General features: G+C 40.9%; 198 protein-coding genes, 1 tRNA gene and 3 pseudogenes (2 of these 202 running past the window's edge). 89 read left to right on the forward strand and 113 right to left on the reverse strand.

Going from position 1 to position 230,686, the window contains the following annotated elements:
- From ACRWQL_RS02185 to ACRWQL_RS02265, 17 genes are all read left to right on the forward strand, one after another.
- Positions 1-355, forward strand: the 3' portion of a protein-coding gene (locus ACRWQL_RS02185) for a TonB-dependent receptor (protein ID WP_434952107.1). Its footprint begins 2,369 nt before the window's first position; the window shows 355 of its 2,724 coding nt (coding positions 2,370-2,724); the start codon falls outside the window, past its left edge; its stop codon occupies positions 353-355.
- Between the two features lie 81 nt (positions 356-436).
- Positions 437-1,936, forward strand: coding sequence for a tryptophan halogenase family protein (locus ACRWQL_RS02190; protein ID WP_434952109.1), 1,500 nt, complete (start codon positions 437-439; stop codon positions 1,934-1,936).
- Positions 1,937-2,197: 261 nt separating this feature from the next.
- Complete coding sequence (locus tag ACRWQL_RS02195; protein WP_434952111.1) at positions 2,198-4,156, forward strand: glycoside hydrolase family 13 protein; 1,959 nt, start codon at positions 2,198-2,200, stop codon at positions 4,154-4,156.
- A 62-nt stretch (positions 4,157-4,218) separates the two neighbouring features.
- Positions 4,219-6,168, forward strand: coding sequence for an alpha-amylase family glycosyl hydrolase (locus ACRWQL_RS02200; protein ID WP_434952112.1), 1,950 nt, complete (start codon positions 4,219-4,221; stop codon positions 6,166-6,168).
- Positions 6,169-7,445: 1,277 nt separating this feature from the next.
- Positions 7,446-8,309, forward strand: coding sequence for a hypothetical protein (locus ACRWQL_RS02205; RefSeq protein ID WP_434952114.1), 864 nt, complete (start codon positions 7,446-7,448; stop codon positions 8,307-8,309).
- Positions 8,310-9,017: 708 nt separating this feature from the next.
- A complete protein-coding gene (locus ACRWQL_RS02210; protein ID WP_434952115.1) occupies positions 9,018-9,485 on the forward strand; it encodes an energy transducer TonB in 468 nt (155 codons plus the stop codon).
- 1,262 nt (positions 9,486-10,747) lie between these two features.
- Positions 10,748-11,344 (forward strand): tRNA (pseudouridine(54)-N(1))-methyltransferase TrmY, encoded by a 597-nt coding sequence (trmY, locus tag ACRWQL_RS02215; RefSeq protein ID WP_434952116.1) that lies wholly within the window; start codon positions 10,748-10,750, stop codon positions 11,342-11,344.
- A gap of 587 nt (positions 11,345-11,931) precedes the next feature.
- Entirely contained in the window at positions 11,932-12,336 is a 405-nt protein-coding gene (mscL, locus tag ACRWQL_RS02220; RefSeq protein ID WP_434937522.1) for a large-conductance mechanosensitive channel protein MscL, read from the forward strand.
- Positions 12,337-12,681: 345 nt separating this feature from the next.
- A complete protein-coding gene (locus tag ACRWQL_RS02225; RefSeq protein ID WP_434953448.1) occupies positions 12,682-13,857 on the forward strand; it encodes a porin in 1,176 nt (391 codons plus the stop codon).
- A gap of 211 nt (positions 13,858-14,068) precedes the next feature.
- Positions 14,069-14,551 carry an FMN-binding protein gene (locus tag ACRWQL_RS02230; protein ID WP_434953449.1) on the forward strand — a complete coding sequence of 161 codons (483 nt, stop codon included), beginning with the start codon at positions 14,069-14,071 and terminating at the stop codon, positions 14,549-14,551.
- A gap of 34 nt (positions 14,552-14,585) precedes the next feature.
- A complete protein-coding gene (locus tag ACRWQL_RS02235) occupies positions 14,586-15,434 on the forward strand; it encodes a PepSY domain-containing protein (protein ID WP_434952118.1) in 849 nt (282 codons plus the stop codon).
- Between the two features lie 348 nt (positions 15,435-15,782).
- Complete coding sequence (locus ACRWQL_RS02240) at positions 15,783-15,980, forward strand: CPXCG motif-containing cysteine-rich protein (protein ID WP_434952120.1); 198 nt, start codon at positions 15,783-15,785, stop codon at positions 15,978-15,980.
- 252 nt (positions 15,981-16,232) lie between these two features.
- Entirely contained in the window at positions 16,233-18,026 is a 1,794-nt protein-coding gene (locus tag ACRWQL_RS02245; protein ID WP_434952121.1) for a protein adenylyltransferase SelO, read from the forward strand.
- A 324-nt stretch (positions 18,027-18,350) separates the two neighbouring features.
- On the forward strand, positions 18,351-20,339 hold the full coding sequence (locus ACRWQL_RS02250; protein ID WP_434953450.1) for a glycoside hydrolase family 97 protein: 1,989 nt from the start codon (positions 18,351-18,353) through the stop codon (positions 20,337-20,339).
- A 365-nt stretch (positions 20,340-20,704) separates the two neighbouring features.
- Entirely contained in the window at positions 20,705-22,249 is a 1,545-nt protein-coding gene (locus tag ACRWQL_RS02255; protein WP_434952123.1) for an MFS transporter, read from the forward strand.
- A gap of 117 nt (positions 22,250-22,366) precedes the next feature.
- On the forward strand, positions 22,367-24,826 hold the full coding sequence (locus tag ACRWQL_RS02260) for a glucan 1,4-alpha-glucosidase (RefSeq protein ID WP_434952125.1): 2,460 nt from the start codon (positions 22,367-22,369) through the stop codon (positions 24,824-24,826).
- A 178-nt stretch (positions 24,827-25,004) separates the two neighbouring features.
- Positions 25,005-25,406 carry a DUF805 domain-containing protein gene (locus ACRWQL_RS02265; protein WP_434952127.1) on the forward strand — a complete coding sequence of 134 codons (402 nt, stop codon included), beginning with the start codon at positions 25,005-25,007 and terminating at the stop codon, positions 25,404-25,406.
- Positions 25,407-25,601: 195 nt separating this feature from the next.
- On the opposite strand, the gene ACRWQL_RS02270 is transcribed toward ACRWQL_RS02265, so the two are convergent.
- From ACRWQL_RS02270 to ACRWQL_RS02285, 4 genes are all read right to left on the reverse strand, one after another.
- Positions 25,602-26,552 (reverse strand): DUF808 domain-containing protein, encoded by a 951-nt coding sequence (locus tag ACRWQL_RS02270; protein ID WP_434952129.1) that lies wholly within the window; start codon positions 26,550-26,552, stop codon positions 25,602-25,604.
- 36 nt (positions 26,553-26,588) lie between these two features.
- On the reverse strand, positions 26,589-27,512 hold the full coding sequence (locus ACRWQL_RS02275) for a transporter (RefSeq protein WP_434952131.1): 924 nt from the start codon (positions 27,510-27,512) through the stop codon (positions 26,589-26,591).
- Between the two features lie 105 nt (positions 27,513-27,617).
- Positions 27,618-28,649, reverse strand: coding sequence for a LacI family DNA-binding transcriptional regulator (locus ACRWQL_RS02280; protein WP_434929860.1), 1,032 nt, complete (start codon positions 28,647-28,649; stop codon positions 27,618-27,620).
- A gap of 46 nt (positions 28,650-28,695) precedes the next feature.
- On the reverse strand, positions 28,696-29,397 hold the full coding sequence (locus ACRWQL_RS02285; RefSeq protein WP_226410076.1) for a DUF3334 family protein: 702 nt from the start codon (positions 29,395-29,397) through the stop codon (positions 28,696-28,698).
- Positions 29,398-29,668: 271 nt separating this feature from the next.
- Between ACRWQL_RS02285 and ACRWQL_RS02290 the strand changes: the two genes are divergently transcribed.
- From ACRWQL_RS02290 to ACRWQL_RS02325, 8 genes are all read left to right on the forward strand, one after another.
- Positions 29,669-31,276, forward strand: coding sequence for a methyl-accepting chemotaxis protein (locus ACRWQL_RS02290; RefSeq protein ID WP_434952132.1), 1,608 nt, complete (start codon positions 29,669-29,671; stop codon positions 31,274-31,276).
- A gap of 101 nt (positions 31,277-31,377) precedes the next feature.
- On the forward strand, positions 31,378-31,635 hold the full coding sequence (locus ACRWQL_RS02295) for an HPr family phosphocarrier protein (protein WP_434929023.1): 258 nt from the start codon (positions 31,378-31,380) through the stop codon (positions 31,633-31,635).
- Positions 31,636-31,644: 9 nt separating this feature from the next.
- The gene (gene ptsP / locus ACRWQL_RS02300; RefSeq protein ID WP_434952134.1) at positions 31,645-33,363 is read left to right on the forward strand and encodes a phosphoenolpyruvate--protein phosphotransferase; all 1,719 of its coding nucleotides are present in this window, start codon (positions 31,645-31,647) and stop codon (positions 33,361-33,363) included.
- Positions 33,364-33,592: 229 nt separating this feature from the next.
- Positions 33,593-34,108 carry a PTS glucose transporter subunit IIA gene (gene crr, locus ACRWQL_RS02305; protein WP_226410080.1) on the forward strand — a complete coding sequence of 172 codons (516 nt, stop codon included), beginning with the start codon at positions 33,593-33,595 and terminating at the stop codon, positions 34,106-34,108.
- A 280-nt stretch (positions 34,109-34,388) separates the two neighbouring features.
- Positions 34,389-34,733 carry an ArsC family reductase gene (locus tag ACRWQL_RS02310; protein WP_434925962.1) on the forward strand — a complete coding sequence of 115 codons (345 nt, stop codon included), beginning with the start codon at positions 34,389-34,391 and terminating at the stop codon, positions 34,731-34,733.
- Positions 34,730-35,860 (forward strand): succinyl-diaminopimelate desuccinylase, encoded by a 1,131-nt coding sequence (dapE, locus tag ACRWQL_RS02315; RefSeq protein ID WP_434925961.1) that lies wholly within the window; start codon positions 34,730-34,732, stop codon positions 35,858-35,860. The genes ACRWQL_RS02310 and dapE overlap by 4 nt, the downstream gene beginning before the upstream one ends.
- On the forward strand, positions 35,851-36,573 hold the full coding sequence (locus ACRWQL_RS02320; protein WP_434952136.1) for a M15 family metallopeptidase: 723 nt from the start codon (positions 35,851-35,853) through the stop codon (positions 36,571-36,573). The genes dapE and ACRWQL_RS02320 overlap by 10 nt, the downstream gene beginning before the upstream one ends.
- 167 nt (positions 36,574-36,740) lie before the next feature.
- Positions 36,741-37,550: an alpha/beta fold hydrolase gene (locus tag ACRWQL_RS02325; protein ID WP_434952138.1), complete on the forward strand. Its 810-nt coding sequence runs from the start codon at positions 36,741-36,743 to the stop codon at positions 37,548-37,550.
- A 19-nt stretch (positions 37,551-37,569) separates the two neighbouring features.
- On the opposite strand, the gene ACRWQL_RS02330 is transcribed toward ACRWQL_RS02325, so the two are convergent.
- A complete protein-coding gene (locus ACRWQL_RS02330) occupies positions 37,570-38,796 on the reverse strand; it encodes a nucleoside recognition domain-containing protein (protein ID WP_434952140.1) in 1,227 nt (408 codons plus the stop codon).
- A 143-nt stretch (positions 38,797-38,939) separates the two neighbouring features.
- On the opposite strand from ACRWQL_RS02330, the gene rsmF reads away from it, so the two are divergent.
- Positions 38,940-40,388, forward strand: coding sequence for a 16S rRNA (cytosine(1407)-C(5))-methyltransferase RsmF (gene rsmF / locus ACRWQL_RS02335; protein ID WP_434952142.1), 1,449 nt, complete (start codon positions 38,940-38,942; stop codon positions 40,386-40,388).
- A gap of 351 nt (positions 40,389-40,739) precedes the next feature.
- On the opposite strand, the gene ACRWQL_RS02340 is transcribed toward rsmF, so the two are convergent.
- The 9 genes from ACRWQL_RS02340 to apbC all read right to left on the reverse strand — a co-directional run bounded on the left by ACRWQL_RS02340 (position 40,740) and on the right by apbC (position 47,889).
- Complete coding sequence (locus ACRWQL_RS02340) at positions 40,740-41,528, reverse strand: TatD family hydrolase (protein ID WP_434952144.1); 789 nt, start codon at positions 41,526-41,528, stop codon at positions 40,740-40,742.
- Positions 41,529-41,573: 45 nt separating this feature from the next.
- A complete protein-coding gene (locus tag ACRWQL_RS02345; protein WP_226410088.1) occupies positions 41,574-41,900 on the reverse strand; it encodes a PilZ domain-containing protein in 327 nt (108 codons plus the stop codon).
- Positions 41,901-41,964: 64 nt separating this feature from the next.
- Entirely contained in the window at positions 41,965-42,924 is a 960-nt protein-coding gene (gene holB, locus ACRWQL_RS02350; protein ID WP_434952146.1) for a DNA polymerase III subunit delta', read from the reverse strand.
- 27 nt (positions 42,925-42,951) lie between these two features.
- On the reverse strand, positions 42,952-43,596 hold the full coding sequence (tmk, locus tag ACRWQL_RS02355; RefSeq protein WP_434952148.1) for a dTMP kinase: 645 nt from the start codon (positions 43,594-43,596) through the stop codon (positions 42,952-42,954).
- Positions 43,593-44,606, reverse strand: a complete 1,014-nt coding sequence (gene mltG, locus ACRWQL_RS02360) for an endolytic transglycosylase MltG (RefSeq protein WP_434937489.1) — start codon at positions 44,604-44,606, stop codon at positions 43,593-43,595. The genes tmk and mltG overlap by 4 nt, the downstream gene beginning before the upstream one ends.
- 47 nt (positions 44,607-44,653) lie before the next feature.
- Entirely contained in the window at positions 44,654-45,487 is an 834-nt protein-coding gene (gene pabC, locus ACRWQL_RS02365; RefSeq protein ID WP_434952150.1) for an aminodeoxychorismate lyase, read from the reverse strand.
- Entirely contained in the window at positions 45,484-46,071 is a 588-nt protein-coding gene (dcd, locus tag ACRWQL_RS02370; protein ID WP_434952152.1) for a dCTP deaminase, read from the reverse strand. Before dcd ends, pabC begins: the two co-directional genes overlap by 4 nt.
- A 48-nt stretch (positions 46,072-46,119) precedes the next feature.
- A complete protein-coding gene (gene udk, locus ACRWQL_RS02375; RefSeq protein ID WP_434925951.1) occupies positions 46,120-46,758 on the reverse strand; it encodes a uridine kinase in 639 nt (212 codons plus the stop codon).
- Between the two features lie 9 nt (positions 46,759-46,767).
- The gene (gene apbC / locus ACRWQL_RS02380) at positions 46,768-47,889 is read right to left on the reverse strand and encodes an iron-sulfur cluster carrier protein ApbC (RefSeq protein ID WP_434952154.1); all 1,122 of its coding nucleotides are present in this window, start codon (positions 47,887-47,889) and stop codon (positions 46,768-46,770) included.
- A 151-nt stretch (positions 47,890-48,040) separates the two neighbouring features.
- On the opposite strand from apbC, the gene metG reads away from it, so the two are divergent.
- The 9 genes from metG to hisIE all read left to right on the forward strand — a co-directional run bounded on the left by metG (position 48,041) and on the right by hisIE (position 57,974).
- On the forward strand, positions 48,041-50,122 hold the full coding sequence (gene metG, locus ACRWQL_RS02385) for a methionine--tRNA ligase (protein ID WP_434952155.1): 2,082 nt from the start codon (positions 48,041-48,043) through the stop codon (positions 50,120-50,122).
- A 559-nt stretch (positions 50,123-50,681) separates the two neighbouring features.
- Positions 50,682-51,581, forward strand: coding sequence for an ATP phosphoribosyltransferase (gene hisG, locus ACRWQL_RS02390; protein ID WP_434952157.1), 900 nt, complete (start codon positions 50,682-50,684; stop codon positions 51,579-51,581).
- Positions 51,582-51,625: 44 nt separating this feature from the next.
- Positions 51,626-52,918, forward strand: coding sequence for a histidinol dehydrogenase (hisD, locus tag ACRWQL_RS02395; protein WP_434932019.1), 1,293 nt, complete (start codon positions 51,626-51,628; stop codon positions 52,916-52,918).
- 73 nt (positions 52,919-52,991) lie between these two features.
- Entirely contained in the window at positions 52,992-54,041 is a 1,050-nt protein-coding gene (hisC, locus tag ACRWQL_RS02400) for a histidinol-phosphate transaminase (RefSeq protein ID WP_434952159.1), read from the forward strand.
- 37 nt (positions 54,042-54,078) lie between these two features.
- Entirely contained in the window at positions 54,079-55,146 is a 1,068-nt protein-coding gene (hisB, locus tag ACRWQL_RS02405) for a bifunctional histidinol-phosphatase/imidazoleglycerol-phosphate dehydratase HisB (RefSeq protein ID WP_434925947.1), read from the forward strand.
- A 24-nt stretch (positions 55,147-55,170) separates the two neighbouring features.
- A complete protein-coding gene (hisH, locus tag ACRWQL_RS02410; protein ID WP_434953451.1) occupies positions 55,171-55,836 on the forward strand; it encodes an imidazole glycerol phosphate synthase subunit HisH in 666 nt (221 codons plus the stop codon).
- Positions 55,833-56,570, forward strand: a complete 738-nt coding sequence (gene hisA / locus ACRWQL_RS02415; RefSeq protein WP_434952161.1) for a 1-(5-phosphoribosyl)-5-[(5-phosphoribosylamino)methylideneamino]imidazole-4-carboxamide isomerase — start codon at positions 55,833-55,835, stop codon at positions 56,568-56,570. Before hisH ends, hisA begins: the two co-directional genes overlap by 4 nt.
- Complete coding sequence (gene hisF / locus ACRWQL_RS02420) at positions 56,552-57,325, forward strand: imidazole glycerol phosphate synthase subunit HisF (RefSeq protein WP_434929875.1); 774 nt, start codon at positions 56,552-56,554, stop codon at positions 57,323-57,325. Before hisA ends, hisF begins: the two co-directional genes overlap by 19 nt.
- A 25-nt stretch (positions 57,326-57,350) precedes the next feature.
- Positions 57,351-57,974, forward strand: a complete 624-nt coding sequence (gene hisIE, locus ACRWQL_RS02425) for a bifunctional phosphoribosyl-AMP cyclohydrolase/phosphoribosyl-ATP diphosphatase HisIE (RefSeq protein WP_434929876.1) — start codon at positions 57,351-57,353, stop codon at positions 57,972-57,974.
- 97 nt (positions 57,975-58,071) lie between these two features.
- Here the strand turns inward: hisIE and ACRWQL_RS02430 are convergent, their stop codons facing one another.
- The 5 genes from ACRWQL_RS02430 to pheS all read right to left on the reverse strand — a co-directional run bounded on the left by ACRWQL_RS02430 (position 58,072) and on the right by pheS (position 63,748).
- A complete protein-coding gene (locus ACRWQL_RS02430) occupies positions 58,072-58,944 on the reverse strand; it encodes a mechanosensitive ion channel family protein (protein WP_434952163.1) in 873 nt (290 codons plus the stop codon).
- Positions 58,945-58,979: 35 nt separating this feature from the next.
- On the reverse strand, positions 58,980-59,915 hold the full coding sequence (gene lpxM / locus ACRWQL_RS02435; RefSeq protein WP_434925943.1) for a lauroyl-Kdo(2)-lipid IV(A) myristoyltransferase: 936 nt from the start codon (positions 59,913-59,915) through the stop codon (positions 58,980-58,982).
- A 143-nt stretch (positions 59,916-60,058) separates the two neighbouring features.
- A complete protein-coding gene (gene ihfA, locus ACRWQL_RS02440) occupies positions 60,059-60,358 on the reverse strand; it encodes an integration host factor subunit alpha (protein WP_226410105.1) in 300 nt (99 codons plus the stop codon).
- Positions 60,359-60,361: 3 nt separating this feature from the next.
- Entirely contained in the window at positions 60,362-62,749 is a 2,388-nt protein-coding gene (gene pheT / locus ACRWQL_RS02445) for a phenylalanine--tRNA ligase subunit beta (RefSeq protein ID WP_434952164.1), read from the reverse strand.
- A 15-nt stretch (positions 62,750-62,764) separates the two neighbouring features.
- Positions 62,765-63,748, reverse strand: a complete 984-nt coding sequence (gene pheS / locus ACRWQL_RS02450; protein WP_226410107.1) for a phenylalanine--tRNA ligase subunit alpha — start codon at positions 63,746-63,748, stop codon at positions 62,765-62,767.
- A 499-nt stretch (positions 63,749-64,247) separates the two neighbouring features.
- On the opposite strand from pheS, the gene ACRWQL_RS02455 reads away from it, so the two are divergent.
- Complete coding sequence (locus ACRWQL_RS02455; protein WP_434952166.1) at positions 64,248-65,753, forward strand: methyl-accepting chemotaxis protein; 1,506 nt, start codon at positions 64,248-64,250, stop codon at positions 65,751-65,753.
- A gap of 478 nt (positions 65,754-66,231) precedes the next feature.
- Here the strand turns inward: ACRWQL_RS02455 and ACRWQL_RS02460 are convergent, their stop codons facing one another.
- From ACRWQL_RS02460 to pdxH, 5 genes are all read right to left on the reverse strand, one after another.
- Positions 66,232-67,137: a RimK/LysX family protein gene (locus tag ACRWQL_RS02460; protein ID WP_434925940.1), complete on the reverse strand. Its 906-nt coding sequence runs from the start codon at positions 67,135-67,137 to the stop codon at positions 66,232-66,234.
- Between the two features lie 36 nt (positions 67,138-67,173).
- The gene (locus ACRWQL_RS02465; protein ID WP_434925939.1) at positions 67,174-67,524 is read right to left on the reverse strand and encodes a DUF3802 family protein; all 351 of its coding nucleotides are present in this window, start codon (positions 67,522-67,524) and stop codon (positions 67,174-67,176) included.
- Between the two features lie 111 nt (positions 67,525-67,635).
- Entirely contained in the window at positions 67,636-68,211 is a 576-nt protein-coding gene (locus ACRWQL_RS02470) for a YceI family protein (RefSeq protein ID WP_434952167.1), read from the reverse strand.
- Positions 68,212-68,252: 41 nt separating this feature from the next.
- Positions 68,253-68,705 (reverse strand): YaiI/YqxD family protein, encoded by a 453-nt coding sequence (locus tag ACRWQL_RS02475; protein WP_434925937.1) that lies wholly within the window; start codon positions 68,703-68,705, stop codon positions 68,253-68,255.
- Between the two features lie 12 nt (positions 68,706-68,717).
- Entirely contained in the window at positions 68,718-69,359 is a 642-nt protein-coding gene (pdxH, locus tag ACRWQL_RS02480; RefSeq protein WP_434925936.1) for a pyridoxamine 5'-phosphate oxidase, read from the reverse strand.
- 203 nt (positions 69,360-69,562) lie between these two features.
- On the opposite strand from pdxH, the gene ACRWQL_RS02485 reads away from it, so the two are divergent.
- Positions 69,563-69,697: a hypothetical protein gene (locus tag ACRWQL_RS02485; protein WP_434952169.1), complete on the forward strand. Its 135-nt coding sequence runs from the start codon at positions 69,563-69,565 to the stop codon at positions 69,695-69,697.
- Between the two features lie 45 nt (positions 69,698-69,742).
- On the opposite strand, the gene ACRWQL_RS02490 is transcribed toward ACRWQL_RS02485, so the two are convergent.
- Both ACRWQL_RS02490 and speA read right to left on the reverse strand, forming a co-directional pair.
- On the reverse strand, positions 69,743-70,603 hold the full coding sequence (locus tag ACRWQL_RS02490; protein WP_434952170.1) for an adenosylmethionine decarboxylase: 861 nt from the start codon (positions 70,601-70,603) through the stop codon (positions 69,743-69,745).
- Between the two features lie 177 nt (positions 70,604-70,780).
- Positions 70,781-72,691, reverse strand: coding sequence for a biosynthetic arginine decarboxylase (gene speA, locus ACRWQL_RS02495; RefSeq protein ID WP_434925935.1), 1,911 nt, complete (start codon positions 72,689-72,691; stop codon positions 70,781-70,783).
- Positions 72,692-73,288: 597 nt separating this feature from the next.
- Between speA and ACRWQL_RS02500 the strand changes: the two genes are divergently transcribed.
- The 4 genes from ACRWQL_RS02500 (at position 73,289) to ACRWQL_RS02515 (ending at position 76,697) form a co-directional block, all read left to right on the forward strand.
- Positions 73,289-74,119 carry a CvfB family protein gene (locus ACRWQL_RS02500; RefSeq protein WP_434925934.1) on the forward strand — a complete coding sequence of 277 codons (831 nt, stop codon included), beginning with the start codon at positions 73,289-73,291 and terminating at the stop codon, positions 74,117-74,119.
- A 116-nt stretch (positions 74,120-74,235) separates the two neighbouring features.
- Entirely contained in the window at positions 74,236-74,886 is a 651-nt protein-coding gene (locus tag ACRWQL_RS02505; RefSeq protein WP_434952172.1) for a YceH family protein, read from the forward strand.
- A 54-nt stretch (positions 74,887-74,940) separates the two neighbouring features.
- Positions 74,941-75,780, forward strand: a complete 840-nt coding sequence (locus tag ACRWQL_RS02510) for an ABC transporter permease (RefSeq protein WP_434952174.1) — start codon at positions 74,941-74,943, stop codon at positions 75,778-75,780.
- Positions 75,777-76,697: an ABC transporter ATP-binding protein gene (locus ACRWQL_RS02515; protein ID WP_434925931.1), complete on the forward strand. Its 921-nt coding sequence runs from the start codon at positions 75,777-75,779 to the stop codon at positions 76,695-76,697. Before ACRWQL_RS02510 ends, ACRWQL_RS02515 begins: the two co-directional genes overlap by 4 nt.
- Before the next feature lie 246 nt (positions 76,698-76,943).
- Here ACRWQL_RS02515 and ACRWQL_RS02520 read toward each other — a convergent pair whose 3' ends face one another.
- The 3 genes from ACRWQL_RS02520 to ACRWQL_RS02530 all read right to left on the reverse strand — a co-directional run bounded on the left by ACRWQL_RS02520 (position 76,944) and on the right by ACRWQL_RS02530 (position 79,061).
- Entirely contained in the window at positions 76,944-77,150 is a 207-nt protein-coding gene (locus ACRWQL_RS02520) for a cold-shock protein (protein WP_226410119.1), read from the reverse strand.
- Between the two features lie 253 nt (positions 77,151-77,403).
- The gene (gene rlmA, locus ACRWQL_RS02525) at positions 77,404-78,234 is read right to left on the reverse strand and encodes a 23S rRNA (guanine(745)-N(1))-methyltransferase (protein ID WP_434952176.1); all 831 of its coding nucleotides are present in this window, start codon (positions 78,232-78,234) and stop codon (positions 77,404-77,406) included.
- 20 nt (positions 78,235-78,254) lie between these two features.
- Positions 78,255-79,061 carry a hypothetical protein gene (locus ACRWQL_RS02530; RefSeq protein WP_434952178.1) on the reverse strand — a complete coding sequence of 269 codons (807 nt, stop codon included), beginning with the start codon at positions 79,059-79,061 and terminating at the stop codon, positions 78,255-78,257.
- Positions 79,062-79,222: 161 nt separating this feature from the next.
- On the opposite strand from ACRWQL_RS02530, the gene sbcB reads away from it, so the two are divergent.
- Complete coding sequence (sbcB, locus tag ACRWQL_RS02535) at positions 79,223-80,638, forward strand: exodeoxyribonuclease I (RefSeq protein WP_434952180.1); 1,416 nt, start codon at positions 79,223-79,225, stop codon at positions 80,636-80,638.
- Positions 80,639-80,703: 65 nt separating this feature from the next.
- Positions 80,704-81,600, forward strand: a complete 897-nt coding sequence (gene cdd / locus ACRWQL_RS02540; RefSeq protein ID WP_434952181.1) for a cytidine deaminase — start codon at positions 80,704-80,706, stop codon at positions 81,598-81,600.
- A gap of 71 nt (positions 81,601-81,671) precedes the next feature.
- Here cdd and ACRWQL_RS02545 read toward each other — a convergent pair whose 3' ends face one another.
- The 10 genes from ACRWQL_RS02545 to yceD all read right to left on the reverse strand — a co-directional run bounded on the left by ACRWQL_RS02545 (position 81,672) and on the right by yceD (position 89,473).
- Positions 81,672-82,544, reverse strand: a complete 873-nt coding sequence (locus ACRWQL_RS02545) for an NAD(P)-dependent oxidoreductase (protein ID WP_434925926.1) — start codon at positions 82,542-82,544, stop codon at positions 81,672-81,674.
- A gap of 25 nt (positions 82,545-82,569) precedes the next feature.
- Positions 82,570-83,058 (reverse strand): acyl-CoA thioesterase, encoded by a 489-nt coding sequence (locus tag ACRWQL_RS02550; RefSeq protein ID WP_226410177.1) that lies wholly within the window; start codon positions 83,056-83,058, stop codon positions 82,570-82,572.
- A 143-nt stretch (positions 83,059-83,201) separates the two neighbouring features.
- Positions 83,202-84,440, reverse strand: a complete 1,239-nt coding sequence (fabF, locus tag ACRWQL_RS02555) for a beta-ketoacyl-ACP synthase II (protein WP_434925925.1) — start codon at positions 84,438-84,440, stop codon at positions 83,202-83,204.
- 197 nt (positions 84,441-84,637) lie between these two features.
- Positions 84,638-84,871 carry an acyl carrier protein gene (gene acpP, locus ACRWQL_RS02560; RefSeq protein ID WP_011496723.1) on the reverse strand — a complete coding sequence of 78 codons (234 nt, stop codon included), beginning with the start codon at positions 84,869-84,871 and terminating at the stop codon, positions 84,638-84,640.
- A 163-nt stretch (positions 84,872-85,034) separates the two neighbouring features.
- A complete protein-coding gene (gene fabG, locus ACRWQL_RS02565; protein WP_235085327.1) occupies positions 85,035-85,781 on the reverse strand; it encodes a 3-oxoacyl-ACP reductase FabG in 747 nt (248 codons plus the stop codon).
- Between the two features lie 9 nt (positions 85,782-85,790).
- Positions 85,791-86,717, reverse strand: coding sequence for an ACP S-malonyltransferase (gene fabD / locus ACRWQL_RS02570; RefSeq protein ID WP_434925924.1), 927 nt, complete (start codon positions 86,715-86,717; stop codon positions 85,791-85,793).
- Positions 86,718-86,746: 29 nt separating this feature from the next.
- Positions 86,747-87,706, reverse strand: coding sequence for a beta-ketoacyl-ACP synthase III (locus ACRWQL_RS02575; protein WP_434925923.1), 960 nt, complete (start codon positions 87,704-87,706; stop codon positions 86,747-86,749).
- Between the two features lie 9 nt (positions 87,707-87,715).
- Complete coding sequence (plsX, locus tag ACRWQL_RS02580) at positions 87,716-88,744, reverse strand: phosphate acyltransferase PlsX (protein WP_434952183.1); 1,029 nt, start codon at positions 88,742-88,744, stop codon at positions 87,716-87,718.
- A gap of 15 nt (positions 88,745-88,759) precedes the next feature.
- Positions 88,760-88,930, reverse strand: a complete 171-nt coding sequence (gene rpmF, locus ACRWQL_RS02585) for a 50S ribosomal protein L32 (protein ID WP_226410183.1) — start codon at positions 88,928-88,930, stop codon at positions 88,760-88,762.
- Between the two features lie 18 nt (positions 88,931-88,948).
- Positions 88,949-89,473, reverse strand: a complete 525-nt coding sequence (gene yceD, locus ACRWQL_RS02590; RefSeq protein WP_434925921.1) for a 23S rRNA accumulation protein YceD — start codon at positions 89,471-89,473, stop codon at positions 88,949-88,951.
- Positions 89,474-89,707: 234 nt separating this feature from the next.
- Between yceD and ACRWQL_RS02595 the strand changes: the two genes are divergently transcribed.
- Entirely contained in the window at positions 89,708-90,322 is a 615-nt protein-coding gene (locus ACRWQL_RS02595; RefSeq protein WP_434952185.1) for a Maf family protein, read from the forward strand.
- 58 nt (positions 90,323-90,380) lie between these two features.
- On the opposite strand, the gene ACRWQL_RS02600 is transcribed toward ACRWQL_RS02595, so the two are convergent.
- Positions 90,381-91,028 carry an HAD-IA family hydrolase gene (locus ACRWQL_RS02600; RefSeq protein ID WP_434952187.1) on the reverse strand — a complete coding sequence of 216 codons (648 nt, stop codon included), beginning with the start codon at positions 91,026-91,028 and terminating at the stop codon, positions 90,381-90,383.
- Positions 91,029-91,060: 32 nt separating this feature from the next.
- On the reverse strand, positions 91,061-92,017 hold the full coding sequence (gene rluC, locus ACRWQL_RS02605) for a 23S rRNA pseudouridine(955/2504/2580) synthase RluC (protein WP_434952189.1): 957 nt from the start codon (positions 92,015-92,017) through the stop codon (positions 91,061-91,063).
- 787 nt (positions 92,018-92,804) lie between these two features.
- On the opposite strand from rluC, the gene rne reads away from it, so the two are divergent.
- Both rne and ACRWQL_RS02615 read left to right on the forward strand, forming a co-directional pair.
- Positions 92,805-96,119, forward strand: coding sequence for a ribonuclease E (gene rne, locus ACRWQL_RS02610; RefSeq protein ID WP_434952191.1), 3,315 nt, complete (start codon positions 92,805-92,807; stop codon positions 96,117-96,119).
- Positions 96,120-96,320: 201 nt separating this feature from the next.
- On the forward strand, positions 96,321-97,880 hold the full coding sequence (locus tag ACRWQL_RS02615) for a SulP family inorganic anion transporter (protein ID WP_434925916.1): 1,560 nt from the start codon (positions 96,321-96,323) through the stop codon (positions 97,878-97,880).
- Between the two features lie 125 nt (positions 97,881-98,005).
- Here the strand turns inward: ACRWQL_RS02615 and ACRWQL_RS02620 are convergent, their stop codons facing one another.
- Positions 98,006-98,935 (reverse strand): bifunctional methionine sulfoxide reductase B/A protein, encoded by a 930-nt coding sequence (locus tag ACRWQL_RS02620; RefSeq protein ID WP_434952193.1) that lies wholly within the window; start codon positions 98,933-98,935, stop codon positions 98,006-98,008.
- A gap of 162 nt (positions 98,936-99,097) precedes the next feature.
- Between ACRWQL_RS02620 and ACRWQL_RS02625 the strand changes: the two genes are divergently transcribed.
- Both ACRWQL_RS02625 and ylqF read left to right on the forward strand, forming a co-directional pair.
- The gene (locus tag ACRWQL_RS02625; RefSeq protein ID WP_226410191.1) at positions 99,098-99,937 is read left to right on the forward strand and encodes an isopenicillin N synthase family dioxygenase; all 840 of its coding nucleotides are present in this window, start codon (positions 99,098-99,100) and stop codon (positions 99,935-99,937) included.
- 104 nt (positions 99,938-100,041) lie between these two features.
- The gene (gene ylqF, locus ACRWQL_RS02630; RefSeq protein ID WP_434925914.1) at positions 100,042-100,983 is read left to right on the forward strand and encodes a ribosome biogenesis GTPase YlqF; all 942 of its coding nucleotides are present in this window, start codon (positions 100,042-100,044) and stop codon (positions 100,981-100,983) included.
- Positions 100,984-101,108: 125 nt separating this feature from the next.
- On the opposite strand, the gene ACRWQL_RS02635 is transcribed toward ylqF, so the two are convergent.
- Both ACRWQL_RS02635 and ACRWQL_RS02640 read right to left on the reverse strand, forming a co-directional pair.
- Positions 101,109-101,600, reverse strand: coding sequence for a low molecular weight protein-tyrosine-phosphatase (locus tag ACRWQL_RS02635; RefSeq protein ID WP_434952194.1), 492 nt, complete (start codon positions 101,598-101,600; stop codon positions 101,109-101,111).
- 50 nt (positions 101,601-101,650) lie between these two features.
- Positions 101,651-102,589, reverse strand: a complete 939-nt coding sequence (locus ACRWQL_RS02640; RefSeq protein WP_434952196.1) for a DNA ligase — start codon at positions 102,587-102,589, stop codon at positions 101,651-101,653.
- Between the two features lie 127 nt (positions 102,590-102,716).
- Here ACRWQL_RS02640 and ACRWQL_RS02645 point away from each other — a divergent pair, with 127 nt between their 5' ends.
- Positions 102,717-103,088: a diacylglycerol kinase gene (locus ACRWQL_RS02645; protein ID WP_434925911.1), complete on the forward strand. Its 372-nt coding sequence runs from the start codon at positions 102,717-102,719 to the stop codon at positions 103,086-103,088.
- A gap of 69 nt (positions 103,089-103,157) precedes the next feature.
- Here the strand turns inward: ACRWQL_RS02645 and ACRWQL_RS02650 are convergent, their stop codons facing one another.
- On the reverse strand, positions 103,158-104,018 hold the full coding sequence (locus ACRWQL_RS02650) for a LysR family transcriptional regulator (protein ID WP_434952198.1): 861 nt from the start codon (positions 104,016-104,018) through the stop codon (positions 103,158-103,160).
- A 106-nt stretch (positions 104,019-104,124) separates the two neighbouring features.
- On the opposite strand from ACRWQL_RS02650, the gene ACRWQL_RS02655 reads away from it, so the two are divergent.
- From ACRWQL_RS02655 to ACRWQL_RS02665, 3 genes are all read left to right on the forward strand, one after another.
- Positions 104,125-104,562: a DUF413 domain-containing protein gene (locus ACRWQL_RS02655; RefSeq protein ID WP_434925909.1), complete on the forward strand. Its 438-nt coding sequence runs from the start codon at positions 104,125-104,127 to the stop codon at positions 104,560-104,562.
- Positions 104,563-105,018: 456 nt separating this feature from the next.
- On the forward strand, positions 105,019-105,939 hold the full coding sequence (locus ACRWQL_RS02660; protein ID WP_434952200.1) for a hypothetical protein: 921 nt from the start codon (positions 105,019-105,021) through the stop codon (positions 105,937-105,939).
- 112 nt (positions 105,940-106,051) lie between these two features.
- A complete protein-coding gene (locus tag ACRWQL_RS02665; protein ID WP_226410199.1) occupies positions 106,052-107,077 on the forward strand; it encodes a GGDEF domain-containing protein in 1,026 nt (341 codons plus the stop codon).
- Positions 107,078-107,089: 12 nt separating this feature from the next.
- Here ACRWQL_RS02665 and ACRWQL_RS02670 read toward each other — a convergent pair whose 3' ends face one another.
- From ACRWQL_RS02670 to pdsO, 3 genes are all read right to left on the reverse strand, one after another.
- Complete coding sequence (locus ACRWQL_RS02670) at positions 107,090-107,716, reverse strand: class GN sortase (protein WP_434952201.1); 627 nt, start codon at positions 107,714-107,716, stop codon at positions 107,090-107,092.
- A 4-nt stretch (positions 107,717-107,720) separates the two neighbouring features.
- Positions 107,721-109,856 carry a marine proteobacterial sortase target protein gene (locus tag ACRWQL_RS02675; RefSeq protein ID WP_434952203.1) on the reverse strand — a complete coding sequence of 712 codons (2,136 nt, stop codon included), beginning with the start codon at positions 109,854-109,856 and terminating at the stop codon, positions 107,721-107,723.
- Between the two features lie 67 nt (positions 109,857-109,923).
- Positions 109,924-110,664, reverse strand: coding sequence for a sortase-associated OmpA-like protein PdsO (gene pdsO, locus ACRWQL_RS02680; protein ID WP_434952205.1), 741 nt, complete (start codon positions 110,662-110,664; stop codon positions 109,924-109,926).
- Positions 110,665-110,885: 221 nt separating this feature from the next.
- Here pdsO and pdsR point away from each other — a divergent pair, with 221 nt between their 5' ends.
- The 3 genes from pdsR (at position 110,886) to ACRWQL_RS02695 (ending at position 115,099) form a co-directional block, all read left to right on the forward strand.
- Positions 110,886-111,575, forward strand: coding sequence for a proteobacterial dedicated sortase system response regulator (gene pdsR / locus ACRWQL_RS02685; protein WP_226410203.1), 690 nt, complete (start codon positions 110,886-110,888; stop codon positions 111,573-111,575).
- 5 nt (positions 111,576-111,580) lie between these two features.
- Positions 111,581-113,806 carry a proteobacterial dedicated sortase system histidine kinase gene (gene pdsS / locus ACRWQL_RS02690; protein WP_434952207.1) on the forward strand — a complete coding sequence of 742 codons (2,226 nt, stop codon included), beginning with the start codon at positions 111,581-111,583 and terminating at the stop codon, positions 113,804-113,806.
- A 102-nt stretch (positions 113,807-113,908) separates the two neighbouring features.
- Complete coding sequence (locus ACRWQL_RS02695; protein WP_434953452.1) at positions 113,909-115,099, forward strand: cystathionine beta-lyase; 1,191 nt, start codon at positions 113,909-113,911, stop codon at positions 115,097-115,099.
- Between the two features lie 92 nt (positions 115,100-115,191).
- Here ACRWQL_RS02695 and ACRWQL_RS02700 read toward each other — a convergent pair whose 3' ends face one another.
- The 4 genes from ACRWQL_RS02700 to topA all read right to left on the reverse strand — a co-directional run bounded on the left by ACRWQL_RS02700 (position 115,192) and on the right by topA (position 120,916).
- Positions 115,192-115,671 (reverse strand): CreA family protein, encoded by a 480-nt coding sequence (locus ACRWQL_RS02700; RefSeq protein ID WP_434952209.1) that lies wholly within the window; start codon positions 115,669-115,671, stop codon positions 115,192-115,194.
- Positions 115,671-117,068 (reverse strand): molecular chaperone, encoded by a 1,398-nt coding sequence (gene yegD / locus ACRWQL_RS02705; RefSeq protein ID WP_434952211.1) that lies wholly within the window; start codon positions 117,066-117,068, stop codon positions 115,671-115,673. The genes ACRWQL_RS02700 and yegD overlap by 1 nt, the downstream gene beginning before the upstream one ends.
- A 337-nt stretch (positions 117,069-117,405) precedes the next feature.
- Complete coding sequence (locus ACRWQL_RS02710; protein WP_434952212.1) at positions 117,406-118,119, reverse strand: substrate-binding periplasmic protein; 714 nt, start codon at positions 118,117-118,119, stop codon at positions 117,406-117,408.
- A 151-nt stretch (positions 118,120-118,270) separates the two neighbouring features.
- Positions 118,271-120,916 carry a type I DNA topoisomerase gene (gene topA, locus ACRWQL_RS02715; RefSeq protein WP_434952214.1) on the reverse strand — a complete coding sequence of 882 codons (2,646 nt, stop codon included), beginning with the start codon at positions 120,914-120,916 and terminating at the stop codon, positions 118,271-118,273.
- A 358-nt stretch (positions 120,917-121,274) separates the two neighbouring features.
- Between topA and astB the strand changes: the two genes are divergently transcribed.
- Positions 121,275-122,609, forward strand: a complete 1,335-nt coding sequence (gene astB / locus ACRWQL_RS02720) for an N-succinylarginine dihydrolase (RefSeq protein WP_434952216.1) — start codon at positions 121,275-121,277, stop codon at positions 122,607-122,609.
- A 175-nt stretch (positions 122,610-122,784) separates the two neighbouring features.
- Here the strand turns inward: astB and ACRWQL_RS02725 are convergent, their stop codons facing one another.
- Entirely contained in the window at positions 122,785-125,256 is a 2,472-nt protein-coding gene (locus ACRWQL_RS02725; protein ID WP_434940568.1) for a hypothetical protein, read from the reverse strand.
- Between the two features lie 224 nt (positions 125,257-125,480).
- On the opposite strand from ACRWQL_RS02725, the gene ACRWQL_RS02730 reads away from it, so the two are divergent.
- The 4 genes from ACRWQL_RS02730 (at position 125,481) to ACRWQL_RS02745 (ending at position 129,696) form a co-directional block, all read left to right on the forward strand.
- Positions 125,481-126,809 carry a dicarboxylate/amino acid:cation symporter gene (locus ACRWQL_RS02730; protein ID WP_226410210.1) on the forward strand — a complete coding sequence of 443 codons (1,329 nt, stop codon included), beginning with the start codon at positions 125,481-125,483 and terminating at the stop codon, positions 126,807-126,809.
- A gap of 126 nt (positions 126,810-126,935) precedes the next feature.
- On the forward strand, positions 126,936-127,607 hold the full coding sequence (locus ACRWQL_RS02735; RefSeq protein WP_434952218.1) for a LysE family transporter: 672 nt from the start codon (positions 126,936-126,938) through the stop codon (positions 127,605-127,607).
- 71 nt (positions 127,608-127,678) lie between these two features.
- Complete coding sequence (locus ACRWQL_RS02740) at positions 127,679-128,353, forward strand: response regulator (RefSeq protein WP_434952220.1); 675 nt, start codon at positions 127,679-127,681, stop codon at positions 128,351-128,353.
- On the forward strand, positions 128,344-129,696 hold the full coding sequence (locus ACRWQL_RS02745; protein WP_434952221.1) for an ATP-binding protein: 1,353 nt from the start codon (positions 128,344-128,346) through the stop codon (positions 129,694-129,696). Before ACRWQL_RS02740 ends, ACRWQL_RS02745 begins: the two co-directional genes overlap by 10 nt.
- A gap of 22 nt (positions 129,697-129,718) precedes the next feature.
- On the opposite strand, the gene ACRWQL_RS02750 is transcribed toward ACRWQL_RS02745, so the two are convergent.
- Positions 129,719-130,432 (reverse strand): 2OG-Fe(II) oxygenase, encoded by a 714-nt coding sequence (locus tag ACRWQL_RS02750; protein ID WP_434952223.1) that lies wholly within the window; start codon positions 130,430-130,432, stop codon positions 129,719-129,721.
- A 140-nt stretch (positions 130,433-130,572) separates the two neighbouring features.
- Between ACRWQL_RS02750 and ACRWQL_RS02755 the strand changes: the two genes are divergently transcribed.
- Positions 130,573-131,826 carry an HD-GYP domain-containing protein gene (locus ACRWQL_RS02755; RefSeq protein WP_434952225.1) on the forward strand — a complete coding sequence of 418 codons (1,254 nt, stop codon included), beginning with the start codon at positions 130,573-130,575 and terminating at the stop codon, positions 131,824-131,826.
- Positions 131,827-131,902: 76 nt separating this feature from the next.
- Here ACRWQL_RS02755 and corA read toward each other — a convergent pair whose 3' ends face one another.
- Positions 131,903-132,850: a magnesium/cobalt transporter CorA gene (gene corA / locus ACRWQL_RS02760; protein ID WP_434925893.1), complete on the reverse strand. Its 948-nt coding sequence runs from the start codon at positions 132,848-132,850 to the stop codon at positions 131,903-131,905.
- A gap of 270 nt (positions 132,851-133,120) precedes the next feature.
- On the reverse strand, positions 133,121-134,149 hold the full coding sequence (yejK, locus tag ACRWQL_RS02765; RefSeq protein WP_226410217.1) for a nucleoid-associated protein YejK: 1,029 nt from the start codon (positions 134,147-134,149) through the stop codon (positions 133,121-133,123).
- Between the two features lie 152 nt (positions 134,150-134,301).
- On the opposite strand from yejK, the gene ACRWQL_RS02770 reads away from it, so the two are divergent.
- From ACRWQL_RS02770 to ACRWQL_RS02780, 3 genes are all read left to right on the forward strand, one after another.
- Positions 134,302-134,514, forward strand: a complete 213-nt coding sequence (locus ACRWQL_RS02770; RefSeq protein ID WP_226410218.1) for a YejL family protein — start codon at positions 134,302-134,304, stop codon at positions 134,512-134,514.
- A 69-nt stretch (positions 134,515-134,583) separates the two neighbouring features.
- Entirely contained in the window at positions 134,584-136,371 is a 1,788-nt protein-coding gene (locus ACRWQL_RS02775) for a DUF3413 domain-containing protein (protein ID WP_434952227.1), read from the forward strand.
- Between the two features lie 179 nt (positions 136,372-136,550).
- Positions 136,551-136,627, forward strand: a tRNA-Pro gene (locus ACRWQL_RS02780).
- 119 nt (positions 136,628-136,746) lie between these two features.
- On the opposite strand, the pseudogene ACRWQL_RS02785 reads toward ACRWQL_RS02780, so the two are convergent.
- The 5 genes and pseudogenes from ACRWQL_RS02785 to ACRWQL_RS02805 all read right to left on the reverse strand — a co-directional run.
- Positions 136,747-136,869: pseudogene (locus tag ACRWQL_RS02785) on the reverse strand (transposase); the annotation flags it as partial.
- Between the two features lie 1,735 nt (positions 136,870-138,604).
- Positions 138,605-139,072 carry an RDD family protein gene (locus ACRWQL_RS02790; RefSeq protein ID WP_434952228.1) on the reverse strand — a complete coding sequence of 156 codons (468 nt, stop codon included), beginning with the start codon at positions 139,070-139,072 and terminating at the stop codon, positions 138,605-138,607.
- A 376-nt stretch (positions 139,073-139,448) separates the two neighbouring features.
- Positions 139,449-139,724, reverse strand: coding sequence for a hypothetical protein (locus tag ACRWQL_RS02795; RefSeq protein ID WP_434952230.1), 276 nt, complete (start codon positions 139,722-139,724; stop codon positions 139,449-139,451).
- 400 nt (positions 139,725-140,124) lie between these two features.
- Positions 140,125-140,532, reverse strand: a complete 408-nt coding sequence (locus ACRWQL_RS02800; RefSeq protein ID WP_434929949.1) for a type II toxin-antitoxin system death-on-curing family toxin — start codon at positions 140,530-140,532, stop codon at positions 140,125-140,127.
- Positions 140,532-140,702, reverse strand: coding sequence for an acetyltransferase (locus tag ACRWQL_RS02805; protein WP_434929950.1), 171 nt, complete (start codon positions 140,700-140,702; stop codon positions 140,532-140,534). Before ACRWQL_RS02805 ends, ACRWQL_RS02800 begins: the two co-directional genes overlap by 1 nt.
- A 627-nt stretch (positions 140,703-141,329) precedes the next feature.
- Here ACRWQL_RS02805 and ACRWQL_RS02810 point away from each other — a divergent pair.
- A complete protein-coding gene (locus ACRWQL_RS02810; protein ID WP_434952232.1) occupies positions 141,330-141,674 on the forward strand; it encodes a hypothetical protein in 345 nt (114 codons plus the stop codon).
- A 40-nt stretch (positions 141,675-141,714) separates the two neighbouring features.
- Here ACRWQL_RS02810 and msrQ read toward each other — a convergent pair whose 3' ends face one another.
- A complete protein-coding gene (gene msrQ / locus ACRWQL_RS02815; RefSeq protein WP_434952234.1) occupies positions 141,715-142,320 on the reverse strand; it encodes a protein-methionine-sulfoxide reductase heme-binding subunit MsrQ in 606 nt (201 codons plus the stop codon).
- A complete protein-coding gene (gene msrP, locus ACRWQL_RS02820) occupies positions 142,320-143,354 on the reverse strand; it encodes a protein-methionine-sulfoxide reductase catalytic subunit MsrP (RefSeq protein WP_434925884.1) in 1,035 nt (344 codons plus the stop codon). The genes msrQ and msrP overlap by 1 nt, the downstream gene beginning before the upstream one ends.
- Before the next feature lie 179 nt (positions 143,355-143,533).
- Between msrP and rmuC the strand changes: the two genes are divergently transcribed.
- The 9 genes from rmuC (at position 143,534) to ACRWQL_RS02865 (ending at position 162,365) form a co-directional block, all read left to right on the forward strand.
- Positions 143,534-145,024, forward strand: a complete 1,491-nt coding sequence (gene rmuC / locus ACRWQL_RS02825; RefSeq protein WP_434925883.1) for a DNA recombination protein RmuC — start codon at positions 143,534-143,536, stop codon at positions 145,022-145,024.
- Between the two features lie 125 nt (positions 145,025-145,149).
- The gene (locus ACRWQL_RS02830; RefSeq protein ID WP_434952235.1) at positions 145,150-147,093 is read left to right on the forward strand and encodes a transglycosylase SLT domain-containing protein; all 1,944 of its coding nucleotides are present in this window, start codon (positions 145,150-145,152) and stop codon (positions 147,091-147,093) included.
- Positions 147,094-147,181: 88 nt separating this feature from the next.
- Positions 147,182-148,093 (forward strand): AAA family ATPase, encoded by a 912-nt coding sequence (locus ACRWQL_RS02835; RefSeq protein WP_434952237.1) that lies wholly within the window; start codon positions 147,182-147,184, stop codon positions 148,091-148,093.
- An 11-nt stretch (positions 148,094-148,104) separates the two neighbouring features.
- Positions 148,105-149,190 carry a DUF58 domain-containing protein gene (locus ACRWQL_RS02840; protein WP_434952239.1) on the forward strand — a complete coding sequence of 362 codons (1,086 nt, stop codon included), beginning with the start codon at positions 148,105-148,107 and terminating at the stop codon, positions 149,188-149,190.
- Positions 149,180-151,246 carry a transglutaminaseTgpA domain-containing protein gene (locus ACRWQL_RS02845; protein ID WP_434952241.1) on the forward strand — a complete coding sequence of 689 codons (2,067 nt, stop codon included), beginning with the start codon at positions 149,180-149,182 and terminating at the stop codon, positions 151,244-151,246. Before ACRWQL_RS02840 ends, ACRWQL_RS02845 begins: the two co-directional genes overlap by 11 nt.
- Before the next feature lie 75 nt (positions 151,247-151,321).
- Positions 151,322-154,933, forward strand: a complete 3,612-nt coding sequence (gene recC / locus ACRWQL_RS02850) for an exodeoxyribonuclease V subunit gamma (protein ID WP_434952243.1) — start codon at positions 151,322-151,324, stop codon at positions 154,931-154,933.
- Positions 154,934-155,022: 89 nt separating this feature from the next.
- Entirely contained in the window at positions 155,023-158,835 is a 3,813-nt protein-coding gene (locus ACRWQL_RS02855; RefSeq protein ID WP_434952245.1) for a UvrD-helicase domain-containing protein, read from the forward strand.
- Between the two features lies 1 nt (position 158,836).
- The gene (recD, locus tag ACRWQL_RS02860) at positions 158,837-161,077 is read left to right on the forward strand and encodes an exodeoxyribonuclease V subunit alpha (protein WP_434952247.1); all 2,241 of its coding nucleotides are present in this window, start codon (positions 158,837-158,839) and stop codon (positions 161,075-161,077) included.
- Positions 161,078-161,357: 280 nt separating this feature from the next.
- On the forward strand, positions 161,358-162,365 hold the full coding sequence (locus ACRWQL_RS02865; protein ID WP_434952249.1) for a D-alanine--D-alanine ligase: 1,008 nt from the start codon (positions 161,358-161,360) through the stop codon (positions 162,363-162,365).
- Positions 162,366-162,491: 126 nt separating this feature from the next.
- Here the strand turns inward: ACRWQL_RS02865 and ACRWQL_RS02870 are convergent, their stop codons facing one another.
- From ACRWQL_RS02870 to ACRWQL_RS02900, 7 genes are all read right to left on the reverse strand, one after another.
- The gene (locus tag ACRWQL_RS02870) at positions 162,492-163,079 is read right to left on the reverse strand and encodes a cytochrome c3 family protein (protein ID WP_434953453.1); all 588 of its coding nucleotides are present in this window, start codon (positions 163,077-163,079) and stop codon (positions 162,492-162,494) included.
- 20 nt (positions 163,080-163,099) lie between these two features.
- Positions 163,100-163,570 (reverse strand): nitrate reductase cytochrome c-type subunit, encoded by a 471-nt coding sequence (locus tag ACRWQL_RS02875; protein WP_434952251.1) that lies wholly within the window; start codon positions 163,568-163,570, stop codon positions 163,100-163,102.
- An 11-nt stretch (positions 163,571-163,581) separates the two neighbouring features.
- The gene (napA, locus tag ACRWQL_RS02880) at positions 163,582-166,071 is read right to left on the reverse strand and encodes a nitrate reductase catalytic subunit NapA (RefSeq protein WP_434953454.1); all 2,490 of its coding nucleotides are present in this window, start codon (positions 166,069-166,071) and stop codon (positions 163,582-163,584) included.
- Positions 166,072-166,073: 2 nt separating this feature from the next.
- A complete protein-coding gene (locus tag ACRWQL_RS02885; protein ID WP_434952253.1) occupies positions 166,074-166,331 on the reverse strand; it encodes a chaperone NapD in 258 nt (85 codons plus the stop codon).
- Between the two features lie 35 nt (positions 166,332-166,366).
- A complete protein-coding gene (locus ACRWQL_RS02890) occupies positions 166,367-166,525 on the reverse strand; it encodes a periplasmic nitrate reductase, NapE protein (protein WP_226410235.1) in 159 nt (52 codons plus the stop codon).
- A gap of 532 nt (positions 166,526-167,057) precedes the next feature.
- Complete coding sequence (locus tag ACRWQL_RS02895) at positions 167,058-167,966, reverse strand: class I SAM-dependent methyltransferase (protein WP_434952255.1); 909 nt, start codon at positions 167,964-167,966, stop codon at positions 167,058-167,060.
- 157 nt (positions 167,967-168,123) lie between these two features.
- Complete coding sequence (locus tag ACRWQL_RS02900; protein ID WP_434952256.1) at positions 168,124-169,296, reverse strand: AI-2E family transporter; 1,173 nt, start codon at positions 169,294-169,296, stop codon at positions 168,124-168,126.
- 86 nt (positions 169,297-169,382) lie between these two features.
- Here ACRWQL_RS02900 and folX point away from each other — a divergent pair, with 86 nt between their 5' ends.
- Together folX and ACRWQL_RS02910 are read left to right on the forward strand one after the other, a co-directional pair.
- Positions 169,383-169,751, forward strand: a complete 369-nt coding sequence (folX, locus tag ACRWQL_RS02905; RefSeq protein WP_434952258.1) for a dihydroneopterin triphosphate 2'-epimerase — start codon at positions 169,383-169,385, stop codon at positions 169,749-169,751.
- A gap of 91 nt (positions 169,752-169,842) precedes the next feature.
- Positions 169,843-170,730: a TIGR01777 family oxidoreductase gene (locus tag ACRWQL_RS02910; protein WP_434952260.1), complete on the forward strand. Its 888-nt coding sequence runs from the start codon at positions 169,843-169,845 to the stop codon at positions 170,728-170,730.
- Positions 170,731-170,809: 79 nt separating this feature from the next.
- Here ACRWQL_RS02910 and ACRWQL_RS02915 read toward each other — a convergent pair whose 3' ends face one another.
- Complete coding sequence (locus tag ACRWQL_RS02915; RefSeq protein WP_434952262.1) at positions 170,810-171,706, reverse strand: LysR family transcriptional regulator; 897 nt, start codon at positions 171,704-171,706, stop codon at positions 170,810-170,812.
- A gap of 176 nt (positions 171,707-171,882) precedes the next feature.
- On the opposite strand from ACRWQL_RS02915, the gene ACRWQL_RS02920 reads away from it, so the two are divergent.
- Entirely contained in the window at positions 171,883-172,389 is a 507-nt protein-coding gene (locus ACRWQL_RS02920) for a lactoylglutathione lyase family protein (RefSeq protein ID WP_434952264.1), read from the forward strand.
- Between the two features lie 101 nt (positions 172,390-172,490).
- Here ACRWQL_RS02920 and ACRWQL_RS02925 read toward each other — a convergent pair whose 3' ends face one another.
- The 7 genes from ACRWQL_RS02925 to ACRWQL_RS02955 form a co-directional block, all read right to left on the reverse strand.
- The gene (locus ACRWQL_RS02925) at positions 172,491-172,820 is read right to left on the reverse strand and encodes a YbaB/EbfC family nucleoid-associated protein (protein WP_226410242.1); all 330 of its coding nucleotides are present in this window, start codon (positions 172,818-172,820) and stop codon (positions 172,491-172,493) included.
- A 219-nt stretch (positions 172,821-173,039) separates the two neighbouring features.
- The gene (gene dnaX / locus ACRWQL_RS02930; RefSeq protein WP_434952266.1) at positions 173,040-175,967 is read right to left on the reverse strand and encodes a DNA polymerase III subunit gamma/tau; all 2,928 of its coding nucleotides are present in this window, start codon (positions 175,965-175,967) and stop codon (positions 173,040-173,042) included.
- 138 nt (positions 175,968-176,105) lie between these two features.
- Entirely contained in the window at positions 176,106-176,657 is a 552-nt protein-coding gene (gene apt, locus ACRWQL_RS02935) for an adenine phosphoribosyltransferase (RefSeq protein WP_226415957.1), read from the reverse strand.
- A 105-nt stretch (positions 176,658-176,762) separates the two neighbouring features.
- Complete coding sequence (locus ACRWQL_RS02940; protein WP_434952268.1) at positions 176,763-177,131, reverse strand: YbaN family protein; 369 nt, start codon at positions 177,129-177,131, stop codon at positions 176,763-176,765.
- Positions 177,132-177,494: 363 nt separating this feature from the next.
- A complete protein-coding gene (locus ACRWQL_RS02945) occupies positions 177,495-178,265 on the reverse strand; it encodes an HvfC family RiPP maturation protein (protein ID WP_434952270.1) in 771 nt (256 codons plus the stop codon).
- Entirely contained in the window at positions 178,265-179,122 is an 858-nt protein-coding gene (locus tag ACRWQL_RS02950; RefSeq protein ID WP_434952272.1) for an HvfB family MNIO-type RiPP peptide maturase, read from the reverse strand. Before ACRWQL_RS02950 ends, ACRWQL_RS02945 begins: the two co-directional genes overlap by 1 nt.
- 94 nt (positions 179,123-179,216) lie before the next feature.
- Entirely contained in the window at positions 179,217-179,645 is a 429-nt protein-coding gene (locus ACRWQL_RS02955) for an HvfA family oxazolone/thioamide-modified RiPP metallophore (protein WP_434929980.1), read from the reverse strand.
- Positions 179,646-179,938: 293 nt separating this feature from the next.
- Between ACRWQL_RS02955 and ACRWQL_RS02960 the strand changes: the two genes are divergently transcribed.
- Both ACRWQL_RS02960 and ACRWQL_RS02965 read left to right on the forward strand, forming a co-directional pair.
- Complete coding sequence (locus ACRWQL_RS02960; protein WP_434952273.1) at positions 179,939-180,883, forward strand: tRNA-dihydrouridine synthase; 945 nt, start codon at positions 179,939-179,941, stop codon at positions 180,881-180,883.
- 191 nt (positions 180,884-181,074) lie between these two features.
- Entirely contained in the window at positions 181,075-181,443 is a 369-nt protein-coding gene (locus tag ACRWQL_RS02965; RefSeq protein WP_434952275.1) for a TraR/DksA family transcriptional regulator, read from the forward strand.
- A 201-nt stretch (positions 181,444-181,644) separates the two neighbouring features.
- Here the strand turns inward: ACRWQL_RS02965 and ACRWQL_RS02970 are convergent, their stop codons facing one another.
- Positions 181,645-182,208, reverse strand: a complete 564-nt coding sequence (locus tag ACRWQL_RS02970) for a DUF4136 domain-containing protein (protein ID WP_434952277.1) — start codon at positions 182,206-182,208, stop codon at positions 181,645-181,647.
- A 230-nt stretch (positions 182,209-182,438) separates the two neighbouring features.
- Here ACRWQL_RS02970 and ACRWQL_RS02975 point away from each other — a divergent pair, with 230 nt between their 5' ends.
- The 4 genes from ACRWQL_RS02975 (at position 182,439) to ACRWQL_RS02990 (ending at position 188,522) form a co-directional block, all read left to right on the forward strand.
- Positions 182,439-183,038 carry a LysE family translocator gene (locus tag ACRWQL_RS02975; protein WP_434925861.1) on the forward strand — a complete coding sequence of 200 codons (600 nt, stop codon included), beginning with the start codon at positions 182,439-182,441 and terminating at the stop codon, positions 183,036-183,038.
- Positions 183,039-183,055: 17 nt separating this feature from the next.
- Complete coding sequence (locus ACRWQL_RS02980; RefSeq protein ID WP_434952279.1) at positions 183,056-183,601, forward strand: DUF1415 domain-containing protein; 546 nt, start codon at positions 183,056-183,058, stop codon at positions 183,599-183,601.
- Positions 183,602-183,861: 260 nt separating this feature from the next.
- On the forward strand, positions 183,862-185,988 hold the full coding sequence (locus ACRWQL_RS02985; protein ID WP_434952281.1) for a prolyl oligopeptidase family serine peptidase: 2,127 nt from the start codon (positions 183,862-183,864) through the stop codon (positions 185,986-185,988).
- A gap of 650 nt (positions 185,989-186,638) precedes the next feature.
- Entirely contained in the window at positions 186,639-188,522 is a 1,884-nt protein-coding gene (locus ACRWQL_RS02990; RefSeq protein WP_434952283.1) for a S8 family serine peptidase, read from the forward strand.
- 228 nt (positions 188,523-188,750) lie between these two features.
- Here ACRWQL_RS02990 and ACRWQL_RS02995 read toward each other — a convergent pair whose 3' ends face one another.
- Both ACRWQL_RS02995 and ACRWQL_RS03000 read right to left on the reverse strand, forming a co-directional pair.
- Positions 188,751-191,507: a PAS domain-containing protein gene (locus ACRWQL_RS02995; RefSeq protein WP_434952285.1), complete on the reverse strand. Its 2,757-nt coding sequence runs from the start codon at positions 191,505-191,507 to the stop codon at positions 188,751-188,753.
- A 3-nt stretch (positions 191,508-191,510) separates the two neighbouring features.
- A complete protein-coding gene (locus ACRWQL_RS03000) occupies positions 191,511-191,918 on the reverse strand; it encodes a response regulator (RefSeq protein WP_434940533.1) in 408 nt (135 codons plus the stop codon).
- 240 nt (positions 191,919-192,158) lie between these two features.
- Here ACRWQL_RS03000 and ACRWQL_RS03005 point away from each other — a divergent pair, with 240 nt between their 5' ends.
- The gene (locus ACRWQL_RS03005; RefSeq protein WP_434952287.1) at positions 192,159-192,857 is read left to right on the forward strand and encodes an Hpt domain-containing protein; all 699 of its coding nucleotides are present in this window, start codon (positions 192,159-192,161) and stop codon (positions 192,855-192,857) included.
- 56 nt (positions 192,858-192,913) lie between these two features.
- On the opposite strand, the gene ACRWQL_RS03010 is transcribed toward ACRWQL_RS03005, so the two are convergent.
- The 14 genes and pseudogenes from ACRWQL_RS03010 to ACRWQL_RS03075 form a co-directional block, all read right to left on the reverse strand.
- Positions 192,914-193,705: a class I SAM-dependent methyltransferase gene (locus ACRWQL_RS03010; RefSeq protein ID WP_434952289.1), complete on the reverse strand. Its 792-nt coding sequence runs from the start codon at positions 193,703-193,705 to the stop codon at positions 192,914-192,916.
- 89 nt (positions 193,706-193,794) lie between these two features.
- Complete coding sequence (locus tag ACRWQL_RS03015; protein WP_434952291.1) at positions 193,795-195,792, reverse strand: methyl-accepting chemotaxis protein; 1,998 nt, start codon at positions 195,790-195,792, stop codon at positions 193,795-193,797.
- 130 nt (positions 195,793-195,922) lie between these two features.
- A complete protein-coding gene (locus ACRWQL_RS03020) occupies positions 195,923-196,732 on the reverse strand; it encodes an alpha/beta fold hydrolase (protein ID WP_434952293.1) in 810 nt (269 codons plus the stop codon).
- A gap of 42 nt (positions 196,733-196,774) precedes the next feature.
- Positions 196,775-197,140, reverse strand: a complete 366-nt coding sequence (locus ACRWQL_RS03025) for a hypothetical protein (protein WP_226410258.1) — start codon at positions 197,138-197,140, stop codon at positions 196,775-196,777.
- A gap of 104 nt (positions 197,141-197,244) precedes the next feature.
- Entirely contained in the window at positions 197,245-198,837 is a 1,593-nt protein-coding gene (locus ACRWQL_RS03030; protein ID WP_434952295.1) for an ABC-F family ATPase, read from the reverse strand.
- Positions 198,838-199,097: 260 nt separating this feature from the next.
- On the reverse strand, positions 199,098-200,021 hold the full coding sequence (locus ACRWQL_RS03035; RefSeq protein WP_434952297.1) for a M14 family metallopeptidase: 924 nt from the start codon (positions 200,019-200,021) through the stop codon (positions 199,098-199,100).
- Between the two features lie 416 nt (positions 200,022-200,437).
- Positions 200,438-200,911 carry a type II secretion system protein gene (locus ACRWQL_RS03040; protein WP_434925849.1) on the reverse strand — a complete coding sequence of 158 codons (474 nt, stop codon included), beginning with the start codon at positions 200,909-200,911 and terminating at the stop codon, positions 200,438-200,440.
- Positions 200,912-201,184: 273 nt separating this feature from the next.
- On the reverse strand, positions 201,185-202,165 hold the full coding sequence (locus tag ACRWQL_RS03045) for a DMT family transporter (protein ID WP_434952299.1): 981 nt from the start codon (positions 202,163-202,165) through the stop codon (positions 201,185-201,187).
- A gap of 13 nt (positions 202,166-202,178) precedes the next feature.
- The gene (locus tag ACRWQL_RS03050) at positions 202,179-202,415 is read right to left on the reverse strand and encodes a hypothetical protein (RefSeq protein WP_434953455.1); all 237 of its coding nucleotides are present in this window, start codon (positions 202,413-202,415) and stop codon (positions 202,179-202,181) included.
- A gap of 789 nt (positions 202,416-203,204) precedes the next feature.
- Positions 203,205-203,744, reverse strand: a complete 540-nt coding sequence (locus ACRWQL_RS03055) for a hypothetical protein (RefSeq protein ID WP_434952301.1) — start codon at positions 203,742-203,744, stop codon at positions 203,205-203,207.
- Positions 203,745-203,859: 115 nt separating this feature from the next.
- Complete coding sequence (locus ACRWQL_RS03060; RefSeq protein ID WP_226410264.1) at positions 203,860-204,186, reverse strand: DUF6572 domain-containing protein; 327 nt, start codon at positions 204,184-204,186, stop codon at positions 203,860-203,862.
- A 112-nt stretch (positions 204,187-204,298) separates the two neighbouring features.
- The gene (locus tag ACRWQL_RS03065; RefSeq protein WP_434952302.1) at positions 204,299-204,694 is read right to left on the reverse strand and encodes a hypothetical protein; all 396 of its coding nucleotides are present in this window, start codon (positions 204,692-204,694) and stop codon (positions 204,299-204,301) included.
- Positions 204,695-204,894: 200 nt separating this feature from the next.
- Positions 204,895-205,164 (reverse strand): annotated as a pseudogene (locus ACRWQL_RS03070) (transposase); the annotation flags it as partial.
- A 234-nt stretch (positions 205,165-205,398) separates the two neighbouring features.
- Complete coding sequence (locus ACRWQL_RS03075) at positions 205,399-206,376, reverse strand: transposase (protein WP_434952304.1); 978 nt, start codon at positions 206,374-206,376, stop codon at positions 205,399-205,401.
- Between the two features lie 328 nt (positions 206,377-206,704).
- Between ACRWQL_RS03075 and ACRWQL_RS03080 the strand changes: the two genes are divergently transcribed.
- The gene (locus tag ACRWQL_RS03080; protein ID WP_434952306.1) at positions 206,705-206,956 is read left to right on the forward strand and encodes a hypothetical protein; all 252 of its coding nucleotides are present in this window, start codon (positions 206,705-206,707) and stop codon (positions 206,954-206,956) included.
- Positions 206,957-207,049: 93 nt separating this feature from the next.
- Here ACRWQL_RS03080 and ACRWQL_RS03085 read toward each other — a convergent pair whose 3' ends face one another.
- Complete coding sequence (locus tag ACRWQL_RS03085) at positions 207,050-207,814, reverse strand: lysozyme inhibitor LprI family protein (protein ID WP_434952307.1); 765 nt, start codon at positions 207,812-207,814, stop codon at positions 207,050-207,052.
- A gap of 55 nt (positions 207,815-207,869) precedes the next feature.
- On the opposite strand from ACRWQL_RS03085, the pseudogene ACRWQL_RS03090 reads away from it, so the two are divergent.
- Positions 207,870-208,024 (forward strand): annotated as a pseudogene (locus tag ACRWQL_RS03090) (IS110 family transposase); the annotation flags it as partial.
- A 25-nt stretch (positions 208,025-208,049) separates the two neighbouring features.
- Here ACRWQL_RS03090 and ACRWQL_RS03095 read toward each other — a convergent pair.
- The 11 genes from ACRWQL_RS03095 to ACRWQL_RS03145 all read right to left on the reverse strand — a co-directional run bounded on the left by ACRWQL_RS03095 (position 208,050) and on the right by ACRWQL_RS03145 (position 220,872).
- On the reverse strand, positions 208,050-208,997 hold the full coding sequence (locus ACRWQL_RS03095; RefSeq protein WP_434952309.1) for a hypothetical protein: 948 nt from the start codon (positions 208,995-208,997) through the stop codon (positions 208,050-208,052).
- Positions 208,998-209,445: 448 nt separating this feature from the next.
- Positions 209,446-210,204 carry an SDR family oxidoreductase gene (locus ACRWQL_RS03100; RefSeq protein WP_434925845.1) on the reverse strand — a complete coding sequence of 253 codons (759 nt, stop codon included), beginning with the start codon at positions 210,202-210,204 and terminating at the stop codon, positions 209,446-209,448.
- Between the two features lie 12 nt (positions 210,205-210,216).
- On the reverse strand, positions 210,217-211,122 hold the full coding sequence (gene mmsB, locus ACRWQL_RS03105; protein ID WP_434952311.1) for a 3-hydroxyisobutyrate dehydrogenase: 906 nt from the start codon (positions 211,120-211,122) through the stop codon (positions 210,217-210,219).
- 12 nt (positions 211,123-211,134) lie between these two features.
- Positions 211,135-212,250, reverse strand: a complete 1,116-nt coding sequence (locus ACRWQL_RS03110; protein ID WP_434925843.1) for an enoyl-CoA hydratase/isomerase family protein — start codon at positions 212,248-212,250, stop codon at positions 211,135-211,137.
- Complete coding sequence (locus tag ACRWQL_RS03115; RefSeq protein WP_226410269.1) at positions 212,250-213,029, reverse strand: enoyl-CoA hydratase; 780 nt, start codon at positions 213,027-213,029, stop codon at positions 212,250-212,252. The genes ACRWQL_RS03110 and ACRWQL_RS03115 overlap by 1 nt, the downstream gene beginning before the upstream one ends.
- Positions 213,030-213,084: 55 nt before the next feature.
- On the reverse strand, positions 213,085-214,242 hold the full coding sequence (locus ACRWQL_RS03120; RefSeq protein WP_434952312.1) for an acyl-CoA dehydrogenase family protein: 1,158 nt from the start codon (positions 214,240-214,242) through the stop codon (positions 213,085-213,087).
- Between the two features lie 117 nt (positions 214,243-214,359).
- Positions 214,360-215,853 carry a CoA-acylating methylmalonate-semialdehyde dehydrogenase gene (locus ACRWQL_RS03125; RefSeq protein WP_434952314.1) on the reverse strand — a complete coding sequence of 498 codons (1,494 nt, stop codon included), beginning with the start codon at positions 215,851-215,853 and terminating at the stop codon, positions 214,360-214,362.
- A gap of 163 nt (positions 215,854-216,016) precedes the next feature.
- On the reverse strand, positions 216,017-217,201 hold the full coding sequence (locus tag ACRWQL_RS03130) for a thiolase family protein (protein WP_434953456.1): 1,185 nt from the start codon (positions 217,199-217,201) through the stop codon (positions 216,017-216,019).
- A 218-nt stretch (positions 217,202-217,419) separates the two neighbouring features.
- Complete coding sequence (locus ACRWQL_RS03135; RefSeq protein WP_434952316.1) at positions 217,420-219,363, reverse strand: tetratricopeptide repeat-containing diguanylate cyclase; 1,944 nt, start codon at positions 219,361-219,363, stop codon at positions 217,420-217,422.
- Between the two features lie 118 nt (positions 219,364-219,481).
- Complete coding sequence (gene metA, locus ACRWQL_RS03140) at positions 219,482-220,435, reverse strand: homoserine O-succinyltransferase MetA (RefSeq protein WP_434952318.1); 954 nt, start codon at positions 220,433-220,435, stop codon at positions 219,482-219,484.
- 44 nt (positions 220,436-220,479) lie between these two features.
- Complete coding sequence (locus ACRWQL_RS03145; protein WP_434952320.1) at positions 220,480-220,872, reverse strand: YbaY family lipoprotein; 393 nt, start codon at positions 220,870-220,872, stop codon at positions 220,480-220,482.
- Positions 220,873-221,026: 154 nt separating this feature from the next.
- Here ACRWQL_RS03145 and ACRWQL_RS03150 point away from each other — a divergent pair, with 154 nt between their 5' ends.
- Positions 221,027-221,776 (forward strand): SDR family NAD(P)-dependent oxidoreductase, encoded by a 750-nt coding sequence (locus ACRWQL_RS03150; protein WP_226410276.1) that lies wholly within the window; start codon positions 221,027-221,029, stop codon positions 221,774-221,776.
- Between the two features lie 67 nt (positions 221,777-221,843).
- Here the strand turns inward: ACRWQL_RS03150 and ompW are convergent, their stop codons facing one another.
- Positions 221,844-222,491, reverse strand: a complete 648-nt coding sequence (gene ompW / locus ACRWQL_RS03155) for an outer membrane protein OmpW (protein WP_434930008.1) — start codon at positions 222,489-222,491, stop codon at positions 221,844-221,846.
- Between the two features lie 248 nt (positions 222,492-222,739).
- Entirely contained in the window at positions 222,740-224,692 is a 1,953-nt protein-coding gene (locus ACRWQL_RS03160) for a monovalent cation:proton antiporter-2 (CPA2) family protein (RefSeq protein WP_434940518.1), read from the reverse strand.
- 159 nt (positions 224,693-224,851) lie between these two features.
- Here ACRWQL_RS03160 and dgcS point away from each other — a divergent pair, with 159 nt between their 5' ends.
- The gene (gene dgcS, locus ACRWQL_RS03165; protein ID WP_226410279.1) at positions 224,852-225,739 is read left to right on the forward strand and encodes a diguanylate cyclase DgcS; all 888 of its coding nucleotides are present in this window, start codon (positions 224,852-224,854) and stop codon (positions 225,737-225,739) included.
- Between the two features lie 90 nt (positions 225,740-225,829).
- On the opposite strand, the gene ACRWQL_RS03170 is transcribed toward dgcS, so the two are convergent.
- A complete protein-coding gene (locus ACRWQL_RS03170) occupies positions 225,830-227,281 on the reverse strand; it encodes a RimK family protein (RefSeq protein ID WP_434952322.1) in 1,452 nt (483 codons plus the stop codon).
- A 74-nt stretch (positions 227,282-227,355) separates the two neighbouring features.
- Between ACRWQL_RS03170 and ACRWQL_RS03175 the strand changes: the two genes are divergently transcribed.
- Positions 227,356-228,450 (forward strand): peptidase C39 family protein, encoded by a 1,095-nt coding sequence (locus ACRWQL_RS03175; protein WP_434952324.1) that lies wholly within the window; start codon positions 227,356-227,358, stop codon positions 228,448-228,450.
- Positions 228,451-228,990: 540 nt separating this feature from the next.
- On the opposite strand, the gene ACRWQL_RS03180 is transcribed toward ACRWQL_RS03175, so the two are convergent.
- The 3 genes in view from ACRWQL_RS03180 to dnaE are tightly spaced (at most 9 nt apart) and all read right to left on the reverse strand, a layout consistent with a single transcriptional unit that may run on beyond the window.
- Positions 228,991-229,140, reverse strand: coding sequence for a TilS substrate C-terminal domain-containing protein (locus tag ACRWQL_RS03180; protein WP_434952325.1), 150 nt, complete (start codon positions 229,138-229,140; stop codon positions 228,991-228,993).
- The gene (gene tilS, locus ACRWQL_RS03185) at positions 229,092-230,447 is read right to left on the reverse strand and encodes a tRNA lysidine(34) synthetase TilS (protein ID WP_434952327.1); all 1,356 of its coding nucleotides are present in this window, start codon (positions 230,445-230,447) and stop codon (positions 229,092-229,094) included. Before tilS ends, ACRWQL_RS03180 begins: the two co-directional genes overlap by 49 nt.
- A gap of 9 nt (positions 230,448-230,456) precedes the next feature.
- Positions 230,457-230,686, reverse strand: partial view of a DNA polymerase III subunit alpha gene (gene dnaE, locus ACRWQL_RS03190; RefSeq protein ID WP_434952328.1) — the 3' end only. It continues 3,247 nt past the right edge of the window; only the last 230 of its 3,477 coding nucleotides appear in the window; its start codon lies beyond the right edge, outside the window; the stop codon is at positions 230,457-230,459.

Genomic DNA, 230,686 nt, shown 5'->3' on the forward strand with positions numbered 1-230,686 from the left:
GGCACTGCCTGGTTTATCTGAAAAAACATTCAGCGCAACGGTTTACTATGAAAACTCAGGCTTTGAAGCCCGTGTTAGCTCACGTTACCGCAGCGACTTCTTAGGTGAAGTCACGGCTATCAGTTTGACTCGTCAAAATGTTAACGTTAAAGCTGAAACCGTGGTTGATGCGCAAGTGGGTTATGACTTTACTGAAAGTGGAATTGATGCCTTATACGGCCTATCAGTAGTACTTCAGGTGAACAACTTAACCAACGAGCCATTCACTTCATATACTGGTGATGATGCGCGTCATGTACGTGACTATCAAAACTACGGTCGCAATTTCATGTTAGGTGCGAACTACAAGTTCTAATCTAGCGGCGACAAAAAAGCCTCTGTAACCTGTTACAGGGGCTTTTTTACTTTATAGGTAATATTACATAAGGCGATTACTATGAATAACAACAAAATCAACAACATTGTAATTGTAGGCGGCGGTACATCGGGTTGGATGACAGCGGCCATGCTCACTCGGCTTTTTAAGTCACAGCTCAACATCACCTTAATTGAATCAGAGGACATTGGCACCATAGGCGTTGGTGAAGCGACAATTCCTCCGCTGCAAATTTTTAATAGTGTGCTGGGCATTAAAGAAACTGATTTTATTAAACACACCCAAGCCACCTTTAAATTGGGTATTGAATTTGAAAACTGGGGCAAGCAACAACAAAGTTATATGCATGCCTTTGGCGACATAGGTAAAGACATTGGCTTTACTCAATTTCATCATTACTGGCTAAAATCAAACCCGTTAGACAATAGCGACTTTTGGCAATACTCACTCAATTATCAGGCAGCTAAGGCCAATAAATTTACCGTCATGGACAAGGTTGCAGGCTCACCACTTGCCGGTATTACCCATGCCTATCATTTCGATGCCGGTCTTTACGCCTCATTCCTGCGCCAATACAGCGAAAACCTCAACGTTAAACGGATTGAAGGATTAATTACCTCAACTCAATTGACCCCAAACGGTAATATTGAATCGGTCACATTAGAGGGTAATCAGTTTATTCGCGGCGACTTTTTTATCGATTGTTCTGGTTTTGCCGCACTACTTATTGAAAAACAATTGCAGGTTGGCTTTGAAAATTGGCAGCATTGGTTACCCTGCGACAGTGCTTATGCGGTGCAATGTGAACGCACAGCAACAATCACCCCTTATACACGCTCAATTGCCCATGATGCAGGCTGGCAATGGCGTATCCCATTACAAACCCGTACAGGTAATGGCTTGGTTTATTGCAGTAAATTTATCTCCGATGACGATGCCAAAGCACTGTTATTGAACAATCTTGATGCTAAACCATTAACCGAACCCAGAAAGATTAACTTTAAAACCGGCCGACGTGAAAAGCAGTGGCACAAGAACTGTGTCGCTATTGGGCTATCAAGTGGATTTTTAGAGCCGCTGGAATCCACCAGCCTGCATTTGGTTCAATCAGCCATTATTAGGTTAACAAAGCTATTTCCCCACAATGGCGTTCAACAAGCCAATATTGATGAGTTTAACCGCCAGTCACAGACGGAATTTGAGCAAATTCGTGACTTTATCATTCTGCATTACCATCTGAATCAACGTGCAAATAATCGCGGTGAAGAGGCTGATTTATGGCAACAATGCCGCGAAATGGCCATCCCTGAATCACTGCAACGCAAAATAGATTTATTTACCGCAACCGGCACAGTGACCCGCCATCAAGATGAGCTATTTACCGAAGCTGCTTGGGTTCAAGTGATGCTAGGTCAAGGTATTATGCCTAAAGACTTCAACCCACTGGCCAATAGTATTCAAGACCATGACTTGCAAGAGTTTCTGACTAATGTCAAAACCATCATAGGTCGAACTGTTGATGCAATGCCTGAACATGAGCATTTTATTAACAAGCTGTAAATAATGAGCAAAAAATTGTTGATTACAAAAATAACTAACCTCAACTCGAGTTAAGAGATGGGCTCAATAAGCTGAATTCAACAGATTTAGCTTATTTTTTAGCAAACTTGCTATTTGTTTTGAAAACAAGGCGCATTAACACGTCAATAGCTGGCCTATTGCACGTTAATGAAACGCAGTTAGCAAGACAAAGGGCTGTTTGGTAAGCGTTTATTATCCCGAGCTGAAGTTAACTAAAGACTAAATTTAATAAGGTACCCCATGGAATTAACTCGACACCAGCAGGCTTATTCTCTTATCACTGGCTTATTATTCAGTGCCACTGTGTTGTTCAGCGCTCATACTTTTGCAGACATCAGTCCAATAAAAATTGAATCGTTCAAAGTGGAGCCCGAGTCCTGGTGGGCTGGCATGCACAATAGCCAATTACAACTATTAGTGTACGGCAAAAACATAAGCCAATTTGACGTAAAGCTTATTCACGCCATCGATATAAACTTAGTCGATGTTAATGCCTCACAAAGCCAACATCACTTATTTATCAACTTAGATTTGACCAATGCACCGCCACAAACCTTAACGATTGGGCTTTATGATAATAATACGCTCATACGAAGCATTGAATACCCTATTTTAGCGCGAGAGAAAGAGTCTAAAAACCGTCAAGGTTTTAGCAATAAAGATGTAATTTACCTCATTACACCCGACCGTTTTGTTAACGGCAATTCGGAAAATGATAACCACCCTGACATGCTTGAACAGGTTAATCGAGCCGATAAAGATGGTCGCCATGGTGGTGACATTATGGGTATTCGTAAAGCACTGCCCTACTTGAAAGATTTAGGCGTCACCCAGCTTTGGATCAACCCACTACTTGAAAATAATCAACCGCAGTATTCTTATCACGGCTATTCTGCCACCAACTTTTACAAAATTGATCCACGCTTTGGCAGTAATGAAGAATATAAATCCTTAGTAGAAGAAGCCAACATTTTTGGCATTGGCATCATTAAAGATGTGGTGGTTAATCATATGGGTTCTGGCCATCAATGGATGAAGCCTAATGGCCTAGGTTTTCCCACCTCAAGCTGGATTAACGGCCAAGCTAAATGGCAGCAAGATGCTAAAAATATCACTTATACTAGCCACAGACGCACCACAGTACAAGACCCTTATGCAGTAGCATTAGACACCGCAGAGTTTGAACACGGCTGGTTTACCGACACTATGCCAGATCTGGATCAGCGCGATCCCTATTTAGCTACCTATTTAATTCAAAACAGTATTTGGTGGGTGGAATATGCAGGCCTTAGCGGTATTCGTGAAGACACCTACTCCTACGCCGACAAAGCTTTTTTGGCAAAGTGGTCTAAAGCGGTAATGGATGAATATCCTAACTTTAATATCGTCGGTGAAGAATGGACCGCCAACCCCATCACGGTCAGTTATTGGCAAGCAGGCAAAAACAATAAAGACGGTTATCAATCATATTCACCAAGCATGATGGATTTCCCTTTGTATGAAAAAATCATTTCAAGTTTAAACGAAAAAGAAGATTGGGGGACTGGGTTAATTAACTTATATGAAATGCTCGCCAATGATGTGGTTTATGCCAACCCAACAAAGTTGGTGTTATTTGAGGGTAATCATGACACTAATCGTTTATACAGCTTGTTAAATGAAGACATGGCGTTATACAAAATGGCCATGGCCTACGTGCTAACCAGTAACCGTATTCCACAAATTTTTTATGGTACTGAAGTGGCGATGACCAGCCCCACAAAAGACCGCAATGATGGCGCGGTTCGGGCTGATTTTCCAGGTGGTTGGAATGGTGATAACCGCAGCGTGTTAGAAAATACCAATCTCACCGCCACTCAAGTTGATGCACTTAACTTTACGCGAACATTGCTCAATTACCGTAAGCAGTCTGAAGCGATTACGGCAGGTAAACTCACTCATTATGCGCCCCAAGAGGGCGTTTATGTGCAATTTAGGCAAGCCGAAGATGAAACGTTAATGATCATTTATAACAAAAATGAGCAAGTGGTTGAATTAGAGTTAGCTCGATTTCAGTCAAGTATTACCGGTAATGAACCGAGTGCAGAACCTATCATCGTCAAAGATATTCTGACATCACAATCGTATTCATTAGAACAAAGCCTTAAATTAACGCAAAAAGGCGTCACCATTCTGCTACTTTCCAGTAGACAACATTAATCGTGACTGACACATGCCAGCATTTAAAATTAATAAATACGTTAACCAATAAGAATCCTAATATGAATTTAACGCCATTACCCTTAACTCTGTCTCGTGTATCCACTTTACTCATCCTCAGTGGTTGCTTAACGGCTTGCTCTGGTGACAAGCCTTCTGCAACAGGATCTATTATTGATACCACATCAGCACAAAATCAAAGTGCTGACATTGCCGCTGAACTGCCCCATAAAGCAGTGGTTTATCAAGTGTTCACCCGCCTATATGGCAATACCAACACAACCAACAAGCCTTGGGGTACTCTTGACGAAAACGGCGTGGGTAAATTCAGCGACTTCACCGATGTGGCATTACAAGACATTAAGTCGTTAGGCACAACCCATGTTTGGTATACAGGCGTTCCCCACCACGGCGTCATTAATGACTACACTGCAATAGGGATAGCAAACGATGACCCTGACGTAGTCAAAGGCCGTGCGGGATCACCTTACGCAGTAAAAGATTATTACAATGTTAATCCTGATCTAGCCGATGACCCAGCCAACCGTTTAGCCGAGTTTGAATCGCTCATTGCCCGCACCCATCAGCAAGGTATGAAGGTCATTATCGATATTGTACCCAACCATGTGGCGCGTAATTATCAATCTTTATCCTCGCCCGCAGGTGTAGAAGATTTTGGCGCTCAAGATGATAAAACTCAAACCTACAGTAAAAATAACAACTTCTATTATGTCGTTGGCGAAAATTTTCAAGTCCCTGACCCAGCCAATGGATATAAACCATTAAATGGCGAAGTCAATCCACTGAGTGACAGCTTATTCAAAGAGTCTCCCGCCAAATGGACGGGTAATGGCTCGCGATTAGCCAAACCGGACGCTAATGACTGGTATGAAACAGTCAAAATTAATTATGGTGTTAAGCCCGATGGCAGCCATGACTTCCCTGCCTTGCCTAATGGCTTTGACACAAAATCAGCTGCTGAACATTATCTGTTCTGGCAGTCGCAACCCAATAAGGACATTCCAGACTCATGGCGTCAGTTTGAGCACATCACTCAATATTGGTTAGCTAAAGGGGTTGATGGTTTTCGTTACGATATGGCCGAAATGGTGCCCGTAGAATTTTGGAGCTACCTCAACAGTCACATTAAACACACCAAACCCGATGCGTTTTTACTCGCCGAGGTGTATAACCCAAGTCTTTATCGCGCCTATATTCAACAAGGCAAAATGGACTATCTGTACGATAAAGTCGATTTATACGATACCCTCAAAAACATCATTCAAGACAAGGCTAGTACCGCACAAATTGCTATCGACCAGGCAAAAGTCGCCGACATTGAAGCCCATATGCTGCACTTTTTAGAAAACCACGATGAACAGCGGATTAACACTACTGACTTTGCGGGTTCAGCAGAAGCAGCCTTACCGGCTATGGTGGTTTCAACCCTAATCAGCCGCTCCCCCACTTTGCTTTACTTCGGCCAGGATGTTGGCGAACAAGGCGCTGAACATGCAGGCTTTGGTCAGCCAACTCGCACCAGTATTTTTGATTACATTGGCGTGCCAGCACACCAACGTTGGATGAATAACGGTAAATTTGATGGTGGACAATCAACTGTTCAAGAAAAAGCCCTGCGTCACTATTATCAACGCTTGTTAAATCTAAGCCACAGCGCACCCGCATTAAAAGGTGAATATCAAGAGTTAGACACCTATCAGCGTCAGCTTAACGTGGCCGGATATGACGATAAAGTTTTTGCGTTTAGTCGCTATAATGCCCAGCAACAATTAATTATTGCCAGTAACTTTAGTCAGCATGAAGCCAAGCAGTTTAGCCTTGTGTTACCGCAAACATTAATCAAAGCATGGCAAGTCAGTGAAAATAGATCATTAGCCGATTTACTCACAACACCACAAACACCCTATTCATTTACAATACAGGCTGACGGCAGCGCGCTAGTCGATATCACCCTTCAACCACTGCAATCTGTGATACTTGATCTTAAGTAACGATATGGCCTAACCATAACTTCCGCCCCTTAGAAATATTCTAGGGCGGGCGTTGTGCTTTGATATTAAAGTTTGATAAATCATAATAAAGGTTGACCATTTATATTATGGTTTGATAATTTTTGGCATTGCTTGCAGGCAGAAACGGGTTAGGAGTAACACATTTTTGCCCCAAGGTTTGTTGGAATATGGCCTGCGGCCACTATGAACATGAAGCTTCGCTCATAGTAAAGAATGTATCGTGAAGTTCATCTTTATATTTTCAGCAGAACATTCACTCACCGACACGCTGCATTCTATTGAAATAAAAAAGTCCTTGTAGCTCAGCCGACCCATCCATGGGTCGGATGGTCGGCTCGCAAATCACCATAATGAACCTTTCCAGTGTTTTCTTAACCTTCTGGTTTTTAAAGATTAAGTAGAATAAGATTATTTTTAACACTGACTTGGTTTTGCCCCAAGGTTTGTTTGGAAATATGGCCTGCGGCCACTAACGTCGTGGCGCTTCACCCACACCAGACCAAAAGGGTATCAACAGCAATACCCTCTTGGATCACCCTCCTGCCCCTGACGAAAAATGCTGAAAAGCGCATAATTTTCGATGGGGATCGATCCAGCTTTCAACTTCATCTGTATCCGGCTTCGGCCATTGTCGAAAAGCCCTAACGCTTCCGATGAGCCGTCCCTGGCCCAACGAAAGCTAGCGTGGCATCCATGCCAAGCTCACGGCCTTTTCTCGATGACCTCAATTCACATTTAGTCTAAAAGGTTTTGTGTCTGTTAATTACGAATATGGTCAAATCGAAGATGCGGAAATTTCGGGTGTAAGCACTGCGGTGACAGTTCATTACAAGGTCAATCTTTCAGGTATGAGCTTGCAGCGTACACATTCGAGCTTGCACATAAGCCTCACAGGCAATAGGTTAGATCAAAGTAATGGTCTTCCATAACTCAGCAAAGATAAATGAATTATAACGTTAGTTCCCGTAACTCGTTTCTGCCCCTAAACGTGACAGGGCAAAGAACTATCAAATAATCGAAGATTAATCTAATGTAAGAAACATAAAAAGTGTCTATAAGTCTCAGACCTTAACTGTTCTGAGCAATTTCTATCCAAAGGCACTTTGTAAGGAGGGATACTTGTTTAACGGCAATCCCGTTATTTACTCCCAGATGCCAACCAAAAGTATCGATATTGATGAAATTTTAATTATCATTTTTTACGTAACTTTCTTTATGATTTATTAACATTTATTGATTTTATTATAGGAACTCAAATGAAGAGAAAAACCACACTTTTTTTAATATCTGTATCTAGTTCTTTGATTCTGGGACTATGGTTGGGTGCTTGGTATATAGGGATACAACCGAATATATTAAAAAATTTTACAAATCAACCAATAGCAGATTTGTTTAGCAGTATTAATGCTCTTTTTGCCGGTTTTGCATTTTGTGGGGTAATTCTTACTGTTTATTTGCAAATTCAAGAGCTTCAAGATACTAGAGTTGTTCTAGATGAAACCGCCAAAGCAAATAAAATGACTGCGGATTATGCAAAAGAAAATGTAATTGTTGAGCTATTCAGGACATATTGTAGTGAATATTTTCAAGAAGTTAAAAATTCTTCAATGAACGTCTTAATTCCGGCTGTTGCAAGTAAAGAATACTTTGATTTCTTAGTGTCAAGATTTTTTGTCGCAGAACAAAAACATCTTAACGTAATCTCATGGGAACGTATAAAAGAAGTAAGCCATTATAAAAGTTATGATGAATTCAAAGTTGGTGAGCAGCATGATCGGTACAAGCTTGATGAATTGATAAATTTTTTTACTATATTGGCCTATCAGAAAGATGCTATTGATGTAATTGGGCGTTGCGATTTTTCTTATTCATGGTGGCGACCAATGTTCTGGATGATAGCTATAGCACAGGATTCTAGATATCACAGTAATGAGGCTATAAAATTTTATGGGACAAAGCCCTATTTTAAAGAAGTTGTGAAAAGGCTTGATGTAGCTTATGGCCTAAATCCGATTGATAATATTCAAGAAATGATTAGCTTGATAAAAGATCACCCTAAGCTGAACAAGCAATATAACCTTGATCCAAACCATCTAGAACTCAATAGTTGGAAGGTTTAGATATTAATCGCGTGTTAAGCAGATCACCCCAGGTAAGAGCATGGACAGTCTGACTGTCTTTGCACTACAGCATCATTTGCGGTGGCCATTAGATTACGTGGTTCCGTCGTCTTGTACCCTTGCTTCGCGGGCTGACCTTGCCAACTCACCTTTAGCCTACGCCTCATATGATGTTCTTGTTCATCAGCTCGCATTCTTAATCAGTAAAAAGGCTAGCGGCTTCCTCCAGACCAAACCTTGCGATTAAGCCCTTGCCATTCGCTAGTAGTTAACGTTTAATAACAATATGTTATTTAAACGGTGATCTTCCTACAGAGGACTTTCACCTCATTAGTTCATGCCCATGCTGGGCGTACACAAGCTGTTAAACAAGGACAAAAAACAGGGCGTTGAACTAAGCCGCTGCGCGGAGCCAAATCAAGCTTCAATTGACTGTATTACTCGTATTGAATCAGCTAGACTTAAAAAAGATGTGATGGAACACCACAATGACAAGGGAATTTCAATGAAACACGTACAAATCAAGTCACATAATCAGTTCAAAACTGCTCTATAGCCCAGAGCCAGCATCAAAAAAAGCAAATTCCTATAGCATAAAGCGTACCAATTGACCTGGACTCTGCATAGGCCAAGCCCAACAAGCGACTTATGCCATGCAAACAGCGCAACGCATAAATACTAAAACGTTATAAATAAAAGGAGATTTCGGTGATAAAAAATTATTTAGGTTTTCTAATAATCACACTTATGGCTAGTGGGTGCGCATCTACAAAAGCAGAAAATGAATATACAAATTTGCCTGTAACTCAAAACGAATTAAAGTCCTCTAAGTGGGCTGAGCTTGTTAGATTCCCTGCTCGGTATCCAGAAAGTGCAGTCATGAATTCTATTGAGGGCTGTGTAACGGTCGAATACGTAGTAACACCACAAAATGAAGTTAAAGATATAAAAGTGATTACTACAACAGAAAAGGAATTTGGATTAGCAGCAGCCAAAGTGGTTAAAAGCTGGAAGTGGTCAGATTTACCCAAAGGCATCATTACGCAAGCAGTAAAAACACAAACTAGATTTGATTTTTGCTTTGATAAGCAAAATCAAAGCTGCACTACTATTAAACCAAAATATTCATGTCCAAGTGATGATATAATCTATTCCACAGGCATGCGCATAAATTAAGTGGCTTCTTTATTTATAACAAGCAAAGGCAAGGCGACGCTTACCGCGCGCTTGCTTTGAGCGTTTTATGTGTCATAAGGAGTCGGCATTTTACTTTTCACATTTGGCATCATAATCTATTTTTTTTCGTGTATTTATATAGCTAAAGCAAATGTAGCAATACGAAAAACTATTAGAGGAAAAATCATTTTAGAGTGTATCGCATGGATTACTTTTATTGTGCTTTATATACCTTACTCATTTTTCTTTCCCGCATGGCTTAGTGAGTATTTTGCTATTTGGGAGCGTACTCCAAATTTAACTGCATTTATGTTAATTTTTGGTATGGTAGTTTCAGTAATTGGTTTGTTTAAAGCTGGGCGTATAAATGCCACATAACGTTCAAACGGACAAAAGTAAGTTAACCCTGTTTTTATGCAGTCCTTCCGCACAGCGATCAATGAAACTAAATCGAAGAGGCAAAAATTCAGGTGCTGATGAGCCAGCGAGTATCCAAAACATGGATGTTTTGGTTAAGACCACATGGATGTGCTTGCGGCGTCTCGCTGGATCATTTGTACATGGAATCACCTTTTAAGCTAATTTTTGTCCAAAAAGTGAGTTAACTTTTCCGATTTAGCTTTTGCCACTGCTACCAATGAAGTTACATCGAAGAGACAAAGATTCAGGTGCAGATGAGTCAGCGAGTATTCAAAACAGGGCGAAGTTTCACTAAGTGAAACATTTCTGAGCGAGAGGCATGGATGCCGAACTGGCTGTTTAACATGGATGTTATTGGTTTTGGTTAAGCCCACATGGAAGTGCTTGCGGCGTCTCGCTGGATCATTTGCACATGGAGTCATCCTTTTAAGCCCATGACAATTTAATTGAGCTTAAATTTAGTCGGCTCAGGGCAAATTTTTATAAAATGAAACCTTTCAACCCGTTTTTCCAAAAGCGAGTTTAAAAATGATCGGTAATCCCCCTAAAAAACAACGATGTTGTTTCGTCTCCCTTTAATGTAAACACTTGGCACCCGTAAACCAAAACAGCCGTCAGTAACACTGCTCAAATATATCGGTTAATGACATTGGGTTGTGTTGATTATTAGCGTTACAGCTTCATGTAAAGCTGAGATAATGGTTAAACACGCATTCGTTGATTGATTATCTTTCAGTGGCACACATTTACCGCGTATCCAGCTGTTGCTTAATTAAAGTCATTATTTAGTGAAGTTATTTTAAATTAAACAGGGTTACGTTTTTATTTCAACAGGACTTTTCATGCGCGCCTTTGTATTACGAGCCAGAGCGGCTCCCGTCGACAGTAAACTTTTTTTAGCAGGTATTGGCCAAGAAGCCCATACAGAAATTTTAGCCCATGTGCTAATGAACACTATTTTTGTAGCACAATCGTACCGTGATGATGTTGTGGTGTATTTGGTGCTTGAAAGCACTAATGACTTTTCCCGCACCATCAGTTTTACCTCAAGCGAACTGCGCAATATTGGCGGCTTTCACGAACAAAACCTCACCGCTAAAATCGCCAAAGCGTTAGATGCATCAAAAGGCATGACTAAAGAGCAATCACGTGATGTTGAAGCAGGCATTACGGTGCGTACTGTCAGTTTTGAAAAATTAATCCAAGAGTTAGCTGAACATTATCAGCTGTATATGTTGGAGAAAAAAGGCACCCCAGTTCGGGAAGTCGAGTTTGCTCATAATGCGTGTTTTTTGCTAACCGACCATATTCCTATGCCGAAAAAGAGCTTTAATAGCTTGAAGCGTCTTGGTACTCAACATATCAATTTAGGCCCTAAAATGCTGTTTGCATCTCAGTGTGTGTTATTAATTCACAATGAGTTAGACATGAGATTGTAATGGATATTGGCTAAGGCAGAAATCTTGTTATGCCATATTCAATGACTTGCCGTAGGGATATTTTGCATGACAACAATGTCCTGTTAGCATAACGGTGACACCGCTATGATTAGTCCACAACCACCATCAAATGGTGGTTTTTTATTTCTTAATAAACATCTACAAGGGCTTTCTAAAATATTCCTTCCACCGCCAAATGTACCAGCTGCATTTTTATAAAAACAAATCATATCCTCAGATAAAAATTAACATACAGGTTTCAGATTAACTTACTCTCATAGAGCCGTGAGGTAATACGCTGCGCCATGCCAGAGCACGCTTTACCGGCCTTGTAAGAGTCGCTGGCGAGTGCCCTATTTATCATCACAGCAATACAAAAGATATTCGCCGCCTTTTAAAAGGCGCTATCAGAACAGAGGCTTAGCCGACGTTGCCTATAAAAAACGACCATAAAAAATATATTTCTCTAGTCTTTTATGTGATGTGAAAGTTACCGACTAAAATTAACGTGGTATAGACACTGCCCTATAAGTCATCTGTACCTTACAAATCACATAATCGATTTTCAGCTATAAAGGAATAGTACGATGAGCATGATGAAAGAATTTAAAGATTTTGCGGTAAAAGGCAATGTAGTTGATATGGCTGTTGGTATTGTCATAGGCGCGTCTTTTGGCAAGATAGTCACTGCATTAGTTGCGGGGGTTATTATGCCTCCGATAGGCGTGTTATTAGGTGGAGTAAATTTTACTGATTTAGCCATTGTGGTAAAAGATGCGGTTGGTGATGCGCCAGCTGTGGTGATAAGTTATGGGGCTTTTATCCAAACCGTTATTGATTTTACTCTCATTGCATTGGCAATATTTGTGATTGTAAAAGGCATTAACAAATTAAAGAAAAAAGAACAGGCAGCGCCTAAAGCACCACCAGCCCCCACTGCACAGGAAATATTACTAACGGAAATACGCGATTTATTAAAAGCTAAATCATGATGATTCCTGCTAGCTAAAAATGATCGCAATCGATGCCACCCCTTTGATTTTTACATTGTTAAGCATTGTAAAATAGCGCTCATTGCAAGCTCCCTCTTTACGGAAAAAGGTGGCTAATACTGATTAGCCACTGAAATTTAATCGAGTTAAGGTCATCTATTTTTCTGTGAACCAAATTGACTTGATATTGTCATCAAAAGCAGAATTTTATCTTATTGTTAATATTACATTATTCATATAAATGTGATCTTAAATATAATTCCAAATACGAATAGTTTGCATTATTCATATCAATTGGTAGAATCCGTGTAATTTCCACTTTTACTATTAATTGAGATGAAAATGATGAAGAAAACATTACTTGCTACAGCATTATTGGGCATGTTTGCAAGCCACTCTGCCGTTGCGTCACAGGAGACTCAAGAGCTACGTAAAATTATTGAACAGCAGCAAAAAGTATTAAAAGATTTAGAAAAACGCCTTGAACAGACAGAACAACGTGTGGAAAAAACCGCTGATGTTGTTGAATCTACTGCATCAAGCAAATCTGCCACCACTATCGGTGGTTATGGTGAATTGCACTACAACAACATCTCTAACAATCTGAATAACACAGATAAGAAAGAATTCGATTTCCACCGTTTCGTATTATTTGTGGGTCATGAATTTAACAGCACAACACGTTTCTTCTCTGAATTAGAAGTTGAGCATTCAATTGCTGGTGAAGGCAAAAAAGGCGAAGTGGAATTAGAGCAAGCTTATATCGAACATGACTTTAATAACATGTTCACCGGTAAAGCGGGTCTATTCCTGATGCCAGTGGGTATCATCAACGAAACTCACGAACCGACAACTTTTTACGGTGTTGAGCGTAACCCTGTTGAAAAAGACATCATCCCAGCAACGTGGTGGGAAGGTGGTCTTAACTTAAATATTAAAGCGGCTCCTGGCATTGCGTTTGATACCGCTGTGACTTCAGGTCTTTATCTAAGCCAAGATTCAGGTTATAAAATCCGTAACGGTCGCCAAAAAGTCTCTGAAGCCAAAGGCGAAGATTTAGCTTATACCGGCCGTGTTAAGTACACTGCGGTGCCAGGTCTTGAGCTTGCAGCGACGGTACAATATCAATCAGATTTAACCCAGGGTGAAGCCGGCGTTGATACTGCATCAGCGACATTAATGACAGCTCATGCTATCTACAACATCGAAAACTTCTCTGTTAAAGCGCTTTACGCTCAGTGGGATATCGATGGTAAAGAAGCTGAAACCTTAGGCCGTGATAAGCAAAACGGTTTCTACATCGAGCCTTCTTATCGCATTAATGACCAATTTGGCGTATTCGCTCGTTACAACGAGTGGGACAACAATGCGGGCGACGATGCAGACACTAAGAAAAAGCAAACTAACGTAGGTATTAACTACTGGTTACATGAAAACGTAGTCTTTAAAGCAGACTATGAAAACATCGGCGGCGCCGCTGATTCAGACGGCTTTAACTTAGGCGTTGGCTATCAATTCTAAGTAATTGAGTCTGCGGATATAAGCCTTTGGGCTTAATCACATAAAACACTTGGGGTGGCTATCATTTTTTCAGTATGATAGGCACCTTTGTTTTATGTGCCTTTTTTTCAATAGTGCCTAATTAAACCGATTCTAATTAGTCGACCCTAACTAAGAGCTCCATTGATTTATGAGATTACTTTACTGCATCGTACTTGGTATCAGTTTATTAATGCCTCAGGCTCAGGCCGAAACCACTCAATATTTATCTTCTCAGGATTTTATCAAACAGGCTTTTGCAGGCGAATTACCTAAAGCTAAAGTATTTTGGCTTGATGATGAAGCCAAAGCGGCTATCGAAGATATTTTATCCCACAGTTTTAATAAAATGCGGGTGCGTTATTGGCAAAAAGATGACGCCAGTGTGTGGATTTTGGATGAAATTGGTAAAGAAGCCCTGATAACGGTAGGCATTCACGTCAAGGCTGCTGAGATAACTCAGACAAAAGTGCTGGTTTACCGTGAAAGCCGCGGCGATGAGGTGCGCCATGATTTTTTTACCGACCAATTTAAGGCTGCCAAGCTTAAAGCTGATAATAAGCTCGACAGGCATATTGATGGCATTACTGGGGCAACCTTGTCTGTGCGCGCCTTAACCAAATTATCCCGTATTGCACTGTGGCTCGATGCCCATGTTAATAACGCTGAGGATTAGTCCATAGCAATGACAGATATGACGAGCAAAGATAATGACAAAAAGTAGACGCCCAAACCAACAACTGAGGCGCCAAGGGATTAAATATCAAATCCTCAGAGCACTGCGTCCTTGGCATCGTCGACTCGGTCTATTCAGTGGCTTGTTTATTCTATTATTAGCCCTCACAGGTGTGGCCATTAATCATAGCCAAGACTTCAACTTAGATACAGCCAAGGTAAAACAAGCTTGGTTGCTGGACTATTACGGCATCAATGTACCGCAACAAATAACGGTATTTTGCCTTGATTCGATTACAGGATCTGCTTCTGACGCCAATGTGACCGCTAATGCGGCATCGCCTTCCCAATGTAAAGGATTAGTGGCGGCTACAGACCGCCAACTCTGGCTGAAAGACAAACTTATTCTGGAAAGTCAGTTACCAATAATTGGTGCTACACAGGTTGGAAACTCCCTGGTGGCCGTTGATGCTAAGCATGTGTATTTGTTTTCAGCAGCAGGTGAGCTTTACGAAACCCAAGGCCCAAGTACCGGACTTCCACAGGGCATATTGGCTCTGGCTAATACTGATGCTGGAGTATGGATAAATACTGCTAAAGGGCTGTTTTTAAGTGATGTCGATTTACTGGAATGGTCGCCACAACCAGCCAATGCTGATTTTGCTTGGTTAGCCCCAATGGCTAAAAATGAATTAGTGCCATCACAATGGCAAACTATCGAGCTCAATGCCCGTAGTGTCCACTTAACCTGGGAGCGAGTCATGCTAGACTTACATAGTGGCCGATTATTTGGTGCGTTAACAATCTGGTTGTGGGATTTATTCGCCCTCGCCTTGTTGTTAGTTGCCAGCAGCGGTGTGTGGATTTGGGCAAAACAGCGCTAAAATCATCAACAATTGCCGTCTGTGTCCGAGTGCCCTACCCTATGATTCGTATGACTGCGTAAGCTTGATTAACGCTTTTAGCACCTGATTACTGCTCGCCATTTATGGTACTTAGCGATTTATATATCTTTAAACATTTAATGCCAGAATAAGTATTAAAATTGCCCCCTCTTCGAATAAAAAGATGATAAATTGAGTTACCACTACCAATATAAAATGATAAGTAACTAACGATAAGTAACAAATGAGAAGTAACTTAAGTGGCTGACATCAACATAAGAGTCATTTCACTAGACGTCAGATAATTACTTTACAGTCAAAATTTAGGCAATTCAGGAGCGCATAACATTGAACCAATTAACTGAGCAACTTATAGATTGTCCCTACTGTGGTGAAGCTATTGACATTCTGATTGATTCATCCGACATGGGGCAAGAGTACATTGAAGATTGCCAGGTGTGTTGTAAACCCATTAATTTCCGGGTTTCTGAAAGCGTTAATGGCGAACTGACGGTTAATGTTTATGGTGAAGACGAAGCTTACTAATTATTGATTAAATGGCGATAATTTCGGCCTAATCCCAAAGCAATTAAAGTTTTTAAAAGTTTATTAAATACATATAATTGATTGTGATCAAATACATACCACAGCCAGACTCGGTATCAACGCAATACCACCAATACTGGCTGTGAAACAATGATATCTAGTATACTAACCACAATTTAATAAATCGAAAAATCGTCGATGCGCAATACCCTAGGGGAAATAGCCCTTGCACTCAATCATCCAGGTACCCCTATGACACATAAACTCTCCCAGGACACTTCTGCAACTGCCGAGACCGTCAATACCATCGACGACCTCGCTAAATTGGCTAACTATTCATTCATGGATACGCTCAACTGCGATCCTGACGCAAAAGAAAATGGCATCGACTATGCGCCGCGCCAAGTATTTAGCGGACACTACGTCACCGTTAAACCGACGCCTATCGAAAACCCCGAATACGTAGTGCATAGCAACAGCTTATTTAGAGATTTGGGTTTTGTAGACAGCATGGCGCAGTCAGCCGACTTTATGAATATGTTTTCCGGCGACCTCTCAAATGTGCCAGCACCCATGAGTAAACTTGGTTGGGCAAGTGGCTATGCTTTGTCTATTTTTGGCACTGAATACATTCAACAATGCCCGTTCAAAACCGGTAACGGCTATGGTGACGGCCGCGCTATGTCTGTATTTGAAGCTGTCATCAAGGGAAAACGCTGGGAAATGCAGCTTAAAGGTGGCGGTCGCACGCCATATTGTCGCGGTGCAGACGGTCGCGCTGTGTTACGTTCAAGTGTCCGTGAGTTTTTAGCACAGGAGCACATGCACGCGCTGGGTGTACCAACATCGCGTTCGCTAAGTTTGTATGTGTCGAAAACCGAGACGGTAAAACGGCCGTGGTACTCTGAGGGTTCGCGTTCGCAAGATCCTGACAGAATGATTACGGAGGCAGTTGCGATTTCAACGCGTGTAGCATCTTCATTTATTCGAGTGGGGCAACTCGAGCTTTTCGGTCGCCGTGCCCGCAAGCAGGAACATCCGCAAGCGATGGCTGAGCTTGAACAACTGGTATTACACTTAGTCGATCGTGAATACCCTGATGTTATCGACTCGCAGCTTAGTATTAACGACAAGGTGTTGCTGCTAGCAAGCGAGTTCCGTCACCGCCTGACTTCATTGGTGGCAAACTGGATCCGTGTCGGTTATTGCCAAGGTAACTTTAATAGTGATAACTGCGCCGCCGGTGGTTTCACCCTCGACTACGGTCCTTTCGGATTTTGCGATGTGTTTAACCCACAATATCAACCCTGGACAGGCGGCGGTCAGCACTTTGCGTTTTTGAATCAAGGCGTAGCTGCAGAACGTAATTTCTTGATGTTTTGCACGGCATTAAGTCCATTATTAGTCAGTACACCCGATGACTTAGCGCAACTCCAACAGTTAGTAAATGGCTTTTCGTGCGAAATGCAAACAAAAATGCAGCAGATGTGGGCCGCTAAACTTGGGCTTAACACATTCAATGCTTCGCTATTTACAGAGCTTGAAACGCTTATGGTGCAAACACCTGTTGATTACACCTTGTTCTTCCGCGAACTCTCAGCACTACCGGTCAATATTGCTTCACTGACAAAAAGTTTTTACCAGGATCTACAACACGCTCCCGAAGGATTTGAGCAGCGCTGGTCAGCCTGGTTAAGCCAGTGGCAGTCATTACTGGGTTGCACAGCTGATTCGGATGTTGATGTGAGTTCTGGTGAAAGTGCAGATGCAAAAAACAATGTCAATTCAGCCCAGCCTCGCACCCGTGAAGAAATCATTAAGCAGATGAAACTGGTTAACCCTAAATACACTCTGCGTGAATGGTTACTGGTGCCAGCCTACAACCAAGCAAGCGAGGGTAATTACTCGCTTGTTAGAGAATTGCAGACTGTGATGACTCAACCTTATGCCGAGCAGCCTCAGGAAGTAGAAGATAAGTTTTATCGACTTAAGGCATCTGAGTTTTTTGCGATCGGTGGCCTGTCGCACTTAAGTTGTTCATCGTAAGCCAAGGGGAGCAAGTCGATCAGGAATAAGCGCTGAATACGTATGCAGATCTTTGCGGTAAAATCGTAAAGCGTCATATATTGCTTGTTGCATAAATAAAATAATAAACAACAAGGATTTTGTATGGCGCACGCTTCTTTATCTGGCTCAACTAAATTACCTAAGCTTACTAAATTAACCCGCTTAGTTCATTCAACGGGATCAATTCACTCAACGGCCTCGACAACAACTCACACTGCTGGCATCGCTAAATATTTATGCTTTACACCTAGCGTAATTAGCTTGTCCTGTGCTTTAGCAGTTTTCAGCTTGGCCATTCCAAACATGGCGCAAGCTAAAACGGTAAACGTCGTCTCCCCTGATAAACACATTTCAGTCAGTTTGACAGACGACAATGGCCGCCCTGAATACCAAGTTAAATTTAACGGTAAAATAGTGGTTAACCCCAGCAAACTGGGCTTGGTATTCCAGCAGTTGGGTGAGTTTGGTGTTGATTTCAGCATTAAAGAGGTTAAAAGCAACAGCGTTGATCAAACCTGGCTGCTACCTTGGGGAGAGCGTGAAAATGTGCGTGACCATTACAATCGTATTGTCGCGACGTTCAGTAATGGCAAAGTCGACTTTGATATTGAATTTAAAGCCTTTAACGACGGTATTGGTTTTCGCTACTTAGTGCCAAAACAAGCTGGACTGGCTAAAACACCCAAGCTGGATATTACTGACGAATTAACTGAATTTGCCATACCCGATCCGCAACTCACTACCGCATGGTGGATCCCCGGTCGTGGCTGGAACCGTTACGAGTATTTATACCGCACTACCTCGCTGGATAAAATCGATAGAGCCCACACCCCAATGACGTTTAGAACCGCTGACGGCGTGCATTTAAGCATCCATGAAGCCGCCCTCACCGACTATGCGGCTATGGTACTTAATCAAGGTCGTGATGGTATTTTACGCGCAGATTTAACCCCCTGGTCCGACGGTATTCGGGTTAAAACCCAGCCTGGTTTTTCAACACCCTGGCGTACTATTCAAATAGCTAAAGATGCCCCAGGGCTACTAAACTCAGATATTATTATTAACCTCAACGAGCCGAATAAACTCGGTGATGTCTCTTGGGTGCAACCGGGTAAATACGTGGGTATTTGGTGGGGAATGCACTTAAATGAGAACACTTGGGGCAGCGGGCCTAAACATGGCGCAACCACTAGTGAAACTAAGCGATACATGGACTTTGCCGCCAAGTATGGTTTTGATGGCGTATTGGTTGAAGGTTGGAATGAAGGCTGGGACGGCAGTTGGTTCGATAACGGCGATGTATTCAGTTTTACTAAAGCCTACCCTGATTTTGACTTAGATGTGATTAGCCAATATGGCAAAAGTAAAAATGTACGCTTAATTGGCCACCATGAAACCTCAGGTTCAGTCACCAATTATCGCAAGCAAATGAGCGATGCCTACGACTTATATAAAAAGCATGGCGTAACCCAAATTAAAACCGGTTATGTTGCAGATGGCGGTGATATTAAACGGGTTGATGAACACGGTATTACCCGCCATGAATGGCACGATGGCCAATTTATGGTTAATGAATACCTGCACAGTGTCACCGAAGCTGCTAAGCGCGGTATTAGTATTAATACCCATGAACCGATTAAAGATACCGGACTTCGCCGCACATATCCAAACTGGATAGCCCGTGAAGGCGCACGTGGTCAAGAATTTAATGCATGGGGTTCACCGCCTAATAACCCTGAACACACTGCAATTTTACCTTACACTCGCATGTTGTCTGGCCCAATGGACTTTACCCCAGGCATATTCAATCTTGCGCCTGCTGGCTTAGATGCGGTTAATCGGGTGCAAACAACCTTAATGAAGCAGTTGGCGCTTTATGTGGTGCTTTATAGCCCTATTCAAATGGCTGCCGACTTACCACGCAACTATGTTGAGCGTTTAGATGCATTTCAATTTATTTTAGATGTGCCAACCGATTGGAGCGAATCAAAAGCCCTTGCCGGTGAAGTGGGTGACTTTGTGGTTTTTGCACGTAAATCACGTAAAAATGATGATTGGTTTATCGGTGGATTAACCGATGAAACCCCACGCAATGTCGATATTGCTTTAGACTTTTTAACTGCAAATTCGCAATACCAGGCACAAATTTATCGTGATGGTGACAAGGCTGATTGGTTAACTAACCCATACGACTATGTTATTGAACAAAAAGTGGTTTCAGCTAAAGACACGCTGACGTTAACGATGGCCGCCAGTGGCGGCACAGCGATTAGATTTAAATTAATTAAATAACATAGACTTGCTAAAGAATATTGGCTTGAGTATTAAGCTAAAAAATGTAGCGAGAATGTGCTACTTAAGTTACCTATAATTGATGAATACGTATGTATTCAGTTGTGCAAATCCAGACAGCGAGGCTACTATAAAACCTGCTAAATTCGCTCTCGCTTGTGGAGATGAAGAAGGCTAGGTCGTTTCCGATACTGACCAGACTATGGCAAGTATCGGCTTTGGAGTACCTCGATTAACTTTGTTTAGCGTTTTGTTTGCTGAATAAGGATATTAGGTCATTGGCGAATACCCGTCTTAGGGAGATGTGTATTCGCTTTTTTTTATCTAACGACTGAACAACCGCCTACCCATAATAAGGATAAAAAATGTCGGCAAATAACCATGCTCCTAATAAACAAGTTCAGCCTCAGCTCAATTTTTGGCAAATATTTAATATGTGTTTTGGCTTTCTAGGCATTCAATTTGGCTTTGCCCTGCAAAATGCCAATGTCAGCCGAATATTTCAAACCTTAGGCGCCGAGATAGACGACATTCCTATTTTATGGATTGCAGCACCGCTCACCGGATTAATTGTCCAACCGATTATTGGTTACTTAAGCGATAATACCTGGAACTTTTTAGGTCGCCGTCGTCCTTATTTCTTAATCGGTGCCATTTTTACCACTCTGTCGTTATTCATCATGCCCCACTCGCCAACCTTATGGATCGCCGCGGGAATGTTATGGATTATGGATGCTTCAATTAACATCGCCATGGAACCATTTCGCGCTTTTGTGGGCGATAATTTACCGCAAAACCAACGCACCCAGGGCTATGCAATGCAAAGCTTTTTTATTGGTGTCGGCGCGGTAATCGCATCAGCATTACCCTATATTTTGACTAATTATTTCGATGTCGCCAATACCGCACCTGCCGGTGAAATTGCCGACTCAGTACGCTACGCTTTCTACTTTGGTGGCGCGGTACTGTTTCTAGCTGTTGGTTGGACAGTTGTGTCCAGTAAAGAATACTCTCCTGAAGAATTGGCGGATTTTCATCAGCAAGAAACTGATCAACAGCAACCGCTAGTAGAAAACCAGCGCAGCGTAAGCCAGTATCGAAATGGCGCAATGATTTGGATGGCGATTGGGGCAATATTTACTGCCATCATTGTGACTCAAGATCTCGATAAACAGCTTTATATCTTAAGTTTAGGCATTTTTGCTTTTGGTCCTTTGCAACTCATTTGTTCAATAAAACTGGCAAACAAAAACCAACAAGCACGCAGCTCTCTGGGATTAGTGTTTAACGTGGTTGACGACTTATTCCACATGCCAAAAGCGATGCGACAACTGGCTGTAGTACAGTTTTTTGCCTGGTTTGCCCTATTCGCCATGTGGATTTACACCACAGCCGCGGTCACCTCATACCATTATGGTTCTACTGACGTGGTTACCCAAGCCTATAATGACGGCGCTGATTGGGTCGGCATGTTATTCGCTTCATACAATGGCTTTGCTGCCATTGCGGCAATCATTATTCCTTTTTTAGCCAAAGCTGTCGGCATTAAGTTTACTCACACTATCAATATGTTTTTAGGCGGCATTGGCTTAATCAGTTTTTACTTTATTAAAGACCCGACTCAATTGTGGATCCCGATGATAGGTGTCGGTTTCGCCTGGGCTTCTATTTTATCTGTGCCGTACGCTATGTTATCGGGGGTTATTCCACCTAAAAAAATGGGTGTATATATGGGCATTTTTAACTTTTTCATCGTGATACCCCAACTGTTAGCCGCCAGTATTTTAGGATTATTACTGAAAGTATTCTTTGATGGTCAGCCAATATATGCAGTGGTATTAGGTGGGGTATTTATGATGATTTCAGGCATAGCCGTGCTATTTGTTGATCAAAACAAATACACTCAATAATAAGTAATTAATAAACAGTCACCGTTTTATAAAGGCTAAACAGCTCAAAAAATGCCTTAATAGCGACTATAAAAATAGTTAACACACATAATTAACAATAAGAAATTGGGGAACTCAATGTCAAAAATTGAATCACTTATCAAGCAGACAACAGTTGCCAGTGCAATTAGCCTTGCGCTACTTAGTTTAAGCGCCTGTTCAGATAGCACAACGGCACCAATAGATGAGCCTATCGCCAGCACAGTGACTCATATTGCACCTGGCGCTCCAGGTGCAGATCCTGTGTGGGCTTTTTCCGGAAAAACCGGTATTGGCACTTCCTATGAGCCTTATTCCAATGGCCAGTATGTTGGCAGCGAAGCTAACCCTGTCAGTAAAGTGTGGTTCTCAGTCGCCCAGGGTATTTTAACTGAAACCATGTACGGCATGATCCATAATGCACAGCTAAAAGAATTGCAATTTGTGATTGTCGGTAAGGGTTTTGTTGATACTGAAAAAGAGAATACCAACAGTACCATTGAATATCTGCATACCGACGACCAAGGTCGACCATTATCTTTGGCTTATAAAATTGTTAATACGGATAAAGACGGTAAATACAAGATTGAAAAACATATTTTCACCGATCCAAACCGCGACAGCTTAATGATGAAGGTGGTTTTTACCGCATTTGAAGATGGTATTACCCCTTATCTTTATGCTAACCCACACATAGACAATAGCGGCGCAAATGATATTGCCAGTATTGGAAATGATGCCTTGGTTGCTTATACCAGTGCTCATGATTCATCGGTATTAACCATTAAATCCGATATTGATTACGTCAAAGCCAGCGTGGGTTTTGTCGGCACCTCAGACGGTTTGGTCGATCTAGCCGATAATGGCCAGCTCGATAAGCTGTATCAAAGTACCAGTAAAGACAAGTCAACCGTAGGAAATGTCGCATTAACGGCGCAATATCCTACCCTTAATAGCAACAGCTATACGGTCAACTTTGCTATCGGTTTTGGTCACAGCAAGCAATCTAGCTTAGACAATGCTAACTCTACCCTTGAAACCGGTTATGACGCAGTATTAAGCGCCTACCTTGGGGATGATAAACATATTGGCTGGAAAGACTATTTAGCCTCGCTAACACCCCTTAATAATATGTCGACTAATACTGCTGATAGTGGCAAGTTACTTTACACCAGTGCATTAGTGCTAAAAGCACAGGAAGATAAAACCCATGCCGGTGCCTTAATTGCCTCACTGTCTAACCCTTGGGGTGATACCGTTTCAGCTAAAGTCGGCAGTACGGGTTACAAAGCGGTATGGCCGCGTGATTTCTATCAATGTGCGATGGCATTTTTAGCCATGGGCGATACGCAAACACCTAAAGTCGCGTTTGAGTATTTGAAAAAAGTCCAAGTAACCGCTCAAACACTTGGTTATGAAGGCACGCCCGGCTGGTTTTTACAAAAAACCCATGTTGATGGCGAAATTGAATGGGTAGGTGTACAGCTAGATCAAACCGCCATGCCTATTATGTTAGGTTGGAAACTATGGCAAGCGGGTGTATTAACCGATGCCGAAACGGTGAACTGGTATCATGACATGCTTAAACCTGCAGCTGATTTCTTAATCACAGGCGGCAAAGTTAAATTAGATTGGAATGAGACTGAAATTACCCCGCCAAGCACTCAACAAGAGCGCTGGGAAGAACAAGCAGGATACTCTCCGTCGACCACTGCTGCAGTAATTGCAGGCCTAGTCGCAGCAAGCGAGTTAGCTGTGTTAGCGAAAGATGAAAACAGCGCTCAATACTTAAATGCAGCGCGCAAGTTAGCTGCCGAATTAGAAACCACTATGGTGGCTAACACAGGTGATTTTGCTGTAAACCAGCACGCTGAAGTTGCCCCTTACTATGTCCGCATTAGCCCTAATGGCACCCCTAACACGGCAGATAAACTGCTTGATAACAATGGTAAAACAGGTGTTGATCAACGTACCATTTTAGACGGTGGATTTTTAGAACTTGTGCGCTATGGAGTTAAAAACGCTCAGGACCCAATAATTAAGAACAGCGTCTTGCTGATTGATAACACCAAATTAGACGATAACCTGAGGGTAAAATATGAATTTACCGCCAAAGATGGCAGCACTGTGCCAGGTTATCGCCGCTATGGAAACGATGGCTATGGTGAAGATATTGTCACCGGATTAAGTTATGCAGAAAAGGGCAATACTGAACAGCAACGCGGACGAGTCTGGCCATTCTTTACCGGTGAGCGCGGCCACTATGAATTAGCACTGGCTAAAGCATCTGGCACGCTTAACCCAAACACTAAATCGCAACTTATCCAAATTTATGTACAAGGGATGGAAACGTTTGCTAATGAAGGGTTAATGCTGCCAGAACAAGCTTGGGATGGTGTGGGCAATGCCACTCGCTATAATTATAAAATGGGCCAAGGCACAAACTCAGCCACCCCACTTGCGTGGACACATGCTGAATACGTTAAATTGGTTCGTTCAATAACAGATGAGAATGTATGGGATCACTACCCTATTGTCACTGAACAGTTAAGCCAATAAACACCCACTATATCAACTTAAGTTATTATTAATATCCAGATAATTTAACAACTTAATACCGTGGCATCGAAAGATGTTACGGTATTTTTTTAGGTTTTTTACTTGTTAACTCACGGTAAAATTGTTACAAATGTCCATGCAAACTTTGCATTATAAAAATTGGGATTAGGAAAAAACAATGGAATGGTATTTAACAGTTTTAAAAAAGTATTTTGTATTTAGTGGCCGTGCCCGCCGTAAAGAATATTGGATGTTTGCTTTGTTCAACTTCATCGTTAGCTTTGTGTTATCGCTAGTCGACATGGGAATTGGTAGCTACAATGAAATTATGGGGTTAGGTACGCTAAGTGGTATTTATACCCTACTGGTGCTTATACCAAGTATTGCAGTCGCCATTAGACGTTTACATGACACCAATCATTCTGGCTGGTGGCTATTAATCGCATTAATTCCGCTATTGGGTGCATTATTCTTACTCGTTGTTTTCTGTTTCGATAGTAAAGAAGATAATGAATATGGTCCAAACCCAAAAACGTTATATGATAATGACAGTGGCAATAGTGCCACCGTCGAAGCCTAAAAAGTAAATTAACTCGGTAAGATCAATTTTGAATTGGTGAAAAATGAGTTAAAAATACATAGCGTGGGACTTTATCAGCCTCACGCTATGCTTTTTTGTTAATGCCAAATTAATAATTTTATTACGACTAGCTAATAATGTCCGTTACAAAACGGGTGGCACTAACACTAACACTAACACTAACACTAACACTAATTATGCCCTTACCTTCTGTATTAAACTCATTATCGCTAACGCTATTGCGCCTGCAACAATACCAAACAAGGCATTTAGAATACTTGGCGTGAGCATTTTCAATAGGCCACCTATATAGTCTAATTGCCCAACCAAAACAGCAGCATGTTCAATATAGGCTCCTACCACATGAATACCGTGGGTTAAAATACCACCGCCCACCATAAACATTGCAATTGTGCCCACCACGGTTAATATTTTCATTAAATATGGCGCGGCCATAATTAATTTAAGCCCAATGTATCGCCCTACGCGATTAAAAAGCCCTTCACCTTGGCGTTTATTCAAATAGAAACCAAGGTCGTCAATTTTAACAATACCCGCGACTAAACCATACACGCCGACTGTCATCACTACCGCGATAACCGATAAGGTTAAAAACTGACTCATTAAATCAGACTCAGCGACCACACCTAAACTAATAGCAATAATCTCTGCAGAAAGTACAAAGTCGGTGCGAATTGCCCCTTTTATCTTTTCTTTTTCATAGGTTTGTAAGTCAGCAACATCCCTGGACAATTTCTGTTCAACTTCGTCAGCATCCGATTTTTGAGAAGATTTATCCGGTGAAGGCTTATGCTGATAAGAATGATGTAATTTTTCAAAGCCTTCGTAGCATAAGAATAACCCACCAAACATTAACAATGGCATAATAGCCCAGGGAATAAATGCACTAATTACTAGCGCCGCCGGCACTAATATTAACTTGTTGCGAAAAGAGCCTAACGCTACCGCCCAAACGACAGGTAGCTCACGTTCTGACGCGACCCCAGACACTTGCTGAGCGTTTAATGCTAAATCGTCACCCAGCACGCCTGCGGTTTTACGTGCTGCCACTTTACTCATCGCAGCAACGTCATCTAAAATGGTTGCAATATCATCTAGTAATGTCAGTAAGCTTGCACCAGCCATAGTGAGTTAATATCCTTGAAATAAAGTAAAATAAAATTATAAAACGTACTGCCAAAGCACACCGAATGAGTCAAAGTCATTTCCAATACGGGTGATGACACCAGTATTGGCATAAAATTTTACGCTATGATGTTGATTTAAAGCTAATGAATACGTTAATCCAAAACGTGAATTATCTTGATCATCATGGGCTTCAATCCCATTTTTACTGGTTTCACCACCGATAAAATAATTGCCACTTAATGATAACCACTGGCCTCTGGCCAAACTATAAATCAAATGTCCTTGCAAAGAATATTGCGGTGCTTTGTCTAAATGTACACCGTTATAAAACTCATCGTTGTCACTGTATAAGCGCACCGTGGTATTAGCACCGTAATACCAGTTACCCTGTCGAAAAGACACACCGAAACCAGGTCTAAACACCCATTGATTAGCGCCAATATTGACTAATTTACTGGGATCATATTCACCAATTGGTGCAGTAACTTGCAGACTCGCCCCCATAACTAGCCCTTCTTGGTATTGACCAAACTCTTGTTGTGTTAACACCGGCGCGCCATAAAAGTTCCAGGTTAATTTAACGACGGGGTCAGCATAACCACAGCGTTCAGCTTCAACATACTCACCTTGAAAGACCGCAGAACCGGCCATACAGACACGACTGGCAACCACATCAAACTTAGATGAACTGCCGCCTAAATCAAATGTAGTAGCATAACCGATAATGCCAGCATTAATTTCAATTTGTGATTGTTCGATAGGCACTTCTGGCGCAGGTGATAAGCCGCCCTGTGAGCGACCATAGCCAGCCACTAAAAAGTGCATATCAATAGGTATGTTGGTGTAACTGCGGGGTTCTAAATCTTGAGCCATGCTTTGAAAACTGCTGACACTTGTGAGTACAGCAAAAGCGAAAACTTGTAGTCTAAAGAATTGGCGATATGATGGCGTTTGCATTGAATCTATTTATCCTTAAATGATAACGGATGCAGAGGCATTAAAAACTCATTCAGGAATATCATTAAGGTTAAGAACAATTAAAACCTTAATGATATTTACCCATTAATCTATTGTTGAACCGCAAGATTGACGTACCACTAGATTAGTAGGAATTAACATAGGTGACACTTCTTGCCCGCGGATCAGTTTGAGTACACTGTCCACTAAAATCTCCCCCGCCAATTGGGTGTTTTGCTTAATGGTGGTTAGTGGCGGATTAGCAAAGCTAGCCACAGGTATATCATCATAACCAATAATGGCGACATCTTCGGGTACGTTAACACCGCGTTTTTTTAACGCTCTAAGTGCACCAATAGCAATTAAATCACTGGCTGCAAAAATAGCATCAAATTGAGTCCCTTTGTCCAGCAAGGCATTGGCGGCATCAAAGCCTGAGCTTTCAGTGCTAATAGCATCAAATTGTAATTGCTTATCAAGGGGAATATTTTGGTTTTTCAGGGCTTCACAATGGCCTAAGTAACGGTCTCTAAATTCTGGGCTACGGCTTGAGGAATCCCCTAAAAATGCAATTTTTTTCCGACCTTGTTGCAACATATGCTCTGTGGCTATAACGCCACCTTGATGATTATCACACCCGATTGATAGTACGGATTTATTATTATGTTCAGCGCCCCATATTACAAAGTGAGTATTTTGCTCTAGCAGTTTTTCAAGCTTGTGGGCGTAATCCATATAATCGCCATAACCAAGCAAGATAATACCATCGGCCTTATTACTGTCTTCATAGTCCGCATGCCAGTCACTAGAAAGCTGTTGAAATGACACCAGTAAGTCATAACCCTGACGTGCGGTAGCACGGGTAATGGAACCCAACATAGAAAGAAAGAACGGATTAATCAATGAATCATCATTAGTGGGATCTTCACAAATAAGTAGCGCCAATGTATGACTATTTTGAGTACGAAGATTACTGGCGTTTTTATCCACTTTATAATTTAATTCTTTAGCTATCGCTTGTATGCGTTGCCGGGTTTCTAAATTAACTAAAGGACTATTTCTTAACGCGCGAGAAACCGTTGACTGGGATACCCCTGCGCGATAGGCAATGTCAATTGAGGTTGCTTTAGATGCCATTTTTACTGTTCTACCTTGTTAATTTAATGAGTGAAATAATGGTTATTTATATTCCTAACTCATCAAGCAAGCTATCTGCCTCATCTGTCACTGAGTCTTTAACTGCGATTGAGTTGGCTGACTCACTTGCAGTTTTATCATGTTGCTTTCTATGGGTTTCAATTAATGCATCAGGATCAAACTCTTCATCCATTTCGAAATCTCTTGAACGAATAAACTCAGTTTTATCCATGGCAAACTCAAGATAAAATATATGATTGTTCTGTGTTCTAAAGGATACACGGCGCGCAACTGCATTATCTAAATTGGTATCAACAGAAATAGTAAGCTCTTTATTAAGTGTCAGCATTTTAGGCTGGCTTTGGCTAATAGAGGTTTGTAACTCTTTCGATACTTTGCTGATAAAATCCCCCAGCATTTGGTTCATCAACTCACCCATCACATTGGCAACGTCATCAGATGTATGAGAAAAAGCCAATTCATTTTCAGGCATACCCATATTGATCATATAGCGACGATAAATTTCAATTGCTGCATCAGCTGAGAAGTTGATCACCACTAAACCAGAAAAGCCGCCGTCAAAAATAGAAAAGCAACCTAAGTCAGGCTTTAAACGAGTACGAGAAATAGATTGCACCATTCCAGCATGGATAACACTACTTGCAGTGGTATTGGATAATACATGGGAAACTGAATGACACAGTTTTAGTAAAATATCGTCGTTTTTAACGGTTTGAGAAGCGTTCATGGCATACACCTTATTTTTATAATTAAGCTAATCTTGCGGGTAAAATGATAAAAAATCAAAATTAAAACAAGTCTTTAGGGCGAAATATGAAATAATAGGACATTTAACAAATTAAACTATTGATTTACAATAAATTAATAAATTATAGCTGTTATTTAAATTTTTTCTATTAAATGTATGTTGCCTCACATTTTTGCGACAATAAACTCCTGTAAAGTCCATTAATCTTTATAATCAACGGCTTCTAGGGTTGATAATTTTAAGGATAAAAATGATTGCTTCATTACGTCAGTTGACCATATTAAAACGCCTATTTATTATGCTAATTCTTGCGGCAATCGGTACTGTATGCTTTGGTAGTTTTTCTGTTAAAGAACAATACGACAATCTGGTTAATGAAAAATATCATCAATTAGCGGGTAATATTGTTCAATTCAATGCAACCATAGAGGAATTAGCCTCTCAAAACATCCCTAGTTTAACTGTTGTAGCCATTCTTGATGCTATTAATCAGCAAGCTCAAAATCCTATTTATCTGCTAGATAACAACAAACAGCTATTATCACCGTCTACTGATGTCTTTTTTTCTAAAGCCGACATTTCCAAGTTAACCGATATCAATGGCCATCTCAGTCTTAATGCATTGCTTGATTTAGCTAAAAGTCAGGGATTATCGAATGGGTCGATTGAATTCACTATAAAGGGCGACTCTCAAACACGTTTATTCTCAATAAAATATGATAACCGACAGCAACATTATGTACTTTCTTATGCCGATAACGACAGCATTAATACCGCACTCAAAAGTATCATAATTGACTACTTAATCATTATGATGATGATTTCTGTGCCTATTTTTATCTTCTTCTTATTGCTTAATCATTCAATCACCCAACCTATCAATATCGCCATCGAAACTATGCGGGACATTGCCGCAGGTGAAGGCGATTTACGTCAAAGACTGGATGAAAATGGTAAAGATGAAGTCTCTGAATTAGCCAAAGCATTTAACTTATTTGTCGTCAAAATTGCTAATGTTGTTGCAGAATTAAATCCAATTGGCAATCAACTCAACATCAATGCCAACGAGTTATTAAAGGCGGTTAGCACCTCGCAGCAGAGCAGTCAAAATGTGAATCAAGAAACCCAAAGTGTTGCAGCAGCAATTCATGAGATGTTAACTACAACCCAAGATATGGCGCGTAACACGCAACAAACCGCTGAAAATGCCAATAAAGTGACTGAAGAGGCCAAACATGGTCAACAATTGATGTTATCAACAGTGGTTCAAAGTGAGGCGCTAGGCAATGAGCTACAACATAATGTGCAAGTCAGCGAAAGCTTATCCCTTGCATCTAATGAAATAAGCTCTATTTTAGATGTGATTAAAGCGATAGCAGACCAAACTAACTTACTGGCTTTAAATGCCGCCATTGAAGCCGCACGGGCGGGCGGCCATGGTCGTGGCTTTGCGGTTGTAGCAGATGAAGTGAGAGCATTGGCAAACCGAACTCAAGACTCGACCAATGAAATCAATCAAATTGTGTCTAAAATTCATAAGGGGATTCAATCTTTACGCGAGAGTAATAGTCAAACCCTTAAACAATCCGATGACTTACAATTAAAAGCACGTCAATCAAGTGATTCTATGGTAAGCATTCTCGCGTTAGTTGATAACATCAACGACATGACCAGCCAACTTGCCAGTGCAACCGAGCAACAAGCTATGGTGACTGAAGAGGTAAATATTAATATTAACGCCATTTCAAGCTTAACCCATCAAGTGGTAGCGGCAAATGAATCTAATGAACATGAAGCCAATGAGTTAGAAAAGATCAGTAAAAAAATGGATAACACCCTCAAACAATTTAAGATTTAATTCATATACAACGAAAATCACATTGCTTACTTTGATGCCCTGTTGCATTAAGGTATAGTGATTTGTTTTTCTTTTTAGCTATTAATAAGAGTTCAAGCAGTATGTATCAAAAAACGGTGACCATCATAGCGCCACACGGGATCCACACTCGCCCGGCAGCATTACTGGTGAAAGAGGCCAAAAGTTTCGATTGCGATGTCATCGTAGAATGCAACGGTAAGCAAGCTAGCGCTAAAAGCTTATTTAAATTACAGACACTCGGTTTATACCAAGGCGTTGAAGTCACGGTAATCGCCCAGGGCGAACAAGCTCAACAGGCCGTTGAAAGGGTTTCAGAACTACTTATCACCTTAAGCTAAGAGGTTATCATGCAAGTTAATGGCATTGTGGTTTCAACAGGTATCGCCTTTGGGCATGCGCTCAATATTACCACCCAGCCTCAACCGCTTGATCTTCGTTTGTTACCCCTTTCTAGTATAGAAACTGAAAAAAAGTCGTTAAACACCGCAATTAGTAAACTGATAAAATACTTACAAGACTGCCAACAACGTGTTTGCCCAAGTTGTGACAATTTTCAACTTATCGATGCCGATATATTGCTACTTGAAGATGATGAGTTATTAACTGACATGCAACAACATATTGTGCAATATCGCGTCAGTGCCGCTGTTGCCATCGATAGAACCTTTAATGATCAAGCGCAAGTCATCGCAGAAATGGCAGACCCTTATCTTGCTAACCGTAGTCAAGATATTTTGTTACTCGGTCAGCGCCTAATAACCATATTACAGGGTGCTAACCAACACGACTTATCCAAACTGAGCCAAGATACCATCTTATTAGCAGACGATCTTACCCCTGCTGATTTTGCTATGCTGCCACTCGAGTTTATTAAAGGGATAGTGCTAGAGTCTGGCGGTTTAACAAGCCATACAGCCATTCTTGCTCGGTCCGCCGGTATTCCTGCATTACTTAATTGTCCTTGGTCTAGTCAAGATGGCCATATTACAGATGGATCACCGCTGATTTTAGATGGCATGAGTGGTGTTTTATATATCAATCCAACACCGACTGAATTAGCCTCTCTACAGCTAAAACAAGCTCATCACCTTGAGCAACAACAAGCGCTAATGACTTACAAAGATATGCTGAGTCAAACCCGTGATGGCCATCCACTTATATTACGCGCTAACGTCGGTAGCCTAAATGATATCAGCTCATTAATGCAGGTAGGTGCTGAGGGTATTGGCCTGTTTAGAACTGAATTTTTATTGATGAACGCTAAAGCGTTACCGGATGAAAATCAGCAATACAAATTATATTCTGAGGCTATGCACGCACTCAGTGGGCAAATGTTATCGATTAGAACATTTGATGTCGGCGCAGATAAAGAGATCCCCTGTTTACATCAGCATACCGAAGACAATCCCGCTTTGGGGGTGAGAGGTATTCGTTATAGTTTGCAGCACCCAGAAATGTTTATGGTGCAAATTAAGGCTATTTTACGGGCTGCTAGTCACGGTCAAATTCGATTAATGTTTCCAATGGTGAGTCAACTTGAAGAGCTGCAACAAGCGCTTGAATTAATTAAGCAAGCTAAGCAACAACTGCGTGAACAAGGCGCCCGCTTTGGCTCAGTAGAATATGGCATAGTGGTTGAAACACCCGCTGCCGTATTAGCATTAGCAAGTATGTTACCGTATTTAGATTTTGTCAGTATTGGTAGTAACGACTTAACCCAATATACCCTTGCCGCTGACCGAACTAACCCTAAACTTGTCAGCAGTTATCCCACTTTGTCTCCTGCGGTAATAAGGCTTATCGCCATGACAATCAGTGACTGTCAAGAGGCTAATGTTAAGGTCTGTTTATGTGGGGAACTTGCAGGAAATGAGCACGTCTTACCTTTATTGATGGGCATGGGATTAAATGAGTTAAGTATTAACCCCAGTAATCTATTAGCGGTAAAATCCCGAGTCATTAATGGTAATTACCACACATTTTTACAACATGCACAACTGGTTAAACAACTAAAAACCAATGCAGCCATTGACGAAGCGATAAAAAAGTTTAACTTAGACAATTAACATTAAATCAGTTTAACAATTGCCCTAGTTTAATACGCTATAGCTCTAAAATAGATGCTGTATTGAGATAATATAAAGCCTAATACTGAAACAACAAAATAACATACATTCGCCAAAGCTTATGCATAGGGCAAAGCTTAACCATTGGCACTTAATAGGTATAAAGTGATATGCAGTTCGCTGTGTACTATAACCATAAAGATAACGACATCATAAGAGGCTTGTTCTAATGGGATTTTTAAGCCGTATTCGACGACTAATATCAGGTCAAACTGAACTCACTGGCGGCATTGCTATTTTAGCGCCAGTATCAGGTCAAATTGTGCCAATTGAGAAAGTACCCGACGTGGTATTTGCTGAAAAAATTGTAGGTGATGGCATTGCCATTAATCCTGAGGGTGAGTTTATTGTTGCGCCAATTGACGGCACCATTGGTAAAATTTTTGAAACCAACCATGCATTTAGCATTGAATCTGCCCAAGGATTAGAATTGTTTGTCCATTTTGGTGTAGGTACAGTTGAGCTGCGCGGTAATGGCTTTAAGCGCCTTGCTGAAGAAGGCCAACAAGTTAAAGCCGGCGACCCTATATTATCGTTCGACTTAGCCTTTTTACAAGGTCAAGTCGAAAGCTTATTAACCCCTGTGGTACTGGCCAATATGGAAGACATTAAAGGCTTAGATAAATCTCCTCAAGGTTATGTCACCGCCGGTAAAGATGTGATTTTCACTGTGCAGTTGTCTTAATAAAAACGCTATAAGGCGTAACCTATGAATGTTAAATGCAGATCGAGTATCTGCATTTTTGCTTTTATAATTGGGTATATTAATATTAAATTTTTACATGATTGAATTTTATTCAAATGCACGTCTTTATCTTGTTCAAGCCAAATCACAATGCCACAATACTAACTAAATTGTTGTTTCATTAATTTAGCTTACAAAAGAGCTTAAATGCATTCATTAATCGCTTTCATTTACAACATTTAGCAGTGTGACGAATAATTTAGCTAAGGGAGAATTCAGGTTGAAGTTATATGGTATCAAGAATTGCGACACGGTTCGTAAAGCACGTAAATGGTTAGACGCCAACAAAATAGAACATCAATTCCATGACTTTCGTGAGCAGGGCTTAGATCAAGATACTGTCGCTAAATGGTGTAAAACCTTGGGATGGGAAACCGTATTCAATAAACGTAGCACCAGTTTTAGAAGCTTAGATGACGCGGAAAAAACAGATTTGACCGAGCAAAAAGCAATTGCATTAATGCTACAACACCCTACCCTGATCAAGCGTCCGGTGTTAGATAATCATTCAACTATTATGGTTGGCTTTAAAGAAGCTGACTATCAAGCGTGGTTTACCAAATGAGTCAAGTTATCGATTTAGCCAAAGATTTACTATCACGTAAATCTGTTACCCCACTTGATGAAGGCTGCCAACCGCTTATGGCTGAACGTCTTAGCAAGGTCGGATTTAATATTGAGTCGATGGTATTTCACGACACCACCAATTTATGGGCACGTCGTGGCACTGAATCTCCGGTTTTTTGTTTTGCGGGCCACACCGATGTAGTACCAACAGGCGATTTAAATCGCTGGCATACCCCGCCCTTTGAGCCAACCGTAATAGACGGTTACTTACATGGACGTGGCGCCGCTGACATGAAAGGATCATTAGCTGCTATGGTCGTCGCTACTGAACGCTTTGTTGCTAAACATCCCGATCATAAAGGCTCTATTGCCTACCTAATTACCAGTGATGAAGAAGGCCCATTTATTAATGGCACCCCAAAAGTCATCGAAACCTTAGAAGCGCGTAACGAAAAAATTACCTGGGCATTAGTGGGCGAGCCTTCATCTACACATAAACTCGGTGACGTCGTTAAAAATGGCCGTCGTGGAAGCTTAACGGGCAATTTAACCGTTAAGGGCATTCAAGGCCATGTTGCCTATCCTCACCTTGCAGATAACCCTATTCATAAAGCCACTCCTGCATTAACTGAGCTGGCACAAATGCACTGGGATAGCGGCAATGAGTTTTTCCCGCCAACCAGTTTTCAAATAGCCAATATTAATGGCGGCACAGGGGCATCAAATGTGATCCCAGGGGATCTTCAAGTGATGTTTAACTTCCGGTACTCAACCGAAGTGACCGCCGAAATATTAATACAACGGGTGTTAAGTATTCTTGATGCCCATGGTTTAGATTACGATATTAACTGGGTATTCAATGGTCTGCCCTTTTTAACCGGTGACGGCCCATTATTAGAAGCCACCAAACAAAGCATTCGCGAAATTACCGGTTATGATACAGATCCACAAACAACCGGTGGCACATCCGATGGCCGTTTTATCGCGCCAACTGGCGCTCAAGTTATCGAGCTTGGTCCGGTTAACGCAACCATTCATAAAGTAAATGAGTCTGTGAATATAGCCGACCTTGAGCTACTGACGTTATGTTATGAGCGAATACTGGAAAAACTGTTGTGCGACTAGAGCCTATTACAGATTCAAGCATTAACAAAAATGCATTAGCGATCTCACATCCTCACCTTTATGGCTTAGATGAGGCTAATTTAGTTAAGTTTGAATCTGTTTTATTACAACCAGAAGCCGCAAAAGCATTTTCGACTATGCGTGATGCGGCAAAGCGCCAAGGTATTGATATGGCGATATGCTCAGCTTATCGCAGCTTTGATAAGCAATTATCAATTTGGAATGCCAAAGCTACCGGTAAGCGGCCACTGCTTGATAAACAACATCAACCGCTTCATTTTGAATCCTTATCATCGCAGCAAATTATCGATTCAATTTTAATTTGGTCTGCACTCCCTGGTGCATCTAGGCACCACTGGGGAACAGATATTGATGTATATGACCCCAGTAAGATTGACCGTGATGCATTACAGTTAGTTGCCGCTGAATATCAAGCTAATGGCCCTTGCCATGCTTTATATCAATGGCTACAACAACATGCTAACCAATTTGGTTTTTACTTCCCTTTTCAACAAGGAAAAAGTGGAGTGAGCACCGAAGAATGGCATTTAAGTTATTTCCCTGTTGCCAGTCATTACACTGAGGCGTTTTTATGTAAGGATTTATTTAAGGTTTTCGAACACGCGGAGTTTGAATTAAAAGCCCCCGTACTCGCAAGGTTAGAAGAGCTAGTTGCCCATTACGTTAAATTTGTAGCTAGTGTACCAGCCTAGCTGACCTTTATTTAGGTCGATAAGCCAAGATAGCTTCTAGGCCTTTCCGAGTGAGCCCCTTACGAGTAATTGCTTTAGCCGTGCGTTGAATTAACATTCTTAGCAGTGCACAAGCTAATACTAGCGAACGACCATAGTTATCCCATTTTTATTTACTGAGTCTTATTATGTTATCCAGTTCAAAGCATTGTTTAATTGACCAACAGCCGCTGCATTTCACTGACATGGGCCAAGGTGATGTCATTTTATTATTACATGGCTTATTTGCTAATCGACAAATCTGGCAAGCTCAACTACAAAGTCTAAGTCAGCACTATCGTTGTATTGCGATTGACTTATGGGGCCACGGTGACAGTAAAAGTATACCTGACACCACCAAAAACTTACTTGATGTTGCACAGCACATTGCGTCCGCTTTAGCGGAGTTAAATATCGAGAAGTACCATATTATTGGCCACGGTTGCGGCGGTGCGATTGCAGCAGAAATGGTGTTAAACGCTCCTGCAAAAGTACAATCGCTGGTAATGATCAACGCATTTATAGGCTTCGAGCCAGAAGTGAATTGTGTTAAATATCAGCAATGGTTAGATATTATGAATGATACTAAAACCATCACTCGCGAATTAGCTGACACTATTAGCCCGTTAATGTTTGCTAAAACAAACCAAGATAAGACTGCTGTTGAGCTATTTAGCCAACAACTGCAAAACATTGATAGCCAACAAGTGCCGGTATTAAGTCGTTTTGCCCATATGGCAATATTTAAGCGCGATACCATGGAGTTAGTGGAACAATTTACCCTACCAACACTGGTTATAGTTGGCGTGGAAAATCATTTACGTACCGTATTAGAAAGTTACCTGATGAGTGATGAGATTAGCGGCGCAAAACTACACCATGTGCAGCTTGCAGGCCATTTAGCCATGCAAGAAAAAGCGGACGAGATAAATCAATTATTGATTAACTTTTACCAGTAATGGATCCACTCTGCTTATATTAACCATAAAACCAGTAACACACACTGATGGCGGCAATAATGCCGCCTAAGTCAGCCGCTAAACCACAGCCTAATGCATGACGACCGTTTCGAATACCTACCGAGCCAAAATAAACCGCCAACACATAAAAGGTGGTTTCAGTACTGCCTTGAAAAATAGCCGCTAAACGCCCAGCAAAGGAGTCAACCCCATGATGTTCCATGGTTTCTAGCATCATAGCCCTAGCACCTGAGCCGCTAAATGGCTTCATAATAGCGGTTGGCATAGCATCAATAAATCGTGTGTCATAACCCAGCATAGACACTAAACTTGCCAGCCCTTGTAATACATAATCTAACGCGCCTGAAGCCCGTAATAATCCAATGGCCAACAACATAGCTAATAGGTAAGGAATTAATTGTACCGCCTGATTAAAGCCGCCTTTTGCACCTTCAATAAACTCATCATATATTTCGACCTTTTTAATTCCAGCCACTATCACAAAACTCATCACCAGTAATAATAAAATGCCATTACCTAATACACTTGAGACTTGACCGATAGCTTCTGCGCTTAAGCTTAATAAGTAAAACATCGACGCCATGATCAGCGACAATAGCAAAGCACCATAAGCTAAAATAACGCTGTTAAATAATGAAATGCGTTGCACGATTGCCACCACTAATAAACCGACGATTGTTGAGGCACAAGTGGCTAATAAAATAGGCAGAAAAATCTCAGCGGGCGATGCTGCGCCCTGTTGTGCTCGATATAAAAATACCGTGACAGGCACTAATGTTACTGAAGAAGTATTCAGTACCAAGAAAAGAATTTGAGCATTAGTCGCCACGGTTTTATTCGGATTTAGGCTTTGTAAATCTTGCATTGCTTTTAAGCCAAGCGGCGTAGCTGCATTGTCTAATCCAAGCATATTGGCGGTTAAATTCATGCTAATGCTGCCATAAGCAGGATGTCCACGCGGAACAGCAGGCATTAGTTTGCACAGTAATGGCTCAAACAATTTAGCAAATAAGCCCACTACACCGGCTTTTTCACCTACCTGCATTAATCCCATCCAAAGGGCTAATACACCAATTAATCCCAGAGATATTTCAGCAGCAAGTTTGGCGCTGGCAAAAAGCGCACTCACAGAATCGCTTAATACTGCCACATTGCCAGATAATAACTGCAATACGATAGCCATTGCTGCAACAATGAAAAAACCTAACCACACTCGATTTAGCACATAATCTCCCTTTGCTTGGCAAATTTACTTTGAACCGTTTAACGCATTTGTCGCGGCTAGTTTATATCGCTGAATAACCAAGCTGATACATTCCATGATATTATCTTGGTAATTATGCCACGTGAGTAAACAATGTCTGCATTATGGTTCAATTAAATCCAAATTTTATCAAACACATCAGCGATGAATTACCCAAGCACCTTTCACTGGACGAATTTATCGCTATCTGTGACAAACCGCTACGAAAATCCATTAGAGTCAATACATTAAAAATCACTAGCGCTGAGTTTGTGCTATTGATGCAAAACAAAGGCTGGCAATTTGATCCCATACCTTGGTGTGAAGATGGTTTTTGGATTAATGTCGATGACGAGCAACAACTCGGTAATTTGGTTGAGCATATTCAAGGGCTATTTTATATTCAAGAAGCCAGTTCAATGCTTCCGCCAACAGCGTTATTTGATGATATATCACCTGAACTCATTTTAGATGTCGCTTCTGCACCTGGTTCAAAAACCACTCAGATGGCCGCACTAATGCAAAATAAAGGCTTACTAGTGGCCAATGAGTATTCTGCTAGTCGGGTAAAAGTACTGCATGCCAATGTGCTTCGTATGGGCGCAAGTAATGTGGCGTTAACCCATTTTGACGGCCGAGTATTTGGCGAATATATGTATGATACTTTTGACGCCATATTATTAGATGCTCCCTGTGGTGGTGAAGGTACAGTTCGCAAAGATGCTAATGCATTAAAAAATTGGGATATAAACGACGTAACCACAATAGCAGATACCCAAAAAGATCTTATCGAAGCGGCCTTTCTCGCATTAAAGACTGGCGGCACCTTAGTATATTCAACGTGCACATTGAGCCAATTAGAGAATCAGCACATTTGCTATCACCTGCAGCAAACCTATCCTGATGCGGTAGAGTTTGTGCCATTGAATGATTTATTCCCCAATGCGCAAGCCGCCTGTACTCCAGAAGGCTTCTTACATGTATGGCCACAAATTTTTGATAGTGAAGGCTTCTTCGTTGCTAAAATCCGTAAAATAGCTCCAATAGATCGGATTAAAAAACAGCCTAAACTGCAAAAAAACTTTCCGTTTAGCATTGCAACAGATAAACAAACTGAAGCCTTAAGCGACTATTTATTATCTCACTTTGATATCGACTTGCCCCATGAGACTTCTGTCATGCAAAGAGACGATGAGTTTTGGCTATTCCCAAATCAATTTATGCCAATGGTAGGAAAAATGCGTTTCCAACGGATTGGTCTTAAGCTTGCTGATGCGTTAAAAAAAGGCTTTAAGGTCAGACATGAAGCTATCATAGCTTTAGTAGGTTCCACCCTAAACAATCAAAATTGCATTGAGTTAACATCACTACAAGCACAACAGTTTTTGATGGGTAGAGATATTGAAACGGCCAGTTTTAGCCCTGAGCGACAACAGTGGCTCAATCAACATGCACACGGCGAAATGTTAGTTAGTCATCATCAATGTGCATTAGGCGTTGTTAAGCACTTAGGCCATAGACTGAAGAACAATCTGCCACGTGAATTGGTGAGAGACAAAGTGGCTTACACATAATAGCGCTTGTAGCATGTAACTACTGGCACTTGAAACACATGATCTAAAAACACAGCTACCTAAAGCAAAAAGCCTGAAATGATTCAGGCTTTTTTGCTTTTTCATAGTCGACTAATCATCTGATAATTAATGCGTTTATTTAACTTTGCTAAAAAATAACCGAAAAAAATAAATAAATGATGTTTTTTTAAGCACAAACCCAAAGTGCTGACTATAATTTGTGCAGAGATTAATTCCTCAACTCTAGCGCACGGCTCTGTAAAGAGCCATTTCCCTAGGCCCAAGACAATCGGATCGTTTTGGGTCTTTTTTTTGCAAAAAAATAACTATTTAAACAACGCATAATCTTGTTTAACGACCGATCAACTTCCGGGCATCCTTAAACAAATTAAAGAAGTTCTCTGAAGTGTAGTCCGCCAGATCTTGATACTTTTCACCGCGAAGCTCTGCAACAAACTCTGCCACATCACGAACATAAGCTGGTTGGTTTTCTTGGCCGCGATGTGGCACAGGCGCAAGATAAGGGGAATCTGTTTCAACCAATAATCTATCTTTTGGGACTTTACGGATCACTCTACGTAGCTCACCGGCATTTTTAAAAGTGACAATACCCGAGACTGAAATATAAAAACCCAAGTCCATTGCGGCTTTGGCCATTTCCCATGTTTCTGTAAAACAATGGAGCACCCCTGCCACTTTGTCAGCTTGACCATTTTTAAGCATGGCTATAGTGTCTTCTCTGGCATCACGAGTATGGACAATAAGGGGTTTATTGACTTCAACAGCTAAGGCAATTTGTTGCTCAAAACATTGTTGTTGCAGAATTTTAGTTTCATCGGCATAAAAATAATCTAAACCTGTTTCACCAATTGCAATCACTTTAGGATCGGTTGCAAAACGTCTAATTTGATCAACATCTAAGCCTTCTTTAACATCTAAGGGATGCACCCCTGATGATAAAAAAATATTATCAAACTGCGCTACTTTATCGCGCATTTGCTCAAACCCTTGCTGGCGCACATTCACACACAATAGATAATCCACCCCTTGGGCTTTGGCGTTATCCATAATAATTTGTAACGAGGCTTGATCTGGCGCCGCTTTTAAACGGTCCAGGTGACAATGTGAATCAATTAGCATAATAACAGACGAGAATTAGATAAATGGGATGCAGAGGATACCGAGCTACATGGTACAGGTCAAATCACCTGACGATAATTCTTGTGCTAATAACTTTTCAATATGGTGTTTATGGCTTTCAGGGTCGGTTCTAATTTTAATACCAATCCCTGCAGGTCTTCCACCCGATGCGCCAATAGGATTAATCCATACCACAGAGCCTTTAAATTCATTAATTTGGCTAGTGTTAGGTAAACGGTATGCAATGGTGAGTTCTTGACCTAAAAAATGACTTTCTGTAGTTGCCACAAATAATCCCGCCGGTTTAATAAACGGCATATAGGCACGATATAGCTGGTGCAGAGTATCGTAATTAACCACCAAGTCGACCATATTATCTCTTAATTCTCTTATAAAATGATGTGAGTACTTATATTAAGCGGTTTAAGCATAGCACTTAGCTTAATGCTAGCACGTGCCTGAATTGTAAAACATAATTTTGACATAAAGCCTGTGTGTTTACATTAGCCATTGTAGCTAATTTATGGGTCATGTGCATAACATCACCAGCTAATTCAATCACTTTTGATTGAATTAATGGATTTAACTTATTACTTTTTAACACATATTGCCTTAAGAACAAATATAAAACCTTCAAAGCATCTATTATTTGTATATCAGTTAACTTTAACAAACTATTTTGCAAGTGACCCGACTGTAAGCTTGCGGACCAATCTTGTCGATATTCAAGTAATTGTGGGTAATGTTTTGACTGCAGGCTAGCGGCTAACTTTAACGGACCACCTACTACGCCTAAACACCAAGTAACATCATGTCGTTGCCCCTGGGCATTAGCAATTGGTAATAAATCCAGTGCGTCAAGCCAATCAGTTATATGTGTTTTAGTTGGGTGAGTAAAGGCTATTTTTTGGCAACGGCTTGTTATGGTCGGCAATAAACTCGCTGGGGTATCGGTTTGTAATAATAATAACGTATTCGCGCCAGGTTCTTCTAATGTTTTAAGCAGGGCATTGGCCGCGGCAATGTTCATCCGTTCGCTTTGCTCTATTACAGCAACACGAGCACCTGACTGCTGTGCGGTATGCAGTAATGATTGACATAACTCGCGTATTTGATCGACTTTGATTTGATTGCCATCACTGCGAACCCAATGTAAATCGGGATGATTACCTGATTTGCATAACAAGCATGCTTTACATATACCACAAGCGCCCACTGGGGTTTTGTCGATACACAATGCCATTTGGGCCATTTCAGTAGCCAGTTCGATACCCCCTAACGCAATATCGACAGGGATAAGCTGGGCATGACTATGCTGATTTTGGTAACACAACTTAGCGAACAGCTCAAATGGAGTAGCCAACCAAGGTAGTTGTGTCAAAGTATAGTCTGTCATCTTGTTACCCCTTGTATCAGCGATTGCTTAAGGCAGTTTTACTGCTAATAATCTTTTGGTTAGTTTATCGCGAATATCTTGATGTACTTTATCGATAGACTGACTTGCATCAATAACAATAATGGACTCGTCTTCGGCTGCAAAGGCTAAAAAGGTAGCACGGGCACGTTCAAAAAATGCAATATGTTGTAACTCGATTCGGTCCAGTGCACCCCGGGCAGATGCGCGTTGTAAACCCAGGCTAGGGTCAATATCTAAATACAGGGTTAAGTCAGGTTTAAAGCCATGCAAACTTGCATCACTAATGGCTTTAACTAATGGCATTAAGCCTCTGCCACCGCCTTGATATGCTAGCGATGATAAATTGTGACGATCACCTAATACCCATTGCCCTTTAGCTAATGCAGGCTTTATCACATTAGTAATTAACTGGGTACGTGCTGCATAAAATAGTAAGCATTCTGCTTCATCGCATAAGGGATCGTTTTCATCGGCAATTTTAACTAAGTCGCGAATTTTTTCAGCCAGAGGTGTGCCGCCAGGTTCTCTGGTACATACTGGTGCTTGACCTGTATGTTCAGTAATAATGCTTTGAACTAAAGACACCGCACTAGATTTACCAGCACCCTCTAGGCCTTCGATAACAATAAATTGTCCTAATTGTTGACTCATTTTTTCTTTCTCTGATATTCATTTACAGCACGGTTATGTTCTTTATACGTCGATGAAAAAATATGACTGCCATCATTTCTTGATACAAAAAACAAATAATTCACTTTGGCCGGGTTTGCTGCCGCATATAAAGACGCCTTGCTTGGAGCCGCTATCGGTGTAGGGGGTAAGCCATCAATTCGATAAGTGTTAAAAGCGGTTTTCTCTAGTATGTCTTTCTTAGTAATATTGCCTTTATATCTGTCGCCCATACCATAAATAATGGTGGGATCCGTTTGTAAACGCATGCCCTTTTTCAAACGATTATTAAATACTGCACTGACCCAATTACGTTCTTCATCTTTAGCGGTTTCTTTTTCGATAATTGAAGCAATAATCAGCAGTTCATAGGGCGAGTTTAATTTTAGATCAGGATCACGCTGTTCCCAGGCTTGCGCCAAATGAGTTTGCATCATTAAGTAACTGCGTTGCATCATTGAAAATAACGTTTCATCGACACGATAGTGATAAGTTTCAGGGAAAAACTTACCCTCAGGTAATCCTGTCGTATCGCCATTTGCTTCAAGTACTTTAATAAACACATTCTCATCATATTGCATGTGTTCTAGACCTTGTAATACTGGTATCCATTCCTTAATGGTTTTACCTTCAACAAATGTCACTGAAAATACCATTTCTTGGCCTAATCTCAGTCGGTTGATAAAATCCACCAGCTTATCGCCTGGCACCATCTGATAAAGCCCAGCTTTAATATCGCCTAAATAAGGTTCTAGTTTGACTAACAAGCGCACTTTCCAGCTTTCAGTAATAATGCCTTGTTGTTCTAATTCCTGGGTTAATTTCAGTAAAGATGTACCAGATGTCACGGTAATGATTGTGGGTTCCGTCAGCGTTAATGGCTGATTTTTGTATTGCAAAATATCTTTTGCATACCAATAAGCCACTAAACACATAATGGCTAAAAGTGGAATTAAACTGGCTAACAATCGGGTTATTATTGTTGTTTTCATAGACATCTAATTAGGTGAATGATTCTTGTTGGCACAAGTAAAGTGCCTTAGCTTAATAGCGTTTGCAACTGCTGTGCAATAGCTTGCGTGTGAGACCATGGCTGATAGCTGTTTTTATCGACTCGTACAACATCAATAAGGCCGAGCAAACTATTACTCATCATAATCGCATCAGCCATTAATACACTATTACTGTTTAGCTGAGTCGCATAAACTGCAATACCCTGTGCTAACATGATGTCAATCACAGCTTCACGCATTACACCACTCACACCAGCTTGATTAATCGCAGGAGTAAATACTTGATTATCTTTAACTATAAAGATGTTCGCCATTGAGGCTTCAATCAAATATCCCTGAGTATCGTAGACTAACCAATCATCAAATCCAGTGGGTAAAGTATGTGATTTTATCAGCACTTGCTCTAACCGATTAAGGTGTTTAATACCCGCTAACAGTGGTTGTCGAGCTAAAGTGACTGGTGAGGTAGTTAACGCAACGCCACTTTTTTGCCAAGTTTTATAATGCTCAGGTATTTCATGTACTGAGGTGATTTCGGTAATATTGGCTATTTCAGGCGCTTGATAACCACGGCCACCAACACCACGAGTCAGCAGTAATTTGACACATGCATTGGGATAACTACTGGCGAGATAAATTAAATGCTTGCGTAATTGACTAGATGCAGACCAATTAAGGTTAAGTCGTTTACTGCCTTGCTCCAGTCTAGTTAAGTGTAAATCTAACAACATAATGCCAGCTTTGGTGGATGTAGAAGGATAGGTTCGCATAGTCGCAAACAGACCATCGCCATAAGCTAAACCACGATCAAACGGGTTGACGCTTGCCATATGTTGTTGATTTACCCAAACTTGCGTCATTTATCGTCCTGACTTATCCGGCTGGCTACGGCATCTTGCTGGTTGTTATATTTTGCACTTTTACGTTTATTGTATGGCCGCGCCACTGGACCGCTTAAACGCTCAAAATTTAATGCACCAATGGTCATGCCAGGACGAAGCGCCAATGGCAATTTACCACTATTGAAAAACTCTAATACAATCTTGCCTTGCCAACCGGGATCGATTCGATGGGCGGTAACATGAACCATTAAGCCTAATCGGGCTAATGATGATCTGCCATCTAACCAACCGACAATATCGGCCGGTAAGGTAACAGTTTCAAGGGTAACAGCTAAAGCTAATTCGCCAGGATGAAGAAAAAAAGCTTCACCGTCTGCAATATTAATTTTATCGCCCATCACCTTATCTAAGGCAATTTGCATTTCTGCTGCTGGGCCACTTAAATCAATATAGGGTGCGGTATGATCTTGAAACACCCTAAACTGACTACCCAAGCGCACGTCAACACTAACACCTGAAATAGCTTCAACTGGAGGTCTTGGGTCAATAATAATCAACCCATCATCTAAGCTTTGTTCTATTTCGATATCGGTTAAACGCATTTGCACAACCTTAAATTAAGTGAGTAATGAATTTTTAAATCAGTAATGTTACTTAGCCAACAAATGTTGAATTCGAGCTTTTAATATATCGGTTGCTATACGATTTTTCCCACCACGGGGGACGATGATATCGGCATATTGCTTCGACGGTTCAATAAACTGTAAAAACATCGGACGTACTGTTTTCTTGTATTGTGAGATAACCGATTCCATTGTTCTACCACGTTCTGCAACATCTCGTGTTAATCGCCGTAAAAAACAGATGTCTAGTGGTGTGTCCATGAACACACTGGCATCCATGAGTTCACGTAACTTAGGATCGGTTAGTAACAAAATCCCTTCTAGAATAATGACTTTTTTAGGCTGCATTTCGAGCGTTTCAGATATACGAGTATGTTCGGTGTAACTATAACGTGGAATGTTAACAGCCTCACCACGTTTTAATGTTTCTAAATGGCTAGCAAGCAGTTGATGGTCAAGTGCTTTAGGGTGGTCATAGTTGGTTTGAATCCGCTCATCCATGGTCAAATGAGATTGATCACGATAATACGCATCTTCATTGATAACCCCTATTTGGTTGGTGCCCAGATCACGGCAAAGCTCTTGAAAAATAGTATTCGCAATTAAGCTTTTACCTGATGCCGATGCACCGGCGATACCAATAATGACACACTGTGGAGAATTCATGCTTTGACCTTACTCGTCGTCCGATATACTAATAGAAACAGTTGATTTAACTTGTTGTAATGCTAATTGCGCGCCTAACTTGCGCGCAATTTCACGATAAATACCAGACACTTCAGAATCAGGCTCAGTGACCACGCTAGGCGCACCATTGTCCATCGATTCACGAATATTAATATTTAACGGCAACGCCCCTAATAATGGCACATTATAGCGTTCAGCAATTTTACTGCCGCCATGGGTTCCAAATGGGTGTTCTTTGTGACCGCACTCTGGGCATAAATGAAAGCTCATGTTCTCAACAATACCGAGTACTGGAATTTGTACTTTATTGAACATGCTAATGCCTTTTTGCGCATCAGCTAAGGCAATATCCTGTGGCGTAGTGACAATTACCGCGCCACTTACGGGAAATTTTTGCGATAGGGTTAATTGAATATCACCTGTACCTGGCGGCATATCTATAATCAGATAATCTAATTCTGGCCATTGGGTTTCATTCATTAACTGCACTAACGCACCCGCTGCCATAGGTCCACGCCATACAGCAGCCTCACCATCACCTAGCATAAAGCCTATTGATTGTGCTGCAATACCGTGAGCGGACGCGGCGGTCATCATTTTGCCGTCGGGGCTTTGTGGACGAAAATGCGGAATACCAAGCATAAGCGGAATCGATGGGCCGTATATGTCGGCGTCTAAAATGCCCACTTCTGCCCCTTCAGCTTTTAATGCTAAGGCTAAATTAACTGCCGTAGTTGATTTACCTACTCCGCCCTTGCCTGATGCAATGGCAATAACTTGTTTAACGTTTTTAATCGGTTCAACAGAGGTAATGGCAGAATAAACCCGCGGCTGGAAATCTATCTCACATTCCACTTCGTCAATGGCATCTAATACAGCAAGTTTATTAGTTATTGCCATAACCGTATCACGATATTGGGTCATGCATGGATAAGGATAAATCAACCCTAATTGCAGTCTTTTGCCTTCAATGGCTAATTTAACAACACAACCGGCAGACACTAAACCTTGTTTTAAATAGGGATCTTGATGTGCATCTAAAATGGCAAGCACTGAGGCTAATAATGGTGCATCAAGTTGATAATCAGGATAGGAAATAGACAAAAGCATGACTCCCGTTGACAAATTTGTGCAAGTGTATCAGAACTTCATTATTTTTTAGTTATAAATACACCTTTTTAGTGCATGTTTTGGTGAAAATATTGCATTTTTCAGTTAGTATCTTGGCAATATTTTTAGCGAAATTCGATGTTGAGAAAAAATGACCCAATCACAACGTAAAATTCTGGTTACCAGCGCCCTTCCTTATGCCAATGGCCCAATTCACTTAGGCCACATGCTTGAATACATTCAAACTGATATCTGGTCTCGCTATCAAAAGTTGCGCGGACATGAATGTCACTTTATTTGTGCAGACGATGCCCACGGCACGCCTATCATGCTTAAAGCTCAGCAACTTGGTATTGCACCAGAAGAAATGATTGCGCAAGTTCAAGAAGAACATCAACAGGATTTTGCTGATTTCAATATTCAGTTCGATAATTTCCACAGCACCCATAGTCCTGAAAATCGCGAGCTGGCCAGCAGTATTTATTTGAAACTTCGCGACGGCGGCTACATCAAAACCAAGACTATTTCACAGCTATTTGATCCTGAAAAGTCGATGTTTTTACCAGACAGATTTGTAAAGGGAACCTGCCCTAAATGTAAGTCTGAAGATCAGTACGGTGATAACTGTGACAATTGTGGCGCAACCTACAGCCCTACAGACCTCATTAATCCTAAGTCTGCAGTTTCTGGTGCAACACCAATAATGAAAGACAGCGAGCATTTCTTCTTTGACCTACCGGCATTTGAAGGCATGTTGCATACCTGGCTTAATTCAGGTTCATTGCAGCCAGAAGTGTCTAACAAGCTAAAAGAATGGTTTGAGCAAGGCTTGCAACAATGGGATATTTCTCGTGATGCGCCCTATTTTGGTTTTGAAATACCTGATGCCCCGGGTAAATACTTCTATGTATGGTTAGATGCACCAATCGGTTACATGGGCTCTTTCAAAAACTTCTGTGATAAAAACCCTAGCGTTAACTTTGATGAGTTTTGGGCCAAAGATTCAACCGCAGAGGTTTATCACTTCATCGGTAAAGATATTGTCAATTTCCATGGTTTATTCTGGCCAGCAATGCTTCATGGCGCTAACTATCGCCAACCGACCAGCGTTTTTGCCCATGGGTATGTGACGGTGAATGGCGCGAAAATGTCTAAATCAAAGGGCACCTTTATTAAGGCGCGTACTTATTTAGACAATTTAGACCCTGAGTTTTTGCGTTACTACTACGCGGCAAAACTGAGCAGCCGTATTGATGACTTAGATTTAAACCTTGAAGACTTTGCTCAGCGTGTTAACTCTGATCTTGTCGGCAAATTAGTCAACCTAGCATCACGGACAGCTGGCTTTATCAGCAAACGTTTTGATGGCAAGTTAGCGACCATTGAAGATAACAGCCTAGCTGAATTATTCTTGGCCAAACAAGATCAAATTGCAGAGTTTTACGAAACCCGTGAATATGGTAAGGCAATGCGTGAAATCATGGCATTGGCCGACATCGCCAATGCTTTTGTGGCTGAGCAAGCCCCTTGGCAGTTAATTAAGCATGAAGACCAGCAGCAACAAGCGCATCAAGTGTGCTCTATTTCATTAAACTTGTTCCGTATCTTAGTGACTTACTTAAAGCCGGTATTACCGCGTTTAAGCCAAGATGTTGAAGCGTTTTTACAAGTTGAATTAACATGGGAAAGCTTAGATAAAAATATGGCTAACCATGAAATAGTGCCTTTTAAAGCGATGATGCAACGTGTTGACCTAGACAAAGTTGCTGCTATGGTTGATGCCTCTAAAGACAACTTACAAGTTACCCAAGCTCCTGAAGAAGTAAAACCTAAAAAGGCTGCTAAAGCTGATAAAGCACCTGTAAAAGTCAGCACAGGTAATCCGCTACAGGATGACCCAATCAGTGACACGATTGAATTTGATGATTTTGCGAAATTGGATTTGCGCATTGCCCGCATAGCCAAAGCTGAACATGTGCCTGACGCAGACAAATTGCTTAGGCTTGAACTTGATTTAGGCGGCGAGACTAAACAAGTGTTTGCCGGTATTAAATCAGCCTATGCACCAGAAGACCTAGTGGGTAAGTTGACTGTCATGGTCGCCAACCTTGCACCTCGAAAAATGCGTTTTGGTATGTCAGAAGGCATGGTATTAGCTGCAGGTCCTGGTGGTAATGAGTTATGGATTCTTGAGCCCCACGAAGGTGCTCAACCAGGAATGCGAGTCAAGTAATCGCTGCAAACAGTTTCTATGACGTTGGTGAAATACAATTAATGGCTATGCCATTTTAAAGCCAGAAATATTTACTTCTGGCTTTTTGTTTGTTTTTTCTACAAAAATAGCCGTTAATTTAAATTGTTCTAAGTTATTACCATAAAATGTGTAAATAATTTACCATTTCCCTTTATTCGCTATTGCAAACAACATCAATAGCGGTTAAGTTTTATGGCATAGAAGTTTACGGCCGTATGAACGCTAACTTCATCAGAATTTATCAAGATAACCACTTGGGTATCTTCATTAACATTATTAAGAGACAAACAATGATATTCATCCTAGCTACTATAATCCATCATCACCACCATATGCGGTAGCCTTCGGATGCTTACTGCCGAGGGTCTATTTCCCTTCCGGCGGTGAAACTATCACAAACCCCTGGAAGCAATTTCAGGGGTTTTTTGTTTTCTTAAGTTTACTTTTTATTTTTACTAAAATTTTTTATTGCTAACTAATTGTTTTTATATTTGAAATCTTACTATTTATTTTCAACTTTAATTAATGGATATTTATCATGACTGAATCAAACCGTTTACGCATCGCTATTCAAAAATCGGGCCGCTTATCTAAAGAGTCACAACAACTACTGAAAAGTTGTGGTGTGAAGTTTAATGTAAATGAGCAGCGCCTTATCGCCCACGCCGACAATATGCCTATCGACCTACTTCGAGTACGTGATGATGATATTCCAGGATTGGTGATGGACGGCGTAGTTGACCTAGGTATTATCGGCGAGAACGTTCTAGAAGAAGAACAGTTAGAACGTCAACTGGTCAACAAGCCAGCTGACTTCACCAAATTACGTGAACTTGACTTTGGTGCCTGTCGCCTATCTCTCGCAGTGCCTAATGAATTCAGCTACAAGGATGCCAGCTCATTAGAGGGTCTGCGTATAGCCACTTCATATCCCAATATCCTTCGCCGTTTTATGCAAGAAAAAGGTATTAGTTACAGCGACTGTATGCTTAAAGGTTCAGTTGAAGTCGCACCACGTGCGGGTTTATCCGATGGTATTTGTGACTTAGTGTCAACGGGTGCAACCCTTGAAGCCAATGGCTTATATGAAACTGAAGTCATTTACCGCTCAATGGCCTGCATCATTCAATCTAATCAAACTCAAATACCGGCTAAGCAAGCGTTAATCGACAAAATACTGTCACGAGTTAATGGCGTTATCCGCGCACGTGAGAGTAAGTACATCCTGCTACACGCGCCAACAGCCACTCTAGATCAAATTGTGGCTTTATTACCAGGTGCAGAAAATCCAACTGTATTACCGCTTAATGATGATTCAAATCGTGTTGCTGTGCATGCAGTCAGCTCTGAAGATTTATTCTGGGACACAATGGAGCAGTTAACGGCCTTAGGTGCCACCTCTATTTTAGTAATGCCAATCGAAAAAATGATGGGGTAATACTGATGACCATGACACAATCACCATTACAGTCTTCATCACCAATGCAAATCCTTAATTGGAATAGTTTATCTGCTAACCAGCAAGTTGCGGCATTAAAACGCTCACCTTTGGTGGGTGATAACAGTGTTGAGCAGCTAGTTCGCAGCATTATCGAACAAGTGGTATTAGATGGTGATGCGGCTATTTCTAAATTTAATCAGCAGTTTGATGGCGCTATCATTGATGATCTTGCCCTAACAACTGCAGAGATAGATTCTGCCAGTGCTAGAGTGTCAGACAAGGTAAAACAAAGCATTGCCCAGGCAGTTGCTAATATTGAAGCGTTTCATCAGGCACAAATATTTAAGCCGATTGATATTGAAACTCAAGTAGGCGTGCGATGTGAGCTTAGATCTGAAGCGATTGAAAAAGTCGGCTTGTATATTCCAGGTGGCACTGCCCCACTTATATCAACAGTAATGATGCTGGCCCTGCCCGCTAGAATTGCCGGTTGTGAGCAACGTGTATTAGTTAGCCCACCGCCAATCAATGATGCGATTATTTATGCGGCCAAGGTGTGTGGTATTACTGAGATATATCAAGTGGGTGGTGCTCAAGCCATCGCCGCTTTGGCATTTGGTACAGAGACTATACCTAAAGTCGATAAAATATTTGGCCCAGGTAATCGTTATGTTACCGAAGCCAAAAGATTAGTGTCGCAAGATAACCGCGTCAGTGTCACCATTGATATGCCTGCTGGACCGTCTGAAGTGTTGGTGATTGCCGATGACCAAGCCAATCCTGCTTTTATTGCAGCGGATTTACTGTCACAAGCTGAGCACGGCGTGGACTCGCAAGTGATGTTGGTGACCAACAGCGCTGTGCAAGCCAATGCTGTGAATACTCAGCTCACTATTCAACTAGCAATGTTACCACGACAAGATATTGCCGCCAAAGCACTTGAATGTAGCCGAAGCTTAGTGGTTGATGATCTTGCTCAAGCGGTACAAGTATCCAACCAATATGGCCCGGAGCACTTAATCGTTCAAACTGAAAACCCACGGGCTTTGCTCAGCACTATCCGTGCTGCAGGTTCGGTTTTTCTAGGTGCATACACACCAGAATCCGTTGGCGATTATGCCAGTGGTACTAACCATGTGTTACCTACTTACGGTTATAGTCGCGCGGTATCTAGCTTATCACTAGCGGATTTTAGTCGACGCTTTACCGTCCAAGAACTCAGCGCTGAAGGCCTGAGAAACATTGGCCAAACCGTGATGACCTTAGCCGAAAATGAACTGTTAGATGCGCACAAAAATGCCGTCGCAATAAGGTTAGCAAGCTTAAACCAATAACAGTAATCTTGGCGCTGTGATGATAAACCCATCGTTGACAGCAATAATAGAATTGATTTATGAGCACACGTTGATGAACACATTTGATGCAAAAAAATTAGCACGACCCGAGTTACTCGACCTTACCCCTTATCAAAGTGCTAGACGCATTGGTGGCCGAGGCGACATTTGGATTAATGCTAATGAATCACCTTTTAACAATAGTGATTTAGATAAATTAAATCGCTACCCAGAATGTCAACCACCTGCACTAATCAATGCGTATGCTGATTATTCAGGGGTTAAGCCAAGTCAGATTATTGCAAGTCGCGGCGCAGATGAAGCGATTGAATTACTTATCCGCACTTTTTGTACGCCGGGTAAAGACACTATTGCCTCATTTGGTCCTACTTATGGTATGTATGCCATCAGTGCAGCTACCTTTAATGTCGGTGTAACAGCACTGAGTTTAACCAGTGATTATCAGTTACCCGAAAACTGGCCAGCTGAAATTGGCGATGCCAAACTTGTATTTATTTGTAATCCCAACAACCCGACTGGCACTATCATCAGCAAACAAGATATTGAAAAGGCGATTGCAAGTGCGCCTCAAGCGATAGTAGTGGTTGATGAAGCTTATATTGAATTTAGCCCTGAGTATTCGGTTGCAGATTTACTGTCGACATACCCAAATCTTGTGGTGTTACGGACTTTATCTAAAGCGTTTGCTTTAGCCGGTGCCCGTTGCGGATTTATGCTAGCAAATGAAGCCATTATTGATTTAGTCATGTTAGTGATTGCGCCTTACCCTGTACCACTGCCAGTGTCTGAATTAGCCACCAAGGCGTTAAGTTCTGATGGTATTAAGCTGATGCGTGAGCAAGTGGCTAGCTTAAACCAACAAGGTGAGCGACTTACTCAGGTACTACAACAAATTGGTGCCCAGGTGCTGACAGCAAAAGGTAACTTTGCCCTAGCTCGCTTTAAAAATGTGACCGAAATAGCACAATTACTGACAGACAATGGCATTGTCGCTAGGGCCTATAAAGATCCTCGTTTAGCCGACGCTATTCGCTTCAGTTTTGCCTCTAGCGCGCAAACAGACAAATTAATTGACGTGCTATTAAGCAGCAAAAATACATAAATTATAACAATATTCCTACAAAGTTAAGGTCGGCAACATGAAACAGAAAATACTTTTTATTGATCGTGACGGCACATTAGTTGAAGAGCCTGCAATTGATAAGCAATTAGACAGCCTAGCTAAATTAGTGTTCGAGCCACAGGTGATCCCTGCGCTACTAAAATTACAAAAAGCCGGTTTTAGATTAGTGATGGTCAGTAATCAGGACGGTTTAGGGACACCTTCTTTCCCTAAAGAAGATTTTGATGCGCCGCACAACATGATGATGCAAATCTTTCAAAGCCAAGGGGTGATGTTTGACGATGTGGTTATTTGCCCGCACTTTAATGATGAAAACTGCAGTTGTCGCAAACCAAAACTTGGGCTTGTAAAAAGCTACTTAACTGAAGGCAGAGTCGACTTTACTGAATCAGCTGTTATTGGTGATCGCACTACAGACGTGGAACTCGCCAATGCTATGGGGATTAAAAGCTTCCTATACAATCGTCAAACCTTAGATTGGGACGCTATTTGCCAAGCGCTATTAAGTAAAGGCCGTCAAGCCACGGTTGTGCGCACCACCAAAGAAACTGACATTAAAGTGACCATTGATTTAGATAATCAATCAAAAGGTAAAATTGAAACCGGCATTGGCTTTTTTGACCACATGCTTGACCAAATTCAAACCCACGGCAATTTCAAAATGGATGTTCACGTCGATGGCGATTTAGAAATTGATGATCATCACAGCGTTGAAGACACTGCACTGGCGATTGGTGATGCGATTCGCCAGGCCTTAGGCGACAAGCGTGGTATTGCTCGTTTTGGTTTCAGCTTACCGATGGATGAAGCCAGTGGCGAATGCTTAATGGACATATCTGGTCGTCCGTTCATCAAGTTCAATGCTGACTTTGACCGTGAAATGGTAGGTGAAATGGCCATCGAAATGGTGCCACACTTCTTCCGTTCATTCGCTGATGGCCTACGTTGTACCTTGCACATTGGCTCGAAAGGCGATAACGATCATCACAAAGTAGAAGCGCTGTTTAAAGTGTTAGGCCGTACGCTTCGCCAAGCGGTGAAAGTGGAAGGTGACATACTGCCATCAAGCAAAGGTGTGCTGTAAGGAGTTAACGTGACAGACTTATCCATAAAAGAGCAGTCAGCTGTTCCTAATCGCGGTAAAGGCAATGATTTAGATGATCTTACTGTGATTATCGATACTGGTTGTGCCAATTTAAGCTCGGTGCGCTTTGCGTTTGAACGTCTTAATGCCAATATCGTCGTCAGTGCTGACTTTGATGTTATTCGCAGTGCTTCTAGAGTCGTTTTACCGGGCGTGGGTACCGCTGGTGCGGCTATGGCTGCATTAAAATCAAAAGACTTAATCGAGTTAATTAAAAGTCTGACCCAACCGGTTATGGGCGTTTGCTTAGGGATGCAAATGCTTGCTTCCCTGTCAAATGAGTATGGCGGACGCAGTACACAGGCCATTGAATGTTTAGGCCTTATCCCAACAGAGATAGGTGATTTAGACAGCAAAGGCTTACCTTTGCCACACATGGGCTGGAATCAAATCACAGTATCTGATCATCCACTTTTTGCCGGCATAGAAAACGGCAGTTATGTGTACTTTGTGCATGGCTATCGTGCGCCAATAAGTGAATATACCTTAGCAAGCAGTAATTACGGTGAAAATTTCAGCGCCGCTATTGGCAAAGATAACTTTTTTGGGGTGCAATTTCACCCAGAAAAAAGTGCTACCGTTGGCGCTAAGATTTTACAAAACTTTTTAAATATGGGGAAAGCACAATGATCATTCCAGCAATTGATTTAATTGATGGTCAAGTGGTGCGTTTATATCAAGGCGATTATCAGCAAAAAACCACCTTTGACCTAAGCCCCCTAGCACAGCTGCAATCCTATGAAGCACAGGGTGCGGAATTACTCCATATTGTCGATTTGACTGGCGCTAAAGACCCGTCAAAACGCCAAATAGCCTTAATTGGCGAATTAGTGGCTGGGTTAACAACCGATATTCAAGTTGGTGGCGGTATTCGCAGCGAGCAGCAAGTTGAAGAGTTATTAGCACTAGGTGTTAAGCGTGTGGTAATAGGCTCACTGGCGGTGAAAGAGCCAGAATTAGTTAAAAGCTGGTTTGTTAAATATGGCAGCCAAGCTATTTGTTTAGCGCTTGATGTCAATATTAACGATGCTGGTGAAAAAATAGTTGCCGTATCTGGCTGGCAAACGGGTGGCGGCAAGTCTTTAGAGTCACTGGTAGCCGAATATCAAAGCGTTGGCTTACAACATGCCTTAGTAACTGATATCAGCCGTGATGGCACCCTACAAGGGGCTAATACTGATTTATACCGCGAACTGGCAGTAAAGTATCCTGACATTAATTGGCAAGCTTCTGGCGGTATCGCCACATTAAATGATGTTGCTGCAGTGCGTGATAGTAAAGCCAATGGCATTATCATCGGCAAAGCACTACTGATTAAAAACTTCACCGTTGAGGAGGCAATCACATGCTGGCCAAACGCATAGTTCCTTGCCTAGATGTTCGTGAAGGTAAAGTCGTTAAAGGGGTACAATTTCGCGACCATGAAATTGTTGGCGACATAGTACCGCTCGCAGCTCGATATGCTCTTGAAGGAGCCGATGAGCTGGTGTTTTATGATATTACCGCTAGCGCCCACGATAGAGTGATTGATAAGTCATGGGTCAGTCGCGTGGCTGAACAAATTGATATCCCCTTCTGCGTTGCTGGTGGAATTAAAACCATTGAACAAGCACGTGAGAAGTTAGCCTTTGGTGCTGATAAAATATCGATTAATTCCCCCGCATTAACCGACCCAAGTTTAATTTCACGTCTACAGGATGAATTTGGCCGCCAGTGTATTGTGATTGGTATCGATTCATTTTACGACGCGGCATCAGACAGCTATAAAGTAAAGCAATTTACCGGTGATGAAGCTTCGACTAAAGACACTCAGTGGTACACCCAGGACTGGGTTGAAGAAGTGCAAAAGCGTGGCTGTGGTGAAATTGTACTCAATGTGATGAACCAAGATGGTGTACGTGGCGGCTATGATATTAAGCAGCTCAGTATGGTTCGCGCTATTTGTGATGTGCCGTTAATCGCATCAGGCGGAGCCGGCACCATGGAACATTTTAAAGAAGTGTTTGAGCTGGCCAAAGTTGATGCAGCATTAGCTGCCAGTGTATTCCATAAAGGCATAATCGATATTGGTGATTTAAAACAATACCTACACGGCCAAAAAATCGCGATTCGACTATAAAACGCATCAAATAAAGAGATAAATTATGACACAAGTAACATTGGATAGTGCAAGCCTAGCTTGGGATAAACAGGATGGATTAATTCCTGCCGTGGTTCAAAACCACTTAACGGGTAAAGTCTTAATGCTAGGCTACATGAATGAAGCTGCCCTTGAGAAAACCCTATCGACCAATCAAGTTACTTTTTTTAGTCGTTCAAAACAGCGCTTATGGACCAAGGGCGAAAGCTCAGGCAATACCCTACAACTTATCGCCATTGATAAAGATTGCGATAACGACAGCCTGTTAGTGCAAGTTATTCCTAATGGACCAACCTGCCATACTGGGGCGGAAAGCTGCTGGCCAGATGGCAATGCCCATCCTTTTATTGATAATCTAACAAACGTCATTATTTCACGTAAGGGTCAAAGTGCAGACTCAAGCTATACCGCCTCGTTATTTGAACGGGGCACTAAACGAATTGCACAAAAGGTTGGTGAAGAAGGATTAGAAACGGCGCTAGCTGCGGTCACCAATGATAAAGAAGAGCTAATCAATGAAGCGTCTGACTTGATGTATCACTTAATTGTGTTACTCGAAGATCAAGGCTTGTCGATGGCAGATATTAATCAAAACTTGCTTGCTCGTCATACTAAAGCGACAAAGTAACGCCAAGTGATTTACGCTAAAATAAAAAAGACGCCTAAGCGTCTTTTTTATTTTAGTAATCAATATGTTATACGCACAACCCCAAAATAATTTATGTTTATTGGGATCTGTCACTATTAGTAATCGTTAGATTGCCATCGACATGAATGTCACGTTGCGGAAAGGCGATAGCAATATCGTTTTTACCAAATAAGTCATAAATTCTAAAACGAATTTCACTGCGACGACGGCGAATGTCGGTTTCAGACACTGCGTTAACCCAAAAAACCATATCAAATATTAATGCACTATCACCAAAATCTTCAAATAGTACCGTCGGTTTAGGGTGCGGTAAAATATCATCACGCTCTTCGATAACATCAAACAATAACTTTTGCACTAACATAACATCAGAACCGTAAGCGACGCCAACTCGCACAAAAGTGCGGGCATTTTTATCAATCAATGTCCAATTGGTTACCGTATTTTCAAGCAGTTGGCTGTTCGGAACTAACATATGAACACCATCATTTCGACGAATTAAAGTAGAGCGGGTGTTTATCGACTCAACCACACCTCTAGCGTCACCCACTTCTAAAAAGTCACCAATACGAATGGGACGTTCCCACATTAAAATCCAACCTGAAATAAAGTTGTTAATAATGTTTTGCGCACCAAAACCCACACCAATCGCAATTGCGCCTGAAACAAACGCAAATGCAGTTAGGGGGATATTGAGAATATCCATACTGGTAATAGCTAAAATAGCGATAGACAATACTAAATACATACGAGAAAACAAATGTACAGCATCAGCACTCACGTTACGTTTTCTTAAGGCGCTAGTAATTAACTTACCCACTCGGCTCACAATAAACCAAGCTAAAAAGATATACAGGGGTACCTGGATAATTTGCAGTAGAGTGATCGGGCGGTTATCGTAGGTGTAGACCACAAACGATAGCACCGAAAGTAACTCATTAAAGTCCATTAGATTGCTCTCTTGGTTATATTTATTGTTTAAGTTTAGTAAAGCTCTGCTTCACCCGGCGGACGAGTTTTCAATATTTTTAAAAACCACATGTATTGCTCAGGGTAAGCTTTTATCACTTGCTCAACAATTTGATTAAGCACTAAAGATTCATCTTCTTTAGTGACCATACTATCGGGATCTAATGCCGGCAATATCGTGGTATGAAATACCATGGCTTTTTTATCATAGCCGATTTTAACGGGAAACACTTTTGCATTACCCGCTTTGGCTAAACGTCCTACTACGGGCAATGTGGCTTTAGTGGTACCAAAAAATGGCGCAAACACGCTTTGTTCTGGTCCCAAGTCTTCATCGGGCAAATAAAAGAAGCTATTATCTTTTTTCAGTTCTGACAATAGTGCTCGAATACCTGCTTCACGCATATACACTCGGCCACCCTGGCTACTGCGTAAACGGTTACTAAACCAGTTAAATAACCCATTACGGTGGGCTTTTGCCATTGTCACCATAGGTATTTCGATATTAACTCGTAGCCCTGCATATTCCATAGGCCAAACATGCGGCATAATAAAAATAATCGGATGCCCTGCAGCTCTTGCTTGAGTCACATTTTCAAAACCCTGTAATTGAACGCGACGTTTAATGTGTTCGTTGGAACGAAACAGCATTTCTGCTTGCGATAATAAAATAAGGATAAAGGCTTCGACATTGTCACGGATCAGGCTATCGACTTCATCAGGGGTCAATTCAGGTAAACATTGACTAATATTGATCCGGGCTATGCCAATTGGCTTAGTGGCAATACGCATCACTAATTTAGCTAAAACACGGCTAATGGGATCGCGAATAAAGGCCGGTAAAATACCAAATAAAGATAATATTAGGATAGCCAGCCAGGTAACCCAGTATCGTGGATGTAATAACCCTGCATTAAAGCGAGTATCAAAATGCTTTTGTTGTCGAGCCAATAGATTAACCTCATCGAAAAAATCTGCGGCAGAATAATAACATGACTATTTTATTCGGCAAATTCAAAAAAAAAGCCACTCTACCAGAGTGGCTCTTTTAATTTTTACTGTGTAAAGCAGATAAGCTAATTTAACTAGTGAACTTATTTCTTACCGGCGTTAGCCGCTTCCACACGTGCTTTTAACTTTTGTCCAGGACGGAAAGTCACCACACGGCGTGCAGAAATTGGAATGTCTTCACCAGTTTTCGGATTCCGTCCCGGTCTTTGATTCTTGTCCCTAAGGTCAAAGTTGCCGAAGCCAGATAACTTGACCTGCTCACCATGTTCGAGTGCTTCACGAATTTCTTCAAAGAAAGACTCCACCATCTCTTTAGCCACACGCTTATTGATGCCAAGTGTTTCAAATAGATGTTCTGCCATTTCGGCTTTGGTAAGTGCCATACTTTAATCCCTCAACGATGCGTTGAACTCGGTCTTTAGCGCCGATACCACTGATTCCATAGTCTCAGTGATATCTTTATCTTCAAGCGTACGAGTAATGTCTTGTAACGTAAGTGCGATTGCCAGGCTCTTTTTGCCAGGTTCAACACCTTTACCTAGGTATACATCGAACAAGTTTAAGCCAACCAACTGATTTTCGCCAACTTTTCTTATCAAATTCATAACATCGGTTGCAGATATATGATCATCTACGACTACTGCGATATCACGTCGATTAGCAGGAAACTTAGATACAGCTTGGGCTAGCGGCAAACTGGCATGTAATAATGCGTCCAGTTCTAACTCAAAAACAATTGTTTTACCATTAAGTCCAAAAGGCTTTTCCAAGCTAGGATGGATAGCACCAATATGACCAATGACTCGATTATTTCTTAATATTTCAGCACATTGTCCTGGATGCAGCGCAGGATGAGTAGCTGCTTTAAAACTAAATTCAGAAGCGGCAACTGTCAAGCCGATTATTGCTTCTAAATCACCTTTTAAATCAAAGAAGTCTACAGACTTAGATTCCATTGACCAATGTTCATCATTTTGAGCACCGGAAATGACCGCACCAATCATAGCTTGTTGACGGACGCCAGCATCTGAGTTTGTGTCAGGCACAAAGCGTAAACCGGTCTCAAATAAACGTACACGGCTTTGCTGGCGATTTTGATTATAGCCCACCGCTGACAATAATCCGGTAAACATAGACAAACGCATTGACGACATTTCTGTCGAAATAGGATTTGGCAAAATCATCGTGTCTTGTTCTGGGTGAACAAGGGCTTGCATTTTGGGGTCAACAAAACTGTAAGTAATTGCTTCTTGGAACCCGCGAGCCACCAGCATGTTACGAACACGTTTGAGTGGAATGTTAGCTTCAGTATGATCAGACATACTTAATGCAGCTTGCGGCGCTGTATTAGGGATATTGTTATAACCATAAATGCGGGCAACTTCTTCAATTAAATCTTCTTCAATTGCCATATCAAAACGGTAAGTCGCTGTAGTGACAACCCAAGTATCATTAACGGCTTCAACACTGAATCCTAAACGCTGTAAAATATCAACTACATCAGCATCAGGAATTGGATGGCCTAAGGTTTTATCTAGTTTACCGCGACGTAATGTAATTTTAGCTGCTGCTGGTAAATGTTCAACGGCCACCGCTTCAATTACTTGCCCAGCTTCACCACCACAAATATCCAATACAAGGCGTGTAGCACGATCCATTACCTTATGTTGCAGCTGTGGGTCAACACCACGCTCGAAACGATGTGAGGCATCTGTGTGTAAGCCTAAACGACGTGATTTACCCATAATCGCTAGAGGTGCAAAAAAAGCACACTCTAATAAGATATCTTGAGTACTATCAGTCACACCCGTTGCTTCACCACCAAATACTCCGGCTAAGGCTACGGCTTGCTTATCATCAGCAATCACTAAGGTGTCATTAGGCACAGTAATTTCATTACCATCTAATAACGTCAGCTTTTCCACACCATCGCCTAAACGCACGTTGATTGCACCATTTAAGGTATTCAAGTCAAATGCATGCATTGGCTGACCAAACTCAATTAATACATAATTGGTAATATCAACAATGGGATCAATTGAGCGAATACCACTACGACGTAACTTTTCTTGCATCCATAGAGGCGTTGCCGCTTTTACGTTGATATTTTTTACTATACGACCTAAATAACGTGGACAGGCTTCTTTTGCCTGCACGTTAATAGCTATCGGCGCGTCAATGGTTGCTTCAGCCGCTTTCCAGGTAGGCTCTGTCACTACTTGACGATTTAATACACCCACTTCACGTGCAAGACCTGCCATGCCTAAACAATCGGCACGGTTAGCGGTTAAGTCAACATCAATAATTGCATCATCTAAATCTAAGTACTGACGAACGTCTTGACCAATTGGTGCATCTTGCGGTAATTCAATAATGCCATCACTTTCAATATTGATACCTAACTCGCTGTAAGAGCACAACATACCCATTGACGGCTGGCCCCGCAGCTTGGCTTTCTTAATTTTAAAATCACCAGGCAATACTGCGCCAACCATGGCAACAGCAACTTTTAATCCTAAACGACAATTTGGTGCGCCACAAACAATATCAATTAACTCATCGCTACCGACATTAATTTTGGTCACGCGTAATTTGTCAGCATCGGGATGCTGGCCACACTCAACAACTTCACCCACAATAACACCGCTAAATGCAGCAGCTACTAGGTCTATGCCATCCACTTCAAGGCCGGCCATGGTAATTTGGTGTGATAATTCGTCACGACTTACTGATGGATTAACCCACTCACGAAGCCAAGATTCACTGAATTTCATCGCTTTGTTGCTCCGTTATTTGAATTGCTTAAGGAAACGTAAATCGTTTTCAAAGAAGGCACGTAAATCATTTACGCCATAACGCAACATAGTTAAACGCTCAACGCCCATACCAAAAGCAAAACCAGAGTATTTCTCAGGATCTATGCCGACACTGCGAAGTACATTTGGGTGCACCATGCCACAGCCTAACACCTCTAACCATTTACCGTTTTTACCCATGACATCCACTTCAGCAGAAGGCTCTGTGAAGGGGAAATATGAAGGACGAAAACGCACTTGCAAGTCTTCTTCAAAAAAGTTGCGTAGAAAATCATGCAATATGCCTTTTAATTCGGCAAAGTTAACGTTTTCGGCAACCATCAACCCTTCTACCTGATGAAACATCGGCGTGTGGGTTTGATCATAGTCGTTACGGTATACACGACCCGGTGAAATAATACGTAATGGTGGCTTTTCATGCTCCATAGTACGAATTTGAACCCCAGATGTTTGCGTACGCAACATCACTTTAGGGTTAAAATAAAACGTATCGTGGTCCGCACGAGCAGGATGATGTTCTGAGATATTTAATGCATCGAAGTTATGGAAATCATCTTCGATTTCAGGACCATCTTTAACCGTAAACCCAAGCTCACCAAAAAAGGTTTCGATACGATCAATAGTGCGGGTCACTGGATGTAATCCGCCGTTATCAATGGTACGACCTGGTAAAGTGACATCAATTTGTTCAGCGGCCAATTTAGTGGCTAACTCTGATGCTTTTAAGCCATCAATACGTTCAGATAATTTCTGCTGGACTGCTTGTTTTGCTAGATTGACGGCTTGACCAAATGCAGGTTTCTCCTCTGCACTTAATTTACCCATCATTTTCATCATGTCAGTGATTTGACCTTTTTTACCAAGGTAGTCGACACGGATATCATCCAATGCCTTTAGATCACTGGCCTGCTCTATCACCGCCAAGGCTTGTTCTACGATCTCTGTTAACTGCTGCATTTATTCATCCACTGCATCTGGGCATTACTAATGCGATTTTTACCATTAAACATAACGGCAAGATGTTGATAACACCTTTTAGATCATTCTAAAGGCACTACCCATCAATTAAAATAAAAGAGATAAATTTTACGTTAGCAGCCAGCATATTACTAGGCTTTTTAAGGGTAATTATAAGCTTTTACTCAGGTTTATTAGCTTAAAACAACTCAGCCTGACGACGTTAAGGATTAATGGTCAATTTATCGTGAATATTATCAATAGAGCTTTACTATAATAAAAGGTGCAATTAGCATTATATCATTGCTGCAACTCAACCAGTCTGATTGAAAAGTAGATAAATTAATCAGGTAACACTGAAAAAAGCTTTATGTATTAAAGTTTACCTTTTTCACCCCGATAAACTATGTACTTACCTAACTACTTATTTAATTTAGGTACTTATTTACCTGAGATGGTTTTTATCTGAGTTCATAGTCAAAAATAAGAAGAGGCACTGATGAAAGAAGTTAAATTTAGATGGATAGATCAATATCTTATCCATATGACCTTAAAAACAAAGTTTACTATTTTAGCGGTTGTACCCATGTTGATGATTATTGGTTTAACGCTTTTCTTAAATAACCTTCATGCCGATAACTTACAAAAAACAAATAATAACAATCAATTGCAGTTCATTAAGCAAGCCAATGATTACATGGAAAGCGCCTATGACTTAATTGACGAAAGCAAGCGTAATGAGTTAAAAACTCAGTTATCGAATACTAGTCAAATAGTCAGTATTGATGATCTAGACAACCGATTGAAGGTGCTTGCACAGCAAGGTGGTGGAATTAGTGAACAAGATAATATCACCCGAATCGTGAGTGGTATTAATAACCATAACAAGGTTATAGTGAGTGAGATATCATCACAGCAGCTGGCTCATAACAATACCAATGCTAACTTAGCTTATATAATGATGGTGGTATTATTGGCTGTTCTTGCTGCCTTTGCTTACTACATTTCAACCTTTGTTGGCGGCGCTTTATATACCACGGTAATGGCTTTAAGACGTGCAGCTAGCGGTGATTTAACCGGCAGACTTAATTTCTTTGAAGTAAAAGATGAATTCAGTCTACTTGCTATCAGTATTGATGCCTTAGTCGATCGTCAGCACACTTTGGTTAAGCAAATAACCCAAGCCACTGAACAAATTCGCACCGTTGTGTCAGGTTTTAGAACCACAGCCCAAGATGGCCAAGCGATGGCTGTGGATCAGCGAGAACATTTAGACTCATTGGCCACAGCCATGGAACAAATGACGGCTGCAGTAAAAGAAGTTGCCCGCAATGCAGAGCAATCTTCGAGTGAAACTGAAGAGACCAATAATCAAGTGGCCGCAGGCTCAAAAGATATTGCAACCACAGTGCATGCAATTGATATTTTATCGGAAGAAATTGGTCAAGCGTCCAATGCTGTCGGAATATTGAATGACAATGCCAGTAAAATTGACGCTGTGGTCACCACTATTAACGCTATTTCCGAACAAACTAACTTACTCGCACTTAACGCCGCCATTGAAGCTGCGCGTGCTGGTGAGCAAGGACGAGGATTTGCTGTGGTTGCAGATGAAGTACGTACTCTAGCAGGTAGAACACAAGCTGCCACAGTGGAAATTAAAACTATGATTGAAGCGCTTCAATCAGGTACTCGTAATTTAACTCAAGTCATGTCTCGTACCGTTGAGCAGGCCAGTGAAGGTAAGAAGCATGTTCTTCAAACCGGCGAAGATTTGAATAATATTGCTCACCATAGTCATCGTGTACTTGAAATGAGTGTGTTAATTGCAACCTCAGCGGATGAACAATCTGCTGTTGCCAACGAAATAGCAACCAATTTAATGGAAATCCGTAATCAGTCACATAATGTAGAGCAGTCAGCTAATCAGTCAGTATCTGGTTGTGATGAATTACACGCTACTGCTGAACAACTAGATCAATTATTGGTAGGTTTGAAATTATAGTATTTGAGCTTGTGCTAGCTGAACCTAAAAACACAGCTATAGCATAGTAAAGTAGACGTTTAATCTAGGCGCTGCGGCGCCTTTTTTATTTATCAGTTCATAAAAAACTAATAAAATAAACGAGTTAAACACTTATTTAAGTTCAAATACGCTCTGTGACCGTAAGGCGGTGCAATCAGTAAGACCTACGACATTATGTTAGCAATTTAACCTCAACAGGTCTGTTAAAAATTGCATCAAATAATGCTGATTCAATAGGTTAAACCTATTTTTTAGTAAACTGAGCGTTTGCTTGGAATACAAAGCACGTTAATATAACGTCGTTAGCAATACAACGAACTGTTAGATAAGTATTTAATCGGCAGAGGTTATTACGGTGAAGTGCTGATTAAACATCTGATAAGCTATTTGAAGGAGTTGGTCAAAGGTTTATCTACCCGTACAAAAAAGCCTTAGCGCTTACGCTAAGGCTTTTATATTAAATCTGAGAAAGACTCTCTTTAGAAACATCTACCATATAGGTGTCCTGTAACCAATTACGGCCAATTAATAATTTATGACCCATTTCACTACGATCAGTTAAATTGACGTCAACTAAATATTCCTGCCCTAGTTCACCAACACTTAAACGAACCCTATAACGAATTTCAGACCCTTGTGCATTACGGATAAGCGTTTTACCATAAATTTTAGTGCGAATATCAACGGCATTACCTTTCTCATTCTCGGTAGTAAATGTCACCATCTTACCGATGTTGTTTTTCATATCACTTTTATCTTCTTCTTCAATACGAATATTGATTGCGTGGAGTGAGTTTTGACCTGCTCCAGTATCAATACGTGTTTTGAACATTAGACTAGCTTGTTTTATGTTTAACTTGGCAATTGGGCCAATAATATTATCAATCTTCTTTCCTGATATATCGACTATATAGTCATCTTTGAGAAAGTTGCGTCCTATTAACAATTTGTAATTCATGTGGCTACGGTCACGCAAATTGACATGGACCGTTTTTAACGCATCAGGAAAACCAATTTCAAGTTTGACCATGTAACGTGTTTCAATACCTTGAGAGTTTCTCACCGTTGAGGTTTTAAGAATTTCAGCTTGTAAACGCTTTTGCTCACCTTGTTCATTTTCAGTGGTAAATTCGATCATTTTACCAATGTTATGTTTCATTTTTTTCGCCGCACCACCGATAATCTCTAAATCGACAGCATGTAAAGACGAATTGACTGCACCGGTATCCATTCGCGCTTTATACATTAAACCCGACTGCGCAACAGTCATCACTTCCTTTTGTTTTAAAATTTGTTTTTCTGTCGCATTGGCAAAAGACAAACTCAAACAAAATACAACAAGCAAGGTTATGCTTTTAAACATGTTTATTCCCAACAATAAATATTAAACTATAAAAAATTAATGCAGTATTTTATCAATTTCTTGGTCGAACAAATTCTTAATTAAACCAGAAAATTCGGTTATAAATATGCTTTGTTCAGGAGTGGCATTCTGATCAGCAACTTTAGCTAATATCTCTTCTAAATCATAAACAATCGCATCAATTTCTCGAATAACCATATTGCGTTGAGCAAATGATAGTTGCGGATTTTGACCACAAACCATGATGATTTGAGCTGATAACTGTTCCTCAAATAACTCTAAAACGGTTTCAGACGCCAAGACATTATTTTCAAAGGTTTCAAATAACCCTAAATGTTCAGTTAAATACTGAATTAAATGCGTATAACCGTCTTTATCTGTAACCATCTGAACTCCGAAAAACTGGATAACTATGTGTTGGTAAAGCTAGGTTATCCAAACAATTGATAACCTATTTAATGATATTACTTCAGCATTAACGATATCATTAGGCCTGATCTACTGTGATAAGGTTAGCACAAAAGACACTGGAACCGCTAAACTGATACTGGTTAGTCCGGCGATATCACGTAACTTTTCAACCCCTGATACTAAATTAAAATCTCCAGCGTGAACAACTACTGGCATTAAACTTGTCACTAACATTTTAGTCGCTGACAATTTAGCGACCACCACATTGAAAGGTAAAACTTGCTGCTCACCATGGAGCGCAACTTTAGCATCTACTTGGGTGGTTAACGTTTCGCCTACTTTTAAATCACTTATGAGCTTTGGGTTAATATTGGCTGTCAGTTGTAATTTTGGAAACTGAGCAACTTCAAATAACAAGCCTTGCATTCTGTCATCGCGAACACTAATTCCGGTATCTACGCTGCTTAAATCTATTGTTAAACTAAATCCACCAGAATCACTCAGAACACCTTCTATTTGTTTAAATCGATGAACCTCTCCCACGTCAGCTTTTTTAATTGATATAAAGCTGACTGTAGACTGACTATTATTCACCTTCCAATCACTTGCTAAAGCCTGATTAGACAGTAATCCTAGCACCATTAACGATAACCATAGTTTCATCTTAAAATCCTTTTGCGAGTTTATAACACAATAAGTATAGATCAGCGTTGTTTAACTAACCATTTATCCAACGATTGAGCAAATGCATGCTTATCTGTTTGTGAAAAAGTATTAGGGCCTTGGGTATGCACACCACTGCTGCGCATCTCCTCCATAAAATCACGCATAGTGACTGTTTGCTTGATATTTTCAGTTGTATAGACATTGCCTCTAGGGTTAATAGCTAAAGCACCTTTTTCAATTGCATCTGAAGCAAGCGGGATATCGGCTGTGATCACTAAATCACCTTGATTAAGTTGCTCGACAATATAATTATCTGCTTCATCAAAGCCAGAGCTGACTCGGATCATCTTAATGAAAGGAGATATTGGTATTTTAATCATCTGATTCGCTACCAAGACAATGTTAATCGATTTACGCTCGGCGGCTCTAAACAGCATCTCTTTTACTGGATTAGGACATGCATCGGCGTCCACCCAAATCTTAGCTTGCATAGCTCGTCCTCACTAAGGTGCTAAACGATCAATTTGCCAAATTGACTCAGGCAATTGACTGTAAATAAACCTATCATGCAATCTATGCTCTCCACCTTGCCAAAACTCGATACTTTGTGGACGCACTAAGTATCCTCCCCAAAACTTAGGTAACGGGACTTCGCCTTGAGCGAATTTAGCCTTCATTTCAGTAAACTTACCTTCTAAAACTTGGCGAGCAGAAATTTTACTAGACTGTTTAGATACCCAAGCAGCGATTTGGCTGTCCTTAGGTCGGCTCATAAAGTATTTAGCGACTTCAATCATAGATAATGGCTCAGCTTGACCAATAACCGCTACTTGTCGCTCTAAAGGATGCCAAGGAAATAACAAGCTTATCTTATTATTGGTTGATAATTGCTCTGCTTTGCGACTAGCCAGATTAGTAAAAAATATAAATCCATTATCATCAAATTTTTTAAGCAATACGATGCGCTGAAAAGGCTGGCCATTTTCATCAACGGTAGCAACACACATAGCGGTAGGATCGGTTAAATTGGCATCCTTGGCCTGTGAGAGCCACTTTTCAAATAAATCCATCGGATTTATCGGTAAATCAGCGCGGCGTAATCCACCTTGAGTATACTCCCGACGAATATCACTTAAATCGCTCATACCTTCCCCTTATAGGATAAAACCTACTTCATGCAGGCTTGTATCAAAAAAATTGGTTAACTAAACTTATGGCTTAAGCCCAAACATGTGGTATTTAAAGACTAAGCGTAGCAGCTGCCAAGTAATAGATATCCAATGATTCTTAACATGGTGCAACTGCAGCCGAATCTAGACTAACTATATTCATTCGATGTAGAACGTAAATGACTTTCATCGCTTTATCGCTGGTTATTCAACTGGACACTGAAGGTACTGGCACTGTCAAAACATTCAATATCAAACGAGGTATACATCAGTACACTGGCGCACTTAAGTCAGCATTTAGACATATGGAATAATAAGGCTTGCTACGAAAATGGCAATACACTCTCCAAATGGCTAACTTACAAAAACTCAGGGCTCAATAATTCAGCACAAGTCTGCTGATAGTGGCTGAAAATCACATTATAACCTTGCTTAATTGGATATGAGCAATGCCCTACACATATATTTTTAGGTTCTATTGCCGCGGCTATCTCGGTATTGAATCCTATAGTATCCCAACTTCTTGGCTTCAATATTGCTAACAGGGTTGACGCTATATCAGATTGATGTTGCTCAAGGTCTACATTAGTTTCTAAACTGACATAAGAGCTTTGCTCTTGTGGCGTAATATGTAATGTGTAATAAAAATTATCTTTAATGCCGTTGATTGAAAAACCAAGCGGAGTAAACACATGTGCATCGTACTCAAAGTCTGCAAAAAGCTCATCTAGCAATAACAGTTTATATATCTCAGCTACTGTTTGCTGCTCAGTACATAAATAGTCTGCCACCGGTCCACTAATGTGGTACATCAGTAATTCGCAGGTTTTATCCTGTGACATAATTTGGCAACTTTTATCACTGCTAAATAAAAAGTGATGATGATTATCTAAATGACCGACTCGAAAAGCGGTGCCAGGAACCCGAAGCCTTAAGGTATCAATGTCATCTATAAACGTGCTGGCCTGTAAATGAGCTAAATATTCATTTTTACGTTGATAGCTAATGAATGTCAGCTTATCTTCAGTCACTTTATCAATTAACGCACTCACTGAATCGATTAATGTCGATAAGCCACACGTTAGCATTACCACCCGATGGTCCCACACGAACAAACTGGACTCACTGAGCAAGTACGCATCACATTGATCATTGTTAATATGTGACAGGATATCTGCCTTGGCTAAACTGACAATATGTTCCCAGAAAGATAACGGCAAAGCACGAAGTGAACCGAAACTCGGATCAACGCATAACGCTACTTTTTTTCTGAACCTTCAAAAAACATATTAATCACACATAACTCAATTGATTGAAAATAAATAAAGGCTTAGTCATTATTCATAACTAAGCCTTTTCTTCAATGATTTACTGATTAAGATTTACATAAATTAATCTTAAAAATCTTCAAGATAAGTGTAACCGTCTAGACCAGCTTGAAGCTCTTCAAGAGTACTTACACGCTCATCAGGTGCAATATGCTGTTCTACTAACTCTTCAAATGTACGCATAAATGCATTGGCATCTAGGTTTACATAACGTAATACATCAGCAACTGTGTCACCTTGTAGTACTGATTCGATGTTAGTCAGTCCGTTTTCATCTAAACGAATAACTGCAGAGTTAGTATCACCAAATAAGTTGTGCATATCACCAAGAATTTCTTGGTATGCACCCACCATAAAGAAGCCGATTAAGTACGGACTTTCCGCACTCCATGCTGGCACAGGCAATGTAGTTTCAATCCCTTGACCATCAACGTATTGATCAACAATGCCATCTGAGTCACAGGTAATATCCAGCATAACCGCACGGCGCTCTGGTGCTTTATCAAGGCCAGATAAAGGCAGCACAGGGAACACTTGATCGATACCCCAAGCATCCGGTAATGACTGGAATAAAGAGAAATTAACAAAGAACTTGTCAGCTAATTTTTCATTCAATTCATCAATCACTGGACGGTGATAGCGGTTATTATTACTTAATAGACCTTTCACTTCGTGACAAACACGTAAATGAGCTTGTTCAGCCCAAGCACGATGGGCCAAAGTAAACTGACCAGCAGCGAATAACGAATGTGCTTCAGCAATGTCGCTTTGGGTATCATGATAAATCTCAATGATGGCGCGTTGATCTTGACCACCACTGATTTCTTCCCATGATTGCCACATATTGTGTAACAACTGAGGGTCATCTTCGTTAGGCGCAACAATCACTTCTGGCATGTAAGCTTCTGTGCCAATAACATCAGTGATCAATACTGCATGATGCGCGGTTAAATGGCGGCCAGACTCTGAAATAATACGCGGCATTGGCTGCTCGTATTCATTACACAAATCAGTTAATACGTTAACAATGTTGTTCGCATATTCATTTAAACCATAATTCATTGAGTTGTTGCTTTGGCTTCTCGTGCCATCATAATCGACAGCTAAGCCACCGCCGACGTCAAAACAATCAATTTTAGCGCCTAATTCGCGCAGTTCACAATAAAAACGACCCGCTTCACCCACACCTTGGCGAATATCACGAATATTGGCAATTTGCGATCCTAAATGGAAATGCAACAGCTGTAATGAATCAAGCATATCAGCGGTTTTTAATTGCTCGAGTACTTTAAGTACTTGCGCAGCAGACAAACCAAACTTTGACTTTTCGCCGCCGCTAGCTTGCCATTTGCCTTTGCCCTGGAATGCTAAGCGCACACGTAGACCTAAACGTGGTGTCACACCTAATAACTTGGCTTGCTCTAGTACCATAAGCAGTTCAGACATCTTTTCTAGCACGATGTAAACTTTATGGCCCAACTTTTCACCAATAAGTGCTAAACGCACATATTCTTTATCTTTATAGCCATTACAGACGATCACAGAACTGGCTTTTTGAGCCATTGCCAATACAGCCATTAACTCAGGCTTACTACCGGCTTCTAAACCTAGCTGCGGAACTTCTTTTGACTTTTGGCTCGCTAAAATTTCTTCAACAACAGTTTGCTGTTGATTAACTTTAATCGGGTAAACTAATAAATAATCATTTTGATATTCGTATTTTTGAATAGCATCATTGAATGCCTCACATAAGCTCTCTACACGATGGTGGAGAATTTGAGGGAAACGAACCAGCACAGGCAATGACACACCCTCTTTAACCAAATCTTTGGCTAAAGTACTTAATGCAACTTTATGATCGGGTTGACTTGGGTTAGGTGATACAGTCACTTCCCCATCTTCACGAATACCATAGAAGCCGTGACTCCAATGAGTGACATTATAGCCAGCACGAGCATCTTCAATTGACCAATCAGACATAATTATTTTCCGTATTTCCCCTACCACATCAAAATCACATTCTGACGTAATATGGCTTGTGAATAAAATCATCATAACGTTAGCACATTATGAGATGTATAGTAGATGATAAGCTTTTACTTTGTCGGCTAAATTATAGTTATTTAGTGACACTTTTATCATCTATACGTACTTTATTTGCCGCTTTACTGCCTAGCACATATCAATTCTAGGGCGACAATACAAACGCTTGTCTAAGTTTACTAAACGCATAAGTGAATACTTATGATCCATAACCGCATAAATACTTAAGTCTATTTTTACAAGGCCATAAAGACTTATCAGTCAGTGTGTTAAACCTTAAAACTTGAGCCTTTAAAAGCGGCGCAATTAAACCGCGCATTGTGCTTCAATGCAAGTAGAATAAGCTTTTGTATTAATAAAAAGCCTAGATTCTTTTTCTCTTCACTGATGAATTTTGACCCAATACGATGTAATTCTATTATCGGCTCACTCTTAATCTAAAATCACTCATAATTTTAAAAAACGTGTATACTAATGGCCTTTGAATATTTGCAATATTCACCTATTATTTTGCCCCAACAGATAGAGATTCACATGATACAAATCGGAAAAAGCTATTCACTCGAAGTCGTTAAAGAAGTCAGTTTTGGTATATATGTTAATGCCCTCGAACTTGGCCAAGTGTTAGTTCCGAAAAAGTTTGTTCCTAAAACATATGAAATTGGTCAAAACATTGATGTTTTTTTATACCTAGACTCTGAAGATAAAGTGATTGCAACCACACAAAAACCTTTCGCACAGATAGGTGAGTTTGCCTATTTAAAGGTTGCAGCTCTTAGCGAGTATGGCGCATTTTTAGATTGGGGTCTGGATAAAGATCTTTTCTTACCCTTTGGTGAGCAGCACAAAACAATCGAAGAAGGCCGTTCATATTTAGTGTACGTCCATGCCAATAAGGCCGACGAGCGCATAGTTGCATCATCTAAAGTTGATAAGTTTTTAGATAAAACTCCAGCAGATTATGAAGTTGGCGAGCAAGTAAACTTGATTATCGGTGGTTCAACCGACTTAGGCTTTAAAGCGATTATCAATAATAAGCATTGGGGCGTTATTTATGAAAATGAAGTTTTTCAAAAATTACGTTTTGGTCAAACACTCACAGGCTTTATTAAAACATTACGCAGTGATGGTAAAATTGACCTAGTACTTCAAAAAGGTTCTCAACAAGAACTGGATAAACAAGCGATTCAAATTATGAATAAACTTGCCAAAGCAGATGGTTTTTTACCTTTGCACGACAAAACAGACGCCGACGTTATTTATGCACAATTGGCTATGAGTAAGAAAGCCTTTAAAAGATCCATTGGTGGCTTATTCAAAGGTGGACAAATTACTATCGAGAAAGACGGTATCCGTCTGGTTTAATAGATAAACCCTCTGTTATTGTACGTTAGATAACCGATTACATTGATATCATTGTTAAAACAAGCATGAGGATGCTATAACATCTTCATGCTTTTTTATTTTGAGGAACACCATCAATGGAATTAAATGCACTAGAAGCCAGAGTGATTGGCTGTTTGATGGAAAAAGAAATCACCACTCCCGAGCAATATCCCTTATCCCTAAACTCAATAACCTTAGCCTGTAATCAAAAAAGTAGCCGTGAACCGGTAATGTCATTAACTGAATCTGAAGTGCAGATTATCATTGATGGTTTGAATAAAAAGCGGTTAATCAGTGAACAATCAGGTTTTGGCAGCAGAGTCATTAAATATAAACACCGTTTTTGTAATACCGAATTTAGCGATTTAAAGCTTAATTCAGCCGAATATGCATTAGTGTGTGTTTTACTGTTAAGAGGCGCTCAAACACCAGGTGAATTAAAAACACGTACCAATCGCTTACATGAATTTTCAGATGTTGCTCAAGTGGAATCAATTTTGATAGCGCGAGCAAAACAAGATAAGCCTTTTATTGCACAGCTTGCTCGGGAAGTGGGTAAACGAGATTGTCGTTACATTGAGTTATTCAGTACCTCTATAGAAGATCACCAAGCCAATAGTACGGCGAACTTAGAAGTCTCAGCCCAAGTAAAGCAAAACTCTATCCAAGATAATAAAATAGCTGAATTAGAACAACGAATAGAGGCACTAGAAACTGCATTAGCAAAATTATTACCATCGTTTTAGCAAGTTTTATCGTTTGTTTAGTTAATTACGGGCGTTAATCACTAAAGGATCTTTATGAATAACACAGCAATATCATCTCCATCAGCCCTTTCCCATATCTGGCTGCTTGCTCGTTTCGAACTGACAAAGCGTTTCAGTAGCCGCAGTGGGATAATTGCATTAATCGCCTTTATCATGGTGTGGAGTATTATTTTAATTTTCCCTGTTAAAGAAGCCGCTAGCATTATTATGCAACCCAGCTTTAAAGAATTTATGGCGGCGGTATTTGGCCCTACTACACTTGACCAATTGTTTAATTGGAAGGTTGCAGAGTTTGCTGTCTTTTGGGTTGCTGCGCTATATTTGTTCCCATTATTCAGTATTTTTATCTCGGCAGACCAATTTAGCTCAGATAAACAGCGGGGGACTTTACGCTTTATCAGTTTAAGAGTTAGCCGTAACAGCTTATTTTTAGGGCGATTTATAGGTCAAGTATTGATTCAATCATTACTTATTGTACTGACGTTAATCGTCGCTATTGCTTTAATTATGAGCAGAGACAGTAGCTTACTATTTCCTGCAATCAACACAGCTTTGATTATTTTTGCCAGTGTATTGATTGTTGTATTACCTTACATTGCCATGATGGCGCTATTGTCTATTATTGCCAATAGTGCACGTCAGGCAAGTATCTTCGCCGTTATTTTATGGATTATTGTCTCGCTGGTAATTACCTTAATCAATGTTCAATTGCCAGGTTTTGACGTTGTCAGTTACTTACTGCCGGGTTCGCAATTATCTGACATGGTTAATACCCAAGGTTTAGCTGCATTTGCCTTCACTCCCATTCCATTGTTACAAACTGTGGCCATATTAATCATAGGCCGCATTGTTATGCAAAGGAGCGCATTATGAATCTAATACACTGCAAGCAGCTCAGTAAAAGCTATAACGGTAAGCCTGTCTTAGATAAAGTTGATATATCATTGGTTGCTGGTGCCCCCATTGCACTCGTTGGCCCTAATGGGGCGGGGAAAACGACTCTTTTTAGCATTTTGTGTGGTTATATTAAACCCAGTGCAGGGGAAGTCACTATTTTGGGCGAGCCCGTTGGTAGCCCTAAATTACAAGGCCTGCTTTCTGCATTACCACAAGATGCGCAACTAGACCCGGACAGTTCTATTTTTAGTCAACTAAAATTATTTGCTGAACTTCAGGGGATGAAAGGTAAAGCAGCAAAGCAAGAAGCTATGCGCGTCTTAGAGTTGGTAGATTTAGTTAATGTGGCTAAAGCAAAACCGAAAAGCTTAAGTCATGGTATGAGTAAACGGGTTTCGATTGCCCAGGCTTTAATCGGCTCGCCTAAATTGGTGTTACTAGATGAACCAACTGCCGGCCTTGATCCAGCTAATGCTAAGAAAATTCGTGAAATTGTTAGAGACCAATCTGAACGTACCACGTTTGTGATTAGCTCACACAATTTGGATGAATTAGAGAAATTGTGTGATCAGGTAATTTATTTAGAAAGAGGCCAGCTTAAACAGTCATTATCGATACATACGGCGCAAGATGTTGATTACCTAACATTAATTATGAAAAAGGCTGATATGGCGGCGGTGCATCATGCTCTACTTGGGTTAACTGCTATCACTAAAGTCAGTCAAAGTGCTAATAATCAATTTATTATTGAATACCCCACTCAATCTAATTTCACCTTAGAACAACAACTGTTCAGTTTATTAGCTCAACATCAATGGCAATATAAGTCCATTATGAAGGGACGTACATTAGAAGACACCTTGTTCTCTTCTGAGTTTCAACACGCAACCTAGAAGCTGTTTTTGTGGACATAGTTTGATTCTGTCTAGTACGAACAAAAAAGCCGGATAACTGTTCAGTTAACCGGCTTTTTATATATCTGAATTTATAAGTTATCATTTCAATTGATGCAAAAAATTTATCATATTGGGATAAATTATACTTACGATGATATTTATTTTTTCCTAAAAAAAAGCAAAAAAAAACTGCGGCAAATGCCACAGCTTTAAGTCCATTTCACCTAAGTGAAATATTATAGCTTAAACTAAAGAAACGTTTTCAGCTTGAGGACCTTTCTGACCTTGGGTCACAGTGAAAGAAACTTTTTGACCTTCGTCTAAAGTTTTGAAACCGTCTGAGTTGATTGCACGGAAGTGAACGAATACGTCTGGACCAGACTCTTGCTCGATAAATCCGAAACCTTTGTCAGAGTTGAACCACTTAACAACACCAGTAACTTGAGACATGATATAAATCCTGTAAATATAAAATAAAGCCTAAACGGCGGTAACGCTGGAAAATGCCGGTATTACTTATGTTAACAGGACGAAACTGGTCGTATTGAAACACAAAAAATAAGTCCAACCTTCAAGCTATGTAAACTATAAACCATTTTAAGAATAAGTCAACAGGCATGATAACCATGGCTTAATTAATTACTACTTAACTTAATTCTGTTTATCTAAATTCATCAATAAGTTATTGGTGTATTTACTCTGTTTACACTGCAACACTATGACGCTTATGTACTTCGATTTTAAAATCTAATTCACAGTTAAGCCCTTCTTCTGCCATCTGTTGCTTTTGACTTAAGGATAACTTCCAGGCATAAGGTGTCATATTGAGTAAATGTTCAATATCACTTTCATCTGTTAATGACAGCATGTACTCAAGACTATGCTGACCAAGATAGTCAAAACCTTGCAATACTAATGACTCTTGTGGGTGGAGTCTGGGTTTTTCATAAATTTTTTGTTTAATAGCAAAGTGATGTTTTGGACCAGGAGAGACAGTAATTAGTATCCCTTCAGGTTTGATGACTCGTTGTAGCTCTTCTACTTTAGATGGCGCATAAATGCGAATAGCTAAATCAAAACTATTTTCAATAAATGGCATTTCAAATACACTCGCCACACAAAAGTTCATGTCTGGATATTTTTTGGCGGCATATTTAATTGCAATTTTAGAAATATCTAATCCCCATAATTGGCAATCACTTTGTGTCTGATAAAGTTGATTAATTAAACGATGGCTGTAATACCCCTCCCCGCAGCCAATATCTAAAATGGTTTTTGCCAGTGGCTGGTACTCACTCGCTAACTGATTCACTTTATCACTGAGCGCTTGATAATGTCCTTTATTCAAAAACTCACGTCTAGCCAACATCATTTCTTTATTGTCGCCAGGATCTTTCGATTTCTTTTTTTGTACTGGTAACAAATTCACATAGCCTTCTTTAGCCGTGTCAAATTGATGATTGTTTGTACAATACCAGGTTTTCGTTTGATTTTGAGCTAAAGGAAGCTGACAAATAGGACAGATATACGACATCAATAATTCTTAATAAGTTGTTAGTTTTCATCATCTGATAGTTGATTAACTAATTCAGTGACATCAAAAGGAGCCAGTATGTTATAGCATTCTAGTTTTTGCTGTAGCTTTTCGATATCTAATGAAGCTTCATTTGCAGCCCTAGATAAACTAGGACGCTCTAAAGACTGATGATAAGTACGTAAAAGCCATTGACGTTTATTTTGCAATAAATGATCTAGTTTTAACAGTTCAGTCGACACACCTGGGTGAATTTTTCCGGATTCACCACGCATATAACCTGCAATATCACGCCTAACCTGCTCCAATTCACTAATGTGTAGAGCAAGTGCTGCCGTAGATTCACTGTGCTTAGGTTTTTGCCCTAAAATAGTTTTAGCAACAACCAACACTTGTGGCTCGCATAATAATCGTAAATCATGCTCTAGTGGGATTAATTCAAACTTACCCTGCTCAACAGCACTAAAAAACATCTTACCGTCAGCTTGAATGATGATCTCAATACCTGCTTTCAACTGTTCAATACATACCCTAGGGGCTACGGCCATTCTAGAGTAGAGCCTAACACCTTGGCCAATCAGGCGATTGACATCATATTGTTCAGCAATACAATGCGTTGGTTGATAGTCAATATTCACAAATGCTTGCTGGCGAACAATTAACGTAGCCTCAACACCTGCTACTTGGCTCACTATCATTTCGAATAATGGGTTAGTTAAAGAAGCCAAAACCAGTAAATCATCAATATTGTCCAATAAACGAACCGTAATCAGAGTTGGATGGTCTATTTGAATCACATTGGGATGACTAAAAATATGCTGGTGCATTCAAAAAAATCCTTTTTACATTATGATTTGCGAATGTTATCGGCTGACATCGTATTATCTGCATATTAAACTAGCAATCATTCAATTGATAAATCAACAAGCACTTAACCTAACCAGAATTAATGCTAAGATAATAAAATCACTTAGCAAGAAACTTCATTATGGCTGATGCAATACAACCCACTTTATTTTGGCACGATTATGAAACATTCGGGGCAAATCCAGCCAAAGACCGCCCTTGTCAGTTTGCCGGGATCCGCACGGATCTTGAATTAAATATTATCGGCGAGCCAGAAACCTTTTATTGCCAGCTTGCGCCCGATTATTTACCTTCGCCAGAAGCGATATTAATCACCGGAATAACGCCACAACTGGCTAATGGTAAGGGTATGCCTGAAGCTGAGTTCATGAAGCGTATTAATGAATTATTCAGCCAACCTAATACCTGTGTTGTCGGCTACAATTCCTTACGCTTTGATGACGAAGTCAGCCGTTATGGTTTTTATCGTAACTTTATCGACCCATACGCACGGGAATGGCAACAGGGGAATTCACGCTGGGACTTAATCGATCTCGTTCGAGCCTGTTATGCGTTTCGTCCTGATGGCATTAGTTGGCCAACAAAGGAAGATGGCTCTCCTAGCTTCAAATTAGAGCAATTAACTGTTGCCAATGGCTTAAGCCATGAAAAAGCCCATGATGCCATGTCTGATGTATACGCAACTATCGCTATGGCTAAGCTAATAAAACAACAGCAGCCTAAATTATATGACTATTATTTTAAGTTACGCCGTAAACAGGCTGTAAGTGATCAAATTGATGTTTTAAAAATGCAGCCTTTGGTGCATGTGAGTTCTAAAATTAGCGCACTCAATGGCTGCACCACATTAATTGCCCCAGTGACTTTTCATCCGACTAATAAAAATGCCGTTATTTGTATCAATTTATCCATGGATATCTCACCTTTATTGACATTAACGGCTGAAGAAATTCAAGCTAGAATGTATACTTCACGCGAAGATTTAGCACCAGGTGAACTGCCTATCCCTATTAAGCAAATTCACATTAATAAATGTCCGTTTATTGGCTCAGCTAAGTTATTAGATGATGATGTAGCACTGCGGTTAAATGTGGATAAAGCCTTCGCCCGAGAGCAATATAAACGCCTAAAACAATCAAGCGATATTCGTGAGAAATTAAATGCTGTATTTGAAATAGAATCGGATAGGCCAGCGATAACCAATCCTGACTTAATGCTCTACAGTGGCGGTTTTTTCAGTCATGCTGATAAAACCAAAATAGACATAGTAAGCCATACTCAACCGCAGAATTTAGCTGCATTGGAATTACAGTTTGATGACCCTCGTATTAATACCATGCTATTTCGTTATCGAGCCCGTAATTACCCACATACATTAAGCCACCTAGAAAGCCTTAAGTGGCGTGAATACTGCCAAGAGCAGTTAATGAATGCCGATTATGTGATGCGTCTCGAAAACTTAGTTGAAGAAACCAGCGACAATGAACACAAACAAAAGCTATTAAAAGCCCTGTATGAATACTTACAATCACTTTAGTTTATTCATTTTAGTCATAAGCTTAAGCCCAAATATGACATTTTTTATTTTAAGGATAAGGGAAAATGCAAAATCGATTTATAGATGGTATCAATCAACTGCCAAAGCCACTTGCAACAGCTTTAGTGCCATTATTAAGTGATGATTTCGGTGGTCATATTAATGCCATTCAATTATCAAATTTAATGACCACAAGCCAATTAAATGAACAAGATCTTTTAATGGCTTTGTTACCCATAGCAGCAGCACTAGCAAGTCCAAGCCTTAGCCAGTTTTATGTTGGCGCAATTGTAAAAGGCAGCAGTGGCGATATTTATATGGGAGCCAACCTTGAGTTACCTGGAGAAGCACTGTTTCACACTGTTCATGCTGAGCAAAGTGCTATAAGCCATGCATGGCTGTGTGGCGAAACACACATAATGGACATAGTTGTTAATTTCAGCCCTTGTGGTCATTGCCGTCAATTCATCAACGAACTTGTTGATGGCAGTAAAATCAATATTCACTTACCGGGTCAAGCAACTGCGCCATTGAGCCATTACTTACCGTATGCTTTTGGGCCAGCAGACTTGAATGTGACCCGCCCATTATTGTCAAAAAGCCATATTGAATTTGCATTAGAGTCAAATGATCCTGTCATTATCGAAGCGTTAGATCAAGTAGGGTTAAGTTATGCCCCTTACACTCATTGTCATGCTGCAGTTGTGTTAGAAACCCATGACGGCGCTACTTTTTGCGGTCGATACGCCGAGAACGCAGCATTTAATCCATCAATGCAGCCAATGCAGATGGCATTATCAAACCTGATAAGACACAACAGAGATTATAGCGAAATTAAACGTGCGGTATTAGTTGAGTCATCTAAAGGCATGATAAGCCTTGTTGGCGCAGCTATGGATGCGCTACATACTGTTGCGGCAGTAGAATTAGAACACATTGTAGTCGAGCCAACGGACATCTAGTAAAAACCTAGTGCCATAAAAAAGGACTGCATCATAGCAGTCCTTTTTTGTTTATGTATTTCAATAGACTATTAACGATTTTTTTCTAGACGTGCTAATAAACTTGAAGTATCCCATCGATTACCTTTCATCGCTTGAACGTCAGCGTAGAATTGATCAACCAGTGCAGTCACAGGCAAAGTCGATCCATTACGTCGAGCTTCATCAAGTGCTATACCTAAGTCTTTACGCATCCAGTCAATAGCAAACCCAAAGTTATACTCGCCTTGCCACATGGTTTTATAGCGATTTTCCATTTGCCAGCTTTGTGCGGCTCCCTGGCTAATAACTTCAATCACCTTCAAACCATCAAGACCAGCACTTTTGGCAAAGTGTAATCCTTCTGCCAAACCTTGAACCACACCTGCGATACAAATTTGATTGACCATTTTAGTTAGTTGTCCTGAACCAACCGGCCCTAATAACTCAGCACAGCGACTATAAGCAGCAATAACAGGTTTAACGGCATCAAAAGTAGCCTGTTCGCCACCCATCATGACTGTAAGCATGCCTTTTTCGGCCCCTGCTTGACCGCCTGAAATAGGCGCATCTAAGAAGGCAATGTCTTTGGCAGCTAACACTGCAAAAATTTCACGGGCAACGTCAGCGGATGCTGTCGTGTGGTCAACTAAAATAGTGCCAGCATGCATACCATGAATAGCACCCTGCTCACCTAAAACAACCTGACGTAAATCATCGTCATTACCCACACAGGTAAAGACAATATCCTGACCCATTGAAGCAGCTTTAGGTGTCGGAGCAGATTTACCTTGGTAAGTTTGGGTCCATAGATCTGATTTAGCCTGTGTACGATTGTACACAGTCACCTCATGCCCCTGGCTCACTAAATGACCTGCCATAGGAAACCCCATCACACCCAAACCTAAAAATGCAACCTTAGCCATAACTTCTCCGATATATAATTAATATTTACTCAACGATTGGTTTTACGTGGGCTTCCATCTCTGCACCAATGCGTTTACGCATGTCCATTAACCGTAATGCTGAATCGCGTAAACGAATGTCATCCTCGGTCTTGGGGATCCACTCAGGTACATCTGTCGGTTTACCAGCATCATCAACCGCAACCATAATCACAATGCAATGGGTTGTTAAATGACGTTCTGAATATTTTGGGTCGCCTGCTTTAACATCAATCGCCACATGCATAGATGTTGTGCCTGTATAGATAATTTTACCGGTCACTTCGACTATGTTACCCACATGAATAGGTTTAACAAAACGAATACCACCGGCGTATACAGTAATACAATACTTTCCGCTCCAACCTGCAGCAGATGCGTAAGCGGCTAAATCGATCCACTTCATTACCGCACCGCCATGAACTTTGCCGCCAAAATTCACATCTGCAGGCTCAGCTAAAAAACGTAATGTCAGCTGTCTGTCTATACCGGCCATATATTTAATCCTCTAAAATGTATTTTGTCAGTTTACGCTAAATAAACTAGGCAAAGGAATGGTTAATTAGCCATATTAAGATTTATCATACAAAAAAGGGAAGACATCATCTTCCCTTTATATAAATACCATTCGCAAGTGAATTAGATTTTCTTAAATAACAATGACGCGTTGGTGCCACCAAATCCAAATGAGTTACATAAAGCGTAATCAAATTGATGTTTACGTGAAGTATGAGCAACAAAATCTAAATCACAACCTTCATCAGGATTATCAAGATTGATTGTTGGTGGGATATGTTGATCTTGTAACGCCAGCAAGGTAATAATTGCTTCAACAGAGCCAGCAGCCCCTAATAAATGACCCGTCATTGATTTAGTGGAACTGACTAGCAAGTTATAGGCATGTGCACCAAATACCGACTTAACCGCCGCAGCTTCGGCTTTATCGCCTGCAGGTGTCGAAGTCCCGTGAGCATTAATATAGCCAATCGACTCTTTAGTAATGCCAGCATCAGCAATCGCATTAACCATTGCCGCAGCGGCACCCGCACCATCTGCTGGAGGAGATGTCATGTGAAATGCATCTCCGCTCATGCCAAACCCGACAAGTTCGCCGTAAATTTTTGCACCACGAGCCTTGGCGTGTTCATACTCTTCCATCACTAACACACCGGCACCATCACCAATAACAAAACCATCGCGGTCTTTATCCCATGGGCGACTGGCGGCTTGATAATCATCATTACGAGTGGATAGCGCTTTAGCAGAACCAAAGCCGGCAACAGCTAATGGGCTAGTAACATCTTCAGCTCCGCCTGCAACCATCACATCAGCATCACCATAAGCAATAGTACGCGCTGCAAAACCAATGTTATGAACACCTGTTGTACAAGCAGTGGTGACGGCAAAATTAGGACCTGTCATGCCATACATAATTGATAAATGGCCTGAAATCATATTAATAATAGTACTAGGCACATAAAATGGTGAAACTTTACGGGGACCACCTTTGAGTAAAGCGCTATGATTTTGCTCTATTAAATGCATTCCGCCCATACCAGAACCTATTGCGGTGCCAACACGATCTGGTCGCTCTAGGCTCATGTCTAGGCCAGAGTCTTTCATGGCTTGAATACCTGCAGCCATGCCGTATTGGATAAATAAATCCATTTTACGGGCATCTTTCTTAGTTAAATATTGTTCAACATCAAAGTTTTTAACAGAACCACTAAAGCGAGTACTGAATTCTGTAGCATCAAATTTAGTAATAGGCTCGATACCACTTTGACCAGCAAGTAACGCTTTCCAGGATGATTCGACATCATTACCCACTGGAGTCACTAATCCTAGACCTGTAATAACAACACGACGTTTAGACATGATTTTCACCTTTTATTCTGAATGTACAATGCCAATGAATCTAGCAACGGCGATTAACCGGAAGGAGAAATATAAAGAGAGGTTAACCTACTAGAACAGGCGTTTTAAATGAATAGCTATGACTGCTTACTTTTTCTTAGAGTGCCAGAAACAAAAAAAGACGACAATAAATGCCGCCTTTCTCTGTGAATTTTGGATTACTGATTCTTAGAAACGTAATCGATCGCTGCTTGAACAGTAGTGATCTTTTCAGCTTCTTCATCAGGGATCTCGGTATCAAACTCTTCTTCTAGAGCCATAACCAATTCAACTGTGTCCAGAGAATCGGCACCTAAATCGTCCACGAAAGAAGCAGCAGATTTAACGTCTTCTTCTTTAACACCTAGTTGCTCAATAATGATTTTCTTTACACGTTCTTCGATGTTGCTCATTAGTTCTCTTTCCTATTCAAATTACGCACTTGCGTAAGATTGCGAGTAGTTTATTCGATTTAGATAACATTGCAAGCTTAGATTTTGTGGTCTAACCACAAAAAATAAATATACCCTGCTTCTAACTCTGACTCAAATGAAGGTAGTTTCCTACCAATCGTCCTTAAACCATGTACATTCCGCCATTCACATGCAGTGTTTCACCTGTGATGTAAGCGGCTGAATCTGAGGCCAAAAACAATACTGCATTGGCAATTTCTTGCGCTTGCCCTAAACGTTCCATCGGAACTTGCGACATAATAGCCTGTTGCTGCTCTGGTGTCAGCTCATCTGTCATATCAGTCTGAATAAATCCAGGTGAAACAGCATTAACTGTTATTTGACGAGATGCAACCTCCCTTGCAAGAGATTTAGTAAATCCTATTAAACCGGCTTTAGCGGCAGAGTAATTGACTTGGCCAGCATTACCCATAGTACCAACAACAGATCCGATACTGATGATACGCCCAAAACGCTTTTTCATCATAGATCGCATCACAGGCTTAGACAATTTAAATAATGAAGTTAAATTAGTATCAATGATATCTTGCCACTCATCGTCTTTCATTCTCATTAATAAATTATCACGTGTAATACCTGCATTATTCACGAGAATATCAACATCGCCAGCTTTTTCTTTAATTTGGCTATATAATTGTGCAACAGATTCGCTATCTGTGACATTAAGCACAAGACCTAAACCTTTGTCGCCAAGATACTCTTGAATCGCTGCAGCGCCTTTCTCACTGGTTGCTGTACCAATGACAACCGCGCCAGCTTGTACCAATGTTTCTGCAATTGCACGTCCAATACCACGACTAGCACCAGTGACAAGTGCCACTTTACCTTCTAAATTAAAGCTAATACTCATTATTATTCCTTACTCAGTTAATGCAGCAAATGATGCAACATCATTGACTGCTTGGGCTGAAACAGATTTATTAATTCTTTTTGTCAAACCAGTTAATACTTTACCCGGTCCCATTTCAACTAATTCAGTGACACCTTTTTCAGCCATATAATTCACGGTATCACTCCAACGAACCGGGCAATACAACTGGCGTACTAAAGCATCTTTTATTTCTTCGCTGAGTGTAGGCATAGCCACATCAACGTTATTAATGACATTAATTATCGGGGTTGAAAATGAAATATCAGCTAAGGCCTGAGCTAGTTTATCAGCAGCAGGCTTCATCAGGGCACAATGAGATGGCACGCTTACTGGCAATGCTACAGCCATTTTAGCGCCAGCCGCTTTACACGCAGCAGCGGCACGTTCAACAGCGTTTTTCTCTCCGGCTATAACGACCTGTCCTGGGCTGTTGTAGTTAACAGGACTAACAACATCGCCTTGTGCAGAGGCTTCACATGCGGTTGCAATTGCAGCATCGTCTAAACCAATAATGGCGAACATAGCACCGGTTCCTGCGGGAACGGCTTGTTGCATTAATTGACCACGAAGTTCAACTAACTTAACCGCGTCTGTAAATTGCATTACACCTGCACACACAAGAGCTGAATATTCACCTAAACTGTGACCGGCAAGATAAGCTGGCATGGCTTTACCGCTAGCTTGATAAGCGCGCCAAATAGCCACGCTTGCTGTAAGTAATGCTGGCTGAGTTTTATCGGTTTCATTTAATGATTCTACTGGTCCGTCTTTTACAAGTGCCCATAAATCATAACCAAGTACCTGTGAAGCCTCGGCAAATGTTTGTGCAACCACATCATGCTCTTGGGCTAAGTCAGCTAACATACCGACAGCTTGTGAGCCCTGACCCGGAAATACAAAAGCCACATTTTCCATTGTTAATTACCTGTATTAAATTAAAGAAATTAGAAGCGAACTAACGCACTGCCCCAAGCAAATCCTGCTCCAAAGGCTTCTAAAAGTAATAATTGACCACGTTGAATTCGACCATCTCGTACCGCTTCATCTAGTGCAATCGGTACAGATGCAGCTGAAGTATTACCATGCCTTGCTAAAGTTAAGACAACTTTATCTAAACTCATATTCAATTTTTTAGCGGTCGCATTAATAATTCTAAAATTAGCTTGATGTGGGACTAACCAATCAATTTCGGATTTGTCGATATTATTAATCCGCAAGGTTTCTGTGACAACATTTGACAGTTGAGTGACGGCTACTTTAAATACATCGTTGCCCTTCATGGTCATATAACCGACCGCTTCTGAGGATTCATTCGCCCTTGGAGGGAATGAGCATTTTAATAAATCCCCCTGGCTGCCATCTGCATATATATGGGTATTAATAATACCTGGAGTATCACTGGCACCAATCACGACAGCACCGGCACCATCACCGAATAAAATGACCGTTGAACGATCATCAGGTCCACACATGCGCGATAATACATCTGCGCCAATAACTAACACTTTTTTAGCCGCGCCGGTTTTGACAAATTGGTCTGCTACAGATAATGCGTAAACAAAGCCTGAACACGCGGCAGCAATATCAAAAGCAGGGATTTGTTTAACACCTAACATGGCTTGTATTTCACAAGCTGCCGCAGGAAAAGCATTAGGGGCACTCGTGGTACCACACACAATCATGTCAAGATCAGTTGCTTCGATACCCGCCATCTCAAGCGCTTTAAGTGCAGCTTGATACCCCATAGTCGACACTGATTCATCAGTGGCTGCTATGCGACGTTCTGAAATACCTGTACGATCCATAATCCATTGATCACTGGTGTCGACCATTTTTTCTAAATCTTGATTACTGCGCACTTGCACAGGCAGATAACTACCTGTTCCGAGAATTTTTGTATGCATATGATGTGATCAGCTATTGATGTCTAAAAGAATCGACTCCAAACGATCATTGATCATTTCAGGAAGACGACGTTTCGCTTCAGTTGCTGCTAAATTAATGGCTTGTAGATAGGCAGCTTCATCAGCGTTTCCATGACTCTTTACTACTATTCCGCGCAATCCTATCAGACTTGCACCGTTATAGTGGTCGGGGTTCATCTTACTGAGTACAGCTTGTATGCGTGGCGCGATGAGTTTGGACAATAAACGAACAAATATGCCGCTATTTAAACCACGTTTTAACTGGTGAACTAAAAGCTTGGCAATACCTTCTGAGGTTTTTAAAGTAATATTGCCGACAAAACCGTCGCACACTATTACATCTAAATTACCCGTGTAGATTTCATCACCTTCGACGAAACCGACATAATTGAGTTGATCTGTGTGTTGCAGAAGACGTCCAGCTTGTTGTACTTGATCGTTACCTTTAATCTCTTCAATGCCGACATTTAATAAAGCGACTTTAGGCCGAGATTTTTTATGTACCGCTTCGCACAAGACTGACCCCATAACAGCAAACTGAAATAAGGTTTCTGAATCACATGCGACATTAGCACCCAAGTCTAACAAATAAACAGGCTTGCCCGTCACTGTCGGTAAACATGAAACTAAAGCTGGTCGGTCGATACCTGGTAGCGTTTTCAATAGCACTTTTGCCATTGCCATTAACGCGCCAGTATTGCCGGCACTAATACAAGCTTCAGCTTTTCCATCCCTGACTTGTTCTAGGGCAACGCGCATTGAGCTATTTTTACGAGTACGTAAAGCATGTACAGGCCGATCATCCATAGCCACTACTTCTGTAGTATGAATTCGTTCAATTCGAGATAAAATAGTGGGGTCAACTGATGAAAGAAACGGTTCGATTTCAGCTTGGTTGCCGATAAGGATAATATGAAGAGAGGAATTAGATTTCAGTGCCTGCAAGGCTGCAGGCACTGTGACGTGGGGACCATGATCGCCGCCCATCGCATCTAACGCGAGCGTCAGATTCGTCATTAAGTCGTCAACAAATTACTTGTTGATAACCTTTACACCGCGGTAAAAACCATCGGCAGTCACATTGTGACGTAGATGTAATTCACCGCTAGTTGCGTCTACAGATAATTGAGCAGTGCTCAATGAATCATGTGAACGGCGCATTCCGCGCTTTGAACGAGATTTTTTATTCTGTTGTACAGCCATTTGACTTGTCTCCTACGATTACTTGCTCTTCAGTTTTTGTAACACTGCAAACGGATTTGGACGCTCCTCATGAGCGGGGTCGATCTCGCCTACAACTATATCTTTCGATCCCAAACTGCAATCAGTATCTTCATGCACTGGGATAATCGGCATAGCGACTATCAATTCATCTTCAATCAATTGATGCAGACGTACTTCACCAATATCATTACACTCAATTGGGTCATACGCATCCGGGAGCTCATCGATTTCTGTTTCATTCTTACAAGGACTGAAACAAAACTCGACCGTAACCTCAGTAGTATATTGTGTCATGCAACGTTGACATAGCAGAGTGAGCTCCGTCACAGCCTTCCCGCGAAGGTAGACTATCCCCTGTAAGTCGACACCACATTCCAACGACACAACTACGTCGGAACAGTCGCCGGCACATAACTCATTTAATCGCTTATTCTGCTTACTAGGAACTATGCCATCATAACGAAGACTGCTACTAGCGGCGCGAAAAGGATCAATTGAAACCGGTATCTTTACTGTTTGCATAAGGCGCGCATATTATAGTTTGAAAACGTTAGAGTCAAAGAAAATTTCTGCAAAATGCACTAAAATCTACCCTAAGATATATTCAAGCTCTCTATCACTACCAACATTAAATTTGAATGATGGCAAATTTTACCGAACAGTCCCTGCATACACAAGCATTTGCAGCGATATTTACCGCATATTAACGATTAATGGTAAACTTTGTGCTATCAAAGACTGATTAGATAAGAAATCATGCCTATAAAGTTAATTTTAGCCTCGACATCCGTTTACCGTCAGCAACTATTATGTAAATTAAATTATCCATTTACTACTATTAACCCCAATATTGATGAATCACCACTAATAGATGAAACAGCAATACAGTTGGTTGAGCGTCTAGCACAGCAAAAAGCATTGGCGGGTAGTGCATTAATCGCTGCGGACACATCATCACAACACAATAACCATAACAATATCGTTATTGGCTCTGATCAAGTGGCACTTATAAATGGTGACATAGTGGGTAAACCCTACACGGTTGAAAATGCGATTAAACAGCTCACAAAAGCTTCAGGCCAAGCCATTACCTTTTATACTGGTCTAGCAGTTTATAGCACTGAGACAAAAGTAATGCACAGTTGTATAGAAAAATTTACAGTTCACTTCAGACAGCTAACAGAGGCACAAATTGGCTTTTACGTTAAGACTGAACAGCCGCTGTATTGCTCGGGTAGCTTTAAAAGTGAGGGATTAGGCATTGCGCTGTTTGACAAGCTTGAAGGCGACGATCCCAATACACTTATTGGCTTACCACTCATAAAGCTTATTGATTTATTAGCATTGCAAGGTATTGATGTATTGGCATAGCAACTTCACCCACTAGAGCAGATTTATTTACCTTTAATCTAATGAGTAACACATTAGATTAAAGGTAATAAACTAATTCAGCGACATTATCGACAATGGCTAACGGGTTAGCAGCTTGCAGTTGTTCAACCAAATTAGCACCGTAACTCACCCCAATAGCTGCAACTCCAGCATTATTGGCCATATGCAAATCATGAACCGAATCCCCAATCATCACAGCTCGATGGGCGGGCACATTAAAATGTGCAAGCAGAGAATCAATCATCATAGGATCAGGTTTACTTTTCATTTCGTCAGCACAACGACTAGCAGCAAAATAATGCCCCATACCACTGAGCGCTAATACCCTGTCCAAGCCCGCGCGGCCTTTACCTGTAGCAATAGCTAATGTGTAACCATGGCTAAAAAGCTGGTTTAATAAAAGTTCACTACCCTCGAATAATGGGCTAACTGTATTAGCTGATAAGAAATGGTGTCTATAACGACTAACAATATCTTCATGCAGATGAACTAAATCAGTGAATAAAATATTGAGTATTTTGGGTAATGAAAGACCTATCAAGTCACGAATAGCACGTTCACTTGGTACCTCTATACTAAGATCATGAGCCGCGGCTTGCATGCAGCTCACAATGGCCCCGATGGAATCCATTAAGGTGCCATCCCAATCAAAAATCACTAAGTCAAATTTATTCTGCAATGTCATATCATTCACTTTTTCAGTCATTGCAACTAATATTAAATCTTTTTGAGTTTTTCTAGTGTTTGTAACAACACATCATCCAACGGCGCACTGACTTGCATTGTGGTATCGGTTTCAGGATGGGTGAACTTCAATTCTGCAGCATGTAAGAACAAACGATTTAAGCCAATTGCACGCATACTGTCGTCAAACTTTTGCTCGCTATACTTATCATCGCAAGCAATAGCATGACCAGCAAATTGACAGTGAACTCGGATCTGATGAGTTCGCCCTGTCACTGGGCTTGCTTTTACTAAAGTTGCGCCTTCAAAGCGTTGCATAATCCGGTAACGCGTTTCGCATTCTTTTCCTTCCTGATTCACCCTAACTATGCGTTCACCCGATTTTAAGGTAATTTTTAGTAAAGGAGCTTTTATGACCTTGTCTTTAGCCTGCCAATCGCCACGTACTAATGCCAAATAATCTTTTTGCATTGTTTTGCTGCGTAGCTGCTCATGTAGGTGTTTTAACGCGCTGCGTTTTTTAGCCACCAATAAGACGCCTGAGGTATCTTTATCTAAACGATGCACCAGTTCTAAAAACTTTTGTTGAGGTCGTAGCGAGCGCAAACCTTCAATCACGCCATAATCTACCCCACTGCCTCCATGTACAGCAATCCCAGCGGGTTTATTCAATACGATAAGAAACTTATCTTCATGAATAATTCGCTCTTCTAATTGAGAGACTCTAGATAGATTAGGTGACGGTGCTGTACGATTATCTTTTTCTGCCACTCTAACCGGCGGAATACGAACAACATCATCTATTTGAAGTTTATACTCAGGTTTAATTCGCTTCTTATTAACTCTCACCTCACCTTTTCGCACGATTCGATAAATCATGCTTTTAGGAACGCCTTTAAGCTTAGTTAATAAAAAATTATCAATTCGTTGTTCAACATTATCTTCGTCTATGGTGACGAAGTGAACTTGGGGGGTAGTTTCAGTATTCATGATGCGCCAATTTGTGAGAACGTCGCTATTGTAGCTTATTTCAATAAAACTTGGCTATCACAAGCACAGGACAATCATACTCTCTTGTATAAATGCTGTTTTACAAACCACTAACGTACGCATGAATGACGTTTAAATGAATAACAAGTGCCTGCATTCAAAGAAAAGGGAAATAAGAAATTGCATCAGTAATACAGCAATCCATTGCACAACACCCCATAATAGGTAACTGAAACAATCATCACTTAAAAGATTATAGGCTTTTGATTGCCGAACTTAGCTAATATTGCTATATTTGCGCATTGAATGAGGACAAACCGTGGATAAACTGTTCACAACCTATTCAATTAATGAAATTCAGTGCAATTTACACATGAGCTTTATCGGTAGCAAATCATTGATTTGCAAATTATAAGTTTTTAAAACACGTCATTATTATGTGTTTATAATTAAACCGTAAGTTTAGTTTAAAAAAATGTAAAAACTGCCTGATTTCAACCGCCAAATTCGAACAATATTTTAGCTTGTTATCAAACAACCGATTCGATTAGGCATTACTGGAAGAAACTGATATTTATGGGGTTGGTTGTTAATGCAACGGATTCCTTGTTTTTGTAAACACTAGAAAATAAGCCATAAATTAGGCCGCGACACGCAGAGAATGCGTTTAACAGTCGTACTGCGCGCCTATATAGCCTGTAACAAGCCGTGAGGCTGCTAAACTATTCGCAGGCCCGTAATGCAAATAATTGTTGTTTGATGACCTTTATAGAAGAATCACGTCATCATGAAACGTATGTTAATTAATGCAACTCAATCTGAAGAGTTGCGTGTCGCCCTAGTAGATGGGCAACAATTGTATGATCTGGACATTGAAAGCCCAGGCCATGAACAAAAAAAATCAAATATTTACAAAGGTAAAATCACCCGCGTAGAACCCTCTTTAGAAGCTGCATTTGTTGACTATGGCGCTGATCGTCATGGTTTTCTTCCGTTAAAAGAAATTGCCCGCGAATACTTCCCTAAAGGTTACTCTTTTCAAGGTCGTCCTAACATCAAAGAAGTGGTGCAGGAAGGTCAAGAAGTTATCGTTCAAATCGATAAAGAAGAACGTGGCAACAAAGGCGCTGCCTTAACCACCTTTATCAGTCTTGCGGGGTCTTATTTAGTATTAATGCCAAACAATCCGCGCGCGGGTGGCATATCTCGTCGCATTGAAGGTGATGAGCGTACTGAATTAAAAGAAGCGATGTCTGAACTTGAAGTGCCACATGGCATGGGTTTAATTGTTCGTACTGCGGGTGTAGGCAAAGAATCAACTGAATTAAAATGGGACTTAAAAGTCTTACAGCATCACTGGGATGCTATTCAAGAAGCGTCTAAAACAAAAGGTGCTCCTTTCTTAATTCATCAAGAAAGTAATGTTATTGTTCGCGCAATTCGTGACTATTTACGTCGTGATGTTGGTGAAATTCTCATCGATCATCCGCGTATTTATGAAGAAGCTAAATTACATATTGGCTTAGTTCGTCCAGACTTCCTTGAACGCGTCAAAATGTACGATTCTGAAGTACCTTTATTTACCCATTTCCAAATCGAATCTCAAATTGAGTCAGCTTTCCAGCGTGAAGTTCGTTTACCCTCTGGCGGTTCAATTGTTATTGACCCAACAGAAGCATTAACCTCTATCGATATTAACTCTGCCCGCGCCACTAAAGGCGGTGATATCGAAGAAACGGCATTAAATACTAACCTTGAAGCAGCAGACGAAATTGCCCGTCAATTACGTTTACGTGATTTGGGTGGATTAGTGGTTATCGACTTTATTGATATGACGCCTGTTCGTCATCAACGTGAAGTGGAAAATCGCATGCGTGATGCAGTGCATCATGACCGCGCACGAGTGCAATTAGGTCGTATTTCACGTTTTGGTCTGATGGAAATGTCGCGTCAGCGCTTGCGCCCTTCTTTAGAAGAGTCTGCTGCACATTTATGTCCTCGCTGTCATGGCCAAGGTACTATCCGTAGTACAGAATCTTTAGCATTATCGATTTTACGCTTAATGGAAGAAGAAGCCATTAAAGAGCATACCACTCAAATCGAAGCCATTGTTCCGGTTGATGTTGCAGCGTTTTTACTTAACGAAAAACGTAAAGCCATTCGCATTACCGAAGAACGTCATGGTGTAGAAGTGTATGTTATTCCTGATGCGCACATGCAAACACCTGAATATCGAGTGATCCGCCGTAAAAATGATGATGAAATCACCGAATCAAGCTTTAAGCGCGTTGAAGCACCTAAATCAGAATTGTACGAGCCACGTAAATTAGAGCGTACCTTAGCACCAGAGCCAGCTTTAAAAGGTTTTGCTGCACCGCAAAAAACAGTTGAAGAACCTAAAGCTGCTCCAGTTAAGCCTGTAGTTGCTGCTACGCCTGGTTTATTCAGCCGTATTACATCTGCAATTAGTGCTTTCTTTAGCAGTGATGAAACTGAAACAAAAGAAAAGCCTGTAGTTAAGCCTGCGGTAACACAAGATAAAACTAACCCTCGTCGCAGCCGTCGTAATGATAGCGGTGATAATCGTAATGAAAGTCGCAACGACAGCCGTAACGATACTCGTCGCAAACGTAACGATAAAGATTCGACAACAACTGATAACAAGAATACTCGTGGCCGTAATAAGCCTAGTCGTGACAAAGATGACACTAAAACAGCTAACAAACCCGAACCTGTTAGCAAACCGGTAGTCAGTGACGATAAACCGACCAAAACTGTTGCGACTGAAAAAACACCTAAGCAGGAAGCTGCACGTGAACGTCGTCAGCGCCGTAATATGCGCAGAAAAGTACGCATTGAGAATGAGCAAACTAATGACCAAACACTGTTAACCACTACGACTAATGAATCCACACCAACGGATTTAGCTAAAGATGTGCGAAGTGATGTTAATAATGTTGAGACAAATGAGTTGGTAGCTAACGTTAATGCTGAAGCTAATTCTGAAGTTAACAATTCAGCTAAAGATAGTAAGCCTGTGCGTAAGCGTCAGCCTCGTAAAGAAAAACCTGCTGATAACCAATCAGCCGATAAATCAGCGACAGTTGAACAAACTACAACCGCAGCGACGGAAGAAACAGCTGAGTTAAAAGTAGACACTAGTGTTGCAGCAACTGTAGAAGCTGTTGCTACAACGGTACCAACTACAACTGCAGCAACAACTGCAACTATACCAGCAGATGAAACGGTTAACGTAACCGAAACAGTGTCTGAAACTGATGAGTCTGATGATGATAAACGTGAAGGTCAGCGTCGCAGCCGCCGCAGTCCACGTCATCTTCGTGCAGCAGGTCAACGCCGCCGCCGTGATGATGACGAAGGTGCTTCTTCTGATACCGCGCCAGTGTTCACACCTGTTGATGAACTTGATAGACAGTTAACCGAAGAGCTCGCACAAACTCAAGCTGCTACCGCAGCCGACGTTAATCAACCTACTGCAAAGGCTGAACCAGTGTTAGAGAGTAAAGCTGCTAACACATCAGTTGCTGAGGTTACTGAGGTTAAAGTAGAAGCATTTGCTGAATCAACAAGGGTTGAAGCAGTACAAACAGCTCCTATCGTTGAAAGTAAAGTTGAAGTTGAAGCTAAAGTCGAAGCTGAAACTAAAGTTGTTCCTGTTGCTGCTGAAAAATCAGTATCTGTAACAACTGAGGCGTTACCAGTTTCTGAACCAGCGGTAAAAGCTGAAGTTATTACCCCCGTAAAAGACGTGCAGTCAAAATCAACGGAAGCAAAGCCAACCAAAGCCGCAGTTAACGCGCCTATGGCAAAGCCGGCCCCAATAGTGCGTAAAGTGGTTGAGAAAGCTGTAGAGCTGAAAGCTGAGCAAACCAAAGCTGAAGTTGTTGTGGCACCAAAACCTGCCAGCAATAGTCGTTTTGGTTCAATGGTAAGTTCAACTACAACTAAGCCTACGGTTGAAGTTCGTGAGCAGCAAGCTGTACCTCAAGGTAAAAGCTACGCTGAAACAGACAAGCCAGCTGCAGCAAAATCAAATTTTGCTAATAGCGCAACTGCTGAGATGACTAAACCACAGTCATAACAAAGTCGTTTAATAAGTTAAAGCCATGCTAAAGCATGGCTTTTTTTTTAATTAATTTTGATATAAGCTTAATTCCTCGCTGTTCAAATCATATCAACTTCATTAATTGTTCTTCATGTCAGATTATTGGTTTAGAAGTGGTACGATTTTTGTTAAGATTACGACCTTAATCATCATTAAAATAAACTTAATAGAGGCTAAATGTTCGATATCATTCGTCATAAAACTGCCAGCAGTAAGGCAGATATTCTATCAGGCTTAACCGTTGCGCTTGCGCTGATCCCTGAAGCTGTAGCGTTTGCATTTGTTGCACATGTTGAGCCAATGGTCGGGTTATATGCGGCATTCATCATGGGCTTAATAACAGCTGTTATCGGTGGCCGTCCAGGAATGATCTCTGGTGCAACGGGAGCTATGGCTGTTGTGATGGTGTCATTAGTTGTAGAACACGGGGTACAGTATTTATTTGCAGCTGTGGTACTTGCGGGTATTATCCAAATTTCAGCGGGTGTCTTTAAACTTGGCAAATTCATCCGTATCGTGCCATACCCTGTCATGATAGGCTTTGTAAATGGCTTGGCTATTGTTATCTTCCTCGCGCAACTTGGACAATTTAAAGTTAAAGATGCGGCAGGTAACATGGTTTGGATGGCACAAGAACCTATGATGATTATGGTTGGCTTAATTTTACTCACCATGGCCATTATCCATTTCTTACCCAAATTAACCACAGCAATACCGTCTTCATTAGTGGCCATCTTAACCGTAACAGCAATTGTTGTTGGTTTAGAGATGGATACTCGTAATGTGTTAGACTTCTTGAAAACCATGAGTGGCAACGATGCTGCCACTATTGCAGGCTCTTTACCTAGTTTCGCAATTCCTAGCGTGCCATTTAATTTTGATACCTTTTACATTATTTTACCCTATGCCTGTATTTTAGCTGCGGTGGGATTAATTGAATCATTACTGACTTTAACCGTTATCGATGAAATGACTAATACCCGTGGTCGTGGTAATAAAGAATGTGTTGGTCAAGGTGTGGGGAACATTACCAGTGGTTTCTTCGGTGCTATGGGTGGCTGTGCCATGATTGGACAGTCAATGATCAACATTAACTCAGGCGGTCGCGGGCGTTTATCTGGTATTACTGCCGCGCTTGCTCTGTTGGCATTTATTCTATTTGGTTCGGCATTCATTGAAATTATCCCATTAGCAGCTTTAGTTGGGGTGATGTTTATTGTTGTACTGGGCACATTTGAATGGGCAAGCTTTAAGGTAATGCGTAAAGTACCTAAACATGATGCTTTCGTTATCGTACTCGTTACAACGGTTACCGTGTTTACTGATTTAGCGTTTGCAGTATTTGTCGGTGTTATTGTATCGGCGTTAGTGTTTGCTTGGGAACATGCCAAACACATCAATGTTGATGTCAGTGAAGATGAAAATGGTTGGAAAGTTTATCGTTTAAACGGCCCATTATTTTTTGGTTCAGTGGCGCATTTTCTTGAACTGTTTGATGCGCAAAATGATACGCAGGATGTCATTGTTGATTTCCAAAATTCACGGGTTGCTGACCACTCCGCGTTGGATGCAATAGATACCTTGGCGGAACGTTATGTTAATGCAGGCAAACGTTTACATCTTCGTCATTTAAGCCAAGACTGTGTGGCTTTATTGCATAAAGCTGGTGATTTAGTTGAAGTTAATTTAATTGAAGATCCGCATTATAAAGTAGCTGATGACAAGTTAGATTCATAAATTCAAACTGAAATCTTTTGTGGCATATCTATAAAAGACCGCTAAAAAGGGCGACAATAATTAATATTGTCGCCCTTTTTATATACAAAAAACGAACTAAATATATAAAGATAGCTAACAGTGGCTTAGGTTGCTGATTTCAATTTATCCGCAAACAGCGACTTAAACTTATCAAATTTAGGTTTTACCACCATTTGACAATAAGGTTGTTCGCCATGTTTAGCAAAATAATCATTGTGATAGTTTTCTGCTGGATAAAATACATCAAAAGCAGCTACTTCAGTCACAATAGGATCAGGCCAAATTTGCGCTTGCTGTAAAGCATCAATCATCTTATTAGCACTGTCTACTTGAGCGGCTGTGTGCGCAAAAATAACCGAACGATATTGCGGACCTTTATCATTGCCCTGCTGATTTAATGTTGTCGGATTATGGCTTTTAAACAATATCTCTAATAACTCTTCAAAACTGATAATTGTAGGATTAAAGCTGATATGCACCACTTCAGCATGACCGGTTTTACCAGAACAAACCGCATCATAATTTGCGTGTCTCTCCTCTCCACCAGCATAACCAGATTGCACACTCTCAACCCCCTTAAGCGCCAAAAATATCGCTTCGATACACCAAAAACAACCCGCACCAAAAGTAGCTTGCTCTAACACAGACACTGAAGCATTGCTCGACTCATCATCTAAACTTGAGGTTGATTTAAACACCATGGAAACAGAGTTAACACAATGACGAGTATTTTTATCGGTTAATCGCTCCCCCTCAAAAACATGGCCTAAGTGCCCGCCACATTGATGACAGGTTATCTCTACTCTTTGCCCGTCTGCATCCATTATGCGATCGACTGCACCAGCAATTTCATCGTCAAAAGCTGGCCAACCACAATGTGCATTAAACTTATGTTCACTTCTATATAATGGCGCTAAACATTTTTTACAACAATATAGACCTGCGGCATCGTGATTAACATATTCACCTGAAAAAGGCCTTTCAGTGCCTTTTTGCTCAATGACAAACTTCTCAAATTCAGTTAATACTTGCATTCATTATCTCCACTTTAATCATTGGTCCAACCAACTGAATCATTCTACGTTAGTTAACCGCTAATCGTTCAACATAAAAGACCGTGAACAACCGCAAAAAATTGCAGCATTCTATGACAAGCGTTACCATTACCACGGGTCAAAAACAAATAAGAAACTAATATGAAACTAGAAACGATTGATTATCGTGCACCTGACAGTGCCGAGCGCTTTGTAAAATCATTGCATGAAACTGGATTTGGGGTGTTATCAAACCACCCTATCAAACAATCTTTAGTCGAAACAATTTATCAAGAGTGGTACGCATTTTTCAATAGCGAAGAGAAACAAGCGTATTTATTTAAACCTGAAACCCAAGATGGCTTTTTTCCTGCTTCAGTATCTGAAACTGCAAAAGGAAATAGCGTAAAAGATATCAAAGAATATTTTCACGTCTATCCTTGGGGCCGTATACCCGATTCATTGCGCGATAATATTTTAGAATATTACCAACAAGCTAATCATTTTGCAGCCGAGTTACTTGGATGGATAGAACAATATTCACCAGCAGATGTTGCTGAAAAATATTCGATACAGCTATCAGAAATGATCAGTAATAGCCAAAAAACACTACTACGTATTCTACATTACCCGCCAATGCAAGGTGATGAAGAATTAGGTGCCATTCGCGCTGCAGCACATGAGGATATCAACCTTATTACCGTTTTACCGGCTGCAAATGAACCCGGTTTACAGGTTAAGAATAAGCAAGGCGAATGGGTGGATGTACCCAGCGACTTTGGTAATATCATCATCAATATTGGCGATATGTTACAAGAGGCCTCAGGGGGATATTTTCCATCCACATCACACAGAGTAATAAACCCACAAGGAGCTGACAAAACTAAATCACGTATTTCACTGCCTTTGTTTCTTCATCCTAATCCGGAAGTGGTGCTGTCTGAGCGACACACCGCTGACAGTTATTTAATGGAAAGGTTGCGTGAATTAGGTGTAATTTAAACCATTAAGCTTCCACAAAGCGCCTTAAGGCGCTTTTTTTATGCTTTTCATTTGGGTTCAAGGTACAATATTGGCATTGTTACTCAGTAGTAAAAGGCAACATCATGGCAATTCAGTGGTATCCAGGACACATGCACAAAGCACGCAAAGAGATTGAAGAGGTTATGCCTCAAGTCGATTTGGTGATTGAAGTGCTAGATGCCCGCATTCCTTATAGTAGTGAAAACCCCATGGTGACTCAGTTACGTGGTGGGAAGCCCTGTATTAAACTGCTGAACAAATCAGATTTAGCCGATCCCAAAGTGACCGAGCAATGGATTGAATACTTGGAACGCGAGCAAGGTGTAAAAGCATCAGCTATTACCACGCTGCAGCCCGCTATGGTCAGAATGATCCCCGATTTATGCCGTAAATTAGTCCCACATCGCGATATTATTGAAAAAGATATTCGTACCATGATTATGGGTATTCCTAACGTGGGTAAGTCTACTATTATTAATACGTTAGCTGGACGGGTTATTGCAAAAACAGGTAATGAACCCGCGGTGACTAAAAAACAACAACGCATTAACTTACGCAACGGTATTGTATTATCTGATACTCCAGGGATTTTATGGCCGAAAGTGGACAATGAAGCAAGTAGTTATCGATTAGCGGTAACAGGTGCGATTAAAGATACCGCTATGGAATACGAAGATGTGGCAATGTTTGCAGCAGAGTATTTATTAAAAGCCTACCCAGAACTAATTTGCGAGCGTTATAAAATTGATAATCTACCAAACTCTGATTTTGAGTTATTGGAAGAGATTGGCCGTAAACGCGGTGCATTACGTCCTGGTGGACGTATCGACTTACATAAAGCATCAGAACTGTTATTACACGAATTCCGTTCAGGGAAAATTGGCTTACTGAGTTTAGAAACGCCAGCAATGATCGAAATAGAAAAAGTGGAAGTTGAACGTATTATTGCTCAAAAAGAAGCTGACAGATTGAAAAAACTAGAACTGAGTAAACTTAAACAATCTGGTAAACGTCACCAAGGGTAATTATTATTCACCACCCTATTAAAGTTAGTTAAATAAAAAAGCATGAATTTCATGCTTTTTTTATTAGCTAATCCAATAATTATCGATTGTATTAGCTAATAAAAACGTATGACCGACTGTGTTGTTTATTTTTTTGCAATGAGCTTAGCCAAAGCGCTCAAGCTATTTTCAAGTAAATCTATCACCTGCTCAAATCCATTGTCACCGCCATAATATGGATCAGGTACATCTTTGATATTTTTAAGGTCTTTGACACCTGTGTCACCAAACGCAAGTATCATTGATAATTTATGTTGATATTGCTTCGGACAGCGTGTCACAAGATCTTTCATATTAGCGGCATCAGCAGCAAGAATAAGGTCAAAATCAGCAAAGTCTTGCTCAGTAACCTGCCGTGCGCGAATACCACTAAAATCTATCCCACGAGCCTTACCGGCTTTCACACTGCGAGGATCAGGTGAGTTACCTTGGTGATAGGCTATCGTACCTGCTGAATCTATTTTTATATCTAGTTGACATTGCTTAGCTTTCTGTCTAAAAACAGCCTCTGCGGTTGGCGAGCGACATATATTACCCATGCAGACAAATAACACTGACTTTACTTCTGTGATCACCATTAGGTTACCTTTCCAATACTGATACTAATAATAATTAAAACCACAGAAACTTACGGTTCTTTAGGTTCATCATCCCTTACCCGCCAAAAGCTTGCAAACCTTGGCACCCCATTTTTAGTAAAGCCAATATGATGATAACTTATCAATGTGCCTATGGAAGGTGGTTTTTGACGTTGAAGGTCGCTAAAACCAGTACCAATATCAAACACAATTCCATTTGGCATTTTCACCGTTAATGCGCCCATCACGCCGGTATACTTGCCTTTGCCATCAGTATGCCCAATGACTATAGCGTCAGCATCACTTTTAAGTTTTAATTTTAATATGTTATCTGTACGACCTGTAACGTAAGTAGCTTGTTTTCGATGTAACATTAAACCTTCAGCCCCTTGAGCAACAACACGCTTTAAACGCTGATATAATTCATGTTCGGAAGATATAGTTTCCTGTTCTATTGCTTGTAAATATTCAGATTTAGCGGCAATGACTTGTAATTGCTGATATCGATGCTCAAAAGTTAATTCTGACAAAGGCAAATCAAATAACATCAACTTTACTTTATGCCAGGCAGCATCATCTGCTTCAGCCTGCCTCACCAGACCTGATATAGCTTCAAATTGTCCACGACCGATCCATAACTCGCCCTCCAATACGGTATTAGGAAAATCCTTAATAAACCAAGCGGGAGGGTTAATTAACCTGCCACTTTTAGTCAGTAGCTGTTTCCCATCCCAATACCCTCTTACACCATCTAATTTTTCACTAACAAGGTAATCCTCAATGTGGATAGCCCCCGTTAATGACTTAGCTAATTGTATTTGCGGTTTAGGTATTACTTCCTCAGCTTGGGCATCACTAGAAACAAAATGCATGATTAACACACTAATCAGAATCAGATAATAACCGAGTAAATTGTAGTTTGTGGAAGTGTGTTTTAGATTTACTTGCTGGTTATTGATAGCGTTTATACAAATCAAAAATTTATTCATGAGCAGTCCTTTGCATGACCAAACTGGTTACAAAAGTTAACCAACATTGAATACTTGATTAACAAATATAAAGAAGAATGGCATAATCAGTAAAGAATTTAGTGTAGTACATAAAACGTAGGCTTGAATGAAACCTAAAAATAATCATGGATTTAAACGCGTTATTAGAGCAACAGGCTTTTCCATACAGGGATTTAAAGCAGCATTTAGGGATGAGGCAGCATTTAGGCAAGAGCTTGCATTAGCAGCAATTCTGCTCCCTGTAGCATTGCTCATAGATGTCAGCACATTAGAACGCTTAATGCTAATATTAGGCGTTTTTTTAGTGCTAATTGTAGAGTTACTCAACTCAGCTATTGAAGCGGTAGTTGACCGTTTTGGCGGTGAAATGCATCCTTTAAGCGGTCAAGCCAAAGATATCGCTTCAGCAGCTGTTTTTCTCAGTTTACTATTTTGTGGGATATGCTGGGCCGTTATTATTGGCCCATTAATTTGGTAATCATTCCAGTCTTAAAAAAGGCAGGAAGCACAAGTTACATTGAATTTAACTTGCTTATTTCTGCCTTGGTTAAGTTGGCGCTACAGGCCCTTTAGCTTGTAACAGCTTTAGCGCCTTTTCAATTTGCTCTCTTCGTTCATTTCCAGTCCAAAAAGCACCATATACGCTGCGTTCAATCGTAGCGGCTTGCTCAACTAAAAATACTTGCTTTGATGCTAAATACGGCTCAATAAATGAGTACGGTAAAAATGCACTGCCGCCATTGTTAAGTAAAAAGTCGAGCGCCATTCTTGCCGAGCTGGTATGAAGAGCCGGAACCGGTAGCATTGTAAAAGTCTGTGCATGGGCAATATTAAACGCTGTCCCCCAATCTACTTTAATATAATTTATCGTGTCTATATTACTTAATGTCATCCCCGCTTGATGGCACACTAAACACAAACTCACATCCATTAACTTAACTATGTCTACCTCTTCTAATTTTGGGGTATCAAAACTAATCGCGATGTCGATACTTCGCTCAATCAGCTGTCGAGTCATAGCTTGAGGAGTAATCACTTCCGTGCGAAGTGATACTCCGGGTAATCCTTGATGTAAAGGCTGGAAGAAGTATTGTAAATAAGTATCCCAAATATTATGCCCTGTACCCAAGGTTAGTTGTAACAAGTTATCTTGGTGCAAACTAACATCTTGTTTCGCCCTTTCCCACGCCATTAGCACGGCTTCAGCATGGCCCAGCATTCTTTCTCCTGCTGGGGTTGGGTGAATATTATTGCGAACACGGTCGAATAACTCCACCCCAAGCAAGGTTTCTAATTGCTTAACCCTAAAACTGACCGCACTTCGAGTTAAAAAAAGATTTTCAGCCGCTTTACCGAAATGCCGTGTCTTTGAAACCTCAAGAAAGGTCTTTAATAAATCCGTGTCCATAAAAATTCTTCACCGAAATGGATAAAATATTTTGATTTAAAAAAATTTCAAGCTGGCCAATACTCCAATTGAAATCTTTATTCACTTAATCTTATAGGTAAATGCCATGTCACAGCAATCATATACACATGTAGCTGCCAGTATTGACACTATAGCCAATGGCACAGCTAGCTTTGTAAGCAACAAACGTTTCTACGATGATGTTAATTTCCCAAAAGGGTTTAAACGTTGTGGAGACTTTACCAACAAGGAAGCTGAATTACTTGAGCAACATGGTCAAGCACTGAAAAATTTATCTGAAGGTACACAACTGCCTTGTTCACCAGATGAAGACCAATTTGTTAAAGCGACCCAAGGGTTAATGCCACCGACGACACCAATCGAATTACTCTGGTCTAAATACACTAGATTAGCCAAAGGTAAGCCATTTTATGCTGTTGTTGGCACCATTCATAACCCAGGCCAATCTGCCAAAGTTGAAATTGAAATCGACTTCGATGAGGTAAGCGATGATGAAGAAGAAACATCAACTGCCGAAGACTAAATAGCGCCTAAAGGCTGAATATTTAAACTTATTAAAAATAAAGGAGCTTTAAGCTCCTTTATTTTTTGTCAAGCCAGCCAATTTTTAAATAATCAGTTTTTTTAAATACCTACAAATCATCCTAATTTTGATATTTAACTCTCGACTTGCAGTCGATAAAAACAGCATAAAACAGGCCGTAGTTTACATTTTTCATCCTCTACACAAGAAAAATTTGATTTAACGCAACTTTAATGAAACAAAGTTTTTACATTTGCTTACATGATGCTAATATCATGGGTGTGTTCTAGTGACAGCATTTCTGCCACACACACTTAGTCATACTACTCGTGAATCTTTAGTTACTTCATTTTCTTCTGTCGACGCGTATTTAGAAGAAACATCTAACGAGTAATCAATGCATATTGCCACCAATGAGCAATAACTATAAAAAGAATAAATGCGGAGTTTTTATTTATGTTCAAAACTTTGATGTCGTGTGCGGTGCTGTTTATAGTAACCCCAGTATTTGCCGATGATAATAACGTCATCACTCCAGAACAAGTTAATGTTTTGCCAGATTCATTCACTATAAATATTGGTGGATTATATGCAAATTCTGACTCGTACATGGTAGTAACTAACCCTCGTACAGGGGGCACATTTCCATTAGATTTTGAAAATGACTTAAACCTTAAAGAAAAACAGTTTTTACCTTTTATTGAATTAGCCTACACATTCAATCAAAGACATAATATTTATTTAGACTATAAATCTTTACACCGCACAGCCCAATCTCCTGAAATTGCAAAAGACTTTCAGTTCACATTGCCAGATTCAGATATTACCTATGATGTTGAAGCTGGTATCAGCTTAAAATCAACTTTAGACATTGATATTTTACGTCTAGGTTATGGTTATGACATTTGGCAGGGTGAGAACTATACAATAGGTGCTTCTGTCGGTTTACACACCATGTTTATTAAAACGGCTTTTGAAGGTGAAATAGGAATATGTGTTCCCAACACTCAGCTTGAGCAATATTGCGGTGAAACAATAACCACCCCTAGAGTTGTAGATAAAAGCTTAACAGCACCATTACCAAACTTTGGTGTTTATGGTGACTATGAATTCTCGCCTGGTTGGGTATTTAAAGCTTATGCACAGTACTTCTCGCTAAAATATAACGATATAGCAGGTTCATTGGTAGATGTTCGAGCGGTAGTAGAAGCTGAATTAAATGAAGATTGGTCATTAATTGCAGGCTTTAATTATTATGAAATTGATGTAGATTATAAGCAAACATTAACCGCCTTAGACCAAGACTTTTATATTGCCGACTACAAAATTAACTACAGCTTTACTGGACCAATGATTTCAGTACAGTACACCTTCTAAATCAAGAATTAAAAAATCAAAAGCATCATTAGATGCTTTTTTTTTGCGTTACACACCGCAATATTACTGCTATATTTTTATTATCATTATTATAGATAATTAGAGGGTTAAGATGTCGACCACGCTTTTACAGCTTGCTGCAGCTAACTTAAAAAAAGCCGTGCCTTTAATGCTTAAGTATCAAATTCCCACCACGCCAATTAATTATGCGTTATGGTATGCCTATGTTGGAGAGAAAAATCCACAGTTGAATGCCGAACTTGATAATGCAATTAAGCAAAATCAAACCTGCTCCCCTGTTACCAGTGAATTACTATTTCGTAAGCACGTAGCAGATCCCGTAGAGCTTGATGTACGTGATATGCGTAAAAACCTCGATGCCATGGTATGTGACTTATCGCAATCTTTAAAAGACACCAATTCAGATACTGAATCATTTCAAGCACAGATTAATAAAGACTTTACGCGTTTAGCCGATCTTGAAAACCAAGGTTTTTCATTAGAGCAAGTTATCGGTGTTGTGCGTAATATAGTCAAAGAATCTGAAAACATTCGCTCCAGTACGGTTAGTTTTACCCAGCAATTACAAAAAGCCCAATCGGAAATTGATACACTTAAAACACGTTTGGCTGAGTCAGAGAAAGATGTGCTGTATGATGCGTTAACTAATGTACTCAATCGTCGTGCTTTTAATGAAGATATCAATGCCCAAATTGAGTTGGCACCAGAAGGCTGTTGTCTTATTTTAATTGATATTGATCACTTCAAAAAATTTAACGACTCTTTTGGTCACCAACTAGGTGATCTTGTTTTGAAAACAGTGGCAAAGCGTGTACAAGAAGCTTGTCGTGACGGCATTAAGCTGTATCGATTTGGCGGTGAAGAGTTTGCTATTATCGTGCCTAAAAGCCAGCTAAGAGTCGCTCGTCATCTTGCTGAGGCCATTCGCCGTGCGATAGAAAAACTCAGTGTAAAAGACAGACGCAGTGAGAAAGTAATTGATTCTATCACCGCATCTTTTGGTGTATCAGAATGGAAACCCAAGCAAGATGTCGGTCAACTAATCGAAGCGACTGACAAATTGCTTTATGAAGCCAAGCGACTAGGTCGCAACCGTGTTATGCCAATATCTAACTAGTAATTAGCCAAATTAAATCAAGCTTAACGGACTTATTGATACAGCCTTTGCCTCTACAATGTAACGAAGGTCTGCATCACCGCCCAATTTATCAAATGGGTAGCAGGTTATTAAGGTTAACCGGCTGTCATCTGTCATGGCCATTTCATCAACTTGGGTTTCGTGTACCACTCGTAAATCGGTCACCTGATAACGAGTGTACTGACCCTGGGCATCTTGCAACTCGATAGTATCTCCCAATACTAAATGCTTTAGCTTCAGAAAATGGCTATCTCGATGCCCTGCAATAATGGTATTTCCCTGCTCACCTACATTAGCCCCACCTAAATATAAACCAGGGCCAAATGCCAATGTTCTGCCTGATATTCCCGCCAAAACATAGATATCTTGTTTATCTAGTTTGTGCTGCCGGTCAATGAAACGTATTTTTGCTACCGGATGAGTATCAGCCCAAGACCAAGGTTTATGCGGCTTGTTATCAATCAAGGTTTGTACGAATGCACGCTCAATCAAATACTGAGCAAAATGAGCTTTAGCTTGCATGTAGCCTCCCTTTATAATCATTGCTGACGCTATAATTAGCAGAGTAAAAAAAATTATCCATCGCAAGTTAATTGTTCTTGTTAATCTAACTAACATAATGTTATTCCGCACTATTTAGAATGAGCCTTTGCGCAGGCAGTAAGCCTTTTAGCCATAGACCATAAAGTAAGGTTAATGCTAGTAAGCTCATTCCAATAAGCAACCATAAACGACTCGCTGTCGCAGTTTGTGGTAACACACCTTGCTGACTCGCACTTGCTTGCCACCCAGCAGGTAATAACGTCGATAATTGACGCTCAGACTTGTCAGAGTGATATGGATTAACCGGAGTAACATCAACCGCCAATAAACTGGTTTGGCTACTGACTAAATGATATTGCATAGCCAACGCTTCAACTTGCTTGGCCACTTTTTGACGATTCGCATGACTTTGGCTTAGCTCTAATGCGGTTATTTGTGTATTAGCCCACAGTAAATCAATTCCCACGGCTGCACGGCCCTGATTGAAATCCAGTTGTTGTTGCCAATATTGGCCATTAATATGGCCTGAAATAATCACTGGCTGTAATTGTTCAGCAGGCATTTTAAAACTGACTGTAACGGGATCGCTCTGATAAACATCATCAATCTGTGCGGGCCAATAATCCGGTACGCTACCATCAAGGTTATATAATTCAACATCGGTTAATATCGGCTGATTTATTTTGGTCAAAAGCTGGGATATTTTCTGCTCTACCTCCTCTAACTTACCTATATAAGTAAAAGTCCCTCGTCCGACTCTGGCAGCCCTTGTCATAAAGTGAGAATTAGGCGCCGAGCCAATCCCGACCGTAAACAGTCTTGAATCTTGTAACTGATAGCTAATTTGTTCAAATAACTGTGCCTCATTTGATACCGCACCATCCGTCATAAATATGACCTGTCTCAGGCCTCCTGTTTTAGCGTTAATGCTGGAGGTCAATGCCCTATCTAATGCTGGTGCCATTTCGGTCCCGCCATCAGCATTTAAGGAACCAATAAATCGCTTTGCTTGTTCTAAATACAAACTATTCACTGGTTTTGCATCACTGAATAATGCACTGACATCAGAATTAAATTCGATAATATTGAAACTGTCGGTTGGTTTAAGTCCTGTTAAGGCAATATTCAACGCCTGCTTAGCTTGAATGATTGACTCCCCCGCCATTGAACCAGAGGTATCGATAACAAGGATTAATTCTCGGCTAATTTGCTGCTGAGCTTTTAAAGTCAATGTGGGTGGAAATAACATAGCCATCGCATAAATATCTTTTGGCTGGTCAAGATTGACGTCAGCATTAGCTTTATCTTGATAGGTTTTACCCGTTTGAAAAAAAACCGTGGCAGCCACTTCATCACCAACACTTGTTTGCCATTGTAGGACAAAGTCACGGTCTAACGGCACTTTGCCCTGCAAGCTTACATTGGTTTTTCGTCCATTTTGATTTTGTTGTATATCGTGATAAGGACTATTTAATTCGGTAATATCAAAACCACCATCTATATCGATATCTATCGATACCTTATGGCTTGCTGATGCATTTTGTCCCTCAGTATTACGCTGCACATTTAGAGGTTCAAGCATGGGCGATATTAGCTCTTTAGTTTCAGAAAATGTACTGCGTTGAAAATCCGGTCGATAACGCGGCGCAACCACTAACGGAAAGCGCAGACTAAACAAACCATCCTGATAACTGATTGTTTGCAGATAAGTAATTTCAACGGTTACTTGCTGTAACGGACCAATATTCGCCAATTGAGTGGTAAACACATTGGTGCGTTGCTGACTGACTAAACTCGCCTGCTTGCCTTGTTTTTTAGCCTGCTCAAATTGTTGTTTAGCCTGTTGCTTTGGTTTGATAACACCTTCAATTATCCGGTCGCCAATCAGTAAACTCATCCCATCAACCGCTGAATTTTCAGGTAAAGGAAATACATACTTAGCATGAATCCAGCTGTCTTCAACATTATTAAATATCTGCTTCACCGTCACCCTATTCACTAATCCTGATACTGTCATTTCAACTTGAGTATCTAGGGCAAACATCTGTTTATGCTGACTATTAATCTGGTAGCTAATCAGACCTTGAGTGATTTCATCAGCCTCAATTGTGATAGTTCGATTCGAGTATGTATCTTGTGATGCTAGGCTCAAATAGGGAAAGCTGAAATAACATACACTGACTAAATACAACCAAAAGGGCAATTTTACAAACATAACATCTCCTTCGCGGCATGGTATTCATGCCGCTAACTAAGTCCATAAAGTGGAACAAACGGTTAAATTAATTGGCGGCTAATTGCGCACTTTCTGGAATAAGCGTTAATGTTACTCGGCGATCGAAAAAATCATTTTCAACATTCTGATCTGGATGCATTGGCGCGCTGGCACCATAGGCCTGACCTTGTAAACGTGACTTATCAATTCCTTGCGCCACAATGTAGTTGGTCACTTCAATTAAGCGCTGCTCTGATAACGCCTGATTAAAATCATCATTCCCACGACGATCGGCAAAGCCCATTAAATCAACATTCAGCTCAGGCATTGATGCCATCATGTAAGCCACATTATCTAACTGTTGCTTAAACAAAGGTTCAATGAGGCTTGAACCGGTTTTAAATTGCACATTCATTCCCACACCTAATTCAGCTAAGGTTTGCTTTTGATGCGCTTTAAGTCGAGCGAGCTCTGATTTCACCTCTTCTAAGGACTGTTGTTGTTGGTTCATTTGTGCAATTTTTTGGCTAGTCTCATTAATTTCATATTGCTGCTGCGATAATAAAGATTGTTGTGCTTCAATCTCAGAATCATCACCGACTGACTTACCAATTAATGAGCCTGTTAATGCGCCAATAAAAGCACCAATAGGTCCACCAACCACGGCACCCAATATAATGCCTGAGCTTAAGCCAACAAGTTCTTCAGTATTTTCACGTTCTGGTATTGTGTTGCTTTGAGCGCCATAGCTTATGTTACTAAACAGTACTGATGAGATAACGGCGATAGCGACTAGTTGCTTTTTCATAATGACATTCCTGTTTTTAATATTGATAAATGAGTTGTTCGACATGAGTCCTCGACTCGATGAAACTATTAAACAACACAGAAATGACTATTTATGGGTTTAAAAATGGCAATCTTATGTTCAATTGTGGCAACAAAATGGCAATTGATTTGGAAGCCTTTAACCCGTTATAAATTGCTGTATAGTCACAACAATAAACAGATTATGGAATTAGCTGATTAATGAAACGCATCGCGATTGTTGAAGATGAAGCCGCTATCCGCGACAACTACAAAGAAGTGCTACAGCAACAAGGCTACAGTGTACAAGCCTACCCTAACCGTCCAACGGCTATGTTAGCCTTCAATGCTCGCCTGCCCGATTTAGCCATCATTGATATTGGCCTTGAAGGTGAAATTGATGGCGGCTTTACTCTATGCCAATCCTTACGCGCCATGTCGAGTAGCTTGCCGATTATCTTTCTTACCGCACGAAGTGGCGATTTTGATACTGTTTGTGGTCTAAGGTTAGGCGCTGATGACTATCTAACCAAGGATGTCAGTTTCCCGCATTTATTGGCGCGTATTGCCGCATTATTTCGCCGTTCAGAATTAATCGGTTCAAGCCCGATTGAAGATAATCTAATGACACGCAATCACTTGCAAATTGACGGCAATCGCATACAGGTCACTTGGAAGTTACAGCCGATTGAATTGACCGTTACCGAGTTTTGGATGGTACACGCCATGGCTAAACACCCAGGACATGTCCGCAGCCGTCAGGATTTAATGCAAGAAGCGAAAATTTATGTCGATGACAGCACCATTACGTCCCATGTAAAGCGGATCAGAAAGAAGTTTTTAGCCATAGACAGTGAATTTGACTGTATCGATACTGTATATGGTATGGGTTATCGCTGGGACAGCTTGTAAGGAAGATGTTCAATATGTATTTGCCATTAGGCCTAAGGGCTAAAGTGATTATACTGTCACTATTTTTACTCTGCCTACCTTGGCTTGGGTATGAATATGTATGGGAAATGGAAAAGTACTTGCGCCATGGACAAGAGAAAACCTTAGAAGGTACCACTCAAGCGTTGGCAACCGCACTGCATGAACGCCCTAAACTGTTTGATAATCAAGCCAGCTTTTTAACCCAAGTCCAAAAGGGCCGCGACTTGTATGCTTATCCATTATCGGGCCCAATTCAACTTGACGGAAAGTTAGAAGACTGGCAATTGTACAGTCACCGTAAGTTATATTATGGAAAAGAACACATTGTTTATCAAAAAAATGCACAACAAGACATATACCTTAACTTTACCCATATGGTGGGTAAATATGCTGGTTATCTTTATGGCTTTTTTGAGGTTAATGACTCCCAAGTTATTTATCGCAGTAAAAATAGCTTAAGGGTCGACAGGAACGATCACTTAGTGATGGCTACGCTTGCGCCCGATAATTTATTTAGGCGCTATGTCATTGCCAATACCAAGGATGGCTGGTTAAGCGCTTATCAGTTACCTCAAGATCCAACACAATCAATGCCCGTCATCCCTGAGAATCGTATTCAAGGCCAATGGCAGAAAACCCCTAATGGATACAATATTGAGTTCCGTATTCCGTTAGACATGATTGGCAGTAAACTCGGATTCGCTATTCATAATGTGGATGACAATGAGACGCGCAATTTAATTAATATTGTCGGCACTTCAGCCACCAACTCGGTAGCAGAATTAGGCACAGTTCTGGTGCCTTCGCCTGAAATAGAAAGTATTGTTAAAGGTATGGGCCACAACAGCTCACGCATTTGGGTGGTCGATAATCATGGCAGAGTGTTAGCGCGTTCAGGTGATATTCGCACATCAAGTAATACCTGGGATGCTGATTTAGATGACGCCCAAACTCAAAGCTCCTGGGCACACTTCCATAAACAATACTTATTACCCTTATATTATAAAATTCTCACTAGACCGCCACAGGACTTTATCGATTCATTACAGGACTCAACTGAATTAAGTGGTAGCCATATTGAAAATGCCCTAGTAGGTAAACAGGCTTCAACCTGGCGATTAACCCCAGACAGTAAAGCGGTCGTATTAGCGGCTGCGAGCCCTATTTGGATTGATGACAAGGTGATGGGGGCTGTTATAGCCGAAGAAACTACTCACGGTATCCGTAGCTTGCGTAATCGGGCACTGGAAAAGCTATTTAACGTTATTCTTACGATTATGAGCATGGGCACACTGGCACTATTCATTTTTGCATCGAGCATCTCTAGCCGTATTCGCCGCTTACGTGACCAAGCTGAATTAGCCATAGACAGCCAGGGACGTGTCAGAAATCAAATCACTCCGTCAAGAAATCGAGATGAAATAGGTGATTTATCACGAAGCTTTGCCAATATTGTCGGCAGACTCGGTCAATATACTCACTATTTAGAAAACATGTCATCGCGGCTATCACATGAACTTCGTACCCCTGTTGCAGTTGTTCGAAGCTCTTTAGAGCACCTCAGCAATCAAAACCTAGATCAAGCAAGTAAAAAATATGTCAATAGAGCGCAGGACGGTGTCAATCGATTACATCTGATTTTAAATAACTTAACTGAGGCAACTAATCTCGAAGCCAGCTTATCACATGCTGAACGCAGCACATTTCCCTTAAAAAAGGTTATCGGTGGCTGTATGCAAGGTTATCAGATGACCTACCCAGAGCAGCGTTTTAACGTATTTATTGAAGATAAAGTTATGATGTGTAATGGCGTTCCAGAATACATTGCCCAATTAATGGATAAACTCATTAGTAATGCCATTGAATTTAGCCAGCCAGATAGTGCTATTAGTGTCAGCTTAAATCAATATCATAAACAGGCGATTCTAAAAATAACTAATATCGGACCAAAATTACCTGAAAACATGAGCGAGCAGATTTTTGAATCTATGGTGTCAATAAGGCCACAAATTCCCACCAACAAACCCCATCTTGGTTTAGGCTTGTATATCGCAAGATTAGTAACTGATTTTCACCATGGCACCATTAAAGCGAGCAATGTCAGCTGTGTAATAGAAGATGACATTAACAAAACGACACTTCAAGCGGATGAGATACATCAAAGTGGCGTTGAGTTTTGTTTAACATTACCCATAGTGGAAACGACATAAGCCATTTTGCCTATGTAGCCGATATTATCTATCTCTCGCCCCTTTCATTTAGCCGTATAGATGTTAGGATGGCTAAATAGGTTTTTAGTGGATGAATTAATAATGAATAAACACGGTAAACAAGCAACCCAAATAGTCAGCTTAGGTCGAGATAAAAAATACACTAAAGGCATTATTAATCCGCCGGTATTTAGAGCATCTACAGTGGTGTTTGACACCATGGACGACATGCGTTTTGCTATTAAAAATAAGACCAATGGCGAGTTATTCTATGGCCGTCGTGGTACGCCAACCCATTTTGCCTTTCAAGAAGCGATTGCAGAACTTGAAGGCGGCTTTGGCACGGCGTTATATCCATCCGGTGCAGGGGCTATTAGTGCGGCACTATTATCATTTTTAAAAAGCGGTGACCACCTACTGATGGTCGACACCGCCTATGAACCCACGCGTGATTTATGCGACAAAATGCTTGCCGGATTTGGCATAGAAACGAGCTATTATGATCCTATGATTGGTGAAGGCATACGTGATCTCATTCGCCCAAATACTAAGGTACTCTTCCTTGAGTCTCCAGGGTCGATCACCATGGAAGTACAAGATGTGCCGACGCTGAGTCGCATCGCCCATGAACATAATGTGATAGTGATGCTTGATAACACCTGGGCTTCACCGATTAACTCTAGACCATTCGAAATGGGTGTAGATATCTCTATTCAAGCGGCGACTAAATACATTGTCGGTCATTCAGATGTCATGATGGGTACCGCAACGGCAAACGAGGTTCACTGGCCACAATTACGTGAAAACAGCTATTTAATGGGACAAACGACTTCGCCAGATGATGTATTTTTAGCGGCCAGAGGGTTACGTACCCTAGGAGTCCGTATGGCCCAGCACCATAAAAATGGACTTGAAGTCGCCAATTGGTTAGCAAAGCGTCCCGAGGTTGACCATGTCAGACATCCTGCTTTTGAAACATGCCCAGGTCATGAATTCTTTAAGCGTGACTTTACCAGCGCGAATGGCTTATTTTCATTTGTTTTAAAAGATGGCGATCTTAGAAGCATTACAGCCTTTGTCGAAAACATGCAGCATTTTAAAATGGGCTTTTCGTGGGGCGGCTTTGAAAGCTTAATTTTGGGTGTTTTCGGTATTGATAAGATAAGATCTGCAACCCAATGGGATAGCAGTAAGCCACTTATTCGTTTACATATCGGCTTGGAGGACACAGAGGATTTAATTGCCGATCTTGAACGTGCTTTTGAGCGTTACAATCAGGCTATCGCTAAGTAACCACTGCTCGAGATAATAAACGCTTATAAAATAGGCCGCACAAATATTGATATTGGTGCGGCCTATTTTGTCATTCTACATAAGTGTGGACACTAATTTTGACCATCAACCTTCAATGCATTCCATGCCTGCGTTCCATAAAGCGGCACAGTTGATAAAGCATGCTTATGGCTGCCGTTAGTTTCTTTAGTTGAATAAGATAAATACAATAAAGTTTGATTTTCTTTATCCAAAATACGTCTCACTTTTAAGCTTTTAAATAAAATACTTAACGACTCTTTAAAGACCACTTCACCGCCTTTACTGGTATCTATGTCTGCTAAATCATTTGCTGAAATAGGTCCAGTTTGACGACAACTAATGCTCATATCTGAAGGGTCGGCAAAATCTAAATCTGCTTTAATGCGACTAATATGACAAGTCACTCCTGGTATTTTAGGGTCATGTTTTGCATCAATAATCACATCTTTAGTGGTAAATAATCCTAAACTGACCTTACCGACATCGTCACTACAGCTCATCATTAATCCACTGAGTGCGACTAAAGCGACTAATTTCACGTTAATATTCATTAAGCTTCCTTAAAATATTGTTGCGCCATACGAGTTAACCCTGCGGTAACCGAACCAAAGTGATCACCCACCACCACTTGCGCTTGAGGATACACTTTAGCAATTTGTTTGTATATTGCAGGGCTTCTTGCCGTACCGCCAGTAATATAAACAATATCAGGGCTTTCTAACGCCTTACCCTGATCATCAAGACTATTCATAGCCTGGCGCATTAATTGACTGACTTTATCCAGTGACGGCGCAATGGCTTGCTCAAATAGCTCGACACTGACGTCGATAGTTAACTGTTTTTCCACAAATGACAGTGCAGCTTTATGGACGGGTGAATCAGTTAACGCCACTTTAGCGATCTCCGCTTGGCGCACAACCTGAAAACTCATCTGATTTTTTTGAATGGTCAATAAACGCTGCAGTAATTCAGGTTGCTCGGCACCATTGATCAAGGTTTCGATTAATCTCTTGCTGGATAAATGATAGAAATCACGCTGGGCGCTAATATCATTCACGGCAACGGCATTCCAAAATAAATTTGAAGGTATAGGCTTACCATCTAACATAGCACTGCCACTGCCAAAACTTGGCATAAAGCCTTGCATAGCAAGTGCGATATCAAGGTCATTACCGCCGATACGCTGTCCGCTGTGCCCCAAACAGTCTCGATCTCGCAGCGTGTTACTCATTAATTCAGGGCCCATTTTTACTAACGAGCAATCTGTAGTACCACCACCAACGTCGACAACTAATACATTTGCAGGTTTGTTAAGGGTTGATTCAAAATCCATTCCAGCGGCAAGTGGCTCAAATAGAAAACCCACCGAGGTAAAACCGGCTCTTTTAGCCGCTAAGGTTAAAATGGCCTCAGCTTGTTGATTACTTTGTTCGCCGCCAATACCTTGAAAGTTAACTGGGCGGCCAATCATGGCATGGGTAGCCGTATTTAAGCCTTTAGCAGTTAACTGTTGATCTATACGTTGTTTAACGTGTTGCATCATCAAGGTAACAATATCTTCAAACAAAGCCACTTGTTCAGCTCTCAGTCCTGTCGCCCCCAGAAAAGACTTGGGTGAACGGACATAAAAACCTTCCTCAGGCATTTCAAGATAAGCATTAATAGCGGCCTGACCGACAAACACTGTAGGTTCATCAATCAATAAATCGAGTTCATGTCGAATTATTTTCGCCCGCATTAATTGTGAACTGCGTAAATGAGAAAATTCAGCTTTCAAGGCTTCAGGCAAACCATTATAAACCGCCTCAGCTATCAGCTCACGATCCATGGCATAGAGCGTAGAGGGTAAATAATTAGAATTTTCACTAAGGGGTATTAACTCTATTTTCTCATTGATCCAAGCACCAATTGAACAATTAGCACTGCCATAATCGAAACCCACTATCATGAATAAACTCGCTTAAAAAAATCAAACGAACAAACTACCACATTCACACCGAAAATGGATATTTTTTAGTTTGAAGATAGATTGAGTGGTGGATTTTAAAACATTAACAGGATCTAAATATAACGAGGAAGGAAGACTGGCGTAAGTCGATAACATTGTATCTATCTAGGTAGGCAAATATCGCTCTTGGCATTTGTGCTGGTAACCAAGGTGAGTTAAGCGCCAACTAAATAGCCATAAACAAAATATTCCACTGCAAACAAGAATAATACTGTTTACCAAAAAGTTAAGTTGCGGGATAACATGACTTAACCGCTGAACAATCAATTGATGATAATTAGTTTGGCTGAGGAAGCAGTAATTGATATTGCTCTTTACATGCTTGATTAATATAGACGCCAACTTGAGCCTCTAAAATGGGCGTGTTAGAGAATTGAAAGTCTTGGCTATTTATTTCAGGGTGCTTAAATAAGTAATCAGGGAATTGGTTTGAAAAAACTAAGTCCACGCGTTTATATTTAAGCATTTTAAACCCCTGTTCAACCGATTCAATAGGCACCATATTAAGGCCGGCATGAATAAATTGCCGATGAAAATCCCCTTCTCGTTTGTAACGCATAATGGCTAAACTTTTTCCTTTCAGTTCAGATAAGTCATCCCAAGAAAATGGCGTACTCTCCTTCAGACGAAATAAACCTAACACAACTTTCTGTTGGCTCAACGGCACAAAATAAGCTTGTTGAGACTCTGGAGGCGGAAAAAAGCTCAAACACCAATGGCCAGATTGAACTTGCAACTGCGCTCTGGCCGGAGGTAAAAATATTGGTTTTACCTTAAAATCGTAAAAGCCAGAAATAAGTTGGCTTAATAATGAAAAATTAATGCCATAATCGTCGGCATCCATGGTGGTGAAAGGTGGATAATCAACCGCAATAACCTCATATTCAGCGATGTTTTGGACAATGTTAACTTCATCATTAACAACCGTGTTTTGAGCCATTACTTGTAAGCTGACAAACAACACCAAAGAACCTAGTATACTTTGTAACATCACTTAAACCTTACTGATAAACGCCGAACAACCAGCATAGCTTAGTTGAATATAGCCATTTTTACATAGCTAGCGCATCAATTCATAAATACTTAACAAACAAAAACGCCATCATAATGATGGCGTTTGTAAACTAAACAATATTAAACAACTACTTTTTAGCTTTTTTCTTAGGTGACTTTGTCGATTCACTCACCCACTTTCCGCCAATAAACTTAGCAGACCAACCGGTTGCTTTACCGTCAACGTCGGTAGCAACATATTGCTCTTTCGTTTTACGGCTAAATCTGACAGAGGCTTTGTTGCCGTCATCATCTTCAACAGGGGCATCGGCTAAAAAGGCGTACTTGTCCCATAATAACTCACGATATTGCACCAGCTCTTCAACAAGCGGCGCGCGGGTTTCACGGGATTTAGGGAAGGTACTTGCCGCTAAAAATATTCCAGCCGCGCCATCACGTAACACAAAGTGCGCATCAGACTTAGTACATTTAAGTTCCGGTAAGAAGATAGGATCTTCTTTTGGAGGCGCAGCTTCACCACTTCTTAACAGTTTGCGAGTGTTTTTACATTCAGTATTAGTACAACCAAAGTATTTTCCGAAACGGCCATTTTTAAGTTCCATATCATGACTGCAACGATCACATTCAATCAAAGGACCTTCATAGCCTTTTATTTTAAACTGACCTTTTTCAATCTCGTAACCATCACAACTTGGGTTATTACCACAAACATGCAGTTTACGTGATTCGTCAATTAAATAGCTGTCCATTGCGGTGCCGCACTTACCACAACGGTGCTTGGCACGAAGCGCATCGGTTTCAGCATCTTCATTATCACTAATGGCTTCATCGCCAGGTGTTAAGTTGACCGTTGTCTTACAACGCTCTTTGGGCGGTAAAGCATAGCCACTACAACCTAAGAATACGCCTGTAGACCCAGTGCGAATACCCATTTTACGTTGGCAGGTTGGACACTCAATATCAGTCAAAACCGGATCATTTAAGCGCATACCGCCTTCATCCGGATCCATTTCTGCCATCAATAATTGCTTGGTAAAATCACCATAGAAACCATCAAGCACTTTTTTCCAATCTAGCTTGCCCTGAGCAACATCATCAAGGGTTTGTTCCATACTGGCGGTAAAGTCATAGCTCATTAAATCTTTAAAGCTTTCAACTAAACGTTCACTGACAATTTCGCCCATTTTTTCTGCGAAGAAACGGCGATTATCTACTCGCACATAACCGCGGTCTTGAATAGTTGAAATAATGGTCGCGTAAGTTGAAGGTCGACCAATACCACGCTTCTCTAACTCTTTGACTAATGATGCTTCACCGTAACGAGCAGGTGGTTTAGTAAAGTGTTGTTTGGGTAAAAGTTGATCAAGCGTCAGTACATCACCCACTTCCACTATAGGCAATGTGCTAGTGTCTTCATTTTTCTTACTCATTGGCGGTTGCACACGAGTCCAGCCGTCAAAGCGTAATGTACGACCACTGGCTTTTAATTCGTAATCACCGGCAACCACAGTCAAACGTGTTGCATCATATTGAGCAGGAGTCATTTGACACGCCACAAATTGACGCCAAATTAATTCATAAAGACGTTGAGCATCACGCTCCATATCCGTCATCGACGCAGATTGGACATCCACATTTGAAGGACGAATAGCTTCATGCGCCTCTTGGGCACCTTCTTTGCTACCATAACGTATAGGATCTGCAGGTAAATACTTGGGACCAAACTCTTTACCAATCATCTCGCGAACATTTTCTACCGCTTCTTGGCTCAGGTTGGTTGAATCGGTACGCATATAAGTAATATGCCCCGCTTCATACAAACGCTGCGCCATCATCATGGTTTTTTTCACGCCATAACCCAAACGCGTGCTTGCCGCTTGTTGCAATGTAGAGGTGATATAAGGTGCTGAAGGTTTGCTTGATGTCGCTTTGTCTTCGCGATTAGAAACCTTGTAAGAAGCTCCTTTTAACGCATCAACGGCAACTTTGGCTTGAGCTTCATTAATGGGTTCAAATGCTGCGGATTGAAATTTCAACACCTGCATTTTCAATTGTTCAGCTTTGCTGGTATTTAAGTCAGCATGGATGTCCCAAAACTCTTCAGGTACAAACGCTTTAATCTCACTTTCTCGCTCAACCACTAATCTCACGGCAACAGATTGCACTCGACCAGCAGATAATCCACGTGCGACTTTTTTCCACAACAATGGCGATACCATAAAACCCACAACACGGTCGAGGAAACGACGTGCTTGTTGGGCATTAACCATATTAGTGTCTAATGTAGATGGCTTACTAAAAGCATCTTGAATTGCAGACTGAGTGATTTCATTAAATACCACTCGTTGATACCGTGAAGCATCACCACCGATAATTTCCTGTAAATGCCAGGCGATAGCTTCCCCTTCACGGTCCAAATCGGTTGCGAGATAGATTTGGTCAGCGGACTCTGCAAGTGCTTTTAATTCTTTTACTACCTTTTCTTTACCCGGTAATACGGCATATTTCGCTGCCCAGCCTTTTTCAGGGTTAATTCCCATCCGGCCAACAAGTGCTTGTTTATCTCTAGCCTGCTTATATATAGCTTTGGCTTCAGGTGACATCTTACGGACTTCTGCAGCAGTTTTAGCTGGAGGAGTGCCATCAGACGTGGACGAAGTCGGTAAATCACGTATGTGACCTACACTCGACTTAACGATGAAATCTTTACCAAGATACTTATTAATTGTCTTGGCTTTAGCCGGCGATTCGACAATAACTAACGATTTACCCATAGTTTGATTTGCGCCAAATAGTCTCAGAAAATAACAAAATTGATTCCATATATAGAGTGTTGCGACAAGACTTTCAAGTAAATCTGCTTTTTATGTGCGTTTATGAGCAATTTTCCAGCCAAAAATAAAAAAAATGAAAAATAATATGCGTTTTTTAAAACTAATTTCTCAATAAAACACTTTTGAGAGCAACTTGAGTGCATTTTTAGTCAAAAAAGCCTAATTGAACAAAAACCAAACAGCTTGTTAACCCGCTTAGCTTGCGTATACTTGCGGTAATTTAGTTATTTCTTACATGCAAATTTAATGTTATTTCCATGTCGAAATCTTAATAACAATAATCAATGAAGGATTAGCCATGAAGCAATTTGAAGCAAATTTTGATGGATTAGTGGGACCAACTCATAACTACGCCGGTTTATCATTTGGTAATGTGGCATCATATTCTAATGCCGCACAAGCCTCTAATCCTAAAGCTGCAGCCAAACAAGGGCTATTAAAAGCTAAAGCTCTTGCAGATTTAGGCATGGTGCAAGGTGTGTTAGCTCCTCAAGAGCGCCCAGACCTTTATACACTGCGTAGAATTGGTTTTAGCGGAACTGATTCAGAAGTAATACAAAAAGCTGCTGAGCAAGCTCCTGCTTTGCTGAACGCTTGCTGCAGCGCCTCAAGTATGTGGACGGCCAATGCGGCAACGGTCTCACCTTCCGCCGATACCCGTGATGGTAAAGTGCACTTTACCCCGGCTAACCTGGTGGATAAATTACACAGAAGTATTGAACCACTAACCACAGGAAGCATATTAAAGGCGACATTTAATAACGATCGTCACTTCAAACATCATCTGCACTTGCCAGAACATGCTAACTTTGGTGATGAAGGTGCGGCTAATCACACTCGTTTATGCAGTGATTACGGTAAAGCGGGTGTGGAGCTATTCGTCTATGGCCAAAGTGCAACCAATCCCAATGCACCAAAACCAAATAAGTATCCTGCACGTCAAACATTAGAAGCATCACAAGCTGTTGCGCGTTTGCACCAACTTGAAGATGAAAGTTGTGTTTTCATCCAACAAAATCCAGATGTGATTGATCAAGGTGTATTTCACAACGATGTGATTTCAGTAGGCAACCAGAATGTGCTGTTTTACCATGAACAGGCATTTTTAAATACTGAGGCAAAATTTGCTGAAATTCGTCAAAAAATGAATTCAGAAGTACACTTTATTAAAGTGTCTACCGATCAAGTCTCTATTGATGATGCGGTTAAAAGCTACTTATTTAACACTCAAATTATCACCTTACCTAATGGTGAAATGGCGATTATTGCGCCGACTAACTGCCAAGAAAACCCTGCTGTATTCGCGTATTTAAATCAACTTGTTACCTTGGGTACTCCAATTACACAGGTCAAATACTTTGATGTAAAACAAAGTATGCAAAACGGCGGTGGACCGGCATGTCTTCGTCTTCGCGTGGCGATGAATGAGCTAGAGATTGAAGCGGTTAATCAACACACAATCATGAATGACACCTTGTTTACACGTTTAAACACTTGGGTTGATAAACATTACCGCGATAGCCTAACCGTTGCAGATTTAGCAGACCCACAATTGATCATTGAATCTCGCACTTCATTAGATGAATTAACCCAAATATTGAAACTGGGTAGTGTGTATCAGTTCCAGAAGTAATTTTTCTACTCGCTTTATCAAAATGGCCATCCTAATTAGCGATGGCCATTTTTTATTGCAAGGTAATTTTGAACGTACACAAATGCTGATCGATTTATGCAAAATATCTTTTTCTCGAATAAATAAAAAAGGCGCTGTAAGCGCCCTTTTTATTTATATTTATGGTTAATCCATATTACAGAATGCTCACTCCGATTGAAACGACTTCAGTCACTAAGCCATTAGGTGTTTCAACCTCAACCAGGAATACACCAGAGTTAGGCTCATCTTCACCTTTAATCGTTACACCAAAGTCACGACCACCATTATAATTGCTGCTTGGCCACACATACTCACTTGCACTAACCACTGAACCCGCAGACGTTTTAAATCTTACAATAGAGCCTGCTGGCATTTGTTGGTTATGTAAGTCAGAGATAGTAAAGAATACCGAAGCTGACCCCTTACCAACGATAGTAATATTGCCACCAAGGTGTTGACCATCACGATCATCGATTAAAATTTGACTACGTTCGGTAGCGTATGCAGTACTGCCTGACATTACCATCACTAGGCTACGACGCACATAAAGTGATTTTGAGTTGTTCACACCATCAGCACAGCCTGCATGCGCAGAAGATGAACATAATACGCCGTTATACAATCCATCTTTAACATCAAACGTACCATTAGCATTAAAATCAACTAACTCTTCTAATGCTCCACCACTTTGTCCGCCAGCTTGTTGAGGATTGAATAGGGTATCTTCGTTGTAGTCATTAAACGCATCATTCAGATCAAACGGTTGCCCTGTTACATCAACACCATTTCTAAACTCAGTAAGTTCACTAGCATCGAATCGACCATTACCATTTAAATCAGGGAAAGACTCTTCACCAATAGCCGTGGCGGTAATGGTTGCACGCCCACCGTATTTTTGGCCGTAAATATTACCGTATACATTTAATGCAGCATCATAAGCTAAAGCTGAATTAGGGTTACGGAACATAGCGCCAGTACCATTAATTAACACTTCACCTTCTGGTCGCGGTAATTGACTGGTCCATTTTACAGAACATGCCCCTTTTACCGTTTGGCATGCATCTTCAATAGAGCCGCCTTCAGTGGTGAATGACACTGTTGTTCCATCAGGAACCGGGTTATTAAATGCATCGGCCATGCGTGCAGTTACAGTTACTTCCGTGCCGTCAATATCCCAACCTTCAGCATTAACAAACTCAGCAGAAAGTGAAAAACTGTCTTGATCTGGAATACCTGTAGACACAATTAACTGCTTTGATTGACTTGATATAGCTGGCACAGCACCATTTTCAACTTTTGCAGTCACACGTAATGATGTCGCCACAGTACCAGTATTCACAACCGTTTGAACAATGCCTAAATTGTTTGTTGTTGCTATAACAGGTGTAATAGCAACACCACCAACCGCAGTATTCAATGAAAATGATACTGATTGGTTGCTAACAGGATTACTATTTTTATCTAACACTCTAAATTTAACGGTTGAAGACTCAATACCACCGGTACCTAAAATGCTAATATTTTCAGGCACTGCTGATACAAATGAAATACTGCCGACATCTGCTTGTAATACATTAATAGTACCTACCGCAGATAAGCTTATGCCACCCGCATTAGCTGTGACGTTTATTTGATCTTCACCAACACAACCTTGTGCCAAATAAGTTGAAGTAGCAACACCATTACTTGAAGAAACAGGTGAGCTTAATTCTGCTTGAGCAGGATTTTTGGTCGCACAAGTCGATGAAAAATTCACATCAACAGGTTGATTAAAAGGTTGACCTAAGTCGTCTTGAATTCTTACCGTAATGGTTGCTGTACCGCCAGCAGACAAATTAGTAGTACTCACTTCAGCTTGCCCAGCAACAAATGTTGTACCAGAGCCGCTACCCATAACAACATTAGTTGCACCAACAACCACAATAGTTTTGCCTACTTCGTTAGTGGGCAAGGTAGCACGCACTTCACCAGCACCTAATGAGCTGCCAGCATATATATCAACGGTCGCTTTACCTTCAGCATTTGTGACCGCTGTTTTTATCGGAAGATCTCCAATATCTGTATCAAAAGTCACAATAGTCGGCTTAGAAATACCAGTAACCGTAGCCGTTAATTTTCCTGGAGAAAGTGTACTAATTGTTTGAACTGTTGCACCTGCTGAGTTGGTCAATACAAGTGAAACTTGCGAACCACCACCGGCTTCACCGCCGTCACCGACCATAGTGATATTTACAGAAGCAGTTTCACCAGAAGTAATAGTTGCGGTAACAGTTGCACCTGTATTTACAGAAGCGGTATCAAGTTTGATTTTTGCAACACCATCGGCATTGGTAGACACTTGTCCTGTTGCCGGAGAAAAAGTACCGTAGCTGTCATCGTTTAATTCAAAACTGACTAAAGTACTAATGGGCTGACCTTTAGAGTCAGTAACCGTAGCGGTAATGTTTGCTGGTTCAGCGACAGACACTTGAGTATTATCAATAGATAATGCTACTGAAATAGTGACAGGGGATGTGCCACCGTCGCCACCACCACTACCGTCATCAGTAATGCCGCCACCGCCACCACAGGCGAAGAGTAAAAACGAACAAATTAACGTTATATAGACTTTAATTGCTGACCGCATTGTCAGGCTCCCTGTTACATTAAAATAATACTTATGATTTATAATAGTTACCTATTGGGTAATAATACACAAATATCTGATAACTATGCCACAACATGGTCGTTTTAATCGGTACATTTTGGTATAAACTTTAACTTTCATACCATTTCATAACTAAAGCTTTCCTGCTACGCTTTAGTCCATCAGCCAAACAATACTTAAAAAAATAATTGGAAGGAAAGATTGTGAGCAATAAAAAACAGCTCGGACTAACAAGTAAAATTTTAATCGGCATGGGTACAGGTATTATATTAGGCCTACTTTTAAGAAACCTCTTCCCCGACAGCTTATTTATTAAAGACTACATTACTGAAGGTTTATTGCACGTTTTAGGTGCTATTTTTATCTCCAGCTTAAAAATGCTTGTTGTTCCATTGGTGTTTGTGTCATTGGTGTGCGGTACTTGCTCATTAAGTGATCCCTCCAAACTTGGCCGATTAGGCGGAAAAACCATTTCGTTCTACCTATTCACTACCGCTATTGCGCTGACTATTTCTATCGTGGCTGCCATTTTAGTTCATCCCGGTAATGCCAGCTTAGTCAGTTCTACTATGGAATATACCGTAAAAGAAGCCCCAAGCTTGTCAGAAGTCATTATCAATATTGTGCCAGACAACCCTATTCAGGCGATGACTCAAGGTAACATGCTGCAAATCATCTTGTTTGCGGTCATCTTTGGTTTTGCGATATCGCATATTGGTGAACGTGGTGAACGTGTTGCTCGCTTCTTTAACGACATCAACGAAGTGATCATGCGCGTTGTTACCTTGGTGATGCAGTTAGCACCCTATGGTGTTTTCGCTTTAATGGCAAAATTAAGCTTAACACTCGGAATGGAGACATTTGGCAGTGTGGTCAAATATTTCCTACTTGTTGTTGTGGTTCTACTCATTCAAGGATTAGTTGTATATCCCATTCTACTAAAAGTATTCTCTGGCTTAAGTCCACTGATGTTTTTACGTAAAATGAGAGATGTTCAGTTGTTTGCTTTTAGTACCGCAAGCTCAAACGCTACCTTACCTGTAACCATTGAAGCCTCTGAACATCGCATGGGGGTTGATAATAAAATTGCTTCATTTACATTGCCGTTAGGTGCCACCATTAATATGGATGGTACTGCGATAATGCAAGGTGTCGCGACAGTATTTATCGCCCAGGTCTTTGGCATTGAATTAAGCTTAACTGATTATGCTATGGTTGTTGTAACCGCAACATTAGCGTCAATTGGTACGGCTGGTGTTCCCGGTGTTGGACTTATCATGCTTGCAATGGTGTTAAATCAAGTAGGCTTGCCGGTAGAAGGTATTGCATTAATCATTGGTGTAGACCGCTTGCTTGATATGATAAGAACTGCTGTTAATGTCACCGGTGATACGGTTGCCACTGTGATAATTGCAAAGTCTGAGGATGCATTTAATGAAGATATCTTTAATGACTCTCAAGCAGGTAAAGCAGCTACCAGTTTTGAAGAACAAGTATTGAATACCAAGGCAGCATCAAAAACCTCAGTATAATTGCATTATTAGCTCAATTTATTTTTCAACTATTTAAAGGCGCATCGATTGCGCCTTTTTTATTTTTCCTTTATAAATAACCTCAGATTTGGATAATAAACAAAATTTTATTTATCAGGAATTTAAATGGATTTCACCTTACTTGCTAGCTTGGCTGCTATTCATATTATCGCCTTAATCAGTCCAGGCCCTGACTTTGCCATTATCGTTAAAATGGCCAGTCAACAAAGTAGACAAGCTGCTGTCGCTTGTGCGCTCGGCATTGCCATCGCCATTTTAATTCATACATTATTATCATTATTGGGCATTAGTTTAATGATCCGCCAGTCACCTCTGGCCTATACCTTAGTGCAATGTATTGGGGTAAGTTATTTAGCCTGGATGGGATTTCAAGCGCTAAAGTCAGCGTTGAGCCGCTTTAAATCAATAGCAGCGTCAACCGAACAACCAACGCAAGTATCTGCTGCAGATAAACACAACACTGTCAGTTTCGGAATATTTAAGGGCTTTAAAATAGGATTGCTGACTAATTTACTCAATCCCAAAGCATTGATTTTCTTTATTACCTTATTCACTGTCTTGATCACACCTGAGGTAAATTTAATAACCAAAATTGCAGCAACCACGCTATTATTCTCTTTGTCACTTATCTGGTTTAGCTTATTAGCGTTGGTGTTATCTAAGCCACTCATTCAGGCCAAATTATTAAGTGTGAGTCACATTATTGATTTGCTAGTTGGTATTATTTTTATCGGTGTTTCGGCGACTATTGCTGTGAGCTTAATTAACGATTTTTAAAGTCTGCACTAAGCAATAAATAGTCAAAAGTGAAGTACTTACACATTAGCATTTAGCATCAGGAGCTAACCATGCGAATTTTAGTGATTGAAGACGATCCCATTTTATCGCATCACCTAAATGTGCAGTTGAGCGAACTGGGTAATCAGGTTCAAATAGCCGCGACGGCTCAAGAAGGTTTGTATCAAGCGAGCAACTACCCGATTGACATAGCGATTGTTGATTTAGGTTTACCTGATCAAGACGGCATCAGTTTGATAAAATCGATTAGGGACGCCAACGTTACCGCCCCTATTTTGATTCTTACCGCCAGAGTAAATTGGCAAGATAAAGTCGAAGGCCTCAATGCTGGTGCTGATGATTATTTAGTAAAACCCTTTCAAAAAGAAGAGTTAATTGCCCGGCTTGATGCATTGGTACGTCGCAGTGCAGGATTTGTAAAGTCGGTAATTAGCTGTGGCACACTGTCGGTGGATTTAGCCAGTAAACAAGTGTCTCTTAATGATTGTCATTTAGATATTACTGCGTTTGAATACCACATATTAGAATACCTGATGCGCCACAACCATGAAGTAGTTGGCAAACAGCGCTTATTAGATGTGGTTTATGCCGATAAAGAAGGCGACCCTAACACAATTGAAGTGATGGTAAGCCGTTTAAGAAAAAAGTTAGCCCACGGCGGTATCGAAGATGCCATCATGACAATACGTGGCCAAGGATATAAATTCAATTTACCATGCAACTAATGTTAAAACCGCAGAAACGTTTACTCACCAGGATGTTTGTGACCTCCTTAAGCATTATTGCCTTAGTAGGGTTTGGGTTTGCCTGGCTAGTGACGTTATTGAATGCCCAAAATCGTTATACTCAGATCACCGCTGACTATATTGCAGAACTGCCAGTCATTGCCGCAGAATTTCGCGAAAATAATTTAGTCCCTATTACCGAGGCACAAGATAACGACAACATTGAAACCAGCTACATAATGGCCACCTGTAACGAGCAATATACCGGCTTATGGCGTTCTGAACTGGCTAAAGATTTATCCTTGACTAACATTTGTGAAAAATACAACCTCATCAAAGACGACTCGCAAGCCTACTTTCTTGAATTTGAAGGCTTGCATACATACCTAGTCTTTAAACTCAGCACCTTAATCGAGGGGAAGCAGTTCCATCTGTTAATACTTCAAGATGCTGAAGCCATGAAAAAAGAACTGCAAAAGTTTAATCGTCTCACTTATTTCAGGCTTGCTATTGTTCTCGGCGCAGCATTTTTCTTACTGGTTAGCGCCGCTTATTGGGGTATGTTGCCACTAAAGCAACTAAAACAAGAGTTACTCAAACTTAAGCAGGGCAAACAGCAAAATCTGTCGAATGACTATCCTGTCGAGCTACAAGAAATTACCCAATCATTAAACCAACTGTTGGATCAAAATCAGCAACGCCAAACTCGCTATCAAAATGCCATGAATGACTTAGCCCACAGTTTGAAAACTCGGCTAGCAGCCAGTATCGCGCTAATTGACGATACCTCATTAAATTCGCAGGAAAAAGAGCGGCAAATCTTAACCCAAATAGAAGACATGGATCATTTGGTCAAGTACCAGTTAAAACGCGCCATGATGGGCAGACAAGGTTTGTTAAAAGAACACACTGATATCAAGCCGATACTTGATCAGCTTGTATTAATGTTGTCAAAATTATATCAAAGGAAAAACATTAACTTCATTGTCCACTGCCCTAATGACTTAGCCTTTCCAGTCAGTAAAGGGGATTTAATGGAGCTGTGCGGTAATTTGATTGAGAACGCCGCTAAATTCTGCATTACTACTATCGAAATTACAGCCCAGCAGCACGACGGCTTGCTGAGGTTACAAGTCGATGACGACGGCCCGGGTGTTGAAGAGGCCTACAAACAAAAAATCTTTCAACGGGGAGTTAGGGCTGATACTCAACATAACGGCCAAGGCATCGGCTTAGCCGTTTGTTTTGAGCTTGTTAGCAGTTACGCTGGTACCTTTGAAATACAAACCAGTTATTTAGAGGGCGCTTCATTTATTATCGAATTACCGGTTACTAACCAATAAACCAAGTACCTGTTGATGACCGTTATGTTTTAGCGGAACTTGGCGCAATTGCGCCATACAAGTGTTCAGCACGATTAAACATAATCCATGACGTTGCGATAAATTTATCACTACTTAAGGGAATATTACCGCGATGACTATGGGTAAAGCTTGTAGGTGCTATAACCATGGTTCCTTTTTTGGGTTTTATTTTTTGTTGTTGGTAATAAAACTCAGTTTCTCCGCCCTCTTCTACATCATTTAAATAAAACATATAAAGCACAACTCGATGTAAGGCTTCGTTGTGACCTTCCTGGGGGAATTGTTCTGAATGCCAATGGGGATAACCACCTTTCCCTTGCTGGTAGTGCTGGATATTAATCGTGCCACTACGGAATAAATACCGCACAATTGCGTTAACTTTATCAGCACCTAATTTTTCAAAATTTTCCGGTTGCAGTGCCACCGGCTGGCCATTTTCATCATTAACGGAAACTGACACAGCTCCCATCAATGCTAATGCGTACTTTTTGAAGTAATCAACACTATTGGCCAGTGTTAACTGCAGTAATTCATTGCGTAACTCGGCTAAATCAGCGTGTTGATCTAACATAAGATCACGACTAAACTTTTTACTGAGATCAACGCCATTACCAGTAACGCCTTGGATAACACTAGGATGATGTTTTACCGCATCGATCAACTTATCACATAATTCATCACTAATCGCATTGGGGTATACTTCAATAAAGTCCATAATTCACTGCTTAATTTTTAAAGTTAATGTTAATATGCTGCATGTAACTTACCTATTTGTAAAGTCTGAGTAAATTTTATTCTATCTAACGTTTAACCTATTTATCTATGAATTTGACCTGAGCCTAATCACCCACTTTTATGAAAAAAAATGTCAAAATAGCAGTTTCAGAACTTAAAGTTGGTGTTTACGTTAGCTTGCCTATCTCGTGGAAAGATCATCCTTTTTTATTCAGTAAATTCAAAGTTACCTCACAAACTCAAATTGAGTTGATAAAATCATTAGGCGTAAAAGATGTCTTTTACGATCCTGAACGAAGCGATATTCAACCTGTTACAACGGATAACTCTTCAGATCCTGAACCGTTCGATGAAGCCTCACTTGATACCATTAAACAAGATATGCTCGATTACAAATCAGAACGTATCGATAAGCAGCAGAAACTAAAGCGTAATATCAAAAAAACTGAAAAGCAATTTGAGCGTTCAGTGTCAATGATGCACTCAATGGTCGGTAAAATTGCTAGTCGTCCACTTAATGCTGTCAGTGAGGCTAAAGATCTCATCAGTAACCTTACTAATCTGTTACTGGATGAAGATAACCTTGCGTTACACTTAATGGAAAATGCCAACCCTAAGGATATTATCCACCACCATTCGTTAAATGTGTCTATGGTGTGTATGTTAATGGCGAAAGAACTTGGCTGGAGCCGAGAAGAAATTGAGTTATTGGGTATTGGCTGCTTATTTCATGACATAGGTAAATTAAAAATCCCCTCAAATATTTTGAATAAAGTGGTGCCATTATCAACACCAGAAGAAAACCTAGTCAAACAGCACCCATTAATGAGTATTAACTTTTTAAAATTAGCTGACACTTTTCCGGAAGAAGCTAAACCGATGATAACCCATCATCATGAGTATTTAGATGGCAGTGGCAGCCCGCAAGGGCTAAAAGCGGATCAGCTGGATAAGTTTGCTCAACTGATTGCGGTGGTCAATACATACGATAATTTATGCAACGGCAGTCATTTAGTCAAAGCTAAAACCCCCAGTGTCGCCTTAGGCTTATTGTATAAAAACTATAAAAATAAGTTGAATGCAGAATACGTCCAAAAGTTGATTAAAATACTTGGCATCTATCCGCCAGGTAGCATTGTAGAACTGTCAAATGGTCATTTTGGCTTAGTGATGTCGGTAAATTTAAATAACATTTTATTTCCGTCAATCGTTGCATATGACCCCATAGTTCCTATAGCGCAATCGCCAATCATTGAATTAGAAAAAGAAGGCATGAGTATTGTAAGAAGTCTTCCGGCCGCAGCATTACCCGAAAAAATCCATAAGTATTTAAATCCAAGAGAAACCATTAGCTACGCATTTGGCCAAGGCTAATAAACGCAGTATAAAAACCACTAAATACAAAAATGGGCAGTGTTAAACTGCCCATTTTGTCAAACTTGCGCAAATGCTATAGCCAGCCTTTTTGTTTAAAAAAGAAGTACGTACCTGCTGCACTGGCAAACATTAACCCCACCGCCATCGGATAACCTAAACGCCAATCTAACTCTGGCATCAAAGCAAAGTTCATTCCATAGCTACTGGCAATCAAAGTTGGGGGTAAAAACACCACCGCCGATACCGAGAAAATTTTAATAATTTTATTCTGTTGCAGACCACTGAAACCCATAGCAGCATCAAGCAAAAACTTTAATTTATCGAAAATAAACTGGCTGTGTGGCATTAAAGATTCAATATCCGATAACATTTCACGAATGTCTTTCAGGTTCTCATCGGACAAATTCTGTCGGTAATAACGTTGCAAATAGCGCAATGAACGCTGAGTATCAAGTAAACTTAAGCGAATTTTGCCATTGGAGTCTTCTTGCAAAGTGATTTGTTTAAATACGGCATCCAGTTCTTCGTCATTAAAAACCTGCTCACTCAAATTGTCCAGTACGCTATACACGTCTTCAATCAAATCAGATAGATAATCAACTTTAAGGGTGAATAACTCTAATAATAGCCCTTCAGGGGTTTCGGTATCTAGGCGGCCTAAACGCATATAATTACGCAGTAAACGGATTAAGCCGATATCTTCTTCACGTATGGTTAATAGAAAATGCTGACGTAAATTAAATGAAACGTTGACCGCTCTGACATCAGAGCCAACCCGTTGTGGAAATAACGAGTTAATATGCAAACCATCTTGGTTTTGGAAAAATCGAGCGGATGCCTCAATTTCTTTGATATCTTCCTGGTCGGACACTTCCTCAGCAGAAAATCGACTCAACCAATCACGTTGTTCACTATCTGGTTTATATAAATCCAGCCAGAGAATATTATCCGGCAAAGAGTCTTCAATAGAAAGTTCAGTAATTGTGAGCTGATGATTTTTGTAGGCGTAAGCGGTAATCATAGAAGTCCCCCATTTACACACGGTTAACACGATTGTGTTACCCTGCAGGATGTTGGTAAAAACTGGCGCTAGTTTACTAATTTAAAAGCTAATGAAAAGTAAAAAGTACAATTAATACCCATTTATATTGCTATATGGTCTCAAAGTGGTGTTTTTAGCCTTTAATACCCTAAAAAAAGCGCCTGTGGTAGGCGCTTAATTTAAAAATGCTGCTTTTATACTCAAATTTGCCAATATGCTTAACACATCAGGCTTAAGTACAATATCAGACTATTCACCCTTTAATCGACGATCTAACTGATCTTTTAAATTAGCCGGAACACCTTTTATTAAAAGGGTGTCTGATATTGGGTCATAAATAACTCTCTCACCTAAATGGCCACCATCAAAACTTAAAGTCACGCCACCACCAGTACCAGAAAACTTTTTCAAACTGCGCAAACTGGCTTTATCTGCGGGAAATTCATCATCTAATTCATAATTGCCACCACAGGCAAAATCATAAAATGATTCCATGCCTTGATCAGCCAGTTCATCACCCAAATCTTTTACTTCAATGTCGGCGCCAACATCGGCACGTTCAGCGCAGTATTCAAACACTTTGTCGCGACATTGTTGACGTTCATCTTTGGTTAATTCACTGCCAGCGACAAAGTCTTCAACCGCATGAATCAAGGTTTTGTTCTGTGCTTTTGTATTTACGCCTTCAACACAACCCATAAAATCTAAAAAGAAATCAGCCACTTTACGGCCTGCTCTGCCGCGAATAAATGAGATATATTTCTTTGAGGCTTTATCTGCCTGCAATTCGGTTAAATCAATGCGCGCAGCTAATTGAATATTGTTTAAATCCAAATGATTATTCTGTGACAGCTCCATATCATCTAACACTGTCATTGATGACTTAGCACTAAGCAACGCAACAAACAGATAATCACTGGCCATGGCGGAATAACATGACATCAATAAAAAACCGCCCTGGGAGAAGTCATACTTGGTTAATTCTTGCTGAAGTAACTTACTGGCACTCACGGTAAAATCAACAAAGCCTGACTGACCTTCACGGTATGATTGAAGTGCATTAGCAAACGCATCATTAGCATCGCCATCTTCATTTGGCACACCAAAATAGCCAAAACCTTTACCTGCTTTACTTGAATAGGTTTGATGTAATTCTTCCAGCATAGCTTCAACAGCTTTACTATTTAATAAAGGTTGCGGACGTAATCGGCAGGCCATTTGCCCCTGACTGTCGAGTGAGATTTCATGAATAATGGCTTGTTCGATATTAATCGTCATAAATGCGATAACCTTTGGTGAGTCAAATATTGCTAAGAAGACTGAGCATGATATAACGATTTTAATCATGAAGGTATAGAAAACATGAGGCGAGCTTGATTGAAATCCGTTATCATATACAACAATTGAGAACTTATTTAGACAAGAAAATCATGGCCATTAAATCAAAATACAGCAACACCCAAGTAGAAGCCTTAATCAGTGAGATGTTAGCGCTATTAAACAAACATCAAGCCCCTACCGATTTAAGCTTAATGGTATTAGGCAACTGCGTCTCTCATTTATTAGAAAAGAAAGTCCCAACAGAATCACGTCAAATGGTTGCGGAGCAGTTTGCTAAGGCACTAACTCAGTCCATTAAATAATGCATTGAAAGTGAGTTAACAGACCTTGTTAGCTATCGATAATCTATCTAAGAAGGGATCCATTAAGGCATGATCGAGCGCAGAAAGCAGATGACACGAGATAAAGTCTCGCGCCTGGTAAATTGGGGGCATTGGTTTGCCTTTTTCAATGGCTTGCTCGCCATGATTATTGGTTCCCGTTATATTGGCAGTGTCGGCCAACCAGACTCCATTATAAGTTGGGGCTATCTTGCGTTAAGTACCATAGGGCATTACACATTTTTAGCCTTTATTGTATACGTAATTTTTATCTTCCCAGTCAGTATCATCTTACCCTACTCCAAAATTCTACGAGGATATGCCGCCTTTGTCGCCTCAATGGCTTTGTATATTCTACTCTACGACACGATTATTTATGATGACTACGGTATTCATCTCAGCCCGTTTGCATTTGATTTAGCCTGGCAAGATTTAAATGCCTTACTGCATAGCACCTCTTATATCGTCACCCCAATTGTGATTATCGTTATTGAACTCACCGCGGCCAACTTTATCTGGAAGCGAATCGATAAAATTCAAAAGAAACAATGGGGCAATAAAGTGGTGCTATTTGTTGGCGGCTGTTTTATTAGTAGCCACTTAATTCATATTTGGGCTGATGCAGCCAATATTACCGACATCACCCGTTTTGATGACGCATATCCGGTTTCATATCCAGCAACAGCCAGAACCTTTATGGAATCACACGGGGTTGATGGCAACAAAGTGACCAGTGAGATTGTTCCGCAAACGTCAAACTTGCATTACCCCATTGAACCACTGCAGTGTCAGGCTGACACGCCAACCAATGTGCTAGTCATTGCTATTGATAGCTTACAAGCAGCAATGGTTGATGATGTCACCATGCCTTTTTTAAGCCAGTACACCCGCGAGTCACTTAACTTTACCCAGCATTATACCGGCGGCACTCAATTTAAAAGCAGTATGTTTACCTTAATGTATGGTTTACAAGGCAATTATAGCGACAAGCAAGATTTTGGGGTTATGTCACCCGTCATGAACCAGGAATTAATTCGCCAGGGTTATCAGCTAGGACTATTTACCGCCCGCTCACAGGCTGAATTAGCATCAACCGGCGCTATGTTTAAAGGGTTTCAACCCCATATCAGTGTCAGTGAAGATGGCAGTGCCGCAACCGATATTCAAAATATTACAGCCCTTAATCAATGGCAACACAATCAAACCCAACCCTGGTTTGCAGTACTTAACCTCTCTGCACCACAAGATTACGATACACCCGTTGGCTTTTTGGGCATTGAAACCATAAAAGCGCCAACGTCATTAAAATCGGCACAAAAGGTGCTGTTTAACCAATATCGCCAGTCTTTAAAGTTTATTGATAATCAGCTTAGTCAGTTGTTGCCTCAAATAGATGACAATACCATAGTGTTTATTACTGGCACCCACGGCCAGGTTTTCACCAGCAGTATTGAAGATGCAAGGCGCGATTTGTCTCCTGACAATGTTAAAGTGCCATTAATCATCCACTGGCCTAACATTAACCCCAGTGAGATTCATTATCGCACCAGCCACTACGGTATTGCGCCAACGATTTTAAGCAAAGTATTGGGCTGTACAACAGCCAGTGAGAAATACAGTTCTGGCAGAAGTTTATTAGAGCCTAACCAAGAATCTTGGGTATATATTGGTAATAGCCGTGAATTTGCGATTTATCAAAAGAATGAGATAACCGTTCTGGGCCGATATGGAAAGTACCGTATATACGATGCACAATTTGAACGACGTCTTAACAAGAAAATGAGTGCGCCAGAGTTGATTCAAGTGATGCGTGAAGGTCGCCGATTATATCAAAACTAACTAATGGCATGTAACGCGAAGCTGGCCTTCTAATAGCGTCAAATGAGTTAACTTGAATAGAATATAATCAGTCAATAAATGCTGATTAACTAAGTGCTTGCGCCAAGCGCGTTCAATTGATAAAGTGCTTGCTCACTAAGTTTACCCCACTAATTTGAAGCTTAGTAATGAACAAAATTCGGTATGTAGCGCAGCTCGGTAGCGCACTTCGCTGGGGGTGAAGGGGTCGGAGGTTCGAATCCTCTCATACCGACCAAATTAAAAAAGCCAGCTTAATCGCTGGCTTTTTGCTTTTCTGACATAACAAGTTAAGGCGAGTTACTGTTATGAAGCTTACGTCAAAGGTAAAAATAATCGTGGATGGCCATGCTTTTAATCGAGTTTATTTTCGATAATATAACAAAGGGCATACTCAAATGTACCAGGCAGAATTTGCTCTGAAAAATTGATGGGGATGAATTTACTTTGGCAGGATAAGTCAGGTTTGTAGTTCGCCATGGCATTTTTGCTTTCGGTGAATAATATCTATTAGATCACAGACACCGATACGCCAAAACTCAAAAAACAACCAATTAACTTTATTTGTAAATAGACGCTAAAAACGGCTCTTGGGGAGAAATTCTACAGCCTCAACGCCCAATTAACAGGCAAAAAATTGTTGGCTAAAATAAGTGAACGTAGTGAACAAAAAGCCAACTGTTTTTTATCCTGATTTAATGACTTGTAATATTTTTATTGCATCAAGTTCATATTTTTTACGCTTTGCAGTTGCTCTAATCAATAGAATCAGAATCAGAATCGATTAATTTCTATACTTATTTGAATGCTGCATGCTAATAAGAAGAGGGCTACCGAGAACAATCATAAAGAGTATAATGAAAACAACGAACGAATAATAAGATATAAAGAGCATTAATACTACGGTTAGCAGTAAAGGCACTATTAATGCTGTAAAAGCGTAAATAAGCTTTGTAGTTAAATTTGAATTACTTTTAATAGACAAAATCATTCCAATGCTTATTGCTAGACTTATAAGCAAAGGCAAAAAGAAAAAAAGAAAAAGTAAGCCCCAAAAAAATCCAATTGGATTTCCTACCATAAAATGCTCCTTGCAATAATCAATTGGGTCATGCTCACCTCAATGTCAGACATAATCTCACTCTACAAGGTATTCGCTAATTGTAGATAACACAAAAATATAACGTTTCAGTATTTGTGCGTTGCGCTGTTTGCATGGCACAAACCGCTTGTTGAACTTGGCCGTTGCCGAGTCCAGGTTAATGGCTACACTTTATGCTATAGGAATTTGCTTTTTTTGATCCGAGCGCTAGGCTGTAAAGCAGTTTTGAATTGATTATGAGGCTTGATTTGTATGTGTTCAATTGCAATTCCCTTTTCATAGTGGTGTTCCATCACGTCTTTTAAATCTAGTTGATTCAATGAGGTTAATACACTCGATTGAGTTAGCATTTGGCTCCGCGCAGCGGCTTAGTTCACGCCCAAATAATAGTTGGTTAAAATATGCGACGCAGGAGCAAAAACCAACTGTAATTTGTTCTGATTAATTTGATTGTTATTTTTCTTGCTTAAGGTGATTAACCATACTTGTTATTTAGTTTTCTCATGAAAGCCAAAAACAATTCAAAACATAAAACAACAATAAATATATATATTAAGACAGGTATAAAAGCCATAAATGAACTCAAAAATAGTAACCCTATAACAAAGTTAGCAGCTTCTATAAAAATAAAGTTTTCGATAGTACAACTTTTAACACTCATTCCTCCGGCATTCCATCCTTCGCAATTAATGACGAATAAAATAGGAAGTATAAATGCGCAGAAGTATATAAACATGCGTGCTTTCTTTGACTTTGTCATAGTACTCTTCCTTGAAACATAGCGTTTTAGTAATTGTGCGTTGCGCGGTTTGCATGGCACAAACCGCTTGTTGGACTTGGCCGTTGCCGAGTCCAGGTTAATAGATACACGTTATGCTATAAGAATTTGCTTTTTTTGATCCGACCTCTGGGCTGTAAAGCAATATTGAATTGATTATGAGGCTTGATTTGTACGTGTTCAATTGCAATTTCCTTGTCATTCTGGTGTTCCATCACATCTTTTTTAAGTCTAGCTGACTCAATGAGGGTAATATACTCAATAGAGTCAGCATTTGGCTCCGAGCAGCGGCTTAGTTCAACGCCTCGCTTTTCATATTTCGTAACAGCACCTTGTTATGACCTGTACTTTTTAAGAACATATGTGTCCGATACAAGGTCGTGAAGAGCTCTTTTATCCTTTCGAAAAGGTACAGTTATATATCCAAGTAGCATTGTAAAAAAAGTGAATATACGCCCAAGATTACGCAACATATTTTGCCTAATTGTAATGCGATTGTTGAATTCGTCACACACTTTTATACCAAGTACAAACTTTCCTAATGTGCCTTGTAAAGGGGTTGCTTCAATTACAAGATAATATAGCCCTAACATTAATAAACCAGCATCACTCAATACATATGAGGTTGTCATTTCGTTTGAATCATAGGTTTTTGCCCAACAACCGAATAAATACCAAGCCATATTTAATAAAAAAAAATCAATTATTAGAGCTAGGATCCTCTTGAAAAAACCTACGTTTTCGTAAGATACGCGATTTCTAAGATCTTCGGCAATTTTGTCACATTCATTTTTCCCGCTCAATTTTTCGACTCCGTATTAGTCATAACATTTTAGTATTTGTGCGTTGCGCCATTTGCATGGCACAAACCGCTTGCTGAACTTGGCCGTTGCCGAGTCCAGATTAATGGCTACGTTTTATGCTACAGGAATTTGCTTTTTTTGATGCAGGCTCTGGGCTGCAAAGCAATGTTGAATTGATTATGAGGCTTGATTTGTATGTGTTCAATTGCAATTCCCTTTTCATAGTGGTGTCCATCACATTTTCTAAATCTAACTGATTCAATGAGGTTAATACACTCGATTGAGTCAGCATTTGGCTCCGCGCAGCGGCTTAGTTCAACGGCGCTATATGCCAACGAAACGAGCGTAGCGAGTTGAGGTCGGAATAATTGGTTTGTTATATTTTCGCATTACTTATCATGTGCACTGTTCTAAGACGATACCCCTCTTCCCATGCGACCAGAACTGCAAGTAACCCTGAGAAGAATATGATACCCATAGACATTGGAAGGAAAGTTACAAGTGATATGGGACCCATACTTAAACCTACAAATGTTAAACAAAACAACAAAATTGAGAAGATAAAAGCCAGCAACCCTAAGACAGCTGTTGCTCTAGCAATAAAAAGTAAAAAACCCAAATGCTCACTCCGTATATTCTTATAAGGTTTCATGTTTCGTCCTTGATGGTTAAGTTGATGGTTAAATTTGAGTGAAATATAACCTTTTAGTATTTGCGCGTTGCGCTGTTTGCATGGCACAAACCGCTTGTTGGATTTGGCCGATGCCGAGTCCAGATTAATGGGTACGCTTTATGCTATAGGAATTTACTTTTTTTGAGGCTGGCTCTGGGCTGCAAAGCAATGTTGAATTGATTATGAGGCTTGATTTGTATGTGTTCAATTGCAATTCCCTTGTCATTATGGTGTTCCATCACATCTTTTTTAAGTCTAACTGATTCAATAAGGTAAATACACTCGATTGAGTCAGCATTTGGCTAAGCCGAAAATAATAGTCGGCTATAATCGCGAGGCTAAATCTAACCCACTGTTTTAGTTACGTTTAAGAAATTTGTTATGTTTTAGATTGAGAACATTGCTCTTTTTCATATTGAGCATAAAGAATATCAGCAAAATCCAATTCTGTTATGATCTCTAAAACTAGATCTCTTACAGCATCTGCTAGTAAATCATTGTCCGAAATCAACTCAAAATCATTAAGCGATAAATACTCAAAAGCCACGGCTAAACCCGTTCGTTTGTTGGCATCTGGCAACGCATGAGATATGGCAATGCTTGCAGTATATTTTGCTGCTATTTCAAAAACATCGTCGAGACCGTTATAAACGATTGCATTATCAATACGACTTAAAGCTCCCTGAAGTTTTGAAAGATCGATGCTTCCCTTCATTCCAGGTTCAGTTTCAAGAATATAGGTATTGATTTCAACAACCCTTTCATATGGAAAGCAAATTATATCCATTACATGAAAGCCAGTTTCTTAAATGTTTGAACGTGAGTTCTCAAAACCAATTTTGTTTCTGACTTTACAATTTGCTGACCAGATATGCCCGATAGATCAAGCTCTTTAGTCGCTTTTATTTTAGGCCGCTGTACAGCTTTAACACCATAATTTTCTACTTTAAAATTCATAATTAACATTCCAAATATACGATTGCTATAATTATACGCTGATATCCTGAGAAAACATAACGAGGCTGTAAGGCAAAGTAAAGGTAATACCACTCATTATTTCAAGTCATAGGACAATTGAGTTATTCGAAAATGTTTAACTAGATGGCTAAACTTATTCAACCACTAAGATCGACTAGGTCGGTTTGAATGATCAAAAAGTTGGTATATAAAAAGATAGCATACCCCCAAAAAATGAATGCCTAAAAAATAAGTTTTTAAGTATCACTTTCAAAACTTAACAAGATTAAGGCAGGGTAATAAAGCGAGTAGAGTTTACAAAGTCGACAACACAACAACACAAGCCGCTAAATTTTTCAAATGCTGTGAAGCACTGCAAACCGATTTACATCGCGCTCAACACCAGTTTCTTTAATGCTATAACGCAATACATGCCTTTAATAAGGGTTAAATCATCTTGTCTGATACAACGGCTATGGTTTGTCATCTGGATCTGTTTGCCAGTTAATCTTCGCGCGATATTTTGTGGTCGCTATGGTGGAGTGAATCCATTAAATGTGAACAAGCAAACATAATACTGCTTTAATCGGGCGTAGAATGAGGCAAAATTGATGTTGGAGGTTATTTATGTGGTGGAGAGTGCTGATTATTTCAATCGCTTATTGGTTAATTGGCGCGCATTTTCTTCGATTTAACCATATTGAACTGGCCATTATCGCTGCCATTTTACCCTGTTTAATGTTTGTAAAACATGCCGTTGTCTCACGACTGTTACAGTTAGGTTTAGTGCTGGGCTGTATTTTTGTTTGGGGAGTATCAACGGTTGATTTTGTGCAAATGCGTCTAACGATGGATGCTCCCTGGCTTAGGTTGGCTAGCATTATGGCTGGTGTGATGGCTTTTACGTTATTCGCCGCCTATTGCTGTAATGGCTTAACCAGAAAAAACAAAGGATTACACTTATATTATTAATCACCCCACATAAAATGCGAGGCGATGTATTTCACAAAAGTTACTGCTGCGACGGCAAGTATTTCGCTAGCTTTTGCTTGCGTAAGTAAACTAACGCCAAACAAATCACAATATAAATACTGGGTTCAATAATTTCAGATTTAACCGACCAGTAAAAATGCACTGGTGCTAGTAAAGCGACTAGATAAACCCAGTTATGCAGTTGTTGCCAGCGCTTGCCCATTTTCTTCCTAACCGCCATTAACGAGGTCACGCTCAGTAGTAGCAAAATACTATAGGCTAACGCGCCAACCAAAATGTAAGGGCGCTTGATCACTTCTTCGAGTAAAAAGCCCCAGGCGAACAATAAATCTAAGCTGATAAATGCGGCGATATGTAATGTTGCATAGGCAAATACATATAAGCCAATTAAGCGCCGAGTTTGTAATAACAATCCTTGTTTGAGGTATTTTGCCAAAGGTGAAACCACCAAAGCTGCCAGCAGACTATTTAAAGCGCCCATGCCGGTATAATGAATAATGTATTGCACAGGGTCGCCGCCAGCATTGTCACTTAATACCAAATTTACCAAGTACAACATCGGCAATATGAAGGCGATATGTAAACCGCCTTTTAACCACCACAAACCCCGTGGAGTGATCCGCATTAATAATATTTCCTTAAATCGAGATTTTTATATAAATCGGCAACCGTGTCAGCATAACCATTAAACATTTGCGTAGGAATGCGTTTAGCTGAAAATAAGCCACCCTCACCTATGCTTCGCTCCGATGCCTGTGACCATCTTGGGTGATCAACTTGTGGGTTAACATTGGCATAAAAACCATACTCATTAGACGCGAGCTGATTCCAACTGGTGGGTGGTTGCTTGTCCATAACCCGAATTTTCACAATCGATTTAATGCTTTTAAAGCCGTATTTCCACGGTACAACTAAACGAACAGGCGCACCATTTTGCGGTGGCAGCGTTTTGCCATATAAACCGACCGCTAGAAATGCCAATGGGTTCATTGCTTCAGCCATAGTTAGCCCTTCAACATAAGGGTAATGAATACCCCCGCCCATTAAGCGACTTTTCTGCCCGGGCATTTGATCTGGGTCAAACAAGGTTTCAAATGCAACATGGGTTGCGGATGATTTCACGCCTGCTTCTTTTAATAAACTGGCGAGTGAAAAACCGACCCAGGGCACCACCATAGACCATGCTTCAACACAGCGTAATCGATAGGTTCGCTCTTCTAATGCAAAGCGTTTAGTTAAATCATCTAAATCTAAGGTTATTGGCTTGTCTACTAACCCTTCAATTTGCAGTGACCAGGGGTTGACCTTAAATTGTTGTGCGTTTTCAAAAGGGTCTTGTTTACTGGTGCCAAACTCATAAAAATTATTATGGCGGGTGATTTTATCTTCTGGAGTTAATGTGTCTGGTATAACAAATGCTTTAGGTTGGGCAAATTGCAATGGTGAGGTGGTAAATGGAGGCGTTGATTTACTGCTGCCAAAATCAAATAAACCGGCTTGTACATATCCTGGAATACTGGCACCTAAAGCACCCAGTCCTAAGGCTTTAACAATATTGCGTCTGTCTTTAAAAACCGACTCAGGGGTAACTTGATTATCCGGTAAATCCCATGCCGATTGGCGTTTAATTCCCCTGGTAAAGCGTGTTTTATTCACCATGTTATTCCCTCAATACTGTATTACAACTACCCATTAGACAGGTTAATACGCGATAAAATTTCATTTCGATTCAAAAATAAACGAATCACTGAAAAAACATTAAATTGTTCACCATAATACTTGCAGGCCAAACTTTTGCATGCGAATCTTATCGCGTTTCTATTTCAAAGGGTTAGGTTATGCCATTCGTTGTTGATTTCACACCGCCACAAATAGCCGCCATGGTTGCTATAGGGTTATTAAGTTTTTTAATAGGCGCATTACTTAACCAAAGGTTGACCCGTCAACGTTGGGAACAATTAAAACAAAAATACGAAGCTGAAGCGACTTTGGCTTTGATAGAGCAGCAACGTCAAGTTGTTCAAATCCAAGATATCCTAGATGATAAAATTGATAACTTAAATCATCTCCAGTCTAAGCTGGAATCTTATATTAGCCAACTTGCTAGAGCGCAGGCGCAAGTTGAGCGTATTCCTCACTTAGAGCAACAATTAGAAGACAGCCATCGAAAAATATTAGAGTCACAACTTAATCTATCAAAATCTAATGCCATGCAGCAAACCATCATGGCTAAAAGCGAAGCCGAAAACAAAGCATTAGAAGATAAAATCAATTTACTAGAGGTGGCTGAAGAAAGATTAAAAGTACAGTTTGAAAACCTTGCCAATCGTATTTTTGAGCAAAAAAGTGAAAGTTTCAAACAACAAAATGTCACTCAAATTGACGGCGTTCTAGGCCCGCTTAAACAGCAGTTAGATGGATTTAGGCAACAAATTCAACAGTCGTATAATCATGAACAATCTGAGCGCAGTGCATTAAAACATCAATTAAACCATTTACGTGAGCTCAATTTAAAAATGAGCCAAGATGCCATCAACCTGACCAAAGCACTTAAAGGTGATAATAAACAGCAAGGTAATTGGGGCGAAGTCATTCTTGAAAGAGTATTGCAAGAAAGTGGCCTACGTGAAGGACATGAATACGACACCCAGCAAGATTTAAAGAATGATGACGGTAAACGATTTAAACCCGATGTGATTGTTCATTTACCCGATAACAAAGATGTGGTGATTGATGCCAAGATGTCGTTGGTTGCGTATGAGCGCTACTTTAACAATGATGATGAAGATATTCGCCAGCAAGCGTTAAAAGATCATGCCCTATCCATTCGAATGCATATCAAGGGACTCAGTCAAAAGGATTACCATAAACTACATGGACTAAAAAGCTTAGATTATGTGCTAATGTTTATCCCTGTTGAACCGGCATTTTTACTGGCAATAGAGTACGACCCTAGCCTAATTAATTTTGCCCTAGAGCAAAATATTATGCTGGTTAGTCCAACCAATTTATTAGTCGCTTTGCGGACCATTAATAACATATGGCGCTACGAACATCAGAATCAACATGCACAAACCATTGCTAAGCAAGCGGCTAAAATATATGACAAATTGTGCAGTTATATTGATGACATGGACAAACTAGGACGTGCGCTTGAGACTGCTGATAAAAGTTATCAGCAAGCAATGGCTAAATTATCTTCGGGTAAAGGCAACTTAATACGCCAGGCGCATACCTTACAATGCCTGGGGGTCGACTCTAGCAAGCAGATTGGTAAGCAAATACTTAACCGCGCACTCGATGAGTCATTAGACAAAACTGAAGGATAAAATAGCAAAATTAATCATCAGTTAATTATTTACTTTAATACTGTTAATGTTTTAGTAATTTATCGAAAAACTTATTTTAAAAACTTTATCGCAAACGTTGTTCTGAGGCGGAGATTCTCATTTAAATGCGTACTACATGGATTAATACATGTTCACCTAAACGACTAACAACCTTACTCGTTGTCACGGCGCTGACTATTTTATCTAGCACCCCTGCTAATGCCTACACGGCTAAACAGCAGCAATATCTTGATGCGAAAAAAGCCTTAGACAGCGGACAAACTAGCCGTTATCAACAACTCAGAAAACAGCTAGGTGATTATCCATTAGCCATTTATCTTGATTATCACACCAGTATTGATGACATTGTGCGTATGCCGGGTAATAAAGCCTTTAGTGCCATCGAGCAGTTCAACACCATGCCTTTGTATAATTCAGCTCGATATCGTTATTTGATGAACGCTGGTAATACCCAGCGCTGGCAAGACTTTTTAGCTATCTCACCGACAACGCCTAATGACATGCGTTTACAGTGCTATTTTTTACGTGCGCAATTAGCAACGGGTGATAAAACTGCTGCATACAAAGGCGCGGATCGACTATGGCTGCATGGTCAGTCTAGACCTAAAGAATGTGATCCTTTATTTACTCAGTGGGCCAAAGATGGCTACCGTACCCAGGAATTAATATGGGGGCGAATGCTGCTCAGTTTTGATGCAGGACAAACAGGTTTATTAAGTTATTTAAGCCAAAAAGTCAGCAAACATCGTAACGATGCTGAACTGCTATTAAAGGTATACAAAGACCCTAATATATTAAGAAATACCAAACTTTTTAGCAGCTCCAAACCTATTGTGAGTGATATTGTCGATGCAGGCTTGAGAAAACTTGCCAGAAAAGATCTTATACAAGCCACCAAACTTTACGTTAAATATCAAAAAGCGGGTCGATTCAGTGAGGCCAAAGATCGTCAATTAAATCATTATCTGGTCAGGCGTGGATTGATATATCAAGAAGAAGCATTAATCGATCATATTGATACTATGTTACCGCTATTGGCATCTGATGACTTATATGAAATGCGCCTTCGATGGGCTATCCGCCAGCAGGATTTTAATACCGTAAACATTTACCTAGCGCAATTAAGTCAGCAAGGTAAAGAGCATTCTCGCTGGCAATATTGGCAAGCCCGCATGAATGACCAACAGGATACTAAAAAAGCACAGGACAACTATTTAGTGCTGTCTCAACAACGGGATTTTTACGGTTTTAATGCCGCCAAAGTGATCAATAAACCTTTGTCATTTAATGATGACAACTTAACCTCTAACAAAGCATTACGCGCAAAGTTATTAGATGACCCCGGAATGTCTAGGGTCATAGAGCTAAGGGCCATTGATAAATATTTAGATTCGCGTACTGAGTGGATATATCTAATGCGTCGCCATGATAAAGCCATGACAGCTGAATATGGGCTTTATGCGCTTGAGCAAGGCTGGTATGACTTAAGTGTTGAGTCAAGTATTCAAGGGCAACAATGGAACGCATTAAATCTGCGTTTTCCTAATGCCGCCAATGCCGCATTTGTTAACGCCAGTAAAAAGTATAAAGTCGATATTAATGAAATTAGGGCTATTTCACGCCGTGAAAGTGCGTTTAATTACTATGCCACCTCAGGTGTGGGTGCCAGGGGGTTAATGCAATTAATGCCCGCTACAGCAAAACAAACAGCACAAAAGAACAAAATTCCCTTTAACGACGTAAAAGACTTATACAAGCCAAGCGTTAACGTCATGTTAGGCAGTGCCTACTATGCCGAGTTATTAAAGCAATTCAATAATAATCGAGTATTGGCAACAGCTGCATATAACGCAGGTCCTGGTAGTGTAAAACGTTGGTTAAAAGTGTCTAATGGATCATTAGATGCGATGAGCTTTATTGAAACCATCCCATACACTGAAACCCGTGAATATGTTCAAGCGGTATTAAGTTATCGAATGATTTATTTACAACAAGATAACCCCAAAGCCGATATGTTTACCAAACAAGAACTGAATTACGCTTATTGAGTCTCCGTTTGAGTTGACGACCAACCTGCCGTCAACTCAAACGCTAAAAAGGGCGATTAAATCAATATTAAAATAAAGAGGATTAACTGTGTCCCATACCACAATCAAACAGCTAATAAGCCAACTTGAACAAGTTTTGCTTGGCAAGCCGATGCAGATAAAATTAGCGGTTGCGTGTATTTTAGCCAAGGGACACCTGCTTATTGAAGATTTACCCGGCATGGGCAAAACCAGTTTGTCACACGGTATTGCCACCAGTTTAGGCATGAGTTACCAACGAATACAATTTACCAGTGACATGTTGCCCGCTGATATTCTAGGGGTATCTATTTTTGATCAAAACCTGCAAAAGTTTGAGTTTCATAAAGGACCAATATTTAATCAAATGTTGCTTGCCGATGAAATAAATCGCGCCAGTCCGAAAACCCAAAGTGCGCTGCTAGAAGCCATGGCAGAACAACAGATTACTCAAGATGGCCATACCTACCCTCTGCCTAATCCATTTTTTGTTATTGCCACCCAAAACCCCCAGGATCAGTCTGGTACATTTCCTCTGCCCGAGTCACAACTAGACCGCTTTATGATGCGGATATCGATTGGTTACCCAAGCGCAGAAGCTGAAATGGCCATGCTAAAAAATCAACATCACGGTAATAAACGTCCACCATTAAAGCAATGTTTAACCTCTGCTGAGTTAATGGATCTACAAACAGAAGTTAATCAGGTTTCAGCGTCCGATGCGGTACTTAAATATTTATTAGCGCTTATTGATATGTCCCGTCAGCAAAACCAAGCAAGTGGATTATCACCTCGCGCAAGCTTAGCCCTACTGCAAGCAGCAAAAGCATGGGCCGTCATTGAACAGCGAAACTATCTGGTGCCCGAAGATATTCAAGCGGTGTTTCATGCAGTGGCAGAGCACCGAATAAGCGCACATGGCCAATTTCAAGCTAAGGCCTTGTCTGATACGCTGCTTGCCAGCGTTAATCCCATTCTTTAATGGTTTTGAACATGTTTAGCCGCAAAAGTCGTCAAGCTAACACTCACCTCCCTGAGCGGCAAAGCTGGGTAATGCGGCTTGTGCCCAATTCTGCTAAAAAAAAGTGGTCCAGATGGATAAGCCGTAGATTACCGCCACAACAAAGAGTCACATTGAGCCACAAAGGTATTTTCATCCTGCCCAGCGCATTTGGTTTAGCTTGGTTAGCACTTATCGTCCTACTGTACTTATTTGGCACCAACTACCAAAACAACTTAGTGATCGGACTTAGCTTATTACTGGCAAGCGTTTTTCATACCTGTATTCTTTACAGCTACAAAAATTTAGCGGGATTAACTTTTAACGCTATCACTCCAGCAGATGCTTACGCCGAACAAACGCATGCTTTCCCGATAATGCTGACCGGACATACCAAACAAAAACACCCTGATACGACTCATCAACAAATTTGCCTGCAATTTAGTGGCCAGCGCCATGTGCGCTTGGCACAAACTGAAGAACAATCGATTGCAACAGTGCAATATGCACACCCAAAGCGTGGCTTATTAACCCCTGGACGTATTAAGGTATGGTCACATTTTCCGTTAGGGCTATTTAAAGCATGGTCGTATGTTGATCTCGATTTGCACCAAGTTATTTTTGCAAAACCACTCGAATGCGACATTCATTTAACCAGTCAAAGCCGTGATGATAATAATGACATCAGTCATGGCAGAATTCGCCCTGGGGTTGATGACTACACAGGATTACGCGGCTATGTAATGGGCGAGTCTTTAAAACAAGTAGCATGGAAACAATGGGCCCAGGGCAAAGGCATGCTAACTAAAGAATTTAATGAACCTGTAGGCTCACCGGTATGGTTGTCACTTGATGATACCCAAGGGCATGATTTAGAACAAAAGCTAGGTAAACTATGCTGGCAAGTGAATTATCTCACTCAAAAAAATCAAGTGTTTGGCTTAATACTCAACCACAACACCTTAGGTCAAAGTAGTGGTGAAAGCCATCGAATAGCGTGCCAAAAAGCCATTGCCATGTACCGCCCAAGTTTCAATATTAATATTGATAAAAAACCAGGAGGCGATGATGCACGATAACTTTGACAGCATCATTAGCCGCAATACGTTGTTTTGGTTATTAATAACCAACGTAGCGGTTTTAACGCCGCAGTTTTCACACGCAACGCCTTGGACTATGGCCATTTGCGCCATTTGTTTTGTTTGGCGCATGGGAATTTATTACGGCAAAGTGGCAGCTCCGCCTAAATTATTGGTCAATACCCTCGCAATAGCTGCTGCGGTAACCTTAGGTTTGGTGTCATCGCAAATTGGATTGTTAAATGCGCTAATTAACTTGTTAATTTTGGGTTACGCTTTGAAATACATCGAAATGCGCCAACAAAGAGATGTCAAAGTGGTGGTATTAGTGGGCTACTTCATCATTGCGCTGACCTTGCTAGATCAACAAGCCATTATTAACACCTTACACTTAACCCTTGTCGCCATTATCAATACCAGCGTACTGGTAAGCGTTTATCAAGATAACAGAAAACCTTTAACTAACTTACGGTTTAGCTTAAAAATTATCCTTCAAAGTATCCCACTCGCGATATTACTGTTCGTGGTATTTCCTCGTTTAGGCCCGCTGTGGTTGATGCCCAATATGAAAGCGGCCAAAACTGGCTTATCGGATGAAATGTCCTTTGGTGATATCAGTAAATTGACTCGCTCTGATGAACTTGCTTTTAGAGTCGGCTTTGATAATTCTGACGGCAGCACATTAGACCCCAAAAATGCGGATCTCTATTGGCGCACATTAGTGATGGAAAGCTATGATGGTAAAACCTGGCGACAGGACTCGAATATAAAAGATCTACAGGGTCAATCACTTTACCAAAAATTCAATCGCGCTTTACCACAAGACGACAGTCAAAAGATTAATAAATTGGAGTATGTGGTCATCAGCGAACCAAGCCACCAGCGCTGGTTATACGGACTTGACCAAGCCTTTAGTCAAGACAGTAATATTGTAGAATTATCCGACTACAGTCTTTACGCCATGCGGCCAGTAGCCCAACGCCAAAGTTATCGTGTGGTGTCTTACCCTAATAGTGTGATGGATGAAAATTTAACGCCGAACATCCGCAGTATTAATTTAGCCTTACCCGAAAATGCCAACCCGCAAACCTGGCGTTTAGCGCAACAATTTAGTCAGCAATACCCGCAGCCTAAAGCCCGTATTAACGCCATGATGAATTACTTTGCTGAGCAAGAGTATTACTACACGCTTAGCCCACCCGTACTTGGTGATCAGCAAATTGATGACTTTTTATTTGAAAATCGCGCGGGGTTCTGTGCCCATTATGCTTCTGCCTTGGTTTATTTAGCCCGTGCCAGTGGAATTCCTGCGCGTATGGTTACCGGATATCAAGGCGGCGAATACAACCCCAAAGCTGGCTATTACAGTATTTATCAATATATGGCCCACGCCTGGACCGAAGTGTGGTTTGAAGGTGAAGGCTGGCAGCGTTTTGACCCCACCGCCATGATTGCCCCACAACGTATTTTAGATGGCTTTGACGCCACATTTGACAGTCAATCTAGCTATTTGTTAGACAGCCCTTTTAGTAGCCTAAGGATGAAGCAATACCCATGGTTAAACGATATACGTAATCAAATTGCCAGCATGGACTATTATTGGAGCGTGTGGGTGTTAGGCTTTGACGAGCAACGTAAACAGCAGGTATTGAAAAAGTTACTCGGTGATATCAGCACCAGTAAAATAGCCATCGCTATGTTGGTATCCATCCTTATCATCTTGTTATTTATTGCCTACTTTGCCGGGTTATTTGAATTTAAACCAAAACAAGATTTAATCATCCGCCGCTATAAAACCATTACCCAAGTGTTGAGTGTAAAAGGCGTTTCTAGCCCACAACAACAGCCACCTTTAGCTTATGCGCAACAATTAGCACTTGAGCTAACTGAAATACAGCCGCAACTACTGCTGCAATTTAATCAATTTACCGATTATTTTGTCGCTTTAAAATACCAGCCACTTTCAGCGCCGCAATATAAACAAAACTTACGCCAATATACGCGCCTATATTGGTCATTAAGGCTTAAACTGCTAATGATTAAGCAATTGAAATAACATTGTAATATTAGTCGTTGATGCGAGCGAGCTAACCCCATAGAATGGCATAAGATGTTCTATTGCGAGTGCCCTATGCTGTCATTAATTCAATCCAATCAAATGGAAGTTCTGTCTGAGCAACTAGCTAAAATGCTGGCAACCCCTTTGCCTAATACTAGCCTGCTGACGACCGAACAAGTGTTAGTACAAAGCCCTGGCATGTCGACATGGCTGCGTTTAGAAGTGGCTAAACATAACCACATAGCCGCAGCGCTCACCTTCCCTTTGCCGTCGAGCTTTATTTGGCAACTTTGTCATCAATTACTGCCCAATGTACCAAAGGAAAACGCCTTTACCAAAGCGGCAATGACCTGGAAGTTGATGGATTTAATCCCAAGCTTGCTTGATGACGCAGATTACAGCCCTTTGCAGCACTATTTAAATAATGGCAACCTTGAGGGCGGGAATAACACCTCATCCAACTCACAAGATGCGATTAAGTTGTATCAACTTTCAAATCGCATTGCCGATATTTTTGACCAATATTTGGTTTATCGCCCAGATTGGATCCAGGCGTGGGAAAACAACCAACCACTGACTGAAATTAATTCACGTTTTAGCTTAGATGAAAACCAGTTATGGCAACCTAAGCTTTGGCGCGCATTAGTGCATTACAATCATACTGAACTACAGGCGAGCCAATATCACCGCGCTAATTTACACCAGTCCTTACTGAATGCTTTAGCAGACACAACAACCAACATCAGTATGCTGCCTAGTCGGTTATTTGTATTTGGCATTTCGTCCATGCCACCACAAACATTAGAAGTTATTCATGCATTAGCGCAGCGTATTGAAGTGGTTATGCTAGCACTCAGCCCTTGCCAGCACTATTGGGGCGATATTATCGATCCTAAAGTCAGGGCCAGAATGGCGTTAAAATACACCCACAAAAAACAACTCGCCGAAGATTGGGAAGACAAACTTGAGGTGGGTAATCCATTACTGGCTAATAATGGCAAAATGGGACGCGAGTTATTAGATTTGCTGTTGAGTTTACCCCCAGAAAACACTAATTTCAATTATGACTGCTATGTCGAACCAACACCGAATAATCTATTGCACGGTGTTCAATACGATATTTTACAAATGGAAACCCTAGGGCAAGCTTTAGGGCCAGACGCCAGGTTATATCAGCAAATTGATAAACGCCGTTTACTTAAAAACAGTGACACCTCAATTACCCTGCGCAGCTGTCATAGCCCACTGCGAGAAGTAGAAACATTACACGATCATATCGCTAATTTATTAGACGGTAACCCGACTTTAGAGCCAAAAGACATTGTGGTCATGATGCCAGATGTTGCCGCCTACGCGCCTTATATTGATGCGGTATTTGGCACAGTTAACAGTCAATTTTACTCAAGCTTTCAACGCGCCAGTAAGGGGCCACAGCAATTAGCTGTTCCCTATGCCATTGCCGACCGCGGTGCCGCCCAGGAGTCGCCGTTAATTAATAGCTTTTTAACCTTACTGAACATCAATCAAAGCCGTTTTGGGTTAACAGAGGTGCTGTCTATTTTAGAAGTGCCGGCCATTTTAAGGCGCTTTGAATTAGATGAAGATGACTTTGATATTATTAAGCGTTGGCTTGACCATGCCAATGTGCGATGGGGACGAGATGCCAACAGTCGCACCCAATTAGGCTTACCTGCCTTTGGCCAAAACTCCTGGTCATTTGGCATCAAACGCTTAATTTTAGGTTATGCCCTTAATGACCAATCACCTATGTATCAAGGCATACTGCCAGTCAGTGGTGTTGAAGGACAATCGGCACAAGCCTTGGGGAAATTGCTGAACTTTTTGGAAGCGATTGACGATCATACCCAGGCATTCTTTAAGCCCAGTTCAACCGCTGACAGATTAAGCCAAATAAACCAGTTAATTGAAGACTTCTATCAAACTATCGACGATGAGCAGAGCCAAATACTCACCATCAGAAATGCGCTTGCCAGCTTATCAGATGAGCTTATCGAAGCAGGTCATCAAGCTCAGATTAATATTGAAGTACTCAAGCAATGGTTTAATCAAACCTTAAATGACTCACGCGTGGGCCAGCGCTACCTTGCTGGCAGTGTGAACTTTTGTACCTTAATGCCTATGCGTTCAATTCCGTTTAAAATTGTCTGTTTACTGGGCATGAACGACGGCGTTTACCCGCGAGTACAACATCCGGTCGGATTTGATTTAATGGCGCATTTTGGCGCCCAGAAAGGCGACCGTTCGCGCAGATTAGATGACAGATACCTGTTTTTAGAAGCGCTACTTTCGGCGCGTGAGCAACTTTATGTCAGTTACATTGGTCACAGCGAGCGTGACAATGCTGAACGTATCCCCTCGATGCTGATTTCAGAGTTAATTGAGTTCTGCCAAATGAGTTATCTGCCAGAGCACTTATCAAGCAACACATTAACCGAGGATGATATTGAACTCATTGAACAGGCCGTCAGCCAGCAACTTATTCAAGCTCAACCATTACAACCCTTTGATCACATATTATTCACCCCAGATAGCCCCTTGCAAAGCTATCATCAGCGTTGGTGTCCTCCGCCATTAGACCAACAATATGATCAACGCTTTTTCAATCCACAAAAACCGATTATTGCCGAAAAAAATGACCCGCAAAACTCCAATAATGCCAATAATCACCAGCACCACGATCAAAGTGATGAACTGGAGCTGTCGGCATTAATTCGTTTCTTTCGTAATCCGGCGCAGTTTTTCTTCAACCGTAGCCTAAAAGTTGATTTAAACTTGAATTTACAAGCCGATGATAATGACGAACCGTTCAGTTTAGGCGGTTTAGGCCGCTATAAATTGCAATCTAATCTTATCGATTCAGCCTTATGTCAAGTTAACAGCGATGTCGATATTGAACTGCTTAACCAGCTCAAAGCCAGTGGTAGTCTACCTATGGCGCCATTTGATGATATTTTATTATCGCAATATCAACGCGATATAGCCCCTTTGATTAATCGAATACATTTTTTACAAAATGAGCAAACCAGCGAATCGATTAATATCGACTTAACTATGTCAGTTAACTCGGCGAACAATCAGCACTTAAGTCACATAAATTTGGTTGGACGCATCGATAATGTTAGCCCTAAAGGCTTAATCAATTATCGACCAGGCACAGCCCACGGTAGAGATTTAGTCCAGTGCTTTATCCGACATTTATGCCTTAATGCACAAGGTACTATCAAGTACAGTTACTTGTTAGACATGGGCCATTTTCATTGTTTTGCCCCTATCGATGCCAAACAAGCGCAGATGCAGCTTGAGCAGTTTGTGCAAACTTATCTTGATGGCCAGCGTCAACCATTATGTTTCCCGCCTCGTACAGCCTGGCTTTATGCACAAACTGACGGCACACAAAGTGAAAAATTGTTTGCCGCACAAAAACAATGGCGAGACGATCAAACACAATTAGGTGAAGGGTTTGAACCTCACCATCAACGCTTGTTCACTTTTCCAGATGATTTTAGTCAAGCTATATTTGGCCAATTAGTCGATACCTTATTACAGCCCATGGTGAGCTTATATCATAAGGGTAAACTCGGTGAATTAGATGACTTTGTCAGTGGTGAGGCGGTGACACAACAGGCCGCTGAAATAGCCAAAACCGCTAATATAAGTCATTAGCGGTTAACGATTAACTCTCGGGTTTCACCTGTTGAACAGACATATTACACAACGGCAAGCACACTGCATTGGAGCAAAATATACCGCTTATGAATAACGCCAAATCAGCTAATATTACCGTGTCAGCGCTGGATGCGCTCAACTTGCCTTTTACGGGTTCTAGCCTGATTGAAGCCAGTGCAGGCACAGGAAAAACCTATACTATTTCGGGTTTATATTTGCGTTTGCTGCTCGGCCATGGCGGACAAGTCCCCTTGTTGTGTGAACAAATTTTAGTGGTAACCTTTACCAATGCGGCCACTGAAGAGCTGCGAGACCGAATACGTAAACGGATCCAAATTGCTTATAAACGCTTTTTAGGCGTCGCGACTGATGATCACTTTGTTGAGCAGCTTTATCAGCAGATCCCTGAGGATGAGAGAGCCATTGCCCTAAAACGATTCGATTTGGCGCTTAAGTCACTCGACGAAGGCGCTATTTTCACTATTCATGGTTTTTGTCAGCGCATTTTGGCCGACATGGCATTTGAATCGTCATTGCTATTTGAATCAGAATTCACCTTAGACGACAGCGAATACTTACACCATGCCGTGCGCGATTTTTGGCGTGAAGCATGTTATCCGCTGCCATTATTTTTAGCACAACAGATCAGTAATACTTTTGGCGAACCAGAAAAACTCGCTCAAAAAGTACGAGCGTTGTTAGGTGCAAGCCAGGCGATAGCCTCTGACACCCCGCCAGATTTCATTAAATTATCTGAGTCGTTAGTGCAAAGTCTGCAGCGCTTTAAACTGCGCTGGCCTGCTGAACACCCGGCTATGCTAGCACTGTTAATGGACTTGCCTTTAAACGGTCAACGCTTTGGTAAAAAAGCCGATGGTTATCCCAAGTTACTGCAACTGTTTGACGATTTAACCCACTGGGTGGCTTATGGCCAGGGTTTACCGCCGTTAAAGCCAATGGAGCAATTAGCTTTATCAGAACTGAGATTAAATAAAGGCGGTGAAATCCCCTCAGCGCAAGATGCGCCGCTACTGGATCATATCGAGCGCTTAATGGCGTTAATTACTGCCATTATTCCTGCATTTTTAGTCCGCGCCCAAGCCGGCATTAAACAACGATTTGTGCAACAGAAGCATCAGCGTAATTTGATGACGCCCGATGACTTGTTAACTAGCCTGGCGCAAGCTCTTGAGCATAATCCTGACACCTTGCCTAACGCGATAGCAAAGCGCTTTCCAATTGCGCTAATCGATGAGTTTCAAGATACCGACCCATTACAATTTCAAATATTTAATACCGTCTATCAAGCGCCTCAATTTGATCCGCACAGCGCACAAGCAGACGGTTCAAAAACGGGCGGCTCAGGCATTACCAAACCACAATCAGCCACGCCTAATAACGCCATAGGCATCTTGATGATTGGCGATCCCAAACAAGCCATTTATGCCTTTCGCGGTGCGGACATTTTTACTTATATTAACGCCCGTAATCAGACCGAAGCGCACTATAGTTTGGATACCAATTACCGCTCTTCAGCGCAATTAGTTAACGGTGTTAATCATTTTTTCAATCAGCATGACGATCCATTTATCAGCGATGCTATTCCCTATGACCCCGTCAAAACCCCTGTATCAGCACAAAAAAAGATATTGATTGAAGCGACTGAACAAACAGCGGCACTGCGGATAAAACTGCTTCAAGAAAACGAGCAAACTGGGCTAAACAAAACCACCGCTCGTCAATTGCTTGCCAATGATGCGGCCGCAGAAATAACCCGCTTACTGACAGAAGCACAGGCGGGCGAATGTGTTATCAATGGCGATGCATTAATTGCCAAAAATATTGCCGTATTGGTCAGGGACAGAAACGAAGCCGCTGTGATAAAAGCGGCCTTAAGTGCCCGCAACATTGGCGCGGTATTTTTAAGTCGCGATAGTGTGTTTGATACCAATGAAGCCAAAGAAACCGCCCTTATTCTGCGAGCATTAGCTAACCCCAAAGATGAGCGCGCCATTCGTGCCGCGCTGGCCACGGAATTAATAGGCTATAACGCCAATAAAATTCATCAATTTAATCAGGACGAGTCACTGCGTCAAAAGGTGTTGGACTTATTTGCTCACTGGCATCAGTTGTGGCTATCAAGCGGCATTATGCCTGCGCTACTTAGTCTGGCCAATGACACTAGACTAGTGCATCGACTATTAGCTAAGCCTGCCAACGCTATATCGTCCGAACCTGATATTGACAAAGATGCTAGCGTAAACTCGACAGCAGATGACGATGAATTTATCAGCATTAGCGCAAGTGGCGAACGCCGCTTAACCGACTTTCGTCACCTAGGTGAGTTACTGCAACAAAAGGCCACTGAGTTAGACGGTAGCAGCGCATTAATCAATTGGTTTGAACAACAGCTGCTCGGTACCCAAGGTCAAGATGAGCAACAGCTGCGTTTAGAAAGCGAGCAAAATCTGGTGCAAATTGTCACCATTCATAAATCAAAGGGGCTTGAGTATCCCATCTGTTTTGTGCCTTTTATCAGTCTCGCCAGAGGCGGTAATCGTCGTCCTGAGCCGATGCTATATCATCACCAGGGTAAATTAATTTGGGATATTTATGGCAGTGATGAAGGTTGGGAGCAATATAAACGTGAAACCCTAGCCGAAGACTTGCGCCTATTATATGTGGCGTTAACCCGTCCAATTTATGCCTGTTATATGTATATCGCCAATCAATCACGGCAATTAAAAGCCGGCATAAGCTCACAGCTGCATGAAACGGGCATAGGTTATTTATTAGGCATTACAAATAAGGATTGTGATGGCGAACAAATGGCAGCAAAAGTGGCCCAATTAGCCACAATTGATGCCATCAGTGTTAGCCAAGTGACTGACATTATCGACAATACGGTATTAGTCGACAATGTTGATACAAAACAAACCTATGCTGCCAAGCAAACCACTCGAAAACTTGGCTTACCTTGGCGAGTGGGCAGTTATTCCGGGTTAGTAAAACATCTTGCCCATGAAAAAACCGTTCCCGGCGCCGATGATGAAGACTTTAGTGAAGAAACACTTATTGAGGTTGAACTACCTGCTGCACATATTTTAGACCGATTTAGCTTTGAGCGCGGTGCCAATGCCGGTAGCTTTATGCATTTAGTATTAGAGCTATTCGATTTCACCCAAGCAGACACTGAGCTTCAGCCCGCCTTAATCAAAGCGATGCAGCAATACGGTTTTGATCAACAAGTTTGGTTGGTGCCTTTAACCTTGTGGTATCAACAAATCCTGGCCACTCCCTTAGTGAAAACCTTGCTAAATACATCAAACCAAGCGGGTCAACATCCTATTTTTTTACAGGAATTAACCCCACAACAAACCCTAGTGGAAATGGAGTTTTATATACCGATCACTGAACTGCATGCTGAAAAGCTTAATCGCTTATTAGGGCAATTTGGTTATGAGAATAACTTCAGCTTTGACACCTTAAAGGGCATGTTAAAAGGCTTTATTGATTTAACTTTCGAACATCAAGGTCAGTTCTATATTGCAGATTATAAGTCCAACCACTTAGGCCACCAGCTGCACGATTACAGCCAAACATCGATGGCTAAAGCCATCAATAGTCACAGATATAACTTACAGTACATACTTTATACGCTAGCCCTGCATCGATATTTACGCCTGCGGATGCCAAACTATGACTATCATCAGCATATTGGTGGCTGTTTTTACTTATTTCTCAGGGGTATGAGTCCTGATGCTGTTGGCTCAGGGGTCTTTTTTGATAAACCTGAAGCCGCCCTTATCGACCAGTTGGATAAGTTATTTTCTCATCCTGAACTGGTGGACACTCCAGCAAGCCAACACATCAGTCATAATAACGCGGAGAAGCGATAATATGTTAACCACCACGCTCCCCATGGCTCAATTGCTTAAACAGTGGCAACAAGCAAAATTGATCACCGCGTTAGACAGACACTTTGCCCTTGAGCTCGCCAATATTGAAAACATGGCTGCCTCTAGCGTTATGCCCACAAGCGATATCAAGAGTGTTGATAATACCGATTCAGTTGACCAAGTAGACAGTGATTTATTGCTATTAATCTGCACCCTACTAAGTCAGCAATTGTCGAATCAGCACAGTTGTTTAGTGTTGCATAATATTGTGCTAACTAATCCAATGGCAGAAGACATTGGTAGCCACCCTTTTGCGGTGAGTGCTGAAGCATCATGTCAAATCACAGTCGACCACAATCAATTAATTGAACAACTTAGCCAGCTTAATGCTATCGGTCTGCCAGGTGATAACACGCCAATGATCATCGAATTTAATCGACTCTATCTGAATAAATACTATGTGTTCGAAACTCAGGTAGCCCTTAAATTACGCCAACTTGCCAGTATTAATATACTTGCCGACAACCCATTACTGCCTGGCTATTTAGATGATTTATTCCCACCACAAATCCATAATAGCCATCAATTCGATTGGCAAAAAATAGCCACAGCAACCGCGCTAACCAAAGCGCTTGCCGTCATTACTGGCGGCCCGGGTACCGGTAAAACCACCACAGTCACCAAGTTACTCTTGTTATTACTGACTCAGCAGAGTATGACCATTCGATTAGTGGCCCCAACAGGTAAAGCGGCAGCTAGACTGAGTGAATCAATCAAAGCCTCGAAAAATCGTTTAAGACAAAGCTTAACCGCAAATCAGCAACCTCAAGCACTATTGACCGCATTAGAGGCGATACCTGAAGAAGCCTCCACTTTGCACCGTTTACTCGGTGTCATACCGCATTCCCATCAATTTAGGCATAACAAAGACAATCCATTGCGACTTGATTTGCTGGTCATTGATGAAGCATCAATGGTCGACTTACCTATGATGAACAAAATATTAAGCGCACTGCCGGACAACGCCAGGTTAATTTTATTAGGCGATCAAGATCAATTAGCCTCGGTAGAGGCCGGAGCCGTGTTAGCTGATATTTGCCAGGGGCTAAAACAAACTGCACAAACTGCACAAACTGACATTAACGTTGGCATCAACGCAGATCAAACCAATCTGGCGCCCTGGCGTATGCATTATAGTCAGCAGCAAGCTGACAACATTAAACGGCTTACTGGGCAAGATGTGAGTCAGTTTATTGATACCCTTGACAATAACAATACTCAAAATAATTCTGACACGCATAATACTAGCAGTCAGTTTGGCGACAGCTTATGTATGTTGATGCATAGCCACAGATTTAAGGGTGATGCGGGTATTGGTCAGTTGGCAAATGCGGTTAATGACGCGAATGTCAGCCATATCCGTCAAGTGTGGCAGCACGGTTATGCTGAACTGAACTGGTTTGAGCATCAAACCAATTCCAATAAAATTAGCGCCAATCAAATCAGTGCTAATCAAGACAACGCTGGTAAACAGCAGTTATTAGCCTTGTCCGTCAGCGCTTATCAGCCGTACTTAGACATGATACATTTCAATCAAAATGTGTTTAATAATAATGTCGCCAATACACCTGTTTATGGCGCTGAACAAATTATTGAGCAATATAATCAGTATCGTATGCTGTGCGCCATGCGCGCATCTGAGTACGGAGTCGACGGAATGAACATTGCGATTACTGACAGTTTGCGCCAAGCTCAGCTTATTCAACCAAAGCAAGAGTTTTACCTTGGTCGGCCAATCATAGTTCAAAATAATGATTATAATTTAGGCCTGTTTAACGGTGATATTGGCCTGATTTTACAGGACCAGCAAAATCCGGCTCGGTTAATGGCACACTTTATCCAAGCTGATGGCAATTTATTAAAAGTGTTACCCGCAAGACTCCCTAAACATGATACCTGCTTTGCCATGACGGTACATAAATCCCAGGGCAGTGAGTTTGATCAAGTCAGCTTTGTGCTGCCGCCAAGGCCAAGTGTAGCCCAGTGGCAATTGCTAACGAAAGAGTTGGTTTATACCGCGATCACTCGAGCAAAGAATCACTTCTATTGTTTGGGCAGCACCACTGTGTTTGAGCGAGCGGCGAAACAAGTCACCACCCGAGCATCAGGATTAGCACTGCGTTTATGGGCTCCTGAAGCGAATACTGAGATGAATGCTGAGATTAAAACTGAGGCTAGCTAGCCTTAGTTTGAAATAAATAAGTGTACCTCAAGCAGATGTTTGTATCGAAAACGGCATTGAATTCACTTATAAAAAGTACAAAATAGCCGCATTTGAGCAAACTTTGATCCGGTTTGTCTGCGAAAAAACAGCAGAGCCTAGATAATTAAGCTTTGCTGCTGTTTATAACTGAAATATTGTTAACCTCCACTTGCCATTACCTAGTGGGGATCTTTATTATAAGCAGGTCATTTCAGGGCCCATTCATCTAGCCCAATTTTATTCATTTTTAGGAGCAACCATGCCAAAAATTAATCTGCTACTGTTATGTGGTGGTGGCGGCGCAGAACACGATATTTCATTAATGTCGGTTAAGTTTTTTGAGTCATCGCTGGCTAAGTCAGATAAATTCTCGGTACTGCGTTTAGAGCTAGATAAACACGGTCATTATAAAACGCAAGACGGAAAAGTCTGTGAACTGACTAACCGCCGTGAAGTTCGTTTCGAAGATGAAACAATATCAACGTGGCCGGTAGATTATGTTATCCCTTGTATTCATGGATATCCCGCTGAAACTGGCGATATACAGTCCTATTTTAATTTAATCCAATTACCCTACTTTGGCTGTGAATCAGAAGCATCAAGCAATTGCTTTAACAAAATCACCGCCAAAATGTGGTTTAGCGCGTTAGGCGTGCCTAATACGCCGTATATTTTTCTGCATCAATATGATGATGATGCAATAGCCCAAGCTACTGCAGCGTTTGATAAATGGGGCTCACTATTTATTAAAGCGGCATCTCAGGGGTCATCTGTCGGCTGTTATAAAGTCGATGATAAAACTGACATTGCCAACATATTAAAAGAGGCGTTTAGCTATTCACCCTATGTCATTGTCGAGCAAACAATTGTGGCAAGAGAACTTGAAGTGGCTGTTTATGAATATCAAGGGGAAGTGATAGCGACAAAACCTGGTGAGATCGTCTGCGACAGTAATAACTTTTATACTTTCGATGAAAAGTATGCCACTAACAGCAAGGCTAAAACCTTTATCGAAGCTATCAATGTCCCCGATGAGATTAGCGAACAAATTCGCGCTTATGCCATAAAAGCCTTTAAAGGAATGAAACTACGTCATTTATCGCGTATTGACTTCTTCTTAACCGCTGACAATCAAATTCTATTGAATGAAATTAATACCTTTCCGGGTTTAACGCCTATTTCAATGTTCCCTAAGATGCTTGAGCATCATGGCCATGATTTTACCGCGTATTTAGTGGATGTGATCAACAGGCAAGTTGAGCTGTAATCGACTAATTCATTACTTTAATTACATTGTTTAACTTTAAGTGTATTGTTTTAATTTAAACATTTCACAATACAAATAAAAAGGCCAAGCAAATTGCTTGGCCTTTTCGTGTGTTGCTAAAAACGGTTAGAAACCTTCTACACCCGCCATATCAGGTAATTGGTGTGCAATCCCCTTATGACAATCGATACAGGTTTTCTCACCGCTTGCCAATGACGTTGAATGCATTTGTGACGCACGCTTTGATTGACGAGTAAAGTCCATATAATTAAAGTTATGACAGTTACGACATTCAAGTGAGTCATTTGCCTTCAGACGGGCCCACTCATTTTCAGCTAGGTGACGACGTTTCGCCTCAAACTTTTCACGGGTGTTAATTGTACCAAACACCTTGCCCCACACTTCTTTTGAAGCTTGCATTTTACGGGCAATTTTATCGGTCCAGTTATGGGGAACATGACAATCAGGACAGGTTGCACGCACACCACTTCGGTTAGTAAAGTGAATCGTGCTTTGTAATTCCTGATAGACGTTATTCTCCATCTCATGACAACCAATACAGAATTTCTCTGTGTTGGTCACCTCAAGCGCAGTGTTAAAACCACCCCAGAAAATTACCCCTGCAACAAATCCACCTAATGTCAGAAACCCAAGGCTGTAATGAACGCTCGGACGGTTTAGTACCTTCCAAACAACTTTTAGCTTTTCAAACAAATTAGCCAACATAGTCACTCCTAATGCTTAGCAGGTGCAGTAGCATCCATTAGATGATCGAGGTCGACAAAGTCATTTTCGACCAGTAGTTTGGCATCTAATTGAATCACATGACACTGGGTACAGTTATAACGTCTTGGAGAAAGTTCAGCCAAGAAGTTGTTATCTCTGTCCATGTAGTGAGTCACGCTAACCATAGGTGCTTGAGAGTGGCCAGTGCTATTGCGAGCATGACACTGCATACACTTATTGACCTTTAAATCTAATTGGTAACCATCAATCTTGTGAGGGATCAAAGGTGGCTGCATTGGATAATTACGCATTTGCTTTAAATCAGTATTAAGCACTTGCTGCATTGCTGGCGGCGTTGGTTCGATATTAATTGGCGCCAAACGTAAGGTATCAATCTGGTCTTCAGGCACACTGGCCGCCAGTACGCTGAATGATAAACCTAAAATCGCAACCATTGACGCAACTTTGATAATGTTCATGTGTCTTCCCCTTATGCCTTCATAATCTTAATGGCACACTTTTTAAAGTCTGTTTGCTTAGATATTGGATCGGTAGCATCTAAGGTCACTTTATTAATCAGTTGACTTGCATCAAACCAAGGTACAAACACTAAGCCAACAGGCGGCTTATTACGACCACGAGTTTCTACACGTGTCTTAATTTCGCCTCGACGCGAGATGACTTTAATTTCATCACCACGGCGTAAACCACGCTTTTTAGCATCATCAGGATGCATAAAGCACACGGCATCAGGGAAAGCTTTATAAAGCTCTGGTACACGCTGAGTCATTGAACCTGAATGCCAATGTTCAAGCACTCGACCCGTTGATAGCCAAAGATCATACTCTTCATCTGGGGCTTCTGCTGCGGGTTCATAAGGTAATGCGAAAATCACCGCTTTACCGTCTGGTTTACCATAGAATTCAAAGCCTTTGCCCGCTTTGACATACGGATCTGAACCTTCACGGAAACGCCATTTGGTTTCTTTACCATCAACCACAGGCCAACGCAGCCCGTGCTCTTTATGATATGTGTCAAAATCAGCTAAATCATGACCATGGCCACGGCCAAAGGTAGCATATTCTTCAAACAGCCCTTTTTGAACATAGAAACCAAATGCCTCATTTTCATCATTGAGGAATTTAGGTTCCGCATCAGCAAGTGGGAATTTTTCGACATTGCCATTTTGATACAAGACTTCATATAAAGTCTTACCTTTAAACTGCGGATTTGCTGCCAATACCGCTTCAGGCCACACTTCGTCAGTGGTGAAGTATTTAGAAAACTCCATTAACTGCCATAAATCGGACTTAGACTCACCCGGTGCTTTGACCATTTGATGCCAGAACTGGGTACGACGTTCAGCATTACCGTAAGCGCCTTCTTTCTCAACCCACATAGCTGTAGGTAAAATCATGTCTGCAGCTTGGGTGGTCACAGTTGGATAGGCATCTGACACCACGATAAAGTTATCTGGGTTACGGTAACCCGGTAAGCCTTCTTCGTTTATATTAGGGCCAGCCTGCATGTTATTGTTAACTTGGACCCAGTAACAATTTAGATCGCCATCTTTGAGGCGGCGGCTTTGCTCAACGGCATGAAACCCAGGTTTTTCTGGAATAATACCACTTGGGATTTTCCAAATGTTTTCAGCAATTTTTCTGTGCTCTGGGTTAGTCACAACCATATCAGCAGGTAAGCGGTGCGAGAAAGTACCGACTTCACGTGCAGTACCACAAGCTGAGGGCTGGCCAGTAAGAGAGAATGGACTGTTACCTGGAGTAGAAATTTTACCCACAAGTAAGTGGATGTTATACATCAAGTTATTACACCAGACACCACGAGTGTGCTGGTTGAAGCCCATGGTCCAAAATGAAGTCACTTTAATTTTAGGATCAGCATACAGCTCAGCAAGCTCAAGTAGTTTGTGCTCAGGTACACCAGAAAGCTTACTCACTGACGCCACATCATAATCGGCAACAAACTTTTTAAACTGTTCAAAATCGATAGGCGTTGAATCGTTTGCAGTATCGGCATTTTTAGACTTCATCTGGGTAGGATGAGTCGCACGTAGGCCATAACCAATGTCAGTGGTGCCTTTACGGAAATTGACATGCTTATTAACGAAATCCCAGTTGACCTTGTCATTTTGGATAATGTAATTAGCAATAAAGTTAAGAATAGCTAAATCTGTCTGCGGGTTAAACACCATTGGCAAATCAGCTAAATCAAATGATCTGTGCTCAAAGGTCGATAATACCGCGACTTTTACATGGGGCGCGCTTAAACGACGGTCTGTCACTCGAGTCCAAAGGATCGGGTGCATTTCTGCCATGTTAGAGCCCCATAATACGAACGCGTCAGCCGCTTCCATATCATCGTAACAACCCATTGGTTCATCAATACCAAAGGTACGCATAAAACCAGCAACAGCAGAAGCCATGCAGTGACGTGCGTTAGGGTCGATGTTGTTGGTACCAAAGCCAGCTTTCATTAGCTTAACGGCGGCATAACCTTCCCAAACAGTCCATTGACCAGAACCAAACATGCCAACAGCAGTAGGTCCTTTTGCCTTAATGGTTGCTTTCCACTTTTGTGCCATTGTTTCAAAAGCCGTACTCCAGCTAACGGGAGTAAACTCACCGTGCTTGTCATACTTGCCATCGGTCATACGTAACATAGGCGAGGTTAAGCGGTCACGGCCGTACATAATTTTGGATAGAAAATACCCTTTAACACAGCTTAAACCACGGTTAACTTCACTATTCGCATCACCATGTGTCGCAACGACTTTACCATCACGGGTTGCAACCATCACAGAGCAACCTGTACCACAGAAACGGCAAGGGGCTTTATTCCACTCAAGTTTGGTTTGTTCTGAACTGGTAATGAGGTTACTTGCAGCTGCAGGTAATGCTAATCCAGCGACACTCGCTGCTGCCATTGCGGCATTAGCTTTCATAAAATCACGTCTATTCATTTTCATATCTCACCCTCTTCAAGCTCTTCACTTTGGTGGTAAACCATGGTCGCTGTTAACACGCCGGGTAATGCATTAATTGTCGAAATGTCATCCATTAATGATTTTTGGCTTGTACCTTCAATCACCACAACAAGCTTGACGTCATTGTTTGCTGAAAGCTCTGCGTTTTTGATTGCCATTATTTTTTGTCTAACATCAGCCATTTTGTCTGGATTTACTTGGACAATTAAACTGGTTACGTGAAGTTCATTGCTCATTAATCACACTCACATGTTTATTTTTAATTTTTATATTAACCAACACCTGGCGGGCCAGTTAAAATTTGGCTAAACCAGATGCTAAAGCCTAAAGCACTGACCAGAAGTACCGATAAAATAGGTGCTAGGAAGACCGTCAAGAAGATAAAAATTTTCAATTCGAGACTTTTTTCACTTTTAGTGTCTTTACTCATGGAGCCTCCAGGAGTGGTTAGGATGGGGGACTTAATGAATAAGTCATTGTCATTATTTCGGTTTACAAGGATTTTACCGTTAAACAATTTGCGATCTATATACTCACAAATTGGTAAACAAATGATTAGTTGATCTAGATCATTAAAAATAAGCAAACAATTACTCAACATGCAGTGTCTGAAGCATAAATATCGATTAAATATATTATTTAATCTCAACTCGGAATAATAAATGCAGATGAAACCGTTTTTTGCACCGCTAACTGTGTTGAATTTACTTACAATAGGCTAGCTATTGACGTGTAAATCCGCCTTGGTTAACAGCGCAGGGCTCAAGCTTGAAGGGATACTCTGGATAGCTGTGAATATTTTACGGGCAAAATGAAGGGGCAAAATACAGGACATTATGTAATTTAAAGGTAAAACGATGACCTAGGTCTAGGAGACCGCTGAGCCGAAAATAGGTATGCATGGGTAAAATAAAGATAACGGCTCTCAGTTAAATAGTTCACTGAGAGCACATAGGGCTATGCTAGCTGAGCGAGTATCGCAGTACTTTTAACGACTTTTGCTCATCAATATCAGCAAAAATATCGGGATTGGCGATACGTTCAACATAATGTAGTTGCGGTGCATTGTCGGACACTTGCTGCATTAAAAAATCACAGCCTAATTCCGGTGCATTTAAACACAACAACACTTCGCCATTATCAGCAAGTAGACTCGGTAAACGCTTCAATAAACGCTCATAATCTTTGGTCGCCACAAAACTTCCCTTTTGATTACTTGGAGGGTCGGCAACAATCAAATCATAGGGACCCAATTTAGTCAGCTTACCCCAGGATTTAAAAATATCATGACCAAGATATCTTGCACCTTGAGGCAAATCATTTAATACATGATTTTGCTTGCCTATACTGAGGGCACCTTTGCTCATATCCATATTAACCACTTCATCTGCGCCACCAAGTAATGCCGTGACCGAAAAACCACAGGTGTAAGCAAATAAGTTTAATACTTTTTTACCTTGAGCATGCTGCCGTACCCAGCGTCGGCCATTTGCCATGTCCAAGAATAAGCCATGATTTTGTCCACGCATGATATGCACATTAAACAAAGCGCCCTGCTCTGTTACTACATGATTGTCTGGCACACTACCACTGACTAGTTCAGTCACTGTTTGCCCGCCACTTCGATGTTGAAATGCCAAATTCAACTCTTTACTGTCAGCTTGCTGATGATACTGTTCGGTGATGGCCGTAAACAAGGCTTGTTGTTCTGGCTCATCCAATGATTTAAAGCTGGTCAGCAGTAGCACGGGAGGATACCAATCGAGACACAGGTGTTCTTCACCTTGGAATAAACCACCGCGGCCATGAAACACCCGCTGAACTTCATTTTCAAAAGTAAATTGACTCAAGGCTGTTATTAATCCAGACATAAATATACTGTATTCTCTTATCTTTCTATTTTAAATTAGGTTCATTTCAGCTATTAACATTTAATATTAAAAGTATATTAGCTTATTGATATCGTTTTAGTAGGGCAATTTGGCCGTACTAATATAGTGGTCAATATGAGTGACTCAGTTAAAAACATTAGCTCTTTTGACTTGGTTCATCATCTGTATCATCCAGCTTATTCACCGCAGCGATTGATTCACCCTGCACATTGTCAACTTCTACTTCTTCGCTACTGGCTTGTGCCTCAGAGTCTAATTCGGTCATTTTGTCTTCTGCATCGTCGACATTGTCTGCTAATAAAATCGCTAACCAAATACCTGACTGACTGGATTCCATGCCAATTTTAACCACCATGGTCAGTGGAACTGATAATAACATCCCAACAGAGCCCAATAACCATCCCCAAAAGATTAATGACAGGAAAACCACTAAGGTTGATAAGCCTAAACCTTTCCCCATAAACTTAGGCTCAATCACATTACCCATCACCATATTGGTGCCAAAGTAAAGTAATCCTGTTGCCCCTGCCGCGCCGGGACCAAACTGAATAAAAGCCAATAGCACAGCAGGGATAGCGGCAATAATAGAACCTATGTTAGGAATGTAATTAAACAAAAAAGCGATAACGGCCCATAACAAGGCGTAATCAACACCTATAATCGATAAGCCAATGCCGACAATCACACCGGTTGCTAAACTGACTAACGTCTTAATCATCATGTATTGATTAACTGAATTTAAAAATTTATCGATTTGCTTTAAACGCATATCAGGATCATCTAGCGCCAGATGGAATTTTTTAGGCATGTCTTGTGCTTCGAACAACATAAATACAATGGTCAAAATGATTAAGAATAAATTAGCCATCACATTACCCACACCAGAAAGCATATTAGTGGTCATGCTTAGGGCCATACCGGGATCAAAATACTCTAATACTTTATCTCGGGAGATATTAATATTAAACGACTGAAGTTTATCGAGCACCCATGCAAACTGCTCTATTAGTTGGGCACGATAAACTGGCATTTGCTTTGAAAATTCATTCACTGAACTGCCGACTAGACTTGCTAGCCATAAACCAATTAGCACAATGAATAACATCAGCAGCATCACAGCGAGTGCTTTAGGAATTTTGAACCGACACATTAACGTAATAGCAGGATTACAAATCATTGCTAAAAATGCCGATAAAACAAAAGGCACTACAATAGGACTGGCCGTTTTAATGCCCGCAAGAATAATCACTACGCATGCCATTACAATGAAACTGCGAACCGCCATAGACGATTGATGTATACCCTTCATAGAAGAAAAATCCTTGTTGCTACCGAAGTGCTAAATTAGTTATGTTAAGCTTACTCATTGAAAAATCTTTATTACTAGAAAATATTATGAAACCAGAAACCGCTATTATACGCATAAAAAATCTTCGTTTACGTACCTATATCGGCATTAAAGAAGATGAAATTCAAAACCAACAAGATGTCATCATTAATGTCATCATTCATTACTGTGCAGACAAAGCTCGCAATAGTGATAACCTAGCAGATGCTCTCAATTATCGCACTATTACAAAAAAAATCATTGCCTTAATTGAAAACAATCGTTTCTTATTACTGGAAAACTTGACCAACCAAACCCTAGAAATAGCCAGTGAGCATCATTGGGTTGAGTTTGCTAGTGTTGAAATTGACAAGCCACATGCGCTTAGATTTGCCGACTCTGTATCAATGGAGCTTTGTTATCAAAAGCCTGCTTAACAGTATTGAGCACGTTAGGTATTGATCAACTCAAGATTATAATGCGTATGTTACTGTATACTGTATTTTAAATTATTGGCTAGAGTGGCATATGAATATACTAATCACTGGTGCAACCGGCTTTGTTGGCAAACATTTGGTTGCCAAACTGGCTGAACATAAATTAACTGTCCTCTCCCGCGACATTAATCAAGCCGCAAAAGTGTTAGGCACCCATCATACTTTTATTGAAGATATCGCCCAACTGAACAATTTAGACAATTTCGATGCGGTAATCAATTTGGCTGGCGAACCGATTGTGGCTAAACGCTGGACTAAAAACCAGAAGATCCGCATTTGCCATAGCCGTTGGGATATTACTCAAAAGCTAAGTCAATTAATCGCTTCAAGCAAACAACCTCCAACAACATTCATTAGTGCTTCAGCTATCGGTTATTACGGCAGACAAGGCCTGGATCCAGTTGACGAACATAGCCAATTTCATGATGAGTTTAGTCATCAAATATGTCAAAAATGGGAACAACTGGCCCTTGAAGCAGATTCATCAACCACCAGAGTATGTATACCTCGCATTGGTATAGTGCTGGGTAAAAATGGCGGAGCATTAAGCAAGATGTTACCCCCATTCAAATTAGGTCTAGGTGGCCCGATTGGGAAAGGCAAACAAGGAATGAGCTGGATACACCAGGATGATTTAGTGGCATTAATTATTTGGATGTTGACGACCCCAACAACACGGGGAATTTACAACGCCACAGCCCCAAATCCTGTTAGTAACGCCGAGTTTTCATCTGCTTTGGGCAAAGCATTAAATCGTCCAGCAAAAATTATCGCCCCACCTCTGGCGTTAAGATTAGCCATGGGAGAAATGTCAGAATTACTCACAGAAGGTCAATATGTACTGCCAACCCGTGCGTTGTCAGAAGGATTTACGTTCAAGTTCACCGATGTTAACTCAGCATTAGCAGCCATAGTCTAATACCTGTGGCACCCGCTAACTAACATTGCTGCCAAGCTTATCTGTGTAATGCAGGTAAGCGAACAATTTATCCTAAAGCTTACATTAGCGATTTAATTAAACGAATAATGTTTTGATAACGTGTTGCCAGTACACGATGTTGCTTATTCACTAAATATAATGGCTCAAAAACGATTAATGCTTGTCCATCCTGATTTTTTGCTATTTGAATATCTTCCTGTTGCACAAAACTTCTTACCGCAAACTCAGGTAATACAGTAAAGCCAAGTCCGTTAGCGACAGGTAATAATATTTGATTAAGCTGATTAACATAACCTGTTGTTTTTATTGTTATAGCCGATTCAGCTTGAAAAAAAGCGGCCTTTAATTGATGCCAATAATAATTGGCATCCGGATGCTCTATCATCCCAAGCAGGGTTAATGACTCAAAGTTGATATTAGGTTGATACGGTTTTCCTGCCACCACCTTAGGTAATACCAAACACAAAGACTGGAGACCTATCTCTGTACTCACTAGCTCAGGTTGTACCACATTTTGAGTAACAATACCTAAATCTAATTGATTGGCTAAAACACTTTCAATAATTCGTTTGTTAGGACCCGCTTCTAAATACATGCGTAAATTTGGGTGATTTTGTTGCTCTTTGAGCAAGTAAGGGTATAGCAAAGACGCCATTGAGCCAGAGCAGCCTATTTTGCACTCCCCTGAAAAGGGCGTATCGACAGCTAAATTGTCAAGTAATGCCTGCTGCTGGCTTTGCATTAAGCACGCATAATGATAAACGGCTAGACCAGCTTCAGTCAGTTCAAATCGTTTACCTATGCGATTAATCAATGCACTACCGACCTGCTGTTCAAGCTTTTTAATATGTTGACTCACTCCGGGCTGAGTCATAAAAAGCTTTTCCGCCGTTTGGGTAAAATGCCCAAGCTCAACTAAAGAGATAAACGTGGTTAACCACTGTTGATTTAACATTCCATCACCTCCTATTCATAACACCAGATAACTCACATATAGCGCGGTTTAAATATCCAATAAACCATAATAACAAAATATTATCATAATGAGTATTTATGATAATTTTTAAATGATGTTATTTTTAAATACACTAACCTCATTGAAACAAAACATCCGTAACAGTAGAGATTTTTATGACAAACAATTATCCACGCAGTTTTTCACACATTGGTATCTCAGTGCCTGACATCAAGGCGGCGGTAAAATTCTATACTGAGGTGTTAGGTTGGTATTTAATTATGGAACCCACAGAAATTATTGAAGATGACAGTGCTATTGGTGAAATGTGTACCGATGTGTTTGGCGCTGGCTGGAAGTCATTTAACATTGCCCATATGTCTACCGGTGACCGAATTGGCGTGGAACTGTTTCAATTTAATAATCAGGAAAACCCAGAAAATAACTTTGAGTACTGGAAAACAGGAATATTTCACTTCTGTGTTCAAGACCCTGATGTTGAAGGTTTAGCGGAGAAAATTGTTGCTGCTGGTGGTAAAAAACGTATGAAAGCGCCCCGTTACTATTACCCTGGTGAAAAACCATATCGGATGATTTATATGGAAGACCCATTTGGTAATATCTTAGAAATTTACAGCCACAGCTATGAGTTACATTATGCCAGTGGTGCTTATAGTAAGTAGGTTGATCTATAAATTGAGATCAAAAAAGCTCAAGCCATCACGGCTTGAGCTTTTTATTATTACCACTATTTCGTGATTGAAATTGTGGTAATGGGCTCGTATTAGAACGGCATTTTCATGCCTGGTGGTAATTGCATACCGCCAGTCACTTCAGCCATTTTAGTTTTCTGATTTTCTTCAACACGACGAACGGCATCATTACATGCTGCTGCAATTAAATCTTCCAGCATTTCTTTATCGTCTTCCATCAAACTTGGATCAATTTCAACACGACGCACATTGTGTGCACCTGTCATGGTGATTTTAACTAAACCTGCGCCAGACTCGCCAACAACTTCCATACGGGCAATTTCTTCCTGCACTTTAGCCATTTTGTCTTGCATCATTTGGGCTTGCTTCATTAAGTTGCCCATGCCGCCTTTTCCAAACATAATCTTTTCTCTTTCTCTATTAAATAATCTGAGTTATAGCAAGTCGCCAAAATTAACCTGATTTTACTGAAATTAATCAGATTAGCAAACGGGTTAATATAAATTTGCGAACTTGCTAACCTATTCAAAGTTAAGGTTAACGCTTAATGGCGATTGTCAAACATCACTATATCTAAGCGATGAATTGTATAACAAGTGAATTTTTGCCCATGAAAGGACTTACCCAAGTAATGCGGGAATTTGTTCCGCCACGGTATTAAGCTGCTCAGGTGGATAAACCACTGAGTCGTCATCTAATTGAGCTGCAAGCTCGTCTATCATCCACTTTACACTGTCATCTGTCAGTATCGATTGCTTAGCTTGTAACACTAATTCACGGTGAAAACGTTTGCGTAACTCTAGCGGTGTTTCCCGTTGTGCATCTTGGCCAATATCAATATTCACTTGAATATCTTGTTGTAAAAACGCCGATAACCCAGCTTGTAATTGGCCAATCGCAATATCTGCACACAGATGTTTTTGATCCGGTTTTAGGGTGAGTTGTATCGGGTTTGATACCTCTTTACACAAAGAGTTCACCCCAAGCTGTCTAACGCGCCCACCAACCTTCACTTGTGCCATGACTTGATACCAATGTAAGTCGACAGTATGACCAGTAATTTTATGGCCGATAACTGTAGGGTAACCAATAGCAGGTGTCGTTTCAGCCACAGGTTCAACTTGTACATGCTGCTGAGTATCTACATCCGCCATTTCGACATGATTTGTTATCGTATCATTGGAATTATTACCAACAGGCGTCTTATGCTGCTCAAGTGATGGTTCAGTTGGCACAGACGATATAACTGGCTCTGAAGGTAAACTTAAAGGCTCACTTTGCGATAATCTTGACTGGACTTTTTCTGCCAGCTCTTCATCTGTTGGAGCTTCCCAAGGTGGCCTGTCATAAACGGTATCAGCTTGATGGGCGTGAGTGTTTTGAGTTGGTATAGTTGTTGTCGCAGGATAAGCAGACTCTGCTATGACAGTTTGCGGCTCTTCATCTTGGGCCAATGATTGCTGCGGTGCTATTTTATCATTACTTTTAAGCTCAAGGGTGCTAACACTGCCAAGCTTAGATTGCTTAGCTTGCTGTTTATCTGCCGCTTTTTTATGTGAAGCATCGACTTCATCCTGCGCTTTATGGGCAATAACTTCAGCCAATAAAGTGTCTCTACTGGCTAATACGAGATCGAGAATGTCATCTAATGGGTCATCATCCAATTCAACCAATCCATCGGTATTGTTTATTGTGCCATCATTTTGCTGAACTGATGAACTGACGGATGGATCTAATTGTTCACTATCAGCTTTAAGCCCTTTTGTTGGCTGAAGCGGAGTGAGTGATGCATTTTCAGCAGAGTGCTGATTATAAGCAAGATAATCTTCATAGTCGCTATTATCTTGACCGTCATCGTCACCGTATTGAATATCACTATAGTCACCATAGTCGGTGGTAGAATATTGATCATTTGATTGATCGCTTGACTGGTTATTATCAATAAATTCAGGCTCAACTGCAGCCGTAATAGTGAGTTCCGTTTCAGATTGAAGGCTTATGTCAGTCTCACTTTCACTTTCACTTTCACTTTCACTTTCACTGTCAATTATCTTGGTAGCATTGCTATTGCTAGCAAAGCCCATACTTTCAGCCTGATTAAGCACCATGGCCTGCTGGGCAATTAATTCTGCGGCCGCATCATCTTCATTATCAACGACAGCCTTATCGTCAAAGTCATCTTGAGGTTGAGGTTGAGGTTGAGAGTGCGAATGGACAGCTAACGGCGTGCTTTGCTCAACCACTGTTTTAGTATCACTGGCTTGAGCACTAATATTTTCAATACTGGCGTGTTCTAAACTAGTGATCTCAATACCCGTCGCTTCTTCAGTATCAGCGACTAAAGGTTGTTGAATAACATTTTCAGTTGCGAACTTTGGGCGAGTCTCTATGACCTCTTGCGATGTTAACGCGGCCTCAGTCAAATCGACTTTAGCAGCTGTGTCAGTCACCCAGCGTTTAGTCTGTTTTTCTGGCACAAATGCAACTGCGCGCAATAAAGCCATCTCTAAACCTGATTTTGGATCTGGGGCAAAAGGTAAGTCTTTGCGTCCAGCCAGTAACATTTGATAGTAGAGCTGAATTTGCTCAGCGGATATTTGCTGGGCAAAAGCCAAAATTTGTTCGCTGTATAAAGATGACTGCGCCGCTGCTGGAGCAAATTGAGTCAAGGTGATTTGATGCAGTAATTCCAATAAGCTGCGCAGTACTTCTTGCGCATCAGCACCAAATGCTAACACCTTTGAAACGGTTTGCATTAAAGGTTCAATATCGGCATCACACAGGGCTTTTAACAGTGCAATAACTTGCTGCTGGTCAATACTGCCCAACATGGTTTGTACCTGTTGATGCATCACTTGACCAGAACCAAAGGCAATGGCCTGATCGGTCAAACTTAATGCATCACGCATACTGCCATTGGCTGCTTTAGCTAATAACGTCAGCGCCTGGTTTTCAAAGGGTAATTGCTCTTGGGTTAAAACAAAATCTAACTGTTTGGCAATTTCTTCTTGGGATAAGCTTTTTAAATTGAACTGCAAACAACGTGACAGCACGGTAACAGGTAACTTTTGCGGGTCAGTTGTCGCTAGTAGGAATTTTACGTGTTCGGGAGGCTCTTCTAAGGTTTTAAGCAAGGCATTAAAACTGCTACGAGAAAGCATATGAACTTCATCAATTAAGTAGACTTTATAGCGGCCACGTGAAGGACGATATTGGACGTTATCTAATAATTCTCGGGTGTCATCAACTTTGGTTCGTGAAGCAGCATCGACCTCAATTAAATCGACGAATCGACCCTGGGCAATTTCTTCACAACTTGAACATACACCACAAGGATTTGCCGTCACGCCTTGCTCACAGTTTAAGCCTTTGGCAAACAGGCGCGCCAAACTGGTTTTACCTACCCCACGGGTGCCGGTAAATAAATAAGCATGATGTAAACGTTGTTGACTTAATGCGTTAGTCAGCGCTAACAGTACATGCGCTTGACCGACCATTTGTTCAAATTTGGCAGGGCGCCATTTACGGGCTAACACCTGATAAGACATGCAATTCCCCAAGCTAAACAGTTCGGGAATTGATCCCGCTAATTATGCCAAACAATAACATGCAAAACAGCCACAGGCTATTGTTTGGCGGCTATTAGCTGGCTTTATCAACAATTCTAATCTTGTTGATAAAGCTGCTTACTCACCTTCAAACTCACATAAGCTTAATACTTCTATGCCCATGCCTTTTAAGCGTGCTTCACCACCAATTTCAGGTAATGAAATAACAAAGGCTGCATGTTTAACTTCACCACCTAATTGGCGAATTAGCTTAACCGTAGCTTCAATTGTGCCACCTGTGGCTAATAAATCATCAATCACTAACACTTTGTCATCGGCATTTATCGCATCAATATGAATTTCTAAAGTGTCTTTGCCGTATTCTAGTTGATAACTTTGGCTGATGGTCTCGCGCGGTAATTTACCAGGCTTACGCACAGGAACAAAACCGATACCGAGCTCAAGCGCTAAAGGTGCACCAAATAAGAAACCGCGTGCTTCAGTGCCTACCACCTTGGTAAAGCCTTTAGATTGATAATGTGCAACTAATAAAGCAATAGTGGCTTTGTAAGCTTCTGCATTTTCTAGCAGGCTGGTGACATCGCGAAACATGATGCCCGCTTTAGGGTAATCAGGAATGGTTTTAATGCTTTGCTTAATCAGCGCTAAACTGTCTTTATTCATCATAATGAGAACTCTTTAAATGTGATTGCAATAAAAAAGCCCCGCTTGGGACTGTTTTAATTATAGAAGCGATCTTAAGCCTGTTGCTGATGGCTTGCAACTGTTGTGCAATTATTCTGTTAACTCTGGGATCTGCCACAAATAAAGCAACAAACCACATAACATAAAAAACAGCATCGCTTTCACCCAAATAATGGGCACTATGGTGATACTTAACGCAAAACTTAATGTGGTCATTATCATCGCGCGGCGCTTTAAAGATTTATCCATTGCCCGCTTAGTTTGCCAATTATGTATTGCTTCAGAAAACCAAGGGTGTGTCATTAACCATTGGTGCAGTTTGTCACTTGAACGCGCAAAACAAAATGCTGCCAATAGGATAAAAGGCACTGTTGGCAATAAAGGCAGGATAATACCTATGATGCCAAGTATTAAACTAAGTAGTCCTACGCAAAGATATAAGCCGCGCTTTAGTATCATACTTAGTCACCCTAAAATAAAAAACCACTCTACATGAGTGGCTCTGGTCTTGCTGGTTATTATAGCCTAATGTCTGGACTAAATTAAGCCAGATATTTTTAACCAAGTTAATGTTGCTGGCAGTGTCGGAATAAGTAAAACAGCAATAAAACCAATTAAATAAAAAATGTTGAATGGATCTTTAAACGGCTCGCTCATGATATTTCCTTCGGCAAAAGAACTTGGTTATGTTTGACCTGTGTCCAGTCAACATATCGCGTTATATATTACGCAAAAAACGTGAACCGGATCACAACGGCGGCATTTTACTGGGAATCATTGACAATAAAAACCTTAAATATTTTATGGCCTTTATTGTCAATATTATCGACTGGTAACGACAATGCCTTTTTCAACCATTTGCGACAGCAATTGCACACATCCATTGGTCAATGCCTCGGTTTGCATCTGTGGGTATTGCTCTGTTAACCAAGTGACTATTTCAGCTAATGTGAAGTTCTGCTGTTGCTGATTTTTCCCTGTTAAATCGGTACGCTGTGCAACTAATGCTAATACCTGTGCCGTTAATGGGTTCAACTGTAAGAATGCCACCTCGTCGTCAAGGTCACGGTAAACACAAAAATATTGCGCTTGTTCAGGCGGTTCAACTGGCTGATAATCTACACTAATATGTTGCACATCAAATTGGTATTGCGCCACTTTGGCGCACGCTGACATTTGTAGCGGACTGGTCGTTAACTCATCAATCGTCAAGGCTTGCTGTGTTTGACTAGCTTGTTGAGTAGCTACCACTAATTCTAACCATTCATAATGCGCCAACTCTAATAGAAAAATCGGGTCAGTCGGTTTTAATTGATACTGCTGTAAAAACGCTAAAAACTCGCCTGCTATTTCAATAAATATAGGCGTGTGACAATCATGCTCAACAAAAAACTGTTGTACTAACGCAAGCCAGTCTGATTCATGGTACAGAGTTTTTACAACCGGAAATGCGCTAGAAATAAAGCCATTAATGTTATTAAAGAATAACTCACGGTAAATCGTCATACGTCTTGGCTCAATACCTTCAGGTAGTGGCTGACTAGGATCACGTATATAGTTCATAAAGCCCTGTTGAATGGCAGTAAATTCCATTAGGCTTTCCTCACTGTTAGCGCCGCTGTTGCTTGCTGTTGAAATGCATGTATTTGGTTGATTTCTTGCAATAATATTTCTGTCGGCGGTATATTAAAATCACGTTCTAACAGGGTGGGTTTGACCCCATGAATGCGATAACACTCCTGCAATAATGCCCATACAGGATCGATAATATCTGCCCCATGAGTATCAATCATTAAGTCAATATCTTCTTGATAATGTCCCGCAATATGCAAGTAAGCGATACGTTCTGTAGGCATAGCTGCTAAAAATGCATTAGCGTCATATTGATGATTAACGGAATTAACATAAATGTTATTCACATCGAGCAACAGTTTACAATCAGCCTCAGCCAGCACAGCATTAACAAACGCAAGCTCAGTCATCTGCGCGCCCGGAGCGGCATAAAAAGACACGTTTTCAACAATAAAAGGCCGCTCTAAAATATCTTCAACTTGCTTTATACGTTTGGCAGTGTGAATAACCGCCTCTTCGGTAAACGGTATTGGCATTAAATCGTACATATGCCCTGCCCCAGAACAATAACTTAAATGTTCTGAGTAAATTTCAATCTTATGTGAGTCTAAAAAGGTTTTAATATTTCTGACAAACTCAGCATCAAGTGGTGCTGGGCTGCCAATAGATAAAGAAAGTCCATGACAAAAGAAGGGATGACGTTCGGTAAGCTGTTTGAATTGGCCAGCATATTTGCCGCCTAAGGTCATCCAGTTTTCCGGTGCCACTTCAAAAAACTCTATCGCTTTAGGAGTAAGCTGACAGAACTCGTCCAACATTTCCCGCCTAAGACCTAAACCTACCATTGCATTAGGCATTATTTGATGGGCAGCAGACATAGACAAATCCTTACAACAAAGTACTTATTTACAATAAACATAAGGCCTGAAAACAGGCCTTATTTGGAGAATAATTATTTAGGTAAATTTGTGATTATTTGTTACCACCACACTTACCTTCACCACATTTACCTTCTTTGGCCTTTTCAGCAGTTTTTTTCATGTCGCCGCCACACTTGCCTTCGCCACATTTACCTTCAACTGCTTTTTCAGCACTTTTTTTCATGTCGCCGCCGCACTTGCCTTCGCCACATTTACCTTCGGCTGCTTTTTCAGCGCTTTTTTTCATGTCGCCGCCGCACTTGCCTTCACCACATTTACCTTCAGCCGCTTTTTCAGCAGTTTTTTTCATGTCAGCGCCGCATTTACCTTCACCACATTTACCTTCGCCACCATCTAATTGGTAACCTTGGGTCAGTTGCTCGAATCCAAATGGGTTTGCTTGAGCTTCAGTTGCCATGCCAGCACTCATTACTACTGCGCCTAAAGCCACTGCTAAGGTAGTTTGCTTAATTGAGTTCATGTTTTGATTCCTTGTAAATAAATTTTGAATGATGACCAACATCATTGCTGGCTTGCATATAAAGACCTAGCGACTAAATAATAAATTTCAAAAAATTTAAAATAATTTTAACTTGATCAACATTTGCCATTCCTAAAGCTGTTAGGAATTAACAAAGCTGCTTAATCATAGAGCATATCCTGATGGTTTCAATACGTTTTTAAATTTTAAGCTTAAGCCTGTAAAACTAACACTGGCATCATCCGAGTTTCAGGTTAAAATGACGCCCTTTATTTTTAACCTGTGAGAATGCTGTGCGACTTATATTAGCGCCGATGGAAGGCGTAGTTGATGATTTGATGCGCGATATTTTATCCACTATTAACCCTTTTGATATAGTGGTTACCGAATTTGTGCGTGTGGTGGATCAACTATTACCTGAAAAAGTCTACTATAAGCTGTGCCCTGAACTGCACAATAATGGTTTAACACCTAACGGTACACCGGTAAGAGTGCAATTACTCGGTCAACATCCTGAGTGGATGGCTGAGAATGCTGTGCGTGCGGTTGAACTTGGCTCCCGTGGTGTAGATGTTAACTTTGGCTGCCCAGCAAAAATAGTTAACAAAAATAAAGGTGGCGCTGTCTTACTTCAATACCCTGATAGCCTTCATAATATTGTAAAAGCCATGCGCCAAGCCGTACCAGCTGAACAGCCGGTTACCGCTAAAATTCGTTTAGGTTACGAAGATAAGTCACTATTTATGGAAAATGCTCTAGCCATATATGAAGCAGGTGCGAGTGAAATAGCCATCCATGCCCGCAGTAAAGTCGATGGTTACAAGCCTCCAGCTTATTGGGAATACATTACTGAAGTTAAAAAACGCTTGCCTATACCTGTTATCGCCAACGGCGAGATATGGAATGAAGCCGATGCCAAACGCTGTATGGAAGTAACTGGCTGTAGCGACATTATGATTGGCCGCGGCGCAATTTCATTGCCTAATTTAGGGGCGTGTATCAAAAATGGTAGCCAACCTTATACTTGGGCAGAAACCTTAGATTTACTGCTCGGTTATACCGATAAACAATTGAGTGGTAAAAAAGCAGATTACTTGCCTGCACGGATTAAACAATGGTTTTGTTATTTGAATAGACAATACCCACAAGCAGATGATTTATTTCGTGAATTAAGAGTATTTAAAACCGCCGATGAAATTGTATCTGTGTTAAACAAAGCACAACACGAACTCAATTAGATATTGGTTACTTTTCTCCTACCAACCTTTCGGGTAATTGTCTTTGTCGCATGTGTAAATTAACAAAATTTAATCCACACATGCTGTTTGATGGCTAAAATCTGACTCAGAATTGATCTTCATCATAACTCAGGATTTTCTAGCCCGTAAAATGGCATGCTATATTGATTATCTCTAATAAAGGTTATGTGGTGAAAAATCAGGACATTCGAGCGCAATTATCAAAAATTGAGATAGCGCTTAGATCAGAAATTGGTCTTGGGCTTATTCAGCAGCATCTTGCCGATCTGCAGCTCAATATTATTCAGCAAATGGATTTATCTAACCTTATTGATTATCTTAGCGAATTAAAGCTGGCCGATTGCGGCTCATTTGAGCGCCTAATGCGTTTAGACGCCGCATTATGCCAACTTGATTTAGGCTTATATGGTCTATGTTCAGATTGTGAATCAGAAATAGAAGCATCACGCTTACAAAGCGATCCCACTGAACAACGCTGTAGTATCTGCGCCTCCCGTTATAATCAGGAACATCGACATGAATTGCGTTTAAATCATTAATACTAAGGTTACGCCCCAAATTTAATCACTTAACAATATCCCTGATTTAACTAACAACAGTCTGATTAAGTGCCCGAAAGGTTGATTAATACCGCTTAACTTCCAACAATTAATAACAAAAAACCTCCATTAACGGAGGTTTAATTAATATTAATCACAGTGTCATTCACTGTAAATGAACTGACTATTTAATAAGGCGACTCACTTCATGTTAGGCACTGAATTTAGCATTATTCTGGCTAAATTATCAAAACGCGCTTCTCTTTGTGCAAGGTCGTTATTCGGTTCAGTAAACCCTTGAGCTAACACTCGCCAAAAAGGTTGTTCGACGATTGGATTAAACAAGGCTATCAGCACAGAACCTTTCTCATGTTTGCTATCCACTCCCTGAGTCGCAAGCCCTGGCACTAACCCGGCCTTAGCTAATATTTCAGCATCGCTCATCTCTGATGCTAATGCCATACCAAAACCAATCGTCATTTGTGGCGAGTCAGTAGTATTTACCACCAGATAGCCTTTTTCAGCCATTATCTTATCTACTGAGTCACGTAACTGAGTCTTTAAGGTTTGTTCATCTATTTTATTGGCTGTATGGACTGAAAACATGCTTGCATGCCAGGCATAGGTTTTGGCAACAGAAGATAAATCACCGCTAGTCACCATAGTAACGCGGCTTGTTGGAATCGACTCGATATTGGAGGCGGAACACGCTGTTAGCATAACCATGCAAACAGAGAGAATAAACTGACTAAAGTGTTTTAACATAAATAATGGCCCTATTTTCGCCATCTTTGACTTAGATGACATTGTGTAGTGTTAGTACAGTGTTTGATACAAAATCGCGAAAAATATCCGAATCAATTAACCCGATAAACTTAAGATAACAATAATTTATTAACGAGTATCTATTCTTGTAAACTTTTTATTAGATTGTCATTACGTTACTGGTTAGAATGCCAGCCATTAATGTATTGAACCGGATAAATTGACTCAAAATGGAACTGGTCTTCGCCATTGCATTGTTTGCATTCTCTTCAGGTATCACCCCTGGCCCTAATAACATCATGTTAATGACATCAGGTGTTAACTTTGGTATTAAACAAAGTGTACCTCACCTTCTTGGCATTAGCCTTGGATTTCCGCTAATGATCCTTGCTGTAGGTTTAGGCATGGCAGCGGTATTTCAAACCTACCCCATCTTACATACCATCATCAAAGTGCTAGGGATAAGCTATTTGTTATACCTGTCATGGCTTATTGCCAATAGCAGTAGCAAGATGGAAGGTAAAAAAATCAGCAAGCCTTTTAGCTTTCTACAGGCAGCGGCTTTTCAATGGGTAAATCCCAAAGGCTGGATTATGGCTGTGGGCGCAATAGCCACATTCACCACTGTACACCAGGATCTCACCCCTCAAGTTATCACTATTGCCGGTGTGTTTTTGTGTGTCGCATTTCCCTGCGCCATCGTTTGGCTTGGCTTTGGTGTCGCCTTAAAGCGCATTCTTAAAAATGAACGCCAACAACGAATATTTAATATCAGTATGGCAATATTACTCGTGGCATCCATCATTCCGATGGTCATTCCAAATCATTAAAAAAGATAGGCTAGTTTATGTCAGATTTACATCCATGCATTGCTGAATCAGAAAATTGGGTTAAGCGGGTAATTGTAAAATATAATATTTGCCCATTTGCACGACGTGAAGTGGAGCGCGGCACCATTAGATACTTCGCCTGTGAGGAAGCTAAAGTAAAAAAGGTGCTTGAAGCCTTTGTGATGGAATGTATTTTACTTGAACAAAAACCCGACATTGAAACTACGCTGTTTATTTTGCCCCGAGGATTTGAAGGCTTTTATCCCTATCTTGACCTAGTTGATTTAGCCAACGACCTTTTAGTTGAGCAAGGATTTGAAGGGGTGTTTCAAATAGCCAGTTTTCACCCTGACTATTGTTTTGATGGTGAACCTCAAGATAGCTCTGCCAATTATACCAATCGCGCTCCTTACCCAACACTGCATATCATTAGAGAGGCCAGTATGGAAAAGGCCTTAGCGGATTATGATGATCCTGAGTCAATACCAGAGCGAAATATCGAATTTGCTCAGCGTAAAGGGAGCGAGTTTTTTATTAAGTTACTTAAAGAGTGCCAGCAGTAAGTTCTCTTATCGCGACATAGTCACGATAGCGTCAATCCCAAGCCTTAAGGAGTTACCTTGAGGCTTTTTTATTAAAAAAAATACACCTAATGCATGTCTTAATCCATGCTAGTAAATAAGCTGGATAACAACCAATAAGCAGTAAATCTTTACAGCTTTATAACAATAAAAATGCATCATGCTTGTTTGATTTATATCGTGATTCGGTTAGCTTAGTCAGCGATTACCGATCTAATAACCGTAGCAGAAGGGATAAGGACATGAATAAGGCACTCGTTTCATTGTGCGTCTTAAGTAGCATAACCGCCACAGCGGCCTTTGCGGAACAAGCAGTAGTACAACAAACAACAGTAAAGGCAACATTAATGGCAGAGCAAACAGACAGCTTTCAATGGCTTGAAGAGGTCGAAGGTAAAAAGCCTTTGGCTTGGGTAACTGAAAAAAATGCCCACAGCGCAGCAGCCATAAAGTCTTATAAAGGTTTTGAAACCTTAGTAGATAATTCACTGGCTATTTTAAACAGTAAAGACAGGATCCCCTATGCCGAACGCAAGGGTGAGTACCTGTATAATTTTTGGAAAGACGAAGGCCATGTTCGAGGCATATATCGCCGCACTAGCTTAGCCGAATACGTAAAAGATGACCCTAAATGGGAAACGGTTTTAGACATAGATGCCATTGCCAAAGCCGATGATGTCAGCTGGGTCTTTAAAGGCATTAATTGTCACACCCCTGACAATACGCTGTGTTTAGTATCACTTTCCCGTGGCGGCGCAGATGCGGTTGAGGTGCGAGAATTTAATCTAAAAACTAAAAGCTTTATTAAAAATGGTTTCTTGTTACCCGAAGCAAAATCGGATCTCACCTGGTTAAACCAGGATCAAGTTTTTGTCGCAACAGATTTTGGCGGCACCGAAGGCATGACAGATTCAGGCTATGCTAGCGTAGTCAAACTTTGGCAACGCGGCACTGCCCTAGATAAAGCCAGCTTCATTTATCAGTCAGATAAAAGCTCAGTCGCCGCAGGCGCTCAGGTACTGGATGATGGTGAATCGAAAATAGTGTTAATTGGCGATTATCATACTTTCTACACTGCCAGTCACTTTGTCTATGATCAAGGCAAACTCACTGAATTGAATATTCCCAAAGACGCTGAAATTAAAGGCTACTTCAAGGGTAATATCTATCTTGAACTTAAAAGTGAGTTAACCAGTCAAAAACTCGCTCAAGGGGCTGTAGTTTATGCGCCTGTCGCCTCTCTTATTAGCGCCACACCAGAATATCAGTTATTAACCGCCCCTGATGCCCATTCAGCTATCGCGCAGGTCGCTTTTAGCAAAAGCGCGGTATACGTTAACTACCTGGAAGATGTAAAAAGCAAACTGGTACGTTTTGAACCAAAAGCAGACAGCACCTGGGTACAAACTCCGGTGGCATTCGATGCTAACGGCAGCCTAACTATTTTTGACATAGAGCAAGACAGAGATGATTTCTATGTCGATTACAACAGCTTTCTCGAGCCTTCTAGCTTGTATGAAGTGCAAGGTAATACATTAGCGATTAATAAACTAAAGTCGCTGCCACAACAGTTTGATGCTGAAAGATTTGTTACTGAACAATACTTTGCCACCTCAAAAGATGGCACTAAAGTACCCTACTTTGTGGTGATGGATAAAAACCTGAAGTTCAATGGTAAGAATCCAACCCTACTTTACGGTTACGGCGGATTTGAGATTTCACTTCGCCCTAAATATTCAGCAACCATAGGTAAAAACTGGCTAGAACAAGGCGGTGTGTACGTATTATCAAACATACGCGGCGGCGGTGAATACGGGCCGGCTTGGCACCAGGCGGCGTTAAAGCAAAATCGTCATAAAGCCTATGAAGATTTTGAAGCCATAGCAGAAGATCTTATTAGCCGAAACATCACCTCAAGCCAGCATTTAGGTATTCAAGGCGGCAGTAACGGCGGCCTATTAATGGGCGCAGCGCTGACTCGCCGCCCTGACTTATACAATGCTGTGGTATGCCAAGTACCGTTATTGGACATGAAACGCTTCAGTCAATTGTTAGCGGGAGCTAGCTGGATGGGCGAGTATGGTAATCCAGATATCGCTGATGAATGGGCTTATATTAAAACGTATTCGCCGTACCATAATTTAGATAAAAGCAAAAAGTATCCTAAGGCCTTCTTCACCACCTCAACCCGTGATGATCGTGTCCACCCTGGGCACACACGTAAAATGGTCGCGAAAATGGAGTCTATGGGAATTGATGTGCTGTATTACGAAAATATGGAAGGTGGTCATGCTGGTGCAGCAGACAACAAACAAGCTGCCGAGCTTTCAAGCTTAGTATATGCCTATTTGCTACAGCAGCTGAAATAACGGCTAAAGTCACAGCTAAGATAGTTGCAGCGCTAATCACGCTATTTTTGTCGTGATTAGCAAGCTGTATTAACAAGTTGTACTCGTAATCTATAATAACCAGCAAAACACAAAACCAGTCAACTGACTGGTTTTTTTGAGCCAATTATTTAAACAGAACAATATAGCAAAGGGGATTACATTTGTTTCGGTTAACTAAAATACCCATATTTATCAGAAACTAAACATGTTTATCTCTGTGGTTGAAAATGACCTTTTAATAAATGGCCATCTCATTTCCTCCATAAGATAACAACCAACCGCAGAAAAGATTAATACTTTTAACTTAAAAATCAAACCACAACCCCCACCTTAAGGCTGACAAAAAAGTATTAAAATTAGAATAAGAAACAACTAAACTATTGATAGATATTAAAATTAATGAATTTCGCTAAAAGCAACCAACTTTCCACCCCCTACTTTATTACTAATACTGTAATTTATTCCAGGATCTGCAAGTCGGCTTTTATGCTCAATATGTAAACAAATTGTTACTTAATCAACCTAAACCCTAACTACCGCACCACAACAAAAAGACAAATATGTCACTTTTTAATCTATTTTGGATAAGTCTCGACATTCATGGAGGCAACAACAATATGGAGAATCAAATGATACAAAAACATAAAATAGCCCTTGCGGTATTGGCAGCTCTGAGCACACTTCCAATTCAATCCCAGGCAGCAGAATTACTTTTAGTCGACAGTTCAAAAGCGATTAAAGATAATTATATCGTGGTATTTAATACCCCTAGCGTGTTGAATCTTCAAGACGTATCAGCCTTAGCTGACTTTTCAACTCAGCAAGCGAATATACTGGCCACTAACTACGATATTAGCGTAGTAAAAAACTTTGGTAGCGCATTAAATGGTGTATTAATTAATGCTAATGCCAAACAAATTGCTGAACTTCAAAATGACCCCAAAATTAAATACATAGAACAAGATCAAATGATGTCTATTTCGCCAGTAATAGAAGCCAATAGTAATCAGGGTAATCCTACCTGGGGGTTAGACAGAATAGATCAGCGAGATTTACCCTTAGATAATAACTATCACTATGATTTCGATGGTTCTGGTGTCACAGCTTATGTGGTTGATACTGGAGTACTGACTAGCCATAATGAATTTGGTGGCCGCGCAAGTAGTGGTTATGATTTTATTGATAATGACTTTGATGCCACTGACTGTAATGGTCATGGTACACATGTAGCGGGTACGATTGGTGGTTCAAGTTACGGGGTTGCCAAAAACGTTAACATCGTCGGTGTCCGCGTACTAAATTGTAGTGGTTCTGGTAGTAACTCAGGCGTCATTTCAGGCATTAACTGGGTTAAAAATAATGCTTCAGGCCCTTCTGTAGCGAATATGAGTTTAGGTGGCGGCGCATCACAAGCAACCGATGATGCAGTGAATGCTGCTGTTGCAGCAGGTATCAGTTTTGTTGTCGCTGCGGGTAATGACAATAGCAATGCTTGTAATTACTCTCCTGCTCGTGCAGCCAATGCTGTCACTGTAGGCTCAACAACAAGCTCTGACTCCCGTTCAAGCTTTTCAAACTATGGTACTTGTCTTGATATTTATGCCCCAGGTTCAAGCATTACTTCAGCTTGGTATACTTCAAATAGTGCGACTAATACCATCAGCGGGACCTCAATGGCAGCTCCCCATGTAGCTGGTGTTGCTGCGGTTTATCTTAATCAAACTCCAACTATGACGCCAGCTCAAGTGACAAACTTACTGACCACGCGTGGCAGTGGCGGTAAAGTATCTGATGCAAAAACGGGCTCACCCAACACACTGCTATTCTCGTTAGACGAAGTGGGTGGTTGTGGTACTAATTGCCCACCGCCAACAGATACTGAGCTTTTAGATGGACAAGCTATTAGTACTTCTGGGGCTCAGGGTTCAGCGAACTACTATTTCATCGATGTGCCTGCAAATGCTTCAAGTCTTGCCATTGCATTAGCTGGAGGATCTGGTGATGCGGACATTTATGTCAGTCAAGGTGTCAAACCAACAGTGAATAGTTATCAATGTCGCCCCTATAAAACGGGCAATAATGAAAGTTGTGATTTTACCAATCCAGCTGCGGGTAAGTGGTATGTCATGGTACAAGGTTATGCAGCCTACTCAAATGCTAACCTAATGGCTGACTATAGCGTAGGAGGCGGCACCAGTTGCTCAGGCAGTGATTGTCTAGTCAATGGCGTAGCAAGAACAGGCCTAACTGGCACTAGCAGTTCGCAGACTTTCTATAAAGTCGTTGTACCCGCAAACAAAACATTGACTGTAGCGATGAGTGGTGGCAACGGCGATGCGGATTTATATGTTAAAGCCGGTAGCAAACCTAGCACGAGCAGTTTTGATTGCCGTCCATACAAAAATGGCAATAATGAAACCTGTTCACTAACTCCTACAGTGGAAACCACCTACCATGTAATGATGTTAGGATACACTAGCTATTCGGGTGTAAGTTTAGTAGCAAGTTATTAATATTTGATAAATATTAATAACTAAAAATGAAACTGCCGCTTATTTCTGACTAGAAGTAAGCGGCATTTTTAATCTTACTTTTTTGATTCATGGTTGAGTTAAAACAACACGTGTATCACTCTAGACTGATGAAAAGTGCACTGCAGTAATTAACCTTGTGCACTGATACTAAAGCTTCACAAAAAAGCTGCCTTAATCATGCTGCACAAATCACGGTACAGTAAAGCCTTACATATCACCTGCAACGGGTAATCGAATATAAAACCGAGCACCACAACCAGGTTCAGAGTTATAGCCAATGCTGCCATTCATTGCTTCAATAAGCTCTTTACACAATGCTAAGCCTAAACCAGTACCGCCTTTAGCTTTAGAGCTGCTGGCGTCAGCTTGGGAAAATTTTTCGAAAATTTTACTTTTAAAGTCTTCAGGTATACCGGCTCCTTGATCTTGTACGGCAATCTCAACCTCACCTGCAATAATCGTTGCCGACAAAGTAACATTTCCTGTAGCTGGTGAAAATTTAACTGCGTTAGATAGAAAGTTGATCAAAATTTGTAGCAAACGATGCTCATCAACAAATAACCAAATCTCATCCATTGGCCGAACCAGTTCTAGTGCCAAAGTGATTTTGTGCAGGTCTGCGTATGGCTGATGATCATCAATCGCTCTTTGCAAAAGCGGCACTATATTTAATCGCTGCATTTCAAATAACATTTTACCTGCCGCAAGTTTTTCAATGTCTAATAAGTCATTGATCAAGCGACTAAGTTGCTTACAGTTACTGCTTGCTATATCTATCAGCTTCTCCGCTTTAGCAGGTAAAGTGACAATTTTTCCAGACTGTAATAAGTTTAAGGCGCCATAAATAGACGTTAAGGGGGTACGAAGCTCATGACTTACCGTTGAGATGAATTCATCTTTCATTTGCTGTAATTTCATTCTGTCGGTAACGTCTTGCACAGATCCTATCATGAGAAGATCTGGATTTTTATCTTCAGTAACCAATTGCCCTAATTCATGTACCCAACGCACCTCACCGTTAGGCTTAATGATTCGGTGAACCACGTTGTGAATGCCTGTCAAGCGGGCCTGCTGCTCACTTTTTTCGACTTTATCAATATCGTCGGGATGAACAGCACTTTTAAACAGTGTCACACTCGGAACGATATCCTGTGCGTCAAAACCAAAAATCTGATAAATAATCGGCGACCACCATAAGGTTCCATGTTTAAGCGATGCATGCCAATAACCAATTTGGGCTTGCTCACTGGCTAAATCAAGACTTTGCTGGGCAACATTTAGCTGTAAATTAAGTTCCTCAAGTTTGAGGTAATATTCTTTAGTCTGGGTAATATCATGAATATAACCATGCCATAAAGTACTGCCGTCGGGCATCATTTCTGGTGTTGCTCTGCCAGATAGCCACATCAATGATTTATCATCTCGGTAAACACGATATTCCTGCTCCCAGATAGTCTGCTGTTGACTAGATTGCTCAATACTGTGGCCAACAGCAGCTAAATCTTCAGAGTAAATTTTGGCAAATGCATTTGATGCATCGCTAAGAACCTCTTCCGGTGTCACACCATAAATATCTTTAATTGCATCACTAGCATAAGGAAACGCACTGCGTCCGTCAGGCCATAACTGGAACTGATAAACCACCCCAGGAAGCTGCTGGGTCAATTTTATCAATTGGTCCTGCAGCTTATTTTCTTTAGTAACATCCATGATAAAACCGTCGAGAAACTGCACTACTCCGTTACTATCATATTCGGCGGCGCCACGCTCTTCCACCCACATAACTGAACCATTTTGATGCAACACACGGTAAGTGATTACCCAGCTAGATAGATTCAAAATCACTTTTTCAACAAGATTAACTATCAGTACTCTATCTTCTGGATGAATAACACTGGCATAACTGCGCACCGCATTATCGATAAAATCGCTAGCAGAATAGCCTATAAGCGAGTAGATATGCTCACTCATAAATAGCATAGTCCAGTGTTCATCGGCTTTACATCGGTAAGTCACCCCAGGGATATTGGCGACCAAAGTCTTAAACTGGTCTCGGCTGTGCATTAATGCTAACTGGTTATGCTTTTGTGTGGTGATATCGGCATGGGTGCCGTACATCATAAGAGGCTTACCATCAGCGGTATATGAAACCACTTTACCTCTGTCATGTACCCATACAAAGTGGCCGTCTTTATGCTTCATTCGACATTCAATATCATAAAACTCGGTTAAACCATTAAAATGCTCTTGGAGTGAGATATTAGAATTAGCTAAATCATCTGGATGTGTCAAAGCTATCCAGGTTTCTATCGAAATGGGTTCAAGCTCCTCAAGCTGATAACCAATAATCTCAGCCCAGCGCTCGTTATAAACCGTTTCACCGGTTTCAATATTCCATTGCCAAGTCCCTATCCTCGTTCCTTCTAAGACTGAGCGATAAAGTAACTCACTTGCCGCTAATTGATCACGTGCCTGCTCTTGTAATCTGTCGTGAATTTCCTGCTCAACACTTCTAGCAAACCCGAGTGCGATTTGGCGCTCTTTTTCAGTAAAACGGCGAGGCTGGCTATCAATAAAGCAAAGTGTGCCAATATTTTGCCCTTTAACCACCAAAGGCACACCAGCATAAAAGCGAATAAATGGCGCGTCTAGTACTAAGGGATTATCTTCAAATCGGCTATCAAGTAAGGTATCTGGAACTTCAAAAATACCCTTTGATAAAATGGCATGGCCACAGAATGAGATATCTCGGCCGGTCTCGCAGGCATCAAGACCTTGTTTAGATTTAAACCACTGCCGGTCGATATCAACCAATGATACAAGCACGATTTCTGTACCTAGGCACAGTTGCGCTAACTGGGTTAAGCGATCAAAACGTTGCTCTGGCAACGTATCTAGCAACCCGGTATTTTGTAATACGATAAGTCTTTCTTTCTCGCAGGTTGGCAACTGAGGAGTTTGCATCAGTTACTCCTGATTATTTGTGTCTTGTGATGCAAAGTAAGCCTGATAAATAGACTCTAATTTATCGCCAAGACTCATAGCATCGAAGGGTTTTTCAATAACAGCAACTGCGCCAGCATTCAAATATTCTTGCTTTTCCGACTGCTGAATACGCGCGGTCATAAAAACAACTGGGATTGTTTGGCAATGGGGTTTTTTACGAATTTCAGCCAGCGTTTGTAAACCATCTATACCCGGCATCATGGCATCTAACAATATTAGGTCTGGCGTAAAGTGCTCCACCTGTTTGATGGCCTCATAACCACCATCGCAAGATACTAAAGTAAACCCAGATATATCAACCAGAGCCATTTCGACGATAACTCGAATTGTCTCAGCATCTTCTACGTGTAAAATTTTCTCTAGTGGCATGCAGGCTCCAGTATGATGGGGATCCCCAAAAAATTGAGTTAAACTGATTTACTAATTATTGTATGATAATTTCTTTATAGCAAACTAAGTTGTTGAATAAAATCATTGATTCACAATAGCTCAGGATTATCTATATAGATAGATATAAGTGCTGGATTCAGCAACAAGATATCGATTAAGCTGCTATTATCTTTACATATAATAAACTTAAAAAGTCATCATAAGCCGAGAACCATAGTTATGAAAACGAATAAAGAGCTTGTTAATCATCATTCGGTCAATGACATTGATGAAAATATCACAGATAAGTGTAGCTCAGAATCGACAACTAAGACGCTCGAAAATTTACTACAACCTTTTGGGGGGAATGAGAAATTCTATCGGCGCTTAATCAGCGTTTTTGAAGACAATTTGGAGCAACAACTGCAAAATTTGGCATTGATGATCGCGCAAAAAAATGCCAAAGAAATACTGGGAATTGTCCATACTCTTAAAGGCAGTGCAGGATCAACGGGCTTATCATCATTGTATCGCGACTTGTGTGAGTGTGAAACTAAGCTAAAGCAAGCTTATGACTCTAATGCTTCAGCCTTTGACATGCTTTGTGTCGACCTAGCTGAACAATTACGTTTTGTAGCACAAACGGATCTATCGAGTATTCATGCGCTTTTACTCAATCAATCACAAATAAAACCCTCAGAGACAGCACCGCAGCAAGCTGAATATACCGTCACTGAACTGAAGTTGATGCTAGCTGAACTTAAGCAACACCTAGACGATTTTAATCTCAAAGCTGTCGATATCGCTGAGCTACTTCAAAGTAACCGAGCCCAGAAGCTATCCCTTGAGCACAACTTCACTGCGTTATGTGATGCTGTAGAGGTACTTGATTTCGACAAAGCACTTATTGAATTATCTTCCCTATCTGAAAGATTATAGAACTCGCTTTACCTCATAGGTACTATCCCCAAAAACACTGCAGTATAGGTAAAGTTTTATAATTTTATTGCACTCAACGAGTAGACCAAAGGCATCGCTTGGTTATTTTTAATCATCTGATAACGTGGGACTTCACTACTTTCATCCAAGCTTAGCCCTGCAAAACAATTATAAGGGCTATAGTCAAATTCATTAAAATGCTTAAGCTGTAAACCCGCAGCTAATAATGCATTAATCACATCACTTATCGGATGGGCCCAAGTAACCACAGTATGTTCAGTACCATCACAATTTTCAGTATAAGTACCTTCTTGTTCTATATCCGGTTGAGCGCGATTAAAATAACCATAGCCTTCCACTACGTCATTAAATGGATGAAATTCGGCCATATAAAATAATCCCCCCGGCTTTAAACTATTGACTATGGTTTGGGCCCAAAGGGTTAAATCAGGTAACCAGCAAATTACCCCAAATGAAGTAAATACAATATCGAACTCGGGTTTAACTAACTCACCAAATTGATAAACATCATGGCAAATAAACCGAGCATCAACATTAATTGCAGATGCAAGCTCACTGGCCTTTTCAATCGAACTATCTGATAAATCGACACCGGTAACAATAGCGCCTTTTCTAGCCCACGATAGGCTGTCCAAACCAAAGTGACATTGTAAATGAAGCAAGGTTTTGCCGTTAACGTCGGGTAACTCATGCGTCTCAATTTCAGTTAATGATGATGCGCCATTTAAAAAACGGCTTACGTCGTAAAATTTCGAGGCTACGTGTACCTGAGTTCGAGCATTCCAGGTAGCTTTGTTGCTGGAGAGGTAATCTTTACATAAATCCATTTAACGTTCCCAAAATAAAACCGAGCATATGCTCGGCTTGTATCTTACTAATATTAATAATGATAGTGGTAGTGGTAGTGGTAGTAAACCTATTTTGATAAGGTAAATTTACTGACGGTTCTCGACATACCGCTGGCATCATTTAGGAGTAGGTCATTCAACTCAGCAATTTGATGGACTATATCTTGGGTATGTTGATAAATTTCACTAATTTTTAATGCGTTACGATTAACTTCTTCCGCAACAGCAGATTGCTCATGTGTAGAAGTCGCTATTTGCTCATTCATTCTATCTATCACACCTACATGCTCTACGATAAGGCTAAGCTCTCTACCTGCATGCACTGCTTCATTCACACTTTTATCAGCTTGTTCTTTACCACGTTCCATCGCTTTAACCGCCAGTGCAGCACCCGCTTTAAGCTTATCAGTCATCGTTTTAATATCTTCAGTCGATTTTTGAGAACGTTGTGCCAATGTACGTACTTCATCTGCAACAACAGCAAAACCTCGTCCTTGATCTCCCGCCCTTGCGGCTTCAATAGCAGCATTAAGTGCCAATAAATTTGTCTGCTCAGCAATAGAGCTGATCACATCCAAAATAGTGACAATATCATGCACATCTTGATCTAAGTTTTGAATTGCTGTGGCGGCATCACTAATCTCATTCGCTAACGCTTTAATCGCATAGCTAGTTTTACTCACATCACTATTACCCAGTTTAGCCTCTGAATTAGCTTGAGCAGATGCTTCTGATGCTTGCACGGCATTAGCTGCAATTTGGGTAACGGTAGCACTCATCTCGGTCATCGCTGACGCGACTTGCTCAGCTTCAGCAGAACCTTCTGATACATCTGTTTGCATTGCACTGGTAAAGCCATTCATCTTTTCTACAGCATTGACCAAACTGAGCGCATTTCTCCTCACTTGCATGATAATATTTTCAAATTCCACCATCATGCTGTTAAAGGATAATGCCAGCTGGCCAAACTCGTCAGAGGTTTGATGGTCAATTCGAGTGGTTAAATCAAAATTAGCCCCTACATGAGTAATGGTTTGTTGTACTTTTCGTAAGCTAACATGTAAATATTTAGCAATACTTAAAGTCACAAGCACAACAAATGACAGCGCTATAATTAACGCCAGTAATGAAGTAAACATATGTTGGGATGCATAATCTAGCTTAGATTGCGCCAATTGCTGTAGCCTTTGTGCCAATTTTTGTTCGATATCGGCAAGAATATTTATTCTAACAGTTGATGTTTTAAACCAATCTTCTGGGTTTTGTTGTGCTATTGCATCGATATTTTGCGAAAAACCGATATTGCGCATATTATCAACATCTGTAAACGCGGCTGATTGTAATGCGTCTTTATATAATTGCCCATCTTCGCTTAATGCCGACGCGATAAAACGCTCAGCATAGATATTTTGCTCCGCAACTAGCGTGACAAATTTGCGATACATTTCTGACTTAAAACCTTGCTGGCCAAAGGTCGTACTTAATACAGCACGCTCAATACCTGCGCGCTCTTTAGCTTGTAAAAATGCAGCAAAAGATTTTAATCGTAGCGCCAACTCACTAATACTGGTTTCATCAGCTGCATTGTCGACCATAGATAATAGTAACGTATTCATGTGGGTGTAATATTTAACTTCATCTGCAACCGAAATGGTTAATGAATCAACAGAGACCCGCATCTTCTGCAGTTGTTGTAATGATTGAGTCACTTGAGATAATTTATCGCTAAATACTGCTGGTAAATCAGAGCTTTCTACAACATCGTTAAATATACGAATTTGTTGGTCAGTCAGCTGCCGCTGTTTTGGCAGGGCATCTTTGAAAGATTGACCATTAGAGCCAATAAAACCCGCGCTCATTCCGCGTTCTTTTTGCAGTTCATGCACAAAAGCACTATTGGTTACCGCTAACTCAGTTAATACTAGAATAAGATTGAGTTGTTGCTTTGTTTGATATTGATTATAGACAAACATACCGCCATAAATAATTGAAATAAGTAAAGGAGGAAGTGCCAAAAATGCTAGTTTTTGGGAAATTTTAAGATTACCAATCCATTGCCAATTCATAAAAATCCTTATTTATTCGTAATTAACACATACATTTATAATAGACTATATCGACTAACACCCTGAAAAACGAAGGCAAAAAACATGTTATAAGTAAATAATAGCTTAAAATGTGATATGCATCGTGTAATTACTCTAGTTGCTGACAAAAGGTGATGATCAGTTCGGGCCATTCGTCAACATCAGCCATACTTTGCGCTACATGCAAAGTCGAATTAGGCAGCACCTCAGCTAAGGTTTTCGCACAGGACAAAGGGTGCGTTTCATCACCGTCCCACGCAAGGATTAAACAAGGAATATTAAGCTTAGCTAATTGCTCATGTGTCGGAAAATCATTCTCAGCTGCGGCTAAAAACAGCTGTTCAAGGCTACCTCGTTTCATACTTTTTAAGCCATCAAGCATGCCTAACACGCTGTGTTTATGAGCGTCAATCAGCCATGAAGGCAGCATTCTATCAATATGTTTGGCATTAATTTTAGCCAACCCTTTACCACCAAGCATTTTGGCGGCTTTAGCCACTTTGTGATAATACTCTTTTTGCTTAACCCTTAATTCCCAGGCGGTAGGCGGGTTCATCAAAATCAGCCCTTTAACCCATTCAGGATGAAGAATGGCGCTAAATAAACTGCTCGCACAGCCCATTGACTGACCGCCTAACACGACTGCCGTATCACCAAGCACCTTAGTGCCGAGTTGATAGGTATCTTCAGCAAGGCTTGTCCAAAGATAGTCCGATTTGTTATTTGTTGTGGCAGATAAACCATGACCAATAGCATCAAATCGCAATAGGGTGAGTTTTTTAGGAAATCGATGCCAAGCATAAATCCCTAACGCATCTTCACTTTGCATGCAGCCAAGCAAACCGTGAGACCATATTAACGCGGAGCCCTTACCCGTTGAGCGATAATTAAATTGATTAATATCAAAAGGGTGTGTCATGGCAAGCCTCCTTATATAGGGTTCACAATGTGTTCAGATTTTTTAACCAGTTACGATTTCAATTAATCTGTTAATAAAAGCTTCAACCGCTTTTTCATTATCAAACTTAAAGGCTAAACCGTAGTGAATTTCTGATAAACCTTTATTGCGTCGAGTCGGAAAACGAGTCATTTGCGCATTATGATGATAATCATATTTAGCATGTACACCTTCAATAGTAGCTAATTCGCTGGAAAATACCTCAAAGGCGGGTCGAATAATCAACAAAGGGGTTTTGGCATCAAGGTGTAAATACACTGCCTCTTTTAACTCTGGCAGCATATATTCGGTAACGTTTTTGATATTAAAGTTACTGCGGCAATTTACATTTGTTAGTGCTTGAATAGCTTGTTCGTGGGATAGGCTCATAAGATCCTCTACATCATTAGTAATAACTCAAGTCTACCGCCCTGAATACAAAAAGCCCCGAACTTTCGTTCAGGGCTTGAATATTTTGGCGCGAAAGCAATTATTTAGCTTTCAATGCCTCGACTGCCAAGGAACTCATCATAAGTACCTTTGAAGTCATTAATGCCATCTTTAGTTAACTCGATAATACGTGTTGCTAAAGACGATACAAATGCACGGTCATGGGAAACAAAAATTAATGTGCCTTCGTACATCTCTAACGCATTGTTTAATGACTCAATCGATTCCATGTCCATGTGGTTAGTCGGTTCATCAAGTAATAATATATTTGGTTTTTGCATAATTAGCTTACCAAAATACATACGGCCTTTTTCCCCACCAGATAACACAGTCACTGACTTTTTGATATCGTCAGAACCGAACAACATACGGCCTAAAATGCCACGAACAGATTGGTCGTCGTCATTCTCTTTGCGCCACTGGCTCATCCACTCAAACAAGGTCATGTCATTAGCAAAATCAGCTTCGTGATCTTGAGCGTAATAACCAATGTTATGGTTTTCAGACCACTGGATCGTACCTTCATCCTGTGGAATATCATGAACTAGTGTGCGTAATAGCGTTGTTTTACCAATACCGTTCTCACCCAAAATGGCGATGCGCTCGCCCACTTCAACCATCAGGTTTAATTTACTGAATAATGGTGTGTCGTACCCTTTGGCTAGGTTTTCAACCACTAGCGCATTACGGAACAATTTCTTTTCTTGTTCGAAACGAATAAACGGGTTAACACGACTTGAGGCTTTAATTTCATCAAGTTTAATTTTATCTATTTGTTTAGCACGAGATGTTGCTTGCTTAGCTTTAGATGCGTTAGCAGAGAAACGTGCCACGAAGCCTTGAAGCTCAGCAATTTGAGCTTTTTTCTTCGCATTATCAGATTGTAAACGCTCACGAGACTGCTGCGCTGCAGTCATGTATTCATCATAGTTACCAGGATAAACTCGCAGTGCACCGTAATCTAAGTCAGCCATGTGAGTACACACTGAGTTTAAGAAATAACGGTCATGCGAAATAATAACCATGGTACTGTTACGTTGGTTCAACATATCTTGTAACCAACGAATAGTATCGATGTCCAAGTTGTTGGTGGGTTCGTCAAGTAACAATAAGTCTGGATCTGAAAACAACGCCTGAGCCAACAAGACTCGAAGTTTAAAGCCTGGCGCAATTTCACTCATTAAGCCAAAATGCTGATCAGTGCCAATACCGACACCTAATAATAAGTCACCCGCGCGAGATTCAGCGGTGTAACCGTCCATTTCAGCAAATTCCATTTCAAGCTCAGACACCTTGATGCCGTCTTCTTCACTCATTTCAGCTAAAGAGTATATACGGTCACGCTCTAGCTTAACTTCCCATAACTCTTTGTGGCCCATGATCACAGTATCAATGACACTAAATTCATCAAATGCGAATTGGTCTTGGCTCAATTTACCCATACGCTCATGTGGATCTAACGACACATTACCGCTTGATGGTTCTAAATCGCCGCCAAGAATTTTCATAAAGGTTGATTTACCACAACCGTTTGCACCAATTAAACCGTAGCGGTTACCGCCACCAAATTTAACTGATAGATTTTCAAACAGTGGCTTAGCGCCAAACTGCATCGTAATGTTAGCTGTAGTAATCAAAATGAAATTCCAAATCGAGTATGAGTGTTAACGCAATAAACCTAAGCTTGGTAACTATAAGCTAAATGCCTAACAGGATAATTAAAGTAACCGTTTTGCCTGACGCTATAAGAATAAGCAATATAGGACAAAGACAGGCAGAATCAAGCGCGACATTTTAGAGATTTTTGGACTATTTATCAACCTAAGCGAAATGATAGCTTAGCGAATCATAAAATGACGTCCTGTCTACTGAACGTCATCAATATCTAAACGTTATTTTAGCCTATTTTTAAATATTCAATTATATAATCAAGTCCACCAGTTATTGCCGCAACTTGGGCATCATTACATTCTTTAGCCGTTACATTAGGGCTATCCGGGTAAACTTCTGTTGTAGTATTAAAATGATTATGGGTAATACCAGCGCATAAACTGAGTTTTTTAACCGGATAATTAATTACCCCAAATTGCTCAATAGGCACCTCAATTAATTGGCCGTCATCATCTGGCGCGATATGGGTTACTTTAGCCACAGCATCAATAATTGCTTTTTGAAACTCAGGCGTTGGATTTTCAGAGTCGCCGACTAAATAAAAGCCATCAGGAATAATACCCGCCTCATACTCTTTACCATCTCTTGCTGACAGTAGTGGTCTAAATTCACATTCGTCTGTGTCGGTAGTTTCATGCAAATCAATATGTGCGTACACCTCACCTAATGAGGCAACAAAAGCCATTAAGGCTGCAGACTCTTCGGCAGGGCTATCAGCATAAAATGAGCGATTCGGGTCAATTGCTTTAGGGTTCCAACGATTGACCGTTTCATATCCCCATGGGCTAATACAAGGTGCCACGGCAATATTAAAATATTGGCTATAGTGCGCGGCTTTAGTGTCTAAAAATTGAATGGCACCATGAACACCACTGGTTTCATAACCGTGTACCCCACCGGTGACCAGTATGGTCTTTTTAGTGGCACTCCAATTTTTAGTTTTAAAGGCAAACAAAGGATATTTAGCCGCATCAAATGTTAGTGCGCCATAATTAACCTGTTCAAACTCTGCTGATAAAGCGGCAAACTTACTGATCACTTCACCTTGATAACTGCGCTTAATGGTAACTTGGGCTAACCATTGTGCTTTCTCTGACTCATCCCAAGGTTGCCCCGGCGTGCCAATTGGAAAAACTGCTTCTTGTGTCATAAACCCTCTATCATGCGACTAAAGTAAATGGAGACTTAACTAAAGGTTACTTAGATAATCTTTCAGGTCAGCATATTAACCGATTGAGTTAGGCAAATCGATCAATCGCCTAAGTAAGTCTCCCCAATCGCTGTAAACCATCGAAAAGAGTAAAGCTGTAATTAATATATTGCCTAGCAACTGCTAGAGCCAATCTAGCTATTATTGGAATGGATTCACTTGTTCTCAAACTTGCCCAATGTTTTAAAATCAACTAGATAAACAATATAAATAAAAGTGATTACTATAAAGGCCACACAAAAAAGGAAGACGAACAAAGCCATTGAAACAGAAAATGTATAAATAAACCAAAGTCCCGACAAAACATCATGACAAGATCGTCAAAAGCTCAACATAAAATAGTGACTTTAATTATATCAACAACCCGTTATTGTTGAGGTAAAACTTGGTGGAACATTATTACGAGCTGAAGAATATCGAATCTTACAGGTATTAGGATCAGGTGCCAGTTTGACTTTAACTTCTATCGCACCCAATTGCCCGCTACAATTACCACCCACCCAAGTAAAACTAGCGTCAGTTTCAACGGCTTTAGCGATTCCATTCGGATGAGGACAGGGATACCCACAACGCAAAGTAATAGACTCACTTCCTACTTTAACCACAGGGTCTATAGCGCAATCTGTCTTATTTTCTATTCTCGCTTTTACATTGACTAACTCAGATGCTGATCGCATAGCACCTTCTAAAGATTCAAGCGAGGCAATACGCGCATCGCCACTGATATTGATAAACTTAGGTGCAGCTACAACGGCTAAAATACCTAAAATAATAATAACGACAACTAACTCGATTAAAGTAAAACCTTGTTGTTTTTTAGGATGATACATATGTATTAATCTCTATCTACTTTATTTAGGGCGTTTTAATAAACCAAAAGAAGCCAAGCTGCCCATTGCATTAAACCCTACTGTTTATAACAAATCAGCCAAGTTAACAATATTACCCTACTAGTAAATAAGGCATAGATAAAATTAGCGCGATATCAATTATCAACAATTTACATGAGCTAAGCTATTCCAATAGCAAATAATCCAGCTCATTATTAGGTGTCGCTTGCGGGGTTTTGCACATTATCAATGTAAATACCCTAGGCATTTAAGTTACTTATTACGCGCGATTAACACCAGTGATATACCACTTAAAATGATTGCCCCACTAGCGATTAAATGCAGGCTTAATGTTTCATGATTAAACACAACACCTCCAACGGCGGCAATAAAAGGCACACTTAATTGCAGTGCAGCGGCTTTTGATGGGTTAAGCCCTGTTAACGCCTTATACCAAATAGCGTAACCAATACCTGAGGTCAACGCACCGGACACTATGGCTAATATGACTCCATCATAATGCGCACTTTGCAGTGTATTGCTTAATGTTAATTGCACTGAATTAACATTCATTGCCAAACTTAATATGGCCAACACGGCCAGCATTAAAATCATACTTCGGCTAAAGTAATCGGCAGAATCTAGTACCGGAGAGTGACTTTGTCGCCCAAGTAAAGAATATATTCCCCACGCCACACCACTTAATGCCATGAGTATCATTGACCAATATTGAGGCGTGCCGATATTAGGCCACAACAAATATCCAAGCCCGATAAACGCTATAACACTGCCGATAACTTCAAATGCCGTGGGCCTTTGCCCTTGAATAACCGCAACTACATTCATTGATAATTGTACCGCACCAAATAAAACCAGCGCTCCCGTTGCGGTATCTAACGACAAATAAGCGATAGAAAATAACCAAGCATAGGCCAGTAAACTTAACGCCCCTAACCACTTACGCCAGTTGTAAAATGGATGATGTTGATAAGAATGCTGCTTAAGGGAGGTCAACGAGTCTGATAACTTGGCTGGTTTTTGTTGATATAAATGCATGCAACCAACAATAAACCACAGGGTTAATGCACCTGATAATAATCGAATTAAGGTGAATGAATCGGCATCAATTAAGCGGGCTTCACCCCCGCCTAGTGCCATACGGCTTAATACAGAATTAGCAGCAAACGCCACCAATGCTATCAAGGTTAAAGCTGCCGTGATAAGCGATGATGGCGTTGAGATTTTATCGGACAAGTTAACTTACCTTTTAAGGATTTTTATTTTTAGTTAAGGTGAATTTATTAACAAACCAACCAATTGTGGCTAATTGGCGAGTTTGTGATAAGCCAAAGTAAATACAGATCCACGGCGATATAAGCAAAAACCAGGGTAAACCCGCAGTCGAGCGACCACTAAAAAACAGATACAAAAAACCAGCGTAGATAACAATCACACCCAATATACCCACAAGCAGCATGACCTTTTTAATCCACACTTCTATCATTGTAATGTTCACTTTAGTCCCTTCATAAAAATGTTATCAATAGCAATATTATGCTTATACCTATGCCAATAAATAAGTTTGGCACACACAAAAGCCGAGCTAGGCTCGGCTTTGGGTCAGCATAATAACATGCTTAAGTTTACAAGCGAATGCCGCCGTCAATTTCAACTCCATGGCCATTTACATCATAGTGTTCACTGATAAAACCCATGGTAGAAGCAATTTCAGGTGCTTTATCTAAACATCCAACAGAGCCGTTAAATAAATAAGCAGATAGAATTAGGCTCTATGTAGCCATGTAATTTGTATAAAGCTGTATTAAATAAAATAAAAGAAAATAAAAGAGAAAATAAAAGATGCCACCCATGATTTTGATCTTGCAGAGCTCGGTCTGGCCAAGGGTAGTTAACCCGACTGGGTGATAAGAGCCGCAAGATAGCACATTACATACTCATCAAGGTTGTTGTTAACGATGAAGAAATGGCTCAGTCCAACCAGTGCTAGCCCGAATAGGCCAAGGACAGGATAAACCTAACCCGCATGAGTGTTTCAATTGACAGGCGCAGTGGTACGGATTTCATCAGGGGCGCAGTGCTTGCTGTTAAGCCCGCTTCTCTTATAAAAATTGGGGCAGTACAACCGCTTATAGCGGTAAATGAGTCACATTAAAAGCAATGACAAGTGTGAAGCAATAGAATAGAAAACTAAGGCCAAAAAGCTTTGGGTGAGCAGAGTATTATCTTGACTCACCGGGAGCGTCCATATATGGCCATGTTATTATTTGTTAATTTATATTTTAGCCCTCTCTATTCCCATTTCGTTAAGAGCCTGTTTGTATTTTTCAATTAGAAACATTTCCTGGCTAACCATTTCATTAAAAGTATTTCTTAATAAAATAACTGTACTTCTTTGATTTTTTTTCTCCAAAGATTCGCGCGCCGAAAGAATTGTCAAAATACGATTTAAAGTTGACTCAACACCTTGAGCCTGATGTTTGTATAGTTTGGAGAGGGTAAACATTGTATCAAAATCAATTGCTGAAGATAAACTTGAAGATTTTAGTGTTTGCCAAGATCCATTATCCAAAGTTCGCTGCACCACACCATTAGGCATTAAACTCCATATCATTTCACCATTCTCGGTGAATAATGCACTATTAATAGCATTATTGTTAAGCGATTCGTTCAGATTATTCAGTACTTTTTCGTGATATGGAAGCCACTCATTGAGTGCTTCCATATTTGATTTAAGTTCAATTCTTACCATTGCCATGGCTAGGTTTATTTGCTGTTCTTCTTTAAGTTGACCTCTATATTCATTAAGGAACAAAGCAAGTAAAACGCTAAAAATAATTAATGCTGGTTCGAAAACCAGTTTTAGGATATTTTTTTGTAAGAAATTTTGTTGATTTCATTTATATTCCTAAAAACACTGACACAGGGGGTTAGCTGGACATTGTGTATTTGATTTCAATACTTAATTTCTCTTTTAAAAAATTGTTAACTCTTTCATAGAATTTTTTTGCTGTGTCATTTAATTCAAATGCACACGCAACAACTATTGAAACTTGCTTTCCCTTATCTTCAGGAAATTCTTCACAAAGTTGACCAGATTCTATAAAACGAATGTATGAATTAATTTTCGCTTGCAACAATTGTTGATGCTCTAAATCATCAGACCAATCTAAATGGTCAGTAATCAATAAAACGACTTCATTATGCTCTTTAGAAGAGACTACCGAATCAATTTTATTGGTTTCAGTTATAGCCATACCTCTCCTGACCAGCTAACGCTTTGCCAAGGGGCAAATGCGAACGTTGTTGGGCTTCGCCCAGTGAGTGTTTGTCCCAGCCGCGCTGTTTGCGGCGAACTTAGGCAACTTGTTAGGTTTTTTGTTTAAATTGTAAGTAATGTACAACGATCCTATTTTTCTTGCGACCAAAAGAACTTTTAAGTATTTCTGCGTGATATAGCGCTCTTTTTACTTCTCTATCCGCGACTCTTTTGGGAGTAGCTTCAAAAACTTTATAATTTTCAATTTCTCCTTTCGAAGAAATATCAAACTGGATTTTTACTTTTGCATTTATTCTTGAGCAAGCCCCTGATAGAAAACCGCGTAGTTTAAATGTGTCTTTTTTAAATAGAGTTGGTGTACTACCTAAATACTCAACAGAAGTTTGAAACTCCTTAAGCACCTCTATACTTTGGTCTCCACAACCTTTAACGCCATACTCAATAGAGCTAGTGCTTAGGAACAATGCTAATGCAAGAGAATACATGATTAAAACCTAACGAGCCTGTAGAATTACTCGTTTTAAAATTCATTTTGATTAATGAACAAACAATATCTGAGTTTCTATTTTGATTCAATTACTTAGTGGTGTTTAGATTATTATTTATCATGCAGATTTATTATTGTTTTTAGAGGGAGTGTAAGGCGGGTTTAGTGAGTTTTTGAGGTGAAAAGGGCTTACCCTTCTTAGTGCATCACGTGCTGCAGCTTTTCTATGTTGTGAACAAGGCAATACAGTTGCCACTGGGCATTAACTTTGACTTGGCCGCGTAAGGTCAATTTATTCATCCCTTTGTTGACCGTAATATTGCCAAACACAGGCTCAATGCAACCCAGTCGTTTGCTATATTGCCGCCGCCCCATTGGGCTGTCTATTTTCACTTTCATCTTGTCGGTGTAACTCAGCTTTTTCCGTGAGGCATCATTTTTAAACTGCACTTGCCGACCCGTTTTTATCAAATAAAAGATGCCACCCATGATTTTTAAGTCATAACATAACTCCTTTCGTTTTAAGTTACTAACACTGACTATCATTCTCTAAATCAATAGGTTTAGCCGAGCGATTAAAATAATGTGGTCTCAATTGCCGCAAAGTTGCTCATAAGCTAAATTCAACGCAGCAGAAAAGCGTGATATCAATCAAGTATGAGATAAATGGTTATCGGGAGGATAAGATTAGAAAGTTAATGCTTATGCACACAACCATCGCTGACAGTTGGCTGCGCCTTGTCGTCGTTTTCGGTCTAAATGTTCACAATAGTCAGTTAATGCAGGTAAAGCTCCTACTGCACCTTTGAATAATGCGCCAAACTCGGTAGTGATTTTTAACCAGTTTTCAGCAGGAATGTTTAATCTATTGAGAATATCCTGGCTACTTGAGCTAATGGCACCACACTTATCTTGTCGAATTATCCTGCCGGTATCTTCAACCAGTACTATGTAGTCTTTTACACTAAACATTAACCCATTAGGCATGTTCAAACGCTCATTACCCACAAAAGGCAATAACTCTGTTGGTTGCTCACCTTTTATCGCTGAATTTATTCGACGTTGGATGCTAGTGTAGTCTGAGGTTTCGGGTGTGGTGGCCATCTTTGCACGAATGGGGTTTAAATCGACATAAGCCATACAAGCTAATACTGCTGCTTCATCTAATAATGCTTGTGATTTAAACCTACCTTCCCAGAAGCGACCTGTACATTTATCTTCTTTATTGGCCATTCTGGCTATTGGCTCACTAAGTGAGCGCATAAACCAGCTGATATCAATCAAACGTTGGCGATATTGGATGATACTATTATTTACAGTCTTTAATTCAAATTCATTCAGCTCTTCACCTTTTACGAACTTATGTGTCAGTAAAGTACCTTTAAAGCCTTTATGCCACTGAATTAGCACTTCTTTATCTGACCATTGTTTTGCTTTGTCAGCATCCACTTTAACCACTACATGTAAATGATTGCTCATGACGGCATAGGCACAAATATCAATGGCGAAAATTGTCGCTAATTCAAGAATACGGGCATCAACCCATTCGCGTCGATGCTCAAAGTTTTCGCCTGTTGAGTTATCAAAACCGCACAAAAAAGCTTTACGCACCACACGCGAACAGCAGTGGTAATAAGGTGTATCTTCTAAGCTAACGATGGTTTGTCTTGGTCTGGCCATCTTCAAATACCATTTAGGAAGGATACATAAAGCGTAGTTGAGTGGTTAATGTTTAGCCAATAATTTTGGGTGGCCATGTTATTTTTTTTGTTATTTTTTTTTTCACTATTGCATATTTTAGCTGGGCTGTATGGCAAAAAAGATCTAGCCTAAACTTAAAGCGTAACCAGTGCTACTGGGCTATTGCAGTGTTAAGTCAATGGGGATTAGCTGCGTATTTAATTCACTTCGGTACATTCAATTTGATGTTTTGGAGTTAGTAGATTGGTCTACATAAAGCCGCACAGTGCTACTGGGCCAATGTTTAATAAAATAGAGTAAACAATAAATGGCCCAACCTAACAAGAAAGGCCCTTCGCGCACCGTCGATATATTCTGCGCTAAGTGTAAAGCCCAACTGTTTAAATATCGTAAGGGAGGTAAAGGCGCTTTAATCAAATGCTTTAAAGAGCGTATTGTTGAAGACAACACCAAGGTTGCTTGCACATGCCCTGAATGCGGCCAAGTATTTGCCAGAGACACATTAGTGAGAGGCGCACCGGCATTTAAAATGGTGGGTGGCAAAGTTACATTTAAATAATGACACCCTAACGTTAGAAATGTTGGTCAAACAACTCAGGGAGCTAATAACTTGTTTAATAAATACTTAGCTCCCCTAGTTTATGTTAATTATCTACACTTTATTGGCTAACGGGGCAAGTTGCTGTAAACAACGAGACTGTTCCATCCAACGATTTTGTAAAGGTATTTTGTTAATACACTTAATAGATGAATTAACGCGTCGTAAACGTTCCTCAGTCAAATTAACCTCACAACGATTAGTATAAGTCGATGGCCATGATCCACCCGCACCGGTCAGCGAACCAATTAATTCACATTCGTCTGCTCTATAAGTATTCCAAGACAGTTGCAGTGCAGTTAAGGCCGAGATCACACGAGAGTCAGGCTGTTTTTCACCATCATAGTTAGGGGAGTCAGACAACTGAGCGATGAGTTCATCATGCTTTGTTTTCAATTGAGCAGATGCCTTGTTCAAACTATTAACGAGTGTCAAACCAGTATGCATAGCGCTGCCTTCTGGCCAACACTCGGGACGATCGGTACAGTTTTCTAGCGCTTTATCTTTTTCAGCTTCTGTTTCAGGCCAAGCATTTAACGCCAATGCTCTAGATTGGTATTTATCTAGAATACAAGCATCAGTCTCACATGCATTTCGTTGTGTTAACCAAGCACGCTGACTATTGATTAAATCATTAGCATATTTAGCTTGGCTTTTAATATTGCTATAAAGCGCAGCTAATGCATCATCTGCCTTTGAAACGTCTGGATTAGCACAAATAGTCTTTTCTATCGTGCTTCTGGCCAGCGAACAATCAAAACTGGCACCTTGCACTGAAAATACGGACATCAGTCCTAAAATATAAATGATTTGTCTCAACTTATTTCCTTGTTAATGATTGATAGAAATGAACTCATGTACTTGTTTTATCTAACCCTGTTTTAAAAGGACTGAACAACGGTAGCTATGGCAGAAAAACCAAAGAAAGTGGCTATTATCACCTGTATTAGAAAAAGGGTTGTTATCTTAAATTCGATGTTAAGGGATGGTGTTTTACGAGAAGCGCCAAAGCTTAAAATTAACTATTGACGCCATAGTCTCTTGTTAGCTGTACTTAGGTGAATAAATCAGCCTGTGCTTCAATCTGCTTTTTAATAAATTTATATTTTTTACCTTGAAGCGTTTCAAGCACTTGTCCACTGTCAATTTTTCGTATGACAGTGGAAACAGAATGACCAGTAATTTGTATCTCACCAGTTTCATCGAGTTTTTGATGAATTAATAATACACATTCGATTGTCGTACCGTGTTTGAAACTAATAACTTCATTAAGGACGTCAAGGTTGAAATGTTTATCATTCATTGAAAATGAAATCGGCTCACTTTCATATACACCTTTCCACTTATACCTGCCTTCTTTTAAGACTGGCGCAATAATTTCAACTAAAGCGTCATCGACAGTAATAGGAATGAGATTATGGGAATTAATAATAAAGTTTCTGAAGTTATTCCGAAGTACAATACGTTCATCGGTAATTGGCATTCCGTCAGAATTTAGCGCTGTAAAGCCTATTTTTTCTATTTTGTTATATCTATTTAACTGCTTATAAAAGTTAGATTTTCTTGTCACAATTTTTAGATTTATTTCAAGTGACTCTGCAACTTTAGCAACAGTGTTATCATTTACTTTTTCACTTTCTAATTCGGTTTTAAGTTTCTTAATTCTTAATTTTTTCTCTTCAATACTTAGTCTTAAGTTTTGCTTTTGCAATTGATCTAATTCTGGGTCTGAAAATGGAATTCTTGAACTAACAAGAGCCATGATTGAAATAAAAATAGATACTTGGACTCCATTCTTCCCAATTACTTTCCAAGCTTCTTTCAAACCACCTTCACGATAAGCTTCAGTCTCTAATTGAATCGACAGCTCTAATTCTTTAGCAACTTCCATGGCTATTGCTAAAAACTCAGATTCGCATTGATTTCGAACTAAAGCATCCATCGAATGAGATGAATCATTAAAGTAGTAATGAAGTTCGAGTTTTTCGGCAGATAAATCCATTATTTTCAATCCTTTGATTGTATTTGAACCATTATGGAGGTACACAAAGGTGCTATGCAAGTTCTTGTGCAGCTAACAGCTTATTGAACGACTCGACCGATAAAGCCGAGCGTTTAAGTTATTGATTAATATCATCCTACATTTGCTAGGTCTTTGAAGTAAAGCAATTTAATGACGGTTACATTCAAATATAAAACTTAAATTGCGCGTTAAAAGTACCTGCGGCCAATGTAAAAAATAAATCAAACAAGATCAATATATTAGAATAGTCCGGTTCTTATCAATACCGTCCTTTAGACTGCTTTTTGTTCACATAAGGGGTGAGGACTTGCTTGCGGCGTGCCTTAGACGAATTGGTATTAAGCAGCAGACTAAATGAAGGTAAATACTCACCAGCAAAAAGCCGAGCTAGGCTCGGCTTTGTTTAACGATAATACCAAGCTTAAGATTACAGGCGAATGCCGCCGTCAATTTCAAATACACGACCATTTACATAATCGTTTTCAATGATAAAACGTACGGTAGAAGCAATTTCATGGGCTTCACCTAAACGTCCTACAGGAACCATTTTCGTCATGCGCTCTAACGCTTCAGGCTTCATCGCTGCGGTCATTTCAGTGGCTATAACACCCGGCGCCACTGCGGCTGAACGGATATTATAACGGGCTAGTTCTTTGGCCCAACCGACAGACATTGCTGCAACACCTGCTTTTGATGCTGAATAGTTAGATTGCCCCATGTTACCCGCTTTAGCTAGGCTTGAAATGTTGATAATCACGCCCTGCTGGCCAGTTTCAATCATGGCTACAGCAGCTTCACGGCCGCACAAAAATGTGCCGGTTAGATTGACATTAATGACTGACTGAAATTTTTCATAGGACATACGATCAGTTACTTTGCCATCTTTTGCTTTAACCATTAAGCCATCGCGCAAAATGCCCGCGTTATTGATTAACACATTAATATGACCAAAATCTTCGCGAATAAAATTGAACCCTGCGACGACATCTTCTTCATCGGTAATGTCGAACGCATAACCTTGAACTTCAGTTATTGCACCTAAGTCAGCACACGCTTGTTCAAGTTTTGCTTGGTCTACATCGATAAGCGCCAATTTTGCACCTTGGGAGGCTAAATCATGCGCCATAGCAAGACCTAAACCACCCGCGCCACCTGTGATGACGACAACCTTATCTTTTAATTCCATTACCGAGTCCTTTTACTTTTTATTTTGATTGGCAAATTGTTCAAAAATGCTCGAAAAATCAAGACGACCATGACCTTGACGAGCATGGTTAACATATAAACTACGCGCTAATGCGCCCATTGGGGTACTTGAGTTTGAACCTAAGGCAGCTTGTTGTGACAAGCCTAAGTCTTTCACCATTAGATCAACCATAAAACCACCTTGATAGCCTTTTGATGATGGCACATTTTCCATCACGTCAGGACAAGGGTTATATTTTTCAAGCGTCCAGTTTCCGCCGCTGCTGACTTTCATGATATCAGACAATACTTTAGGATCTAAACCGTTATCTATGCCTAATTGCAAAGACTCGCTAGTGCCAACCATTAATACTGATAACAGCATGTTATTACAAATTTTAGCAATTTGACCTGCGCCGACCTGGCCTGCATGGAAAATATTTGCGCCCATTACCGTTAATACCGTTTGTGCCTGGGTAAAAGCCGCTTCTGTGCCACCGCAAATAAAGGTCAATGTCCCTGCTGCTGCGCCTGCTGTGCCACCAGAAACAGGTGCATCCATAAAGGCGAGGCCTTTTTCAGCGGCTTTAGCGCCGACTAATTGCGCTGTGGCGGCATCAATGGTTGAGCAGTCAATTAATAAGGTGTCTTTACCGACAACATCTAATAAACCTTTATTGTTGTCATCACCCATATAGATACTTTGAACGTGTTTGCCCGCTGGTAACATACTAATGACATAGTCGGCTGACGCCGCTGCGCCACAAGCTGTTTTGGCGCTTAATGCGCCTTGATCGGTTAATGCTGCTACGGCCTGTGGATTAAGGTCAAATACCGTTACCGTCATGCCCGCTTTAATTAAATTGGCCGCCATAGGGCCGCCCATGTTGCCTAATCCAATAAATGCTACTGTTGCCATGTTCAATTCCTTTTAAAAGTCTTTTAATGGGTGGTTATTCGCTTGCCAAGGTGAAGTCAATAAGGCCGATAGGGCGTCATCTGTGACGTCTGCCACATCAGTAAAACGCCATTGTGGATTACGGTCTTTATCAATAAGCAGCGCCCTTACTCCTTCACAAAAATCGCCATGAGAGCAACAGTTAACGCTGACACCTAGCTCCCATTTAAAGCAATCTGCTAAGTCTAATTCTGTACCCAGTGCTGCTTGAGCAAACACTAAATGCCAGCTTAATGGGCTGCCTGCTAATGCGGTTTTTTGTGCCCGTTTAAGCCAGTCTAGTTCGGTTTGTAAGCTAGACAATTGATGGTGAACATCTTCAATATCACCTGACATGAGCAAATTAATCTGTTGCTGGAATTGTTCTAGTGGACTGTCGCCAAGCGCCACTGAGACTTTATTTTGCATCGAGGTTAATAGCTGTGTTAACGCTTGATGATTCACATCGGCATTATCATTCCAGTGAATATCAGCTAGGGCATCAAACAGCGGCTCTTTGTCATCACTGGCTAGAAAATGAGTACCGACATTGACATACATGGCATCTGCCGCGTTCATGTTGTACGCCGTCAGCCCTAAAAATAGCCCGGTTTTGCCTGGCATCCGATTTAAAAGGTAGCTGCCACCCACATCTGGGTATAAACCAATAGTCACTTCAGGCATAGCAATACGGCTGCGCTCGGTTAATACCCGATGACTGCCGCCGGCCATTAAGCCTAATCCGCCGCCCATCACAATGCCATCGCCCCACACTAGTACTGGCTTGCCAAACTGATGTAGCAAATAATCTAACTGGTATTCTTGAGTGAAAAACTCACAGGCTTCGTCAGTCATTTTATTTGGGTTAGCGATTGAGGCATGGTAAATAGCCCGCACATCACCGCCGGCACAGAATGCTTTTTCGCCGCTACCTTCTAATACCACTAAGGCGATATCATCATTGGTTTGCCATTGCAGTAATTGAGCGGTCATCGCCTTCACCATATCGATATTCAGTGCATTAAGCGCTTTTTCGATATTAAGGGTGACGATTCCGATAGACTTACCCGATAATGTGCCGAGAGTTTGAAATATGACATCTTGGGTCATTAGCAGTTTCTCCAGTTTGGTTTACGCTTTTCAAGGAAAGCATTAACGCCTTCGGCTTGATCTTCTGTATCGAATAGGCCGATAAAAAGCTCACGCTCTAAAGGTAAAGCCTGTGCGCGTGGCATTGTGCGTCCAGCCTGAATTAAGGTTTTACATACCGACACACTGCTAGGTGATTGACGTGCCACTTTTGCCGCCAGTGCAATAGCCGCATCTAAGGCTTGTCCTTGCTCAACCACTTCTTCCACCAAACCAATTTTTTCAGCTTTAGCGGCATCAATGCGTTCGCCGCATAAAATCATCCGTTTTGCCCAGCCCTCACCCACCAAAGCGGTTAAGTTTTGCGTACCGCCAGCACAGGGCAATAAGCCCACACTGGCTTCAGGTAAGGCCATTTGCGCTTGCGCTTCAGCAATACGGATATCACAGGCTAAAGCCACTTCTAAACCACCGCCCATGGCATAACCATTAATCGCGGCAATGGATACACCACGAAAGGCACTTAATGCCTCAAATGCAGCACCAAAATGCTTGGCCATAGTGGCTGCATTGCCTTTGTCGCCATCGGCAAATAAATTCAAGTCAGCACCCGCAGAGAAAAACTTCTCGCCCTGGCCGGTAATAACCAAAGCATAAATCTCTTTATTGTCATTTAACTCAAGCACTTTAGCGGTTAGCGCTTGTAAGCTTTGCGCAGTCCAGGTGTTAGCTGGCGGGTTATTCATTTTAATAATGGCGGTATTTCCGTCAATACGCACCCAAATAGCTTCTGTGGTCATTGTGATAGCCTTATCGTCCGTTGAAATTGTCTAGTTTGAATGATTAGCGACCCGATTAACGAATTGGGTGAGCGTTTTCATCCAGTAATCGACGGGCAATAATCAACCGCATAATTTCGTTGGTACCCTCAAGAATTTGATGCACGCGCACATCACGGAAATGACGCTCTAACGGATATTCACGAATATAGCCATAACCACCATGAATTTGCAGTGCCGCGTCACAAACCTGAAAACCAACATCAGTTGCAAAGCGTTTTGCCATTGCACAATAAGCACTTGATTCTGGATCTTGCATGTCTAATTTAAACGCCGCTAATCGCACCATTTGGCGCGCAGCAACTAATTCTGTCGCCATATCAGCTAACTTAAATTGTAATGCTTGAAATGCCGCTAACGGTTTGCCAAATTGCTTACGCTCATTCATATATTGAGTGGCGCGATCAAGTGCAGATTGCGCCGTACCAATAGAACAAGTGGCAATATTGATGCGCCCGCCATCTAAGCCTTTCATCGCAAAGGTAAACCCTTGGCCTTCTTCACCTAAAAGATTAGTCACCGGGATGCGGACATTTTCAAAACTGATTTGTCTTGTTGGCTGTGCATTCCAGCCCATTTTATCTTCCGCTTTGCCATAAGATACACCCGCTGCATCGGCCGGAATAACAACCGCAGAAATGCCTTTAGGGCCAGCTTCGCCAGTGCGGCACATCACCACTAACAGCTCGGTTTCACCGGCGCCAGAGATAAACACTTTTGAACCATTAATAATGTAATCATCACCATCGCGCACCGCTTTAGTTTGCAGTGATGCGGCATCACTGCCTGAACCCGGTTCAGTTAAACAATATGAGGCTAATAGCTGACCTGTGGTGAGCGCTTCTGACCATTGACTGCGCACTGTCTCAGAACCCCAGGTTGTCACCATCCAGGTGGCCATATTGTGAATAGTCAACATGGCAGTGGTTGCGGTGCAACCGTAAGATAACTCTTCAAAAATAATGGAAGCATCTAAACGGGATAAACCCATGCCGCCTTCAGATTCTGGTGAATATAATGAGCAAAAGCCCAGTTCACCAGCTTTTTGAATCACGTCTTTAGGGAAGTGGTGCTCTTCATCCCATTTAGCCGCAAACGGAGTTAATTTATCGGCGGCAAATTGACGGGCAAGATCAGCAAATTGGCGTTGATCTTCATTTAAATTAAAATCCATTGAGGGACTCCTAATTTGTTATGTTTGATGACTCTTGGGTCATTTGTTGGCAGGCCAAAGGGAATTTAACCTGCCATTAGGTCTTGTTATTATCTTAAATCTAATCGAAATATAAGCTTATTTAAGGTTAATGCTCATATTTGGACCGCTGACGGCGTCGGTTTCAAACCAACGTGAAGTAATGGTTTTAGTTTCAGTATAGAAACGTACCGCTTGCTTACCGTATGCGTGTTGATCGCCGTAAAAACTGCCTTTCCAACCCGTAAACGAGAAGAAGGGTAAAGGCACAGGAATTGGCACGTTAATACCCACTTGGCCTACTTCTATTTCGTGTTGATATTTGCGTGCAGCGCCACCCGATGCGGTAAAGATTGAGGTGCCATTGCCGTATGGACTGTTATTCACCAGTTCAATCGCATCATCTAAATTGTCAGCTTCCATACAACATAAAACAGGGCCAAAGATTTCTTCTTTGTAGATGCTCATCTCTGTAGTGACTTTAGAAAACATGGTTGGGCCAACCCAGTTACCTGACTCATAGCCTTCAACGGTAAAGTCACTGCCATCTAGCAAGCATTCCGCGCCTTCTTGTTTGCCTTGCTCGATTAAGCTTAATACCCGTGTTTTAGCCGCTGGGCTAATCACTGGGCCATAGGCCGCATCAGCATCATTCCATAAACCTGGACGTACTTTGGCTAAAGCTTCTTTTAATTCTGGGATCCACTCTTTGGCTTTACCGACAAATATCGCCACTGAAATGGCCATACAGCGTTGACCTGCCGCGCCAACAGAAGCGCCAACTAAATTATTAATCACATGTTGTTTACTTGCATCAGGCATGATCACGCAGTGATTCTTTGCCCCAGCAAACGCTTGCACACGTTTAAGGTTATCTGTACCTGTTTTGTAAATGTATTGACCTACCGCCACAGAGCCGACAAACGAAATAGCCTTGATGGCTGGATCACGCAGTAAAATATCAACCGCCACTTTGTCACCATGAATAAGCTGTAATACGCCTTTTGGCGCACCTGCTTCAACAAATAACTCCACTAGACGTTGTGGTGTCATCGGGTCTTGTTCAGACGGTTTTAAAATAAAGGTGTTACCGCAGGCAATGGCTAATGGGAACATCCATAAAGGGATCATCGCAGGGAAGTTAAATGGCGTAATACCAGCACAGACGCCAAGCGGTTGGGTGTAGCTGTAGGTATCAATATTGCGGGCAACGTTTTCAACGGTTTCGCCCATCATTAATGAGGCAACATTACAGGCGTGTTCCGCTACTTCAATACCGCGCCATACATCGCCTTTAGCATCTTCAAAGGTTTTACCGGTTTCTTGGGCTAGAAGAGTCGCGATTTCATCGTGATGTTCTTTTAGAAGATGCTGGTAACGTAACATCACCCGAGCACGTTCTGATACTGGCACTTCTTTCCAAGTTTTAAACGCTTTTTTTGCACTGTGAATTGCTTGCTCAACTTCAGCAGGTGTCGCCGCGTTAATTTTAGCAATCACACCATTATTAATGGGGTTAGTGACATCGATATTTTGCGTACCAGTACCGACTGTGAACTCGCCATCAATATAATGTTTTACTTGTATGGTCATAATATTTCCCTTTGAACCAGATTAAATCGGGGTAAGCATTAATGGCGATGATGTTGTATTTATCCCAATCACTTGGTATCGGGTTATTGCTCATTAATGCTTGTCTTGTTGAATGTTATGTTTTCTAAATCGTACTCAGCGTCAAGCGCTTTATATTTATACTTTATACTTCAATCGCCATGGCCACGGCTTCACCGCCACCAATACATAATGACGCTACACCACGATGTAACCCGCGTGCTTTTAATGCGTGAATTAGGGTCACTAGCAAACGCGCACCAGAACAACCAATAGGGTGACCTAGTGCACATGCGCCGCCATTAACATTGACTTTATTGGCGTCTAAACCAAGTTCAGAAATCGCTAACATAGTCACCATGGCAAACGCTTCGTTGATTTCGAATAAATCAACATCATCCTTAGTCCAATCTACTTTACCAAACAATTTATTCATCGCGCCTACTGGTGCGGTAGTGAACATGGCTGGCTCTTGTGAGTGTGTGGTATGGCCTTTAATAGTAGCTAAAACCGCTAAGCCTAAATTGGCGGCTTTTTCACGGGTCATCAGCAATAACACCGCAGCACCATCAGAAATTGAGCTAGAGTTTGCCGCCGTTATCGTACCGTCTTTGGTAAAGGCTGGACGTAAACTCGGAATTTTTTCAGGACGGGCATTGCCCGGTTGTTCATCGGTGTCGATTACAATATCGCCACGACGGTCACTAACCGTTACCGGAGTGATTTCAGCTTTGAAGGCACCTGAGTTAATCGCATTGTTGGCTTTTTCAAGTGACGCTAAAGCAAAGGCGTCCATTTGCTCGCGGGTTAAGCCAAAGTCATCTGCGGTTTTTTGGGCAAATGTGCCCATAGCGCCACCAGTGTAGGCATCTTCTAGGCCATCTAAAAACATATGGTCCATCACTTTGCCATGTCCCATACGCATGCCGCTTCGTGCTTTATCAAGAAGGTACGGTGCCTGACTCATGCTTTCCATACCACCAGCAATAACCACTTCACTGCTACCCGCTTTAATTAAATCATGGGCTAACATGACGGTTTTCATTCCTGAGCCACAGACTTTGTTAATCGTAGTCGCACCAACTGAAAGCGGTAAACCTGCGCCTAATGTTGCTTGACGAGCTGGCGCCTGACCTAAACCTGCAGGTAATACACAACCCATTAGCACTTCATCAACACTGGCAGAAGCGATACCACATTCGGCAATTAAACCTTGAATAGCGGCGGCCGCCAAGGCTGGGGATTTCACTGATGACAATGCACCTTGGAAGCCACCCATTGGGGTGCGCTTTGCTGCAACAATGACGATATCTTGAGCCTGATTGGCCATTCCAGCTTGCTGTGAACTCATAACTACTCCAATAAAAACTAATTATCACAAAAAAACATGATATCACTTTGACGTTTACGCGAACGTAAAGCAAGTAATAATTAGTCTAACAAGTGGATGAATTTCGGTCCATGTGTCAGTGAAGATTTACACCAATAAATAGACGCTTAATCAAGAATAATTGAACCTAGCGTTGTCACGGGGAGTTGAGAGAAAAATTAAACACTTTCAAGGTAAAGTTGAACTTGATTTCGACCTTGATTTTTAGCTTGGTACATCGCCAAATCGGCTTTTTTAACCAAATCGGCAAAATGCTGCTCACTTGAATCATGGTCCCAATTTGAATAGCTGCTATTTGAGGCAACAGCAACACCCAAACTAATAGTAAACCCTACGGTAACGCCACTAAACTTAAAAGGCTGTTCAGCTATGACGTTCCTTAAACGCTCAGCAATTTGCATGGCTTCGTTGGTATCAACATTGGGCAGAATGCATAAAAACTCTTCACCGCCTATCCTGCCAATAATATCGGTTTGCTTAATATAACTTTGACTACGACCTACTGCAGCAGCTATCGCTTTATCACCAATGTCATGACCAAATTGATCATTTATTTTTTTAAAGTGGTCAATATCAAACATTATTAATGCTAAAGATTGGTGGTGTTCTTGGCATTGTTGTAAACGTTTTTGTCCTTCTTGGAAGGTAAACCTGCGATTCGCGATACCGGTTAAGAAATCTGTTTGTGCACGTCGAATAAATTGTCTTCTCGAATAAATTAAGAAAATCACCAATACAGCTAAACTTGCGGCAATGACGATAAAGATAAACATAGATAATTTGGTTATTCTTTGCTTATCTATTTGGCTGTTTAGGTTTAATTGGTTTATCGACAACTCTTTTTCAAGCAATTGATTCTCATATTGAGTCATTTTAACATTATGATTGAGTGAAGCTAACACCACATCATTGGAAACGGCCTGTTCGATATGATTTTTTTCAACAGCTATTGCAGAAAACAAATACTCTAACGCAGTAAAATAATCGCCTTCAGAAGAGTAGTATATCGCTCTAACTTGCTCAATTAAGGTCGCTGATTGGCCATTAAGACCATCTGAATTAAGAAACCGCTCTGCTGTTTGCCCTGCCGATGCAATATCTTGATAATGAAATAAGCTTAGTGCCAATAAGCCTAAGTTTTCAGTGACAAATAAAGCTTCCTCGGTTTCTGTTGAAGCATCATTGGCCATTTCAAATGATTGAATTGCAGATGAATATTCTTGTCGCCCAAGGTGGTAACGACCTTGATTGAAGTAATAGAAAAATGGCAGGTCTTTATTATTTTTCATTTGCACCATTAACGCTGACATTTGCTTGAGGTAATCGTCGGCACGTTTCCATTTAGTCAGCATAATCGCTTCGCCAACTAGATTGTGTAACATGTTAAACATACTCTTTTTATCATCCGCTTGCTGCCAATGATTGAATGCCTGTTGAAAGTATTCTTCCGCTTGCCTGTGCAGGTGATTATCACGATAAACCGCGGCAGTCGCATTAAAAATCATTGCCAATTTATCGGGCGCTAATTGATATTTTTTGGCAATATCTAAGGCTTCGGATAAGTGCAAAAGGCCAATATCAAAATTATCTGCTTGGTTAAAGCAATAGGCTGTTTGCGCTAATGCATGGACTAATAGGTCTTGATCTGATTGTTTCCGGGCTAATTTGACTGCGTTAATTCGATCAGGACAATACTGTTTATAATCGTTGGTCTGCAAGGACACTATAAGAGAACGAGCCAGATAGGCTTTAACCAACAGTGAGGGTTTAGGGGTGACTAACAGTAAATCTATGGCTTGTGAGTAACTGTCAAAAGCCTTATCAAGTTGCTTATTTTGCTGTTGCGCTGCGGCAAGGTGAAATAATAACTGGGCTTTGTCTTCAGCTAAGCCATGGCTAATAAGCGACAGTTGTTGAGTAATATAGTCAATTTTTTGGGCTGGTACATCAATGCGAGTTAAATCTTGTTCAATTAAGCTTAAATCAGGTGAATTTGCCGCAATACTTATTGACCCATATAGGTAAGCCAATAACGCTATGCCTTTAAAGACAGCACAGTAACGTACAAACTGGCGAGTTATAATTGCCGCTAAATTGAACATAGCCTTAAATTCATCTCAAAAGATCAACCGTATCTCTAACATAGCGCTAATTTAAATCAATTGGAAACACCTATTTAGACATTATCAGCAATTAATTTTTAGCCCTATTCAATAGCGATTACCCTTTTGCTTGCTTACTTTCCCACGGCGTCATCTTGCTCATGTCCGATAGGTCATACGGCGTTAACTGATAAACATAATAGTTAAGCCAATTACTGACCAGCAAACTGCCATGACTGTGCCAGCGAGCTATTTGATCTAGGCTTGGGTCATCGTTACGATAATAGTTTAAGGGAACATTTGGATTCAAACCTTGGGCTAAATCACGTTGATATTCATCGTTCAAAGTGCCTTTTTGGTATTCAGGGTGTCCCATGACGAATAGATTTCGGCTATCACGGCTTAAAACGATATAGGCACCAGCTTCAGCTGACTCAGCTAAAATGTCAACGTCATTATGGCGGCGAATGTCTTCAATGTTAATTTCGGCAAAACGCGAATGCGGTGCATAAAATTCATCATCAAAACCACGTAGTAAAGGATGTGGTTCAGTTGCCCTAACATGATTAAACACACCCGAGCGTTTTTGGTCTAATAAGCCACGGTTTATGCCATATAAGTGAAATAATCCCGCATGTGCCGCCCAACACAAAAACAATACCGAGGTCACATGCTTTTGGGACCAATCGATAATTTCTTTAATGTGGTCCCAGTAGACAACATCTTCAAAGTCAATTTGCCCTAAAGGTGCACCAGTAATGATAAGCCCATCATAATTATTGTGTCTAACGTCTTCAAAATCACGATAAAAGGTATTCATGTGGTCAACCGAGGTATGTTTAGACTCTTTATCATGAATACGCAGTAAATCGACGCCAACTTGTAATGGCGTATTACCCAGCAAACGAAGCAGTTGGGTTTCTGTCTCAATTTTATTGGGCATCAAATTCAAGATAAGCACCCGCATAGGACGAATGTCCTGATTTGCTGCGCGAGTTTCTGACATCACAAAGATATTCTCTGACTCTAAAATACCTGCTGCGGGTAAATCATCTGGAATTCGAACCGGCATACTACATCCCTTACCTAATTATTAATCGACAACTACCGCTAAAATTATCGCTTTACCAGATCAACAACCACTGTTAATGGTTGTGGATTATTGATATCTACGGGATAAGATTGCGTATTAATAAACCACAATTCATCGGCAACAGTGATCCGTGCACTGATGGCATAACGATGACCTGTTTTAAAAGCATCCACTGGTACTACAAACTCGAAAGGTGTGACACCTGTTACCGGACTTATTTCATATTCAGCTAAAATTTCAGCCTTAACATCTTGTAGTGACACATCCTGTAATTGGATTTGGATCACAGAATCAGCAGGTAGTGCAATGCGTTGTTTATATAACACTTCACCCACTATTTGGCTATTTTGAGGCGAGGTTTGGCACCCTGATATAGCCGCAATCATCGCTATAACGCACATTATCTGTTTAATCATGACTCACCTGCTTTTATTAAGTGACGTCGCATTATAATACACCAAGACGTCTAGAAGTCTACACTTCCGATATTGAAAAATTTTCGTGCTTGTTATCCACGGAGGTTATTTCTATCATAAACCTATCTTTAGGAAATTGAGCACCAATTACCCCATGACCACCATCGCAACCGCTATGATTATTGGTGCTAGCTCGCAGCTAAGTAAAGAATTAGCCAGCCAGCTTGCTACTCAAAAGGTAAAATTGTTGTTATTTGTGCAACAACCAGAGCTGTTAACCGAATTTGCTAAAACACTGCCAGTGTCAGTAGAGGTCTTACCGCTTTCGATTGCCGAGCCAGCAAAGCTAATAGAGCAAATAACCACAGCATGGCAACAGGAAAATGGCGCCCATTTGGTGATAGTCAATACCGGCATGAATGGTTACGATGCCACCCTTCCCTGGCAATTAGAACAAGATATTATTGACGTTAATGTAAAAGGCTTTGCCGCTATTTGTCACTGTGTATTCAAATTGATGATCGAACAAGGTTACGGTCAGTTGGCAGCGATTAACTCAATAGCAGGGCAGCGAGGCGGGCCAAGCATGGCTTATCATGCGTCTAAAGCCTTTGCCGCTAATTATTTTGAAGGCTTAAGCATGCATGCGCAGCGTTTAAAGCTACCTATTACCATTAGTGATATTCAATTAGGCTTGTTGGATAAAGCAGCATTGCAACAAAATCAGTTTTTATTAGCCCCTTTAGATAAAGTCGCTAAACAAATTTTGATTGCTTTGCAAAAGGGAAAACGCCGGGTATATGTGACCAAACGTTGGCGTTTTGTTGCTTGGTTAAATCGCTTATTACCCGAGTATATTTATAATACTCGTCATTGGAAGCCGAAAAAAAACCAGCGTAAATAACACCATTACGCTAAACGAAAATAGGAGCCATTTGGCTCCTATCTTTATACAGCTTGATTACGTGTTATTAGAACTTGTAACCAACGCTAACCATATAAACCCATGGGTTAATGTCGGTATCAACTGAAAGCGCTGCGCCACCAGCAGTGAAGTTTACATCGGTTGATATATCTGCATACCAGATAGAAGCATTAACTAACCATTCTTTATTGATATTGTAGTCTAAACCTACTTGTGCTGCTAAGCCCCAAGAATTGGTTAAACTCAAGTTATCTAGGCCTAAATCTTTTGCCTCTTGAGTAAAGTCATTATCAAAGAAATTAGTGAAATTAACACCTACGCCAACATAAGGACGTAATTTAGATTGAGCATCACCAAAATAGTACTGAGCTACTAAGGTTGGAGGTAAATGCTTAGTTTCAGCAATCTTACCTAAAGCCCCTAATGATACTTCATGACTAAATGGTGTTGCCGCTAGTAATTCAACGCCCCAGTTGTCAGTTAGCATATAACCAAAGTTCAAACCGATTTGCATGTTGTTATCAACACCAAACTCAGCCACATCAGCAACAACTGGGCTAGACTCATTTGGAGCAACCACAACCGCACCCGCTCTGAAAATAAAATCCCCTGCTTGATGAGCAACTGCTACAGAAGAAACACCGGCAGATAATAAACCTGCTGCAACTAAACCTAGGGCCATTTTTTTATTCATCTTCATACTCCATTAGGGTAACAACTAGATGCTTTACACTACATCCTTAACATTTGCCGTCACTCTGCCAGAATTATTTATTAACATCATTGATTTAGATCAATGATTCTAGCTACACATTTAGGGGTATAGCTAAATGATAAATTTCCTTGATTTAGATCACAGTTAATTAGCTACACACACCTTTAATTCCTATGTAAATAAACATGTCGCTGCGTCAATAAATAAGCTTGATGTCCGAGTTAAAATCATCCTTGTAATAAATATTCTTCGGCTTTTTCAATACTGCGAGGTTTACCTACAAGCATTAAAATATCATTACGGCGAAATACCCAGTCATCTGGTGCGGGCTCAATTTCAGAGCCTTTCCTGCGCACGGCTCGAAGCTCAACTTCCAATTGATGCCATGGAATGTCCGCGACTTTTTTACCGACACTGCTGGCGCTGGTACTTAACGACACTGCATGTAATAAGTCCAAAGTAAAATCTGTTTCGGTGCCGGAGAAAAAACCATGTAAGTATTGATAATGGTTACGCCTTTCAGATTCAAGCCGCTTAATAATACGCGGTAAAGGTACTCCGCACTTATAGAGCACTTGCGACACTAACATCAGACTACCTTCAAGCGACTCAGGTATAACCTGTGTTGCCCCTGCCTCTTTAAGCTCTTTTAGATTAGAATCATCTCGGGTGCGGATAAGTATTTTAGCATCAGGGGCTAATTTTCGACTTACCGCTAACGCCTCCTCTGCTTGACGCTCTTCGGTGAATGTCACCACAACCATGCTGGCCTGGCGGATCCCAATTCGCTTTAAAATGCCCATTTTACAGGCATCGCCAAAATAAACCGGCTCACCCGCTGCTCGAGACTCTGTAACACGGATAGGATCAAGGTCTAACACAATGTAATTAATCGCTTCGGTTTTTAAGAAGCGTGCAATAGTTTGCCCTACACGGCCGTAGCCTAAAATCACCACAAAGTCTTCATCATCGCCGCCAGGTAAAGTAATGGTTTGCGACTCCATGCTTTTAGATGGTTTTCCGCCCTTAAACTTCTTGGCAATATCGACACTGTGACGGATTAACCAGGGGGCAAATGACATTGAAATAACGGCTACTGCAACTAATACAGTGCTAACTTCATTGTCTAATAACTGATAGTTAACTGCCAAGGCCAATAACACAAAACTAAACTCACCGACTTGCCCCAAACTGATGGCTGTGCTTAATGCCACTTTGGCATGTTCACCCGCCAGCTTTAACAAGCCATACACGATTATTATTTTAAGTGCGACAACGGCAATCAAGATGGTCAATATTTGCCACCAATATTGCATCACCAAATTAAAGTCCAGCATCATCCCTATTGAGATAAAAAATAGCCCCATTAGCAAATCTCTAAATGGGCGAATATCGGCTTCTAACTGGCGACGATACTGGCTTTCTCCAAGTAGCATACCGGCAATAAACGCCCCTAATGCCATAGATAACCCTACCCACTGGGTAAATGCCCCCGTCAATAAGGCAACAACTAAGGTCGACAACACAAATAACTCGTTTGAACGTGAGCGAGCGACTTCATCAAAAATACGCGGCAAGACCCACTTACCAAATGACATTAATCCCAAGAAGGCCAAAATACCGGTCAGCAGAGCATACGCAATGCTATTTAAACTCATCTGGCTGCCATCATTTGCCAGTAAGGGTAATAAAATTAACATTGGCACAACGGCTAAATCTTGAAAAAGTAAAACACTGACCGACAACTCACCGTGGCGTCGTCTTAGCCAGCCTTGCTCGTTCATCAGTTTCAGGACAATGGCGGTAGAAGATAATGCGATAGCCGAGCCAATAACCACAGCAGCAACCAAATTCTGACCCAATAGGTAAGCCACACCACCGGCTATAAAAGCGGTGACAATAACTTGCGCACTGCCTAAGCCAAATACAGTACGGCGCATTGACCATAAACGCGGAACAGAAAACTCAAGGCCTAAGGTAAACATCAGTAGCACCACGCCAAGCTCGGCAACATAATGCATTTCATGTTGAGTAAACCAGTGAAAACCACTAGGACCACTTATCACCCCCGTCAAAAGATAAGCAAGAATAGCTGGCAGTCCTACACGCCCTAAAATAGCAATCGTCGCAATGGCGATGACTAGCATGAACAAAATATGAATAAACATATTGTTTTCCATAGGCAAAAAACTCCTTGTCAAGAAACTGTCGAAAAGCGTTACATCTTGTTTATCAGAATGACAACTAAATTACAAATACTTAAAAAACATAGGGAAATCACTTTAGGCATACAACTTGCTTAATACCTGTATCACAGTGTAACGTTTTGGAGTAACCCTATGGACTTTGCTATTGCAACCGAACTTTTCCCAGAAGAATATGGGTATAGGTCAAACACCTATCTACGAATGGAGCCTGAACTTGATCTAGTCCAAGTTATCCAGCAATTACATGCAAGTTTAGATCCTCGGACAGTATTTGCCTGTTATGGCAAAATTGTCGGTCAACATTTGCCGATAAAAGCCCTGCAACTGTTTACCGCAGATCAAAAGTTTACCTGGGGGCGTCATAATGGTATTGAGTTAGTGCGTCATATCAAAACTGAATCCGACACGCTAAAGATACATTACTATCTTTCTGTGCCGCTCAGCCCAATACAGATGAAACTACTTAACCATATTGAAGCATTAACTCTGCAGCCATTTAGTAATGCACTTAAGTATCAACAGGTATCTAACCAGGCTATGTTTGATGCATTAACAGGACTTGGTAATCGTTATTACTTTAGAAAATCGATGCATAAAAGCATTGCCAGAGCGCAGCGTAAACAAGGCCATGTGTCGTTAATCGTATTAGATTTAGATAAATTTAAACAACTTAATGACCAATTTGGTCATACTGTTGGTGATAAGGTACTCACAGGCTTTGCCGCACTAATTAATGATGCCATACGAGATACCGACCAGGCATTTCGCATCGGTGGCGATGAATTTGTCGTTATCACCGAAGGTGGATCACCCGCTGCAAGCTTAGTATGCCAACGCATTATTGATAACTTACCTCTGCACCCAGAGTTAATGGAATATAATGTTAAGTGTAGCTTAGGTATAGCTCAATCGCGTGCTAAAGAAGATTTGACAACACTTTATGAGCGCGCCGATAAAGCCATGTACAGTGCAAAAGCTGCTGGCAGAAACTGTTTTAGAATTTGTGCTGACACGCAATAGCTAGCATAAAAATCATTACAATGACCACAGCCTTACTCCTCTGTGGTCATTGTTGAGATTATCAGTCACATATTGACTTTGGTATCGGTATTACAACCCTCTAAGCTGAATACGCCTTAAAAATTCTGTCATTACTCTATCGTAAACTAAATCCCCCAAAAACAAATCCTCTACCCCATGATCAATGCTCGGATTATCGTTAACTTCAATCACAAATGCTTTACCGTCAATTTCTTTTAAATCTACACCGTATAAACCTGCACCAATTAAATTAGCCGCCTTACTGGCCGCATCAATCACCTGCTGCGGCACCATCTTTAAGTCTACACAATCAAAGTCACCACTGCTCACACGGCCGCTTTGATGATGTTGATAAATTTGCCAATGGCCACGACTCATAAAATAGCGACAAGCATAAATAGGCTGACGATTTAACATACCAATACGCCAGTCATAATCTGTTGGCATGAAGGCTTGGGCTAAAATAAGCGCGCTGTGTTCAAAAATTTTATTCGCTTGTTCAATTAAGGTTTCTCTGTCTTTAACTTTTAGTACCCCAAGCGAAAAAGCCCCATCAGGCACTTTAAGCACCGCGGGCAAACCTATGGTTTCAATAACATTATCGACCCAGTTTTCATCAGACTTTTTAAAGATTAAACTTTTAGGAACCGGCACTTTATGTCGATTCAATAGCTCAGTTAAAAACACCTTATTAGTACATTTCATAATGGATTCAGGGTCGTCCATTACCACTAACCCTAACTGCTCTGCCGCTTTAGCGAAGCGATAAGTGAAGTTACTAATATTAGTGGTTGAGCGAATAAACAAGCCATCAAACTCACTCAGCCGAGCTAAATCGCGGGAGCCAATTTGCACTAAATCCATACCGATACGGTTGGCTGATTTAGTAAATAATTTAAGCGCTGCCTTATCTGATGGAGGCATTTTTTCATTTTCATCCACCAACATGGCAATTTCATAGCGATAGCGCTTAGCCGCTTTAGGTAACTTCCATACCTTTTGCGAAAACACTTCTAAGTACTTAGCAAACAAATCCTGCTCAACGTCAGTTAAGTTTTGAAAGGCCGCAGGTTCAATAGTATCCACTTGCCATTTATCTGACTGTTTAGATAAGCGCACTTCTAGGATAGGTACAGTGAATCGTTCAAAAATTTTACGGGCGATTTTTTCTAATGCTGGGTTGTCACAATAACCAAAAAAAATTTTCATCGAGATATCATTAACGGTAGCGGCTAATTTATCTAATCCGGACTGAGGCAGGCTAAAAAATCGGTCTTGGGATAAATCATTAATGGTCATAACCCGAGGTATAACTCGGTGCCCACGCGCTTCAGCCATTAACGAGCAATAATATCCGGTGCTTAAATAATCATAACTACGGCACAAGTTAATCACTTGCATAGCACCTTTATCTGAGTAGGCGCCCATATTTAAATAATCGTGAACAGTGACCATGTTGTCACTTGGAAGATAAGGACGCCAATCACTTGCGTCATCGGTAACAATTAAAAACTGAGCCATAAATATCTATTGCCTCTTGTGTGGTTTAGCGCGTAAATTAAGTCACTATCGTGTTTACCAATCCGAGCCTACTCATGCAGCTGCGTCAAGCTATTCTAAGCGACCTCCCCCAACTCAATACCCTTGAAACGAATGCGTTTAGCGGCGACAAAATAAGTTCTCGACAAATGAAACGCTTTATTAATTCACCATTAGACTGCTTATTAGTCGCCGAAATCGACGGTATCATAGCCGCTTATGCATTGGTGCTTTTTCATCGTGGTACTCGCCTAGCAAGGCTGTATTCAATTGCCGTAGCGGCTGAATTTAGAGGCCGTAACATTGCCTTTGAACTTGTTACCCGCTGCGAGCAAACGGTGGTCGAACGTGGCTTCATTACATTACGCCTAGAAGTAAGAAACGACAATATCGCCGCCAAAAATCTTTATTTAAAAATGGGTTATAAGGTACTAAAAACCTTAGTGCATTATTACGATGATTTGGCCGACGGCGTGCGCATGCACAAACGCTTAGACCCACCAGGGCCAAGTAAAGTCATCAAGATGCCTTTGTACGTGCAAACCACTCCTTTTACCTGTGGTGCCGCCTGCCTAATGATGGCCATGAGCGCCGTAAATCAGCGTTACCAACCTAGCCGCATTGATGAGTTAAGCATTTGGCGTGAAGCCACCACTATTTTTATGACCAGCGGCCATGGGGGTTGCAGTGTGCATGGTTTGGCTTTAGCAGGGGTAAAACGCGGGTTACAGCTTGAGGTTTACAGCCAATCCACTTCAGTGCCTTTTATTGACAGCGTACGTGACAGCAATAAAAAAGAAGTGATAACCCTAGTGCACAATGAATTTTGCCAGCAGCTGACCAGCCAGGGCATTCAAATGCACAATGCATCGCCAAGTTTGGCTCAGCTTCGAGACTGGATAGATAGCGGTTATGCGGTTTTATTAATGATCAGCACCTATCGTTTTAATGGCGAAAAAGGCCCACACTGGGTCATTCTAAGCGGTTATAACGAACAGTTCATGTTTATTCACGACCCATATGTTGTCGCTCAAAAAGATGCGATTAATGCGGCTTATGTGCCGATAAGCCAATCTGAGTTGGCGCAGGTAATGCAATATGGCAAACAGAAATTAGTGTCTTGTTTAGTGGTTAAATCGGCTGCGGCTTAATCGTTAAGTTTTTTATGGCCTACCGCCATAGCTGGCTTTTTCAAATTTCGTTTGAATTGTGAACGCAAGGTTCCAGCTTCATCAGACTAAATTTACTGCCATTCAGGTAGTGTTGTTGACTTGGGATCCAGCTTTATTTCACGTCATTCCGGTAATGCTGTTGAGCCGGGATCCAGCAGTTTCTTTTGTTGTTTGTGCTTATGGCCTGCGGCCACTAACGTCGCGACGCTTCGCCCACAGAGGGTATCACTACTCCAACGAAAGCTAGCGTGGCATCCATGCCAGGCCCACGGGTTCTCGGAATAAAGAGTCTCGACAATCTCAATTCAAACGGTAAACCGCAGCTTTTTCTTACTGTATTGTTACGAATGAAGCTAAATCGAAGAGACAATAACTCGGGTGCAGATGAGCAAGCGAGTATCCAAAACACGGATATTTTGGTTAAGCTCACATGGATGTGCTTGCTGCGTCTCGCTGAATTATCTGCACTAGAGCCTGCGGCAGAAAATAAGTCCCCATGAACGGCTAGGCTAGCCAAACTCACAATTCAAACAAACTGATCCCTTGCTGCCCTTCTTGGGCTAGATAGCGTTTATCTACCCATAGGCCGATAGCGCCAACTAAGACTTCATCGTAAAACACTAATGGAATTTGTTGGCGACGCCAGGGGGGATATTGCACTCTTGCCACAGCTTCTTTAGCTCACGTGGTTTAACGCGATGTGAACTGGCAAATTGGGGATGGCATTTAATTGAACCTGTAGCACCAAAACGAATGGTCACTTTACTGCTGGTTAATGGTAAAGCGAGTAAAGGCTTATCAGCAAATGTTTCTATTTTTACAAGACATTGATGTTGACCAACATCCATCTTTAACACTGTCACATCGCCGTTTATAAGGCTGATAACGTCAGCACTTAGTTGGGCTGACTCTGGCGCGTCAAGCTCACTGGTGTTAAGCACATAAGCCACGCCAGCAAAGCGTTTTACTTGATAACTGCCCCATTGAATTGATACATTAGCATCGTCTTTGGCAACAATCAGTTGTGACAATATCTGCTGTAATTGTGCTTGTGACGGTAAGCTAGCCCCACAGTGAAGTAAATATCCGCGAAACAGTAATGCTTGCCAGGCTTTTGTTAATTGTTCAAAACCGCTGAGTTTAAAACCGCTTGATTCAGTAAGTAATGCATCATCATCACTTGCTAATACTAGCCATTGGGGTAAGCGATGACTGACTTCGTTATCAATCACTTCTTGCTGCTCTGCGCACAAGGCTGCACTTCTGGCTGCGGTGGTGGCGATACTTGGCCAGCGTTGTTTTAAGCGTGGAATGATATCTAGACGCAAAAAATTACGATCATAACTGTCGTCTTGATTACTTTCATCTTCGATATGGGTCAATCGCTGTTGCCGTGAAAATTGCTCTATTTGATCTCGGCTGATGTCTAATAATGGTCTGACTAACCAAGCTTGCTTATAAGCTTGTATGGCGCCCATTGCACCAAGTCCTTTAGGGCCTTGGCCGCGCTTTAATGCTAGCAATAGCGTTTCGAGTTGATCATCTTGATGATGGGCGGTAAGTAAAATATCACCCGGATTAAGATAACGCTCAAACGCTTGATAACGGGCGTCTCGCGCTTGCGCTTCTAAACTTTGCCTTGGGCCTTTATCAACGCTAACGCGCTCAATTTGTACTGGCAATTGGTAATTCCCTGCGCGGGTTATGCAGTGTTGTACCCAGGTATTGGCATTGGCGCTAAGGCCATGATGCACATGAATAAGTAAACAGGCAATGTGTGGATGTTTATGTGCGAAAGCACTCAGCCCATAAGCTAAGACTTCTGAGTCAACCCCACCACTGTAAGCCAGTACTAACTTGGCCGCATGCTGCCCCTGCTCTTTCGTCAATTGATGAAGTGGGATTACCGATTGTTCTAGCAAGCTCAGTAACTGCTCTTTGGTCATGTGCGCTGAAGCTGGGTTATTGGCTGTCATGGTGCACGCCTAGTTAAAGACAATTTTAACATTAGTGGAACCCAGTTGTGTTTCTAGCGCCAGCATCAAATCATCTGATGGATTAACGCGCCATTCATCACCTAGCAATAACCTGCCTGCTGCTGCATTTTTGGTATAATTGATCACTACAGGCACGGCGCCTGATTTCCACGGCATTAGTATTTGCTGAAAATTCGTTAACCATTCGGGCGATAATATATCTGCATGGATATTGAGTT

The organism is Shewanella sp. HL-SH4, assembly GCF_051164845.1.
Taxonomy (GTDB): Bacteria; Pseudomonadota; Gammaproteobacteria; order Enterobacterales; family Shewanellaceae; genus Shewanella; species Shewanella glacialimarina.

Bases quoted from the DNA above. Each gene is read 5' to 3' on its own strand.
- ACRWQL_RS02515 (WP_434925931.1), top strand. From the start codon at position 75,777: ATGAATCTAATACACTGCAAGCAGCTCAGTAAAAGCTATAACGGTAAG.
- ACRWQL_RS02660 (WP_434952200.1), top strand. From the start codon at position 105,019: ATGTTCAAAACTTTGATGTCGTGTGCGGTGCTGTTTATAGTAACCCCA.
- ACRWQL_RS02510 (WP_434952174.1), top strand. From the start codon at position 74,941: ATGAATAACACAGCAATATCATCTCCATCAGCCCTTTCCCATATCTGG.
- ACRWQL_RS02770 (WP_226410218.1), top strand. From the start codon at position 134,302: ATGGCCATTAAATCAAAATACAGCAACACCCAAGTAGAAGCCTTAATC.
- ACRWQL_RS02950 (WP_434952272.1), bottom strand. From the start codon at position 179,122: ATGTCTGCTGCCCATCAAATAATGCCTAATGCAATGGTAGGTTTAGGT.
- ACRWQL_RS02985 (WP_434952281.1), top strand. From the start codon at position 183,862: ATGAATAAGGCACTCGTTTCATTGTGCGTCTTAAGTAGCATAACCGCC.
- ACRWQL_RS02595 (WP_434952185.1), top strand. From the start codon at position 89,708: ATGCCTATAAAGTTAATTTTAGCCTCGACATCCGTTTACCGTCAGCAA.
- tmk (WP_434952148.1), bottom strand. From the start codon at position 43,596: ATGAGTCAACAATTAGGACAATTTATTGTTATCGAAGGCCTAGAGGGT.
- ACRWQL_RS02650 (WP_434952198.1), bottom strand. From the start codon at position 104,018: ATGGACACGGATTTATTAAAGACCTTTCTTGAGGTTTCAAAGACACGG.
- dapE (WP_434925961.1), top strand. From the start codon at position 34,730: ATGAGTCAAGTTATCGATTTAGCCAAAGATTTACTATCACGTAAATCT.
- pheT (WP_434952164.1), bottom strand. From the start codon at position 62,749: ATGAAATTCAGTGAATCTTGGCTTCGTGAGTGGGTTAATCCATCAGTA.
- ACRWQL_RS02845 (WP_434952241.1), top strand. From the start codon at position 149,180: ATGCACGATAACTTTGACAGCATCATTAGCCGCAATACGTTGTTTTGG.
- ACRWQL_RS02520 (WP_226410119.1), bottom strand. From the start codon at position 77,150: ATGTCTCAAGTTACTGGTGTTGTTAAGTGGTTCAACTCTGACAAAGGT.
- mltG (WP_434937489.1), bottom strand. From the start codon at position 44,606: ATGAAAACAACAATAATAACCCGATTGTTAGCCAGTTTAATTCCACTT.
- ACRWQL_RS02345 (WP_226410088.1), bottom strand. From the start codon at position 41,900: ATGGTCGACTTGGTGGTTAATTACGATACTCTGCACCAGCTATATCGT.
- ACRWQL_RS02670 (WP_434952201.1), bottom strand. From the start codon at position 107,716: ATGTTAGTTAGATTAACAAGAACAATTAACTTGCGATGGATAATTTTT.
- rpmF (WP_226410183.1), bottom strand. From the start codon at position 88,930: ATGGCTGTACAACAGAATAAAAAATCTCGTTCAAAGCGCGGAATGCGC.
- ACRWQL_RS02810 (WP_434952232.1), top strand. From the start codon at position 141,330: ATGTGGTGGAGAGTGCTGATTATTTCAATCGCTTATTGGTTAATTGGC.
- ACRWQL_RS02295 (WP_434929023.1), top strand. From the start codon at position 31,378: ATGTATCAAAAAACGGTGACCATCATAGCGCCACACGGGATCCACACT.
- ylqF (WP_434925914.1), top strand. From the start codon at position 100,042: ATGGCAATTCAGTGGTATCCAGGACACATGCACAAAGCACGCAAAGAG.
- ACRWQL_RS02625 (WP_226410191.1), top strand. From the start codon at position 99,098: ATGAAACTAGAAACGATTGATTATCGTGCACCTGACAGTGCCGAGCGC.
- ACRWQL_RS02955 (WP_434929980.1), bottom strand. From the start codon at position 179,645: ATGAACTCAATTAAGCAAACTACCTTAGCAGTGGCTTTAGGCGCAGTA.
- ACRWQL_RS02465 (WP_434925939.1), bottom strand. From the start codon at position 67,524: ATGGTTACAGATAAAGACGGTTATACGCATTTAATTCAGTATTTAACT.
- ACRWQL_RS02250 (WP_434953450.1), top strand. From the start codon at position 18,351: ATGGCGCAAGCTAAAACGGTAAACGTCGTCTCCCCTGATAAACACATT.
- ACRWQL_RS02700 (WP_434952209.1), bottom strand. From the start codon at position 115,671: ATGAATATTAACGTGAAATTAGTCGCTTTAGTCGCACTCAGTGGATTA.
- ACRWQL_RS02190 (WP_434952109.1), top strand. From the start codon at position 437: ATGAATAACAACAAAATCAACAACATTGTAATTGTAGGCGGCGGTACA.
- ACRWQL_RS03135 (WP_434952316.1), bottom strand. From the start codon at position 219,363: ATGTTCAATTTAGCGGCAATTATAACTCGCCAGTTTGTACGTTACTGT.
- hisF (WP_434929875.1), top strand. From the start codon at position 56,552: ATGCTGGCCAAACGCATAGTTCCTTGCCTAGATGTTCGTGAAGGTAAA.
- ACRWQL_RS03040 (WP_434925849.1), bottom strand. From the start codon at position 200,911: ATGTATCATCCTAAAAAACAACAAGGTTTTACTTTAATCGAGTTAGTT.
- mmsB (WP_434952311.1), bottom strand. From the start codon at position 211,122: ATGGCAACAGTAGCATTTATTGGATTAGGCAACATGGGCGGCCCTATG.
- ACRWQL_RS02915 (WP_434952262.1), bottom strand. From the start codon at position 171,706: ATGTTAAATCAACAGTGGTTAACCACGTTTATCTCTTTAGTTGAGCTT.
- trmY (WP_434952116.1), top strand. From the start codon at position 10,748: ATGCGCGCCTTTGTATTACGAGCCAGAGCGGCTCCCGTCGACAGTAAA.
- ACRWQL_RS02885 (WP_434952253.1), bottom strand. From the start codon at position 166,331: ATGAGCAATGAACTTCACGTAACCAGTTTAATTGTCCAAGTAAATCCA.
- ACRWQL_RS02340 (WP_434952144.1), bottom strand. From the start codon at position 41,528: ATGCTAATTGATTCACATTGTCACCTGGACCGTTTAAAAGCGGCGCCA.
- ACRWQL_RS02725 (WP_434940568.1), bottom strand. From the start codon at position 125,256: ATGCGGTCAGCAATTAAAGTCTATATAACGTTAATTTGTTCGTTTTTA.
- ACRWQL_RS02640 (WP_434952196.1), bottom strand. From the start codon at position 102,589: ATGAATAAATTTTTGATTTGTATAAACGCTATCAATAACCAGCAAGTA.
- ACRWQL_RS02260 (WP_434952125.1), top strand. From the start codon at position 22,367: ATGTCAAAAATTGAATCACTTATCAAGCAGACAACAGTTGCCAGTGCA.
- ACRWQL_RS02910 (WP_434952260.1), top strand. From the start codon at position 169,843: ATGAATATACTAATCACTGGTGCAACCGGCTTTGTTGGCAAACATTTG.
- ACRWQL_RS02195 (WP_434952111.1), top strand. From the start codon at position 2,198: ATGGAATTAACTCGACACCAGCAGGCTTATTCTCTTATCACTGGCTTA.
- ACRWQL_RS03075 (WP_434952304.1), bottom strand. From the start codon at position 206,376: ATGGCCAGACCAAGACAAACCATCGTTAGCTTAGAAGATACACCTTAT.
- astB (WP_434952216.1), top strand. From the start codon at position 121,275: ATGAAGCAATTTGAAGCAAATTTTGATGGATTAGTGGGACCAACTCAT.
- ACRWQL_RS02500 (WP_434925934.1), top strand. From the start codon at position 73,289: ATGATACAAATCGGAAAAAGCTATTCACTCGAAGTCGTTAAAGAAGTC.
- ACRWQL_RS02255 (WP_434952123.1), top strand. From the start codon at position 20,705: ATGTCGGCAAATAACCATGCTCCTAATAAACAAGTTCAGCCTCAGCTC.
- rluC (WP_434952189.1), bottom strand. From the start codon at position 92,017: ATGAATACTGAAACTACCCCCCAAGTTCACTTCGTCACCATAGACGAA.
- ACRWQL_RS02530 (WP_434952178.1), bottom strand. From the start codon at position 79,061: ATGCACCAGCATATTTTTAGTCATCCCAATGTGATTCAAATAGACCAT.
- yceD (WP_434925921.1), bottom strand. From the start codon at position 89,473: ATGCAAACAGTAAAGATACCGGTTTCAATTGATCCTTTTCGCGCCGCT.
- ACRWQL_RS03080 (WP_434952306.1), top strand. From the start codon at position 206,705: ATGGCCCAACCTAACAAGAAAGGCCCTTCGCGCACCGTCGATATATTC.
- ACRWQL_RS02285 (WP_226410076.1), bottom strand. From the start codon at position 29,397: ATGAACGCTTCTCAAACCGTTAAAAACGACGATATTTTACTAAAACTG.
- ACRWQL_RS02280 (WP_434929860.1), bottom strand. From the start codon at position 28,649: ATGGCATCTAAAGCAACCTCAATTGACATTGCCTATCGCGCAGGGGTA.
- speA (WP_434925935.1), bottom strand. From the start codon at position 72,691: ATGTCTGATTGGTCAATTGAAGATGCTCGTGCTGGCTATAATGTCACT.
- ACRWQL_RS02235 (WP_434952118.1), top strand. From the start codon at position 14,586: ATGACAAAAAGTAGACGCCCAAACCAACAACTGAGGCGCCAAGGGATT.
- ACRWQL_RS02920 (WP_434952264.1), top strand. From the start codon at position 171,883: ATGACAAACAATTATCCACGCAGTTTTTCACACATTGGTATCTCAGTG.
- ompW (WP_434930008.1), bottom strand. From the start codon at position 222,491: ATGAATAAAAAAATGGCCCTAGGTTTAGTTGCAGCAGGTTTATTATCT.
- ACRWQL_RS02745 (WP_434952221.1), top strand. From the start codon at position 128,344: ATGCAACTAATGTTAAAACCGCAGAAACGTTTACTCACCAGGATGTTT.
- ACRWQL_RS02245 (WP_434952121.1), top strand. From the start codon at position 16,233: ATGACACATAAACTCTCCCAGGACACTTCTGCAACTGCCGAGACCGTC.
- ACRWQL_RS02900 (WP_434952256.1), bottom strand. From the start codon at position 169,296: ATGAAGGGTATACATCAATCGTCTATGGCGGTTCGCAGTTTCATTGTA.
- ACRWQL_RS02265 (WP_434952127.1), top strand. From the start codon at position 25,005: ATGGAATGGTATTTAACAGTTTTAAAAAAGTATTTTGTATTTAGTGGC.
- ACRWQL_RS03115 (WP_226410269.1), bottom strand. From the start codon at position 213,029: ATGACCACAGAAGCTATTTGGGTGCGTATTGACGGAAATACCGCCATT.
- ACRWQL_RS02895 (WP_434952255.1), bottom strand. From the start codon at position 167,966: ATGTCTGGATTAATAACAGCCTTGAGTCAATTTACTTTTGAAAATGAA.
- sbcB (WP_434952180.1), top strand. From the start codon at position 79,223: ATGGCTGATGCAATACAACCCACTTTATTTTGGCACGATTATGAAACA.
- pheS (WP_226410107.1), bottom strand. From the start codon at position 63,748: ATGCAGCAGTTAACAGAGATCGTAGAACAAGCCTTGGCGGTGATAGAG.
- pdsS (WP_434952207.1), top strand. From the start codon at position 111,581: ATGTTCAATATGTATTTGCCATTAGGCCTAAGGGCTAAAGTGATTATA.
- corA (WP_434925893.1), bottom strand. From the start codon at position 132,850: ATGATTACCGCTTACGCCTACAAAAATCATCAGCTCACAATTACTGAA.
- ACRWQL_RS02865 (WP_434952249.1), top strand. From the start codon at position 161,358: ATGCCAAAAATTAATCTGCTACTGTTATGTGGTGGTGGCGGCGCAGAA.
- dgcS (WP_226410279.1), top strand. From the start codon at position 224,852: ATGGACTTTGCTATTGCAACCGAACTTTTCCCAGAAGAATATGGGTAT.
- ACRWQL_RS02455 (WP_434952166.1), top strand. From the start codon at position 64,248: ATGAAAGAAGTTAAATTTAGATGGATAGATCAATATCTTATCCATATG.
- ACRWQL_RS03050 (WP_434953455.1), bottom strand. From the start codon at position 202,415: ATGATAGAAGTGTGGATTAAAAAGGTCATGCTGCTTGTGGGTATATTG.
- napA (WP_434953454.1), bottom strand. From the start codon at position 166,071: ATGAATAGACGTGATTTTATGAAAGCTAATGCCGCAATGGCAGCAGCG.
- recD (WP_434952247.1), top strand. From the start codon at position 158,837: ATGTTAACCACCACGCTCCCCATGGCTCAATTGCTTAAACAGTGGCAA.
- hisIE (WP_434929876.1), top strand. From the start codon at position 57,351: ATGACACAAGTAACATTGGATAGTGCAAGCCTAGCTTGGGATAAACAG.
- ACRWQL_RS02615 (WP_434925916.1), top strand. From the start codon at position 96,321: ATGTTCGATATCATTCGTCATAAAACTGCCAGCAGTAAGGCAGATATT.
- ACRWQL_RS02990 (WP_434952283.1), top strand. From the start codon at position 186,639: ATGATACAAAAACATAAAATAGCCCTTGCGGTATTGGCAGCTCTGAGC.
- ACRWQL_RS02945 (WP_434952270.1), bottom strand. From the start codon at position 178,265: ATGGAATTTACTGCCATTCAACAGGGCTTTATGAACTATATACGTGAT.
- rsmF (WP_434952142.1), top strand. From the start codon at position 38,940: ATGGTTCAATTAAATCCAAATTTTATCAAACACATCAGCGATGAATTA.
- ACRWQL_RS02695 (WP_434953452.1), top strand. From the start codon at position 113,909: ATGAATAAACACGGTAAACAAGCAACCCAAATAGTCAGCTTAGGTCGA.
- ACRWQL_RS03175 (WP_434952324.1), top strand. From the start codon at position 227,356: ATGCAGCTGCGTCAAGCTATTCTAAGCGACCTCCCCCAACTCAATACC.
- fabD (WP_434925924.1), bottom strand. From the start codon at position 86,717: ATGGAAAATGTGGCTTTTGTATTTCCGGGTCAGGGCTCACAAGCTGTC.
- ACRWQL_RS02755 (WP_434952225.1), top strand. From the start codon at position 130,573: ATGAAAAAAAATGTCAAAATAGCAGTTTCAGAACTTAAAGTTGGTGTT.
- acpP (WP_011496723.1), bottom strand. From the start codon at position 84,871: ATGAGCAACATCGAAGAACGTGTAAAGAAAATCATTATTGAGCAACTA.
- rne (WP_434952191.1), top strand. From the start codon at position 92,805: ATGAAACGTATGTTAATTAATGCAACTCAATCTGAAGAGTTGCGTGTC.
- ACRWQL_RS02290 (WP_434952132.1), top strand. From the start codon at position 29,669: ATGATTGCTTCATTACGTCAGTTGACCATATTAAAACGCCTATTTATT.
- hisA (WP_434952161.1), top strand. From the start codon at position 55,833: ATGATCATTCCAGCAATTGATTTAATTGATGGTCAAGTGGTGCGTTTA.
- ACRWQL_RS02875 (WP_434952251.1), bottom strand. From the start codon at position 163,570: ATGAACATTATCAAAGTTGCGTCAATGGTTGCGATTTTAGGTTTATCA.
- ACRWQL_RS02485 (WP_434952169.1), top strand. From the start codon at position 69,563: ATGACTTTCATCGCTTTATCGCTGGTTATTCAACTGGACACTGAAGGT.
- ACRWQL_RS02545 (WP_434925926.1), bottom strand. From the start codon at position 82,544: ATGGCTAAGGTTGCATTTTTAGGTTTGGGTGTGATGGGGTTTCCTATG.
- hisB (WP_434925947.1), top strand. From the start codon at position 54,079: ATGAAACAGAAAATACTTTTTATTGATCGTGACGGCACATTAGTTGAA.
- ACRWQL_RS02505 (WP_434952172.1), top strand. From the start codon at position 74,236: ATGGAATTAAATGCACTAGAAGCCAGAGTGATTGGCTGTTTGATGGAA.
- dcd (WP_434952152.1), bottom strand. From the start codon at position 46,071: ATGCGTTTAACCGATATCGAAATAGAACAAAGCTTAGATGATGGGTTG.
- ACRWQL_RS02975 (WP_434925861.1), top strand. From the start codon at position 182,439: ATGGAACTGGTCTTCGCCATTGCATTGTTTGCATTCTCTTCAGGTATC.
- ACRWQL_RS03015 (WP_434952291.1), bottom strand. From the start codon at position 195,792: ATGAATTGGCAATGGATTGGTAATCTTAAAATTTCCCAAAAACTAGCA.
- ACRWQL_RS02635 (WP_434952194.1), bottom strand. From the start codon at position 101,600: ATGGTGATCACAGAAGTAAAGTCAGTGTTATTTGTCTGCATGGGTAAT.
- ACRWQL_RS02840 (WP_434952239.1), top strand. From the start codon at position 148,105: ATGTTTAGCCGCAAAAGTCGTCAAGCTAACACTCACCTCCCTGAGCGG.
- hisD (WP_434932019.1), top strand. From the start codon at position 51,626: ATGCAAATCCTTAATTGGAATAGTTTATCTGCTAACCAGCAAGTTGCG.
- ACRWQL_RS03000 (WP_434940533.1), bottom strand. From the start codon at position 191,918: ATGCCACTAGAGAAAATTTTACACGTAGAAGATGCTGAGACAATTCGA.
- ACRWQL_RS02995 (WP_434952285.1), bottom strand. From the start codon at position 191,507: ATGCAAACTCCTCAGTTGCCAACCTGCGAGAAAGAAAGACTTATCGTA.
- ACRWQL_RS02325 (WP_434952138.1), top strand. From the start codon at position 36,741: ATGTTATCCAGTTCAAAGCATTGTTTAATTGACCAACAGCCGCTGCAT.
- ACRWQL_RS02475 (WP_434925937.1), bottom strand. From the start codon at position 68,705: ATGCAAGCTAAGATTTGGGTGGACGCCGATGCATGTCCTAATCCAGTA.
- ACRWQL_RS02620 (WP_434952193.1), bottom strand. From the start codon at position 98,935: ATGCAAGTATTAACTGAATTTGAGAAGTTTGTCATTGAGCAAAAAGGC.
- ACRWQL_RS03005 (WP_434952287.1), top strand. From the start codon at position 192,159: ATGAAAACGAATAAAGAGCTTGTTAATCATCATTCGGTCAATGACATT.
- ACRWQL_RS02750 (WP_434952223.1), bottom strand. From the start codon at position 130,432: ATGGACTTTATTGAAGTATACCCCAATGCGATTAGTGATGAATTATGT.
- crr (WP_226410080.1), top strand. From the start codon at position 33,593: ATGGGATTTTTAAGCCGTATTCGACGACTAATATCAGGTCAAACTGAA.
- ACRWQL_RS02710 (WP_434952212.1), bottom strand. From the start codon at position 118,119: ATGTTACAAAGTATACTAGGTTCTTTGGTGTTGTTTGTCAGCTTACAA.
- ACRWQL_RS03125 (WP_434952314.1), bottom strand. From the start codon at position 215,853: ATGACCATACAAGTAAAACATTATATTGATGGCGAGTTCACAGTCGGT.
- hisG (WP_434952157.1), top strand. From the start codon at position 50,682: ATGACTGAATCAAACCGTTTACGCATCGCTATTCAAAAATCGGGCCGC.
- ACRWQL_RS02205 (WP_434952114.1), top strand. From the start codon at position 7,446: ATGAAGAGAAAAACCACACTTTTTTTAATATCTGTATCTAGTTCTTTG.
- ACRWQL_RS02675 (WP_434952203.1), bottom strand. From the start codon at position 109,856: ATGTTTGTAAAATTGCCCTTTTGGTTGTATTTAGTCAGTGTATGTTAT.
- ACRWQL_RS02940 (WP_434952268.1), bottom strand. From the start codon at position 177,131: ATGATACTAAAGCGCGGCTTATATCTTTGCGTAGGACTACTTAGTTTA.
- fabF (WP_434925925.1), bottom strand. From the start codon at position 84,440: ATGTCTAAACGTCGTGTTGTTATTACAGGTCTAGGATTAGTGACTCCA.
- ACRWQL_RS03170 (WP_434952322.1), bottom strand. From the start codon at position 227,281: ATGGCTCAGTTTTTAATTGTTACCGATGACGCAAGTGATTGGCGTCCT.
- msrP (WP_434925884.1), bottom strand. From the start codon at position 143,354: ATGGTGAATAAAACACGCTTTACCAGGGGAATTAAACGCCAATCGGCA.
- ACRWQL_RS02925 (WP_226410242.1), bottom strand. From the start codon at position 172,820: ATGTTTGGAAAAGGCGGCATGGGCAACTTAATGAAGCAAGCCCAAATG.
- mscL (WP_434937522.1), top strand. From the start codon at position 11,932: ATGAGCATGATGAAAGAATTTAAAGATTTTGCGGTAAAAGGCAATGTA.
- ACRWQL_RS02740 (WP_434952220.1), top strand. From the start codon at position 127,679: ATGCGAATTTTAGTGATTGAAGACGATCCCATTTTATCGCATCACCTA.
- ACRWQL_RS02795 (WP_434952230.1), bottom strand. From the start codon at position 139,724: ATGAAACCTTATAAGAATATACGGAGTGAGCATTTGGGTTTTTTACTT.
- folX (WP_434952258.1), top strand. From the start codon at position 169,383: ATGAAACCAGAAACCGCTATTATACGCATAAAAAATCTTCGTTTACGT.
- ptsP (WP_434952134.1), top strand. From the start codon at position 31,645: ATGCAAGTTAATGGCATTGTGGTTTCAACAGGTATCGCCTTTGGGCAT.
- ACRWQL_RS02550 (WP_226410177.1), bottom strand. From the start codon at position 83,058: ATGGCCGGTATAGACAGACAGCTGACATTACGTTTTTTAGCTGAGCCT.
- ihfA (WP_226410105.1), bottom strand. From the start codon at position 60,358: ATGGCACTTACCAAAGCCGAAATGGCAGAACATCTATTTGAAACACTT.
- ACRWQL_RS03060 (WP_226410264.1), bottom strand. From the start codon at position 204,186: ATGGCTATAACTGAAACCAATAAAATTGATTCGGTAGTCTCTTCTAAA.
- ACRWQL_RS02855 (WP_434952245.1), top strand. From the start codon at position 155,023: ATGAATAACGCCAAATCAGCTAATATTACCGTGTCAGCGCTGGATGCG.
- ACRWQL_RS02970 (WP_434952277.1), bottom strand. From the start codon at position 182,208: ATGTTAAAACACTTTAGTCAGTTTATTCTCTCTGTTTGCATGGTTATG.
- metA (WP_434952318.1), bottom strand. From the start codon at position 220,435: ATGCCGGTTCGAATTCCAGATGATTTACCCGCAGCAGGTATTTTAGAG.
- ACRWQL_RS02980 (WP_434952279.1), top strand. From the start codon at position 183,056: ATGTCAGATTTACATCCATGCATTGCTGAATCAGAAAATTGGGTTAAG.
- ACRWQL_RS02800 (WP_434929949.1), bottom strand. From the start codon at position 140,532: ATGGATATAATTTGCTTTCCATATGAAAGGGTTGTTGAAATCAATACC.
- ACRWQL_RS03095 (WP_434952309.1), bottom strand. From the start codon at position 208,997: ATGGATTTATCTGCCGAAAAACTCGAACTTCATTACTACTTTAATGAT.
- cdd (WP_434952181.1), top strand. From the start codon at position 80,704: ATGCAAAATCGATTTATAGATGGTATCAATCAACTGCCAAAGCCACTT.
- ACRWQL_RS02890 (WP_226410235.1), bottom strand. From the start codon at position 166,525: ATGAGTAAAGACACTAAAAGTGAAAAAAGTCTCGAATTGAAAATTTTT.
- dnaX (WP_434952266.1), bottom strand. From the start codon at position 175,967: ATGTCTTATCAGGTGTTAGCCCGTAAATGGCGCCCTGCCAAATTTGAA.
- ACRWQL_RS03130 (WP_434953456.1), bottom strand. From the start codon at position 217,201: ATGGCCAATCAGGCTCAAGATATCGTCATTGTTGCAGCAAAGCGCACC.
- ACRWQL_RS03065 (WP_434952302.1), bottom strand. From the start codon at position 204,694: ATGTATTCTCTTGCATTAGCATTGTTCCTAAGCACTAGCTCTATTGAG.
- udk (WP_434925951.1), bottom strand. From the start codon at position 46,758: ATGAATTCTCCACAGTGTGTCATTATTGGTATCGCCGGTGCATCGGCA.
- msrQ (WP_434952234.1), bottom strand. From the start codon at position 142,320: ATGCGGATCACTCCACGGGGTTTGTGGTGGTTAAAAGGCGGTTTACAT.
- ACRWQL_RS03010 (WP_434952289.1), bottom strand. From the start codon at position 193,705: ATGGATTTATGTAAAGATTACCTCTCCAGCAACAAAGCTACCTGGAAT.
- ACRWQL_RS02600 (WP_434952187.1), bottom strand. From the start codon at position 91,028: ATGACATTGCAGAATAAATTTGACTTAGTGATTTTTGATTGGGATGGC.
- ACRWQL_RS02775 (WP_434952227.1), top strand. From the start codon at position 134,584: ATGATCGAGCGCAGAAAGCAGATGACACGAGATAAAGTCTCGCGCCTG.
- pdxH (WP_434925936.1), bottom strand. From the start codon at position 69,359: ATGAGCGATTTAAGTGATATTCGTCGGGAGTATACTCAAGGTGGATTA.
- ACRWQL_RS02735 (WP_434952218.1), top strand. From the start codon at position 126,936: ATGGATTTCACCTTACTTGCTAGCTTGGCTGCTATTCATATTATCGCC.
- ACRWQL_RS03100 (WP_434925845.1), bottom strand. From the start codon at position 210,204: ATGGAATTAAAAGATAAGGTTGTCGTCATCACAGGTGGCGCGGGTGGT.
- ACRWQL_RS02655 (WP_434925909.1), top strand. From the start codon at position 104,125: ATGTCACAGCAATCATATACACATGTAGCTGCCAGTATTGACACTATA.
- fabG (WP_235085327.1), bottom strand. From the start codon at position 85,781: ATGAGTATTAGCTTTAATTTAGAAGGTAAAGTGGCACTTGTCACTGGT.
- ACRWQL_RS02470 (WP_434952167.1), bottom strand. From the start codon at position 68,211: ATGAAACTATGGTTATCGTTAATGGTGCTAGGATTACTGTCTAATCAG.
- ACRWQL_RS03120 (WP_434952312.1), bottom strand. From the start codon at position 214,242: ATGGATTTTAATTTAAATGAAGATCAACGCCAATTTGCTGATCTTGCC.
- pabC (WP_434952150.1), bottom strand. From the start codon at position 45,487: ATGACGCAAGTTTGGGTAAATCAACAACATATGGCAAGCGTCAACCCG.
- rlmA (WP_434952176.1), bottom strand. From the start codon at position 78,234: ATGTCGTATATCTGTCCTATTTGTCAGCTTCCTTTAGCTCAAAATCAA.
- ACRWQL_RS02665 (WP_226410199.1), top strand. From the start codon at position 106,052: ATGTCGACCACGCTTTTACAGCTTGCTGCAGCTAACTTAAAAAAAGCC.
- ACRWQL_RS03145 (WP_434952320.1), bottom strand. From the start codon at position 220,872: ATGATTAAACAGATAATGTGCGTTATAGCGATGATTGCGGCTATATCA.
- ACRWQL_RS03025 (WP_226410258.1), bottom strand. From the start codon at position 197,140: ATGAGCCTATCCCACGAACAAGCTATTCAAGCACTAACAAATGTAAAT.
- ACRWQL_RS02830 (WP_434952235.1), top strand. From the start codon at position 145,150: ATGCGTACTACATGGATTAATACATGTTCACCTAAACGACTAACAACC.
- yegD (WP_434952211.1), bottom strand. From the start codon at position 117,068: ATGATAGTGGGTTTCGATTATGGCAGTGCTAATTGTTCAATTGGTGCT.
- hisC (WP_434952159.1), top strand. From the start codon at position 52,992: ATGAACACATTTGATGCAAAAAAATTAGCACGACCCGAGTTACTCGAC.
- holB (WP_434952146.1), bottom strand. From the start codon at position 42,924: ATGACAGACTATACTTTGACACAACTACCTTGGTTGGCTACTCCATTT.
- recC (WP_434952243.1), top strand. From the start codon at position 151,322: ATGCTGTCATTAATTCAATCCAATCAAATGGAAGTTCTGTCTGAGCAA.
- topA (WP_434952214.1), bottom strand. From the start codon at position 120,916: ATGGGTAAATCGTTAGTTATTGTCGAATCGCCGGCTAAAGCCAAGACA.
- ACRWQL_RS02430 (WP_434952163.1), bottom strand. From the start codon at position 58,944: ATGGACTTTAATGAGTTACTTTCGGTGCTATCGTTTGTGGTCTACACC.
- yejK (WP_226410217.1), bottom strand. From the start codon at position 134,149: ATGACGATTAATATCGAACAAGCCATTATTCATGAAATCTCACTCGAC.
- ACRWQL_RS02230 (WP_434953449.1), top strand. From the start codon at position 14,069: ATGCCTCAGGCTCAGGCCGAAACCACTCAATATTTATCTTCTCAGGAT.
- ACRWQL_RS03020 (WP_434952293.1), bottom strand. From the start codon at position 196,732: ATGACACACCCTTTTGATATTAATCAATTTAATTATCGCTCAACGGGT.
- ACRWQL_RS03150 (WP_226410276.1), top strand. From the start codon at position 221,027: ATGACCACCATCGCAACCGCTATGATTATTGGTGCTAGCTCGCAGCTA.
- apbC (WP_434952154.1), bottom strand. From the start codon at position 47,889: ATGCTTTTGTCTATTTCCTATCCTGATTATCAACTTGATGCACCATTA.
- ACRWQL_RS03160 (WP_434940518.1), bottom strand. From the start codon at position 224,692: ATGGAAAACAATATGTTTATTCATATTTTGTTCATGCTAGTCATCGCC.
- tilS (WP_434952327.1), bottom strand. From the start codon at position 230,447: ATGACAGCCAATAACCCAGCTTCAGCGCACATGACCAAAGAGCAGTTA.
- ACRWQL_RS02575 (WP_434925923.1), bottom strand. From the start codon at position 87,706: ATGCATACAAAAATTCTCGGAACAGGTAGTTATCTGCCTGTGCAAGTG.
- ACRWQL_RS02275 (WP_434952131.1), bottom strand. From the start codon at position 27,512: ATGCAAACGCCATCATATCGCCAATTCTTTAGACTACAAGTTTTCGCT.
- ACRWQL_RS02460 (WP_434925940.1), bottom strand. From the start codon at position 67,137: ATGTTTAAAAGCATAACCTTGCTTGTTGTATTTTGTTTGAGTTTGTCT.
- plsX (WP_434952183.1), bottom strand. From the start codon at position 88,744: ATGACGAATCTGACGCTCGCGTTAGATGCGATGGGCGGCGATCATGGT.
- pdsO (WP_434952205.1), bottom strand. From the start codon at position 110,664: ATGAAAAAGCAACTAGTCGCTATCGCCGTTATCTCATCAGTACTGTTT.
- ACRWQL_RS03110 (WP_434925843.1), bottom strand. From the start codon at position 212,250: ATGACCCAAGATGTCATATTTCAAACTCTCGGCACATTATCGGGTAAG.
- rmuC (WP_434925883.1), top strand. From the start codon at position 143,534: ATGCCATTCGTTGTTGATTTCACACCGCCACAAATAGCCGCCATGGTT.
- ACRWQL_RS02805 (WP_434929950.1), bottom strand. From the start codon at position 140,702: ATGAATTTTAAAGTAGAAAATTATGGTGTTAAAGCTGTACAGCGGCCT.
- metG (WP_434952155.1), top strand. From the start codon at position 48,041: ATGACCCAATCACAACGTAAAATTCTGGTTACCAGCGCCCTTCCTTAT.
- pdsR (WP_226410203.1), top strand. From the start codon at position 110,886: ATGAAACGCATCGCGATTGTTGAAGATGAAGCCGCTATCCGCGACAAC.
- ACRWQL_RS02270 (WP_434952129.1), bottom strand. From the start codon at position 26,552: ATGGCTGGTGCAAGCTTACTGACATTACTAGATGATATTGCAACCATT.
- ACRWQL_RS02645 (WP_434925911.1), top strand. From the start codon at position 102,717: ATGAAACCTAAAAATAATCATGGATTTAAACGCGTTATTAGAGCAACA.
- ACRWQL_RS03035 (WP_434952297.1), bottom strand. From the start codon at position 200,021: ATGACACAAGAAGCAGTTTTTCCAATTGGCACGCCGGGGCAACCTTGG.
- ACRWQL_RS02200 (WP_434952112.1), top strand. From the start codon at position 4,219: ATGAATTTAACGCCATTACCCTTAACTCTGTCTCGTGTATCCACTTTA.
- ACRWQL_RS02225 (WP_434953448.1), top strand. From the start codon at position 12,682: ATGAAGAAAACATTACTTGCTACAGCATTATTGGGCATGTTTGCAAGC.